A 230220-nucleotide genomic window follows, 5' to 3' on the forward strand; every position below is an offset into this window, starting at 1 on the left:
TCGGTAATCGTGCCGGGGTCAATAATCCTGCAACTGATGGTCTTACTTTTCTTGATAAGGCTGCTAGCCTAGGAAATCCGCCGGCGCTAACCGAACTGGGTAAGCTTTATATTTATGTGGCCAAAAACAGAGAGTTGGGTTTGGCATATACCCAATGTGCTGCGAGTCAGGGTTATGCTCCGGCAAACTATGAGTTGGGGAGTTACTACGAACTCGTTGAACACAACTTTCCAAAAGCAGCAAGATATTATCTTCTTGCTGCCAGTCAAGGAAATGATGATGCTGCCCTCTTCATGTCCGGAGTTTTTGATAAGACCAGTCCCGATGTTGACAGAATGTGGTACTCCCCCGATGAAAAACTACACAAGGAATATTATTCAATCTATAAAAAGCTTGAAGCTGATCCTGATTTACGTTTTCCCAACCTGATGAAGGAGCATCCGTTACCACCTCATCCCACTCAGGGCTACGACGCAGATCGGCCTGACTGGAAACCGGAGCAGTGATGCGGCTGATGGCTATTGGACTTTGGGCCGTGCTGTGTCTTGCAGCCGTCCCCGTGATGGCCAACAGCAAATCGTTTGTCTGCGTTAATGAAAAAGGCCATCTGCCGCCGTTGGATTCGCAAGCCGATGTCTGGTACCGCGAAGCAGCCGCCTTGGCCAAGCCCGATACTCTGCGGCCCTGGGGCCGTATCGTCGAGCTTTACAGCAAGGCAGTGGAGCGTGGCCACTGGAAGGCCATGCATAACTTGGCGAACCTCTATCGTACCGGTTGGCCGGGAGGTGTGGAGAAGGACACTCAGAAAGCTCTAGACCTTTACCAGAAAATGATCGATCTGAAGATTCCTCAAGGTTTCTATAATATGGGGGCAATGATCGGTAATCGTGCCGGGGTCAAGAATCCTGCAACTGACGGACTTACTTTTCTTGATAAGGCTGCTAGCCTAGGAAATCCGCCGGCGCTAACCGAACTAGGTAAGCTTTATATATATGTGGCCAAAAAAAAGGATTTGGGGTTGGCGTATACTCACTGTGCTGCTAGCCAGGGCTATGCGCCGGCTAATTATGAGTTGGGAGCGTATTACAAGATAGTGGAGCACAATTTCCCAAAGGCACTGGTTTATTATCAGGCGTCAGTCTCTCAGGGGGGCAAGAGCGCGGCTTTTTTCCTATCACGAGTCTTCGGAAGTGAGACTCCTCCTGCAAGTGCAATGTGGTACGCCCCCGACGAAAAGTTGCAAGAAGCGTATTATTCAATCTACAAAAAGCTTGAGGCCGACCCTGACTTACGTTTCCCCCATCTGATAGAAGACCATCCTCTGCCTCCTCACCCGACCCAAGGCTACGACGTGGACCGCCCAGACTGGAAGCCGGAGCGGTAAGTACGCGAGGCGTGGGCCAGAACGACGTCCAAGGTTTCCAGCGGCAGGCCAGGCGGCAAATGCTACATCTGCACGGCCCGCAAACGCTCCTCGGCCTGGCGGGCGAGCATCCGCAGCAGCGGAGCGAGGGTGTGCGGCGGGGTTTCGTCGGCGCGGGTGATGGCGTAGAGGGTGACCGGGAAGGCCGGGCTCAATGGGCGGATCGCGGTGCTGTGCGGGTCGGCGCCGAGGGCGGTGAAGGGATCGACCAGCGCCAGGCCCGCCCCAGCCTCCACCAGGGCGCGGGCGAGGGCGTAGGTCTGCACGGCGGTCTTCACCTGCGGCGGTGGCTCCACGGCGCTGAGGTAATCCTCCAGGCGGGCGAACAGCGGGTCGGCGGTGGACAGCCCGATCAGCGCTTCGCCGGCCAGCCCGGCCAGGCTCAGCGGCTGCCGGCGTTCCGCTTCGGGCCAGTGTTCGCGCGGCGCCAGGGCCACCAATACGCCGCTGGCGATGGCTTCGCCGCGCAGGCCGGGGTGTTCCGGCTGCTTCAGGCTCAGGGCCAGGTCCAGTTCGCGCATCAGCAGGCCCTGCACCAGCTCGCGCGAATGCAAGGTGGCCAGTTCGCAGCCGCTCTGCGGATAGCGCGCGCTCCATTCGCCGATCGCCCGCGGCAGCAGCGACAGCGCCAGGGCCGGGGTGGCGCCGATGCGCAGGCTGTGGCCCGGCTGGCGCCGCAGGTTCTGCGCCAGGCGCCGCACCGCCTGCAGGCTATCGCTGAGCTTGGCCACTTCGCGCTCCAGTTCCAGCGCTTCCGGAGTCGCCAGCAGCTTGCCGCGCACTCGCAAGAACAGCGGGAAGCCCAGTTGCTGCTCGGCGTGCTGCAGGACCTTGCTCACCGCCGGTTGGGACACATGCAGCAACTGTGCGGCGCCGCTGACCGAGCCAGCCTGGCGGATCGCCTGGAACACTTCGATATGGCGGAGCTTCATCGGCGCGATCCCATAACCTGGATTTATACCCTGGCCATCTTTATTCATTGTCCTACCGCTGTCATCCGCGCCTATCGTCGAAGCCCTGGAAAACACCTGGATAACGATTGTCATGGCTCAGCGGGTTTGCATCATCGGCGCCGGCGTGGTCGGCCTGGCCACGGCCTACGCCCTGGTTCGCGAAGGATTCGACGTGACCCTGGTGGAAGCGCGCGAGCGGGGCGGGCTGGAAACCAGCTACGCCAATGGCGGGCAGTTGTCCTATCGCTACGTGGCGCCATTGGCCGACAGCGGCGTGCCGGCCCAGGCGCTCGGCTGGCTGCTGCGCAACGATGCGCCGTTGCGCCTGCGGCCGCGTCTTGATCCGGCGCAGTGGCGCTGGCTGCTGGGCTTCCTCGCGGCCTGCCGCGGCTCGCTGAACCGCCGCAATGCCGCGCACCTGCTGCGCCTGGCATTGCTCAGCCAGCGCACCCTGCAGGACTGGCGCGAGGAGGATGGCCTCGATGGCTTCGACTGGCGGCGCAACGGCAAGCTGGTGGCGTTTCGCCAACCGGCCAGCTTTGCGCGGGCCCGCCAGGGCCTGGCCGATCCCTCGGCGCAATTCGTCCTGTCCGCCGCCGAGTGCCGCGAGTTGGAGCCGGCCCTGTCCGACGCGCCCTTCGTCGGCGGCATCCACACGCCGGACGAGGAGGTCGCCGACTGCCATGCCTTCTGCGTGCAACTTGCCGAGCGCTTGCAGGCTTCCGGACATTGCCGGCAACTGCATGGCCGCAGGGTGACGAAGATCGTCGAGGGCGGCGCGGCGGTGCGTGGCGTCGAGGTCGGCGGCGATCTCATCGAGGCCGATCATGTGGTGCTGGCCGCCGGCTACCGCAGCGCTGAATTGATGCTGCCGGGCCTGCGCCTGCCGCTATACCCGCTCAAGGGCTATAGCCTGACCCTGCCGGTCGGCGCGCAGCACCGCGCGCCGGATACCAGCATCACCGATTACGACCGCAAGATCGTCTACGCGCGAATCGGCGAGCGGCTGCGGATCGCCGCGATGGTCGACATCGTCGGCTTCGACCCCGGCCTCGAGCCCGCGCGCCTGGCACTGCTGCGCCAGCAGGCGCGAGACACGTTCCCGCAGGGCGGCGATTTCGACGCCGCCGTCGAATGGGCCGGCATGCGCCCGGCCACGCCCACCGGGGTACCGCTGGTGGGCAACGGCGGCTACCGCAACCTCTGGCTCAACCTCGGCCACGGCGCGCTCGGCTTCACCCTGGCCTGCGGCAGCGGGCGCCTGCTGGCCGAGCAGATCGGCCGCCGCCCGCCGAGCATCGATACCTCTGGCCTGCTGCCGCGCGGCGCGCTGGCTGGCTGAATTCCCCTCGACCTGGAGCACTCCCATGGAACCGATCCGTATCGCCACCAACGACCGCCTGTCCGCCGCGGTCTGCTTCGACGCCCTGGTATTTCTTTCCGGCCAGGTGCCGGGCCAGGCCGAGGATATCCATGGCCAGACCCGCGAGGTGCTGGCGAAGATCGACGCGCTGCTGGCCGAGGCCGGGTCGCGCAAGGAGCGTATCCTCAGCGCGACCATCTACCTGAAGGACATCGCCCGCGATTTCGCCGCCCTGAACGAGGTCTGGACCCAGTGGTTGCCGACCGGCCAGGCGCCCAGCCGGACCACCGTCCAGGCGGAGCTGGCGCGTCCGTCGGTGCTGGTGGAGATCACCGTGGTGGCGGCCAGGGGCTGACTTACTTTCCATAGCCATAAGAAAAAAGAGGCAGAACCTCCGATGAAAATCCTTGTATCCAGCACTCTCGCACTCTCCCTGTCGCTCGCCATCGGCGCCGCGCAGGCCGAGGAACTCAGCGGCACCCTGAAGAAGGTTGCCGACAACGGCACGATAACCCTGGGTTATCGCGATGCCTCGGTGCCTTTCTCCTACCTTGGCGATAACAGCGGCCAGCCCATGGGCTATTCGGTGGAACTGGCCGACAAGGTGGTGGAGCGGCTCAAAAGCACCCTCGGCAAGCCGGAACTCAAGGTGAAGTACAACCTGGTCACTTCGCAGACCCGTATCCCTCTGGTGCAGAATGGCACCGTCGACCTGGAGTGCGGCTCCACCGGGGTCACCGCCGAGCGGCAGAAACAGGTGGCGTTCTCCTACGGCTTCATCTACGTCAAGGGCCAGTTGCTGACCCGCAAGGACAGCGGCATCGCCCACTTCGACGACCTCAAGGGCAAGAACGTGGTGACCACCGCCGGCACCACCAACGAGCGCTACCTGAAGAACTACAACGCCGAACACAAGCTGGGGATGAACGTGGTCAGCGCCAAGGACCACGGCGAAGCCTTCCAGATGCTGCAATCGGGTCGCGCGGTGGCCTTCTACATGGACGATGCGCTGCTCTACGGCGAACGCGCCAAGGCGCGCCAGCCGCACGACTGGGTGGTGGTCGGCGAGCCGCAATCGCGGGAGATCTACAGCTGCATGGTGCGCAAGGACGACCCGCAGTTCCTTGCCCTGGTCAACGAGACCCTGGCCGGGCTGTATCGCTCGGGCGAGATACAGGGCATCTACCAGCGCTGGTTCCAGCAGCCGATCCCGCCCAAGGGGTTGAACCTGGAGTTTCCCATGACCGCGGAGCTGAAGGCGATCCTCGAGAACCCCACCAGCGATCCGGTGCAGTGAGCGTCTAGCGCTGCAGGCCGAGGTGGCGGATCGACGGCGTCGGCGCGTCCAGGCGCGACCAGACGTCGTCGGCCAGTTCGGCCGGATAGAACGACGGCAGGCCAGGCAGTTCGTCGCGGGCGATCCAGCCGACCTCGCGGATATCGAACTCGTCGCCGCCCAGGCCCTTCAGGTTGGCCAGGGTCGGCTCGCCACGCCAGGCGTCGATGCGGTAGAACAGCTCCATGTGGAAGCGCCCGGCGGCGGGTTCGGCGAATTCGCGCACGTAGACCAGCGGGCCGACGTCCACCCGCAGGCCGGTCTCCTCGAAAAACTCGCGCCGGACGGTATCCTTCGTCGATTCGTCGCATTCCGACTCGAAGCCGCCGCCGGGCGGAATCCAGTAGATGTCGCCGCCGACCTCGTGGCGGACCAGCAGGATGCGTTGCTCCACCACCAGCAGGCCGGCGGCGCGGATACGGTGTCGCAAGGCCTCGGCCATGCTCGTTCTCCCGGCGCCAGGCGCCGTTGCTTGGATTGATGGTTTCCCCTCTACCGGGGCGGACATGAAAGCCGCTCGGTTTTTTTCCCGGCGCCGAAGTATCATGCGCGGCAGAGCAAAGGACGGGCCCCGCTGTCGACGTTTGCGCCGGGGGCCGAACACATCGCCTCGGGAGCGCATCATGCTAGTTCTGTATCCGGAAATTAAACCCTACGCTCGCCACGAGCTGGCCGTCGACGAACCGCATGTGCTGTATGCCGACGAAAGCGGTTCGCCGGACGGACTGCCGGTCGTCTTCGTCCACGGCGGCCCCGGCTCCGGTTGCGATGCCCTGTCGCGTCGCTTCTTCGATCCCAACCTCTACCGTATCGTCACCTTCGACCAGCGCGGTTGCGGCCGTTCCACGCCCCACGCCAGCCTGGAGAAGAACAGCACCTGGGAGCTGGTGGCGGACATGGAGCGCCTGCGCGAGCACCTGGGTATCGAGAAGTGGGTGCTGTTCGGCGGTTCCTGGGGCTCGACCCTGTCGCTGGCCTACGCGCAGACCCATCCCGAGCGGGTCCATGCGCTGATCCTGCGCGGCATCTTCCTCTGCCGTCCGCAGGACATCCACTGGTTCTACCAGGAAGGCGCCAGCCGCCTGTTCCCCGACTATTGGGAAGACTATGTCGCGCCGATCCCGCCGGAAGAGCGCGGCGACCTGCTGGCGGCCTTCCACAAGCGCCTGACCGGTAGCGACCAGATCGCCCAGATGCACGCTGCCAAGGCCTGGTCGACCTGGGAGGGCCGCACCGCCACGCTGCGCCCCAACCCCATGGTGGTGGACCGCTTCACCGAGCCGGGCAGGGCGCTGTCGATCTCGCGCATCGAGAACCACTTCTTCGTCAACCAGGGCTTCCTCAGGCCCAACCAGTTGCTCGAGGACATGCACCGCATCGCCCATCTGCCTGGCGTGATCGTGCATGGCCGCTACGACGCCATCTGTCCCCTGGACAATGCCTGGGCCTTGCACCAGGCCTGGCCGAACAGCGAACTGCAGATCATCCGCGACGCCGGGCATACCGCCAGCGAGCCGGGGATAGTCGATGCGCTGGTGCGCGCCACCAACGAGATCGGCCGGCGACTGCTCGACCTGCCGCCGGAGGCCGAATGAAGGCATTGCTGCAGCGCGTCGGCGCGGCGCGGGTGGAGGTTGGCGGCGAAATCGTCGGCTCCATCGATCGCGGCCTGCTGGTGCTGGTCGGGGTCGAGCCCGAGGATGGCGAGCGTTGCGCGGCGAAGATGCTGCACAAGCTGCTCAACTACAGGGTGTTCGGCGACGACGAGGGCAAGATGAACCGGTCCTTGCTGGACGTGCAGGGCGGCTTGCTGCTGGTCTCGCAATTCACCCTGGCGGCGAACACCCGCAGCGGACTGCGTCCGAGCTTCTCCAGCGCGGCGCCGCCGGCGCAAGGAGAGGCGGTGTTCGAGCACCTGGTGAAACTGGCGCGGGAGGCCTATCCGCAGGTGGCGACCGGGCGTTTCGGCGCCGACATGCAGGTGCACCTGGTCAACGACGGGCCGGTGACCTTCCTGCTGGAGAGTTGATCGGCGTCGAGGGGATTTTCCCCAAGGTGCTTCAGGGAGGGATGGCGGGGCCGGAACGGTGAATTTTTGTGACAGATACATGGCCTTTTGTCACAACCTCGGTGCATCATCCGCACGCCGATTTCATGCTGTACAGGACAGGCCGGCCGGCATCCCGATGCCGGGCGGGGCGTCCTGCAACCCAATGGACGGGAATCATTCCGCCCGGGCAGGGTCGGAACCTCTGGGGTCGCTAGCCGACGAGCGGCATGCCCCCTGGTCTTCCAGGCCCGGTGCACGTAACGCGAATGACTGGAAACAGGCATTCTTTTTGTCAGATCGCGCCAAATCTGGCTATCTATCGGGTTTGGCAGCGAATGTGGCGAAACCATGTTCGACCGGCACTCCGGTGCCGTCGGAGACCCCTGAACGGTCAGGGCGTCTTCAGTAATTCATGTTCACGGACGAGGGGGCCTCGTGATTTTCCGTTCCGTTTCAAACACCGATTTCCGCGCCCGCGTGCGCACCCTGCTGCTTGCCGGCTCGACCGCGCTGGCATTCGTCGCCGCCCCGGTATGGGCGTTCAGCATCGACGACGTGGCGAGCAAGGCCAAGGACCTGGCCGGCGACAAGTATTCCGCGCCGACCAGCAACCTGCCATCGGAATTCAGCGAAATGAAATTCGCCGATTACCAGCAGATCCGTTTCATCAACGAGCGCGCCTACTGGGGCAAGCTGAAGACGCCGTTCAAGCTGAGCTTCTATCACCAGGGCATGCACTTCGACACGCCGGTGAAGATCAACGAGGTGACCGCTACCACGGTCAAGCCGATCAAGTACGATCGCACCAAGTTCGATTTCGGATCCCTGAAGTTCGACGAGAATGCCACCAAGGATCTCGGCTATGCCGGTTTCCGCGTGCTCTATCCGATCAACAAGGCCGACAAGCAGGACGAGATCGCCACCTTCCTTGGCGCGAGCTACTTCCGCGTGGTCGGCAAGGGCCAGGTCTACGGTCTGTCGGCGCGCGGCCTGGCGATCGATACCGCGCTGCCTTCGGGCGAAGAGTTCCCGCGCTTCCGCGAATTCTGGATCGAGCGGCCGAAGGCGCAGGACAAGCAACTGGTGATCTACGCCCTGCTCGACTCGCCGCGGGCCACCGGCGCCTACCGCTTCGTGCTGCGTCCGGGCAAGGATGCGGTGATGGATGTCCAGGCCCGCGTGTTCCTCCGCGACAAGGTCAGCAAGCTGGGCCTGGCGCCGCTGACCAGCATGTACCTGTTCGGCTCCAACCAGCCGTCCGAGCAGCACAACTTCCGGCCCGAGCTGCATGACTCCAGCGGCCTGCAGATCCATGCCGGCAACGGCGAGTGGCTGTGGCGTCCGCTGAACAATCCGAAGCACCTGTCGGTGAGCACCTTCAGCGTGGAGAACCCGAAAGGCTTCGGCCTGCTCCAGCGCGGCCGCGAGTTCTCCCGCTACGAAGACCTGGATGACCGCTACGACCTGCGTCCGAGTGCCTGGATCGAGCCGAAGGGCGACTGGGGCAAGGGCACCGTGGAACTGGTGGAAATCCCGACCCCGGACGAAACCAACGACAATATCGTCGCGTTCTGGAACCCCGAGACCCAGCCTGAGGTCGGAAAGCCGCTGGACTTCGCCTACCGCCTGCACTGGACCATGGATGAAGACGAGCTGCACGACCCGAAATCCTCCTGGGTCAAGCAGACCATGCGCTCGGTCGGCGACGTGAAGCAGAAGAACCTGATCCGCCAGCAGGACGGCAGCACCGCCCTGGTCGTCGACTTCGAAGGGCCGGCCCTGAAGGACCTGGCGCCGGACGCGCCGGTGACCACCCAGGTCAGCACCGACAGCAACGCCGAGGTGGTGGAGAACAGCCTGCGTTACAACCCGGTCCTGAAAGGCTGGCGCCTGACGCTGCGGATCAAGGTCAAGGATCCGAAGAAGCCGGTGGAAATGCGCGCGGCGCTGGTCGACGAGGCGCAGAAGCCACTGAGCGAAACCTGGAGCTATCAGCTGCCTGCCGATGAATAACCCATCCACTACGAAAGCACCGCTGGCCGACTACCTCGCTCATCTTCCCCTGGCGGAAGAGGAGCGGGAGCGGCTTGGCGAGTCCGCTTCCTTCTCCGAGCTGCACGCTCGCCTGGCGGGAGCGGAAGGCGCCGCTGCCGATGCCGGGGGCGATCCCGCCCTGGCCTCGGTACGCGCCCGCCTGCAGCTGGGCACCCCTGAGCTGGACGACGCCGAGATGTTCGGCGTCGACGCCCAGGGTCGCACCTTCCTCAAGATTTCCCCGCCGATCCGCCGTACCAAGGTGATTCCCGAGCCCTGGCGCACCAACATCCTGGTGCGCGGCTGGCGTCGGCTGACCGGACGCAGCAACCCGCCCAAGCCCAAGCGTGCCCTGCCGCGGGCCCGCTGGCAGCGGGTCGGCTCGCTGCGCCGGTTCATCCTGCTGTTGTTGATGCTGGCGCAGACCTCGGTCGCCACCTACTACATGAAAGGCATCCTGCCCTACCAGGGCTGGGCCTTCGTCGACCTGGAGGAGCTGGCCCAGCAGAGCCTGCTGGATACCGTCCAGCAGGTGCTGCCCTATGTCATCCAGTTCGGCATCCTGGCGCTCTTCGCGATCCTCTTCTGCTGGGTCTCGGCCGGCTTCTGGACCGCGCTGATGGGCTTCTGGGAGCTGCTCACCGGGCGTGACCGCTACCGGATCTCCGGCAGCAGCGCCGGCAGCGAGCCGATCGCCGCCGACGCCCGCACGGCGATCGTCATGCCGATCTGCAACGAAGACGTGCCGCGGGTATTCGCCGGCCTGCGGGCGACCGTCGAGTCGATGGCCGCCACCGGCGAGATGGAGCGCTTCGACTTCTTCGTCCTCAGCGACACCAACGACCCGGATATCGCCGTCGCCGAGCAGCAGGCCTGGCTCGAGCTGTGCCACGAGACCAAGGGCTTCGGCAAGATCTTCTACCGTCGCCGCCGGCGTCGGGTGAAGCGCAAGAGCGGCAACATCGACGACTTCTGCCGGCGCTGGGGCGGCGACTACCGCTACATGGTGGTGATGGACGCCGACAGCGTGATGAGCGGCGACTGCCTGGCCAAGCTGGTACGCCTGATGGAGGCCAATCCTGAGGCGGGGATCATCCAGACCGCGCCGAAGGCGTCCGGCATGGACACCCTGTATGCGCGCATGCAGCAGTTCGCCACCCGCGTCTACGGCCCGCTGTTCACCGCCGGCCTGCACTTCTGGCAACTCGGCGAGTCGCACTACTGGGGCCACAACGCGATCATCCGCATGCAGCCCTTCATCGACCACTGCGCCCTGGCGCCGTTGCCGGGCAAGGGCTCGTTCGCCGGCGCGATCCTGTCCCACGACTTCGTCGAGGCTGCGTTGATGCGCCGTGCCGGCTGGGGCGTGTGGATCGCCTACGACCTCGACGGCAGCTACGAAGAACTGCCGCCGAACCTGCTCGACGAACTCAAGCGCGACCGCCGCTGGTGCCACGGCAACCTGATGAACTTCCGCCTGTTCCTGGTCAAGGGCATGCACCCGGTGCACCGCGCGGTGTTCCTCACCGGGGTCATGTCCTACCTGTCGGCGCCGTTGTGGTTCTTCTTCCTGGTGCTTTCCACCGCGCTGCTGGCGGTGCACCAACTGATGGAGCCGCAGTACTTCCTGGAACCGCGGCAGCTGTTCCCGATCTGGCCGCAGTGGCATCCGGAGAAGGCCATCGCGTTGTTCTCCACCACCCTGACCCTGTTGTTCCTGCCCAAGCTGCTCAGCGTAATGCTGATCTGGGCCAAGGGCGCCAAGGGTTTCGGCGGGGTGATCCGGGTGACCCTGAGCATGCTCCTGGAGATGTTCTTCTCGGTGCTGCTGGCGCCGGTGCGCATGCTCTTCCACACCCGCTTCGTGCTGGCCGCCTTCCTCGGCTGGTCGGTGCAGTGGAACTCGCCGCAGCGCGACGACGACGCCACGCCCTGGAGCGAGGCGATCCGCCGGCACGGCATGCAGACCCTGCTGGGTATCGCCTGGACCCTGCTGGTGGCCTGGCTCAACCCGCGCTTCCTGTGGTGGCTGTCGCCGATCGTCGGTTCGCTGATCCTGTCGATCCCGGTATCGGTGATCTCCAGCCGGGTGAAGCTGGGCCTGCGCGCCCGCGACGAAAAGCTGTTCCTGATCCCGGAGGAGTACGACACGCCGCGCGAGCTGCGCGCCACCGACGAGTACACCTACGAGAACCGCTGGCATGCGCTCAAGGATGGCTTCCTCAAGGCCGCCGTCGATCCGTTGCTCAACGCCCTGGCCTGCGCCATGGGCACGGCTCGCCACAACCGTGCGCAAGCCATCGAGACGGTGCGCGGCGAGCGTATCGGCAAGGCCATCGATAAGGGCCCGGAACAGCTCGACGGCGCCACGCGCCTGGCTCTGTTGAGTGACCCGGTAGCACTTTCGCGCCTGCATACGCGGGTCTGGGAAGAGGACCGCGACGACTGGCTCGGCCGCTGGCGCAAGGCCGAGGCGGACGACCCCCACGCCGCCAGCGTACCGCTGGCCCAGGTAGTGCCCGGCGACGCCGGCCTGCTGCCCGCCGCCCAGTCCTGATCCCATGCCCCCGGCGGAGCGCCGCCGGGGGCATGGTCTGTTTCTTGCCTGTTTTCCCCGTGCGGCGCTGCTGTTACCCTGCGCCGGCAATCCAGAAAGTCTCGTATCGTTCGCCAGCTGAGGTACTATCGGCCGCCTTTTGCGCAGCCGGTCATGGCCTGCTGCCCGCCCGGGACGGCGACACGACGAGAGCATCCGTTCGACGACTGTGTTTCTAAGACTGCTGGGGATTGGGGAATGAAAAAGTATCTTGCTTCATTGGTTCTGGGCGTCTGCGCCCTGGTGGGCGTGGCTTCGGTCCAGGCGGCCGGCGCGGTGGAGGACGCGGTCAAGCGCGGCACCCTGCGGGTCGGCATGGACCCGACCTACATGCCGTTCGAGATGACCAACAAGCGTGGCCAGATCATCGGCTTCGAAGTCGACCTGCTCAAGGCCATGGCCAAGTCCATGGGCGTCAAGCTGGAGCTGGTCTCCACCAGCTACGACGGCATCATCCCGGCGCTGCTGACCGACAAGTTCGACATGATCGGCTCGGGCATGACCCTGACCCAGGAGCGCAACCTGCGCCTGAACTTCTCCGAGCCCTTCATCGTGGTCGGCCAGACCCTGCTGGTGCGCAAGGAACTGGAAGGCAAGATCAAGTCCTACAAGGACCTGAACGAACCGCAGTACAGCATCACCTCGAAGATCGGCACCACCGGTGAGATCGTTGCCCGCAAGCTGATCAGCAAGGCCAAGTACCATGGCTTCGACAACGAGCCGGAAGCGGTGATGGACGTGGTCAACGGCAAGGCTGACGCCTTCATCTACGACTCGCCCTACAACGTGGTGGCGGTGAGCAAGTTCGGCGCCGGCAAGCTGGTCTACCTCGACCAGCCGTTCACCTACGAGCCGCTGGCGTTCGGCCTGAAGAAAGGCGACTACGACAGCATCAACTTCATCAACAACTTCCTCCATCAGATCCGCGAAGACGGCACCTATCAGCGCATCCACGACAAGTGGTTCAAGAACACCGAGTGGCTGAAGGAAATGGAATGAACCGCTGACGGCCCCCGCGAAGGGGGCCGTCGTACCTGCGCATTCCATCGTTCGAGAGAGTTTCCGTGACCAAGAAGAAACGTTCCGTCTGGCCCTGGCACCTGCTGACCGGGCTGATCCTGCTGGTCCTGGCCTGGGCGCTGTGGTTCTCCACCTCGCTGATTTCCTATGAATGGCGCTGGAACCGCGTTCCGCAGTACTTCGCCTACCAGGCCGAGGAGCCGTTGCGGGCCAACGAGATCGGCCGGGTCGAGGCTATCGAGGAACAGGGCAGGGACGCGCGCGTCACGCTGCTTGGCGAGAGCGGCGAGAAGCAGGTCGTGACCGTCGCCCAGGACAGCCTGCAATTCTCCGAAGGCGACGACGTGGCCGAGGGCGACGCGGTCGGGGTGACCCGCCACTGGGCCGCCGGCCCACTGCTCTGGGGCCTGTGGACCACCCTCTGGCTATCGCTGGTGTCCGGTGCCATCGGTCTGGCTATCGGCCTGGTCGCCGGCCTCTGCCGGCTGTCGAAGAACCCGACCCTGCACGACCTGTCGACGATCTACGTCGAGCTGGTGCGCGGCACGCCGTTGCTGGTGCAGATCTTCATCTTCTACTTCTTCATCGGCACCGTGCTCAACCTGTCCCGCGAGTTCGCCGGGGTCGCGGCGCTGGCGCTGTTCACCGGCGCCTACGTGGCCGAGATCATCCGGGCCGGCGTGCAGTCCATCGCCCGCGGACAGAACGAGGCCGCCCGCTCCCTGGGCCTGAACGCCGGCCAGTCGATGCGCTACGTGATCCTGCCGCAGGCCTTCAAGCGCGTGCTGCCGCCGCTGGCCGGGCAGTTCATCAGCCTGGTCAAGGACACCTCGCTGGTCTCGGTGATCGCCATCACCGAACTGACCAAGAGCGGCCGCGAGGCGATCACCACCTCGTTCTCCACCTTCGAGATCTGGTTCTGCGTCGCCGCGTTGTACCTGCTGTTGAACCTGCCCCTTTCGCACATGGCATCCCGACTGGAGCGGAGGCTCGGACAAAGTGATTGAAGTACGCAACCTGCTGAAGGTCTTCGATACCCGCGGCCAGGTAGTGCGCGCGGTGGACGACGTGAGTACCCGCGTGGCCAGGGGCGAGGTACTGGTGGTGATCGGTCCGTCCGGTTCCGGCAAGTCGACCTTCCTGCGCTGCCTGAACGGCCTGGAGGAGTTCGACGAAGGCTCGGTGAGCATCGACGGCGTCGACCTGGCCGACCCGAGGACCGACATCAATGCCTACCGCCGCGAAGTCGGCATGGTGTTCCAGCATTTCAACCTGTTCCCGCACATGACCGTGCTCGAGAACCTCTGCCTGGCCCAGCGCGTGGTGCGCAAGCGCGGCAAGGCCGAGCGCGAGGCCAAGGCGCGGGCGCTGCTGGCCAAGGTCGGTATCGGGCAGAAGGCCGACGAATATCCCTCGCGCCTGTCCGGCGGCCAGCAGCAGCGCGTGGCGATCGCTCGCGCGTTGTGCATGGACCCCAAGGTGATGCTGTTCGACGAACCGACCTCGGCGCTCGATCCGGAGATGGTCGGCGAAGTCCTCGACGTCATGAAGACCCTGGCCGTGGAAGGCATGACCATGGTCTGCGTGACCCACGAGATGGGCTTTGCCCGCGAAGTGGCCGACCGCGTGCTGTTCTTCGACCACGGCAAGCTGCTGGAGGACGCGCCGCCGGCGCAGTTCTTCGACAATCCGCAGGACCCGCGGGCCCAGGCCTTCCTCCGCCAGGTCCTCTAGTACCGCGCTAGGCGAACGGCTTGCCCGGCGGCGGCAGGAGCGACGTCGGACTCTGCCGCGCGGCCGGCTGGATATCGTTGTCCTCCAGCCAGTCCAGCGCCCATTCGCGCAGGCGCTCGTTCTGGTAGCGGTACCAGTCCTGCAACAGTTCCGGGTACTCCATCAGAGAGTGCTTGAAGGCCTTGAACGGCTTGCGGCTCTGCAGCGCGTTGGCGAGCGTCGCATAGGCGTGCGGCTCTTCCACCTCGCGGAGGAAATCCTGCATCAGTCCCAGCGACTGGGTGGTGCTCAGCGGGTCGATCAGCAGCAGGCGTTCCGGCTCGTTTTCCAGCAATGCGTCCAGTTCGGGATCGGGCGCCTCGGCGGAGATCAGCAGCACCTTGCCGCTGTACAGGTCGAGGTAGTGGTCGATTCCCGGGGTATCCAGGGCGAAGGCCAGTTCGTCGATATCGATGGTCATCGGGCGCATGGCGTCATCTCCCAAAAGGCGAAAGCCTGATCCTACGCAAAGGTGCCCCTCCTGTCCGCTTTCGATGGACGGGAGGGGCTGCCGATGCAAGGAGGATCCTCTCGGGATGTTACAGGCGGAAGCGTCCCACCTGTGCCTGCAACTGCGTGCCCAGGCGCGCCAGCTCGCCGCTGGAGGCGGCGGTCTGCTCGCTGGCGGCGGCCGACTGCTCGGCGACGTCGCGTACGCTGAGGACGCTGCGGTTGATCTCCTCGGCCACCGTGCTCTGTTGCTCCGCGGCAGTGGCGATCTGCAGGTTCATGTTCTGGATGTCGGAGACGGTGCGGGTGATGCTGTCCAGCGCGGCGCCCGCGCGGCGCGCCAGTTCCACCGTGCTGGCGGTCAGCGAGCGGCTGTTCTCCAGGCGTTCGGCGGCTTCGCCGGCGCCCTGCTGGAGACGCTGGATCAGGCCCTCGATCTCGGCGGTGGACTGCTGGGTGCGCTGGGCCAGGCCGCGGACCTCGTCGGCGACCACCGCGAAGCCGCGTCCGGCGTCGCCGGCGCGTGCCGCTTCGATGGCTGCGTTGAGCGCCAGCAGGTTGGTTTGCTCGGCCACCGACTTGATCACGTCGAGGACGCTGCCGATCTGCTCGCTCTCGTTCTTCAGGCGCGCCATGGCTTCGCTGGAAACGTCCATTTCGCTAGCCAGGCGCTCGATGCGGGTCACCGCCTGGTCGACCACCGCGTCGCCCTGGCGCGCCTCTTCGTCGGCCTGGCGAGCGGCCTGGGAAGCCAGTTCGGCGTTGCGCGCGACGTCCTGCACGGTGGCGGCCATCTCGTGCATGGCGGTGGCGACCTGGTCGGTCTCCACTTTCTGGCTGTTGACCCCGGCGCGGGTCTGCTCGGTGACCGCCGAGAGTTCCTCGGCGGAGCTGGCCAACTGGCTGACGCCGTCGCCGATCCGCCCGACCAGCTCGCGCAGGCTGTCGCCCATGCGCTGCATGACTCGCTGCAACTGGCCCAGTTCGTCGCGGCGCTGGAGGGTCAGGGGATTCTGCGGACGCTTGCCGAGGTCGCCGGCGGCGATGGCCTCGGCCTGCGCGAGGGCTTCGTCCAGCGGCCGGACGATCTGCCGGTTGATCGCCCAGCCGGCGACGCAGCCGAAGGCCAGGGCCAGCGCGGCGATCAGCCAGAGGCTGGCGCGGTCGCGGCTGGCGGTGCTCTCGCGCAATTGGCGACCGGCTTCGGTGAGGGTCCGGCCGGCCCGGGCCATATCCTGGGTGCTGCTTTGCATCGCTTGCTGCGCCTGGCGCGTGCGGATGACGCCGGCACGGAACTGCTCGATCCCGCCACGATAGCCCTGGAGGCTACCCATGGCCTGTTCCAGCGCCGCATCGGCCTCGCCGGGCAACTGGCCACGCAGCGTCGTGGCGGCCTGGCGGAGGGCGTCGAACGCGGCGAACGCGGCCTGCTCGGCCTTGTCGCTGCGTTCGAAGACGTAGCCGCGCACCTGGTAACGCACCATGAGCAACTGTTGGTGCAGGTCGGCCACCGCACGGCTACGTTGCAACGCCTGCGGGTCGCCGGCCTGCTGCGCGAGGCTGGCGTCCATCAGTTCCTCGAGGCGGGCGAAGCTGTCCAGCGCCTGCTGTGCAGTGCCCACCAGCACACCACGGGCGGCGCTGCGTTGCTGATCGGCTGCGGCGAGGTCGTCGAAAGCCTTGCGGTAGGCTTCGATGGCTTCGGTCTGGTGGGCCAGGGCGGCCGGGTCGAGCTCGCTGTCGCGCAGCGCCTGCAGGCGCTGGAGCATCCCGGCCAGGGTCTGGCGGACCTGCTCGGCCTGGCGCGGGTCGCTGCCGGCTTCGAATGCCAGGCGGCCTTGTTCGGCTTGCTGGGTCTGTTCCATCAGGCTGGCGACTTCGGCGAGCTGCTCGCTGAGGGCGGTCTGGTGCGTGAGGGTGCGGTTGCTGCTGATCACCACCAGCAGAAGCAGCGCGAGGAGGACACCGAAACCGACCATCAGCTTGCGGCTGACGCTCAGCTTGGCCAGTTGGAGAACCCACCAATCGTACATCGTCATTACTCCAGGCAGTGCGACACCCTGGGTTGGCAGCCCCATGGCGTGGCGGAACAGGTAATGGCTCAGCGTCGTCGCGTCCGGCGTGCGGGCGCGGAGGGCCGGTACGTGGCCGGCGGGCGAGGTCTTATGGTTGTCGTGCGGAGCCCTGCGCGACAGAGGATGTCGGCCGGGCGGGGAAAACCTTCAGTCTTTTACCGGAGTTTTTTCAGAACAACCGCGCAAGCAGGGCGCTGACCGCGGTTTCCACGCGCAGGATGCGTTCGCCGAGCTGCACCGGATGCAGTCCGGCTTCGCGCAGCTTGTCGACCTCGTAGGGAATCCAGCCGCCTTCCGGGCCGATCGCCAGGGTCACCGGCTTCTCCACCGCGCGCGGACAGGCCGGCCAGGGACCGGGATGGCCGACCAGGCCGAGGCTGCCGGCGGCCAGGGCCGGCAGGCGGTCTTCGACGAAGGGTTTGAAGCGCTTCTCGACGATGATTTCCGGCAGCACCGTATCGCGGGCCTGCTCCAGGCCGAGGACCAGGTTCTCGCGGATCGCCGCCGGGTCGAGGAACGGGGTCTGCCAGAAGCTCTTTTCCACGCGGTAGCTGTTCAGCAGCACCAGCTTCGGTACGCCCATTGCGGCGATGGTCTGCAACACCCGGCGGAGCATCTTCGGTCGCGGCAAGGCCAGCAGCAGGGTGATCGGCAACTTGGCCGGCGGCGGCTGGTCGAAGCGCACCTCCAGGGTCGCCTCGCTGGCGTCGAGCTTCAGCAGGCGGCCTTCGCCCATCCAGCCGCCGAGGCGGCCGACCCGCAGGGTGTCGCCGTTCTCGGCGCGGTGCACTTCGTGCAGGTGCTTGAGGCGGCGATCGTGCAGGACCGCACGATCCGCCGACACGAAGTCGGCGTCGTCGAGGAGCAGCAGGTTCACTGGCGGGTGGCCGGAGGCTGGTCGCCGTCGCTGGCCGGTTGGTCGTCCGGATGCTCGCCGCGCTTGCGTACCAGGCGGCCGAACAGCAGGCCGATCTCGAACAGCAGCCACATCGGCACCGCGAGCATGGTCTGGGAGAAGATGTCCGGCGGGGTCAGGACCATGCCGACCACGAAACAGCCGATGATCACGTACGGGCGGATCTTCTTCAGGTACTCGACGTCGACCACTCCGATCCAGATCAGCAGCACCGTGGCCACCGGGATCTCGAAGGCGACGCCGAAGGCGAAGAACAGAGTCAGGACGAAGTCCAGGTAGCTGTTGATGTCCGTCATCATCGCCACGCCCTCGGGCGTCACGCTGGCGAAGAAGTGGAAGATCATCGGGAACACCAGGAAGTAGGCGAAGGCCATCCCGGCGTAGAACAGGATGATGCTGGACACCAGCAGCGGCAGCGCCACGCGCTTCTCGTGCTTGTACAGGCCGGGCGCGATGAAGCCCCAGACCTGCGCGAGGATCACCGGCATGGCGAGGAACAGCGCCACCACCATGGTCAGCTTGAACGGCGCGAGGAACGGCGAGGCGACGTCGGTGGCGATCATGCTGGTGCCTTCCGGAAGGAAGCGGCGCAACGGCTCGGAGACCAGGGTGTAGATCTTCTGCGAGAAGTAGAACAGGCCGGCGAAGATCAGGAAGATCGCCGCCACGCTGCGCAGCAGGCGCGTACGCAGTTCGGTCAGGTGCGAGACCAGGGGCATTTCCTGGTCGTGCTCGGGCTGCTCGGGTTTATCGGCGCTCATGGATTACGCGGCGTCTCGGACGGTGGCGAAGGGGGAGTGGAGGCAGCGACTGCCGGCGGTGCCGCGGCGTCCGCGGGCGGAACCGCAGGCGTGCTGGTCGGCGGCGGCGTGGGTACGCTCGGCGCCGGGCTCTCGACCGTCGGCGGCTGGGGTTCCTGCGAGGGATTCTGGCCGGTCAGCGGGGCCAGCAGCTTCTGCGCTTCGCGCTCCATCGAGAGGATGTGCTCGTTGTGCAGTTGCCGGCGGATCTCGTCCGCGCCGATTTCCCGTTCCACTTCCTGCTTGATGGTATTGAAACTGCGCTTCAGGCGGCCGATCCACAGGCCGGCGGTACGTGCGGCGCCCGGCAGGCGCTCGGGGCCGAGCACCAGCAGGGCGACCAACCCGACCAGCAACAGTTCGCTGAAGCTGATTCCGAACATCGATGGCTACCCGTCAGTCCTTGCGCGCCGGCTCTTCGACCTTCTGCGCCTGGGCGTCGATGGTGTGCGGCTGGTTCAGCGGTTGGGCCGGCTGGGCGGCGGGCTGGTCCTTCTTGTCGTCTTCCTCGGTGTTCACCGCCTTGCGGAAGCCCTTGATCGCTTCGCCGACGTCGGAACCGAGGTTCTTCAGGCGCTTGGTGCCGAACACCAGTACCACGACGATCAGGATGACGATCCAGTGTTTCCAGTCAAAAATGCCCATGTCGTATTCCTCGCAATGTGTAGGTTCAGGCCGATGGTTGGCGGGCGGCTTTCTCGGCGTGGCCGGAAAGGCCGAAGCGGCGCTCCAGTTCGTCCAGCACGGCTTGCGGATGCTGGCCGAGGGCCGAGAGCATCACCAGCGAGTGGAACCAGAGGTCGGCGGTTTCGTAGATCAGGTCCTGGCAGTCGCCGCTGGCCGCGGCATCCTTGGCGGCGATGATGGTTTCCACCGACTCCTCGCCGACCTTCTCCAGGATCTTGTTCAGGCCCTTGTGGTACAGGCTGGCCACGTAGGAGCTGTCGGGCGCGGCGTTCTTGCGCTCCTCGAGCACCGCCGCCAGGCGGGTCAGGGTGTCACTCATGGTGGTGTCCTGCGTGTTCGTAGATAGCGTCCGGGTCCTTCAGCACCGGATCGACGGTCTTCCAGGCGCCGTTCTCGAAGACGCGGTAGAAACAGCTTTCCCGGCCGGTATGGCAGGCGATCCCGCCGACCTGCTCGACCATCAGGATGACCACGTCGGCGTCGCAGTCCAGGCGCAGTTCGTGCAGCTTCTGCACATGCCCGGACTCCTCGCCCTTGCGCCACAGCTTGCCACGCGAACGCGACCAATAGATTGCACGGTTCTCGCTGGCGGTCAGGGCCAGCGCCTCGCGGTTCATCCAGGCCATCATCAGCACGCGCCCGGTCTCGTGATCCTGGGCGATCGCCGGGACCAGGCCGTCGGCGTTCCAGTGAATCTCATCCAGCCAGTCTTTCATGGTCTTTCCACGTTCGTTGCCGGTACGTTGCGCGCGTTTCCGGCGGAAATGGGAGTAGTGTGCCAGCCGGGAGCGCGACTGGCTATCGGCGCGGGCCTAGTGGCCGTGCGCGGCGCTAGCGGCGCAGGATCAGGAACACCCCGCCGGCCAGCATCACCCACGCCGGCCAGGCTTCCAACTGCTGACCCAGGCCGACCTCGGCGGCGCCGACCAGCAGCACCGCGCCCACCAGGCGCCCGAGCCAGTCGTGGCGGGAACCTTTCCACTCCGGCGGCGGCGCATTGTGGGCGTGCGGTTGTGACAGGCGTTCGAGGGTATCGCGGGCCATTTGCGACAGGTGCGGCACCTGCTCGACCTGTTGCTGGAAATTGCGCAGTAACTGCTTCGGGCTGACCCGTTCGCGCATCCAGCGCTCCAGGAACGGCTGGGCGGTGGCCCACAGGTCGAGTTCCGGGTAGAGCTGGCGGCCGAGGCCTTCGATGTTCAGCAGGGTCTTCTGCAGCAGCACCAGTTGCGGCTGGATCTCCATGTTGAAACGACGCGCGGTCTGGAACAGGCGCAGCAGGACCTGGCCGAAGGAGATGTCCTTCAGCGGCTTCTCGAAGATCGGTTCGCAGACGGTGCGGATCGCCGCCTCGAAGTCGTTGACCTTGGTTTCCGCCGGGACCCAGCCGGAGTCGATATGCAGTTGGGCGACCTTGCGGTAGTCGCGCTTGAAGAAGGCGATCAGGTTGCGCGCCAGGTAGTCCTGGTCCTCGTCGGTCAGGCTGCCGACGATGCCGCAGTCCACCGCGATGTATTGCGGGCTCCAGGGCGCGCGGGTGCTGACGAAGATGTTGCCGGGGTGCATGTCGGCATGGAAGAAGCTGTCGCGGAACACCTGGGTGAAGAAGATCTCCACGCCGCGCTCGGCCAGTGCCTTGAAGTCGGTGCGCTGGTCGCGCAGGGTTTCCAGGTCGGTCACCGGGATGCCGTAGATGCGCTCCATCACCAGCACCTTGGGCCGGCACCAGTCCCAGTAGACCTGTGGCACGTAGAGCAGCGGCGAGCCTTCGAAGTTGCGTCGCAGCTGCGAGGCGTTGGCCGCCTCGCGGAGCAGGTCGAGTTCGTCGACGATGGTCTTCTCGTAGTCGCTGACCACTTCCACCGGGTGCAGGCGCCGCGCCTCGCTGGAGACCCGCTCGGCGAGGCGGGCGAGGATGAACAGCCAGGCGATGTCGGAGCGGATCACCGGTTCCAGGTTCGGCCGGATCACCTTCACCACCACTTCCTCGCCGCTCTTCAGGCGCGCGGCGTGGACCTGGGCCACCGAGGCGGAGGCCAGCGGTTCGCGTTCGAAGCGGGCGAAGACCTGTTCGATCTTCGCGCCCAGCTGTTCCTCGATGCGCTTGACCGCCAGCTCCGGTGGGAAGGGCGGCACCTTGTCCTGCAGCCAGGCCAGTTCGTTGGCGATGTCGTCGGGCAGCAGGTCGCGGCGGGTGGAGAGAATCTGGCCGAACTTGATGAAGATCGGTCCGAGGTCCTGCAGTGCCAGGCGCAGGCGCGCGCCGCGGGTCAGTTCCAGCTTGCGCCGCGGCAGCCAGCGCCAGGGCAGGGTGGCACCGAGCAGGCGCAGCCACCAGGGCAGCATCGGCAGTTCGAGGATCAGGTCGTCCAGGCGGTAGCGGATGACGACGCGCTGGATGCGCAGGAGGCGGCGGACAGCGAGGAGCTTCATGCGTCGGGCTTGGTCTTTTGGCTGAGGCGTCCGACGCGCGCGTCGAGACGATCGAGGGCCAGCTTCAGCTGGTCCAGTTCGGCGAAGCGGGCTTCGGCTTCGTGCTGGCCGACCAGCGTACGGCTTTCCTCGGCAAGGTAGTCGGCCAGGTTCAGGCGCAGGCTGTGCAGGCTCTGCGCGCTCCAGCGCGAAGCGTCGCGCAGGCTGCTGCCGAGCACCTGGGTGGCGAGCGGGCCGAGCCAGCGCGACAGTTCGTACTCCCAGTCCAGCTCCAGGCTCTGCAGGATGCCGGCCAGTTCCAGCAGGGCCGCGCTGTCGCCGTCCATGCTGACTTCCGGGCTGTGCAGGACGCGGGTCTTGTCGCGCGCCAGGGCCAGGTGCAGGAGGTTGCCGGCCGGCGCACGCAGGGTGCAGTCGACCTCCGCCTCATGCTGCGCGGCGAAGTGCAGGCCGTCGCCGGCGGGCAGGATGAAGACCCGCAGCGGCGGGCTCAGGCAGTCGACCTCGATGACCTTGGCGGAAAGCCTGCGCAGGCGCGGCAGCGCTGTCCCGTCGAGGCGCAGGACGCGATTGATGCCGGTTTCGGCGGCGGCCAGCACGGCCTGGATCAGCAGCGAGCTCATCGGCGCGCCCTCGGTTAAGGCTTGATACCGCGGTGCAGGGCGACGATGCCGCCGGTCATGTTGTGGTAGGTCACGCGGTCGAAGCCGGCTTCCACCATCATCGCCTTCAGGGTTTCCTGGTCGGGGTGCATGCGGATCGACTCGGCCAGGTAGCGATAGCTCTCGGAGTCGTTGGTGACCAGCTTGCCCATCAGCGGCAGCAGGCTGAACGAATAGGCGTCGTAGGCCTTGGACAGCAGGTTGCTGCTCGGCTTGGAGAACTCCAGCACCAGCAGGCGGCCACCGGGCTTGAGCACGCGCAGCATGGAGCGGATCGCTTCGTCCTTGTGGGTGACGTTGCGCAGGCCGAAGGCGATGGTCACGCAGTCGAAGTGGTTGTCCGGGAAGGGCAGCTTCTCGGCGTCCGCCTGGACGAAGCTGACGTTGCCGGAGACGCCCTTGTCGAGCAGCTTGTCGCGGCCGACCTTGAGCATCGAGGCGTTGATGTCGGCCAGCACCACCTCGCCGGTCGGGCCGACCAGGCGCGAGAACTGCCGGGTCAGGTCGCCGGTGCCGCCGGCGATGTCGAGCACGCGGTTCCCGCTGCGCACGCCGGACAGCTCGATGGTGAATCGCTTCCACAGGCGATGGATGCCGCCGGACATCAGGTCGTTCATCAGGTCGTACTTGGCCGCCACCGAGTGGAATACCTCGGCGACCTTCTTCGCCTTCTGGCTTTCTGGAACGTTCTGGTAGCCGAAGTGGGTGGTGGGTTCGGCGTCGGCGCCTTTGCGGGGATCGTTCATGACGTTCTCACCTGGAAAGAATGCCGGGCATTCTAACAGGATGTGGGGAAAGTGCTGTGCCGCCGTCCGACGGCGCGGGTGCGGTGTTTTGTCTGGCCGCGTATAGTTTTCCGATCTGCAATCAGGAGTCGATCCATGTCGCGTATCCACATCGAACGTCCGCACAGCCTGGGGCTGGACGCCGCACGGGCCAAGGCGGAGAAACTGGCCGAACGTCTGGCGAAGGAGCACGGCGTGCAGTGCGAATGGCAGGGCGACGAGCTGACCTTCAAACGCAGTGGCGTCGACGGCAGGATCGCGGTGGGGGCGGACAAGGTCGCGGTGGACGTCAAGCTCGGCCTGATGCTGTCGGCCATGAGCGGCCTGCTCAAGGGCGAGATCGAGAAGGCGCTGGACAAGGCGCTGGCCTGATCCCGCCGGGCGTTCGCCGTCCTGGCGGCGCCCATCTTCCGCTTAGTATGCGGTTTCTAATTTTCCCCGATACCTTGCTCTCACGCTGCCAGCGTTCCGGCGGCGCCTGCGGTTTCTTCAACCCAACGAGCGTGAGGTGCCCCATGGCCAAGATTGCCCTGAAGAAAAAGACCGTTTCCGAATCCACTTCCCTGGTCTCCGAGATCCGCCACTATGCCCGCCAGATCTGGCTTGCCGGCCTGGGTGCGTATTCCCGCCTGGGCACCGAAGGCAGCGACTACTTCAAGGAATTGGTGAAAGCTGGCGAAGCCCTGGAGAAAAAAGGCAAATCGCTGGTCACAAGTCAGGTCGATTCGGCCAATGACAGTGTCAAGACCGGCCTCTCTTCGGTGAAGGGAAAAGTCGAAGACCAGCTCGACAGGATCGAGCAGGCATTCGACAGCCGTGTCGCTAGCACGTTGAACCGGATAGGCATACCTTCCCGGAACGATGTCGAAGCACTCTCTGCTAAGCTGGATGAGCTGAGCGCAGTGCTCGAGCGTGTCGCGAGAACCCAATAAGGAGAGCAGGATGGCTGGCAAGAAGAAGAGCGAAAAAGAGTCCAGTTGGATCGGCGAGATCGAGAAATACTCGCGGCAGATCTGGCTGGCTGGTCTGGGGGCCTACTCGAAGGTCAGCAAGGACGGCAGCAAGCTGTTCGAGACCTTGGTGAAAGACGGCGAGAAGGCTGAAAAAGAAGCGAAGTCCGATGTGGACGCGCAGGTCGGTGCGGCGAAGGCTTCCGCCCGCTCTGCGAAGAGCAAGGTCGACGAGGTTCGGGACCGTGCGCTCGGCAAGTGGAGCGAGCTCGAGGAAGCTTTCGACAAGCGCCTGAACAGCGCCATCTCGCGTCTCGGCGTGCCGAGCCGCAACGAGGTGAAGGAGCTGCACAGCAAGGTCGATACGCTGACCAAGCAGATCGAGAAACTCACCGGCGTCAGCGTCAAGCCGGCGGCGAAGGCAGCGGCCAAGCCTGCGGCGAAACCGGCTGCCAAGCCCGCGGCGAAAACCGCAGCGGCCAAGCCGGCAGCTAAACCGGCAGCCAAGGCCGCCGCCAAGCCTGCGGCGAAACCCGCGGCGAAAAAAACCGCGGCGAAAACCGCGGCCGCCAAGCCGGCAGCCAAGCCCGCCGCCAAACCGACTGCGAAGGCCGCAGCGAAACCGGCGACCAAGCCGGCAGCCAAGGCCGCGGCGAAGCCTGCTGCGAAACCTGCCGCAGCCAAGCCTGCCGCAGCCAAGCCTGCCGCGAAGCCGGCAGCCAAGCCGGCCGCTGCGACCGCCGCCAAGCCCGCGGCGAAACCTGCCGCCAAGCCGGCTGCGAAAAAGCCTGCGGCGAAGAAGCCGGCAGCCAAGCCCGCCGCGGCGAAACCGGCCGCTCCCGCCGCGTCTTCGAGCGCGCCCGCTGCCCCCGCCGCCACACCGGCTGCCAGCGCTCCGGCAGCGAACGCTCCGGCGACGCCGAGCAGCCAGGGCTGAGTCCTGGCGGCAAGGCACACGCCCGGCACTCGCCGGGCGTTTTTCATTCCGGTCCCAGGTAGCGCTGCGCCAGGCTTTCCGCCGAGCGTTGGGCCTCGCTGCGCAGATGCGGGGCGACCAGCATCATGATCTGGTAGACCACCGTGCGCACCTCGCCCTTGCTGCCCAGTACCCGCTGGTAATCCAGGGAGAACAGCAGGGTCAGGGTGATCTGTTCGACCAGTTGCCCGAGTGCCGGCGCGTCGCTGCGCAACTGCCGGTCGGCCTTGAGGCGGGCCAGCAGGGTGGCCAGGGTCCGCTTCAGCGCGCCGAGCCAGGTACGGATGCCGCGAGCCAGCCGTGGCAGGCGCCCGGTCAGGTTGGACAGGTCCTGGAACAGGAAGCGGTAGTGGGCGAGGCGCTCGACGATCAGGTGCAGGAACAGCCAGTAGTCCTCCGCGCCCAGGCGCACCTCCTCGGGCGGATCGAGCAGCGGCGCCAACTCGGCCTGGAACCGCTCGAACAGCGCCATCACCAGCGGTTCCTTGCCATGGAAGTGGTAGTAGAGATTGCCCGGGCTGATGCCCAGTTCGTTGGCGATCTCCAGTGTCGAGACGTTGGGCTCGCCCTGTTCGTTGAACAGCAACAGCGAGCATTCGAGGATTCGGTCGCGTGTCTTCATCCGGACTTCTTCTGGGGATGGAGGTGCCCGGCTCCAGGCGCCCGGGCCGGATCTTTCAGCGTATATGCACGTAGGTGCCCGGGGCCGCTTCGAGGGGCGGATGCGCGGCGCTGCCAAGGTTGAAGTCAGGGTTGCCCAGCTCGCCCGAGCGCTCCTGCAGCCAGCCCAGCCAGACCGGCCACCAGCTGCCCTCTTCGCGCTTGGCGTCGTAGTACCAGGCGCGTGGATCGCTGCTCAGCTTGTCGTTCTCGAAGTAGCAGGCCTTGGGGTTTCCGGGAGGGTTGAGGATGCTCTGGATGTGCCCGCTGTTGGACAGGATGAAGCGGCGCTGGCCGCCCAGCAGGAGGGCCGAGCGATAGACCGCGTCCCAGGGCGTGATGTGGTCGGTGATGCCGGCGACGTGGAAGCTGTCGATCGCCACCTTGCCCAGGTCCACCGCGGTCCCGCTGACCTCCAGCGCGCCCGGGCGGGTCAGCGGGTTGTGCTTGAACAGGTCGAGCAGTTCGCCGTGGAACGCCGCGGGCAGCCGCGTGTTGTCGTTGTTCCAGTAGAGGATGTCGAACGCCGGCGGCTGCCTGCCGAGCAGGTAGTTGTTGACCCAGTAGTTCCAGATCAGGTCGTTGGGGCGCATCCAGGCGAACACCTTGGCCATGTCGCGCCCGTCCAGCACGCCATGCTGGTAGGAGCGGCGCTTGCTGCTCTCCAGGGTCTGCTCGTCGGCGAAGAGCATCGCCGGGCTTTCCATCTGGCTGTCGAGCAGGCTGACCAGGTAGGTGACGCTACTGACCTTGCGCAGTTGCCGGCGCACCTGCAGGTGGCCGAGCAAGGCGGCCACGGTGAGCCCGCCGGCGCAGGCGCCGGCCAGGTTCACGCTGCGGCTGCCGGTGATCTCGCGGCTGACCTCGATGGCCTGGTCGAGGGCCTCGACATAGGTGCTCAGGCCCCATTCGCGGTGCTGGGCGTCGGGGTTGCGCCAACTGATGACGAAGACCTGCAGGTTGTTCTTCAGGGCGTACTGGACGAAGCTCTTTTCCGACGACAGGTCGAAGATGTAGTACTTGTTGATCTGCGGCGGCACGATCAGCAGGGGCTTGGCGTACTGGCGCTCGCCCAGCGGCTTGTACTGGATCAGCTCCAGCACCTCGTTGCGGAACACCACCGCGCCTTGCGTGGTGGCGAGGTTGCGACCGATCTCGAAGGCGGTCTTGTTCACCTGGCTGGGCATGCCGCCGTTGTGCACCAGGTCTTCGAGCAGGTGGCGGACGCCATTGAGCAGGCTGATCCCGCCGGTATTGAACAGTTCCTTTACCGCCAGTGGATTGATCAGGCTGTTGCTGGGTGCCACGGCGTCGGAGAGCAAGGCGACGAGGAAGCGGGCGCGGGCGCGATCGTCGCAGTCCAGGTTGCTTTCGTCGATCCAGGCGAGCAGTTGCTTCTGCCACGCCAGGTAGGCCTGCAGGGTGCGCCGGTAGAAGGGATTGAGGCGCCAGGATGGATCCTGGAAGCGGGCGTCCTGTGGGTTCGGCTGGTGCAGGGTGTCGCCCAGCAGCACCTTGCCCAACTGGCCTCCGAAGGCGACCAGGTGCCGCGCACTGTGCAGCGGCTGGCGCAGGCCGTGGACAGCCAGGCTGCGGACCGTCGTCAGCAGGTCCTTGCCGCGCAGGCCGACGATGGCGCTCTGTGCACTCATGAACTCGGCGGGCACCGGCACGCTACCCGATTCCTGCTTTTCTCGCATGGACCACACTCCGTCGTAGGACCACAGTCTGGATGCCACGGGCGATCGTCCCCTGGCTCGGAATACTCAGTTATAGCCTGTGAATTCCGTTTCACCCGGGGCAGAACCGCACACCTGCCTGAACAGGGAGGATGCCGCCCGACAGTGGGGCAGCAAGCGCTGTACCACAACGCCGGGAGGGGCGTCGCAGAGCTTGCGCTGTCGCGGCGAAGCCAGGCGCCATGCGCCGTTGCGGAACATTGACTATGCACCTGCACCATGACGAAGCAGTGTCTGCTGCCCTGGTGTTGCCCGTGCAGCAGTTCAGCCGGTCTTGGGCAGGAACGGACGAGGGTGCATGACGGCGCGGCGGCGCTCCTCGGCGAGGAACTTCATGATGATCGGCGCCACCGATTCGGCGCGGGTCACCAGGAACAGGTGGCCGTCGTCGATCACGTGCAGTTCGGCGTTGGGAATGCGCCAGGCCAGCACACGCATGTTGATCAGCGGGATGATCGGGTCGTCGTCGCCGGCCAGCACCAGGGTCGGCTGGCGGATCCGATGCAGCCAGTGGATGCTGGTCCAGCCGAGCCCGGCGAACAGTTGCCAGTAGTAGCCCAGCTTGCCCGACGAACGCACCTTGCTGGCATGCGCCATGGCCAGCTTGGGGTCGCGGCGGAAGGCCCCGCCGTAGATGTCCGGGGCGATGTGTACGCCATAGGAGGGCTGGATGTAGCGCCGCGGGCTGGCCATGCGCATCAGTACCTTCGGCTTGCCCGGCACCATCACCGCGCCAGCCGAAGTGGCGGCGAGGATCAGCTTCTTGCAGCGTTCCGGATAGTCGTGGGCGAACTGCTGGGCCAGCGCGCCGCCCCAGGACACGCCGATCGCGTTGACCTGGCCGTAGTCCAGGTAGTCGAGCATCCGCGCCGCCAGCTTGGCCAGGCCGGGAAAGCGGTAGGGCACGCTGGGCGTCGAGGAACCGCCGACGCCGGGAACGTCGAAGGCGATCACCTCCAGTTCCGGGTCGAGCGCCTGGACGAAGGGAAATACCAGTTCCAGGTTGGCGCCTATGCCGTTGAAGATCAGCAGCGGAGTGCTTCCTTCCTTGCCCGGCCGCACTGCGGTGCGGATGGTCTGGCCGTCGAGGTCGATGGTCCGGAAGACGAAGGGCTGGGGCATGCTCGGGGTCCTCGGCGGCGCAGCCGCGGGCTCGGCGATACGGGGCCTGGCCGGCTTCCGCGCGGCGCGGGGCCGCGCCGGAGGCGCTGGCGGGGTTTCGTCGGCGGAGGCCGCGGATCGCTCCTGCGGCAGTTCTTCAGGCTGGTCGCTTTTCATCGTTCATGCACGTAGGTTCCGGGCGCGGCTTCGCCGGCCGGATAGGTCTTGTTGCCCAGGCTGGCGGGCGCCTTGCGGGTCTTGCCGGAGCGTTCGGCCAGCCATTGCTGCCAGTGCAGCCACCACGAATCGGCGTGCTTGCCGGCCTGTTCCAGCCAGGCCTTGGGCTCGGCGGGCAGTTCCGGATTGGTCATGAAGCGTGCCTTGGGGTTGCCCGGTGGGTTGAGGATGCTCTGGATGTGGCCGCTGTTGGAGAGGATGAACTCGCACTTGCCGCCCAGCAGCCTGGCCGACTTGTAGCACGACTCCCAGGGGGTGATGTGGTCGTTCAGACCGGCGACACAGTAGAAGTCGCAAGTCACCTGCTTCAGGTCGATGGGCGTGCCGGAGACCTCCAGGGCGCCGGGGCGGTTCAGCGGGTTGCTCTTGAACAGTTCGACGAACTCGCCGTGCAGCGCGGCGGGCAGGCGCGTGGTGTCGTTGTTCCAGTAGAGGATGTCGAACGCCGGCGGCTGGTTGCCGAGCAGGTAGTTGTTGACCCAGTAGTTCCAGATCAGGTCGTTGGGGCGCATCCAGGCGAACACCTTGGCCATGTCCTTGCCCTCCAGCACGCCGGACTGGTAGGAGCGACGCTTGGCGGCCTCCAGGGTCTTCTCGTCGGCGAACAGCGCGACCTGGGTATTCAGTTCGAAGTCGAGCACGCTGACCAGTTGGGTGAAGGCGTTGACCTTCTTCTCGCCGCTGGCGACGTAGTGGCCGACCAGGGTCGCGGTGGTGATCCCGCCGGAGCAGGCGCCGAGGAGGTTGAGGTCCTTGCTGCCGGTGATCGACAGGACTACCTCGATGGCCTCCTTGAGCGCCTCGATATAGGTGGTCAGGCCCCATTCGCGCTGCGACTTGGTCGGGTTGCGCCAGCTGACGATGAAGGTCTGCACGCCGTTGCGCAGGCAGAAGCGCGCCAGGCTCTTGTCCGGGGACAGGTCGAAGACGTAGAACTTGTTGATCTGCGGCGGCACCACCAGCAGCGGGCGTTCGTGCACCGACTCGGTGATCGGCCGGTACTGGATCAGTTCCAGCACGTCGTTGCGGAACACCACGGCGCCCTCGGTGGTGGCCAGGTTCTTGCCCACCTCGAAGGCGTCCATGTCCACCTGGCTCGGCATCCCGCCGTTGTTCACCAGGTCCTTGGCCAGGTGGCCGAGGCCGTCCAGCAGGCTCTTGCCGCCGGTCTCGAAGAAGCGCTTGACCGCCGCCGGGTTGCTCAGGCTGTTGGTCGGCGACATCGCCTCGGTTAGCAGATTGATGACGAACTGGCCACGACTGATGTCTTGCGGCGACAGGTCGCTGTGGCTGATCCAACTGTGCAGTTCCTTGCGCCAGGCCAGGTAGGTCTGCATGTAGCGCTTGTACAGCGGATTCTGGCTCCAGGCCGGATCGGAAAAGCGTCGGTCGTCATCGCCTGGGCGTAGCTCCGACTGGCCGAGCAGGACGTTCTTCAGCTCCAGGCTGAAATGCGCCACGTGCCTGGCGCTGTGCAGCGGCTGGCGCACCGCCTGGAGCAGGACCATGCGCGCGGAGGTGAGCAGGTCCTTGCCCCGGATGCCGATCACCGGATTCAGGTTCAGCGTGTTTTCCGCGGCTTGCTTGGGAAGCTCGTTATTGTTCTTCTGACTCATCGGCAACGCTCCATTGTTCGAGGCGAAACAGGGGACCGCAACGAAACCGGGGACCAGGTGTCCGGCCGGCTACTGCTCGACTACCAGCCCACCCGCACGTTTCAGGGCGGGGCGGACGCACGTCAGGGAAGGGAACCCGGACAAGGGGCTGCACCGTCTTGGTTACGCGAGTTTCCGCTGGCGTGCAAGCTGGCAGAAGCATCGGTGGCCGGCGTGGCTGGCCCGGCGAGCGGCCGACCTGCGGACTAGAGCGTTGCTGCCGTGCAGGGTAGGACATTCGCCGTGGCGACCGCGCCGACCGGATGTCTGGTCTGGCAGTCTGCGGGGCGAATGTTGCAAATGACGTGCCCTCGTTCGGGGCAGCGGAGAAAAATCGCCTGGATGCCGTGTGCCGCGAAGGGGCACTCGGCCCGGCGCTTCAGAGCATCAGCTTGACGACCGACTCGTCGGGGTCGCGCGACTTGCCGGCGCTGGCCAGCTCCGCCAGGTAGTCGGCCCATAGCTGGTCCTTGCGGGTCGCCAGCTCGTACAGGTAGTCCCAGGTGAACAGGCCGCTGTCGTGGCCGTCGTCGAAGCTCAGCTTCAGTGCGTACTGGCCGGCGGGTTCGACGCCGACCAGGCCGACGTTCAGCTTGCCGTACTGCAATACCGGGTTGCCGTGGCCCTGGACCTCGGCCGAGGGCGAATGCACGCGGAGGAACTCGGCAGGCAGGTCGTAGCTATCCTCGCCGTAGCGCAGGGTCAGGGTCTTCGAGGCTTTGTGCAGCTGGATGGCGGAAGGGATACGCATCGCATCGGACTCGCGGAAGGGCGGAGTACAAGGATACCCCGGTTCGGGACCGCGCGGCCCGCCGCCACGGTGTTGGCCGTGGCGGCGGCGGTGGTCAAAGGATATAGCGGGACAGGTCCTCGTCCTCGGCCAGCTCGCCGAGGTGGCTGTTGACGTAGCCGGCATCGATCAGGATCGGCTTGTCGCTATGCTCGCTGGCCAGGTCGGCGGCGCTGAACGAGACCTCTTCCAGCAGCCGCTCGAGCAGCGTATGCAGGCGGCGGGCACCGATGTTCTCGGTCTTCTCGTTGACCTGCCAGGCGATCTCGGCAAGGCGCTTGATGCCGTCCTCGGCGAACTCGATGGCCAGCCCCTCGGTCTTCAGCAACTCGCGGTACTGCTCGGTGAGCGAGGCATGCGGCTCGGTGAGGATGCGCTCGAAATCGTTCGGACTGAGGGCCTTGAGCTCCACGCGGATCGGCAGGCGGCCCTGCAGCTCGGGAACCAGGTCGCTCGGCTTGCTCAGGTGGAAGGCGCCGGAGGCGATGAACAGGATGTGGTCGGTCTTGACCATGCCCAGCTTGGTGTTCACCGTGCAGCCCTCGATCAGCGGCAGCAGGTCGCGCTGTACGCCCTCGCGGGAGACGTCGGCGCCGCCGGCGTTGGCGCGCTTGGCGATCTTGTCGATCTCGTCGATGAAGACGATGCCGTGCTGCTCGACCGCCTCCAGGGCGCGTGCCTTGAGCTCTTCCTCGTTGACCAGGCGCACCGCCTCTTCGTCGCGGATCAGCTTCAGGGCCTCGGCGACCTTCAGCTTGCGGGTCTTCTTCTTGCCCTTGCTCATGCCGGAGAACAGGTTCTGCAACTGGTTGGTCATCTCCTCCATGCCGGGCGGGGCCATGATCTCCACGCCGGCCGGGTTGTCGGCCACCTCGATGTCGATTTCCTTGTCGTCCAGCTGGCCTTCGCGCAGGCGCTTGCGGAACAGCTGGCGGGTGTTGCTGTCCTCGCGTGCCGGCTCGTCGCCGAAGCCCATGGCGGGACGCGCGGCCGGCAGCAGGGCATCGAGGATGCGCTCTTCGGCGGCGTCCTCGGCGCGATACTTGACCTTCTGGATCTCCTGTTCGCGGAGCATCTTCACCGCGGCGTCGGCGAGATCGCGGATGATCGATTCGACGTCGCGTCCGACATAGCCGACCTCGGTGAACTTGGTCGCCTCGACCTTGATGAACGGCGCGTTCGCCAGGCGCGCCAGGCGGCGGGCGATCTCGGTCTTGCCGACGCCGGTGGGGCCGATCATGAGGATGTTCTTCGGTGTTACCTCGGCGCGCAGCTCGGCCGGCAGTTGCATGCGTCGCCAGCGGTTGCGCAGGGCGATGGCGACGGCGCGCTTGGCGTCGTCCTGGCCGATGATGTGGCGGTTGAGTTCGTGGACGATCTCGCGGGGCGTCATGGACATTCGTTTACTCCAGCGGGGGACGAGCGCTTCAGACGGCGCTGTCCAGCTCCTCGATGGTCAGGTTCTGGTTGGTGAAGACGCAGATCGAGCCGGCGATGTTCAGCGCGGTCTCGGCGACTTCCCGAGCGCTCAGCTCGGCGTTGTGCTGCAGCAGGGCCAGGGCCGCGGCCTGGGCGAAGCCGCCGCCGGAGCCCATGGCGATCAGGCCGTGTTCGGGTTCGACCACGTCGCCGTTGCCGGTGATGATCAGCGAGGCATCCTTGTTGGCGACCGCGAGCATGGCTTCGAGGCGGCTCAGGGAGCGGTCGGTGCGCCAGTCCTTGGCCAGTTCGACGGCGGCGCGGACCAGGTGCCCCTGGTGTTTCTCCAGTTGCTGCTCGAAGCGCTCGAACAGGGTGAAGGCATCGGCGGTGGCGCCGGCGAAACCGGCCAGTACCTGACCGTGATACAGGCGCCGGACCTTCTTGGCGTTGCCTTTCATCACGGTGTTGCCCAGGGAAACCTGGCCGTCGCCGCCCATGACGACTTTGCCGTTGCGGCGGACAGATACGATGGTGGTCAAGGGGGAAATCTCCACACTGCGGGGCCGAATGCCCGGAATGCTGGGAGATATAGGGGCGATCCGCGGCTTTTCAACCGCACGCACCGCCGTGCGTCGGAACGCACGGCGTGGCCCGCGTTCAGCGGGCCTTGCGTTGCTGTAACAGCAGGTTGCTGAAGCCGTTGGAGGACAGTGTCTTCTGCGCCTGGGACAACTGGTCGCGGCTGTTGAACGGGCCGACCATCACCCGGTACCAGGTCTCGTCGCGGACGTTGCCGGCCTCGACGTTCACCGACTGCCCGAGCAGGATGATCTGCGCGCGCACGCGGTCGGCGTCGGACTGCTTGCGGAACGAGCCGGCCTGCAGGAAGAACTGCGTGCTGGCGGCGACCACCGCTTTCGGCAGCGGCGGTGGCACCTGCCCGGCGAGTGCGGCCTTGGCCCGCGCTTCGTCGGCCTTGGCCAGTTCGGCGGGGGTGGGCGGCGGCGGGGCCTTCTCCGGTACCGCTTCCGGCGGCACCACGACCTCGGACTCCGGCAGCAGGGTGTAGAACTCGTACTTCGGCTTGGCCTGGGCCGGCGTCTGCGTTTGCGCGGGCTGCTGGGCCTGGCCGTTCTGCTGCGGCTGCTTGCCCTGCACGGCGGCCGGGCGCTGGGCGTCCGGGCGTTCGCGCTGGACGTCCTTGCGCCCGGGTTCGAGCTTCATCAGGAACATGATGAAGCCGCCGATGGCCAGGCCGGCGACCAGCCAGACCCAGCCGGGAACGCCGTTCTTCGCGGCGGGCGCCTGGTAGCGGCTGGCGCCGCGCTTGGGGGCGGGTTTCTTCTTTGCCATGGGGGTTCCCGGACTCCTGTTCGGGCGGGTTCGATTACATGCGTTCCAGAGTCTTCAGACCGAGCAGCTCCAGGCCCTGTTCCAGGGTACGGCCGGTCAGCGCGGCGAGACGCAGGCGGCTGTCCTTCTGCGCCGGGTCCTCGGCGGTGAGGATCGGGCAATGCTCGTAGAAGCTGGAGAACAGCCCGGCCAACTCGTACAGGTAGGCGCAGAGCAGGTGCGGCACGCCCTTGAGCGCGACGTTGTTGATCAGGTCGCCGAACTGCGCCAGCTGTGCGGCCAGGGCCAGCTCCTGGGGCTGCTCGAGGACGATCTTCCCGCCCAGTTGCTCGCGGCCCTGGCCGAGCTTGCGGAAGACGCTGGCCACGCGGGTGCAGGCGTAGAGCAGGTAGGGTGCGGTGTTGCCTTCGAAGCTCAGCATCAGTTCGAAGTTGAAGCTGTAGTCGCTGGTGCGGTGCTTGGACAGGTCGGCGTACTTCACCGAGTCGATCCCCACCACCCGGCCGATCTCGCGCAGCTGGACCTCGTCGAACGGCTCCTCGCCACGCTCGGCGCGCTGCTCGTTGCGTTCCTTGACCAGCGCATAGGCGCGGCTCTCGGCCTCTTCCAGCAGGTCGATCAGCTTCACCGTACCGCCGTCGCGGGTCTTGAACGGACGGCCGTCGGCGCCGTTCATGGTGCCGAAGCCCATATGCTCCAGCTCCATGCCGGCCGGAACGAAACCGGCGCGCCGCGCCACTTCGAAGACCTGCTGGAAGTGCAGGGCCTGGCGCTGGTCGACGAAGTACAGCACGCGGTCGGCGTGCAGCACGTTGTGCCGATAACGCATGGCGGCGAGGTCGGTGGTGGCGTAGAGGTAGCCGCCGCCGGCCTTCTGCACGATCACCGGGAGCGGATTGCCCTCGGCGTTCTTGAACTCTTCGAGGAAGACGCACAACGCGCCGTTGTCTTCGGTGAGCAGGCCCTTGGCGGTCAGGTCGGCGACCACCTGGGCGAGGTCGTCGTTGTAGGCGCTCTCGCCCATGACGTCGGCCATGCTCAGCTTCACGCCGAGACGGTCGTAGACCTTCTGGCAGTGCGACAGGGAAATCTCGTTGAAGCGGGTCCACAGGCGCAGGCAGTCGGGGTCGCCGGCCTGCAGCTTGACTACCAGTTCGCGGGCGCGGTCGGCGAATTCGGGAGACTCGTCGAAGCGTTTCTTCGCCGCGCGGTAGAAGACCTCCAGGTCGTGCAGCTCGGCCTCGGCGTCGACCGGTTGCTCTTCCAGGTAGGCGAGCAGCATGCCGAACTGGGTGCCCCAGTCGCCGACATGGTTCTGCCGGATCACCGTGTCGCCGAGGAACTCGAGGACGCGCGCGACGGCGTCGCCGATGATGGTCGAACGCAGGTGGCCGACGTGCATCTCCTTGGCCAGGTTCGGCGAGGACAGGTCGATCACCACGCGCTGCGCCGGGCCTGCCTTGCGCACGCCGAGACGTTCGTCGGCGAGTGCGCGGTCGAGGCTGGCGGCGAGCCAGACGTGATCCTGGAAGAAGTTGAGGAAGCCGGGGCCGGCGATCTCCACCTTGGCCAGTTGCTCGTGGGTGGGGATTGCCTCGACCAGCCTGGCGGCCAGGTCGCGCGGCTTCATCCCGGCCGGCTTGGCCAGCATCATGGCGATGTTGCTGGCGAAATCGCCGTGGCTACGGTCCTTGGTGTTCTCCACCTGGATGTCCGGGGTCAGGCCGGCGGGCAGGGTGCCGTCCGCGGTCAGTTGGTCGAGGGCTTGCTGGATCAGCTGGCGAATCGTGTCTTTCATCGTTTTTCTCCGTGCTCGCGGGCAGAGGGGCGGCGCGCGACGGTCGGGCAGGGGAAGGGCCGGCGGATGCGGCGCTCCGAAGTTCACTCCCCGCGATGTGCGCGGGGTGGCCGGTCGAGGCTCAGAACCGCGCATTATCCGTGGGCGGACAGGCGTTGCCAACCGTTGCGGCGATTAGCCGACAGTTTGCGCCGGACATCGCGGATTCCGGCTGACCCCAGTCAAGCGGGGCGTCTTCCTGGAAGGCGCTCAGAACAGGTCGATCGGATCGATATCGAGCGACCAGCGCACCTGGCGCCCGCCGGGCAACTGTTCGAGGCTCTGCAGCCAGGGCGTCAGCAGGCGATGCAGCGGCGCCCGGCTCATGCACTGCAGCAGCAGTTGCGCGCGGTGCTTGCCGGCACGCCGCTCCATGGGCGCGGGCACCGGCCCGAGCAGTTCCACCTCCGGTCCGCCCATCTGCTCGAGCAATTGCTCGGCGGCACTGCAGGCGCTGTCGAGGAAGGCTTCCGCCTGGCCCGGCTTGTGCGCTTCGGCGCGCAGCAGGGCGAGGTGGGCGAAGGGCGGCAGGCCGGCGGCGCGGCGTTCGCTGAGGGCCTGTTCGGCAAAGGCGAAGTAGCCGTCCTCGGTGAGCTGGACCAGCAGCGGGTGATCGGCCAGGTGGGTCTGGATCAGTACCCGTCCGGGCTCCTCGGCGCGTCCTGCGCGGCCGGCGACCTGGACGATCTGCTGGGCCATGCGTTCGCTGGCGCGGAAGTCGGCGGAAAACAGGCCGCCATCGGCATCGAGGATCGCCACCAGGGTGACCCGTGGGAAGTGGTGCCCCTTGGCGAGCATCTGGGTGCCGACCAGGATGCATGGCTCACCGCTGTTGATGGTGGCGAAGAGGTCGCGCATGGCGTGCTTGCGCGAGGTGCTGTCGCGGTCGATGCGCAGCACCGGATGGTTCGGGAAGAGAATCCGCAGGCGTTCCTCGGCGCGCTCGGTGCCGGCGCCTACCGGACGCAGGTCGAGCTTGCCGCACTGCGGGCAGTTCATCGGCGGCCGCTGGCGGTGGTCGCAGTGGTGGCAGCGCAACTCGCCGCTGCCCTGGTGCACGGTCATCCGCGCGTCGCAGCGCGGGCATTGGCTGATCCAGCCGCAGTCGTGGCAAAGCAGGGTCGGAGCGAAGCCGCGGCGGTTGAGGAACACCAGGACCTGCTGGCCGGCCGCCAGGGTATCGCCGATGGCCTGTTGCAGCGGGCGGGAAAGGCCGGCGTCGAGCGGCATGCTCTTCACGTCGAGGCGGATGAATTTCGGCGGGTGCGCGCCACCGGCGCGCTGGGTCAGGCGCAGCAGGCCGTAGCGGCCGGCCTGGGCGTTGTGCAGGCTTTCCAGGGCGGGCGTGGCCGAACCGAGCAGGATCGGCACGTTCTCCAGGCGTGCGCGTACCAGTGCCAGGTCGCGGGCGTGGTAGCGCAGGCCGTCCTGCTGTTTATAGGAGGCGTCGTGTTCCTCGTCGACGATGATCAGTCCCGGCCGCTTCAATGGAGTGAACAGTGCCGAACGGGTGCCGATGACGATGTCGGCCTCGCCATCCCGGGCGGCGAGCCAGGCGTCGAGGCGCTCGCGGTCGGTCAGGGCCGAATGCAGCAGGGCGATGCGCGCGTTGAAGCGGCGTTCGAAACGCGCCAGGGTCTGCGGCCCCAGGTTGATCTCGGGAATCAGCACCAGGGCCTGGCGGCCTGCGGCCAGGGTTTCGCGGATCAGTTGCAGGTAGACCTCGGTCTTGCCGCTGCCGGTGACCCCGGCCAGCAGGAAGCAATGGAAACCGCCGTGGCTGGCGCGAACCGCCTCGAAGGCGGCGCGCTGCTCGGGGTTCAGCGGCAACTCCGCCTGGGCCAGCCAGCCGCCTTCGCGCGGCGGGGTGCTGTGGCGCCGCACCTCCAGTTCGACCAAGCCTTTTTCCTTGAGCAGGTCGAGGCTGTCCTTGTTTATCTGCAACTGGTTCAGCAACTCATGGGACACCCCGTGCGGATGCTGCTTGAGAATCGCCAGGGCCTGGCGCTGGCGCGGCGCCCGGGCCAGGCGCGGATCGTCGAGGCTGGATTGCGCGGTGGCATGCCAGAAGCGCTGCTGGCGCGCCTCGGCCGGCTCGCCCTGGCGCAACAGGTTGGGCAGCGCCCAGGACAGGGTGTCGCCGAGGCTGTGCTGGTAGTACTGGGCGGTCCAGCGACAGAGTTCGAGCAGGTGCGCCGGCATCGGCGGCTTGGCGTCGAGTACCCTGAGGGCAGGCTTGAGCTTGTCTTCGGGTACTTCGGAACGGTCCGTCACCTCTATCAGAACGCCAACCAGCTCCCGGCGCCCGAACGGCAGCAGCAGGCGAATCCCCGGCTGTAGGGCGCTGCGCGGAATGCCGCGGGGCGCGCGGTAGTCGAACAGGCGGCGGAGTGGCGAAGGCAGGGCTAGGCGTAGGATCAGGTCTGACACTCAGCGGCTTCCGGGGATGAAGGAAACGAGGACTGGGCCGGCGATGTTAGCAGACGACCGGCGGGCGGGGTCGCTTGCATAGATGAATCGGTCTGGTATGATCCACGCCCTTAATTACGTGCGGTGCCTGGTAAACGCGCTGGGTGGCGGCACACAACGCCTCGAGGATTGAATCATGAAAGCGGACATCCATCCGACTTACGAAGCTATCGAAGCTACCTGCAGCTGCGGTAACGTCATCAAGACCCGTTCCACCCTGTGCAAGCCGATCCATCTGGACGTGTGCTCCGAATGCCACCCGTTCTACACCGGCAAGCAGAAGGTGCTGGACACCGGCGGCCGTATCGACCGCTTCAAGCAGCGTTTCGGCGTATTCGGCGCCACCAAGTAAGCCGCTTGCCGCGAACGCGCGCAATGCTACTTGTCGCTGTACCGAGAAAGGCGTCCCTGGTGGGCGCCTTTTTCATGTCCGTGGTTTCCGCCTTCGCCGGTGCGGCGGAGGCCTGCCGGCCTACCGGCGCCTTGCAGAACGTCGAGGTGGCGCGGGTGGTGGACGGCGATACCGTGCGCCTGCGCGATGGCCGCAGCGTGCGGCTGATCGGTATCAACGCGCCTGAGCTGGCGCACAACGGTCGCACCACCGAGCCCTTCGCCGAAGCCGCGAAGCAGCGACTGCAGGCGCTGGTATCGGCCAGCGACGGGCGTCTCGCCCTGCAGCCGGGCCGCCAGGCCCGCGATCACTACGGGCGGACCCTGGCGCACCTGTTCGATGCCAGCGGCGCCAACCTCGAGGCGCGCCTGCTCGGCGAGGGCCTGGGCTACCTGGTGGCGGTCGCGCCGAACACCGAGCTGACGGCCTGTCAGCAAGCGGCGGAACGTGCAGCGCGTTCGGCTAATCTGGGTGTATGGAAGCGTTCGCCGGTGCTTTCGCTCGATCGACTGGCGCAGAGCGGCTTCGCCGTGGTCCGCGGGCGGGTGCTCGAGGTCGAACGCAACCGGGGCGGTATCTGGCTGGAGATGGACGGTCCGCTGGTCCTGCGGATCGAGCCGAAGGTGCTCAAGGCGTTCGATGCGAAACGGGTGATGCAGATGGCGGGACGTTCGCTGGAAGTGCGTGGCTGGGTGGTCGATCGTTCCCGCCGTGGCGCTGTGCCGGCCGGCAAGGCGCGCTGGCAGATGTCGGTGACCGATCCGGCGATGCTGGAATGGTTGCCATGAAGACCGCCTGGCTCCTGCTGCTGTTGCTGGGAGTCGGCGCGCTGGGCGGCTGCGCGGTGAACCCGGCCACCGGCAAGAGCGATTTCGTGATGATGAGCGAGCAGCAGGAACTCGGCATGGGCGCTCGCTACAACCAGGAAATCCTCAAGCAGTTCCCCCGCTACAACGATGAAAAGCTCCAGGCCTACGTGCAACGGGTAGGCGAGCGGGTCGCCCGCAGCAGCCACCGCAGCAATCTGCAATATCATTTCACCGTCATCGATTCGCCGGACATCAACGCCTTCGCCCTGCCGGGCGGCTACATCTATATCCATCGCGGACTGATCGCCTACCTTGGCTCCGAGGCCGAACTGGCCGCGGTGCTCGGTCATGAGGTCGGCCACGTCACGGCGCGCCACAGCGTGCGCCAGCAGAGCCAGGCCAGCGCCTGGAACATCCTTGGCCAGGCGGTGGCGATCGGCACCGGGGTCGGTGCCGCCGGCGACCTGGCCAACGTGCTCGGCACGGCCTTCGTCCGCGGCTACGGGCGTGACATGGAACTGGAAGCCGATGGTCTCGGCGCTCAGTACCTGGCCCGCGCCGGCTACGATCCGACGGCGATGATCCAGGTGGTGCGGGTGCTGAAGAACCAGGAGGACTTCGCTCGCGAAGAGGCTGCGCGCAATGGCCAGGCGGTACAGGCCGGCGGCTACCACGGGTTGTTCGATACCCATCCGGACAACGACCGGCGTCTGCAGGAAGTGGTCGGCCCGGCCCGGCAACTGGCCAACGGACAGCAGGAAGTGGGGCGCGAGGTCTTTCTTCGCCATCTGGAAGGCATGCCGTTCGGCGACTCGGCATCGGCCGGGGTGCGTCGCGGGCAGAACTTCTACCATGCCGAGCTGGACTTCACCCTGAGCTATCCGGCGGGCTGGAAGATCCTCAACCAGCCCAGTGCCCTGCTTGGCTATCCGGCGGACGAGCAGTCGTTCATCGGCATGAAGCTGGTGCCCCATGATTCCCGCCTGACGCCCGCGGAGTTCCTGCGCAAGAACGCCGGGCAACGGCTGGCCCAGGAAGAGTCGCTGAAGCAGGCAGGACTGAACGGCTACACGGCGGTGGTGCCAGGCAACCCGGCGCGACGGGTTGCTGTGATCTACCAGGGCGACCGCGCCTACCTGTTCGTCGGCGTGGTCAAGGTCGGTTCCCTGGAGACCCAGGACGACCGCTTCCTCAGCGTGATCCGCAGCTTCCGTCCGCTGCGCGACAAGGAGCGGGCCCTGGCGCAGCCGCGACGCCTGCACCTGGTGCAGGTCAAGGCGGGGCAGACGCTGGAGCAATTGGCGGCTGGCGGCGAGGGGTCATTGAGTGACTCCGTGGCTCGTCTGCGTCTGCTGAATGACCTTTATCCGAGCGGTGAACCCCGTCCGGGCGATTGGCTTAAAGTCGTACGCTAGAGGTCTTGACAGCCGGGTCCTGACGATCTTGTGGGGCGTCGTCTTCTTGCGTATGCTCGGTCGCCCCGTCTGTCCAACAAGCAATAAAGCGGAAGTGCCCAAATGTCCGATCTTAAAACCGCTGCCCTCGAATATCACGCACAACCCCGTCCGGGAAAACTGAGTGTCGAGCTGACCAAACCCACCGCTACCGCCCGGGACCTGTCCCTGGCCTACAGCCCGGGTGTCGCCGAGCCGGTGCGTGAAATCGCCCGCGATGCCGAGCTGGCCTACCAGTACACCGGCAAGGGCAACCTGGTGGCAGTGATTTCCGACGGCACCGCGATTCTCGGCCTGGGTAACCTCGGCCCGCTGGCCTCCAAGCCGGTGATGGAAGGCAAGGGTGTGCTGTTCAAGCGCTTCGCCGGCATCGACGTGTTCGACATCGAGGTCGACGCCGAGAGCCCGCAGGCTTTCATCGATACCGTCAAGCGTATTTCCATCACCTTCGGCGGTATCAACCTCGAGGACATCAAGGCTCCCGAGTGTTTCGAGATCGAGCGCGCGCTGATCGAACAGTGCGACATCCCGGTGTTCCACGATGACCAGCACGGCACCGCCATCGTTACCGCGGCGGGCATGCTCAACGCGCTGGAACTGGCCGGCAAGAAGCTGGAAGAAGCGAAGATCGTCTGCCTCGGCGCCGGCGCTGCCGCCATCTCCTGCATGAAGCTGCTGGTGAGCATGGGCGCCAAGGTCGAGAACATCTACATGATCGACCGCAAGGGCGTGATCCACGCCGGTCGCGACGACCTGAACCAGTACAAGTCGGTGTTCGCCACCGAGACCGACAAGCGCACCCTGGCCGACGCCCTGGAGGGCGCCGACGTGTTCGTCGGCCTGTCCGGCGCCAACCTGCTGGAGCCGGAAGACCTCAAGCGCATGGCGCCGAACCCGATCGTGTTCGCCTGCTCGAACCCGGACCCGGAGATCAAGCCGGAACTGGCCCATGCCACCCGTAACGACGTGATCATGGCTACCGGTCGTTCCGACTATCCGAACCAGGTCAACAACGTGCTCGGTTTCCCCTTCATCTTCCGTGGTGCCCTGGACGTACGTGCCACGCGCATCAACGAAGAGATGAAGATCGCCGCCGCCCTGGCCCTGCGCGACCTGGCCAAGCAGCCGGTCCCGGAAGACGTCTGCGCCGCCTATGGCGTGGACAAGCTGGAATTCGGCCGCGAGTACATCATTCCGAAGCCGATGGACAAGCGCCTGATCACCGTGGTTTCCGATGCCGTGGCCAAGGCTGCCATCGAGACCGGCGTGGCTACCCTGCCGTATCCGAAGAACTATCCGCTGAAATCGGTGGACGACGTCTTCAACGGCTGATCGATCGATCCGCCGGATAAAAAGAAACCCCGCCTTGGCGGGGTTTCTTTTTGCCTGCGCCTCGCGCTCCCGTCGTCGCCAACGAAGCGCAGGCGCCGGCCGGTTCAGAACAGGTCGATCGGCGCGCCTTCGTCATCCGGCAGCGGGCTGCCAGGGAAGCTGCCTGGCGGCAGTTCATTGACCGAGGGCGGGGTATCCTCGTTCTTGAACATCTCGAAATAGGCGCCGGGAGTGCCCGGCGCGGCCGAACGGCCGGTCACCGGGTCGATGCGCAGGCTGACGATGCCTGGCGGCTCGGCCATGGTGTGCATCGGCTTGTCCTTGAGGGCGAAGCCCATGTACCTGATCCAGATCGGCAGCGCGACGGTACCGCCGTACTCGCGGCGACCCAGGGTCTCCGGCTGGTCGAAGCCGACCCAGACGCTGGTCACGTAGTCGGAGTTGTAGCCGGAGAACCAGCCATCCTTGGAATCGTTGGTGGTGCCGGTCTTGCCGGCTAGGTCGGTGCGCTTCAGCGCCAGGGCGCGACGCCCGGTACCGCGCTTGATCACGTCCTGCAGCATGCTGGTCATGATATAGGCGGTACGGGCATCGATGATCCGCTCGGCCGGGGTCGGCTCGAAGGTGGTCTGGGCCTTGGCGGCGACTTGCTGGGCTTCGATCGAACCTTCGCCTTCGGCGCTCTCCGGATGCTCGGGGTCACCAGGATTCCCGGCGTCTTCCGCATCCGGCGCAGCGACCTGTTCTTCCACCGGCACGCGGGGCGGATTGGCCTGGTACAGCACCTGTCCGTCGCGGCTCTCGATGCGTTCGATGACGTACGGATTGACCTTGTAGCCGCCGTTGGCGAATACGCTCCAGGCGCCGGCGATTTCCATCGGTGTGACTGTCGCGGTACCCAGGGCCAGGGAGAAGTTGCGCGGCAGTTCGTCGCGCTGGAAGCCGAACTTGGTGATGTAGCTGATCGCCCGCTCGATGCCCAGGCCCTGCAGGACGCGGATCGAGACCATGTTGCGGGACTTGTACAGGGCTTCGCGCAGCGGGATCGGGCCGAGGAAGGTATTGGTGTCGTTCTTCGGTCGCCAGACCTTGTCCAGGTACTCGTCGACGAACACGATCGGCGCATCGTTGACCAGGCTGGCGGCGGTGAAGCCGTTGTCCAGGGCCGCGCTGTAGATGAACGGCTTGAAACTGGAGCCCGGCTGGCGCTTGGCCTGGATCGCGCGGTTGTAGTTGCTCTGCTCGAAGGAGAAGCCGCCGACCAGCGAGCGGATCGCCCCGTCCTTCGGGTCGAGGGAGATCAGCGCGCTCTGTGCGGCGGGAATCTGTACGAAGCGCAGGGTGCCGTCTTCCTGGCGCTGCACGCGGATCTGGTCGCCGGCCTGGGCCACGTCGGCGGGCTGGCGCGGCATCGGGCCCATGCTGTTGTTGCTGAGGAAGGGGTGTGCCCATTTCATGCTGTCCCAGGTCACGGCTTCTTCCTTGCCGTCGCGGGTCATCACCATGATCCCGCTCTTTTCCACCTGGGTGACGATCGCCGGCTCCAGGCCGCCGATGCTGCGCTGCTGGCCCAGGTGCTTGAGCCAGGCGTCGCGGGTCTGGCCCGGCAGGCGGGTCTCCGGGCCGCGGTAGCCGTGGCGCTGGTCATAGTCGATGAGGCCGTCGCGGACCGATTGGCTGGCGGCGTTCTGCAGGTCGCTGCGGACCGTGGTGATGACCTTGTAGCCCTCGGTATAGGCCTCGCTGCCGTAGCGGCCGACCATCTCGGCACGGGCCATCTCGGCGATGTAGGGCGCATTCAGTTCGGGGGTCTGCACGTGGTAGGAGGCGTTGATCGGCTCCTCGACGGCGGCCTGGTAGCGTTGCTGGTCGATGAAGCCGAGCTTGAGCATGCGCTCGAGGATCCAGTTGCGCCGCTCCGTACTGCGGGTCGGGTTGACCAGCGGGTTGTAGCGCGAGGGCGCTTTCGGCAGGCCGGCGATCATCGCCATCTCGGCCAGGCTCAAGTCTTTGATCGGCTTGCCGTAATAGACCTGTGCGGCAGCCTCGATGCCATAGGCACGGTTGCCCAGGTAGATCTTGTTGACGTAGAGCTCGAGGATCTCGTCCTTGGTCAGCTGTCGCTCGATCTGCAGGGCCAGGAGGATTTCATTGATCTTTCGCGAGAAGCTTCTTTCATTGGTAAGGAAGTAGTTCTTCGCTACCTGCATGGTGATGGTGCTGCCGCCAGTCTGGATGTGACCGCTTTTCAATAATTGCGCGGCGGCGCGCATTAGGCTTTTCACATCGACGCCATAATGGTTGGCGAAATTGTCGTCCTCGGCGGACAGCAGGGCATGGATGAAGTCCTGCGGGATGTCGGCGAAGCGGATCGGCGTCCGGCGCATCTCGCCGAACTCGGAGATGAGCTTGCCGTCCTCGCTGTAGACCTTGAGGGGGATCTGCAGCTGGACGTTACGCAGAGCTTCCACCGAGGGCAGGCTGGGACTCAGATAGAGATAGGCGCCGCTGAAACTGAGCAGCACTCCACAAATCAGGGTGACGCAAGTCCACCACAGGAACTTCAGCAGGCGCATGGGTAGATTCGGATTTCCAGGAAAAAGAAAGAGTTAAGCGAATAGGACAGGAAAAAGGCAAAAGCTGTTCACATTATAAGCAATTTTTCTGTGACCTAGCCATTTGCCTGGCCTTCGGCTCTGGTATCTAATGTGAAAAAAGAAGAATCGTTCGTAAGTATTGAACGCTAATAGGGAATTGGTCGTGCTAGGGCTCATAAAGAAGAAAGCGAACACCTTGCTGGGGATCGACATCAGCTCGACCTCGGTAAAGCTCCTTGAGTTGAGCCGCTCCGGAGGCCGCTACAAAGTGGAGGCCTATGCCGTCGAGCCGCTTCCGCCGAATGCAGTCGTGGAAAAGAACATCGTCGAGCTGGAAGGGGTCGGCCAGGCGTTGTCACGGGTGCTGGTCAAGGCGAAAACCAACCTGAAGTCGGCCGTGGTCGCCGTCGCCGGTTCGGCGGTGATCACCAAGACCATCGAGATGGAGGCCGGGCTTTCCGAGGATGAACTGGAAAACCAGCTGAAGATCGAGGCCGACCAGTACATCCCCTATCCGCTGGAGGAAGTCGCCATCGACTTCGAGGTCCAGGGGCTCTCCGCGCGCAATCCCGAGCGCGTGGACGTACTCCTGGCCGCCTGTCGGAAAGAAAACGTCGAGGTTCGCGAAGCGGCCCTGGCGCTGGCCGGCCTGACCGCCAAGGTGGTCGACGTCGAGGCCTACGCGCTGGAGCGCTCCTATGCGCTGCTGAGCAGCCAGCTGGGTGCCGACACCGACCAGTTGACCGTGGCGGTAGTGGACATCGGCGCGACCATGACCACCCTGAGCGTCCTGCACAACGGACGCACCATCTATACCCGCGAACAGCTGTTCGGCGGTCGCCAGCTCACCGAGGAGATCCAGCGGCGTTACGGACTCTCGGTGGAGGAAGCCGGTCTCGCCAAGAAGCAGGGCGGTCTTCCGGATGACTACGACAGCGAAGTTCTGCGTCCGTTCAAGGACGCCGTGGTGCAGCAGGTTTCCCGCTCGCTGCAGTTCTTCTTCGCCGCCGGACAGTTCAACGACGTCGACTACATCGTCCTGGCGGGCGGTACGGCGTCTATCCAGGATCTCGATCGGTTGATCCAGCAGAAGATCGGCACCCCGACCCTGGTCGCCAACCCGTTCGCCGACATGGCGCTGAACGGCAAGGTGAATGCCGGCGCCCTGGCCAGCGACGCTCCGGCGTTGATGATCGCCTGCGGCCTGGCGTTGAGGAGTTTCGACTGATGGCACGGATCAACCTTCTACCCTGGCGCGAAGAGCTGCGCGAGCAGCGCAAGCAGCAGTTCCTGGTGATTCTTGGCGGCGTCCTGGTGGCATCGGCTGCACTGGTATTCCTTGGCGACCAGTACTTCACCGCGGCCATCGAGAACCAGAACGCCCGCAACGACTTCCTGCGCAAGGAAATCGTCGTACTCGACGCCCGGATCAAGGAAATCAGCGAACTGAAGTCGCGGCGCCAGCAATTGCTCGAGCGGATGAAGATCATCCAGGACCTGCAGGGCAACCGTCCCATCATCGGACGGGTGTTCGACCAGCTCGTGCGGACCTTGCCCGACGGCGTGTATTTCACCGACCTGAAGATGACCGGCAAGAACATCGCCATCGCCGGCGCGGCCGAGTCCAACAACCGCGTTTCCAATCTCATGCGCAACATGGACGCGTCCGAGTGGCTGACCGCCCCGACCCTGAACGAGGTCAAGGCGGTGACCCAGGGCGCGGTGGACCAGGCCAACGTGTTCCAACTGACCGTGCAGCAGACGCAGCCCGGCGAGGAAGACGCCAAGGCGAAGCATGGGGTTGCGCAAGGAGCCAAGAAATGAGTCTGGCCAGTTCCCTGGAAAGTCTGCGCAAGATCGATATCAACGATCTCGACCTGAACAACATCGGTTCCTGGCCGGCGGCGGTCAAGGTCATCGTCTGCGTGCTGCTGACCGCGGCGGTCCTGGCGCTGGGCTACAACTTCCATCTGAGTGACATGCAGGCTCAGCTCGAACAGCAGGCCGCGGAAGAGGAGACGCTCAAGCAGCAGTTCTCCACCAGGCCGCGAACCTGGAAGCCTACAAGGCACAGATGAAGGAGATGGAAGAGTCCTTTGGCGCCTTGCTGCGGCAGTTGCCCAGCGACACCGAGGTACCCGGGCTGCTCGAGGACATCACTCGTACCGGCCTGGGCAGCGGCCTGGAGTTCGAGGAAATCAAGCTGCTTCCCGAGGTTGCCCAGCAGTTCTACATCGAGCTGCCGATCCAGATCAGCGTGGTCGGCGGCTACCACGACCTGGCGACCTTCGTCAGCGGCGTGTCCAGCCTGCCGCGGATCGTCACCCTGCATGACTTCGAGATCAAGCCGGTCGCGCCCGGCAGCACGTCCAAGCTGCGCATGAGCATCCTGGCCAAGACCTATCGCTACAACGACAAGGGGCTGAAGAAATGAGAGCCCGCCTGATTCTGAGCAGCCTGCTGCTCGCCAGCCTGGCCGGATGCGGCGGCGGTTCCGATTTCGCCGATCTGCAGTCCTACATGGACGAGGTTCGCGCCCGGCCCAAGGGCACTATCGAGCCGTTGCCGAAGTTCCAGCCGTACGAGGCCTTCACCTATAGCGCCGCGTCGCTACGCAGCCCGTTCCAGCCGCCGGTGAAGATCGACCTGACCGTGCGGCAGAAGGGCAACAAGGTGATCAAGCCCGACGAGACGCGGGTCAAGCAGTTCCTGGAAGGCTTCAACATCGAGACCTTCGAGATGGTCGGCACCCTGTCCAACGCCCAGGGCACCTTCGCCCTGGTGAAGGGCGCGGGTGGCGTGCACCGGGTGAGGGTCGGGGACTACCTGGGGCGCAACGACGGCAAGGTCGTCGGCATCAGCGAAGGAAAAATAGACGTGATCGAAATCGTTCCTGACGGAGAGGGGAACTGGCTGGAGCGTCCGCGCAGCCTGACTCTCAAGGAACGCTCCTGAGGGCGGGGAAAAACATGCATAACCAACAGCAGTCTGTACAACGGAGTCGGACGATGAACAGTGGCCTCTCGCGCCTCGGGATCGCTTTGCTGGCCGCCATGTTCGCGCCGGCATTGCTCGCCGCGGACCTGGAGAAACTCGACGTGGCGGCATTGCCTGGCGACCGGGTCGAGCTAAAGCTGCAGTTCGACGAGCCCGTCGCCGCGCCGCGTGGCTATACCATCGAGCAGCCGGCGCGAATCGCCCTCGATCTGCCGGGGGTACAGAACAAGCTCGGCACCAAGAACCGGGAGCTGAGCGTGGGCAATACGCGCAGCGTCACGGTGGTCGAGGCGAAGGATCGCACACGGTTGATCATCAACCTGACCACGTTGTCGTCCTACACCACCCGGGTGGAAGGCAACAACCTCTTCGTGGTGGTCGGCAATTCGCCGGCCGGCGCCAGCGTCGCTTCCGCCGCTCCGGTCAAGGCTAGCCCGGCTCCGGCCAGCTATGCCCAGCCGATCAAGCCCAAGCCGTACGTGCCGGCGGGTCGTGCCATTCGCAACATCGATTTCCAGCGTGGCGAAAAGGGCGAGGGCAACGTGGTCATCGACCTGTCCGACCCGACCTTGAGCCCGGATATCCAGGAGCAGGGCGGCAAGATCCGCCTGGACTTCGCCAAGACCCAGCTGCCGGATGCGCTGCGGGTTCGCCTGGACGTCAAGGACTTCGCCACGCCGGTGCAGTTCGTCAACGCCAGCGCGCAATCCGACCGTACCAGCATCACCATCGAGCCGAGCGGGCTCTACGACTATCTGGTCTACCAGACCGACAATCGCCTGACCGTCAGCATCAAGCCGATGACCACGGAAGATGCCGAGCGGCGCAAGAAGGACAATTTCGCCTATACCGGCGAGAAACTGTCGCTGAACTTCCAGGACATCGACGTGCGTTCGGTACTGCAACTGATCGCCGACTTCACCGACCTGAATCTGGTGGCCTCGGATACCGTGCAGGGCAATATCACCCTGCGCCTGCAGAACGTGCCGTGGGACCAGGCGCTGGACCTGGTACTGAAGACCAAGGGCCTGGACAAGCGCAAGCTCGGCAACGTACTGCTGGTGGCCCCGGCCGACGAGATCGCCGCCCGTGAGCGCCAGGAGCTGGAAGCGCAGAAGCAGATCGCCGAGTTGGCGCCACTGCGCCGGGAACTGATCCAGGTGAACTACGCCAAGGCCGCGGACATCGCCAAGCTGTTCCAGTCGGTGACCAGCGATGGTGGCCAGGAAGGCAAGGAAGGCGGGCGCGGCTCGATCACCGTCGACGACCGCACCAACAGCATCATCGCCTATCAGCCCCAGGAGCGACTGGACGAACTGCGGCGGATCGTTTCGCAGCTGGATATTCCGGTGCGCCAGGTGATGATCGAGGCACGCATCGTCGAGGCCAACGTCGGTTACGACAAGAGTCTCGGTGTGCGCTGGGGCGGCGCTTATCACAAGGGCAACTGGAGAGGCTACGGCAAGGACGGCAATATCGGGATCAAGGACGAGGACGGCATGAACTGCGGCCCGATCGCCGGCAACTGTACTTTCCCCACCACGGGAACCAGCAAGTCGCCGTCGCCGTTCGTCGACATCGGCGCCAAGGATGCCACCTCCGGAATCGGCATCGGCTTCATCACCGACAATATCATCCTCGACCTGCAACTGTCGGCGATGGAAAAGACCGGCAACGGCGAGATCGTCTCCCAGCCCAAGGTCGTGACCTCGGACAAGGAAACCGCGAAGATCCTCAAGGGCCAGGAAGTACCCTACCAGGAGGCCAGCTCCAGTGGCGCTACCAGCACCTCGTTCAAGGAGGCCGCGCTGTCCCTCGAGGTGACCCCGCAGATCACCCCGGACAACCGGATCATCGTCGAAGTGAAGGTGACCAAGGATGCGCCGGACTTCGATCGCGCACTGAACGGCGTACCGCCGATCAACAAGAACGAGGTGAACGCCAAGATCCTGGTCAACGACGGCGAGACCATCGTCATCGGCGGCGTGTTCAGCAACACCCAGAGCAAGTCGGTGGACAAGGTGCCGTTCCTCGGCGACCTGCCTTACCTGGGGCGGCTGTTCCGGCGCGATACGGTCTCGGACGTGAAAAACGAACTTCTGGTTTTCCTGACACCGCGGATCATGAATAATCAGGCCATCGCAATCGGTCGCTGATATCGAACAACGTGGTCAACCTGATCCTCGTCGGCCCGATGGGTGCTGGAAAGAGCACCATCGGGCGCCTGCTCGCCAAGGAGCTGCATCTCGCGTTCAAGGACTCCGACAAGGAGATCGAACAGCGGTGCGGCGCGAATATCCCATGGATCTTCGATGTCGAGGGCGAGGTCGGTTTCCGCGAGCGCGAGCAGGCCATGCTCACCGAACTCTGCGCCGCCGACGGCATGGTGATCGCCACCGGCGGCGGGGCGGTGATGCGCGACGGTAACCGCCAGGTGCTGCGCGCCGGTGGCCGGGTTGTGTACCTGCATGCCTCGGTCGAGCACCAGATCGCGCGCACGGCGCGGGACCGCAACCGCCCCTTGTTGCAGAAGCCCAACCCGGGACAGATCCTCCGCGACCTGATGGCGCTGCGCGATCCGCTCTACCGCGAAATCGCCGATGTGGTGGTGGAGACCGACGAAAGGCCGCCGCGCCTGGTCGTCCAGGAAATTCTCGAACGCCTGCGCAAGTTGCCGCCCCGCTGAGGCGCGGCGAATTGCGTTATCCTATTGCCCTTTCCTGTCTGGGGGCCTCATGCGCACACTTCACGTCGATCTAGGCGAGCGTAGCTATCCCATTTACATCGGTGAAAACCTGCTGGGCGACGCCCGCTGGTTCGCGCCGCATATCGTCGGTCGCCGGGTCGCGGTGATCAGCAACGAAACGGTCGCTCCTCTCTATCTGGAAACCCTGCTCAAGGCACTGCAAGGCCATGAGGTCACCCCTGTGGTGCTGCCCGACGGCGAGGCCTACAAGCAGTGGGAAACCCTGCAACTGATCTTCGATGCCCTGCTGAAGGAGCGGCATGACCGCAAGACTACCCTGATCGCCCTGGGCGGCGGCGTCATCGGTGACATGGCCGGTTTCGCCGCGGCCTGCTACCAGCGTGGGGTCAACTTCATCCAGGTGCCGACCACCCTGTTGTCCCAGGTCGACTCCTCGGTGGGCGGCAAGACCGGGATCAACCATCCGTTGGGCAAGAATATGATCGGTGCGTTCTACCAGCCCCAGGCGGTGGTCATCGACACCGCGTCGCTGAAGACGCTGCCGTCCCGCGAGCTGTCCGCCGGGCTGGCGGAGGTGATCAAGTACGGTTTCATTTGCGACGAACCGTTCATCACCTGGCTGGAAGAGCACATGGATGCCTTGCTGGCACTGGAGCCGACCGTTGTCACCGAGGCCATCGAGCGCTCTTGCGCGGCGAAGGCCCGCGTGGTGGGCGCCGACGAGCGCGAGTCGGGCGTGCGTGCCACGCTGAATCTCGGCCATACCTTCGGTCATGCGATCGAGACCCAGCAGGGTTACGGCGTCTGGCTGCACGGCGAAGCGGTAGGGGCGGGAACCGTGATGGCACTCGAGATGTCGCATCGGTTGGGTTGGCTGAGCGCCGCCGAGCGCGATCGCGGTATCCGCCTGCTGCGCCGGGCTGGCCTGCCCGTGGTACCGCCGGCCGAGATGACGGCGGAAGATTTTATGGAACACATGGCCGTCGACAAGAAAGTGCTCGATGGCCGCCTGCGTCTGGTTTTGCTGCAAGGACTGGGGAATGCCGTGGTCACCGGCGATTTTCCCCGTGAGATCTTGGACGCGACCCTGCGCACCGACTATCGGGCCTTGGCCGACCAGCTTGGAGATGAATGAGGTCCCATGACCAGCTTGCATGCCGATGAGGCCTTCCTGGGCCACTACCAATTCAGTCACGACCCGTTCGCGCCGCGCGTTCCGGGTTTCAAGTTCTTCCCGGCGCAGCGCAAGCCGGTGCTCGGCCAGTTGCACCATCTGGCCCGCTACAGCCAGCTCCTGCTGCTGGTCACCGGGCCCCTGGGCAGCGGCAAGACCCTGCTGCGCCAGGCGCTGGTGGCCAGCACCAACAAGGATGCGGTCCTCAGCGTGGTGATCTCGGCGCGCACCGCCGCCGACGAGACTTCGTTGCTGCGCCAGGTGGCGCAGGGCCTGAGCATCAACCAGGCGAGCCTGGAGGCGATCCTGACCAAGGTGGCGCAGCTGGCGATCACCGGGCAGGACGTCTACCTGATGGTGGACGATGCCGAACAGCTCCAGGACAGCGCGCTGGAAGTGCTGTTGCTGCTGGCTTCTGGCACCAACGAGGGACGCCTGCATGTATTCCTGTTCGGTGAGCCGTCGTTGCTGCCGCGCCTGGAGGTGTTTTCCGAGGGTGAGGAGCGCTTCCATGCCATCGAATTGCAGCCATACAGCGAAGAGGAAACCCGCGACTACCTGGCCCAGCGTCTCGAGGGCGCCGGGCAGGGCATCGAGCTGATTTCCAACGACCTGCTGGTGGACATCCACGAGCAGTCGGAAGGCTGGCCGGGAGCGATCAACCAGGTCGCCCGCGATGCCCTGATCGAAGCGATGCTGGCCAATCGTGGCGCAGCGCGCAAGGCAACCGGAGGGTCTTTCAACTTGCCCAAGAAGCATCTGGTGATTCTTGCGGTCGTGGCCATCGGCGTGATCGCCGCCTGGTTCATGCAAGGCAAGAGCAAGCCGGAGGCGCCGCAGACCGCCTCTACCGAATTGTCCATGAATGGTGGTACGCCGGCCCAGGCCCAGCAGCCGGGCAGCGGCCCGGCCGTGGAGTTCAACGGCTCCAGCCAGCCGTTGCCGCTACCGTTGGTCGGCGAGTCGCAGCCGGTCATTCGCGAGCCGCTGGCCCAGGCCGCCGGGCAAGGTGGCGACGACGAAGGCGGCCTGCCGTCCGCCGCGGTGCCGCCTACCGTTTCCAGCTCGGCTCCTCCGGTGACGCCGCTGGCCAACAACGGCGTCACGCCGATGCATCCGGTGCCGCCGGCGCCGACCGAACCGACCGCGCCTGCGGCGACCCCGACTCCGGCGCAGGCCCCGGCACCGGCCGCGCCGGTCGCCAGCGCCCCGGCCAGCAAGCCGGCCCCGGCCCCCGCTCCGGCCAAGCCGGCGGTGAGCAAGCCGGCCACCACCACCGCGGCGAAGCCGGCCCCGGCTCCGGCCGCCAAGCCGGCCAGCGGTGGCGGTGCGGGAAGTCAGTGGTATCGCAACCAGTCTGGTGGTAACTTCGCCCTGCAGATCCTCGGTACCGGCTCCGAAGCCAATGCCCAGGCGTTCATTCGCCAGCAGGGCGGCGGCGATTTCCGCTACTTCAAGAAAACCCTGCAAGGCAAGCCGTTCTACGTCGTCACCTATGGCAGCTTCCCGAACCGTGCCGCCGCCCTGGCCGCAGTGAAAAAACTGCCGTCCAAGGTGCAGGCCGGCAAGCCGTGGCCGCGTACCTTCGCCAGCATCCAGCAGGAGATCGGCCAGGCGCATTGATCCGACCTGCCGTCGCCTCTTGACGAAACTCGCTAGTCGTTAGCATGACCGGCGGGTTTCGTCTTTCATTTTGGCGACATTGAATTTCATTTTCTCGCCGCAAAATTTGTGAGGCCTTGTGCACCTATGTACAATGGCCTCCCTTTGCCTGTCGAAAACTCGCCGCATGAGCGGGTGACAGGCGAAGTAGATGACTAAAAAAGTTTTGCCGGTGAGAGTTCCTTATGAAAGCAGGTCTGTACCATCCTGAAACGTTCAAGGATAACTGCGGATTTGGCCTGATCGCCCATATGCAGGGCGAGCCGAGCCATCAACTTCTGCAAACCGCAATCGAAGCACTGACCTGCATGACCCACCGCGGTGGGATCAATGCCGATGGCAAGACCGGGGACGGCTGCGGGCTGCTGATCCAGAAGCCCGACCTGTTCCTGCGTGCCGTCGCCAGGGAAGCCTTTTCTGTCGACCTGCCCGAGCAATACGCGGTGGGCATGGTGTTCTTCAACCAGGACCCGGTGAAAGCCGAGGCGGCACGCGAGAACATGAATCGCGAGATCGTCGCCGCCGGACTGGAGCTGGTCGGCTGGCGCAAGGTGCCGATCGATACCAGCGTTCTCGGCCGCCTGGCGCTGGAGCGCCTGCCGCAGATCGAACAGGTGTTCATCGGCGGCGCCGGCCTGAGCGACCAGGACTTCGCCATCAAGCTGTTCAGCGCACGGCGCCGCTCGTCGGTGGCCAACGCCGCCGACAGCGACCACTACATCTGCAGCTTTTCGCACAAGACCATCATCTACAAGGGCCTGATGATGCCGGCCGACCTGGCCGCCTTCTATCCGGACCTTGGCGACGAGCGCCTGCAGACCGCGATCTGCGTATTCCACCAGCGCTTCTCCACCAACACCCTGCCGAAATGGCCGCTGGCGCAGCCTTTCCGCTTCCTCGCCCACAACGGCGAGATCAACACCATCACCGGCAACCGCAACTGGGCCCAGGCGCGGCGGACCAAGTTCACCAACGAACTGATCCCCGACCTGGAAGAGCTAGGCCCGCTGGTGAACCGCGTCGGCTCCGACTCGTCGAGCATGGACAACATGCTCGAACTGATGGTCACCGGCGGCATGGACCTGTTCCGCGGCCTGCGCATGATCATCCCGCCGGCCTGGCAGAATGTCGAGACCATGGACGCCGACCTGCGCGCGTTCTACGAGTACAACTCGCTGCACATGGAGCCCTGGGATGGCCCCGCCGGCGTCGTGCTGACCGACGGTCGCTATGCCGTCTGCCTGCTCGACCGCAATGGCCTGCGCCCGTCGCGCTGGGTCACCACGAAGAACGGCTACATCACCCTGGCCTCGGAGATCGGCGTCTGGGACTACAAGCCCGAGGACGTCATCGCCAAGGGTCGCGTCGGTCCGGGGCAGATCCTCGCGGTGGACACCGAGACCGGCCAGGTCCTGCACAGCGACGACATCGACAACCGCCTGAAGTCGCGCCATCCCTACAAGCAATGGCTGCGGCAGAATGCCCTGCGCATCCAGGCGACCCTGGACGACGACCATGGCGTGGCCAGCTACGACGCCGACCAGCTCAAGCAATTCATGAAGATGTTCCAGGTCACCTTCGAGGAGCGTGACCAGGTGCTGCGTCCGCTCGGCGAGCAGGGCCAGGAAGCGGTGGGCTCCATGGGCGACGATACGCCGATGGCGATCCTCTCCCGGCGCATCCGCTCTCCGTACGATTACTTCCGCCAGCAATTCGCCCAGGTCACCAACCCGCCGATCGACCCGCTGCGCGAAGCCATCGTGATGTCCCTGGAAACCTGCCTGGGCGTCGAGCAGAACATCTTCGAGGAAGCCCCGCACCATGCCAACCAGGCGATCCTCACCACTCCGGTGATCTCGCCGGCGAAGTGGCGGACCATCATGACCCTGGACCGCCCGGGCTTCGACCGCCACTTCATCGACCTCAACTACGACGAGTCGATGGGCCTGGAGGCCGCGGTGCGCAACATCGCCGACCAGGCCGAGGAAGCCGTGCGCGGCGGCAAGGTGCTGCTGATCCTCAGCGACCGCCATATCGCTCCCGGCAAACTGCCGGTGCATGCTGCCCTGGCCGTCGGTGCGGTGCACCACCGCCTGGTGCAGACCGGGCTGCGCTGCGACTCCAACATCCTGGTGGAGACCGCCACCGCCCGCGATCCGCACCATTTCGCGGTGCTGATCGGCTTCGGCGCCTCGGCGGTCTATCCGTTCCTCGCCTACGAGGTGCTGGCCGACCTGATCCGCACCGGTGAAGTGCTGGGCGACCTCTACGAGGTGTTCAAGTACTACCGCAAGGGGATCTCCAAGGGCCTGATGAAGATTCTCTCGAAGATGGGCATCTCCACCGTCGCGTCCTACCGTGGCGCGCAGCTGTTCGAGGCGGTGGGCCTGTCCGACGAGGTCACCGACCTGTGCTTCACCGGAGTCGCCAGCCGCATCCAGGGCGCGCGCTTCGTCGATATCGAGAACGAGCAGAAGCTCCTGGCCGCCGAGGCCTGGAGCAACCGCAAGCCGATCCAGCAGGGCGGCTTGCTGAAATTCGTCTATGGCGGCGAATACCACGCCTACAACCCGGATGTGGTGAATACCCTGCAGGCTGCCGTGCAGCAGGGCGACTACGAGAAGTTCAAGGAATACACCGCGCTGGTGGACCAGCGCCCAGTGTCGATGATCCGCGACCTGTTGCAGGTGAAGACCGCCGCGCAGCCGCTGGCGCTCGACGAGGTGGAGCCGCTGGAAGCCATCTTCAAGCGCTTCGATGCCGCCGGGATTTCCCTTGGCGCGCTGTCGCCGGAGGCCCACGAGGCGCTGGCCGAGGCGATGAACACCCTGGGCGGTCGCTCCAACTCCGGCGAGGGCGGCGAGGACCCGGCGCGCTACGGCACGCTGAAGAGTTCGAAGATCAAGCAGGTGGCTACCGGCCGCTTCGGCGTGACCCCGGAATACCTGGTCAACGCCGAGGTCCTGCAGATCAAGGTGGCCCAGGGCGCCAAGCCCGGCGAGGGCGGCCAGTTGCCGGGCGGCAAGGTCAACGGCCTGATCGCCCGCCTGCGCTATGCGGTGCCCGGCGTGACCCTGATCTCGCCGCCGCCGCACCACGACATCTACTCCATCGAAGACCTGGCGCAGCTGATCTTCGACCTCAAGCAGGTCAACCCGCAGGCGCTGGTATCGGTGAAGCTGGTATCCGAGCCGGGCGTCGGCACCATCGCCGCCGGCGTGGCCAAGGCCTATGCGGACCTGATCACCATCTCCGGCTACGACGGCGGTACCGGCGCCTCGCCGATCACCTCGATCAAGTACGCCGGCTCGCCCTGGGAACTGGGCCTGGCGGAAACCCACCAGACCCTGCGCGGCAACGACCTGCGCGGCAAGGTCCGGGTGCAGACCGATGGCGGCCTGAAGACCGGCCTGGACGTGATCAAGGCGGCCATTCTCGGCGCCGAGAGCTTCGGCTTCGGTACCGCGCCGATGATCGCCCTGGGCTGCAAGTACCTGCGCATCTGCCACCTGAACAACTGCGCCACCGGCGTGGCGACGCAGAACGACAAGTTGCGCAAGGACCACTTCATCGGCACCACCGCGATGGTGATCAACTTCTTCACCTTCATCGCCACGGAAACCCGCGAGTGGCTGGCGCGCCTCGGCGTGCGCAGCCTGGGCGAGCTGATCGGCCGCACCGACCTGCTGGAGATCCTCCCCGGCGAGACCGCCAAGCAGCAGAATCTGGATCTCGCTCCGTTGCTGGGCAGTGAGCTGATCCCGGCCGACAAGCCGCAGTTCTGCGAGGTGGAGAAAAACCCGCCGTTCGACCAGGGCCTGCTGGCCGAGAAGATGGTCGAGCTGTCGAAGGCCGCCATCGAAGGCCTGAGCGGCGGCGAGTACGAGCTGGACATCTGCAACTGCGACCGATCCATCGGCGCGCGGGTATCCGGCGAGATCGCCCGCCTGCACGGCAACCAGGGCATGGCCAAGGCACCGGTGGTGTTCCGTTTCAAGGGCACCGCGGGACAGAGCTTCGGCGTGTGGAACGCCGGTGGCCTGCACCTGTACCTGGAAGGCGACGCCAACGACTACGTAGGCAAGGGCATGACCGGCGGCAAGCTGGTGATCACCCCGCCCAAGGGCAGTCCGTTCAAGACCCAGGAATCTGCCATCGTCGGCAACACCTGCCTGTACGGCGCCACCGGCGGCAAGCTGTTCGCCGCCGGAACCGCCGGCGAGCGCTTCGCCGTGCGCAACTCCGGTTCCCATGCGGTGGTGGAAGGTACCGGCGACCACTGCTGCGAATACATGACCGGCGGTTTCGTCTGCGTGCTGGGCAAGACCGGCTACAACTTCGGCTCCGGCATGACCGGGGGCTTCGCCTACGTCCTCGACATGGACAACACTTTCGTCGACCGCGTGAACCACGAGCTGGTGGAAATCCAGCGGATCAGCGGCGAGGCGATGGAGGCCTATCGCAGCCACCTGCGCAAGGTCCTGGTCGAGTACGTGAACGAAACGGCAAGCGAGTGGGGCGCGAACATCCTGGAAAACCTGGATGACTACCTGCGTCGGTTCTGGCTGGTGAAACCGAAGGCGGCCAGCCTCGGTTCGCTGCTGACCAGCACCCGTGCCAACCCGCAATAAGCGCCCGAAGTTGTGATGAGGTTTCGATATGTCTGAACGTCTGAATTCCGACCGCCTGAACAACGACTTCCAGTTCATCGAAGTCGGGCGCAAGGACCCGAAGAAGAAGCTGCTGCGCCAGCGCAAGCGCGAGTTCGTGGAGATCCACGACCTGTTCAAGCCGCAGCAGGCCGCCGACCAGGCCCACCGCTGCCTGGGCTGCGGCAACCCGTACTGCGAGTGGAAATGCCCGGTGCACAACTTCATCCCTAACTGGCTGAAGCTGGTTTCCGAAGGCAACATCCTGGCCGCCGCCGAACTGTCGCACCAGACCAACACCCTGCCGGAAGTCTGCGGCCGGGTCTGCCCGCAGGATCGCCTCTGCGAGGGCGCCTGCACCCTCAACGACGGTTTTGGCGCGGTGACCATCGGCTCGGTGGAGAAGTACATCACCGATACGGCCTTCGCCATGGGCTGGCGTCCGGACCTGTCCAAGGTTAAGCCGACCGGCAGGCGCGTCGCGGTGATCGGCGCCGGCCCGGCCGGCCTCGGCTGCGCCGACGTGCTGGTGCGCAACGGCGTGACCCCGGTGGTGTTCGACCGCAACCCGGAGATCGGCGGCCTGCTGACCTTCGGCATTCCCGAGTTCAAGCTGGAGAAGCACGTCCTCAGCCGTCGCCGCGAGGTGTTCACCGGCATGGGCATCGAGTTTCGCCTGAACACCGAGATCGGCAAGGACGTGACCATGGAGCAGTTGCTCGATGAGTACGATGCCGTGTTCATGGGGATGGGCACCTACACCTACATGAAGGGCGGTTTCCCCGGCGAGGACCTGCCGGGCGTACACGACGCCCTGGACTTCCTGATCGCCAACGTGAACCGCAACCTCGGCTTCGAGAAGTCGGCCGAGGACTTCGTCGACATGAAGGGCAAGCGCGTGGTGGTCCTGGGCGGCGGCGACACCGCGATGGACTGCAACCGCACTTCGATCCGCCAGGGCGCCAAGTCGGTGACCTGTGCCTATCGCCGTGACGAAGAAAACATGCCGGGCTCGCGCAAGGAAGTGAAGAACGCCAAGGAAGAGGGCGTGAAGTTCCTCTTCAACCGCCAGCCCATCGCCATCGTCGGCGAGGACCGGGTGGAAGGCGTGAAGGTGGTCGAGACCCGTCTCGGCGAGCCGGACGCCCGCGGCCGCCGCAGCCCCGAACCGATCCCCGGATCCGAGGAGATCATCCCGGCGGAAGCCGTGCTGATCGCCTTCGGCTTCCGGCCGAGTCCGGCGCCGTGGTTCGAGCGCTTCGAGATCGCCACCGACAGCCAGGGCCGCGTGGTGGCTCCGGCGCAGGCGCAGTTCAAGCACCAGACCAGCAACCCGAAGATCTTCGCCGGTGGCGACATGGTCCGTGGTTCCGACCTGGTGGTGACGGCGATCTTCGAAGGACGTACCGCGGCCGAAGGCATCCTCGACTACCTTGGCGTCTGACCCGCGGCGCCACCGGCGCTGCGACAAATCACCGCGATAGACAAAAGGCACGGCCCCCGCCGTGCCTTTTGTTTTGTGCTTTGCGACAATAGCGGCCCTTTTCGCCCGCCGGCCTGTGGATAACCCCCTTCCGCACGCGCCCGCGTGAAGCCAGCAGCCTTTGATCGGATGCCGTTATGACTGCCCTGAAGAACGACCGCTTCCTCCGCGCCCTGCTCAAGCAGCCCGTCGATGTCACCCCCGTCTGGATGATGCGCCAGGCCGGTCGTTACCTGCCGGAATACCGTGCCACCCGTGCCAAGGCCGGCGATTTCATGAGCCTGTGCATGAACCCGGAGCTGGCCTGCGAAGTGACCCTGCAGCCGCTGGACCGTTACCCGCAGCTGGACGCCGCGATCCTCTTCTCCGATATCCTGACCATTCCCGATGCCATGGGCCAGGGCCTGTACTTCGAGACCGGCGAAGGCCCGCGCTTCCGCAAGGTGGTCTCGTCGCTGGCCGACATCGAGGCGCTGCCGGTTCCCGATCCGGAACAGGACCTGGGCTATGTGATGGATGCCGTGCGCACCATCCGCCGCGAGCTGAACGGCCGCGTACCGCTGATCGGCTTCTCCGGCAGCCCCTGGACCCTCGCCACCTACATGGTCGAGGGCGGCTCGAGCAAGGACTTCCGCAAGTCCAAGGCGATGCTCTACGACAACCCTCAGGCCATGCACGCTCTGCTGGACAAGCTGGCGCAATCGGTGACCAGCTACCTCAACGGGCAGATCCACGCCGGCGCCCAGGCGGTGCAGATCTTCGACTCATGGGGCGGCAGCCTGTCGGCGGCGGCCTACCAGGAGTTCTCCCTGACCTACATGCGCAAGATCGTCGATGGATTGATCCGCGAGCACGACGGACGCCGGGTGCCGGTGATCCTCTTCACCAAGGGAGGCGGCCTGTGGCTGGAGTCGATGGCCGAGGTCGGCGCCGAGGCGCTGGGCCTGGACTGGACCTGCGACATCGGCAGCGCCCGGGCCCGTGTCGGTGAGCGCGTAGCCCTGCAAGGCAACATGGATCCCTCGGTGCTCTACGCCAATCCGGCGGCGATCCGCGCCGAAGTCGCGCGGATCCTGGCGGCCTACGGCAAGGGTACGGGGCATGTGTTCAATCTTGGCCACGGCATCACCCCGGAAGTCGACCCGGCCCATGCCGGCGCCTTCTTCGAGGCGGTGCACGAGTTGTCGGCGCAGTACCACGGCTGAGCCGGAACGAAAGAAGGGGAGCCGAGGCTCCCCTTTTTTCATGCGCGGGCCGACGGCCCTCCGGCGCGTTGGCTGGCGGGGTCGCGCCGGTGGCGTACCCGCCCTACGCAACCCGCCCGGCTCAACTGCTTACCTTGCCGGTGCGGTCGTTGATCACGAACAGCTTGCCGTTGGCGTCGCGCACGAGGATTTCCGCGCCCGGCTGGCCATCCATGTCGGCCACCGAATCGATGCTGTAGTTGACGTCGCCGATGCGGTAGTCGCTGCTGGCGCCGCTGGCGTGGTGGATGACCCGCACCTTGCCCTGCATCACCACGATCAGCTCGTTGCCCGGCTTGCCGTCGGTGTCCGCGGTGCCGCCATAGAGTGCCCAGGCGCTGGCGCCGATGTTGTATTCCTTGCGGGAACTGGCGTTGCTGATCACGTAGATGCCGGTGCTGGTGCGGCCGATGATCTCCGCGCCGGGCTGGCCGTCGAGGTCGGCGATCTGTGCGAGCGCGTGGTAGCCGCTGAAGGTGAAGTCCTTGGCGCCACTGGTGCGCGGGTCGATGACCTTGACGCCGTTGCCCATGTTCAGCACCAGTTCCTTGCCCGGCGCGCCGTCCACGTCGGCGACGTCGAACAGGCCCCAGGTGCCGTTGTAGCTGAAGGTGGCGTCGCGTTGCGTACGGGTGCGATCGAATACGGTGCGCACGCCGTTGCCGATGCTGAGGATGACTTCGTCGCCGGCGACGTTGTCGACGTCGGTGGCGCGCATGATCGCCCAGGAGACGTTGCCTACCGGGTACTTGCGCTGGGTGGTGCTGGCGTGGGAAACGATCACCAGGTCGGGACCGGCCTTGACCAGGATTTCCGCGCCGGGCTGGCCGTCGGTATCGGTGGCGCCGAAGACCGACCAGACCACGTTGCCGAAGCTGTAGTTGCGGGTGCTGCCGCCTTCCACCACCTGCAGGTTGGCGCCGTCGCGGTAGACCGCGGCGAGCTGGCCGTTGCCCCGCAGGTCCCAGGTTCCTACCAGAACGCCGGCCGCCTGGGCTGCGCTGGCGCAGAGGGAGAACAGTGCCGTGCCGAGCAGGCAGGCGCGCTTGATCGCTGGTTTCATAAAGTCCCTTTCATATCGCTGTCGAGGCCGGCCGGATGCCGGCCGCAGCAGCATAGAACAGCGCTTGCCGCGCTCAAGGGAAACGCGAGGGATTTGTCGAGCGCTTGGCATTTGTTCGTGAAACTGGTTGCCCGCCCAGCAGGCGGGCGCGGGTGTCGCTCGGCGGCTCGCCGGTCCAGCGCTTGAAGGCGCGGGTGAAGTTGGTTGGATCGCTGTAACCCAGGTACAGGGCGATACGCTGCAACGACACCTCGGGACGCCGCAGCAATCGCAAGGCCTGGCGCTGGCGAGCCTGACCGAGCAACTGGCGAAAGCTGGTGCCGGCGTCATGCAGATGCCGCTTGAGGCTGCGGCTGGACAGGTGCAGGCGCGCGGCTACTTCCTCCAGGTTGGGGAAGCGCTGTTCCTGGCGTTCCAGCTCCAGCCGCACGCGGGCGCAGATGTCCCGGCGGCCGGCATCGAGCAGCGCCAGTTCGCGCTCGCAGTGTTCGCGGGCGCGGCGCAACGCAGCCGGATCGGCCATCGGTAGCGAGCGGGCGAGCAGGATGGCGGGGAACACCAGCTGGACGTGGGCCTGGTCGTAGCGGCACTGCGGCAGCGGCACAGGCACGGCAGGTTCGGGGTAGTCGAAGTCGAGCCTGCCGACCAGGGCCGGTTCGCCGAGCAGCCAGGCGCCGGAGCGATACAGGCCGATCAGCAGGGCTTCGCTGAAGTACCGGTGCAGCGCCGGCGGGAGCGCAGGGCCTGGCAGCAGGCGCAGGATCACCTGCTCGTCCTCGCGCAGCAGGCTGATTTCGACGTTGCCCTGCAGCAGCGGCATGTAGCGCAGCGCCAGGCACAAGGCATCGCCGAGCGTCGCCGAGGCCATCATCGCGTAGCCCAGGCTGCCATGGGCGGTGGGAGGCGTGCGCAAGGCGAGCTGTGCGCCGAGGCCGGGGTCGCCGCTCAGCGCGAGCGCCGTGGCGGCGATCGCCTGGTACTGCTGCGATGTGACGCGTGCTTCCGGCTCTTCCAGTCGCAGCGTCGACAGACCGATTTCCCGCAGCAGCGCACGTCCGTCCAGGCCGCGTTCCTCCAGCAGGCCGAGCAGCAGGCGCGGATAGGCAGCGGTGATGGTCGGTGCGTCGGAGTCCGTGCGGCGGCTCATGCTGGCGTGTCCTGGCCCGAAATGATCGGCAGTCTGGCGCGAGCGCGTCTGCCGCTGCATTGGCTGGTGCCGCAATACTGCCCGGCAACGCAGTCAAGCGGAGAACGAGCGATGCATCCCTGGACACGACGCAACATTCCACAACTGGCCGGGCGCCTGGCGCTGGTCACCGGCGCCAACAGCGGCCTGGGTTGGCAGGCGGCGCGCACGCTGGCCGGCAAAGGGGCGACCGTGGTGATGGCCTGCCGCAATCGCGAACAGGCGGAGCGGGCGCGGCGGGCGATCCTCGACGAGTATCCCCAGGCACGCCTGGAGCTGGCCGATCTCGACCTGGCCGACCTCGCCTCGATCCGCGCCTGCGCCGCCGGTTTCCGTCAGCGCCACGCACGCCTCGATCTCTTGTTCAACAACGCCGGAGTGATGTTCCTGCCCCTGCGGCGTACCCGCGACGGTTTCGAGATGCAGATGGGCACCAATCACCTCGGCCACTTCGCCCTTACGGGACTGCTGCTGGAGTCGTTGCTGGCCGCTCCACGGCCCAGGGTGGTGGGCATGACCAGCGGTTTCAACCAGTTCGGCCGGCTGCCGCTCGACGACCTCAACGCCGAGCGCGGCTACAACCGCTATCTCGCCTATTGCCACAGCAAGCAGGCCAATCTGCTGTTCAGCCTGGAGTTGCAGCGCCGCGCCGGCCAGCGGGGCGTGCTTCTGCAGAGCCTGGCGGCGCATCCGGGCTACGCGGCGACCAACCTGCAGTACGCGGCGCCGGCGATGTCCGGTTCGCGCCTGGGACGCTGGGCGATGAAGGTGGCCAACGGAGCGTTCGCGCAATCGGCGGAGATGGGGGCGTTGCCGGCACTTTCCGCGCTGACCGAACAGCGCTGGTATGGCGGCGCCTATGTCGGCCCGGATCGCTGGCTGGAAACCCGCGGTTATCCGGCGGCGGCGCGGATTCCGCGGAATGCGCGCGACCTGGGGCTGGCCGCGCGGCTGTGGGCGCGATCGGAGGAACTGACCGGAGTACGCTTCTGGTCGGAGTGAAGGCGCCGGGAGACCGGCACCTCGAACTCAGTGGGCGGCCTGCGCCAGGGTGTTGCCAGGCAGGGCCGGCAGGCGCGCCAGGTGCAGCGAGACCAATACCGCGACCACCAGCAGCGAGCCGATGAACAGCCCGATGCCGTTCCAGCCGTAGTAATGCCAGAACACCCCGCCGAGGGTGCCGGCCAGGCTCGAGCCGACGTAGTAGCTGAACAGGTAGAGCGACGAGGCCTGGCCCTTGGCGCGCAGGGCGCGGCGCCCGATCCAGCTGCTCGCTACCGAGTGCGCGCCGAAGAAGCCGAAGGTGAATAGCAGCAGGCCGGCGAGCATCAGCGGGATCGGCTCGAACAGGGTCAGCAGCAGGCCGCCGAGCATCAGCAGGATGACCGCCCAGAGCACCTTGCGTCGCCCCAGCTTGTCGGCCAGCGAACCGACCCAGGCCGAGCTGTAGATGCCCGAGAGGTAAACCACCGAGAGCACGCCGACCACCGCCTGGCTCATGTGGTAGGGCTCGGCCAGCAGGCGGTAGCCGATGTAGTTGAACAGGGTGACGAAGCTGCCCATCAGCAGGAAACCGATCAGGAACAGCCAGGGCAGTCCGGCGTCGCGGAAGTGCAGGCGGTAGCCGTTGAGCAGGGTCGCCGGCTTCAGCGGTGCCGGCCGGAAGTGTTTCGATTCGGGCAGCACGCGCCAGAACACCAGCGCGGCGACCAGGGCCAGGCCGCCGAGGACCGCCAGTGCGGCATGCCAGGAGATGAAATCGACCAGGACGCCGCTGATCAGGCGTCCGCTCATCCCGCCGATGGCGTTGCCGCCAATGTACAGGCCCATCGACAGGCCGATGTGCTGCGGATGGATCTCTTCGCTGAGATAGGTCATCGCCACCGCGGCCAGGCCGCTCAAGGACAGCCCGACCAGCGCGCGCATCAGCAGCACGCCATGCCAGGTGGGCATCACCGCGCTGCCGAGGGTGAACAGCGCGGCGGCCAGCAGCGAGACGACCATCACCGGCTTGCGACCGATCGCGTCGGAGATCGGGCCGGTGACCAGCAGGCCAAGGGCGAGCATGGCGGTGGCGACGGACAATGCCAGGCTGCTTTCCGCGGCGCTGATGGAAAACGCCTTGGACAGCACCGGCATCATCGGCTGGATGCAGTAGAGCAGGGCAAAGGTGGCGAAACCGCCGGAGAACAGCGCCAGCGAGGTGCGCATGAACTGCGGGGTGCCTTTTTCGATATAGCGTTCGACTTCGGTGGCGGCTTCCAGCACCTCGTTGGCTGCTTCGCGGGCCGCCTCGATTAACGCGGGTTCTTCTTCGGCCTGTGGCCGGACTTGCGGATTGCTCACGGGGCACCTCTGGGGACGGTGGCGAGCAGGCACAACGAGGCCGCGCCACCTGGATTTCAGGGACAAGGGGTCGTTGTTGGAGGTTATGTGGCAAAGGATATAGATAGGTTTATATGATTTCCAATATATTGATCGACACGATTGATATGTAAAAAGACCTAATTGGAGGGGCCGCGTGGAACTCAGGCACCTGCGCTATTTCATCGCCGTCGCCGAGGAGCTGCACTTCGGCCGCGCCGCCGAGCGCCTGGGGATCTCCCAGCCGCCGTTGAGCCAGCAGATCCAGGCGCTGGAGGAGGAAATCGGTGCGCGCCTGTTCGAGCGCACCAACCGCCGCGTCGAACTCACCGACGCCGGCCGGCTGTTCCTCGACGAGTCCCGCCAGGTGCTGGCCCAGGTAGACAAGGCGGTGCTGCTGGCGCGTCGGGCCCACCTGGGGGAACTGGGCGAGCTGAAGATCGGTTTCACTTCCTCGGCACCCTTCACCTCGACCATACCCAGCAGCATCCATGCCTTCCGCAAGGCCTATCCGGACGTACACCTCGACCTGCAGGAAATGAGCAGCCGCCAGGTACTCAAGGCGCTGCTCGAGGAAAGCCTGCAGGTGGGCGTGATCCGCCCGCTGGCGCTGCCGGATGCGGTGCATTGGGTGGAGTTGTTCCGCGAACCGCTGGTGGCGGTGCTGCGGGCCGACCATCCGCTGGCGGCCGGCAGCGAGGATGGCCTGGCCATCGCCGCCCTGGCCGAGGAGCCCTTCGTGTTCTTCCCGCGCAGCTACGGCACCGGGCTCTACGACCAGGTCATCGCCCTGACCCGACAGGCCGGCTTCAGCCCGCGCATCGCCCAGGAGGCCAGCGAGGCGATGACCATCATCGGCCTGGTCTCGGCCGGACTGGGGGTGTCGATCCTGCCGGCGTCGTTCCGCCGCACCCGGGTCGACGGCGTGGTCTACCGCACCCTGAGCGATCCCGAGGCGACGACTGCGGTATGGCTGGTCCGCCGGCAGAACGAGGGCTCGCCGCTGGCGCTGTCCTTCATCGACCTGGTGACCCGCGAGGCGGCCAGCCTGCGCCGGCGCTGAACCGCTCTACGTCAGGACCGAGACGGCGCTCGCGCTTGCCCGCGGCTTTGCCTATCATCCGGGATCAGGCTCGGCTCACGGAGATTTCCCATGCGGCGCGTGGTGTTCAATCAGAAAGGCGGGGTAGGCAAGTCCAGCATCGCCTGCAACCTGGCGGCGGTCAGCGCGGCGGAGGGCTATCGCACCCTGCTGGTGGACCTGGACGCCCAGGCCAACTCCACGCACTACCTGACCGGACTGACCGGCGAGGACCTGCCGGTGGGGATCGCCGACTTCTTCAAGCAGACCTTGTCTTCCGGGCCCTTCAGCAAGAAGGGCAGGGTCGAGATCTACGAGACGCCGTTCGACAACCTGCACATCGTCACCTCCAGCCCCGAACTGGCCGACCTGCAGCCGAAGCTGGAGTCGAAGCACAAGATCAACAAGCTGCGCAAACTGCTGGACGAACTGGACGAAGACTACGACCGGATCTACCTGGATACCCCGCCGGCACTGAATTTCTACACGGTATCTGCGCTGATCGCTGCCGATCGCTGCCTGATTCCCTTCGATTGCGACAGCTTCTCCCGCCAGGCGCTGTATGGCCTTCTCCAGGAGATCGAGGAACTGCGTGACGACCACAACGAAGACCTGCAGGTCGAGGGCATCGTGGTCAACCAGTTCCAGCCGCGCGCCAGCCTGCCGCAGCAACTGCTCGACGAGCTGGTGGCGGAGGAACTGCCGGTGCTGCCGGTGTACCTGATGAGCTCGGTGAAGATGCGCGAGTCGCACCAGGCTTGCACCCCGCTGATCTTCCTCGAACCGCGGCACAAGTTGACCCAGCAGTTCGTCGAGTTGCACGGGCTTCTCGAAAGCTGAGCAGCCTCTGCGGCAGCGCTTCTACGAGGTAACCAGGACGTCACAGCTCGGCTGGCGCAGGTAACGTTGCGCCAGGTTGCCGAGCAGCGCCTGCATCAGCGCGTTGCGGCTGTGCCGGCCGAGGGCGAGCAGCTCCGGCTGGCGCTGCTTCAACGCGGCGTCCAGGCTGTACGGCAGCACGCCGGGAACCACTTCGTGGCTCAGCTGCGGCCCGACGCCCGGCAGGCGCTCCTGCTCGTCGCTCAGCAATTGTTCGATCAGCCCGGCCTGGGTGGCCAGGTGCGCGGCATTCTGCCTGGGCAGGCCGAGCACGCCGTCGTCGGGGGACTCGAACACGTGCAGGGCGTGCAGGTCGGCTTCCACCGGCAGCAGGCGGTAGGCCTGGCGCAGCGCGGTACAGGCGCACTGGGAAAAGTCCAGGGCGCTGAGCGCCTGGCGGTAGGGTTCGTCCGCCTCGCGCACGGCGAGCAGCACCGGCACCCGGCTGCGCCGCACCACCTGGTCGAGGGTGGTGTTGCCGAAGCGTTCGAAGGTCTTCTGGTGGTGTGCGCCCATCAGCAGCAGGTCCGGTTCGAGCGCCCGGGTCTGCTGCAGGATGCCGTCGATCGGCTGGCCCCTGAACAGGTGGATGGTGCTGTCCTCGTCGAGGCCGGCCTCCTTGCGCTTGAGCTGCAGCATGGCGCTGACGGTCTTCACCGCTGACGCCGATAGCCCCGGGTCGTACACGTGCAGCAGGCTGACCCGCGCATCGTGCTGGCGGGCCAGTTGGGCGGCGCGGGCGAGGGCGACGTCGGCTTCCGGGGTGAGGTCGTGGGCGACCAGGAGGTGGCGGATCATGGCGGACTCCGTGGGATGGCTACGCTGGCTTCTCCACTGTCGCGCCGCAGCTCGCTACGGACCTTGATCCATGGCAGAAAAAACCTTCGCCGGGCCCTGCGAAATCTGCCAGTCAGGGCCGCGCGTGGCTGCGTAGCTGGTACAGCGCGGTGCTTTCCGCCACCACCTCCCCCTGCTCGTCGGTGAGTTGCAGTTCGAGGCTGTATTCGGCCTTGCCGCGCTCCCCGGCCTCGGTTTCCAGTTGGCGGATGCGCTCGGCATCCAGGCGTGCCTCGACGCGTATGTCGCCCTTGGCCGGACGGCGGAAGCGCAAGGTCATCTCCTTGACGATGGGATAGAAGCGGGCGCTGTCGAAGCTGGTCAGGAACAGCGCGCCACCGGGAAGTTCGGCGAGGGTGAAGAGCGCCCCGGCGTACATGCTGCCGATGTGGTTCTCGTTGCCGGCGCCCGGCATGCGCAGGCGCACGTAGCCGGGTTCGAGGACTTCCGCCCTGAGTCCGCTGCGCTGGACGAAGGCGATCTTTTCTTCGGTCAGGTGCCTGGCGAGTTCGGTGGGCAGTGGCATGGCGCTCTCCATGTCGGGGATCCCAGCCAGACTAGCCGGCCGGCCAGGCCGGGCAAGGACCGAAACGCTCGCCCGGACTGACCGATCCGCTCAGCGTGCGGCGGCGGCCAGGGCCTGGTCGAGGTCGGCGAGGATGTCGTCGATGTGCTCGATGCCGATCGACAGCCGCACCATGTCGTCGGAGACTCCGGCGCGGGCCAGTTCCTCCGCGTTCAACTGGCGGTGGGTGGTGCTCGCCGGGTGGCAGGCCAGGGACTTGGCGTCGCCGATGTTGACCAGCCGCACCACCAGCTTCAAGGCGTCGATGAAGCGCGCGCCGGCGGCGCTGCCGCCCTGGATGCCGAAAGACAGGATCGCCGCCGGGCGGCCCCCCAGGTAGCGCCGGCCCAGGGCGTGCTCGGGGTTGTCGGCGAGGCCGGCGTATTTCACCCAGGCCACCTGCGGATGCTGCTGCAGGTAGCGGGCCACGGCGAGGGCGTTGTCGCAGTGGCGCTCCATGCGCAGCGCCAGGGTCTCCAGGCCTTGGAGGATGAGGAAGGCGTTGAACGGCGAGAGCGCCGCGCCCATGTTGCGCAGCGGTACTACCCGGCAGCGGCCGATGAAGGCGGCGGGTCCGAAGGCCTCGGTGTAGGTGACGCCGTGGTAGGACGGATCGGGCGTGTTCAGCAGCGGGAAGCGCGACTTGTTCGCCGCCCAGTCGAATCTGCCGGAGTCGACCACGATCCCGCCGATGCTGGTGCCGTGGCCGCCCATGTACTTGGTCAGCGAGTGCACGACGATGTCGGCGCCGTGCTCGAACGGCCGGCAGAGCACCGGGGTGGCTACCGTGTTGTCGACGATCAGCGGCACACCGTGGCGGTGAGCGGCGTCGGCCAGTGCCTGCAGGTCGATGATGTTGCCCGCCGGGTTGCCGATGGTTTCGCAGAACACGGCCTTGGTCCGCTCGTCGATCAGCGCTTCCAGGGCGGCGATGTCGTCGTGGGCGGCGAAGCGCGCCTGGATGCCGATGCGTGGCAGGGTGTGGGCCAGCAGGTTGTAGGTGCCGCCGTAGAGCTTGGCCACCGAGACGATGTTGTCGCCGGCCTCGGCGACGGTCTGGATCGCGTAGGTGATGGCCGCCATCCCCGAAGCCACCGCCAGCGCCCCGACCCCGCCTTCCAGCGCCGCGACGCGCTGTTCCAGTACGTCGTTGGTGGGGTTCATGATCCGTGTGTAGATGTTGCCCGGTACCTTCAGGTCGAACAGGTCGGCGCCATGCTGGGTGTCGTCGAAAGCGTAGGAGGTGGTCTGGTAGATCGGCACCGCCACCGCGCGGGTGGTCGGGTCAGGGCTGTAGCCGGCGTGGACGGCCAGGGTTTCCAGTTTCATGCAGCGTTCCTTCGGGCAGATTGGAAGGACGCAGCATGGGAAAGCGCGCCGGGCGGGTCAATGCGCCCGGGCAAGGAAAAGCGTGCCTGGTTAGACTGTTGTGTTCGCCGCTTATGCCTGTCAGCGCAGGCCGATGTAGATGTTGTAGGCGCTGATCAGGGTGATCAGGGTGCCGACGATGACCAGCAGGGTGCGCGGCGAAAGCTTCTTGCACAGCAGGGCGGCGAACGGTGCGGCGAACAAGCCGCCGAAGACCAGCCCGGCGACCATCTTCCAGGTGTCCGGCTGGCCGGCGAGGAGGATGAAGGAGGTGGCGCTGGCGATGGTCAGGAAGAACTCGGCGAAGTTCACCGAGCCGATGGTGGTGCGCGGGTCGCTACCCGAGCCGATCAGGCTGCTGGTGACCACCGGGCCCCAGCCGCCGCCGCCGGCAGCATCGACGAAGCCGCCGAAGAGTGCCAGCTTGGCCACATGGCGCGGTGCCCGGCGCTTGATCACGTGGCGGTAGGCCTTGCTCAGGATGTACAGGCCCATCAGCAGCAGGTAGGCGGAGATGAAGGGCTTGAGCTGGTGGCCGTCGAAGCGGGTGATCAGCACGGCGCCGAGCACCGCGCCGATCATTCCCGGCAGCAGCAGGCGGAGGAAGAGTGACTTGTTGACGTTGCCGAGCTTGACGTGGGAAATCCCGGAAAAGCCGGTGGTGAACACTTCGGCGATGTGCACGCTGGCGCTGGCAGCGGCCGGCGTGGCACCAGCGCTGAGCAGGAAGGTAGTCGCGGTGATGCCATAGGCCATGCCCAGCGCACCGTCGATCACCTGGGCGAAGAAGCCCACCGCCACCGCGCTCCAGAAACCCCGGCTGGTCAGGGCCTGCTCGATGATCTCGAAGCCGTTGCTGCCGCCGTTGTCGAAGAACAGGCGCCAGGCCAGGAAGGCGAGCAGGCCGACCAGGATCAGCACCGCCGCCCACATGGCGGCGCGCAGTACCGGGTGGTCGTCCGGATGGGTGACGAAATCTTCGACAGGAGGCAGACCTAGCGCCTGGTGTTCGGTGTTGATCGAACTCTGGCTGAGATCGAGGTCGCGTATCTTCATGCGGCAAGGCGCCTGACAGGAGGTGGTAGAACAGGCTGGAATAAGTGTGGCGGCGAAGATAATCGGCTTTTCTTAGTGCGTCTAAGAAGTTTTCCGAAGGTATTTATTCCATTGCGGCATTACCGGCCGCCGTTCTGTCAGGGCATCCCGTCAGGAGGAGCAACTGATTTCCAGGTGCCGCCCCCAGTCCGGCGGGCGCCGAGTGAAGCGCTCCATGCCCGGCTGTTCCTCGAACGGGCGACTCAGCACCCGGTGCAGCAATCGGACTTCCGTGTAGTCGCCTTGCTCGGCCGCTTCGATAGCCTGCTGTGCCAGATAGTTGCGTAGCACATAGAGCGGGTTGACCGCGTGCATGCGCCGGCGCCGCGACTCCTGGTCTCCGCCTTCTTCCTCGACGCGCCGGCGGTAGGCCTCGGCCCAGCGGTCGAAGGCCTCGCGGTCGACGAAGTCGTCGCGCAGGCTGGCCAGCGCCCGCTCCGGAGTCTCTTCGCCGAGTCGGCGGAAGAACAGCGAGTAATCCACCGCGCTGCCCTGCATGCGCTGCAACAGTTCCTGGACCAGGGCCTGGTCGTTCTCCGCGGCGACGCCCAGGCCCAGGCGCCGGCGCATCAGGTCGAGGTAGTGGGCCTGGTAGAGGGGCAGGAACAGGTCGAGGCTGGCGCGCAGTTCGTCCACTTCCACCAGTGGCGTCAGCGCCTGGGCCAGGGCGGCCAGGTTCCAATGGGCGATCGGTACCTGGTTGCTGAAGGAGTAGCGGCCGGCGTCGTCGGAGTGATTGCAGATGTGATTGGCGTCGAAATCGTCGAGGAAGGCGTAGGGCCCGTAGTCGAAGGTAATGCCGAGGATCGACATGTTGTCGGTGTTCATCACCCCGTGGCAGAAGCCATAGGCCTGCCAGCGGGCGATGAGTTCGGCGTTGCGCTCGACGACCTGGCGGAACATCGCCGCGTATGGCCGCTCGGCTGCGTTGCAGTCGGCGAAGTGGTGTTCCAGAACGAACGCCGCCAACTGTTTCAACTGGTCGTGCTGGCGGGTGTAGTAGAAGTATTCGAAGTGACCGAAGCGCACGTGGCTGGGCGCCAGGCGCAGCAGCGTCGCCGCGCTTTCCTTCTTCTCGCGCCAGACCGGCGTGCTCGAACCGATCACGCAGAGCGCCCGGCTGCTGGGAATGCCCAGTGCCGGAAGGGCTTCGGAGGCGAGGAACTCGCGGATCGACGAGCGCAGCACGGCGCGCCCGTCGCCCATCCGCGAGTAGGGGGTCTGGCCGGCGCCCTTGAGGTGCAGGTCCCAGTGCTCGCCGGCCTGGTTGATCACCTCGCCGAGCAGCAGGCCGCGGCCGTCGCCCAGGCGCGGGTTATAGGAGCCGAACTGGTGGCCGGAATACACCATCGCCCGCGGCTCGGCCTCCGACCACAGCTTGTGCCCGCCGAACAGTTCGGCGAACAGCGCTTCGTCGCTGGTTTCCGCTGGCAGGTCGAGCAGCGCCAGGGCGGCGGGGCTGGCTACCACCAGGCGCGGCTCGGCGATGGGGTCGGGCAGGACTTCGGTGGAGAAGGCGCCGCCCAGGCGGGCGAAGCGGTTGTCGAAGTCGAGGTCGTCGAGTGATTTCAAGAGAGGCCTCCGGCAATTCCCGAGCATTGTGCTGGGAATTGCCGGAGGGCGTCCAGGCCCGGAGGTTCAGCGGGTCGGTTCGGCGGGACCGTCCTGGCCCTTGAGCGCGGGCGGATTGCCGACGCCGCTGTGCTGCGGCTCGCCGACGAACAGCTGGACCTGCTGGCCCTGGAGGTTCTTGACGAACACATCGACCTGGTTGAAAGCCATGTCGATCTTGTGTTCGCGGAAGCTGGTGGCGATCTTCGTCAGGATCTCGTCGGTAGAGGGGTTGCGGTCGCCCAGTTCGCGGACGTGGAAGCGCAGCTCGTAGTCGAAGGTACTGGCGCTGATGGTCAGGAAGTACAGCAGCGGCTCCGGGTCGCGCAGTACCCGCGGGTTTTCCTTGACCGCCTGCATCATCAGCTTGCGCGCCAGCGGCAGGTCGGTCTCGTAGGCCAGGCCGATCTTGATGGTGACCCGGGTCACGGTATCGCTCAGCGACCAGTTCACCAGTTGCCCGGTGATGAAGGTCTGGTTCGGGACGATGATCTCCTTGCGGTCGAAATCGGTGATGGTGGTGGCGCGGATGCGGATCCGGCTGACCGTGCCGGACAGGTTGCCGATGGTCACCACGTCGCCGATTCGTACCGGACGCTCGAAGAGGATGATCAGGCCGGAGACGAAGTTGGAGAAGATCGCCTGCAGGCCGAAACCGAGGCCTACCGAGAGCGCCGCCACCAGCCATTGCAGCTTGTCCCAGCTGACCCCGAGGGTGGACAGGGCGCTGACGATGCCGATGCCGCTGATGGCGTAGGAAAGCAGGGTGGTGGTGGCGTAGGCGCTGCCCTGGGCCAGGGTCAGGCGCTGCAGTACCAGGACTTCCAGCAGGCCGGGCAGGTTGCGCGCCAGGGCCACGGTGACCACCGCGATGGCCAGCGCCGCGAGGAAGTCGCGCAGGCTGATCGGCACGCTGGTGGCCGCTTCGCCGGTGCCGGCGGTGTACTGGTACAGGGTGACGTTGTCGAGGTAGGAGATCACGCTGATCAGGTCGGCCCAGACCCAGTACAGGCAGACGATGAAGCCGATCAGCAGAGCCAGGCGGATCAGCCGCAGCGATTGCTGGTTGATCTGCTCGATGCCGAGGGTCGGCTCCTCGACGTTGGTCTCGCCATCGACGCCTTCCTTCGCCGCGTTCTGCCGTTTCGCCAGGGCCCGGGCGTAGGCCAGGCGCCGGGCCGCCACGCCCAGGCCGCGGACGAAGGCGGCTTCGATGACGAACCAGAGCAGCAGCAGGTAAAGGGTATCGATGAGACGGTCGGTGAGCTTCAGCGAGGTGTAGTAGTAGCCGAAGCAGACCGCGACGAAGAGCACCAGCGGCAGCGCGGTGAAGAGGATGCCGACGATCATCTTGATCAGCGACGGACGTTCGTCGCCGGGGCTGCTGAACAGCAGGCGGCTGAGCAGCCAGGCCATGGCCGCGTAGCCGAGCAGGACCACGGCGATGCCGATCACGTCGTCGGCCAGACTCGCCGGCTGGTGCTCGGCCACCGTCACCACGCCGACCAGCGCCAGGACCACAACGCCGAGGCGGACCAGGTGCCGGTCGAGGAAGCCGACCTGTTCGCGGCTCCAGTGGAAATGCCGCTCGGCAATGCCGCCCGGGGTGAGGATGCGATGGGCGGTGTAGAACAGCAGCCAGACCTGGGCCATTTCCAGCAGGGCGCTGCCGAGGGTGGCGTTCTGGCCGCGGGCGTCCAGCAGCAGGGCCAGCCCGGCGACGGCGAAGGTCAGGGTGCCGGGCAGGGCGAGGAGGATGGTGATCAGGATCGCCAGCGGGGTATGCAGTTGGCTGTCGCGCTTGAAGTGGCCGATGTCGTCGTTCAGCTCCGCCAGCTTGTCGTACAGGTAGCGGCGTTTCCACAGCAGCGCGGCGATCAGCAGGAACAGCGGCAGGAACAGCAGCGGCCGATCGACCAGGCCTTCGCCCAGTTCACGCACCCCGGAGCCCCAGGGGATCTCGGTGAGCTGGTTCTTCAGCAGGGTCGGGGTCATCTTGAACCAGGACAGGTCGAGCGGCTGGTTGCTGGGAATCCAGAACATCTGCTCGTCGAGGGTGGTGCGCAGGCTCTCGCTGGTGGAAAGCAACTGTTTCTGGTTCAACTGCAAGGTGATCGCTTCGTTGAGCAGCGCGTTGAGTTCGTGGTTGAGCCGTTCGAGCAACTCGGAACGGGTTGCCAACAGGGTGTCGAGATCCTTGCGCAGTTCCGGCGTGACCTGCTCGCTGGGCTGCTGGGCGAGCAGGTCGTCCAGGTATTGCTGCGGGGTCGCCAGCTTGTCGCGTTCCTGGTTCAGTTCGAACTGGCCGAGGCGCAGGTCGGCGATCTCGTCGGCTAGGCTCTGGTCGGCCTTGATCTTGGGCAGCGCCTGTTTCTGCTTGTAGAGGATGCGCGACAGCAGCAGGCTGCCGCGCAGGACGTTGATCTGTTCCTCGAGGGCCTGGTTGGACTGGGTCAGGTTGTCCAGTTGCTGCTTGGTCTCGAGGTTGCGCCGGGTGAGCACGTTGAGGCGGTCGGTGGCACGCAGGAGGTAGTCGGAGAGACGCAGGTTCTTGGCGTTCTCCTGGCTCAGCAGGCTGTCGGTGCCGGCCCCCTGGGCGCCTTCCTTGGACAGCTCGGCGACGGTCTTTTCCGACTGCTCGCGGCGCTTCTCGCTGATCAGCGCCTGCAGGTCGAGGGTTTCCTTTTCCAGGCGCGAGATCTTCTCGGTGAGCAGATCGTGCTGGCTCTTGCCGAGGTCCTGCAGCAGGTTGTTGCCGGCCAGCTCCTGGCGCAACAGCTGGCTCTGCACGGTCAATGCGGCCTGCTCGGCGAGCAGCTCGCCGCGACGGTCGGCGTTGATCGTCTTGCCGCTTTCCTTGCCGGCCTTGAGCAGCGAGCCGATTTCCAGGATCCGTGCCTGCATGCTGCTGATGCCGGCCTGGGCTCGTTCCGGACGGGTCTCGGCGGTGATCGACAGGCTGTTGGCCTCGCCCAGGGCTTTCTGCCACTCGGCCTGCTGGGTGGTGCGGTCGTTGAGCAGCATTTCCAGGCGGGCCGCGCTCTCGCCGCTGTAGCGTTCGCTGACCGGACGTTCTTTGGTCTTCTTCAGGCGCTCCAGTTCGCGCTGGTTTTCCTCGATCTGCCGGGGCGCGTCGCTCAGGCGCTTTTTCAGGTCCTCCAGGCTCTGCAGCGCTTCGTCGCGCGCGGCGAGGAACTTGAGGGTCTGTTCGAGGCTGGCCTTGGCGACCTTCTGGTCGGCTTCGGCGAGCTTGCGCTCGGCCAGCTTGTCGAGGCTTTGCTGGACGGCCTCGGCCGAGGGCGGCTCGGACTGGGCGAGGAGCGGCGGACTGGCAAGGCAGAGGCCGAGGAAAAGAATAGCGATCAGGGAGCGAAGGGCAGGCATGGTCGAGAAGAGACTCGAAGAAGGGTGAATGCAGGTTAGTGGTGGCTCCGAGGCGCCGCAAGGCGCCTCGGAACGGGAATTCGACAGGAAATCAGAGGAAAAGTCCGGGCCCTGGGCGGCCTTCCGGAAACTTCACGCCGACCTTGCGGATACGGTTGCCTTCCAGGGCGGCCACGGTCCAGGTCAGGCCGTTCCACTCCACCTGGTCGCCGATCACCGCTTCGCCGCCGATCTCGTGGGCGATGAAGCGGCCCAGCGCTTGCTCGCCGTCAATGCCGTCGAGCTTCAGGCCGTAGAGCGAGGCCACCGCCGACAGCTGGGCATCGCCTTCCAGCACGAAGTCGCCGAAGAAGCGCGCGCCGAGGCCCCGGTCGGGCGCCTGGCTGAACAGCTTGCCGAGGGCCGGCAGGTCGTGTTCGTGGCCGATCACGCAGAGAATGTCGTCGGCCTCGAGGATGGTGCTGCCCGACGGGTGGAGCAGTTCGGTGCCGCGGAACAGCGCGGCGATCCGGGTCCCGCCGGGCATCTTCAGCTCGCGCAGGGCGGCGCCAATGCACCACTTTTCCTTGTTCAGGTGGTAGACGAACAGCTCCCACTCGCTGGTCGGGTGGATCTCCAGGCCGGCGCGGGATATCGGTGCCGGATCCGGCGGCACCACCACCCGCAGCAGCCTGGCCGCCCAGGGCAGGCTGGTGCCCTGCACCAGCAGCGAGACCAGGACGATGAAGAAGGCCACGTTGAAGAACAGCTGGGCGTTCTGCAGGCCGGCCATCAGCGGGAACACCGCGAGGATGATCGGCACCGCGCCGCGCAGGCCGACCCAGGCGATGAAGGCTTTCTCGCGGTCGTGGAAGGCGCGGAACGGGATCAGTCCGATCAGTACCGACAGCGGTCGTGCCACCAGGATCATCCACAGCGCCAGGGCCAGTGCCGGCAGGGCGATCGGCCACAGGTCGTGGGGGGTGACCAGCAGGCCGAGGACCAGGAACATGCCGATCTGCGCCAGCCAGGCCATGCCGTCGAGCATGTGCAGGATGCCGTGGCGGCTGCGGATCGGGCGGTTGCCGAGGAGCAGGCCGCACAGGTAGATGGCGAGGATGCCGCTGCCGCCGACGGCGTTGGCCAGGGCGAACACCAGCAGGCCGCCGCTGATCACCAGCAACGGGTAGAGGCCGCCGGCCAGGTGCATGCGGTTGATCAGTTGCAGCAGCAACCAGCCGCCGCCAAGACCGAGCAGGGCGCCGAGACCGAACTGCTGCACCAGGTGCAGGGCGAAGCCCCAGCTGAGGCCGGTCTGGCCGCTGGCGAGCATCTCGATCAGGGTCACGGTGAGGAACACCGCCATCGGGTCGTTGCTGCCCGATTCGATTTCCAGGGTCGCGGTGACCCGCTCGTTGAGACCTTTGCCGCCGAGCAGGGAGAACACCGCGGCGGCGTCGGTGGAGCCGACGATGGCGCCGATCAGCAGGCCTTCCATCCAGTGCAGGTCGAACAGCCAGGCTGCCGCGATGCCGGTCAGGCCGGTGGTCACCAGCACGCCCAGGGTGGCCAGCGACAATGCCGGCCAGAGCGCCACGCGGAAGCTGGAGACGCGGGTGCGCAGGCCGCCGTCGAGGAGGATCACGGCGAGCGCCAGGTTGCCCACCAGGTAGGCCATCGGATAGTTGTCGAAGACGATGCCGCCGACCCCGTCGTTGCCGGCGATCATGCCGACGGCGAGGAAGATCACCAGGATCGGGATGCCCAGGCGGGAGGACAGCGAGCTGACGAGGATGCTCATGCCGACCAGCACCGCCCCGATCAGGAAGAAATTATTGACGGTGACGGCGTCCAAGGTCGGCCTCCTCGCGGCGGGACAGGGGGAAGGCGACGCTACGGGTCGGTTTTACGTAGGGGAATTACGTAGACAGGATGCAGGCCGCATGCCAAGTGATTCTAACCTGCGGATTTGGCGGACTGTAAAGGGGCGGCTGCGGTTTTTTTCGAAGGAATTCCAAGGCTTTCGCGTTGTCCGGGCGAGTGCGCGCGGACTCGCCGGCGTGGCCGCCAGGCAACGGCAACCCGGCGTCCATGCCCGGACATAAAAAAGCCCCGGACGTGACCGGGGCGGGAAAGGGCAGGCAGGATCAGAACCATTCTTCCTGCATGCTCGAACACACGTCGTCGCGGGCCTCCAGCAGCGCCAGTTCGTGGTGGCAGCCAGGCACTTCCCAGGTCAGGAAGTAGCGTGCGGCCTGCAACTTGCCGCGATAGAAGTCGGCGTCGGTGCAGTCGCCGCGAGCCAGCCCTTCCTCGGCGCGGATCGCCTGCTCCAGCCAGCGCCAGCCGATCACCGCATGGCCGAACACTTTCAGGTACAGCGCCGAGTTGGCCAGGCCCTGGTTGACCTGGCCCTGCATCAGGTCGCCGAGCAGTGCCAGGGTCACCTCGGACAGCCGCGCCACCAGCCGTTCCAGCGGCTGGCGCAGGGCGACCAGGGATGGGTGGGCTTCGGCGCGCCGGCAGGCATCCTGGATCAGGCGGGTCAGCTGGCGCAGGCCGGCGCCATTGTTCTGCCCGACCTTGCGTCCCAGCAGGTCGAGGGACTGGATGCCGTGGGTGCCTTCGTGGATCGGGTTCAGGCGATTGTCGCGGTAGTACTGTTCCACCGGGTATTCGCGGGTGTAGCCGTGGCCGCCGAGGATCTGGATCGCCAGCTCGTTGGCCTTCAGGCAGAACTCCGAGGGCCAGGACTTGACGATCGGGGTCAGCAGGTCGAGCAGGTCGTGGGCCTGGCGGCGCTGTTCGTCGTCTTCCAGGGTCTGGCTGTCGTCGAACAGGCGCGCGGCGTACAGGCCCAGGTCGAAGGCGCCTTCGACATAGGCCTTCTGGGCCAGCAGCATGCGCCGCACGTCGGCGTGGCGGATGATCGCCACCTGTGGCGCGCTCGGGTCCTTGCCGTCCGGCAGGCGGCCCTGCGGGCGTTCGCGGGCGTACTCCAGCGAATAGAGGTAACCGGCATAGCCAAGCATCACCGCGCCCATGCCGACGCCGATGCGCGCCTCGTTCATCATCTGGAACATGTAGGCCAGGCCGTGGTGCGGCTTGCCCACCAGGTAGCCGACGCAGGCGCCGTTGTCGCCGAAGTTCAGCGCGGTGGAGGTGGTGCCGCGATAACCCATCTTGTGGAACAGGCCGGCGAGGATCACGTCGTTGCGCGGCCCGAGGCTGCCGTCGGCGTTGACCAGGAACTTCGGCACGATGAACAGCGAGATGCCTTTCACCCCCGGCGGTGCATCCGGCAGCTTGGCCAGGACCATATGCACGATGTTCTCGGAGAGCGGGTGGTCGCCGCCGGAGATGAAGATCTTGTTGCCCTTGATCCGATAGCTGCCGTCGGCGGCCGGTTCGGCGCGGGTGCGGATGTCGGAGAGGGAGGAGCCGGCGTGCGGTTCGGTGAGGGCCATGGTGCCGAAGAAGCGGCCCTCGATCATCGGTTGCAGGAAGCGCTGCTTCTGCTCCTCGCTGCCGAAGCTCTCGATCAGGTTGGCGGCACCCATGGTCAGGAACGGATAGGCCGAGCTACCGACGTTGGCCGCCTGGAAGTGGGCGAAGCAGGCCTGCGACAGCAGGGTCGGCAACTGCATGCCGCCTTGCTCGAAGCTGCGGGTGGCGTTGAGGAAGCCGGCGTCGAGGAAGGCATCCACTGCCGGCTTCACTTCCGGAATCAGCGTGGCTGAGCCATTCTCATAGAGCGGCTCGTGTTCGTCGCCCTTGCGGTTGTGCGGGGCGAACAGCTTTTCCGCCAGGCTCCGCGCGGTGCCGAGGGCGGCATCGAAGGTTTCGCGGCTATGTTCGGCGAAGCGCGGGCGCTGGGTCAGGGCTTCGGCATCGAGGACTTCGTACAGCTCGAACGCCAGGTTGCGGGAACTGAGCAGGGTTTCGGACATGACGACCTCGGCGAAAGGGGATCGTGGGGCGGCGCGGCGAAGGCATCGACCGTCGCAGGCGGTGCCAGGGTGCCAGCGAGTCTAGGCTGGTGAATGAAGGTCGCCAACCAACATCGATATGCGTGATACAAGGGCCAAACCTGCGACGGCGAGACCGCTGCCGAAGCCTCGGGAGGCTGGTAGAATCCGCGCCCCTCGCCCATGGGCGAGGGCCTGTGCCGACGCGGGGTCGGCGCGAATCCGCCGGGGCCGGGCGGTCCGGCTAGCAGCGCTGCCTGGCGCTGTCCAAGGAGCAGTCATCATGAACTATCGTCACGCTTACCACGCCGGCAACCATGCCGATGTCTTCAAGCACCTGGTGCTGGCGCGGATCTTCGCCCTGCTGGGGCGCAAGGACACGCCGTACGCCTACCTGGACAGCCATTCCGGGGTCGGCCTCTACGACCTGCAGGGTGACGAGGCCAGCCGCACCGGCGAGTGGGAGCAGGGCATCGCCCGCCTGTGGGAGCGCGAAGGCCTGCCCGAGCAACTGGACGATTACCTGGACGTGATCCGTCACCTGAATCCGGACGGCTCCCTGCGCTACTACCCGGGCTCGCCGGAACTGGCACGGCGCCTGACCCGCGCCCAGGACCGCGTGCTGCTCAACGAACTGCATCCCGAGGACGGCCGCCTGCTCAAGGCCAACATGGCTGGCGAACGGCGGGTCGCCGTGCACCAGGGCGACGGTTGGCTGCTGCCGCGGGCGTTCCTGCCGGCGCCGGAAAAGCGCGCGGTGCTGCTGATCGATCCGCCGTTCGAGCAGGCCGACGAATTGCAGCGTTGTGTCGCTGCGCTCGACGAGGCGATCGGGCGGATGCGCCAGACGGTGGTGGTGATCTGGTATCCGATCAAGGACGAGCGCCAGCTCAAGCGTTTCTACCAGGCCCTGGAACGTAGCGTCGCGCCGAAGCTGCTGCGTGCCGAGCTGCACGTGCATCCGATCGACGACGCCGAGCGTTTCAACGGCTCCGGGCTGGCCATCGTCAATCCGCCGTGGCCGCTGGAGGACGAACTGCGCGACCTGCTGCCCTGGCTGGCCGAGGTCATGGCCCAGAGCCAGGGCGGCTGGCGTCTCGACTGGCTGGTGGCGGAATAGTCGTCAGGCCGGCAGGCACACCCCGGTGCCGCCCAGGCCGCAGTAGCCGTTGGGGTTCTTCGCCAGGTACTGCTGGTGGTAGGCCTCGGCGTAGTAGAAGGGCGGGACGTCGGCGATCTCGGTGGTGATGCGGTCGTAGCCGGCTTTCGCCAGTTCGGCCTGGAAGCTCTCCCGGCTGGCCATGGCCGCGGCCTTCTGGGCCGCGTCGAAGGTGTAGATCACCGAGCGGTACTGGGTGCCGATGTCGCCGCCCTGGCGCATGCCCTGGGTCGGGTCGTGGGCTTCCCAGAATACCTTGAGCAGCTGTTCGAAGCTGGTCTCCTGCGGGTTGTAGACCACCAGCACGACCTCGCTGTGGCCGGTCAGGCCGGAGCAGACTTCGTCGTAGGTCGGGTTCGGCGTGTAGCCGCCGGCATAACCCACCGCGGTCACCCAGACACCCGGTTGCTGCCAGAGGCGACGCTCGGCGCCCCAGAAGCAGCCCATGCCGAACAGCACCTGTTGCAGGCCGGCGGGGAACGGCGCGGTCAGCGGGCGGCCGTTGACGAAGTGCGCTTCGGGCACCGGCATGGCGCTTTCGCGACCCGGCAGGGCCTGGTCCGGCGTGGGCAGCTCGCTTTTCTTGGTGAGGATTTCAGAACGCAGAACCATGGCTCTCGTCTCCTGCTCAGGGGGTAGGCGAATGACTCGCGGATGAGCACAGAGAGTACAGCCTTTCCGCGCCGGCGGGGGAGGCCTGGGCGATCAGTGCAGGGTGCGGCAAGGATAGCGCAGCAGACTGGTATTGAGCAGGTCGCTGGGGATCGGCCGGTCGAACAGGTAGCCCTGGCCGATGTCGCAGCGGTTGCGCCGGAGGAAGGCCAGTTGCTCGGCGCTCTCCACGCCTTCGGCGACTACCTTGAGCTTGAGGTTGTGGGCCATGGCGATCACCGCCGAGGTGATTTCCATGTCGTCCTGGCTGTCCGGGATGTCCTTGATGAAGCTGCGGTCGATCTTGATCACGTCGATGGGGAATTTCTTCAGGTAGCTCAGTGACGAGTAGCCGGTGCCGAAGTCGTCCATCGCCAGGGTCAGGCCGAGGCTCTTCAGGCGTTCGAGTTGCTGGCGGGTATCGTCGGTGGCGTCCAGCAGCAGGCTTTCGGTGAGCTCCAGTTCCAGCTGGCTGGCCGGGATGTTCTCTTCGTGGAGGATCGCCGCGATCGAGCCGACCAGGTCCGGGTCGGTGAACTGCTTGGGCGACAGGTTGATGGCGATCTGCAGCTCGCCCAGCCCGGCCTCGGCCAGCTCGCGGGCCTGGCGACAGGCTTCGCGGATCACCCACTTGCCGATCGGCACGATCAGCCCGGTTTCCTCGGCCACGCTGATGAAGCGGTCCGGGCGGATCATGCCTTTTTCCGGATGCTGCCAGCGCAGCAGGGCTTCCAGGCCGAGCAACTGGCCGCTGCGCAGGCACAGCTTGGGCTGGTAGTGCACCGCCAGTTCGTTCTGCGCCAGGGCGCGGCGCAAGTTGCTCTCGACGAACAGCTTGTAGCTGGCCTCGGCGGTCAGCGCCTCGGTGAACACCTGGACCTGGTGCTTGCCGTTGGCCTTGGCCTTGTGCAGCGCCAGGCCGGCGTACTTCATCAGGGTCTGCGGGTCGCAGCCGTGCTGCGGGGCGCTGGCCAGGCCGATGGAGCCGGTGATGTTGATCAACTGGTTGTCGACGAACAGCGGCTTGTCGAGCATGTGCAGGACCTGCGCGGCAATGCTTTCGCCCTTTTCCACCGCGGTGTCGTCGAGCAGCACGGCGAACTCGTTGCTGGCGAAGCGCGCCAGGGTGGCGCCGTCGCCGAGGCAACTGCGCAAGCGCCGGGCCAGGCTGACCAGCAGCTTGTCGCCGGTCTGGTGGCCGAGGCTGTCATTGATCCGCTTGAAGTTGTCGATGTCCACCAGCAGCAGGCTGAGCGGGCGGTCGCCGCTGCTTTCCAGGCGTTCCTCGAGGGCGCCGATGAAATAGTGCCGGTTGGCCAGGCCGGTGAGGTTGTCGCGGTAGGCGAGTTTCTCGATGTGCTGCTGGGCCAGCTTGTTCTGCGTGATGTCTTCGTAGATGCCGATGTAGTGGGTCAGCTCGCCGAGATCGTCGTAGACCTTCGACAGCGACAACTGGCCCCAGTAAGGCTCGTGGTTCTTGCGGCGGCTGCGGAACTCGCCCTGCCAGCTGTTCTGCTGGGTCAGCGCGGAACGCGCGTCGAACAGCAGCTCGCTGAGGTTCTCCAGCGCCGGAAGCTCGGACAGGCGTCGGTTACGCACTTCGTCGGCGCTGTACTGGGTGATCGAGGTGAAGCTCGGATTGACGTATTCCACCACGCCGTCGCGGTCGATCAGCAGGAAGGCGCTGGCGCTCTGTTCCACCGCGCGCTGGAACAGGTGCAGGGCGCTGGAGACATTGCGTCGCTCGTGGTTCATCAGGACCTGCGCGTACTGGTCGGCGAGTTCCCCGGCGAAGGCGATCTCGTCGCTCTGCCACATGCGGTTCTCGCCGGCGTGTTCCAGGCACAGCACGCCGACCACCTCGCCGCCGATGCGGATGGTGGCGTCGAGCAGGGCGTTGACGCCCAGCGGCTTCAGGTAGTCCTTGTAGAGTTCCTGGGTGCGTGGGTCGCGCTGGGCGTTGTGGGCGTCGATGGCGCGCCCGCTGTGTACCGCCTCGAGGTAGGCGGGGTAGCGGCTGGCGTCGATGCTCTGGGGCTTCTCGTACTGGTCGAGGTCGCGGCGGTAGACGGTCACCGCTTCCAGGCGCTGGTCGTCGAGCAGCCGCCAGATGCCGGCTCGCGCGGTGCCGTAGGCTTCGCAGGCGGCCTGGGTGATCAGTTGCGCAGCCTCCAGCAGCGGGTCGCTGGACAGGTAGCGATGGCGGGCCAGGCGGACGATCAGGTTCTGCTGGGTGCGCGAGCGCAGCAGGTGTTGCAGGTGGTCGTCCTGGGAGCGCTGGTAGAGGTCCAGGGACGCCTTCAGGCGCAGGTTCTGCGATTCCAGGTCGAGCAACTGTTCGCTGCGCTCGGCGCTCTCCGCTCGCTCCTCGACCATCAGGTAGCCGTGCAGCAACTGGCGGCCATGCTGCTGGAAGGCTTCGCCGAACTCCAGCATGGTCAGCACGCCGTTGGGTGTGTGCAGCTTGTAGCTCACCTGGTAGTGCGGGCGCTTCACCAGTTGCTGCTGGATCTGCTCGTGCAGGCGGTGGCGGGCCTCGGGTTCCATCAGGCTGGCGTAAGGCGCATCGAGCAGTGCGCAGAGGGTAGTCGCCGGCAGCCCGAGCTGGCGCTCGCAGGCAGGATCGAGGAACAGCAGTGCCCAGCTCGGCTCGTTCAGCCGCTCGAAACGCAGCAGCCCGAGCCGCGACGGCACGGGTAGCTGCGTGACAACCTCGGCCGCCGAACGGCTGGCGGCATCGGGATGACTTTTCATGCGAGGCTGATTCCAGGTACTGAGCGAGGGGGAGGCCTCGACCCGTTTCGATGGGGTGCAGGCAAAGGGTGCATTATGCCGATTGGTCTGACAAGTAACTCTGTATCGGCCCGGCAGGGCCCAAGTTAAGCGTATCCGGGAAAAAACCGCTGGACGGTCGGAGGTCTGCGGTGCCGCTGGAAAAGCCCTGTTTTTCGTAGGGTTGGCTTCGCCGGGAGGGTTGGCGTCGAGCGCCTGTCATCGTGCGCGCCGAACTCGCGCCTGCGGGTCCTGTGGCATTCGCTGGCGGTACGACGGGACGCAGTTTCGCCGAGCCGTCAGGCGGGCAAAAAAAGCCCCACCATCCGGTGGGGCCGAGAGACGAGCGTGGCATGCTCGCGAGAGGGGCTGGCCGCTCCGTGGGGAGCGGCGCAGGTATTACAGGAGCAGGGTGCGGATGTCCGCCAGCAGCTCGCCCAGGCGCTTGGTGAAGCGCGCCGCGGCGGCACCGTTGATCACGCGATGGTCGTAGGACAGCGACAGCGGCAGCATCAGGCGCGGCTGGAAGGCCTTGCCGTCCCATACCGGCTGCATGGTCGCCTTGGACACACCGAGGATCGCCACTTCCGGCGCGTTGACGATCGGCGTGAAGCCGGTGCCGCCGATGTGGCCGAGACTGGAGATGGTGAAGCAGGCGCCCTGCATGGCATCGGCCGAGAGCTTCTTGTTGCGGGCCTTGTCGGCCAGCTCGGCGGCCTCGGCGGCCAGTTGCAGGAGGCTCTTCCGGTCGACATCGCGGATCACCGGGACCAGCAGGCCGTCCGGAGTGTCCACGGCGAAGCCGATGTGTACGTACTTCTTGCGGATCAGCGCCTTGCCGCTGGGGGCCAGCGAACTGTTGAAGTCCGGCAGTTCCTTGAGCAGGTGGGCGCAGGCCTTGAGCAGGATCGGCAGTACGGTCAGCTTGACCCCGGCCTTCTCCGCCGCGGCCTTCTGGGCAACGCGGAAGGCTTCCATGTCGGTGATGTCCGACTGGTCGAACTGGGTCACGTGCGGCACGTTCAGCCAGCTGCGATGCAGGTTGGCGGCGCCGACCTGCATCAGGCGGGTCATCGCCACTTCTTCCACTTCGCCGAACTTGCTGAAGTCGACTTCCGGGATCGGCGGGATGCCGGCTCCGCCGGTGGCGCCGGCACCGCCGGACTTGGCGCGCTGCAGTTGCTCCTTGACGAAGACCTGGACGTCTTCCTTGAGGATGCGACCCTTGGGACCGCTGGCTTTCACTTCGCTCAGCTCGACGCCGAACTCGCGCGCCAGCATGCGCACCGCCGGGCCGGCGTGGACCTTGGCGCCGTCGCGGCTGGGTGCGCCGACCGGAGCCGGGGTATCGGCCTTGGCTGGCGCAGGGGCCGCCGCGGCGGGCTTCTGCTCGGCGGCGGGCGCCGCGGCCTGGGCCGGAGCGGCTGCCGGTTGCTCTTCGGCTGCCGGAGCGGCGCCTTCCACCTTCAGCTTGAGGATCAGGTCGCCGGTGCCGACTTCGTCACCGACCTTGATCGAGACGCTTTCCACCACCCCGGAGGCCGGCGAGGGAATCTCCATGCTGGCCTTGTCGGATTCCAGGGTGATCAGCGACTGGTCGGCCTCGACCGTGTCGCCGGCCTTGACCATCACTTCGATGACGTTGGCCTTGCCGGCCGAGCCGATGTCCGGGACCTTGATGTCCTGGACGCTGGCCGCGGCGGGGGCGGCCGGCTTGCTCTCGCTCGGGGCGGGAGCAGGCGCTTCGGCTTTCGGCGCTTCCGGTTGGGCGGGCGCTGCCTCGGCCTTGGCTTCGGCAGGCTGTTCGCCGCCTTCCACTTCCAGCTCGAGGATTTCGTCACCTTCTTTCAAGGTGTCGCCGACCTTCGCCTTGATGCTTTTCACTACCCCGGCCTTGGGACTGGGGATTTCCATGCTGGCCTTGTCGGATTCCAGGGTCAGCAGGCTCTGATCGGCCTCGACCTTGTCGCCGGGCTTGACCAGCAGCTCGATGACTTCACCCTCACCGTTGCCGATGTCGGGTACGCGAATGAGTTCGCTCACATTCCTCTCCTTTTACGTGCCACCACCGCTGTGCGGCGCGCAAAACAAAGACTTTTGGTCCTTGGTTCGTTGTGAGCCGGCGCCGCCCGTTGGCGGCGCCGGCGTGCTCGAAACCCCTCGCTGCCGAGGGGAGTATGGAGCGAATTAGCAATCCAGCGGGTTGCGCTTCTCCGGATCGATCCCGTACTTGGCGATGGCCTCGGCCACCACTTTCGGCTCGATATCGCCGCGATCGGCCAGCGCTTCGAGCGCGGCCAGCACCACCCAGTGACGATCCACTTCGAAGAAGTTGCGCAGCTTCTTGCGGCTGTCGCTGCGGCCGAAGCCGTCGGTGCCGAGCACCTTGTACTCCTTGGAGGGAACCCACTGGCGGATCTGCTCGGCGTAGAGCTTCATGTAGTCGGTGGAGGCGATCACCGGGCCGCGACGGCCGCCCAGGCACTCCTCGACGTAGCTCTGCTTCGGCTTCTGGCCCGGATGCAGGCGGTTCCAGCGCTCGACGGCAAGGCCGTCGCGACGCAGCTCGTTGAAGCTCGGCACGCTCCAGACGTCGGCGCCGATGCCGAAGTCGTTGCGCAGCAGCTTGGCCGCTTCCTCGACTTCGCGCAGGATGGTGCCGGAGCCCAGCAGTTGCACGTGGTGAGCGGCTTCCTTCTTGTCCTCCTCGAGGAGGTACATGCCCTTGATGATGCCTTCCTCTGCGCCCTTCGGCATGGCCGGCTGGACGTAGTTCTCGTTCATCACGGTGATGTAGTAGAAGATGTCCTGCTGCTCTTCGATCATCTGCCGCGAGCCTTCGCGGATGATCACCGCCAGTTCGTAGGCGTAGGTCGGATCGTAGGTGCGGCAGTTCGGGATGGTCGAGGCCAGCAGGTGGCTGTGGCCGTCCTCGTGCTGCAGGCCTTCGCCGTTCAGCGTGGTGCGACCGGCGGTGCCGCCGATCAGGAAGCCGTGCGCGCGGCTGTCGCCGGCGGCCCAGGCCAGGTCGCCGATGCGCTGGAAGCCGAACATCGAATAGAAGATGTAGAACGGCAGCATCGGCTGGTTGTGGGTGCTGTAGGAGGTACCGGCGGCAATCCAGCTGGACATGGCGCCGGCCTCGTTGATGCCTTCCTCGAGGATCTGGCCCTTCTTGTCCTCGCGGTAGAACATCACCTGGTCCTTGTCCACCGGCTCGTAGAGCTGGCCGACCGAGGAGTAGATGCCGAGCTGGCGGAACATGCCTTCCATGCCGAAGGTACGGGCCTCGTCCGGGACGATCGGGACGATGCGCGGGCCGAGTTCCTTGTCCTTGACCAGCTGCGAGATGATCCGCACGAAGGCCATGGTGGTGGAGATCTCGCGATCGCCGGAGCCGTCGAGCATGGCCTTCAGGGTTTCCAGCGGCGGAACCGGCACGCTCATGCTCTTCTGCCGGCGCACCGGCATGAAGCCGCCCAGCGCGGCGCGGCGCTCGGCCAGGTACTTGGCCTCGGCGCTGCCTTCTTCAGGCTTGTAGAACGGCAGCTTCTCCAGGTCGGCGTCCTTGACCGGGATGTCGAACTTGTCGCGGAACGCGCGCAGGCTGTCGACGTCGACCTTCTTCACGTTGTGCGCGATGTTCTTCGCTTCGCCGCTGCCGGTGCCGTAGCCCTTGATGGTCTTGGCCAGGATGACGGTCGGCTGGCCCTTGTGGTTGACCGCCTGGTGGTAGGCCGCATAGACCTTGTAGGGGTCGTGGCCGCCGCGGTTGAGCTTCCAGATTTCCTCGTCGGAAAGGTCCTTGACCATTTCCAGCAGTTCCGGACGCGCGCCGAAGAAGTGCTCGCGCACGTAGGCGCCGTCTTTCGCCTTGTAGTTCTGGTATTCGCCGTCGATGACCTCGTCCATGCGCTGCTGCAGCAGGCCGGCGGTGTCCTTGGCGAACAGCGGGTCCCAGAAGCGACCCCAGATGACCTTGTTGACGTTCCACTCGGCGCCGCGGAACACGCCTTCCAGTTCCTGGATGATCTTGGCGTTGCCGCGGACCGGGCCGTCGAGGCGCTGCAGGTTGCAGTTGATGACGAAGATCAGGTTGTCGAGTTTCTCGCGGCCGGCCAGGGAGATCGCGCCGAGGGATTCCGGCTCGTCGCACTCGCCGTCGCCCATGAAGCACCAGACCTTCTGCTTGCCGGCGGGGATGAAGCCGCGGCTTTCCAGGTACTTCATGAAGCGTGCCTGGTAGATCGCCTGGATCGGGCCAAGGCCCATGGATACGGTGGGGAACTGCCAGAAGTCTGGCATCAGCCAGGGGTGCGGATAGGAGGACAGGCCGTTGCCGTCCACTTCCTGGCGGAAGTTCTCCAGTTGTTCCTCGCTGATGCGGCCTTCGAGGAAGGCCCGGGCGTAGACGCCGGGGGACGCGTGGCCCTGGAAGAACACCAGGTCGCCGCCGTGTTCGTCGGTGGGAGCCTGGAAGAAATAGTTGAAGCCGATGTCGTAGAGGGTCGCCGAGGAGGCGAAGGTGGAGATGTGGCCGCCCAGGTCCGGGTCGTGCTTGTTCGCCCGCATCACCATCGCCAGGGCGTTCCAGCGCACCAGGGAGCGGATCCGGCGTTCCATGAACAGGTCGCCGGGCATGCGTGCTTCGTGGGTTACCGGAATGGTGTTGCGATAGGGCGTGGTGATCGCGTAGGGCAGTTGGGTGCCGCTACGGCTGGCCAGCTCGCCCATGCGGGTCATCAGGTAATGAGCGCGGTCTTCACCTTCGCGGTCGAGTACGGACTCCAGGGCGTCCAGCCATTCCTGGGTTTCGACGGGATCGAGGTCTTGCATGGCTTGCTCCAGGGCGGAAAGGCTTCCAGAATCGGATGCCATAGGTGAGCGGCCGGCCTCGTGGGCGACCGCAGCTAATTCTTGGATGTTCTCCGGGGGTGTACCCGGCGACTTGTAGTTTTACTACAGATCAGTCTGAGAAACAGCCCTCTGGATACAATTTTTAGTAGTAAAACTACATTTCGATTGTCGCTGTCAGGCTATAAGGCCCGATGTAGAGCCTTTTCGACGTTGTGCGTCGAGCCTGTGGTCTTCGGTCGGAAGCCCAAACAGGATAGACCATGAGCCTGCCTTCGCTGGCGAATCTGCCGGCCACCCTGCTGCCCGCCGCCGAACGCGCCGGGACTGCCCTCCGCTCCGCTGTCGCCGCCCTCGATGCCGCCGCCCTGGCCCGCCTGGAGGCCTGGCCCGAGGAGCGCCTGGAGGATTTCCGACGGGTCGCCGCGGCCAGCGATTTCGTCGCCGAGCAGGCAGTGCGCGACCCGGCGATGCTGCTGGAACTGGCCGAACGCGGCGAGCTGGAGAACCCCCACGCGCCCGGCGAACTGCGCAGTCAGTTGCAGGCGCGGCTGGAGGATTGCGCCGACGAGGACGAACTCGGTCGGCGCCTGCGACGTTTCCGCACACGCCAGCAACTGCGCATCATCTGGCGCGACCTGACCCGCCGCGCCGCGCTGGCGGAAACCTGTCGCGACCTGTCGGCCCTGGCCGACGCCTGCATCGACCTGGCTTGCGAGTGGCTCCATCGGCGCCAGTGCGAGCAGTTCGGCACGCCGATCGGCCGGCGCTCCGGCGAACCGCAGCGGATGGTGGTCCTCGGCATGGGCAAGCTGGGCGCGGTGGAACTCAACCTGTCGTCGGACATCGACCTGATCTTCGGTTACCCGGAGGGCGGCGAGACCGAGGGGGCGAAGCGTTCGCTGGACAACCAGGAGTTCTTCACCCGCCTGGGGCAGAAGCTGATCAAGGCGCTGGATGCGATCACCGTCGACGGCTTCGTCTTCCGCGTCGACATGCGCCTGCGTCCCTACGGCTCCAGCGGACCGCTGGTCTACAGCTTCGCCGCGCTGGAGCAGTACTACCAGGACCAGGGGCGCGACTGGGAGCGCTACGCGATGATCAAGGCGCGGGTGGTCGGCGGCGACCAGCAGGCAGGCGAGCAACTGCTCGGCATGCTGCGGCCGTTCGTCTATCGGCGCTACCTGGACTTTTCCGCCATCGAGGCGCTGCGCACCATGAAGCAGCTGATCCAGCAGGAGGTCCGGCGCAAGGGGATGTCGGAAAACATCAAGCTGGGCGAAGGCGGTATCCGCGAGGTGGAGTTCATCGCCCAGGCCTTCCAGTTGATCCATGGCGGGCGCGACCTGAGCTTGCAGCAACGGCCGCTGCTGAAGGTGCTGGCGACCCTGGAGGGGCAGGGCTACCTGCCGCCGGCGGTGGTCGAGGAGCTGCGCGGCGGCTACGAGTTCCTGCGCTACGCCGAGCATGCCATCCAGGCGCTGGCCGACCGGCAGACGCAAATGCTGCCCAGCGACGAATACGACCGCATCCGCGTGGCCTTCATCATGGGCTTCGCCAGTTGGGCCGCATTCCACGAGCGCCTGAGCCACTGGCGGGCGCGCATCGACTGGCACTTCCGCCAGGTGATCGCCGACCCGGACGAGGACGAAAGCGGCGAGGCGGCCTGCGGCAGCGTCGGCGCCGAGTGGATCCCGCTGTGGGAGGAGGCGCTGGACGAGGAGTCGGCCAGCCGGCAACTGGCCGACGCCGGCTTCGTCGATGCCGAGGCGGCCTGGAAGCGTCTCAGCGATCTGCGCCACGGCCCCCAGGTACGAGCGATGCAGCGTCTCGGCCGGGAGCGCCTGGATGCCTTCGTTCCGCGCCTGCTGGCGATGACCGTGGAAAACCCCCAGCCGGACCTGGTGCTGGAGCGGGTCCTGCCGCTGGTGGAAGCGGTGGCGCGGCGTTCCGCCTACCTGGTGTTGCTGACCGAGAACCCCGGCGCGCTGGAGCGCCTGCTGACCCTCTGCGCGGCCAGCCCGATGGTTGCCGAGCAGATCGCGCGGTTCCCGATTCTACTCGACGAGCTGCTCAACGAGGGGCGCCTGTTCCGTCCTCCACAGGCCGCCGAGCTGGCCGCCGAGCTGCGCGAACGGCTGATGCGGATTCCCGAGGACGACCTCGAGCAGCAGATGGAGACCCTTCGTCACTTCAAGCTGGCCCACGGGCTGCGGGTGGCGGCCTCGGAGATCGCCGGCACGCTGCCGTTGATGAAGGTCAGCGACTACCTGACCTGGCTGGCCGAGGCGATCCTCGTCGAGGTCCTCGAACTGGCCTGGCGGCAGTTGGTGCAGCGTCACGGCCGGCCGTTGCGCGCCGACGGCATGCCGTGCGATCCGGACTTCGTCATCGTCGGCTACGGCAAGGTCGGCGGGCTGGAGTTCGGCCATGGCTCGGACCTCGACCTGGTGTTCATCCATGACGGCGACCCCCAGTGCGAGACCGATGGCGGCAAATCCATCGATGGCGCGCAGTTCTTTACCCGCCTGGGGCAGAAGATCATCCATTTCCTCACCGCGCAGACGCCATCCGGCACCCTCTACGAGGTCGACATGCGCCTGCGTCCGAGCGGCGCGGCCGGCCTGCTGGTGAGTTCGCTGGGCGCCTTCCAGCGCTACCAGGAGCAGGAGGCCTGGACCTGGGAGCACCAGGCGTTGGTCCGCGCCCGGGTGCTGGCCGGTTGCCGGCGGGTGCAGGCGAGCTTCGAGGCGGTACGTGCCGAGGTGCTGGCGAGGCCGCGCGATCTCGACGCGTTGCGCACCGAAGTCAGCGAAATGCGCGCCAAGATGCGCGACAACCTGGGAACCCGCGCGACCGCCGCCGGTACCGCCTCGAATGCCTTCGAGGCCACGGCAGCCTTCGATCTCAAGCACGATGCCGGTGGTATCGTCGATATCGAATTTATGGTGCAATATGCGGTTCTAGCTTGGTCCGGAGAACACCCGGCGCTGCTCGAATTCACCGATAACATCCGCATTCTGGAAGGACTGGAACGGGCTGGCCTGATCGCCAGCGAGGACGTCCGTCTCCTGCAGGAGGCCTACAAGGCCTATCGCGCAGCCGCACACCGCCTGGCACTACAGAAGGAGGCCGGGGTCGTGAGCGGCGAGCACTTCCAGACGGAGCGGCGAGAAGTGATCAGGATCTGGCGCGAGCTGCGGCTCGGCTGATCCACTCAGGCACGTAACGCAAGTACGTAACGAATATCTGAAGGAGCTGGCAACTATGTCGATGGCCGATCGTGATGGCGTGATCTGGTATGACGGTGAACTGGTGCAGTGGCGCGACGCGACCACGCACGTGCTGACCCATACCCTGCACTATGGAATGGGCGTGTTCGAGGGCGTGCGCGCCTACGACACCCCGCAGGGCACGGCGATCTTCCGCCTGCAGGCGCATACCGACCGGCTGTTCGACTCCGCGCACATCATGAACATGCAGATCCCGTACAGCCGCGACGAGATCAACGAGGCGACCCGCGCCGCCGTGCGCGAGAACAACCTGGAAAGCGCCTATATCCGCCCGATGGTGTTCTACGGAAGCGAAGGCATGGGCCTGCGCGCCAGCGGCCTGAAGGTCCATGTGATCATCGCCGCCTGGAGCTGGGGCGCCTACATGGGCGAGGAAGCCCTGCAGCAAGGCATCAAGGTGCGCACCAGTTCCTTCACCCGCCACCACGTCAACATCTCGATGACCCGCGCCAAGTCCAACGGCGCCTACATCAACTCGATGCTGGCCCTCCAGGAAGCGATCTCCGGCGGCGCCGACGAGGCCATGATGCTCGATCCGGAAGGCTACGTGGCCGAAGGCTCCGGCGAGAACATCTTCATCATCAAGGATGGCGTGATCTACACCCCGGAAGTCACCGCCTGCCTGAACGGCATCACTCGTAACACTATCCTGACCCTGGCCGCCGAACACGGTTTTAAACTGGTCGAGAAGCGCATCACCCGCGACGAGGTGTACATCGCCGACGAGGCCTTCTTCACTGGCACCGCCGCGGAAGTCACGCCGATCCGCGAAGTGGACGGTCGCAAGATCGGCGCCGGCCGCCGTGGCCCGGTCACCGAAAAGCTGCAGAAAGCCTATTTCGACCTGGTCAGCGGCAAGACCGAGGCCCACGCCGAGTGGCGTACCCTGGTCAAGTAAGCACCGAAGAAGGGTGTGACAGGGAGGCGAAAGCCTCCCTGATCATTTCCGGAGCCTGAATGAGAATTCTGATCGTAGGTCCCTCCTGGGTGGGGGACATGGTGATGGCGCAGACCCTGTTCCAGTGTCTGCGCCAGCGGCATCCCGAGTGCGTGATCGACGTGCTGGCGCCCGAGTGGAGCCGACCGATCCTCGAGCGCATGCCCGAGGTGCGCCAGGCCCTGAGCTTCCCGCTCGGCCACGGGGTGATGGACGTCGCCACACGGCGCCGGATCGGACGCGGCCTGCGCGGTCAGTACGAGCAGGCGATCCTGCTGCCCAACTCGCTGAAGTCGGCGCTGGTGCCCTGGTTCGCCGGAATACCGAAGCGCACCGGCTGGCGCGGCGAGATGCGCTACGGGCTGCTCAATGACATCCGCAAGCTCGACAAGCAGCGCTATCCGCTGATGATCGAACGCTTCATGGCCCTGGCCTTCGAGCCGGGCGTGGAGTTGCCGAAGCCCTATCCGCAGCCGCGCCTGCGGATCGACGACGGCAGCCGCCAGGCGGCGCTCGACAAGTTCGCCCTGAGCCTGGACCGCCCGGTGCTGGCGCTCTGTCCCGGCGCCGAGTTCGGCGAGGCCAAGCGCTGGCCGGCGGAACACTACGCCGCGGTCGCCGAGGCGAAGATCCGTGCCGGCTGGCAGGTCTGGCTGTTCGGCTCGAAGAACGACCATCCCGGTGGAGAGGAGATTCGCCAGCGCCTGATTCCGGGGTTGCGCGAGGAGTCCTTCAATCTTGCCGGGGAGACTTCGCTGGCCGAGGCCATCGACCTGATGTCCTGCGCTGGCGCGGTGGTGTCCAACGATTCCGGCCTGATGCACGTGGCGGCCGCGCTGGATCGCCCGCTGGTGGGCGTCTATGGCTCCACCTCGCCGCAGTTCACCCCGCCGCTGGCGGACCGGGTGGAGATCGTCCGCCTCGGTCTCGAGTGCAGCCCGTGCTTCGAGCGCACCTGTCGCTTCGGCCACTACAATTGCCTCCGCGAGCTGCCGCCTGGCCTGGTATTGCAAGCCCTGGAGCGGCTGGTCGGCGACCCTGCCGAGGTCGCCGGATGAGGGTACTGCTGGTCAAGACCTCGTCCCTCGGCGACGTGATCCACACCCTGCCGGCGCTTACCGACGCCGCCCGGGCGATTCCCGGCATCCAGTTCGACTGGGTGGTGGAGGAAGGTTTCGCCGAGATTCCCGCCTGGCATCCGGCGGTGGCGCGGGTGATCCCGGTGGCGATCCGGCGCTGGCGCAAGAACCTCTGGCAGACCCTGCGCAACGGCGAATGGCGGCGCTTCAAGCAGCGCCTGAAGGAAGTCGACTATGACCTGGTGATCGACGCCCAGGGGCTGCTGAAGAGTGCCTGGCTGACCCGCTACGTGGGCAAGACGCCGGTCGCCGGTCTCGATCGCGACTCGGCGCGCGAGCCGCTCGCCAGCCGCTTCTATCGCCGTGCCTATCCGGTCGCCTGGGGACAGCATGCGGTGGAGCGCACGCGCCAGTTGTTCGCCCAGGCGCTGGACTACCCGTTGCCTGAGTCGGTCGGTGACTATGGCCTGGACCGCGAGCAGTTGGCCGACGCCGACCCTGGCGCGCCGTACCTGGTGTTCCTGCACGGTACTACCTGGGACACCAAGCATTGGCCGGAAGCCTACTGGCGCGAACTGGCCGAGCGCATGTGCGAGCGCGGCTGGTCGGTGCGCCTGCCCTGGGGCAGCGCCGCCGAGCGGGAGCGGGCCGGGCGCCTGGCGGCGGGGTTGGAAAATGCCGCGGTACTCCCCAGATTATCCCTGGCCGGCATGGCCAAGGTGCTTGCCGGCGCGCGCGCCTGCGTGGCGGTGGATACCGGCCTCGGTCACCTGGCGGCGGCGCTGGACGTGCCGACGCTGTCGCTGTTCGGCCCGACCAATCCTGGCTTCACCGGCGCCTACGGGCGTTCCCAGGTCCACCTGGGCAGCGACTTCCCCTGTGCGCCGTGCCTGAAGAAGACTTGTACCTACCAGCCGACCGAAGAGGATCGCAAACTGTTCGATCTCAAGCGTGAGCAGCCGCTGTGCTTCACCCGGCTGAATCCCCAGCGCGTGGCCACCCAGCTGGAGGCCATGCTGCTGGCCCCGGAGACCCTCCGATGACCCTGGCGTTCATCCTCTACAAATACTTCCCCTTCGGCGGCCTGCAGCGCGACTTCATGCGCATCGCCCTGGAATGTCAGCGGCGCGGGCACGACATCCGCGTCTATACGCTGATCTGGGAGGGCGACGTGCCGGACGGCTTCGAAGTGCTGGTGGCCCCGGTGCGCTCGATCTTCAACCACCGGCGCAACGAGAAGTTCACCGCGTGGGTCCGCGCCGACCTGGACAGGCGCCCGGTGCAGCGGGTGATCGGCTTCAACAAGATGCCCGGACTGGATGTCTACTACGCCGCCGACGCCTGTTTCGAGGAAAAGGCCCAGACCTTGCGCAACCCGCTGTATCGCCAGTGGGGCCGCTACCGCCACTTCGCCGGCTACGAACGGGCAGTGTTCGACCCGGCCTCGAAGACCGAGATCCTGATGATCTCCGAGGTGCAGCAGCCGCTCTTCGTCAAGCACTACGGCACCCAGGCCGAGCGTTTCCATCTGCTGCCGCCGGGGATCAGCCAGGATCGCCGGGCGCCGGCCAACGCCGCGGACGTGCGTGCGGAATTCCGCCGCGAGTTCGGCCTGGAGGAGGACGACCTGCTGCTGGTGCAGATCGGTTCCGGCTTCAAGACCAAGGGCCTGGATCGCAGCCTGAAGGCGCTGGCCGCGCTGCCCAAGGCGTTGCGCAGGCGTACCCGGCTGATCGCCATCGGCCAGGACGATCCCAAGCCGTTCCTGCTACAGATCGCCGCCCTCGGTCTCAACGACCAGGTACAGATCCTCAAGGGTCGCAGCGATATCCCGCGCTTCCTGCTCGGCGCCGACCTGCTGATCCACCCGGCCTACAACGAGAACACCGGTACGGTGCTGCTGGAGGCGCTGGTCTCCGGCCTGCCGGTGTTGGTGACCGATGTCTGCGGCTACGCCCACTACATCGCCGAGGCCGACGCCGGGCGGGTGCTGCCGAGTCCCTTCGAGCAGGACAGTCTCAACCGCCTGCTCGCGGAAATGCTGGAGGACGCTCCGGCGCGCGCCGCCTGGTCGCGCAATGGCCTGGCCTACGCTGATCACGCCGACCTCTACAGCATGCCGCAGCGCGCCGCCGACCTGATCCTCGGGGAGGCCTCATGAGGCTGGTGCTGGAAGAGCCGTTCAAGCGCCTGTGGAACGGGCGCGACCCGTTCGAGGCGGTGGAGGCGCTGCAAGGCAAGGTCTACCGCGAACTGGAAGGGCGCCGCACCCTGCGCACCGAGGTCGACGGGCGTGGCTACTTCGTCAAGATCCACCGTGGCATCGGCTGGGGCGAGATCGCCAAGAACCTGCTCACCGCCAAGCTCCCGGTGCTCGGCGCGCGCCAGGAGTGGCAGGCCATCCGGCGCCTGCACGAGGCCGGCGTAGCGACCATGACCGCGGTCGCCTACGGCGAGCGCGGCAGCGATCCGGCGCGGCAGCATTCCTTCATCGTCACCGAGGAACTGGCGCCGACCGTGGACCTCGAGGTGTTCTCCCAGGACTGGCGCGAACGTCCTCCACCGCCGCGGCTCAAGCGCGCGCTGGTCGAGGCGGTGGCGCGGATGGTCGGCGACATGCACCGTGCCGGAGTCAACCATCGCGACTGCTACATCTGTCATTTCCTGTTGCACACCGACAAGCCGGTGAGCGCGGACGATTTCCGCCTCTCGGTGATCGATCTGCACCGTGCCCAGACCCGCGACGCCACGCCGAAACGCTGGCGTAACAAGGATCTGGCGGCATTGTATTTCTCTGCGCTGGACATCGGACTGACGCGTCGCGACAAGCTACGCTTCCTGCGCACCTATTTCCGCCGGCCGTTGCGCGAGATACTGCGCGACGAGGCCGGCCTGCTGGCCTGGATGGAACGCAAGGCGGAAAAACTCTACGAACGCAAGCAGCGTTACGGAGACCTGCTCTGATGGCGGGGTGGACCCTCGAACCCGATTACCGTCACCTGGCCGCCGACTTCGGTAGCCTCGATAGCGTGTTCGCCCTGGAGGGCGAGCGCCTGACCCGCGACCCGTTGTCCGAAGTCATCCGCATCGAGCGCGACGGCGTGCGTTACTACGTCAAGCGCTACCGCAGCGCCGGCAAGGGCCTGCGCCGCTACCTGGCGCGACCGCGGATCAAGGCCGAGTGGCAGAACCTCAAGCGCTTCGAGAAGTGGGGCATTCCCACCGCCGAAGTGGTCGCCTGGGGGCTGGAACGCAAGGCCGGCGCCTTCCAGCGCGGCGCCATGATCACCCGCGAGCTGCCGGGCACCGAGGACTTGTCGGTGCTCGCCTGCAACCGGGATCCGCGCCTGAAGGACCCGCGCTGGGTGGACGGCGTCAGCCGGCAGATCGCCAAGGCTACGCGCCTGATGCATGACCAGCATTTCACCCATAACGACCTGAAGTGGCGCAACCTGCTGGTGGACGACCAGCCGCTGGTGTATTTCATCGACTGCCCGAACGGCGCGTTCTGGTGGAGCTTCATGCTGCGCTATCGGATCACCAAGGACCTGGCCTGCCTGGACAAGGTGGCCAAGTACCACCTGTCGCGCACCCAGCGCCTGCGCTTCTACCTGCAATATCGCCGTCGCCGGCACCTGAACGAATCCGACAAGAAGCGTATTCGCCAGGTGGTGGCTTTCTTCGAGGGGCGCGAATGAGCGTTTTCATCGCCGCGCAGGACCACGACCTGCTCCAGCGCAACCGTCTGGACAGCTTCGACGCCCTGTGGGCCTTGCAGCTGGACGCCGTGGACGAACCGAATACCGAGCGGGGTGGCTGGAGCAGCGTCTACCGCCTCGACCTGGGCGACTCCGCCTACTACCTGAAGCGCCAGAGCAACCACCTGACCCGCAGCCTGCGCCATCCGCTGGGCGAGCCGACCTTCGCCCGCGAGTTCCGCAACATCGAGCGCTACCGGGCGCTGGGCATTCCCGCCCTGCAGGCGGCGTTCTTCGCCCAGCAGGCGGTCGGCGGAGAGCGCCAGGCGATCCTCCTGACCCGTGCCCTGGACGGTTGGCAGGACCTGGACACCTGGCTGGCGTCCTGGCACGACCTGGCCGAAGAGCGGCGCCGGGCGATTCTCCGGGCGGTTGGCAGGCTGGCGCGCCAGCTGCACGCCGCCGGACAGATGCATGGTTGCTTCTATCCCAAGCATGTATTCCTCCGCGAGGGGGCCGATGGTGTCTTCGAGGCCTGCCTGATCGACCTGGAGAAGACCCGCCCGATCTGGTTCGGCCGCCGCGACCAGGTCAAGGACCTGGAGCCGATGCTGCGCCGTGCCCCGGACTGGAGCGAAGCGGACGTGCACGAATTCATCTCCGCCTATGTCGACGAACCCCTCGACTCGGCCGAGGTCGAGCAGTGGTATCGCCTTCTCGACCAGCGCCGTCGGCGCAAGGAGTCGCGCCGATGAGACTGGCCGAACTGCAAGCCGCCGGGCGCCACCCGCAACTGCCATTGCGGGTGACCCTGGCGGATGGCGCTGGCGCTGCCGAACTGCGCCTGGACAGTCTGCTGCGGGTGCTGCCCGGGCAGCGCTACGTCGGTGCCGGCGAATGGCGTGGGCGCAAGGTGCTGGCCAAGCTGCTGGTGGGCGGCAAGGCCGCACGGCATTTCCAGCGCGAACTGGAAGGGGCGCGTCTGCTCGCGGCCCAGGGGCTGACCACCCCGGCGCTGCTGGCCGACGGGCTGCAGCAGGGCGAGGGCGGCTGGCTGCTGTTCGACTACCTCGACGCGGCGCAGAGCCTCGGTGACGCCTGGCGTGCGGTGGAGGCCCAGGCGCCGCTGGGCGATGCCCAGCAAGCGGTGCTCGGCGAAGCCCTGGCAGCCATTGGCGAGCTGCATGCAAAGGGCCTCTGGCAGGACGACCTGCACCTGGACAACCTGTTGCGCCACGCCGGCCGCCTGTATCTCATCGACGGTGGCGGCGTGCGTGCGGAAACTCCCGGCCAGCCGCTGTCGCGACAGAAAGTGCTGGAAAACCTCGGGGTGTTCTTCGCCCAGTTGCCGGCGCTCCTCGATCCTTTCCTGGAGGAGTTGCTGGTGCATTACCTGCTGGCCAACGGCGAGCATGCGCTGCCGCTGGAAGCCTTGCAGAAGGAAATCGCCAAGGTTCGCCGCTGGCGGGTGCGCGACCTGCTGAGGAAGGTCGGTCGCGACTGTAGCCTGTTCAGCGTCGTGCGCGGTCCGTTCCGCCTGTTCGCCGCTCGCCGCAGCGAGGCCGAGACGATGGCGCCCCTGCTGGCGGACGCGGACCGCCTGATCGCCGCCGGCCACGTCTACAAGGACGGCGGCGCGGCCACCGTCGCCCGGGTCGAAGCGAACGGCCGCACGCTGATCATCAAGCGCTACAACATCAAGGGCTGGGTCCATTGGCTGAAGCGCTTCTGGCGGCCGAGCCGGGCCTGGGCCTCCTGGCGCGAAGGCAACCGCCTGGAATTCCTCGGCATCGCCACCGCCCGTCCGCTGGCGATGCTGGAGCGGCGCTGGTGCTGGCTGCGCGGGCGCGCCTACCTGATTACCGATTATCTCGGCGGTCAGGATATAATCGCTCGTTTTAAGCCTTGCCTGGACATGCCCGATGGCGCCGTTTCGCCACCGGAAGCCGAGTTGGCGGCACTGGATCGGCTGTTTTCGACGTTGATCCGCGAACGCATCAGCCACGGCGACCTGAAGGGACACAACCTGTTCTGGCAGGCCCATGAACAAGGCGGCGAATGGGCGCTGATCGACCTGGACGCGATGCGCAAGCATCACAGCCAGGCGTCCTTTGCCCGCGCCTACGCCCGCGACCGCGCGCGCTTCCTGCGCAACTGGCCGCAGGACAGCGGCCTCTACCGGCTGCTGGAGCAACGGATTCCCCGCCTCGGCGACGCCGCCGGGGCTTGAACGACAAGCGACGACCACCGCCTGCGGCGGTCGACGAGTTAAACGAAAGCCGCGGTTGTCGGTCCCACTCCGCAACCGCGAGCTGCTTTGAAGAGGTTCTACCGTGGCATTGACCGTCCTAGGCCTGTCTGGCGCCGTAAGCCATGACCCGTCCGCCGCCCTGTACATCGACGGCAAGCTGGTCGCGGCCGTCGAGGAAGAGCGCTTCGTGCGCGACAAGCACGCGAAGAACCGCATGCCCTACGAATCGGCGAAGTTCTGCCTGGAGCAGGCAGGGATCGAGCCGGCCGATGTCGACGTGGTAGCGATTCCCTTCGCTCCCATCAGCATCATGGAAAAGGCCCGCTGGCACTACGCCAAGCGCTACGCCTACGCGCCGGATCGCGCGCTGGATGCGATCCTGCTCGGCAACCGCCGCTACAAGCGTTACTACAAGCGCATCGAGTGGTGCCTGCAACAACTCGGCTTCGACCTGAAGAAAATCAAGATCCAGCCGGTCGAGCACCACCTTGCCCACGCCTCCAGTGCCTACCATTGCTCGGGGTTCAAGGAAAAGACCGCGATCCTCGGCATCGACGGCAAGGGCGAATACGCCACCACTTTCTTCGGCTGGGGCGAGAACGGTCGGATCCACAAGATCAAGGAGTTCTACGATCCGGATTCGCTGGGCGGCCTGTACGGCGCGATCACCGAGTACCTCGGCTTCGACATGCTCGACGGCGAGTTCAAGGTCATGGGCATGGCGCCCTACGGTGACGCCAGCAAGTACGATTTCTCCCGTCTCGCCAAGTTCGAGAACGGCGAACTGGTGATCAACACCGATTATGCCAACGTCATCGGCTTCCGCCGCTACAAGGAGAAAGGCAAGGGCTACTACTTCTCGCCCAAGCTGATCGAGTGGCTGGGGCCCAAGCGCGAAGGCGACATCGCTGACGATCCCTACATCCATTACGCCGCGAGCATCCAGGCGCTGTTCGAGAAGCTCGCGCTGGAGATGATGGACTACTACCTCGGCGATATCATCCGCGAGACCGGCAAGGTCGCTTTCGCCGGCGGCTGCGCGCTGAACGTCAAGCTCAACCAGAAGATCATCTCGCGCCCCGAAGTGAAGGAGCTGTTCGTCCAGCCGGCGGCCAGCGACGCCGGCACCGCGGTCGGCGCGGCGGCCTACGTGTCGCACCAGCGCGGCGTGCCGGTGGAGAAGATGGAGCACGTCTACCTCGGCCCGGAGTATTCCAACGAGGACGTCATCGCCGCCTGCGCCCGTCACGAGGCCAGGCCGCAGTGGCAGAAGATCGACAACCGCAGCCGGCGTATCGGCAGGATCCTTGCCGACGGCAACCCGGTGGCCTGGTTCCAGGGACGCATGGAGTTCGGTCCGCGTGCCCTCGGTGGCCGCTCCATTCTCGGCTGCCCGAGCGTGCCGGGCGTGGCCGACCGGATCAATGCGCAGATCAAGTTCCGCGAGCGCTGGCGGCCCTTCTGCCCGTCGATGCTGGATACCGTCGGCCCGCAGATGTTCAAGATCGACCACCCGGCCCCGTTCATGACCTTCACCTTCGAAGTCAACGAAGAGTGGAAGGAGCGTGTGCCGGAAGTGGTGCACGAAGACGGTACCTCCCGCGCCCAGGTGCTGAAGCGCGAGTACAACCCGCGCTACTACGACCTGATGAAGGAACTGGAGAACCTCACCGGCAACGGCGTGGCCCTGAACACTTCGCTCAATCGCCGTGGCGAACCGATGATCTGCTCGCCGACCGACGCCCTGAACATGTTCTTCGGCTCCGATCTGCAGTACCTGATCATGGAGGACATCCTGGTCGTGAAGGAGGGCGTGGACTGGTATGACTCGGTCGGCTGAACCTCGCGTCCTGCAGTTCTGTCACGGCTACGACGGGCCTTTCCTCGACTGTGCCCGTCAGTACGCCAGCCTGTTCGCCGGAACCCCGTACAAGGTCACCACGGTGTTCCTCACCGGGCGTTCCGATCCTGAGGTGGCGGCGCGTTGCGCCTCCGACGAGGTACTGTTCCTCGAGTACGGCTCCAGGGACATCCGTGGCCTCAAGCTGAAGGCGATCCGCGACTTGCGCGAGATCGCCCGTTCGCGCGACTTCCGCTTCTGCATCGCGCACCGCTTCAAGCCGATCTGGATCGCCAGCCTGGCCACTCGTCTGCCGATCGTTGGCGTGCACCACGCCTTCGGCGATTACCAGCGGTTGTCGCGCAAGGTCTTCGCCGGCCTGATGAGCAAGCGCCTGAGCCTGCTGGCGGTGTCCGACGCGGTGCGCGACGATATCCGCCGTTGCCTGCCGAAGTGGCCGGCGGAGCGGATCGAGACGCTCTACAACCGCATCGACGTCGCTGCGCTGCAGGCCGAGCAGGTCGAGCGCCTGAGTGCGCGCCGGCAACTGCGCCTGCCCGACGAGGCCTGGGTGGTCGGCAACGTCGGCCGCCTGCATCCGGACAAGGACCAGGCTACCCTGCTGCGCGGCTTCGCCGCCGCGCTGCCGCGCCTGCCGCAGAACAGCCTGCTGGCGATCCTCGGCAGCGGCCGCCTGGAAGAGCAGCTCAAGGACCTGGCCTGCGAACTGGGTATCGGCGAGCGCGTGCTGTTCCTCGGCCAGGTCGAAGAGGCACGGCGCTACTTCAAGGCGTTCGACGCCTTCGCCCTGAGTTCCGACCACGAGCCGTTCGGCATGGTCCTGCTGGAGGCCATGGTCGCCGGTGTACCGCTGATCGCCACCGCCTGTGGCGGCGCCCGCGAAGTGGTGGAAGGGGTCGGCATCCTCTTCCCGCTGGGCGACGAGACGGCCCTGGCCGAGGGCCTGACCCACCTGGCGGCGCTTGACCGCCGCCAGCGCGAGGCCTGTGCGCGGCTCATGCTCGAGCGCCTGGAGACACGCTTCTCCGACGCCGCGGTGCGCCGCGAATTCTGGCGCCTGCCGACGATTGCCGGCTTCGCTTCGGAGTCTGCATGCTGAACAGGTTGCGCGCCTTCCGCGAACGCGGTTGGCGCGAAGTGGATGCGCTGACCTACGCCCAGGCCTGGCAGCGTTTCGGCGGCAGCGTCGCGACCCACCCGCTGGTGGTCGAGCAACTCGCCGAAATGGCCGGAATCCCGGTGCGTTACCTGGGTTGGGAGAGCGCTGGCGAACTGGTTGCGGCGATCCCGACCTGGGGCCGCCACCTGGCGTTGTCCAAGGACGTGCTCAAGCGGCGCGGCAAGAAGGGCCTGTACGACCTGGGCAACGCCGAACTGATCCTGCCGGTGGCCGACGATGCCCGCATCGCCCTCCGCCATGCGGGACGCTACCTGTCGGCGCTGCATGAGCGGAACATCGTCACGCTGCGCCCTCAGACCGAGCAACTGGCTTTCGCTCGCGCCCCCGAGGATTTCTCCAAGAAGTTCCGCTATAACCAGCGGCGCGAAGTGCGCCTGGTGGAGGAGGCTGGTGGCCAGGTGCGCCAGGCAGACAGCTTCGCCCCGGCCGAGTTCGCCGCCATCTATCTTGAACTGTTCCAGCGTCGCTGGGGTTTCCCGGCCACCGGCGCGGAGCGCATGGCCGAGGTCTTCGAGCGGCTGCGCGAATTGCTGCGCGGCTCGGTCCTGCTGCTCAACGACCAGCCCATCGCGGTCCAGGTACTGTATCGCGCCGAAGCGCCGGGCTGGCTCAGCGTCGAGTACATCAACGGCGGCGTCGATCCGCAGACCCGCGAGTTCAGCCCTGGCAGCGTGCTCAGTTACCTGAACACCCAGGCCGCCTGGGAGGATGCGCGGGCGCTGGGCAAACCCCTGCGCTATTCGTTCGGTCGCGCCGACCGCGAATACAAGGATCGCTGGTGCCATCCTTCTCCGGTCTTCCAGGTCTGAAGCATGAGTGCACGCAAGCAGCAGTTGCTCAAGCGTCATCGACGCAACAAGCGGATCGGCCTACTGGTTGCGCTGCTGGCATTGCTGGCCGTCGGTCTGCTGGTCAGCCCCTGGTTGTTGCCGATCCTCCTCATGGCCCTGTGGGTCGCCCACGAAGCCTGGTTCGCCGATCACCTGTTCTATTCGCCGGGCGAGGACTACCGCTACCGTTTCGCGGAAGGGGTCGAGTCGCTGCCGGTACGCCTGGCGGATGGCCGTCTGCGAGTCGACGGCGAGCTGCGCGAAGGCGATACGCTGGTGCTTGGCATCGGCGTGCGCGCTGGCTGGCTGGGGCGCTTCCTCGAACCCTCGGTGCTGCTGGAAGGTGGCGCGGAGGCCGATGCCCAGGCTTTCGAACGTGGGGTGAACGGCTTGCGCTACCTGAACCTGACGGGACTGGCCGGGCCGCTGGGCGAGGGCCGGGTTCGCCTGCGCGGCCGGCATTGCCGGCTGGTCGGCGAACCGACCCTGTGGCGTGCGCGCCATCCCGACTACCGTGATCGGCGGGTGATGGTCATCGCTCCGCATGCCGACGACGCCGAGCTGGCCGCCTTCGGCCTCTACAGCCAGGCTCGCGAGGCCTGGATCGTGACCCTGACCGCCGGCGAGATCGAAACCGAGCATTACCGCCGCATGGGCCTCGACGGAATAGCTGCGGCGCGCCTGAAGGGCCGCCTGCGCGCCTGGGATAGCCAGGCCGTGCCGACGTGGGGTGGGGTGCCGGCCGAGCGCTGCGTGCAACTGGGTTATTTCTGCCTGCAATTGCCTGCCATGCAGGCGAACCCGGGCGAGGTGGTGCCGTCCCGTGAGGCCGATCTCGCCGATATCCGTCCGTTCCGCCAGTTCAACCGCCTGCGCCTGGCCAGCGATGCCGACGGCCTGTCGACCTGGAACAATCTGCTGTCCGATCTCCGCGAGCTGATCCTGCTGGCACGTCCCGAGGTCATCGTCCTGCCTCATCCGCATTTCGATCCGCACCCGGACCATGTCCGCGCCCAGGAGGCTGTGCGCGAGGCGCTCCAGGGCCTGGACTGGCAGCCGCAGGCATTGTTGCACTATGCCAATCACCTGCACGACAACGATCGCTGGCCGATGGGCGATGCGCACATGGGGGTCAGCCTGCCACCGCTGACCGAAGAATGCTCGCCGTTGCTGCCATGGACGCTGGCGCTGGAGCGCACGCGCCAGGTGGACAAGGCCATGGCCTTGGGCATGATGCACGACCTGCAACCCAGGCCGCCGTTCAAGCGCCGTCTGCGCCGCCGTCTGCAGGGCTGGCTCGCCGGGCGTCGCTGGCCGGCTTACGGCGAGGACGAGTTCATGCGCAAGGCGGTGCGTCGGCACGAGTTGTTCTGGGTGGAGTCGCTGGATGGGGAGGCGTGATGCTTGGGTCGAGCGTTCGGCAAGGTTCGAGCCGCCATGCTGCTTCGGAGCAGCCGCGAGGATGAAGGTCTGATGAAAGTTCTGTTTCTGGTCCAGAAAGAGCAGCGCGCGATCCTGGATCGCCTGTACGACGGCATCGCCGCCCATTGCGAGTGCGATACCCGCTGGCTGAGCAGCGAGGAGCAGGCCGACCTGCGCGGCTACTTCCGCAAGCACGTGGATGTCTCGCGCTACGACCGCATCCTGTTCTTCCTCCGTTTCAAGAAGGAAATGCGCCAGGTCCGCTTCATCCGCAGCGTGCCCAACCTGGTGATCCTCGAGCACGATGCCTACCAGAACTACATTCCCTGCAAGTACACCGGCAAGTTCAGCGCCCATTACCGGCGCCTGCCCTGGGCACGGGTGATCAGTTCGGGCCATACGGTCAGCGAACGCCTGCGCCAGGAGGGATTCGACGCGGTATTCGTGCCCAAGGGCTACGACCAGACCCTGTTGCATGACCTGGGCCTGGCGCGCGATATCGAGCTGGGCTTCGTCGGCAGTACCGGCAGCGTGGCCTACAGTGGACGCAAGGCGTTGCTCGACGAGTTGGGCGGAGTGGAGAACCTGCTGGTGACCAAGACCAAGTCCGGCGAGGAGTACCTGCGCACGCTCAACCGCATCCGTTTCTTCGTCAGCGCGGATGTCGGCATGGGCGAATACATGATCAAGAATTTCGAGGCGATGGCCTGCGGTTGCGTGCTGCTGGCCTACGACCAGGGCGAGCGGGAAAACGAGGCCTTGGGTTTCCGGGACATGGAGAATATCGTGCTGTATCGCTCGGTGGCGGACATCCAGGAAAAGCTCGCGATCCTGCGCCTCGATACGGCTCTCGCCGAGCGGATCGCGCGAAGCGGCCAGGCGCTGGCCATCGAACGATTCAGCTTCGCCGCTGTCGGTCAGAGTATCGTCGAGGCCATGCGGCCCGCGTTGCGCGAGCCGGAGCGTCCCGGATGGCTGGAGAAGACCTGGCGACGTATTTTTACCTGAGAGTAGCAGCCGAAAAGAGCTGGGGCTTCAGGCGTGTTTGCTATTGTTCAGCTTGTTTTTCCGGGCTGGGGGGAGGTGTAGGACCGATGAAGATCGCAGGATCGCTCATGCATGTCTGGCGCTTTGAATGGGGACGTGAAGGACAGGTAAGGTTGTAGTTATGGCGCTCGTCGATGATGGTTCGCAGCCATTGGTTTCCGTGATCATCGCTTCCTATAACCACGAAAAGTACATAGAAGCGAGCATTGCCAGCGTGGCTGCGCAGACATACCGCAACGTGGAACTGCTGGTGGTGGACGATGGTTCCAGCGATGGCAGCGTCGAGCTTTTGCGCGGGCTCCAGGCGAAGTACGGCTTCGACCTCAGGGTCCAGCAGAACCAGGGACTGTCGAGAACGCTCAACGAGGCGATCGCCAGGGCCCGGGGAAATCTCATCGTGCCTTTCGGTTCGGACGACATCATGTTGCCGCAACGCCTGGAGAAACAGGTGGCACACATGTGGGACAAGCCCGAGGTAGGTATCTGCGCGGGCAATATCGAGATCATCGACTCCAATGGCCGGGTCATGCCGGGAAAGGAGCAGCGCAAACGCGACCTGCCTTTCCGCCGTCTCGACTTCGATGACCTGTTCCTGGACCGCAAGCCGGGCCCGATGGCGCCCACCCTGATGTTCCGGCGGGAAGCCCTGGAGAAGGTCGGCGGTTTCGATCCGGACATACGCCTGGAAGATGTCTATATCGAACTGGCGGTGACCAAGGCTGGCTACGTCATCGACATTCTTGGCGAGGTCCTCGCCCAGTACCGCAAGCATCCCACCAATACGTACAAGAACGCCCGTTTCATGGTGGACAACGTATTCAAGACGTACAGCCAGTTCAGCGATCACCCCGATTACGAGCAGGTGATCATGCGCTTCCGCAATTCGATGTTCCTCAAGTGCTCGAACCGGGACAAGGTACTGGCCCGGGAGCTGCTCTCCGGCTTGCCGCTGAAGTACTGGAACGAGAAGACCTTCCGCGGCATTGCGCGGCTGTTTTTCTCCTGATCGCTGATATCGCCGCACTCAAGGCGCGGCGATATCCTCACCGCGCCTGCTGGCGGCGAACCTTTGCTGGATCCACAGCGCATACAGCAGCGCCATGGGAATCCAGATCAGGAACCAGTGTTCCTTGGGACGGGGCAGGAAGGCGTTGCCCTCCGTGAGTCCGGCTGCCAGGCCGAACACCAGCCAGGTCGAGGCTAGCAGAACGGCTGGAGACTTCCGGTTTTTCCAGGAGAAGCCGAAGGCCAGTGCGTAGATCGCCACCCACAGCAGGAGCCCGATGATCCCTCCAGCGAAAAGCACACCCAGTTCGATGTTGTGCGGGTCGGCGAGCAGCATGCCGTTGCTCAGGACGATTCGCATCGGATGATCGTAGCCGTGTCCGAGCCATGGATGCTCGCTGATCTGGCGTAGGGCGTCGGCCCAGATTTCCGGGCGGAACGATGCCCCTCTCTGGGTGATCACTTCCGGGTACAGGATGTAGCCCAGTAGCGCTCCAGCCAGGGCGAGTGCCAGGGCGATGAGGGCTTTTTTCCTGTCTCCGGCCAGGACCAGCCACATAAGGGCCGCTGTGAGCCCTACCAGGGGAGTACGTGAACCGGTCGCGATGAGAAGGCCACCGAGCAGCGCCAGAGATATCAGTGGCAAGGGGGCCAGGATGGGGCGGGATTGCATCCAATAGGCCAGCCAGAGTGCCGTGAAGGCGCCATAGACATGGGCGCTCAGTAATGGGTTATAGAGAGCGCCATAACCGGTAAGGCGCAGCGGGTTGGCGTCCCAGTAGTATTGCAGCAAGGTGGCTGCCGCGGAGATCACCGCGCCAAGGGCTGCCAGCCAGGTCGCGGTCTTGAGGCGGAGGGGAGCTTCGAGCGCCAGGATGGCGGCGCAGAAGAACAGGAGGGCGATGTACAGGGGGCGCTTGAGCAGCGAGCCGGTGGAGTTCTCGGGGGTCGACCAGGACAGGCTCAGCATCATGTAGCTGCTGAAGGCGAGGAAGGCGATGAACAGCGGCGAGCCCGTTAGCGGGCGAAGCAGACGCGGTTGCAGTATCACGTACAGCAGCGTCGGGGCTGCAAGCAGGATGTAGAAGAGGCGATGGTAGTCGGAGCGGTCGCCGACCCAGAACATTCCGGTGAGCAGGGCCAGCCAGCCCAGCGGCAGGATCCAGTGGCTGAGGATGCGGCTGGTATCGTGGCGAAGACGGGTCAGTCGGGTAGCTGCGAACATTCCTTGCTCAATCCAGTTGCAGTTGCTTGAGGAGCTGCTCGAGTGTCCAGTGGACCTGGCTGCTGCGGAGATAGGCCTTGAGCACCAGGTGCTCGCTGTCGTCGAGGAACCAGGTTCGATCCTGTTCGTAGCGCAGCAGGTGCTTGAAATTGCGAATGCGCTGGGCGGCGCTGAGCGCCGAGCGCTGGACCCGCAGGTCGGCGATGTCGATCAGGCCCATCCGGCCTTCCGGCGTGCGCACCACGTTGCCCAGGTGCAGCGAGCGGAAGTACACCCCCTTGGCGTGCAGCGCGGCGATCAGCTCGCCCAGTTGCGTCCGGACTGCGTCGCCGCACTCCGGGTCGTTGCGGTCGAGTTGGCGGAGGGTCTGCCCCGGTAGCGGCTCGTAGTGCACCGCGTCGCGCTGGATATGTGGGATCCGCAATACGTCCAGCACCTTCGGGCAGACGATGCCGCGCCGCGCCAGTTCGCTGGCGTTGCGGGCGAAGCGCTCCGCATAGGGGAACAGGGCTGCGGAGGAAATCAGGCGCTTGCGGCGAAACAGTTTGAGGAAGGACCCGTCGCGCAGACGCAGAACCTTGTCCCCATGACCATCGGCTTCCAGCACTTCTGCGTTGTCACGCAACTGCAAGTAGGAGGGGTAGTCTATGACTCGCATGCGAGCTCCTGAACGAACGGCCCGCCATCTTACCCCAACACGCCTTCCAGGCGGAGTGATGGAGGTCCTGTGCTACACTCCGGGACCTTTTCAGCATGTAAGAAACCATGAGCGATAGTCCTCAGAATCCCGGACCTTCCAGTCTCAAGATCTATTTCCGCCTGTTGGGCTACGTGAAGCCCTACATCGGAATGTTCCTACTCAGCATCGTCGGTTTCCTGATCTTCGCCTCGACCCAGCCGATGCTGGCGGGCATCCTCAAGTATTTCGTCGACGGCCTCTCCAATCCTGACGCGGCATTGTTTCCGAATGTGCAGTGGCCCTGGTTGCGCGACTTGCACCTGGTCTACGCGGTGCCGTTGCTGATCATCCTGATCGCTGCCTGGCAGGGGCTGGGCTCGTTCCTCGGCAACTTCTTCCTCGCCAAGGTTTCCCTGGGGCTGGTGCATGACCTGCGGGTCGCCCTGTTCAACAAGCTGCTGGTGCTGCCGAACCGCTATTTCGACACGCACAGCTCCGGCCACCTGATCTCGCGCATCACCTTCAACGTGACCATGGTCACCGGAGCGGCCACGGATGCCATCAAGGTGGTGATCCGTGAGGGCCTGACCGTGGTCTTCCTGTTCCTCTACCTGCTGTGGATGAACTGGAAGCTGACCCTGGTGATGCTGGCGATCCTGCCGGTCATCGCGGTGATGGTGACTACCGCCAGCCGCAAGTTCCGCAAGCAGAGCAAGAAGATCCAGGTGGCCATGGGCGACGTCACCCACGTCGCCTCGGAAACCATCCAGGGCTACCGGGTAGTGCGCAGCTTCGGCGGCGAAGCCTATGAAGAGAAGCGCTTCCTCGACGCCAGCCAGAGCAATACCGACAAGCAGTTGCGGATGACCAAGACCGGCGCGGTCTACACGCCGATGCTGCAATTGGTGATCTACGTCGCCATGGCGATACTGATGTTCCTCGTGCTGTGGCTGCGCGGGGACGCCTCGGCCGGCGACCTGGTGGCCTATATCACCGCGGCGGGCCTGTTGCCCAAGCCGATCCGCCAGCTTTCCGAGGTCAGTTCCACGGTCCAGCGCGGCGTCGCCGGCGCCGAGAGCATCTTCGAGCAGCTCGACGAAGCGGCGGAGGAAGACCAGGGTACCGTCGAGAAGGAGCGGGTCAGCGGGCGCCTGGAAGTGCGCAACCTGAGCTTCCGTTATCCCGGAACCGACAAGCAGGTGCTGGATGACATCAGTTTCATCGCCGAGCCCGGGCAGATGATCGCCCTGGTCGGCCGTTCCGGTAGCGGCAAATCGACCCTGGCCAACCTGGTTCCGCGCTTTTACCAGCACAATGACGGCAAGATCCTCCTTGATGGCGTTGAAGTCGAGGATTATCGCCTGCGCAACCTGCGCCGCCACATCGCCCTGGTGACCCAGCAGGTCACGCTGTTCAACGACAGCGTGGCCAACAACATCGCCTACGGCGACCTGGCTGGCGCGCCGCGCGAGGAAATCGAGCGGGCGGCGAAGGCTGCCAACGCCAAGGAGTTCATTGACAACCTGCCGCAAGGCTTCGACACCGAGGTCGGCGAGAATGGCGTGCTGCTTTCCGGCGGCCAGCGCCAGCGTCTGGCGATCGCCCGGGCGCTGCTCAAGGACGCGCCCCTGCTGATCCTCGACGAGGCGACCTCGGCGCTGGACACCGAGTCGGAGCGGCATATCCAGGCGGCGCTGGACGAAGTGATGAAGGGGCGCACCACCCTGGTGATCGCCCACCGCCTGTCGACCATCGAGAAGGCCGACCTGATCCTGGTGATGGACCAGGGGCAGATCGTCGAGCGCGGCAGCCACGCCGAGCTGCTGGCGCAGAACGGCCATTATGCGCGGCTGCATGCGATGGGACTGGATGAGCAGGCGCCGGCGCCTGTCGGCTGATAAACTGGGCGTCTGCCCCGAGAGGTTGTTTGGAGTTCCCATGAAGTTGTCCATGCCCCGTTTCGACCAGGCCCCGGTGTTGGTGGTCGGTGATGTGATGCTCGACCGCTACTGGCATGGCGCGACTTCGCGCATTTCGCCGGAGGCCCCGGTGCCGGTGGTCCGCGTCGAACAGCACGAGGACCGCCCCGGCGGCGCCGCCAACGTCGCGCTGAACATCGCCGCGCTGGGCGCGCAGGCCTTGCTGGTCGGCGTCACCGGCCGCGACGAGGCCGCCGACAGCCTGGCCAACAGCCTCAAGGCCGCTGGAGTGGACGCGCGCTTCCAGCGCATCGATAGCCAGCCGACCATCGTCAAGCTGCGGGTCATGAGTCGCCACCAGCAACTGCTGCGGGTCGACTTCGAGGAACCGTTCCGCACCGACGCGGCGGCCCTGGCCGTGGACGTCGAGTCGCTGCTGGCCAAGGTCAAGGTGCTGGTGCTGTCCGACTACGGCAAGGGCGCGCTACAGAACCACCAGGTGCTGATCCAGGCGGCGCGGGCGCGCAACATTCCGGTACTGGCCGATCCCAAGGGCAAGGACTTCGCCATCTATCGCGGCGCCAGCCTGATCACCCCGAACCTGTCCGAATTCGAGACCATCGTCGGCCGTTGCGCCGACGAAGCCGAACTGGTCGCCAAGGGCCAGGCGCTGATGAGCGAACTCGACCTCGGTGCCTTGCTGGTGACCCGCGGCGAGCATGGCATGACCCTGCTCCGCCATGGCCAGCCGGCCCTGCACCTGCCGGCGCGGGCGCGGGAAGTGTTCGACGTCACCGGTGCCGGCGATACGGTCATCTCCACCCTGGCCGCGGCGCTTGCCGCCGGCGAGGAGCTGCCTTCCGCGGTGGGTCTGGCCAACCTGGCCGCCGGCATCGTGGTCGGCAAGCTGGGTACCGCGGCGATCAGCGCGCCCGAACTGCGTCGCGCGGTGCAGCGCGAGCAGGGTTCCGAGCGTGGCGTGCTGGGCCTGGAGCAATTGCTGCTGGCAATCGAAGACGCCCGCGCCCACGGCGAGAAGATCATCTTCACCAATGGCTGCTTCGACATCCTTCACGCCGGCCACGTGACCTACCTCGAACAGGCGCGCGCCCAGGGCGACCGCCTGATCGTCGGGGTCAACGACGACGCCTCGGTCACTCGCCTGAAGGGCGTTGGCCGGCCGATCAACTCGGTGGACCGGCGCATGGCGGTACTCGCCGGGCTCGGCGCGGTGGACTGGGTGGTGAGCTTCGCCGAAGACACTCCCGAGCGCCTGCTCGAGCAGGTGCGTCCGGACGTGCTGGTCAAGGGCGGCGATTACGGCGTCGAGCAGGTGGTCGGCGCGCAGATCGTCAAGGCCTACGGCGGCGAGGTACGGGTGCTCGGCCTGGTGGAGAACAGCTCCACCACCGCCATCGTCGAGAAGATCCGCCAGAAAGGCTGAGCCTTTCCCCGGTCGGTCGCCCCTGGCGGATGACTGGCTGGCCTGACAACTCCCTTCGGCGAGACGGTCATAGGCGCTGCCCATGCGGCGGCGCATGATCCGGGCATCCCATCCTGCGTGGAGCAAGATGCCCATGAGCACCGATGTACAGGGCCGTGCCCTGGCTGTACTGAACCGTGTCGCCCAGGCCGACTGGCCGGATCGCTTCAATCTTCGCAAACCCTTCGAGAAACTGCTCTACAGCGGCAGCCGTACCGGCTTCCGCCTGGCCAGCGAGCGTTCGGCGAAGCAGGCGAAGGGACCGCGCAAGGCCGATCCGGACGGGTTGTTCGACCTGTCGTTCTCCGACGACCAGCAGATGCTGGTGGACATGCTCGAAGGCTTCGCCCTGGAGGTGTTGCGTCCGCTGGCTCATGACGCGGATGCCGAGGCCAGCCTGCCGGCGGAACTGCTCAACCAGGCGCTGGAGCTGGGCCTGACCCACTATGGGGTCGGCGAGGTGCACGGCGGCATGGCCGGTGAGCGCACCACGGTGACCACTGCCCTTATCGCCGAGGCCCTGGCCAAGGGCGACCTGACGCTGGCGGCGGCCCTGCTGGTGCCGCTGTCGGCGGCCAACTGCATCCGCCGCTGGGGCAGCCCCTCGCAGCAGGCGCAGTGGCTGCCGGCGTTCGTCAGCGAAGAGGGGGCGCCGCTCACCGCCATCGCGGTCAACGAGCCGAGTCTGCTGTTCGACCCGCAGAAACTGGCGACCCGCGCCCGGCGCAAGGGCAGTCACTACCTGCTTTCCGGAGAGAAATGCCTGGTCTTGCGCGGCCTGGAGGCCAGCCGCCTGATCGTCGCGGCGAAGACCGACGAGGGGCCTGCGCTGTTCCTGGTGGAAGCCTCCGCCAAGGGCGTCGAGCGACGTGCCGAGCCGGCGATGGGACTGAAGGCCGGCGGCACCGCCCGGTTGCGCCTGAAGAGCGTCAAGGTGCCGGCGGACAACCGCCTGGCCGCCGAGCATTTCGACTACCGGGCCTTCCTCGATCACGCGTCCCTGGCCTGGTGTGCCCTGGCGCTGGGCACCGGACAGGCGGCGCTGGACTACGTGATCGCCTACTGCAACGAGCGTGAGGCCTTCGGCGAGCCGATCAGCCATCGCCAGGGGGTCGCCTTCATGGTCGCCGACATCGCCATCGAACTGGACGCCATGCGCCTGATGGTCTGGCGCGCCTGCGCCCTGGCCGAGCGCGGCCAGCCGTTCCAGCGCGAGGCTTACCTGGCGCGCCTGCTGTGCGCCGAGAAGGCGATGAAGATCGGCACTGACGCGGTGCAGCTGCTCGGTGGCCACGGCTTCACCAAGGAGCATCCGGCCGAGCGCTGGTACCGCGACCTGCGCGCGGTAGCGCTGATGGCCGGCGGCCTGCACCTGTGAACCCGAGCGAGGGCGCGGCCCGCCGCGACGAGTGAACGAGGAACCGACATGTACCTGGAAACCCCGAAGAAATTCCGCAGCCTGGCCAACCAGGCGCATCAGGTCGCGGAAAACTATTTCCGGCCGATCTCGCGCAAGTACGACAAGGCCGAACACGCCTATCCGAAGGAGCTGGACCTGCTCGCGGCCTTGCTGGACGGCATGAACAGCGGCTCGCCCGAGGCTGTCGGTGCGACCTCGGCGAGCAAGCGCGCCGGCAAGCAGGTAGAGGAGGGCATCAAGAACGGCGGCAACCTGTCGGCGTTGCTCGGCGTGATGGAACTGTGCTGGGGCGACGTCGGCCTGCTCCTGGCCATGCCGCGCCAGGGGCTGGGCAACGCGGCGATCGCCGCGGTGGCCAACGAGGAGCAGTTGCAGCGCTTCGGCGGCACCTGGGCGGCAATGGCGATCACCGAGCCGGGCTGCGGCTCGGACTCGGCGGCGATCCGCACCACCGCGACCCAGGATGGCGACCACTATGTACTGAACGGCGAGAAGATTTTCGTCACTTCCGGCGAGCGGGCCGATGCCGTGGTGGTCTGGGCCACCCTGAACCGCAACCTGGGGCGGGCGGCGATCAAGTCCTTCGTGGTCGAGAAGGGCACGCCGGGGATGACCGTGACGCGCCTGGAGAAGAAGCTCGGGATCAAGGCTTCGGATACCGCTTCGATCAGTTTCAATGATTGCCGGGTGCCGGCCGCGAACCTGCTGGGCAACGCCGAGGTCGACGTGCAGAAGGGTTTCGCCGGGGTCATGGAGACCTTCGACAATACCCGCCCGCTGGTGGCCGGCATGGCTGTCGGGGTGGCCAAGGCGGCGCTGGACCGGACCCGCGAATTGCTGAAGAAGGCTGGCTGCAAGTTCGACTACAGGAAGCCGCTGCTCACCGTCAGCCACGCCGAGGCCACTCTCTATCGCCTGGAGGCGGAGTGGGAGGCAGCGCGCCTGTTGACCCTGAAGGCGGCATGGATGGCCGACAACAAGCTGCCCAACTCGAAGGAAGCGTCCATCGCCAAGGCCAAGGCTGGACGGGTGGCCAACGAAATCACCCTGAAGTGCGTGGAGCTGGCTGGCGCCCTCGGCTACGCCGAGGATGAGCTGTTGGAGAAGTGGGCGCGGGACTCGAAGATCCTCGACATCTTCGAGGGCACCCAGCAGATCCAGCTGCTCATCGTCGCTCGCCGCCTGCTCGGCAAGTCTTCCAGCCAGTTGAAGTAGAAAGGGCGGCAAAGCCCGCCCGGTTCAGGCGCTGGCGCGGTCGCGTCCACCGCCGGCCTGGTCGCCGTTGCTGGATGGCCACAGTGCCAGCCAGTCGCGGAAACGGATGCGTTCCTCATGCACCAGCCAGCCGTCCTGTACGGCAAAGCTCTCGGCCAACCACAGGCCGCGGGTGGCCGCAGGGCGCAACTGGCCCTTGCGCAGGGTGAACAGGTCGCCGGTGGGGCGCCCCTGGTCCAGCGGCAGCAGGTAGAGATCGGGGCGCCGACGGTCCAGACGCGCCACCAGCGGACCGCTCTCGAGCCGCTCGTCGACATGGTAGAGGCTCGGCTCGCGCGCATCGCGCGGCAGCTCCAGGCGCATGTCGTAGACCAGTTGCAGCGAGGCCGTGGGCAGGTGTACGTAGGCGCGTGGGCGCTCCAGCAAGCGCAGGCTGCCGGCTTGCACCGGACGGGCGGCGCCGGACAGCGGGGTGAGGACGAAGTGGCTGTTCTCCCGGTAGCGCAGCGAACCCTGGTAGGGCGTCGGCAGCCAGGTGTCGCCGAAGCGCCCGCCGAGCCAGCCGCCGGCGGTCTCCACCAGGCATTCCTCGGCGACTTCCTGGATCGCCGTGAGCAGCGGCAGGTTCAGTTCGTGGGCCGGTACGTAGCCGGAGATCAGCTTGAGCACGGTATCGCCGCGGTCCAGCCGGCGCTGACGGACCAGCACCCAGTAGTCGCGGCCCTGCCAGTTCAGGGTCAAGCGCACCGAGACCCCCAGGTTGGCCAGCTCGGCGACGAAGCGCTGCGGGTCGGCTACCTCCATGCGGCGGCGGCGTACGAGCATCTGCTGGAAGTTCAGCGGCAGGCCGAGGGCCTGGTAGACCAGCCCGTCCGGGGAGGCCTCCACCAGCAGCGGCAGGGTCTTGAAGGCGGACGGATCCTTGCGGGCGAGCATACGGGGCATACGGGGCTCCTTGTCGGGTCATCGCGCCGGGGCGGGACGGAGGCTCACGTTCGATGCACCGGCCACCGGAGGCGAGGGCGGCAGGCAGGATACGGCTCGTTCGGGAGGAACATGGCAGCGGAATGCACCGCGGGTGTCAACCCGCGGATGTTGCAGCCGATGTATGGTTCAGGCCTTTTTTAGGGCTTGCGCGGCCATCGCGACATTATGGGCCAGGTGCAGCGGATTGATGGTGCCGACGATGGCGGCGGCGACGCCCGGCTGATCGAAGACCAGTTCGAAGCTGGCACGCACCGGGTCCTGTCCGGCGCCCAGGCAGGCATGCCCGCTGGCCAGCGCCTTCTTCACCAGGATGCCCTTGGCATGGGCCGCGGCGTACTCGATGACCGGGCGCTCGGCGCGCTCGTTCAGGTTGTAGGTGACCATCGCGCAATCGCCCTCGCGCAGGGCGCGCAGGCCACCTTCGACGGTCTTGCCGGAGAGTCCGTAGGCGCCGATCAGGCCCTCGCGCTTGAGCGCGGCGAGAGTCGGGTAGACCTCGCTGTTCTCGAGGATATCCAGGTCGTTGCCATCGGAATGCACCAGCACCAGCTCGATCCGGTCGGTCTCCAGGCGCTTCAGGCTGCGCTCGACGGAGCGCCGGGTATGCGCGGCGGAGAAGTCGAAGACTGACTGGCCGTCGACGAACTCTTCGCCGACCTTGCTGACGATCACCCAATGTTCACGCTGGCCGCGCAGCAGCGGGCCGAGGCGTTCCTCGCTGCGGCCGTAGGCCGGGGCGGTGTCGATCAGGTTGATGCCGAGGTCGCGGGCCAGGGCCAGCAGGTCGGCGGCTTCGCGGTCGTCGGGGATGGTGAAGCCGGAAGGGTACTTCACTCCCTGGTCGCGGCCGAACTTGACGGTGCCCAGGCCCAGCGGCGAAACGGCCAGGCCGGTGTCGCCCAGCGGGCGGTGCAGGTCGTGGAGGGTATCCCTGATCATGCGAAGGCTACCTCCCAGGCCGGTTCGGCGAGCGGCGGACGCGGCAGTTGCGGCAGCGCGGCATGTTCGCTGGGGCGGATGCCGTCTTCTTCCAGGCGGGCGCAGACCCGGTCGGCGAAGTCAGGGGCCAGCGCCAGCTTGGTCGGCCAGCCGACCAGCAGGCGTCCCTGTTCGGCGAGGAAGGCGTTGTCCGGGCGCAACAGGTTGGACTGTGCCGGCTCGGCGCGATCCACCCGCAAGGTGGCCCACTGCGCCTGGCCGAGGTCGATCCAGGGCAGCAGCTTTGCCAGTTCGCGGCGTGCTTCGGCGATCTGCGCGGCTTCGTCGCGGGCCACGCCATCGGCTTCGGCGATGTCGCCGCCGAGGTACCAGACCGACTGGCCGTCGCGGGTCGGATGGGTGGTCACGGTGATTCGTGGCTTCGGCCCGGCCCCCAGGCAGTGGGCGTACAGCGGTTTCAGGGTCGCCGCCTTGACCATCACCATGTGCAGCGGCCGCCGCTGCATGGCCGGTTGTTCCAGGCCCAGTTCGCGGAGCAGCGCCTCGTTGCCGGCACCGGCGCTGAGCACCACGCGCTGGGCACGGATCTCCCGGCCGTCGACGCACAGGCCGGCCAGTTCCCGGCCTTCGCGCAGCGGTTCGATGCGCTCGCCGGCGAGCAGGCTGTCGCCGGCCAGTTCCGCCAGGCGGCGAATCAGGTCGGGGACGTCGAAGACGATTTCCGTGAGGCGGTAGGCCTTGCCCTTGAACCCCTTGTCGCGCAGCGCCGGAGGCAAATCCTCGCCCTTGGCCTGCTCGACCCGGCTGCGCACCGCCTTGCTGGCGAAGAAGCTGGTAAGGCTGCCGGCCAGGCCGCCCGGCGACCACAGGTAGTGCGCCTCGGAAAGCAGGCGTACGCCCCGCAGGTCGAGTTCGCCGTTGCTGCCGAGACAGGCGCGCCAGCGCCGCGGCATGTCGGCGATGGCTTCGGAGGCGCCGGTCAGGGCGCCATGCAGGGCGTACTTGGCGCCGCCGTGGATGATCCCCTGCGACTTCACGCTCTGTCCGCCGCCGAGGCTGGCGCTTTCCACCAGCACGGTGGCGTAGCCGGCCCGGCGCAAGCGGGCGTTCAGCCAGAGGCCGGCGATACCGCCGCCAACGATGAGGATGTCGGTGGAAAGGGCTTGGGGCATGGGGCTGCCTTATCGGGAACGGAAAGGGCGCAGTATACAACCTGCGCCCGCGACGGTCGTTCAGTGCCCCGAAGCGCGGGAGAACAACTGGATCACCAGCACGCCGGCGATGATCAGGCCGATGCCGAGGAGGGCGGCGGGGTCCAGGCGCTGGCCGTAGACGAACATCGCCACCAGGCTGACCAGGACGATGCCCAGTCCGGACCAGATGGCGTAGACCACGCCGACCGGCAGGGTGCGCATGACCAGCACGAGCATGCTGAAGGCGAGCACGTAGCCGCCCACCACCAGCAGCAGCGGCAGTGGCTTGCTGAATCCGGCGACGGCTTTCAGCGAGGTGGTGGCGACCACTTCGGCGGCGATGGCGATGGCGAGGTAGAGATAGTTGGTCATGGCGGGGTCCTCCGGAAACTGCGGCCATTCTAGGGAGCCGGCGGATGGGATAAAGTCGTTACCTATCTTTATTGGAGATAGGTTATGCAGTGGAACCTGGAGCAGATCCGCCTGTTCGTCAGCGTCGCCGAGCGCCAGTCGTTCTCTGCCGCCGCCCGCGAACTGAAGCGGGTGCAATCGGCGGTGAGCAACGGCATCGCGCTGCTGGAGGCGGACCTCGGCGTCACCCTGTTCGAACGCAGCAGCGGACGCCAGCCGCGCCTGACCGACGAGGGCCGGGTGCTGCTGGCGGAGGCGCGCGAGGTGCTGCGCCAGTGCGAGCGCCTGCAGGGGCGCGCGCTGGGGCTGGCGCGCGGCGAGGAGCCGCGGCTGCGCCTGGCCCAGGACGAGGCGATGCCCTACCAGCCGGTGCTGGACAGCCTGGAAGCGCTGGCGCAGCGCTTTCCCAGTCTGGAGGTGCAGGTGTCCAGCGGCGGCCAGGGTGACGTCACCCGTCGTTTGCTCGAGGAGCAGGCTGACCTCGGCCTGCTGTTCCACCATGAGCGCATGCCTGAGTCGCTGGAGCGGCGGCGCCTCGGCAGCGTCGAGATGGTCACGGTGTGCGGTGCCGGCCACCCGCTGGCCGGGCTGCAACGGGTCAGTCGCCGCGAGCTGGCACAGCACCGGCAACTTTTGATCGTGCCCCAGCAGAGCGGCTATCCGGGCGGCGAGCAGATCAGCCCGCAGGTCTGGCGGCTGGACAGCTTCTATTCCATGGCCGAGCTGCTGATGCGCAACCTCGGCTGGGCCTGGCTACCGCGGCACGTGGTGCAGTATCCCACCTACGACCGGCTGATGGTGGAGCTGACCAGCGACTGGACGCCGCCGTCGCTGGTGGTCGAACTGGTCTGGCGGCGCAACGAGGTGCTCGGCCCGGCGGCGGCCTGGCTCGGCGAAACCTTCACCCGCCACCTGCGCGCCATCGGCTGAGCCGGTCGGCGGGAGTTTTGCTAAGCTGCGCGCCCATGAACCGTACCCTCTATACCCTGCTGTTCCACCTCGGCTTGCCGCTGGTGGCGTTGCGCCTGTGGTGGCGCGCGCGCCAGGCACCGGCCTATGCCAAGCGCATCGGCGAGCGTTTTTCCCTGTCCTTGCCCGAGGTGCCGCCCGGCGGCATCTGGGTGCACGCCGTCTCGGTGGGCGAGAGCATCGCCGCCGCGCCGATGGTGCGGGCGCTGCTGGAGCGCCATCCGCAGCTGCCGGTCACCGTCACCTGCATGACCCCGACCGGCTCGGAGCGCATCCGCGCATTGTTCGGCGAGCAGGTCCGGCACTGCTACCTGCCCTACGACCTGCCCTGGGCGGCGGCGCGCTTCCTCGACCGGGTGCGGCCGCGCCTGGCGGTGATCATGGAAACCGAGCTGTGGCCCAACCATATCCATGCCTGCGCCGTGCGCGGGATCCCGGTGGCGCTGGCCAATGCGCGCCTGTCCGAGCGCTCGGCGCGTGGCTACGCGCGCTTCGCCGGGCTGACCCGGCCGATGCTCGCCGAGCTGTCCTGGATCGCCGTGCAGACCGAGGCCGAGGCCGAGCGCTTCCGTCGTCTCGGCGCGCGTCCTGAGTGCGTCAGCGTGACCGGCTCGATCAAGTTCGACCTGCGCATCGACCCGCAGCTGCCGCTGGCCGCTGCCGCCCTGCGCGAGGAATGGGACGCGACGGCGCGACCGCTGTGGATCGCCGCCAGCACCCATGCCGGCGAGGACGAGATCGTCCTGGCAGCCCACCGGCGCCTGCTGGAAACGCGTCCCGACGCGTTGCTGATCCTGGTGCCGCGCCATCCGGAACGCTTCGCCGGCGTCCACGAGCTATGCCGCCGCGAAGGCTTCGCCACGGTCCGGCGCTCCGGCGGCGAGCCGGTGGCACGCGCGACCCAGGTGCTGCTCGGCGATACCATGGGCGAGCTGCTGTTCCTCTATGCCCTGGCCGACATCGCTTTCGTCGGCGGCAGCCTGGTGCCCAACGGCGGGCACAACCTGCTGGAGCCGGCGGCCCTGGGCAAGCCGGTGTTCGCCGGTCCGCACCTGTTCAACTTCCTCGACATCGCCGCGCAATTGCGCGACGCCGGGGCGCTGCTCGAGGTGACGGATGCCGGCGAGCTGTGCGACGGCCTCGTGCGCCTGTGGGCGCAGCCGGAGGTCGCGACGGCCATGGCCACTGCCGGAGAGAAGGTGCTGCGCAACAACCAGGGCGCCCTGGAGCGGCTGCTGGCGGGGTTGGCGCGGTTGCTCGGGCGCGGCGGGTAGCGCTCGCCCCGTCGGCCCTCCCCTGGCCCTGCATCGCGACAGGCCGTTTCAGAACGTCGGCGGGGTGATCACCCAGAGCACCAGGGTATCGCTGTCGCCCGGGTTGCCGTAGCGATGCGGTTCCTGGCTGGAGTAGCTGAAGCTGTCGCCCTCGCGGAGCTGGAAATGGCGGTCGCCGACCCAGAGTTCGAAGATTCCGCTGAGGATGTAGCCGGCTTCCTCGCCCTCATGGCTGTAGCTCTGCTGGCTGTAGGTGCCCGGCGGGAAACGCGAGTGGAGGATCTCCAACTGGCGGCTGGGCTGCGGGGTGAGCAGTTCGTCGATGATGCCGTCTTCGTAATGCACGCTCATGCGCGTGTTGCGCCGCACCACGTAGCCGGCGTCCGCCGGGTCCACCGCGGCCTCGCTGGCGAAGAACCACTGGATGGTCACGCCGAGGCTGCGGGCGATGTTGAACAGCGCCGGAATCGACGGATACGCCAGGTTGCGTTCCAACTGGCTGATGTAGCCGGCGGTGAGTTTGCTCTGTGCGGCCAGCTCGGCCAGGGTCAGGCCGCGGCGCTTGCGCAGGCCGCGGATGCGGGTGCCGAGGAAGTGCGTTTCGCTGCGCGGCGTGTCGGTGGCGTCCGGCGGTGACGGGCGGGGCATGCGGCGGGGTCCTGGCTGCGTTTGCGGCATTCTAGGGGCTGGGCCGGGACCCGTCGAGGGAGCCGCGGCCGCGCCGCTCAGATGCTCCAGGCGGCCTTGAGCCCTTCGTAGATCGCCTCCTCGGCGGTGCGGGGGGCCAGGCAGTCGCCGATCCGCAACACCTCCGCCAGGCCGTGCAGGCTGTCGGCCAGGCGGTCCACCGGCTGGTGGCCCTGGCATAGCACCAGGGTATCGACCTCCTCGAACAGCATCGCCTCGCCGCTGGCGCTGTGCTGCATGTACACCGTGGTATCGTCGCAGCCGTACAGGCGGGCGTAGGGCGTGACCGGGATACCCAGGCGGTGCAGTTCGCCGGCCAACTGGTCGCGCACGTACAGCGGCAGGCTCTCGCCGCAGTGGGTGCCGTTCACCGCCAGGCGTACCTGGTGGCCCTCGCGTACAAGCTTTTCCGCGATACCGGGGCCGATCCAGTCGCCCCGCCAGTCGGTGACCAGCACCGAGCGACCGACCCGCACCTCGCCGCGCAGCACCTGCCAGGCATCCACCACCTGCAGCTCGCCGCCGCGCTCGAAAGGCGGCCAATAGGGTTCGGCGCCGGTGGCGACGATCACCAGGTCCGGCCGTTCGCGCTCCACCAGCGCGCGGTCGACCGGCGTGTTGCGGCGTACCTCGACGCCGGCCAGTTGCATCTCCCGTTGCAGGTTGGTGGAGGCGCCGCCGAATTCCGCGCGGCGCGGCAGCAGTTGCGCCAGGTTGACCTGGCCGCCGAGCTGGGCGCCGGCCTCGCAGAGCACTACCTCGTGGCCGCGCTGTGCCGCCACCGCCGCCGCCTTCATCCCCGCCGGGCCGCCGCCGGCGACCAGCACGCGCTTGCGCCGCGAGGGCGGATTGGGCGTTGCGTAGGTCAGCTCGCGGCCGGTTTCCGGGTGCTGGATGCAGGAGATCGGATAGCCTCGGTGGAAATGTCCGATGCAGGCCTGGTTGCAGGCGATGCAGGCGCGCACGTCGTCGCTGCGCCCGGCCTCGGCCTTGTTCGGCATCTGCGGGTCGCAGATCAGCGCGCGGGTCATGCCGCAGACGTCGGCCTGGCCTCGGGCGAGGATGGCCTCGGCCTCCTGGGGCTGGTTGATGCGCCCGGTGACGAACAGCGGGATCGCCAGGCGCGCCTTGAAGGTACTGGCTTCGCGGGCCAGGTAGGCCGGCTCGATGGCCATCGGCGGGACGATATGAATGGCGCCGCCGAGGGAGGCCGAAGTGCCGGCGACGATGTGCAGGTAGTCCAGCTCGCCCTGGACCGCCTCGGCCGCCTGCAGCGACTCGCTTTCGCTGAGACCCTCGGGGTCGCGCTCGTCGGCGGACAGGCGCAGGCCGACGATGAAGTCCTCGGAGGTGGCCGCGCGCACCGCCGCCAGCACTTCGCGGAGGAAACGCAGGCGGGCATCGAGGTCGCCGTTGTAGCCATCCTTGCGGCGGTTCACCCGCGGGTTGAGGAATTGCGCCGGCAGGTAGCCGTGGCTGGCGACCACCTCCACCCCGTCCAGTCCTGCCTCGTGCAGGCGGCGCGCGGCGGCGGCGTAGCCGGCGACGATCTCGTCGATCAGCGGCTGGTCGAGTTCGCGCGGCATCACCCGGAACCGTTCGTTGGGCGAGGCCGAGGCGGAATAGGCCACCGCCAGCAGGCCGTCGGCGGACTCCATGATCTCGCGCCCGGGATGGAAGATCTGCGACAGCACCACGCAGCCTTCGGCGTGGCAGGCCTCGGCGACCCGCCGGTAGCCGGGGATGCAGGCATCGTCGGTGGCCATCAGCACGTGCGAGGTGTAGCGCGCGCTGTCGTGGACCCCCGCCACCTGCATGACGATCAGTCCGGCGCCGCCGCGGGCCCGGGCGCGGTGATAGGCGACGAGTGGCTCGTTGACCAGGTTGTCGGTAGGCATCGACGTGTCGTGGCCGCTCGACATGATGCGGTTTTTCAGGCGTTTGCCCCGGATTTCCAGGGGGCTGAACAGGTGCGGGAAATTCACGGTTGGCGTCCTTCTTGTTGTTCTCGCGGCGCGCTTCAGAAACAGGATATGAATTTACCATCAGTAAAAAATCAACTTGTTTTTTTAAAATCGACTGGATAGTTTCCGTCCCGTGGCCGCTTCCCGGCGGCTCGCTGCGATCCACTCCACAACAAGAACAAGAGGAGACGCACATGAACCGTTCCTTTCCGTTGCGCCGCGCGGCCAGCGCCCGTCCGCACCCGGTTTTTCCTTGCCGCGTCCTGCTCGGCGCCGTCCTGCTGGCGTTCGGCGGCCTCGCGCCGGTCCAGGCCGATGATGGCCTGGTGGTGGTCGGCTACGGCGGCGCCGGACAGAAGGCCCAGGAGGTGGCGTTCTTCCAGCCGTTCACGCAGCAGACCGGGATTCCCGTGGTGCAGAGCGAGTACAACGGCGAGATGGCCCGGATCAAGGTGATGGCCGACACCGGTCACGCCGACTGGGACCTGGTCCAGGTCGAGGGGCCGGACCTGGCGCGCGGTTGCGACGACGGCCTGTTCGAGCGTCTGGACTGGCAGGCCATCGGCGGCAAGCAGCAGTTGATCGCCAATGCCGCCCAGGAATGCGGTTCCGCCGCGCTGGTCTGGGGCGTGGCGATCGGCTACGACGCCGACCGGCTGCAACAGCCGCCTGCGTCCTGGGCCGACTTCTGGGACGTCCAGCGCTTCCCCGGCAAGCGCGGCCTGCGCAAGCGGGCGATCTACAACCTGGAGTTCGCCCTGCTCGCCGACGGCGTGCCACGCGAGCAGGTCTATCCGCTGCTGGCGACCCGCGCCGGTGCCGACCGTGCCTTCGCCAAGCTGGGCCAGCTCAAGCCCTACATCCAGTGGTGGGAGGCGGGAGCGCAGCCGGCGCAGTGGCTGGCCGCCGGCGACGTGGTGATGACGTCCACCTACACCGGGCGCATCGCCGACGCCCACCGCGCGGGGCGCAACCTGGCCCTGGTATGGCAGGGCAGCCTGTACGGCATGGACTACTGGGCGGTGGTCAAGGGTTCGAAGCGCGGCGCCGAGGCGCGTCGCTTCATCGCCTTCGCCAATGCCCCGGATGCCCAGGTGCGCTACGTCGAGAACATTCCCTACGGGCCGACCAACCGCCAGGCCGCCCAGCGCCTGCCCGCGCAACTGGCGAGCTGGGTGCCGACCGCGCCGGCGAACCTGGAGCAGGGCCTGGCGATGGACGACGAATTCTGGGTCGAGCACGGCGAGGAGCTGGAGGAGCGCTTCAACGCCTGGGCCAGCCAGTGAGACGGGCGCCACGTAACCTGCGATCATCGGGGCTGCCCGCCGGTGGTCGCGGGCGACGAGCAGGAGCCGCGAAAGGATGAACCAGGAAGTGCGCTTTTCCCGTCTGGAGCCAGAGCAGCGCAAGGCGCTGCTGATCGAGGCGACCCTGGCCTGCCTGAAGCGGCATGGCTTCCAGGGCGCCTCGGTGCGCAAGATCTGCGCCGAGGCCGGGGTATCGGTGGGCCTGATCAATCACCACTACGATGGCAAGGACGCGCTGGTGGCCGAGGCCTACCTGGCGGTCACCGGACGCGTCATGCGCCTGCTCCGCGGTGCCATCGACACCGCGCCGGGCGGCGCCCGCCCGCGGCTCTCGGCGTTCTTCGAGGCATCCTTCTCCGCCGAGCTGCTCGATCCGCAATTGCTCGACGCCTGGCTGGCGTTCTGGGGTGCGGTGGGCAGCATCGAAGCGATCGGGCGGGTCCACGACCATTCCTATGGCGAGTACCGGGCGCTGCTGGTCGGCGTGCTGCGGCAACTGGCGGAGGAGGGCGGCTGGGCGGACTTCGACGCGGAACTGGCGGCCATCAGCCTCAGCGCCCTGCTCGACGGGCTGTGGCTGGAGTCTGGGCTGAATCCCGCGACCTTCACGCCGCGGCAGGGCGTGCAGATTTGCGAGGCCTGGGTGGATGGCCTGGAGGCGGGCGCCCATCGCCGCTTCCGGCGTGCGATGGAAGCTTGTTGATCGTCCGTTCAGTAGTGGATAGGCTGCTGCTGGCAGCGGAAGGCGCCCCGGCCCCTTCCGCCCACCGTCCGACAACCCAGAACAAGAAACGCCCCGGCCCGCCGGAGGCGCAAGGTGATGGCGATGGTTCCGCGCGTATTGGTGGTCGACGACGACCCGGTGATTCGTGAGCTTCTCCAGGCCTATCTCGGAGAGGAGGGCTATGACGTCCTCTGCGCCGGCAACGCCGAGCAGGCGGAAGCCTGCCTTGCCGAGTGCGCCCATCTCGGCCAGCCGGTCGAGCTGGTGCTGCTGGACATCCGCCTGCCCGGCAAGGACGGCCTGACCCTGACCCGCGAGCTGCGGGTGCGCTCCGAGGTGGGGATCATCCTGATCACCGGGCGCAACGACGAGATCGATCGCATCGTCGGCCTGGAGTGCGGCGCCGACGATTACGTGATCAAGCCGCTGAACCCGCGCGAACTGGTGTCGCGGGCGAAGAACCTGATCCGCCGGGTGCGCCATGCCCAGGCCAGCGCCGGCCCCGCCCGGCAGGCCCTCAGGCAGTTCGGCGACTGGCTGTTGGACGCCGACCGGCGCCGCCTGATCGACCACGCGGGCAACGAAACCCTGCTCACCCATGGCGAATTCCAATTGCTCGGCGCTTTCCTGCGCAACAGCGGGCATACCCTGAGCCGCGACCAGTTGATGGACCAGATCCGCAACCGCGAGTGGCTGCCCAGCGATCGCTCCATCGACGTGCTGGTCGGCCGCCTGCGTCGCAAGCTGCGCGACGACCCGGCCGAACCGCAACTGATCATCACCATCCACGGCGCCGGCTACCTGTTCACCGCCGCGGCCAGCGACGCCTGAGCCATGCAGGCCTGCTGGCTGGCGCTCTGCGGATGGCTGCTGGGCGGCCTGGCACAGGCTGCGGAGACCATCCGCTATTGCGACTATCCGGTATACCCGCCGATCTCCTGGAGCGACGGCCAGCAGGTCCGGGGGCTGGCGCCGGAGCTGGTGAAGCGGCTGTTCGGCGCGCTGGGCTACCGGGTCGAGGTGGTGGTGCTGGGTAACTGGCGGCGCTGCCTGCTCGACGCCGCCGCCGGACGGGTCGACCTGATACTGGCCTACCGCACGCCCGCGCGCGATCGCGACCTGGCGTTTTCCGCCGAGCCGGTGCTGCGCGAGGAGGTGGCGATCTTCTACAACCGCCAGCGGCCGGTGCGCATCCAATCCCTCGGCGACCTCGCCGGCTATCGCGGCGGGCTGTTGTTCGGCGAAAGCTACGGGGCGGACTTCGACCGCTTCGTCGGCCGCCACGGCAACGTCGAATGGGTTTCCGACAGCCGACAGAACTTCGGCAAGCTGGTGCGCCAGCGCATCGACTACATCGCCCACGAACGGCGCACCGGCACGCTGTTCGCCGAGCGCCTGGCCGGCGGCGAGAACATCCGTGCGCTGCCCGAACCGCTGACGGTGGACTACCTGCGGGTGGCGGTCTCGCGGCACTCGCCGCTGGCGGCGAAGATGGACGAGATCGACCGGGCCCTGCGTGGCTATCGCGACGACGGCAGCATCCAGCGTTGGCTGGACGACAGCGTGCGCGACTATCGGCGCCTCGCCGGCAACCGCGCGGACGCCTGGTGAGCGGCCACGGCGGAGTGTTGGCGCGGCGCCTGCTGTGGCGGGTGCTGCTGTTCAGCCTGTGTTTCACCGTCCTCGCCGGCGCCGTGCAGCTGTTCTTCGAATACCGCCGCGAAATGCGCGAGATCGAGGCGCGCCTGGAACTGATCCGCAGCGGCTACCTGGCCAGCTTCGAGCGCAGCCTGTGGGATCTCAACCAGGAGCAGTTGAACGTGCAGTTGCGCGGCCTCGGGGATTTCCCCGACATCGCCCGTGTCAGCCTGCAAAGCGCCGACTTCAACCTGTTGCAGGGCGACCAGCGTCCACGCGGCATGCTGCGGGTCGAGCGCTTTCCCTTGAGCTACCAGCCGCCGGGGGGCGAGCGTCGGCAACTGGGCGAGCTGGAGATCGCCATCGACCTGGCGGCGGTCTATCGCCGGCTGGTTTCCGGCGGCCTGGCCAGCCTCTTGTGGATGGGCAGTTTCCTTTGCGGCCTGGCGGTGGCCCTCAGTTGGCTGTTCCACAGCCTGGTCACTCGCCATCTGTGGCGCATGTCCGAGTTCGCCGGGCATATCGCCGAAGGCGACCTGCAACAGCCGCTGCGACTGGACAAGGTGGACCGCGAGCGCGATGAGATCGACGCCGTCGCCGCCGCCCTGGAAGACATGCGCCAGGCCCTGCGCACCGACCGCCGCCGGCGCGATGCCGATCGCGACGAGTTGCGCCGACAGGTCGAGCGACGCACCGCCAGCCTGCGTCGGGCGAAGGACCAGGCGGAAGCCGCCGACCGGGCGAAGAGCCGTTTCCTCGCGACCATGAGCCATGAGATCCGTACCCCGCTGAACGGCATCCTGGGCATGGCCGAGCTGCTGCGCGAGGCATCGCTCGGCGAGCGTGACCGCCAGCGCCTGCGGGCACTGGCGACAGCGGGGGAGGGACTGCTGGCGATCCTCAACGAGGTCCTCCACTTCGCCCGGCTGGAGGAAGCGCCGGATGTGCCGGAAGCGGTGGACTTTTCCTTGCGAAGCCTGCTCGAGGACGTCCTCACCCTGCTCGAACCGCGGGCGCGGGAGAACGCCACGCGGCTGGACCTGTGGCTGGACCCGCAGGTTCATGACGGCCATCGCGGCGCCGAGCAGTTCCTGCGCCAGGTGTTGACCAACCTGCTGGGCAACGCGGTGAAGTTCACCGAGGCCGGCGAGGTGCGCGTTCGCGTCGAGCGGCTGGTGCGCAGCGCAGGAAGCGAGCGACTGCGGCTGAGCGTCGCGGACGATGGAATCGGCATTCCCGAGGAAATGCGCGAACGCATCTTCGAACGCTTCACCCAGGGCGGCGACGCCGTGACCCGCCGTTACGGCGGAACCGGCCTGGGCCTGGCGATCAGCAAGCGGCTGGTGGAAGCGCTGGGCGGGCGGATCGGCGTGGAAAGCCGGGTCGGCCAGGGCAGCACGTTCTGGTTCGAGATCGAGCTGGCGCTGGCGAGCTTGTCCGGCGCGACGCCGCCGGCGGCATCGGTGTCTGCGCTGGAGGTGCTGCTGGTGGAGGACGTGGCGCTCAACCGCGAGGTGGCCCAGGGCCTGCTCGAGCGGGACGGCCACCGGGTGATGCTGGCCGAGGACGCGGGGCCGGCCCTGGCGTTGTGCCGGCAGCGGCGCTTCGACCTGATCCTGCTGGACATGCACCTGCCGGGGATGGCTGGCCTCGAGCTTTGCGCCGGGATTCGCCGGCAGCTCGACGGCCTGAACCGCGCCACGCCGATCTTCGCCTTCACCGCCAGCATCCAGCCGGACATGGTGCGTCGGTACTTCGCCGCGGGCATGCAGGGCGTGCTCGGCAAGCCCCTGCGGATGGACGAGCTGCGCCGCGCGCTGGGCGAGGTCGGCACCAGCGTGCCTGCGCTTGCGGTGGACGCCGCGCTGGACCGGCAAATGCTCGAGACCCACCGCCGCCTGCTGGGGCGGCACAAGCTCGCCGGACTGCTGGGCAACCTGCTGGGAAGCCTGGACGAGCAGTTGCCGCTGCTGGCCGAAGCCCTGGACCAGGCGGACCTGGCCGAGGCGGCGAACATCGCCCATCGCCTGTCCGGAAGCTGCCACTCCATGGGCCTGGTGGCGCTCGGCGCCGGCCTGGGCGAGCTGGAGCGCGAGGCCCTGGGCGCGGCCGGGGTCGACCCGCGGGCCTGGGGCGCACGCCTGGGTAGCCTGCGCCGCGACGGCGCCGAAGCCCTGCGCCGCGCCGGCTTCCTCGGCGAAGCCGACTCAGCGGCCGGTTGAGCGGCGCGGCGAACAACTTCCTTACAGCTTTTTACATCTTCGATCCGCGCGTTCAACGGCGTCTTACATCCGCCGCCAATAATCCGCTCATCCGTGCGCAAGACACGGCCTCTGACAGAGTGGAGACAAGAATAATGAGCCATCTCGAAGACCCCTGTGCGTACCCTCATCCGGAGGTGCGCCATGGCTGACGGCAAGGAAAGGCTGCAACTCACCCGGGCCCTGGCGAGCCGCCACATCTTCATGCTGTCCCTCGGCGGGGTGATCGGCACCGGGCTGTTCATGGGCTCCGGCGTGACCATCAACCAGGGCGGCCCGGCCGGCGCGGTGCTGGCCTACCTGGTGGCCGGGGTGCTGATGTACCTGGTGATGGTCTGCCTCGGCGAGCTGTCGGTGCAGATGCCGGTCTCCGGTTCGTTCCAGGCCCACGCGACGCGTTTCATCGGCCCGGCGACTGGCTTCATGATCGGCTGGGTCTACTGGATGAGCTGGGCCTCCACGGTAGGCCTGGAATTCACCGCGGCCGGGATGCTCATGACCCGCTGGTTCCCGGAGGTGCCCGTGTGGCTATGGTCGGGTTTCTTCGTGGTCGTGCTGTTCTCCCTCAATGCCCTGGCGACCCGCGCCTTCGGCGAGGCCGAGTACTGGTTCGCCGGGATCAAGGTGGCGGCGATCCTGGTGTTCATCGTGGTCGGGGGGCTGGTGATCTTCGGCGGTATCGAACTGAAGAGCGGTGCGCCGGCGCCGATGTTCTCCAACCTGGTCGGCGAGCGGCTGTTCCCCAACGGCCTGTCGGCGGTGTTCGCGGTGATGATGACGGTGGTCTATGCCTTCCAGGGTTGCGAGATCATGGGCGTCGCCGCCGGCGAGACCGAGCGACCGGAGAAGAGCATCCCGCGGGCGGTGCGCAACGTGGTGTTCCGCGTACTGATCTTCTACGTGCTGGCCATCGTCGTGCTTTCCGCCATCATTCCCTGGCAACAGGCCGGGCTGATGGAAAGCCCGTTCGTGCAGGTGTTCGACATGGTCGGGATTCCCTACGCGGCGGACCTGATGAACTTCGTCATCCTCACCGCCATCCTCTCGGTAGGCAACTCGGGCCTGTACGCCTCGACGCGGATCCTCTGGGCGATGTCCAGGACCGGCATGGCCCCGCGCGGCCTGTCGAAGCTCAGCGCGCGCGGCGTGCCGCTCTACGCGTTGCTGATCACCCTGTGCTTCGCCCTGCTCTCGTTGCTGACCAGCGTGGTCGCCGCCGACACCCTGTTCATGGTGCTGATGGCGGTGAGCGGGATGTCCGGCACCGTCACCTGGATCGTCATCGCCTACGCCCAATACCGCTTCCGCCGCGAGTACATGGCCAGCGGCGGCACGGTCGCCGAGCTGAAATATGCCGCGCCGCTGTTCCCGCTGGTGCCGCTGGCCTGCATCGCCGTGTGCTGCTCGCTGTTCGTCTTCCTCGCCCTCGATCCCACCCAGCGGCCGTCCTTGTACTGGGGCTTCGGCTTCATCGTCGCCTGCTACCTGGCCTATTACGTGGTTCGTCGCCGGCAGCCGCAGGGACTGGGCGACCCCGCCCTGGGACGGGCCGGCTGAACGGCCATTCGCAGGACCCGACGCCCGCCGCATCCGGCGGGCGTTTTCGTTTTCGCCTGGTTGGTTTGTTCGAAGTTGTAACAGCCGGCTCGCGCGGGCCTTCGCCGCTTTTCGGCGGATCGCATGGCGTGTGGCTTTGCGCCTGCCGCAGGGCCGTTACATACACCCGAATGGGTGGATTGTGGTCTTGTTGAACGAGTGTTTAGTATTGCCTGAAAGCCGCGATCGCCATCAACCAACAATAAGAACGAGGGCCGCATGACTGACCTTGCCCCATTGCAGACGCGGGTCGAAGCCGGGATCGCCTGGCTCGTCCTGAATCGTCCGCAACAGCGCAATGCACTGGATATCCCCACCCTGGAGGCCCTGCACGTCCGACTCGATGCCTGCGAGCGCGACCCGGCAGTGCGCGCCGTGGTCCTCGGCGGCAGCGGACGCAGCTTCTGCGCCGGGGCCGATCTCGCCGAATGGGCGGCGGCTGAAGCCCGTGGCGAGCTGGAAAGCTATGGCTGGACCGAGGCCGCCCACGCCCTGATGGGGCGCCTGCACGCCCTCGACAAACCCACAGTCGCCGCCGTCAACGGCAGCGCCGTGGGCGCTGGCATGGACCTGGCGCTGTGCTGCGATTTCCGCATCGCCGCCGCCTCGGCGCGCTTCAAGGCCGGCTACACCGGCATGGCCTACTGCCCGGACGCCGGCGCCAGTTGGCATCTGCCACGACTGCTCGGCAGCGAGGCGGCCAAGCGCCTGCTGTTCCTCGACGAAGCCTGGAGCGCGGAGCGCGCTCTGGGCGCCGGACTGGTCGGCGAGGTGGTCGCCGACGAGCGCCTGGTTGAGACGGTCGGCGCCTTCGCTGCGCGTCTCGCCAGCGGCCCGACCTTCGCCTTCGCCCAGACCAAGCGCCTGCTGCGCGACGGCGCCGGGCGCTCGCTGGCCGAGCAGTTGCGTGCCGAGCAGGCCGCCGGGCTGCTCTGCGGGCGCAGCGAGGATGCCGCCGAGGCGCTGCGCGCCGTGGCCGAGAAACGTTCCCCTCAATTCAGCGGGCGCTAGGCGCCGAGCAGGTGATTCCCATGGATTTCAGGCTGACCCAGGAACAGGACATGCTGGTCGAGGCGGTGCGCAGCTTCGTCGAGAAGGAACTGCTGCCCCACGAGGACGATGTCGACCGCGCCGACGCGGTGTCGCCGGAGCTGGCCGCACAGATTCGCGGCAAGGCCCTCGCCGCCGGTTTCTATGCCTTCAACATGCCCGAGGAAGTGGGCGGCGGCGGCCTCGACTACCTGTCCCAGGCGCTGGTCGAACGCGAGCTGTCGAAGGTCTCCTGGGCCCTCCACGTATTCGTCGCGCGGCCCTCGAAGATCCTCATGGCCTGCACCGGAGAACAGCTCGGCGACTACCTGTTGCCCTGCGTGCAGGGCGAAAAGACCGATTGCTTCGCCCTCACCGAGCCGGGCGCCGGCTCCGACGCCAATTCGATCAAGACCCGCGCGGTGCGCGACGGCGACGCCTTCGTGATCAACGGTAGCAAGCACTTCATCAGCCACGCCGGGCACGCCGACTTCGCCATCGTCTTCGCCGTCACCGACAGCTACGAGCACAACGGCCGCAAGCGCAACGCGGTGACCGCCTTCCTGGTGGACAAGGGCACGCCCGGGATGACCGTGCGCCGCGGGCCGAAATGCGTGAGCAACCGTGGCTACCACACCTACGAGATCTTCTTCGACGATTGCCGGGTGCCGGCCTCCAAGGTGCTCGGCGAGGTCGGCAAGGGCTGGGAAGTGGCAAACGCCTGGCTCACCGCCGGACGGGTGATGGTCGCCGCCAACTGCGTCGGCCAGGCCCAGCGCGCCCTCGACCTGTCGCTGCGCTGGGCGGCCGATCGCAAGCAGTTCGGCCAGCCGATCGGCAGCTACCAGGGCGTTTCCTTCAAGCTCGCCGACATGGCCACGCAGATCCGTGCCGCCGAGCTGATGACCCTGCACACCGCCTGGAAGATGGACCAGGGCACCATGACCGACGGCGAGGCCGGCATGGCCAAGCTGTTCGCCAGCGAGACCCTCGGCAAGGTCGCCGACGAAGCGGTGCAGATCTTCGGCGGCATGGGCCTGATGGATGAAGGACCGGTCGAGCGCATCTGGCGCAACGCGCGGATCGAACGGATCTGGGAGGGCACTTCGGAAATCCAGCGGCACATCGTTTCCCGCGAACTGCTGCGGCCGTTGCTGCGTTGAAGTCCTGGCTCCCCTCTTCCTCCAGGGGAGAGGGGAAGGCTGCCATGTTCCGAATCGAGAACCGACATGAATCGTGAAAACCTCAAGCGCCTGCTGGCACCCAGGCATCTCGCCTTCATTGGCGGCCGTGGCATGGCGCGTGCCCTGAAACGCTGTGCCGAAGGCGGTTTCGCCGGCCAGTTGTGGCTGGTCAATCCGCAGCACGCCGAACTCGAAGGCGTACCCTGCGTGGCCAGCGTCGCCGACCTGCCGTGCGGCCCGGACGCGGCGTTCGTCGCCACCAACCGCGAACTGACCCTCGACGCGGTCGCCGCGCTCGCCGCCAAAGGCGCCGGCGGGGCGATCTGCTATGCCTCCGGCTTCGCCGAAACCGGCGAACAGGGCCTGGCCGTGCAACGCCGGCTGCTGGCCGCCGCCGGCGAAATGGCGCTGCTCGGCCCGAACTGCTACGGCTTGCTCGACTACCTGCACGGCGCCGCGCTATGGCCGGTGGCACATGGCGGTCGGCAGGTGGAGCGGGGCGTCGCGGTGCTGACGCAGAGTGGCAACTTCGCCTACAACCTGTCGATGAGCGACCGTTCGCTGCCGGTGGCCTATATGGCATCGGTGGGCAACCAGGCGCAGCTGGGCATCGCCGAGCTGATGGACGTGCTGCTCGACGAGCCGCGGGTGACTGCCATCGGCCTGCATCTGGAAGGGCTGAAGAACGTCCCGGGGTTCGCCCGCGCGGCCTACAAGGCGTTGCAGAAAGGCGTGCCGGTGATCGCCCTGAAGACCGGGGTGTCGAAGATCGGCGCGGCCCTCGCGCTCAGCCACACCAGTTCCCTGGCCGGTTCCGACGCGCTCTACGACAGCCTGTTCGAGCGCCTCGGGGTGATCCGCGTGAGCGGCCCGGTGAGCTTCGTCGAAACCCTCAAGGCCGCCGCCTGCGGCCACCTGCCTGGCGGGCCGAGCCTGGTCGCGCTGGCCTGTTCCGGCGGCGACGCCGGGTTGATCGCCGATTACGCCGAGCGCAACGGCCTGGGGTTGCCGTCTTTCGACGCCGGACAGCGCGACGAACTGGCCGGGGTGCTGCCCGACTACGCCAACATCGCCAACCCGCTGGACTTCACCACCGCCATCTGGGGCGATGCCGCGGCCCTGGAGGAAATGCTCGACAGCGCTCTGCGCAGCCCTGCCGACGCCGCCCTGCTGGTGCTCGACTATCCGGGCGAGGAAACCGGCGAGCGGCCGCAGTGCGACCTGCTTCTGCAACGCTACTGCGCCGCGCTGAAGCGCCACGGCAAAGTCGGCTTCATCGCCTCGGCGTTCCCGGAACTGCTGCCGGCCCGGGCCCGCGAGCTGTTGCACGGCGAGGGCGTCGCCGCGCTGCAGGGCGTCGAGGATGGTCTCGCCGCCTGGGGACGGATCGCCCGCTACCGCCAGCGCCGCGCGGCGCTGCTGGAGCGCGGTGAGGCGGCGTTGGTGCCGATCTGCCCAGGGCCGCTGGCGGGCGACGGCTACCTGCTCGACGAGTGGCAATCCAAGCAGGCGCTGAAACCCTTCGGCCTGCCACTGCCCCAGGGGGTGCTGAGCACCCCCGGCCAGGCCCGCGAAGCGGCCCTCGACCTCGGCTTCCCGCTGGTGCTCAAGGCGGTCAGCGCCGCACTGCCGCACAAGACCGAGGCCGGTGGCGTGGCGCTCGGCCTACGCAACGAGGCGGCGTTGGAGGCGGCATTGTTCGACATGCGCGAAAGCCTGGCCCGGCACGCGCCGCAACTGGTCTTCGAGCGTGTTTTATTGGAGCGCATGGCTGGCGCGCCGCTGGCCGAGCTGATCGTCGGGGTCAAGCGCGAGGAGGGCTTCGGCCTGGCATTGGTGATCGGTGCCGGCGGGATACTCGTGGAGCTGCTGCGCGACAGTCGCAGCCTGCTCCTGCCAACCACCGACGCGGCGATCCGCGATGCCCTGCTGAGCCTGCGCAGCGCGCCGTTGCTCAGCGGCTTCCGCGGTCGCCCGGCAGTGTGCATGGAGGCCCTGGTGGCGGCGATCCGCGCGGTCGCCGAATTCGCCTGCGAACATGCCGAGCGCTTGCTGGAGCTGGACGTCAATCCGTTGCTGGCGGATGCCGAGGGAGCGCTGGCGGTGGATGCGTTGATCCGGCTGGCCAATGGCTGAAGGCCGGGGGGACACGACGGCTCCCCCTCCCGCTTGTGGGAATGGGAGCAAGAGCGCTGCGGCGCGAACGGCGACTCCGATGGTCGCCGAACTGGACGAGGATATTGCCCATGCAACCACAGAAGACCCTCACCGCCGGCCAGGCCCTGGTCCGCTTGCTGGCCAACTACGGCGTGGATACCGTTTTCGGCATCCCCGGCGTGCATACCCTGGAGCTGTACCGCGGACTTCCGGGTAGCGGCATCCGCCACGTGCTGACCCGCCACGAGCAGGGCGCCGGCTTCATGGCCGACGGTTATGCGCGGGTCAGCGGCAAGCCGGGAGTGTGCTTCGTCATCACCGGGCCGGGCGTGACCAACGTCGCCACCGCCATCGGCCAGGCCTACGCCGACTCGGTGCCGCTGCTGGTGATTTCCAGCGTCAACCACAGCGCCAGCCTGGGCAAGGGCTGGGGCTGCCTGCACGAGACCCAGGACCAGCGTGCCATGACCGCGCCGATCACTGCCTTCTCCGCCCTGGCCTTGAGCCCGGAACAGCTGCCCGAACTGATCGCCCGGGCCTACGCGGTGTTCGACAGCGAGCGTCCGCGCCCGGTGCATATCTCGATCCCGCTCGACGTGCTTGCCGCGCCGGTGGCCCATGACTGGAGCGCTGCCGTGGCGCGCCGCCCTGGTCGTGGTGTGCCGTGCACCGAGGCATTGCGGGCGGCGGCGGAGCGCCTGGCTGCGGCCCGGCGACCAATGCTCATCGCCGGCGGCGGCGCGCTGGCGGCCGGCGATGCGCTTGCCGCGCTGAGCGAGCGCCTGGCCGCGCCGCTGTTCACCAGCGTCGCCGGCAAGGGCCTGCTGCCGCCGGACGCGCCGCTCAACGCCGGGGCCAGCCTGTGCGTAGCGCCGGGCTGGGAGATGATCGCCGAGGCCGACCTGGTGCTGGCGGTGGGCACCGAGATGGCCGACACCGACTTCTGGCGCGAACGCCTGCCGCTGTCCGGCGAACTGATCCGCGTCGATATCGACCCGCGCAAGTTCAACGACTTCTATCCCTCTGCCGTAGCGCTCAGGGGCGATGCCCGGCAGACCCTTGAGGCGCTGCTGGCACGCCTGCCGCAGGAGGCCCGCGACGCCGCGCCGGCCGCCGCGAGGGTGGCGCGCCTGCGCGCGGAGATCCGCGCGGCACACGCGCCGCTGCAGGCGCTGCACCAGGCGATCCTCGACCGGATCGCCGCCGCGCTGCCGGCCGATGCTTTCGTCAGCACCGACATGACCCAACTGGCCTATACCGGCAACTACGCGTTCGCCAGCCGAGCGCCGCGCAGCTGGCTGCATCCCACCGGCTACGGCACCCTCGGCTACGGCCTGCCGGCCGGCATCGGCGCCAAGCTCGGCGCCCCGCAGCGCCCGGGCCTGGTGCTGGTCGGCGATGGCGGCTTCCTCTACACCGCGCAGGAACTGGCCACCGCCAGCGAGGAACTGGACAGTCCGCTGGTGGTGCTACTGTGGAACAACGACGCGCTCGGCCAGATCCGCGACGACATACTCGGCCTGGACATCGAGCCGGTCGGCGTGCTGCCGCGCAACCCCGACTTCGCCCTGCTGGGCCGCGCCTACGGTTGCGCGGTGCGCCAGCCGCAGGACCTGGACGAACTGGAGCGCGACCTGCGCGCCGGCTTCGGGCAGCCCGGCGTGACCCTGATCGAACTGCGGCACGCCTGCGCGCGCTGACCGCCGGACAAGGAGAGCATCCATGCGCTATTCCGACTTCACTCAACGTATCGCCGGCGACGGCGCCGCTGCCTGGGACATCCACTATCGCGCGCTGGCGCGGGTCGAGCAGGGCGAGGAAATCCTCCTGCTGTCGGTCGGCGACCCCGACTTCGATACCCCGGCGCCCATCGTCCAGTCGGCCATCGACAGCCTGCTGGCCGGCAACACCCACTACGCCGACGTGCGCGGCAAGCGCGCCCTGCGCCAGCGCATCGCCGAACGCCACCGGCAGCGCAGCGGCCAGGCGGTGGACGCGGAGCAGGTGGTGGTGCTGGCCGGCGCCCAGTGCGCGCTGTACGCGGTGGTGCAGTGCCTGCTGAATCCGGGCGACGAGGTGATAGTCGCCGAGCCGATGTACGTCACCTACGAAGCGGTGTTCGGCGCCTGTGGCGCGCGGGTGGTGCCGGTGCCGGTGCGCTCCGAGAATGGCTTCCGCGTGCAGGCCGAGGAGGTCGCCGCACTGATCACCCCGCGCACTCGCGCGATGGCGCTGAACAGCCCGCACAACCCGTCCGGCGCCAGCCTGCCGCGGGCCACCTGGGAAGCCCTGGCCGAGCTGTGCACGGCCCATGACCTGTGGATGATCTCCGACGAGGTCTACAGCGAACTGCTGTTCGACGGCGAGCATGTCAGCCCGGCCAGCCTGCCGGGGATGGCCGAACGTACCGCGACCCTCAACAGCCTGTCGAAATCCCACGCCATGACCGGCTGGCGGGTCGGCTGGGTGGTCGGTCCCGCGGCGCTCTGCGCGCACCTGGAGAACCTCGCCCTGTGCATGCTCTATGGCTCGCCGGAATTCATCCAGGATGCCGCCTGCACCGCGCTGGAGGCGCCGCTGCCGGAGTTGGAGGCGATGCGCGAGGCCTACCGCCGCCGCCGCGACCTGGTAATCGAGTGCCTGGCCGACAGCCCCGGCCTGCGTCCACTGCGCCCGGACGGCGGCATGTTCGTGATGGTCGACATCCGTCCCACCGGACTTTCCGCCCAGGCCTTCGCCGACCGCCTGCTGGACCGCCATGGCGTATCGGTGCTCGCCGGCGAAGCCTTCGGCCCGAGCGCCGCCGGTCACATCCGCCTCGGCCTGGTGTTGGGCGCCGAACCGCTGCGCGAAGCCTGTCGGCGCATCGCGCTGTGCGCCGCCGAGTTGCTCGGCCAGGCCTGAACCCCTCGGCCGCGAGCGATGCGGCTGGTCACCACGATTCGGAAACCACGATGAACGTACTGATCGTCCACGCCCACAACGAACCGCAATCCTTCACCCGCGCGCTCTGTGACCAGGCATGCGAGACCCTGGCAGGCCAGGGCCACGCGGTGCAGGTCTCGGATCTCTACGCGATGAACTGGAATCCGGTGGCCAGTGCCGCCGACTTCGCCGAGCGCGCCGATCCCGACTACCTGGTGTACGCCCTGGAGCAGCGCGAGAGCGTCAAGCGCCAGAGCCTGGCCGCCGACATCCAGGCCGAGCTGGACAAGCTGCTGTGGGCCGACCTGCTGATCCTCAACTTTCCGATCTACTGGTTCTCGGTGCCGGCGATCCTCAAGGGGTGGTTCGACCGGGTACTGGTGTCCGGGGTCTGCTATGGCGGCAAGCGCTTCTACGACCAGGGTGGCCTGGCCGGCAAGAAGGCGCTGGTCAGCCTGACCCTGGGCGGGCGCCAGCACATGTTCGGCGAGGGTGCCATCCACGGACCGCTGGAGGACATGCTGCGGCCGATCCTGCGCGGCACCCTGGCCTATGTCGGCATGCAGGTGCTGGAGCCCTTTGTCGCCTGGCACGTGCCATACATCAGCGAGGAAGCGCGCGGCAACTTCCTGCGCGCCTACCGGGCGCGGCTGGAAAATCTCGAGCAGGATGTACCCCTGCGATTCCCGCGGCTGGAGCAGTTCGACGCGCTGCTCCAGCCGCTGGCGCGCTGACCCGGGCGACGCGCGCCAGGCCAGTCAAGCGAAGACGCCCCCGACCGGGGGCGTCTTCGCTCGTGCTAGTACTGCTGGCGCGGCTTGCTCTGTAACTGCTCGGCGGCGGCCTTGGCCAGGTCCGGCGGGAGGAAGTCCTTGTCCGGATCGTAGTCCTGCTTCAGGTAGGCGCTGAGCGCCTCCAGGTCGGCCGGGCTGAGGGTGCCGGCCGCCTGCTTCAGGCGCAGGGTATCGAGGATGTAGTCGTAGCGGCTGTTGTTGTAGTCGCGCACGGCGGCGTACAACTGGCGCTGGGCGTTGAGCACGTCGACGATGTTGCGGGTGCCGACCTGGTAGCCGATCTCGGTGGCTTCCAGCGAACTCTGGTTGGAGATGATCGCCTGGCGCCGCGCCTGGACCTGCTCGACGTCGGTATTCACCGCGCGGTGCAGGTTGCGGGTGTCCTGCACCACCTGGCGGCGCTGGCCTTCGCGGGACTGCTCGCTCTGGTTGAGGCGCTGGTAGGACTCGCGGACCTGGGAGGAGGTCAGGCCGCCGCTGTAGATCGGGATGTTCAGTTCCAGGCCAATCGTGCGTTCCTCGACATCCTTGCCGTAGTGCACCAGCGGATTGGCGGCGCTGTTGGCGAAGCCGAGGGCGTCGTTGTCGCCCTTCTGGTACTGGGCCACGGCATCGAGGGTCGGCAGGTGCCCGGCCTTGCGCTGGCGGAGGGTTTCCTCGGCGGCGTTGACCGCGTAGTTGCTGGCCAGCAGGCGCAGGTTCTGCTGCACCGCGGTGTCGACCCAGGCCTTGGCGTCGTTCGGCGCCGGCGGCACCACCGGCAGGGTGTGGCGCATGCCCTCGATGGCGCTGTAGTCGCGGTTGGTCAGGGTCACCAGGGCCTGGAAGGCATCGTCCACGCGCTGTTCGGCGATCAGCCGGTTGGCGCGGGCGGTGTCGTAGCTGGCCTGGGCCTCGAGTACGTCGGTCTTGTCGGAAAGGCCCACGTCGAAGCGCTCGTTGGCCTGGTCCAATTGACGCTTGAAGGCGGCTTCCTCGGCCTTGCTGGTGGCCAGGTTGTCCTGGGCGCGGAGCACCGTGAAGTAGGTCTCGGCGCTGCGCAGGATCAGGTCCTGCTGGGTCGCGGAGAATTCCAGCTTGGCCTGGTCGCTGGTTTCCTTGGCGGCCTGCCACTGGAACCAGCGGTCGGCGCGGAACAGCGGCTGGCTGAGGCTGGCCTGGACCACATGACTGCTGCGTTTGACCGTGGCGGCCGGTTCGTCGAGAGCGATCCGTGAGTCGCCGATACGGCCGCCGGCGCCGAGTTGCGGCAGCAGGCCGGCGCGGGCCTGGGGCACCACTTCCTTGCGCGCCAGGTAGTCGGCCTGGGCGGCGGCGAGGTCGGCGTTGTTGTCGACGGCTTCCTTGTAGACGCTGATCAGGTCGGTCTTGGTCGGCAGCGGGGTCGGCTGGGCGGCCCAGGCGACACCGGTAGCAGCGGCCACGGCGGCCGCCAGGGAGAGTCTGCGCAGCATTCGTTCGTCCTGGAAAAGATGCGAGGTGGGGCAAGGCTAAGGTCGCTACCGGTAGCGGTCAAGGCACCTGCGCGGCAACTGATCGAAGAGCCAGTCCGGATCGATGTGCCGGCGAACGTGCGGGGATCTGCGTCTTCCCTGGCGAGAGGGCGCCGGACTGGACCATGACTGCCGGTCGGGCGGGGCGTTTTCCCGTTGGCGTATCCCGCCGGTGTTGATTAGACTGCCGGGGTTCTTGTCGGGGTGCCCTATACGAGGGGCTGAGATCGGATAGTTCCGGATCCCGTTGAACCTGATCGGGCTAGCGTCCGGTTCCGCCTCGCGCGGACCGCAGCAACCCGCGTAGGGAACAAGATGTCCGCGCCATGCCTGCCTTGCCGGCGCGTCCTTCTCGCCACCAGTCCCGGTGGCCCCGCGTGCCAGGTTCTCCCGACAATCACCCAGGAGAGCCATCGATGAGCGCAACGCAGAAGAACAACATCACCCGCCTTGAGCAGCTCGACCGCCAGTCGACGCAGCCTTTCCCGAACTCGCGCAAGGTCTACCTGACCGGCTCGCGCCCGGACATCCGCGTCCCGGTGCGGGAAATCTCCCTCGCCGACACCCCCACCGCCTTCGGCGGCGAAAAGAACCCGCCGGTGTTCGTCTACGACACCTCCGGCCCGTATACCGACCCCGAGGTCCGCATCGATCTGCGCAAGGGCCTGCCTGACGTGCGTTCGCGCTGGATCGACGAGCGCGGCGACACCGAGATCCTCCCCGGCCTGACCTCCGAGTTCGGCCAGGCCCGCCTGGCCGACGCCAGCCTCGACGCCCTGCGCTTCGCCCACGTGCGCACGCCGCGCCGGGCCAAGCCGGGCGCCAACGTCTCGCAGATGCACTACGCGAAGAAAGGCATCATCACCCCGGAGATGGAATACATCGCCATCCGCGAGAACATGAAGCTGCAGGAAGCCCGGGCCGCCGGCCTGCTCGACCAGCAGCACCCGGGGCACAGCTTCGGCGCCAACATCCCGAAGGAAATCACCCCCGAGTTCGTCCGCGAGGAAGTCGCCCGCGGCCGCGCGATCATTCCGGCGAACATCAACCACACCGAGCTTGAGCCGATGATCATCGGCCGCAACTTCCTGGTGAAGATCAACGGCAACATCGGCAACAGCGCGCTGGGCTCGTCGATCGAGGAAGAGGTGGAGAAGCTCACCTGGGGCATCCGCTGGGGCGCCGACACGGTGATGGACCTGTCCACCGGCAAGCACATCCATGAAACCCGCGAGTGGATCCTGCGCAACAGCCCGGTACCGATCGGCACCGTACCGATCTACCAGGCGCTGGAGAAGGTCAACGGCGTCGCCGAGGACCTGACCTGGGAAATCTTCCGCGACACCCTGATCGAACAGGCCGAGCAGGGCGTCGACTACTTCACCATCCACGCCGGCGTGCTGCTGCGCTATGTGCCGCTGACCGCCAAGCGGGTCACCGGTATCGTTTCCCGCGGCGGCTCGATCATGGCCAAGTGGTGCCTGGCGCACCACCAGGAGAACTTCCTCTACACGCATTTCGAAGAGATCTGCGAAATCATGAAGGCCTACGACGTCAGCTTCTCGCTGGGCGATGGCCTGCGTCCGGGCTCGGTGGCCGACGCCAACGACGCCGCCCAGTTCGGCGAGCTGGAGACCCTCGGCGAGCTGACCAAGATCGCCTGGAAGCACGACGTGCAGGTGATGATCGAAGGTCCCGGCCACGTGCCGATGCAATTGATCAAGGAAAACATGGACAAGCAGCTGGAGTGCTGTGACGAGGCGCCGTTCTACACCCTCGGCCCGCTGACCACCGACATCGCCCCCGGCTACGACCACATCACCTCCGGCATCGGCGCGGCGATGATCGGCTGGTTCGGCTGCGCCATGCTCTGCTACGTCACGCCCAAGGAGCACCTGGGTCTGCCGAACAAGGATGATGTGAAGACCGGGATCATCACCTACAAGATCGCCGCCCATGCCGCCGACCTCGCCAAGGGCCACCCGGGCGCGCAGATCCGCGACAACGCGCTGTCCAAGGCGCGCTTCGAGTTCCGTTGGGAGGACCAGTTCAACCTTGGCCTGGACCCGGACACCGCGCGGGCGTTCCATGACGAGACCCTGCCGAAGGACTCGGCCAAGGTCGCGCACTTCTGCTCCATGTGCGGACCGAAGTTCTGCTCGATGAAGATCACCCAGGAAGTCCGCGACTACGCCAAGGAGAACGGCCTGTCCGACGAGAGCAAGGCCATCGAGGCTGGCTTCCAGGAGCAGGCGGCGCGCTTCAAGGACGAAGGATCGGTGATCTACAGGCAGGTCTAGGCCGCGCCACGGGGCCCCTCGCCGTGGCGAGGGGCTGCGGAGCGTCGGAAGCGTCAGCCGCGGCCGGGGAACAGGTTCGGCTTGACGATGCCGTTCAGGCGCGGATACGGGATCTTCAGTTCGGGGTGGGCATAGGAATACGGCGCGATGGAGTAGGCGTCGTACTTCAGCGTCACCGCGCCGAAGGTCAATGCCACGTGCGGGGTGCGCTGGAACGGCCAGGTCTTCTGGAAATCGGCGTCCTGGTCGAGCTTGTTGGCCAGCAGCCAGGCCTTGTGCGCCAGCTCGGCCTGTTTCCAGAAGGCTTCTTCCTGGCCGGGAACCAGCATGCCCTGCAGGCTCAGCACCTTGTGCTGCCTGCGGTCGTAGTTGATGAAGCCGCGACCGGGCATGCCGTGGGCGCCGCCGGTGAACAGGTAGCTGGAAAGCTCGATGATCACCAGACCGTCATGTTGTTCGCGCACCTTGGCTTGCAGGTAGCTGCTCCAGCCCGGCTCGGCGCTGTCCAGGAACTGCCGCTCGTAGGCCGCCAGCGATGCCGGCAGGGGCGTTTCGTTGTTTTCCCGGGTCATTTCCAGCAGGGCGCGCTCGACGATCGGGTCCAACTGCGGTTCGTCGGGGAACTTCAAGGTGTCGATGTTTACCAAGGGACACTGTTCGCCCTGACAGCCGGGCTTCAGGTGCTCGCTGGCGAGGCGCTCGGTGGGCAGCGGGTCGTCGAGGCCGGGCTTGAAGAGGCTCTGGCAGGCGCTCAGCAGAACGACCAGGCTGCCGAGGGCGGCGAATTTCAGAAGGCGCATGGGATTCCTTTTGCGACGGTGGATGGGCGGGCTCGAAGCGTCGACCAGTCCGTTTCGACCCTGGCGTCGCGCTTGAGTTCGGCCCGCGCAAACCCCAAGTATGGCCTAGCCGTGGCCGGGAAACACGCCCGTGCGGCGAGCGCCACGAAGTTTTCCCGAGCTGTCCTGAAAGTGGCTGCGCCCTGCGCCGGGCCGCGATAGGATGGCGCGAAACCCACATACCCGAGTGAAGTGAGTCGAGGATGTCCGAAACCTTCAAACCCGCCCCCGGTGACGTCGAGCTCGTGCAGCGCGAGGAATGCTTCCGCGGCTTCTATCGTCTCGATCGCCTGCGCCTGCGGCATCGCCAGTTCGACGGCAGCATGGGCCGGGAAATCAGTCGGGAACTGTTCGTCCGCCATGACGCGGTCTGCGTGCTGCCCTACGACCCGCAGCGCGATTGCGTGGTGCTCATCGAGCAATTCCGCGTCGGGGCGATGCAGAAGCTCGCCAACCCCTGGCTGCTGGAGCTGGTCGCCGGCCTGATCGACAAGGACGAGCAACCGGAGGAAGTGGCCCATCGCGAGGCGATGGAGGAGGCCGGGCTGACTCTCGGTGCGCTCTGGCCGATAACCCAGTACCTGCCGTCGCCGGGCGGCACCGACGAAGTGGTGCACCTGTTCGTCGGCCGTTGCGACAGCGAAGGCGTCGGCGGCGTGCATGGCTTGCCGGAGGAGGGCGAGGACATCCGCGTCCACGTCTGGCCGTTGGAAGATGCGCTGCAGGCCGTGCGCGACGGGCGGATCAACAACGCGGCGAGCATCATCGCCCTGCAGTGGCTGGCCCTGAACCGGGCCGAGGTGCGTGGGCTATGGGCCTGAACCTGCTGCGCGAGCGCTACCGGGTCGACCTGGCCAGCCTGCAGGCGACCTGCGAAGCGAACTACGCGCGGCTCATGCGCCTGCTCCCGGACATGCGCGAGGCGCAGGCCTCGCGCCGGGTCGCGCTGAGCGAAGGGGAGCGGCTGCTCGGCGTACTTGCGCTGGAAGTGACCGAGGCCTGCCCCTACACCACCACCCTTCAGGTGCGCCAGGAACTGGGCCTGCCCTGGTTGCCGGCGCCGCGGCTGGAAGTGCGGGTCTACCACGATGCGCGGATGGCCGAGGTGATCGGCGCCGAACAGGCGCGGCGGCTGATGGCGATCTATCCCTACCCGAACCAGGCGATGCACCAGCCCGACGAGAAGAACCAGCTCAACCTGTTCCTCGGCGAGTGGCTCGCCCATTGCCTGGCCTGCGGCCACGAAATGGAGCCGGTGGCCCAGCGCTGAGCGGTTGCAGGCAAAAGGCCAGTTGAATGACATCAAGCCAAAAGTAGTCCTCGCAACTGTGATCTGTTCCGCTTTCCGGGTTTGCCGCCACTTTCGTCGGTCACCATAATCATCCCTTTCACCGCGGACGCCTCGCCTTCAGGAGACGGCCCCTTGTCACGCCATTCGAACACTCCCGCCACCGACGCCTCCGTACTGCTGGTGCAGCTTTCGGACAGCCACCTGTTCGCCGAGGATGGCGCGCGCCTGCTTGGCATGGATACCGCCCATAGCCTGGAGAAGGTGGTCGAGCGGGTCGCCCGGGAGCAGCCGCGGATCGACCTGATTCTCGCCACCGGCGACGTCTCCCAGGACGGCAGCCTCGATTCCTACACACGCTTCCGCAGGTTGAGCGCCCCCCTGGACGCGCCGTTGCGCTGGTTCGCCGGTAACCACGACGAACGCGAGCCGATGCAGCGGGCGACCGAGGGCAGCGACCTGCTGGAGCAGGTCGTCGACGTCGGCAACTGGCGCGTGGTGTTGCTCGACTCGAGCATTCCCGGCGCGGTGCCGGGCTATCTCGAGGAGGATCAGCTGGAGCTGCTGCGGCGCGCCATCGACAGCGCCGGCGAACGCTTCCTGCTGGTTTCCTTCCATCACCACCCGGTGCCGATCGGCAGCGACTGGATGGACCCCATCGGCCTGCGCAACCCGCAGGCGCTGTTCGACCTGCTGGCACCCTATCCGCAGGTGCGCTGCCTGCTGTGGGGGCACATTCACCAGGAGTTCGACCGCCAGCGCGGCCCGCTGCGCCTGCTGGCTTCGCCGTCCACCTGCGTGCAGTTCGCCCCCGGCAGCAGCGACTTCACCCTCGACCGCCTGGCGCCGGGCTACCGCTGGTTGCGCCTGCACGACGACGGGCGCCTGGAAACGGGGATCTCGCGGGTCGATGACGTCGTCTTCGAAGTGGACTACGACACCGCCGGATACTGACATGCCCCCGGTCGCGGGATACCGCGGCCACGTGCGTCGTTGCCGATCGGCGCGCAGGCTGGAAGATGAAGCCTGGAAGCTGTTACCGTTCGGCTTTCCCTACCGAGTTGAAGCCCATTAGCCCGTTCCCGATGACCGCGACCAGCCCATCCCTGCTGTATATCCACGGCTTCAACAGTTCGCCCGAATCGCACAAGGCGCGTCAGCTGCAGGCGGCCTTCGGCCACTTGGGCCTGGCCGAAGGCCTGCGCGTCCCGGCCCTGCACCATCACCCACGGCAGGCTATCGCCCAGTTGGAGCGGGCCATCGCCGAGCTCGGGCGACCGGTGCTGGTCGGCAGCTCCCTGGGTGGCTACTATGCGACCCATTTGGCGGAGCGCCATGGCCTGGCGGCGATCCTGGTCAATCCGGCGGTCGCCCCGCATCGCTCCTTCGACGGCTACCTGGGTGCGCAGACCAACCACTACAGCGGCGAGACCTGGGAACTCACCGAGGACCACGTGGCGGCGTTGGCCGAACTGGAAGTCACGCACCTGCAACGTCCCGAACGCTACCAGGTATGGCTGCAGACCGCCGACGAAACCCTCGATTATCGCGTCGCGCAGGCCTTCTACCGAGCCTGCGCGCTACGTATCCAGGCCGGCGGCGACCACGGTTTCCAGGGCTTCGCCCGGCACCTGCCGGCGCTGCTGGCGTTCGCCGGCTACCCGTCGGCGCTATGGCGCGACACCGATTTTTCGACTTTTGACTGAATAGAGACCCCATGGCTACTTACAACGCAGACGCCATCGAAGTCCTTTCCGGCCTCGACCCGGTGCGCAAGCGCCCGGGGATGTACACCGACACCACCCGCCCCAACCACCTGGCCCAGGAAGTCATCGACAACAGCGTCGACGAAGCCCTGGCCGGCCACGCGAAGAGCGTGCAGGTGATCCTGCACCAGGACAACTCGCTGGAAGTCATCGACGATGGCCGCGGCATGCCGGTGGACATCCACCCGGAAGAGGGCGTGCCGGGCGTCGAGCTGATCCTTACCAAGCTGCATGCCGGCGGCAAGTTCTCGAACAAGAACTACCAGTTCTCCGGCGGCTTGCACGGGGTCGGCATCTCGGTGGTGAACGCGCTCTCGACCCGGGTCGAGGTACGCGTCAAGCGCGACGCCAACGAGTACCGGATGACCTTCGCCGACGGCTTCAAGGACAGCGATCTGGAAGTCATCGGCACGGTCGGCAAGCGCAATACCGGTACCAGCGTGCATTTCTGGCCGGATCCGAAGTATTTCGATTCGGCGAAGTTCTCGGTCAGCCGCCTCAAGCATGTGCTCAAGGCCAAGGCGGTGCTGTGCCCGGGCCTGAGCGTGGTGTTCGAGGACAAGAACACCGGCGAGCGCGTCGAGTGGCACTTCGAGGACGGCCTGCGCTCCTACCTGACCGACGCGGTCGCCGAGCTGCCGCGCCTGCCCGATGAACCCTTCTGCGGCAACCTCGAAGGTTCCAAGGAAGCGGTGAGCTGGGCCCTGCTGTGGCTGCCCGAGGGCGGTGAGTCGGTGCAGGAAAGCTACGTCAACCTGATTCCCACGGCCCAGGGCGGCACCCATGTGAACGGCCTGCGCCAGGGCCTGCTCGACGCCATGCGCGAGTTCTGCGAGTTCCGCAACCTGTTGCCGCGCGGCGTCAAGCTGGCGCCCGAGGACGTCTGGGAGCGGATCGCCTTCGTCCTCTCGATGAAGATGCAGGAGCCGCAGTTCTCCGGGCAGACCAAGGAGCGCCTGTCGTCCCGCGAGGCGGCGGCGTTCGTCTCGGGCGTGGTGAAGGACGCCTTCAGCCTGTGGCTCAACGAGCACGCCGAAATCGGCCTGCAACTGGCGGAACTGGCGATCAGCAACGCCGGGCGTCGCCTCAAGGCGGGCAAGAAGGTCGAGCGCAAGAAGATCACCCAGGGGCCGGCGCTGCCCGGCAAACTGGCCGACTGCGCCGGACAGGAACCGATGCGCGCGGAACTGTTCCTGGTCGAGGGCGACTCCGCCGGCGGCTCGGCGAAGCAGGCGCGGGACAAGGAATTCCAGGCGATCATGCCGCTGCGCGGAAAGATCCTGAACACCTGGGAAGTGGACGGCGGCGAGGTGCTCGCCAGCCAGGAGGTCCACGACATCGCGGTGGCCATCGGCGTCGATCCGGGTGCCAGTGACCTGGCCCAGCTGCGCTACGGCAAGATCTGTATCCTCGCGGATGCCGACTCCGACGGGCTGCACATCGCCACGCTGCTCTGCGCGCTGTTCGTCCGCCATTTCCGCCCGCTGGTGGAAGCCGGCCACGTCTACGTGGCGATGCCGCCGCTGTACCGCATCGACCTCGGCAAGGACATCTACTACGCCCTCGACGAAGCCGAGCGCGACGGCATCCTCGAGCGCCTGGCCGCTGAGAAGAAGCGCGGCAAGCCGCAGGTCACCCGCTTCAAGGGCCTTGGCGAAATGAATCCGTTGCAACTGCGCGAGACCACCATGGATCCGAATACCCGGCGGCTGGTCCAGCTCACCCTGGAGGACGCCACCGGAACCCTGGAGATCATGGACATGCTGCTGGCCAAGAAGCGCGCCGGTGACCGCAAGTCCTGGCTGGAAAGCAAGGGCAACCTGGCCGAGGTGCTGGTCTGATGCGCCGCCTGCTGGCCATCCTCGGCCTGTTCGGGGGCCTGGTCCAGGCGGCCGAGGCGCCGCCAGAGCCACCGGTTCCGGCAGCCTTGAGCTTCATCTCCGAACATGCGGTGGAGGGCATGCGCGGCGGCAACCTCTCCGGGCTGGCCTGGTGTGGCGGCGCGCTGTGGACGGTTTCCGACCGCGACGATGACCGCCTGTATCGCCTGCAACCCTCGGCCGAAGGCTCCGACCAGCCCTGGCAGGCCGAGGCCGAGAGTTTCATCGCTCCGACCCCGCCGGACAGCGGGTTGCCCTGGGGCATGAGCACGCGGGTCTGGCTCAGTGGCCTGGTGCGCGGCGGCAACCTCGACTTCGAAGGCATCGCCTGCGATGCCGCCGGCAATCGCTACCTGGTCAGCGAGGCGCACGCGGCGGTCCTGCAACTGCCGGTGAGCGGCACGCCGAACTGGCTGCGCCTGCCGCCCGGCCTGCTGCCGCAAGCGCGGGCCAGCGGCATGCTGATGAATTTCAACGCGCTGTTCGAAGGGATCGCCGTCGACCCCGAGGGCAAGCGCCTCTGGCTGGCTGCCGAGCGCGAGCGCCGCGGCCTGCTGGTGGCCCACCGCGACAACAGTGCCTGGCGCTGCGAGGGCAGCTGCGTACTGCTCGCCGAGGGCGGCAAGATCGAGCCGCCGCCGGAACTGGGCAGCGCGCGCAAGCTGCCGAAGGATTTCTCCGACCTCGCCTTCTACCGCGGCAAGCTGTTCACCCTGGAGCGCCTGGCGCATCAGATCTGCCGCCGCGACCTGGCCCAGGCCAAGGTCGAGCGCTGCTGGTCGTTCGCCTCGGCGGTCCTGGCGCCGGAGCGTCGCTACGAGCTGCCTTATGGCGTCGCGGAAGCCCTGTCGCTGGACGACAAGGGCGCCTGGCTGGGCATCGACAATGGCGACCATGCGCGCGCCGATGGCGATGTGCGGCCCTTCGTCCTGCGCTTCGCCGCGCCCGCCGGCGGCTGGTTGGGGGACAAGTGACGCAACAGGTGCCCGGTCAGCGGCTGGGACGGATCATGCTGGTGCTGGCCTGGGTCGCCGGGCTGGCGCTGGCGACGCGCTATTTCGGCGTCTGGGAAGATCGACAGCGCAACCCGAACCAGGCGCCGCAATCGATCCATGGCGACGGCTACGTCGAGTTGCGCCTGGTCAGCAGCCGCCAGGGCCATTACCTGCTGAACGGGCAGATCAACGGCCAGGGCGTGACCTTCCTGCTCGATACCGGGGCGACCCAGGTGGCGGTGCCGGAAGCCCTGGCGGCAAGACTCGCGCTGGAGCGCGGCGCGCCGATCACCCTGAGCACGGCCAACGGCCGCGCCACGGGCTGGCGCACGCGGCTGGACCAGCTGCAACTCGGCGATATCCGCCTGTCCGGGGTCGCGGCGCTGATTGCGCCGGGCATGGACGGCGATGAGGTGCTACTCGGCATGAGCGCCCTGAAACAACTCGAATTCACCCAGCGCGACGGCACCCTGGTGCTGCGCCAAAACACTTCTCCGTGAGGTACGCATGAGCGAATCCCTCGATCTGAGCCTGGAAGGGGTCGAACGCCGGTCGTTGGCCGAGTTCACCGAGCAGGCCTATCTGAACTATTCCATGTACGTGATCATGGACCGCGCCCTGCCGCATATCGGCGACGGCCTGAAACCGGTGCAGCGACGCATCGTCTACGCCATGAGCGAACTGGGGCTGGATGCCGATTCCAAGCACAAGAAGTCGGCGCGCACCGTCGGCGACGTGCTCGGCAAGTTCCACCCGCACGGCGACTTGGCCTGCTACGAGGCCATGGTGCTGATGGCGCAGCCGTTCTCCTATCGCTATCCGCTGGTGGACGGCCAGGGCAACTGGGGGGCTCCTGACGATCCCAAGTCCTTCGCCGCCATGCGTTATACCGAGGCGCGCCTGTCGCGCTATTCCGAGGTGCTGCTCAGCGAACTGGGCCAGGGTACCGTGGACTGGGTACCGAACTTCGACGGCACCCTCGACGAGCCGGCCGTGCTGCCGGCCCGCCTGCCCAACCTGCTGCTCAACGGCACCACCGGCATCGCGGTGGGCATGGCCACCGACGTGCCGCCGCACAACCTGCGGGAAGTCGCGTCGGCCTGCGTGCGCCTGCTCGACCAGCCGGGCGCGACGGTCGCCGAATTGTGCGAACACGTGCCGGGCCCGGACTTCCCCACCGAAGCCGAGATCATCACCCCGCGCGCCGACCTGCAGAAGGTCTACGAGACCGGCCGCGGTTCGGTGCGCATGCGCGCGGTGTACCGCGTCGAGGACGGCGACATCGTCATCCACGCCCTGCCGCACCAGGTGTCCGGTTCCAAGGTGCTGGAACAGATCGCCGGGCAGATGCAGGCCAAGAAGCTGCCGATGGTGGCCGACCTGCGCGACGAGTCGGACCACGAGAACCCGACCCGCATCGTCATCATCCCGCGTTCGAACCGGGTCGATGTCGAAGAGCTGATGACCCATCTGTTCGCCACCACCGACCTGGAAACCAGCTACCGGGTCAACCTGAACATCATCGGCCTCGACGGCAAGCCGCAGGTCAAGGACCTGCGCCAGTTGCTCTCGGAGTGGTTGCAGTTCCGCATCGGCACCGTGCGTCGACGCCTGCAGTTCCGCCTGGACAAGGTCGAGCGCCGCCTGCATCTGCTGGATGGCTTGCTGATCGCCTTCCTCAACCTCGACGAGGTGATCCACATCATCCGCACCGAGGACCAGCCCAAGGCGGTGCTGATGGAGCGCTTCGAACTCAGCGAGGTGCAGGCCGACTACATCCTCGACACCCGCCTGCGCCAGTTGGCGCGCCTGGAAGAGATGAAGATCCGCGGCGAGCAGGAAGAGTTGCTGAAGGAGCAGAAGCGCCTGCAGACCCTGCTCGGCAGCGAGGCCAAGCTGAAGAAGCTGGTGCGCGAGGAGCTGATCAAGGATGCCGAGACCTACGGCGACGACCGCCGTTCGCCGATCGTCGCCCGCGCCGAGGCCCGCGCGCTGTCGGAAACCGAGCTGATGCCCACCGAACCGGTGACCGTGGTGCTCTCGGAAAAAGGCTGGGTGCGTTGCGCCAAGGGCCACGACATCGACGCCGCCGGCCTTTCCTACAAGGCCGGCGACGGCTTCAAGGCCGCCGCGCCGGGACGCTCGAACCAGTATGCGGTGTTCATCGACTCCACCGGGCGCAGCTACTCGCTGCCGGCCCACAGCCTGCCGTCCGCGCGGGGCCAGGGCGAGCCGCTCAGCGGCCGGCTGACGCCGCCGCCGGGGGCCAGCTTCGAATGCGTGCTGCTGCCGGACGACGATGCGCTGTTCGTGATCGCTTCCGACGCCGGCTATGGTTTCGTGGTCAAGGGCGAGGACCTGCAGGCCAAGAACAAGGCCGGCAAGGCCCTGCTCAGCCTGCCCAACGGCTCCGCCGTGGTGGCGCCGCGCCCGGTGCGCGATGTGGAGCAGGATTGGCTGGCGGCCGTGACGACCGAGGGCCGTCTGCTATTGTTCAAGGTCTCCGACCTGCCGCAGCTCGGCAAGGGCAAGGGCAACAAGATCATCGGCATCCCCGGCGAACGCGTGGCCAGCCGCGAGGAATACCTCACCGACCTGGCTGTTCTGCCAGCCGGGGCGACGTTGGTCCTGCAGGCCGGAAAGCGTACCCTGTCGCTCAAGGGCGACGACCTGGAACACTACAAGGGGGAGCGAGGCCGGCGAGGCAACAAGCTGCCGCGCGGTTTCCAGCGCGTCGACAGCCTGCTGGTGGATATTCCGCCACAGGATTGAAATGAGCCGTTACCGGTCTCCGATCTCTCGCATATCCGCAAGGGAATGGCGAAAGCGGCCTCTTCCGAGGCCGGCTTTCCGGGGGAATGTCGTCTCCCTGGCGGGTTCCGCCGGGTTTTCCCCTGACGCAGGTGGTCCGAAACCGGTTTCGGAATACGCTCTGCCTCTGGAGCTATGGCGCTGGTTAGGGGATGATACGCCCCTTCGGCCGCCGTTTCCGATGGCGGGTGGCCAGTAGAATTCAAGTCTTGCATCAGTAGTGCCGATCTTCGGCGAAATACGGTGGTTCTCGATGAGCGCGTGGCGCGTCTTCGCATGTCTTTCCCTCGTCAGCCTGCTCGGGCTGACGGGTTGTGCGGTCCATCCGCCGGCCCAGCTCTACCAGTTGGACGTCGGTGCCGCTGCGGTACCGAAAAAGGACGGCGGTGCGGCCGTCCTGCTCGGGCCGGTACAACTGGCCGACTATCTCAAGCGCGATGTGATGGTGCAGCGGCAGGCCGATGGTATTCTCAGTCTGTCCACCGAAGCGCGCTGGGCCGGCAACCTGGAGACCAATGTCAGCCAGCAACTGCTGCGGCAGATGTCCAGCGAGCTGGGCAGCAGCCGCCTGGCGCTGTTCCCGGAAAAACCCGGTTTCACCCCCCAGGTCCAGGTGATGCTGACCATCAGTCGCCTCGACTCCGGCCCCAAGCAGCCGGCAGTGATCGAGGCGCGCTGGCGCCTGTTGGACCAGAAGGGCGACCTGAAGGACAGCCGGGTGTTCCACGAGGAAGAACAGCATCAGGGCAGCATCGGCGACCAGATCCGTGCCCAGAGCGACCTGCTTAAGCGCCTGGCGGCGCAGTTGGCCAAGGACGTCAAGCCGATCGCCGTGGCGGCCGAGGCGCCGCCGCCGGCGACCGCGCGCAAGCCGGTGGCCAAGCCGAAGGTCAAGGAAGAGGAAGGTCCGAAAATGCCACTGGTGGTGCCGATTCGCACCGACGCCGAGGTCTATCGGTTCTGATTGTCGATAGCCGACTAGGAGAAAGCCCCGCCGAAGCGGGGCTTTTTCGTTTCGGCGTCAGCGTGAGCGGCGCAACAGGAAGCGCAGGGCCATGCCGGCGAGCGCCAGCAGCAGGCAGGGCAGCCAGACCCAGCGCGCCTCCGATTGCAGCACCAGCAATCCGCGTTCGCTGAGGAAGCGCGACAGACCGATCGGCGACACGGCGATCGGATGGAACGGCATGAAGTAGCGGGCGTCGCTCCAGGGCCAGAACCAGGCGACGCCCAGCCCGCCATTGGTCATCGCGTCCAGCAGGCTGTGCGAGGCGGTGGCCAGCGCTACCCACAGCCCGGCTTTCAGCGGTCCGCTATGCAGCGGCCGGCAGGCGAGGGCGGCGAGCGCGCCGAGGATCGCGGCGAACAATAGCGAATGGCTGAAGCCGCGATGGCCGAAGGCATCGTGATAGGCGATGCCGAGCTTGAAGGCGACTACGTCGAAGTCCGGCAGGCAGGCGGCGAGCATGCCTGCCAGCAGCAGGTGTGGCGGGATCACCCGGCTGCCAAGGGCCAGTCCCACCGCCAGGACCGGCAGCGGGTGGGTGATCAGGGTGGTCACGGGCGGGCGCGGTCGTGCATGCGCGCCAGTTGGCGCTCGAGCATCGACGGATACGGCTCCAGCAGACGCTCGACGCAGCAGGCTCCTTCCGGACTGGCGATGGCGCGGATACGGGCGCGCTCGCGGACCACCGCGTCGTCGGCGATGCTGCGTTCGACCAGCAGCAGGTTGCGGCTGTGCTGGTTGAGGGCGAGGGCGTTCTGCACGGTTTCGTTGAGCAGCAGGTCGGCCTGGGTCTGTTCGCTGAGGTCTTCGCCGAGGCTCAGGCCCAGTTGCAGTTGCAAGGTGATGCCGCTGTCGGCGACCTCGATCTGCAGGGCATGGCCGAGCGCACGCATCAGTTCACCGCAGCAGAGCGCGTTGGTCAGGTAGTCGGCGCGGTTGTCGCGGCTGTGGAAGAGAATCAGGCTGCCGCCGTCGCTGAGCGTGTGCAGGCTGCCCTTGTACTGGCGGGCGGCCTGTTCCAGGCAGTCGCGATAGCGTTGCAGGAGATCCACCAGGCGGCTGCGCGGCAACCGGCGCAACTGTTCCTGAGCGCCGAGCTGGATCGCCAGCACCGCACTGTGTTGCGGTTCGCGCGCAGCGGCGGGCGCTGCGGGCTGTTCCCCGGCTTCGGCTCCGTTCTCGTCGAAGGCGTCCTGGTCCAGCGGGTCTTCGTCGATGGAGGTGAATTCCACCGGCTTGGTCTCGTCCAGCAGGGCGTCGCCCAGCGGAATGTCGTCTTCCTCGAAGGCCGAGGCCTCGACCTTGCGGCTGCGCAGGTCGGCTTCGTCGTCTTCCAGCAGGATGTCGTCGAAGTTCTGCGGCAGCGGTGCTTCTTCCGGCTCCGGCGCCGGCGGCTTCTCCGGCACCAGGCGCTCTTCCAGGTCGCGCGCCAGGTCGCCCAGCTCGTTCTGCAGTTCGGCGCCGGGGGCCGGATTGTCCGGATCGCGCAACCAGACACGCAATTGCAACAAGGGTGTGGAAATCTGCCGCCCCAGGCGCAGGCTGAAATACAGGGCGAGGATCAGCAGGATCAGGCTGATCAGGCCCATGCTCTGCAGGCTGATCATCATCGGCTGCTGGAACTGCTGCATGTCCAGGCTGATGCGCAGGTGCCCGGCGATCACTTCCTGGAAGGTGATCGGCGTCGAGTACAGGCCTTCGGTGGCACCGAGCAGGCTCTGCTTCGGACGGCTGCCGGCCTCGGCGAGGATGCGCTGGTCGACGCTGTAGATCGCCGCATGGGCCACCAGCGGGTTCTTCACCAGGTTGTTCAGCAGCACGTTGAGGCTGAGGATGTCGTTGGACACCAGCAACTCGGTGGCGGACGCGGCGGTCTGGGTGATCAGGCTCTGGCCCAGGGCATCGGCCTGCTGTTGCATGGCCTGGCGAAACTGCATGCCCATGACCCAGGCGTAGATCAGCAGGGCCAGGGCCACCAGGATCAGGCTATGGCTGGCGAGCCGCAGGGCGATCGGGACGCGGCGCTGGCGCAAGGCACGAAACAGCAGGAGGAAGAAATTGTCGGGCTTGACGGACGTGGGCCGGGTCACAGGGGGCTCGGTCTTCTGAAATAGAGGTATCGCGCAGTATAACCAGCGCCCCCCGAGGGGCAAAGGGCCGTTGACGCGCTTTCCAGGCCGCCGCGCGGCGGTTTCGCGGGTTTTCCCGGTCGGTTCCGACCGGTGGTGATGGCAAATGCCCGGCTCTGCGTCTCTCGGGTGTGCGGGAAAGCGGGTAGAATGGCGTCTTTTACCTGGCGGAGCTTACGCCTTGCGCGAAATTGTCCTGATCAACATCACCGGGGAAGACCGCCCCGGTCTCACCGCTGCCATCACCGGCGTACTGGCCCAGGGCGGGGTGAACATCCTCGACATCGGCCAGGCGGTGATCCACGACACCCTGTCGTTCGGCATCCTGGTGGAAATCCCGGATACCGAGGCCGGTTCCTCGGTCCTCAAGGACGTGCTGTTCACCGCCTACAAGCTGGACCAGCAGGTGCGCTTCACCCCGGTCTCGGAAGAGGACTACCGGCAATGGGTCGACGGCCAGGGCAAGGCGCGGCACATCGTGACCCTGCTCACCCGCCGGGTGACTGCCGAGCAACTGCAGAGGGTCAGCTCGATCACCGCCAAGTACGCGCTGAACATCGACCACATCGACCGTCTCTCCGGGCGTATGCCGCTGGACATGCCCGCCGACCAGGGCAAGGGCTGCATCGAGTTCTCGGTACGCGGCGAACCGGCCGATCCGGCGGCGCTGCGTGCGGAATTCCTCAGCGTCGCCCAGGAATTGAACGTCGACATCGCTTTCCAGCAGGACAGCGTGTTCCGCCGCAACCGCCGGCTGGCGGTGTTCGACATGGATTCGACGCTGATCGAGGCGGAAGTCATCGACGAACTGGCCAAAGCCGCCGGCGTCGGCGAGAAGGTCGCCGCGATCACCGAGCGGGCGATGCGCGGTGAACTGGACTTCCGCGCCAGCTTCAAGGAGCGCCTGGCGCTGCTGCAGGGGCTGTCGGAAGACGTGCTGGAGGAGATCGGCGCCTCGCTGCGTCTGACCGAGGGTGCGGAAACCCTGTTCGCCGAACTCAAGCGCCTGGGTTACAAGACCGCCATCCTGTCCGGCGGCTTCACCTATTTCGCCCGTCAATTGCAGGCGAAGCTGGGGATCGACTACGTGTTCGCCAACGAGTTGCAGATCGTCGACGGCAAGGTCACCGGGGTGGCGGTCGAGCCGATCGTCGATGCCCAGCGCAAGGCCGACCTGCTGCGCGAACTGGCGGCGAAGGAAGGCCTGAGCCTGGAGCAGACCATCGCCGTCGGCGACGGCGCCAACGACCTGCCGATGCTCGGCCTGGCCGGCCTGGGCGTGGCGTTCCGCGCCAAGCCGCTGGTCAAGCAGTCGGCCAAGCAGGCGATCTCGACCCTGGGCCTGGACGGCATCCTCTACCTGCTCGGCTACCGCGACCGCGAAGGACGAGCCTGAGGCCGGCGGGCGTCTCTTGCCGGCCCGGCAGCCACGAACCAGGTCGGTAGAGCGGAAAAGCAACGGGCGCCCAGGGCGCCCGTTCTTCATTCGTCTCCCGAGGAGAAGTCGTAGTCCATCGCCTGGCTCGGCCCCTGCAGGTAGTAGCCCTGGATGTAGGTGGCGCCGGCTTGCCACAGGGTGGCGAGGACGCTGGCGCTCTCGACGAAGGGGACGATGCTGAGCTTCTGCTGTTCGTGCAGTTCGGCGATCAGGCCCTTGAGGATCTCCTGGTTTTCCACCTGGTTGAGGTCCTGGACGAAGGAACCATCGATCTTGATGAATTGCACGGTCAGGTGCTTCAGCGCGTTGAACGGGTTCAGCGAGCAGCCGAACTGGCTGATCGCCGCCTGGCAATGCAGGGTGGCCAGGCCCTGGGTCAGTTGCTTGGCCTGCTTCAGATAGCTGGTGGCGTCGGCTTCGCTGATCTGGAACACCAGCGACTCCGGCGGCAGGCGCGCGGCCTTCAGCGCCACCCCGAGCCAGGGCAGCAGGCCGGGGTCTTGCAGGCTCGCGCTGGACAGGTGGACGAACAGCTTGGTCTGGTGCCCCTTGGCGCGATGCTCGGCGAGCAGCTTGATCGAATTGAGGATCACCCAGCGGTCGATCTTCTCCGCCAGCCCGGCTTCCTTGGCGGCATGCAGGAACTCCGCCGGCGGCACTTCCTGGCCCTGCGGATTGAGCAGGCGCAGGAGCACCTCGTAGTTCTCGTGGCTGTCGCCGCGCAGGCTGATGACTGGCTGGAACAGCAGGCGGAAGCTGTTGGTCTCCAGCGCCTGCTGGAGGATCGCGATGACGTCGCCGCGCTGGGCGGCGGCGGCAAGCTCTTCCGCCGGGTTGTACTGCTTGATCTGCGACCCGCCCTTGCGTGCCGCGTCATCGGCGCAGCGATGCGCACGGTTCATCACGTCCTGGGCCTTGGCGGTCTTCTCGTCGAGACCGGCGACGCCGATGCTGAGGGTGGCCTGGGCGCTGCGGCCGTTCAGCTCGAAAAGGTGGTTCTCGACTTTCTTCAGCAGTCGTTGCAGCGCCGCTTGCGCCTGCTCGGGAGTCTTACCCTTGAACAGGGCGGCGAAGATCGAATCGCCGAAACGCGCCAGGTCGGCTTCCTCGCCGAACTGTTCACGCATCAGTCCGGCCAACTGGCCGAGCAGCAGGTCGATCCCGGAAAGCCCGTGGTCGGCCTGGAGCGAGGGGTAGCCGTTGAGATGGATATAGGCCAGGGTCGACGGCTTGCGGGCGGTCACCGCCTGCTGCACGGCGGCATCCATCAGGTCGAGGAAGTGGCTGCGGTTGTAGAGACCGGTGACCGGGTCCTGGCTGCTGACTTCGCGGAGCTTTTCTTCCAGCTCGGCGTTGTCGACCTCGCCGCGGATCACCACCTGGATGCAGGGTTCGCCGTCGTACGTGGCGGCGGAGAGGCTGATGCGCGCCTTGAATTCCTGGCCGTCGAGCTTGACCCCGGTGCAAACCAGTTCGGTCTGGCGCTGGTCGTTCTGGTAGCCCTTGAGGAAATCCTTGAAGGCGCCCTGGTCGCAGGAGGCGATCAGGTCGATGACCGGCAGGCCTTCCAGTTCCTCGGCGTCCTCGTAGCCGAACAGCGCCATGTAGGAGCGGTTGGCGTAGATGTGCATGCCGTCGTGGACGTAGGTGATGGCGTCGACCGAGCTGTCGAGCAGCAACTGGCAGCGTTTTTCCGCCTCGCGCAGGGCGAGTTCGGCGGCGCGGCGCGCGCGGCGTTCGGCGAGGCCGGCCAGCTCGCGGTTGGCGACCAGCACCAGGCGCTCGTCCTCGCCTTGCGGCAGGGCGTCCTGGGCGCCGAGCATCAAGGCGTCGGTGATGGCGTCGGAGCTGTTGTCGGCCACCAGCTGGATGAACGGGATGTCGCGCGACTGGCGGCGCAAGGTGGCGAGCGCCTCGCCGGGCTCGAGACACTCGCTGGTCGGCGCGGCGATCAGCAGGTCCCAGCTTTGCTGGAGGGTTTCGGCGAGGTCCTCGGGAGAGGTCAGTCGATGTACGCGGGTCGCGTGGCCGGCATTGCGGAACAGACTGACCAGGCGTTCGGCTTCGTTCTGCGAGTCTTCCAGAATCAGCAGGCGGATGGTTTTCTTTTCGATGGCCATGGAAAGGGCTCAGTCCGCGTCCGGGCAGGCGCGAAAAGACGGCGAATGGAGGTGTCGGGGCAATCTACAGAGACTTCCAGAGCGAGTCAAAATCTTCCTCCCCCGCAGGCGGCCGGGCCACTGGCGCTGTGACCGGCTTATCGCTCGGGGTGTTCACCGGTTCCGCCGAGCGGTATTCGAACTGGCTGAAGCTGCCGGTCGAGGCCTGCCGGCGATTCAGCACCGCGCGCCGCTCCTCGCCGTGCAGGTTGATCTGCACCCGGCTGCCCTCCTGGAACGGCAGGCGCGGGGTGATCACCGTCGCCGGCCGCGAGATCGCGGCGATCGCCGGCAGCAGCAGGGCGCGCAGGTAGTGGCTGCTCTGCTCGGTCTTGCGCAGCAGTTGCAGGCCGCAGGGCTGTGCCGCCGGGGCGATCATCTCGATGCCCATCTGCGTGCCGCCATTGCGTACCTGGCGGATCCAGCGCACCACCGCGATGCTCCACGCCTGGCCTGGAAGGTCCTGCAGGCCGACCAGTTCGCCCGCCTGCAGTTGGGCGGGCACCTCCTTCGGCCAGCTCAGGCAATAGCCGCCGGGGCTGTGGTTGACGATGGGCAGGGCGTAGGTCGGGTAGTCCTCGGTGGCGTCAGCCTGTGCGTGGGCCTGCGGGTGCCCGGGTTGCACACTGCGGGGCGACTGATGCGGGCGGTACTCGATTTCCTCCAGCGGCATGCCGGGCTGCCAGTCGGTGACCTTCTGTGCATCGAAGGCGCCGGCCCAGGCGTCCTGGACGTCGGCCTTGAAGCGAGGCGCCTCGGGCGCTTCCTGGATCTGCAGGACCTCGTTGAACGGGCGGCGCCCGGCGAGGAAGTAGTGCAGGGCGCTCATGCCGATGCACAGGGTCAACTGGCCCTGGCCCTGGGTGCGCTGGAAGGTACGTTCGGCGATGTCACCCCAGGCCGAGGAGAGATGTTGCAGCAGGTCCAGGGTCACCCCTTCGATCAGCGGCAGGCGCGCCTTCGCGCGCTCGGCCTCGGGCTGCAGCAGGTATTCGCGGATCAGTTCGACCAGCGGCTGGGTGTCGATGCCCAGGGCATTGGCCAGTTGGGTCTCCGGGTACAGCGAGCGGTAGCGCGGCGGGCCGTCGATCTGCGGCACGGCGATGAACAGCGAGCCGGGCAGCGCCGCGCTCTGTATCGACAGCAATTGGCTCCAGGGTTCGAGCACCTCGGCGAGCCGTGCAATGTTGTTCTGGCGCATCTGGTTGCAGCGCGCGCAGCCGAGCAGCAGCGGTATCAGGTAGGCCTGCTCGACGCTCAGGCCGGGGGTGTGCTTGGCCAGTTCGTCGCGCACCGCGAGACGATGCACACCGCGCTGGCTGGCCAACTGGTACAGCTGGTGGAGTTCCAGCCAAAGCCCCTCGGGGACCGGGCAGTACAACTGGCTGGCACGGATCAGCGGGCCGCACAGGCTGCGGATCGCCCGCTGGATACCGACCGCGAGCAACTGCGCGCGGTCGCGGCTGTTGCGCGGCGCTTCCTGGACCACGATCAGCTTGTAGCCGATGGCCAGGTGGTTCTGCAGGGCCTGGCAGAGGTTGGCGATCTTGCGCGGCCGTTCGTCGAGGACGATGGCCTGGTTGAGGAAGTGCCGTTCCAGGTGGGCGCAGACGAAATGCACCTCTGGACGGAACAGTTCGAGCAGTTGCAGGCGGGCCTCGACGGGCAGCACCAACTGGTTGAGTTCGATCAGGCCCTGGTAGAGCTGGCGCGCGGTTTCCCCGAGGTTGGCCTTGGGCAGGTGCGCCAGCCAGTACTTGATGTCCTTCGGGGTGGCGTCGCAGAAGCTCAGGTTCTGCTGCGTCGGAGTGGGGACGCGCAACGAGAGGTGGGGGCTCTGGTTTTCCATGGGGGGTTAGACGGCTCCGCTACTGAAAAGGCTCTACGGGGGGTTGAAGCCCCGGAGAGGTGCCGGACTTCCGATCGCCGCGGCTGCGCCTCCTCTTTCTTAACACGGGAGGCGGGTTCATCGTCGTGGCCAGGACAGGAACTGTGCGGCAGTCCGCTTTCCTGACCGAGGGGGTCGGCACAGGCTCGATAGGACCTTTCCGAACTCTAGCAGCATCGAAATGGACCCGCAGCCTTCGGACGCCACGATCCCGCCGGGAGGTCCCGGCGGCGGGGAGAGATGGGACGGAGACGCTCGGGGCGCTCCGTCCCGGCGAGGTCAGGACTGTTTCGGCAGGGCCAGGCATTCGCCCATGCGCACCGGGCTCGCTGCCCCGAGGCCGTCGTTGAACGCGACCTGCTGCGGGCCGAACAGGACGATGGCGGTGGAGCCCAGCTTGAAGCGACCGAGCTCGGCGCCTTTTTCCAGGCGGATCGGCGCACGGGCGGCTTCGTCGTAGCGGAAGGTCTTCAGTTCGCGCTTCGGCGGCGTAACCAGGCCGGCCCAGACGGTTTCGATGGAGGCCACGATCATCGCGCCCACCAGCACCACGGCCATCGGACCGCGCTCGGTGTCGAACAGGCAGACCACCCGCTCGTTGCGGGCGAACAGCTCGGGAACGTTTTCCGCGGTGGTCTGGTTCACCGAGAACAGCCGGCCGGGAACGTAGACCATCTCGCGCAGGGTGCCGGCCAGCGGCATGTGCACGCGGTGGTAGTCCCGGGGGGACAGGTAGACGGTGGCGAAGTCGCCACCCATGAAGGGCGCGGCCAGTTCGGCGTCGCCGCCGAGCAGTTCGGCCAGGCTGTAGCTGTGGCCTTTGGCCTGGAAGATCCGCCCGTGCTCGATCGGGCCGAGCTGGCTGATCGCGCCATCGGCCGGGCAGAGCACCGCGCCGGGCTCCTGGGCCAGCGGGCGGGCGCCATCCTTCAGGGCGCGGGTGAAGAAGGCATTGAAATGTTCATAGGCCTGCAGGTCCTCGACCTGCGCTTCGCGCATGTCGACCTGGTAGCGCCGGGCGAACCAGGCGATCAGGCGGTCCTTGAACCAGGTCGCCCGGCAGTCGGCGGCGAAGCCGATCAGCCGGGACAGCAGGTGGTGCGGCAGCAGGTACTGGCTGCAGATGAACAGACGATCTTTGAACGACATTCCTCAAACCTCTACAGGGGTATCGGGGTGGTTGCCCCATTCCGACCAGGAGCCGGCGTAGCCTTTGACCCGCGGGTAGCCCAGCGCCTTGGCCACCAGGTAGGTGAAGCCGGAGCGATGGTGGGTCTGGCAGTGGGTGATCACTTCCTTGTCCGGCGTGATGCCGAGGGCCTCCAGGACTTCGGCGATATCCGCGCGGATGCGCAGGGCGCGAGCCGGGTCCATGCCGGCGGTCCATTCGAAATTGATCGCGCCGGGCACATGCCCGGCCTTCGCGGCGAGCACCTTGGTACCGGCGTATTCGCTGGGGTTGCGCGCATCCCATACCGCCAGGTCGGCGGCGCCGAGGCGGCTTTGCAGGTATTCGCGGGTCGCGCTGGGCTCGTCGTGCAACGTCAGCGGCAGCGGGCCGCCGACAGGCGCCGGGACCTCGCGGTCGAGCGCCTGGGCGTCGGCGATCCAGGCCGGCAGGCCGCCGTTGAGATAGTGGTAGCGGTGGTGGCCGATCACGTCCAGCAGCCAGATGAAGCGGCCCGCCCAGCCGCCGCCTTCGTCGTCGTAGACCACGTAGGTCGCCTCCGGGCGGTGGCCCAGCTCGCCGAACAGGGCTTCCAGGTCGGCCTTGGCCGGTAGCAGGCCGGGTGCCGGGGGTTGTCCCCACTGGGTGCGTTTGGGGTCGACGAAACGCGCGCCGGGGATATGCCCTTCGGCGTAGCGGGCGGCACTGGTCAGGTCGACCAGGATCAGCTCGGGCGCGCCCAGGCGCGGCGCGAGGTCGCTGGGCTCGATCACCAATGGCAGGTCGGAGAAAACGGACATGCGAGTACCCCCGGGTTGAAGAAGGGCAGCAGTTTAACGGAAAGCGCGCCCGACCAGTGTGCCGGGCATGTCCCTCATTCCGTGCGGCGCTGGCGGCCGAACTGCTGGATCGCGCGCTCGGTGCACTGGGCGGTCTTGGCGAAGGCCTGGGCATGCAGGTCGCTGAACGGCTGGCCGCCGAGGTCGGCCAGGACCAGCATCACCACCCGCGAGCCGTTGCCCAGCGAGCGCAGCAGCAGGTGAGGCCCGGGGAACAGTTGGCGCAAGGGTTCGCCGAGGGCCGGCAGCAACTGGTCCTGGTTGTTCGGGCCGATGCGCAGCAGGGCGGGTTGCTGGAACAGTTTCTTCAGCAGCGGGCTGCCGGCAATCTCCAGTTGCAATTTCTCCTGGCCCGGCTCGAGTCCGGCAGCTCTGCTGCGCCAGCACGTGTACCTGGGTGCGATCGGCCACCAGCAGCAGCATCCTTTGCAGGCCGCAGGCGCGCAGCGCATCGCGGGCACAGGCGGTGAGCTGCACCACGTTGCTGAACGGGCTGGGCTCGCGGAGCAACTCGGCGCAATGCTGCCGCCACTCGGCCAGGGCTTCCGCCGAGGGCGGCGGCGGGGGTGCCGCTTCGGCACGCCAGCGGCTGGCCTGCCAGGGCCAGATCAAGGCCACCGCCGGATGCCACAGCGGCGGCCGGGCGTGCAGGCGCGCGCTTTGCGCGGCGAGCATGTGCACCTGCTGCTGGACTTCGGTCAGCGGCTGGCCCAGGTACAGGCCGGTCAGGCGCTGCCAGCGCAGCATGTGCGGCCCGTCCCAGCTCTGGTGCGCGGCGATGGCCAGGCCATTGGCGAGGAGAGTGCAGTTGGCCGGCTGGGTCAGCCAGCGGGCGAGATCGGGCTGGGCATCGAGTTGCTGTTGCTGGAGCAGGGGCGACTGATGGTCGCGGGCGATACGCAGGGCTCGAACCAGCAGGCGACGGTCGCAGGCGAGCAGGCGATAGCCCTGGATGACCCACTGCGGTAGCCGCCAGCGTTCGGCCAGCGCCAGGCAGATCGGCAGCAGGCGCATGCCGAGCAGTTCGCGCTCCACTCGCAGGGTCGGTTCGCCCTGTACCAGCACGCGTTGCTGCCATTGCTCCAGCAGCTGCGGGCGGGCGTTGGCCAGCGCCCAGACCGGAGCCATGGTCAGCAGGCTGCCCCAGTGGATTTCCTGCCAGAGCCTGGCCAGGCGCGCGCCGAACAGGCCGCTGGCCTGCTGCATGGCGTGCTGGCTGATCAGCAGCATCTGCCCGAGGACCCTGGGCATCTCCGCATCCTGGATGCTCGGCAGGGTCTTCAGAAGTTGGCTCGCGCGCGCCAGGCCGAGGCGGCTGAGGGCCACCTCCAGGCTTTCCGCGGGGTTGTCGCGGGCGCTCTCGGCGCGATTGGCCTCGCGCAGGATGGACAAAGCCAGTGTCGGGCTGCCCTGCAACTGGTCGGCGATCTCGCGCAGCGAGCGACGGCTGTCGCTCAGCGCGGCGTGCAGGCCGGCATAGTGGCTGGCGGGGATCGGCAGGGGTTGCCGGTCGAGCTCTTCGAGCCAGGCGGCGAGGCGGTCTGTCATGGGTGTCGGGCTCGGTGTCGGCGAGGCGGCGAACTGGCTTTTCGAGTATTCGGACTATAGTCTTGCGGCTAGCAACCGATAACAAGAGGGAGCCTAGCAGTCCCCCTCCTTATCCTGTTCATTTCGCACGTCCGGTCCTCATGTCAAAAATCATCGGCATCATCGTCGTTTTCGCCAGTGTCCTCGGGGGCTTCCTGCTCTCCGGCGGCAAGATCGGCGCCATCATCCAGCCCTTCGAGGTCCTGATCATCGGTGGCGCGGCACTGGGGGCGTTCCTCCAGTCCAACCCGGGCAGCACGTTCATGGTGGTGCTGAAGAAAGCGCCGAAGATGTTCAGCAACCGCTTTACCCAGACCTACTACCTCGAGGTGCTGGGCATGCTCTACGAGATCCTCAACAAGAGCCGGCGCGAAGGGATGATGGCGATCGAGGCGGACATCGAGGACCCCGCGGCCAGTCCCATCTTCAGCAAGTACCCCGGCGTGCTGAAGGACGAGCGGATGACCGCCTATGTCTGTGACTACCTGCGCATCATGTCCTCCGGCAACATGGCGCCGCACGAGCTGGAAGGCCTGTTCGACATGGAGCTGTCCAGTCTCAAGGAGGACCTGGAGCATCCGTCCCACGCGGTGACCAAGGTCGCCGACGCCCTGCCGGGCTTCGGTATCGTCGCCGCGGTACTCGGCATTGTCATCACCATGGCGTTGCTTGGCGAAGGCAGCCAGGCGGAGATCGGCCACCACGTCGCCGCCGCCCTGGTGGGTACCTTCCTCGGGATTCTCGCCGCCTACGGCTTCGTCGGCCCGCTGGCCGTCGCGCTGGAGCACGATGCCAAGGAAGAGTTGAACCTGTTCGAGGCGATCAAGGCCTGCCTGGTCGCTTCCGCTTCCGGCATGCCGCCTTCGCTGGCCGTCGAGTTCGGCCGCAAGGTGCTGCTGCCCGCCCATCGGCCGACCTTCGCCGAGCTCGAGCAGGCCGTGCGTGGCCGCTGAGTGGAGGCACTGTCGATAGATGGACAATAACCAGCCGATCATCGTCAAGCGCGTCAAGCGCTATGCCGCCGGCCACCACGGCGGCTCGTGGAAGATCGCCTTCGCCGACTTCGCCACGGCGATGATGGCGTTCTTCCTGGTGCTCTGGCTGCTGTCTTCGGCCACCCCGGAGCAGAAGAAGGCGATTTCCGGATACTTCCAGGACCCCATCGGTTTCAGCGAAAGCGCCAGCCCCTACGTCATCGACCTCGGCGGCACGCCGACGCCGGCGCCGGACAAGACCCTCAATCCGCAGGTCCAGGCCCAGCCGGACTCCAACGAAAGCCGGATCAGCCCCGAGCAGGACCACCAGGTCAACGCCGACCAGGCCGAGAACCTCGCCGAGCAGGTTGAGCGAGAGCGCCTGGCGCTGCTGCTGCAGGAGTTGCAGAACAAGGTCGACGAAAATCCGATGCTCAAGGACTTCAAGGACCAGATCCACTTCGAGATCACCCGCGACGGCCTGCGCATCCAGATCGTCGACGCCGCCAACCGGCCGATGTTCGACCTCGGCAGCGCGCGCCTGCAGCCGTATTTCGAGGACATCCTGCTGGCCATGGCCGAGACCATCCGCCAGGTGCCGAACAAGATCAGCATCAGCGGCCACACCGACGCCAAGCCCTATGCCGGCAACGGCGACTTCGGCAACTGGGAGCTATCGGCCAATCGCGCCAACGCCGCGCGCCGTGCGCTGGTCGCCGGCGGCTATCCGGAAGGGCAGATCGCCCAGGTTGTCGGCTATGCCTCGGCACGCCTGTTCGACGACAAGGACCCGCTGAACCCGGTGAACCGGCGGATCGACATCGTGGTCCTGACCCGCAAGGCGCAGAAGGCCATCGAAGGCGAGACCGGCGCTCCCGAAGCCAGCGCCCCTGCGGCTGCCCCGGGCGAGCAGCCGAAGCCGGCTGCCGAGGCACCGGCGGCGGGCGCGCAACCTTCGCTACCGGCGGACGAGGTGCAGAAGAAGCTCAACCTGTTCGACGACGGCGGCAGCCTGAAGCTGGAGCAGATCAAGGGCGACTGAGGTTCAGTAGTCCGTTTCCGGCATGCTTGCCAGAATGTGCCGGTAGCTGGCCATGCGTTGCGGCATAATGCGCCCGTCCTCCAAGGCCTGGAGCAGGGCGCAACCTGGTTCACGGTCGTGCTTGCAGTCGCGGAAGCGGCAATGCCCGAGCAGGTCGCGGAATTCGATGAAACCGGCCTCGACATCGTCTCGCGACACGTGCCCCAGGCCGAACTCACGGATGCCGGGCGAGTCGATCAGGTCGCCGCCGCCGGGAAAATGGAACAGTCGCGCGGTGGTGGTGGTATGGGTGCCCTTGCCGGTCACCGTGGAGAGGTCGCCGACACGTGTGTCGACACCTGGCAACAAGGCATTCACCAGCGACGACTTGCCCACCCCGGACTGCCCGACGAAGACGCTCACGTGACCGTCCAGCGCGCCGCGCAGTTCGTCCATCGCCAGGCCATTGAAGGCCGACACCTCGATCAGCGGGTAACCCAGGGTGCGGTAGACATTCAGCAGCGCATCGATGCCTTCGGCATTGCTCTCGTCGACCAGATCGGCCTTGTTCAGCAGCAGCAGCGGCTGGATGCCGGCATGTTCGGCGGCGATCAGGTAACGGTCGATCAGGTTGGCGTGCGGTTCGGGACGCGGGGCGAAGACGATGACGATGCGGTCGACGTTGGCCGCCACCGGCTTGAGCAGCCCGCGCATGTCCGGGCGGCACAGCTCGGAGCGGCGCGGCAATTGCGCGACGATCACGCCGATGCCCTGGTTGCCGGCGCGCCAGACCACCTGGTCGCCAGTCACCAGTGCCGGCAGGTTGGCGCGCAGGTGACAGCGGGAAACCTGGCCGTCGGCGGACTCGACCTCTACCTGAACCCCGAAATGAGCGATCACCTGGCCGGTCTGCTCCGGTCCCAGGTCGCCGCCCTCCAGCTCTTCCACTGCACGCGACTCGCGACGGGCCGCCCGGGCCGCGCGTTCTTCCTGGATCTTTTCGATGCGCCAGCTCTGCCGGCGGGTCAAGTGGCGTTTGGCCATGATGCGTCCGCATGAAAAATCGGCGGCGAGTTTAACATGGGCGCGCCGCCATCATTCGCGCGGCGGCGTTCCACGCTAGAATGCACGGCATAGCGACTGGAGCGACTCCCCATGCAGAACCCGCAGAACCTTATCTGGATCGACCTGGAGATGACCGGCCTCGATCCGGACCGGGACGTCATCATCGAGATGGCCACCATCGTCACCGACAGTGACCTCAACACCCTGGCCGAAGGACCGGTGATCGCCATCCACCAGCCAGAGGAAATCCTCGCCGGCATGGACGAGTGGAATACCCGCCAGCACGGCCAGTCCGGCCTGACCCAGAGGGTTCGGGAAAGTACCGTGAGCATGGCCGAGGCCGAGGCGCAGACCCTGGCCTTCCTCGAGCAGTGGGTGCCCAAGCGCAGCTCGCCGATCTGCGGCAACAGCATCTGCCAGGACCGCCGCTTCCTCTATAGGCACATGCCCAGGCTGGAAGGCTACTTCCACTACCGCAACCTCGACGTCTCCACCCTCAAGGAGCTGGCCGCGCGCTGGGCGCCGCAGGTCCGCGAGAGCTTCAAGAAGGGCAACACCCACCTGGCGCTGGACGATATCCGCGAGTCGATCGCCGAGCTGCGCCACTACCGCGACCACTTCATCAAGCTCTGATCCGTCCGGACCGGGCGGCAGGCGCCGGCCGGGCTAGGTTTCCCCGTGGCGCCGCAGGGCCCATTCCACGTGCTCGCGGACCAGCTCCGAAGGGAACCCGCGGCGCGCCTTCAGCGCCTCCAGCACCGGGATGGTCGAGGGCGCGTTGCCCAGCCCCACCGCCAGGTTGCGCAACCAGCGCTCGTAGCCGGCGCGGCGCAGCGGCGAACCCTCGGTGCGGCCGAGGAACTCCTCCTCGCTCCAGAGGAACAGTTCGGCGAGTTCGGCGTTGTCCAGGCTGTGGCGCGGCTGGAAGTCGCCCTGCCCGGTGGGGCGGGCGAAGCGATTCCATGGGCAGACGATCTGGCAGTCGTCGCAGCCGAATACCCGGTTGCCGATCAGTGGTCGCAGCTCCAGCGGAATCGCGCCCTTGTACTCGATGGTCAGGTAGGAGATGCAGCGTCGCGCGTCCAGCCGGTAGGGGCCGACGAAGGCCGCGGTCGGGCAGATGTCCAGGCAGGCCGAGCAGCGTCCGCAATGCTCGCTGTCCATCGCCGGGTCGACGGGTAGCGGCATGTCGACGAACAGCTCGCCGAGGAAGAAGTAGCTGCCGGCCTTGCGGTTGAGCACCAGCGTGTTCTTGCCGATCCAGCCGAGGCCGGCCTGTTCGGCGATGGCCTTTTCCAGCACCGGCGCGCTGTCAACGAAGGCGCGGAAACCGAACGGGCCGACTTCGGCCTGGATGCGCTCGGCCAGTTGTTGCAGACGCTTGCGGATCAGCTTGTGGTAGTCGCGGCCGAGGGCGTAGCGCGAGACGTAGGCTTTTTCCGGCGTCGCGAGGACCTGCGCCATGCGCGTGTCGCCGGGCAGGTAATCCATGCGCAGAGAGATCACCCGCAGCGTGCCGGGAACCAGCTCGGCAGGTCGCGAGCGCTTGCTGCCGTGCGCCGCCATGTAGTCCATCTCGCCGTGGTAGCCGGCCTCCAGCCAGCGCTGCAGGTGCGCTTCGTGCTCGCCCAGCTCGACGTCGCTGATACCGACCTGCTGGAACCCCAGCTCGCGGCCCCAGTCCTTGATGGACTGGGCGAGGCGGGCGGGGTCCGGCGGGGAAAGGTTGTCGGCCAGAGGCTGGGGAGTCATGGGAGGCAACGAAGACGAGGGAAAGCGAAATGGGATAGGTATAATTCTGCCAGACTGCGCGCCTGACGCCGAATCGATCCGATGACCATGACCTTCCAGCACGACGACCTGCCACTCGCCCTCTATTCCGCCGCCCAGGTGCGCGACCTCGATGCGCGCCTGATCGCCGCCGGCACGCCGGGCTTCGAACTCATGCAGCGCGCCGCCCACGCCGCCTGGCGTGCCTTGCGCCGCCGTTGGCCGGAGGCCGCGGCGCTGACGGTGCTCGCCGGGCACGGCAACAATGCCGGCGACGGCTACCTGATCGCGGCGCTGGCGCAACGTGCGGGTTGGCGAGTCCGGGTGCTGGCGGTCGCGGCGCCGCAGCGGCTTGCCGGCGACGCGGCGCAGGCGCATGCCGCCGCGCTGGCGACCGGGGTCGTGGTGGAGCCCTGGAGCGAGTGCGCCGTGCTCGAGGGCGTAGTAGTGGATGCATTGCTCGGCACCGGCCTGGCAGGTGCCGTGCGCGAGCCCTTTGCGCAGGCCATCCGCCTGGCCAACGCCGCCGACCTGCCGGTGCTGGCGGTGGATATTCCTTCCGGCTTGAGCGCCGACACCGGTGCGGTATTGGGGGAAGCGATCAGGGCGGATCTGACAGTGACTTTCATCGGCCTGAAGATCGGGCTGTTCACTGGCGAGGCGCCGGCACGGGTCGGCGAGCTGGTGTTCGACGAACTCGGCAGCGACGCCGTCGTGTTGCAAGGGCTCCAGCCCCGGGCCCACCGTTTGGCACGAAATGCCCTGCCGAGTCTGGCAGCGCGGCCGCGGACCGCGCACAAGGGGCTGTTCGGCCACCTGTTGGTGGTCGGCGGCGACACCGGCATGGGCGGGGCCGTGCTACTGGCCGCGGAAAGCGCCCTGCGCTGCGGCGCCGGGCTGGTCTCGGCGGCGACCCGCGTCGAACATGTGCCGGCGTTGCTGAGCCGTTGTCCCGAGGTCATGGCCCATGGCGTGGCGTCGGCGAACCAACTGCTGGCCCTTGCCGAACGCGCCAGCGTGCTGATGCTCGGTCCCGGTCTTGGCCAGCGCGCCTGGGGGCGTAGCCTGCTGAGCGCTGTCCGGTCGCGACCGTTGCCGCAGGTCTGGGATGCCGACGCGTTGAACCTGCTGGCCCTGGAACCGGTCGGAGCAGGGCCGCGGACATGGATTCTGACGCCGCATCCCGGCGAGGCCGCGCGCCTGTTGGGTCGCTCGACCGCCGAGGTGCAGGCGGACCGCCCGGCGGCGGCGCTGGAACTGGCGCGTCGCTACCAGGCGGTGGTGGTGCTGAAGGGCGCCGGCAGCCTGGTCGCCGCGCCCGACGGACGACTTGCCGTCTGTTCCCAGGGGCATCCGGCGATGGCTGGTGCCGGCCTGGGTGACGTGCTGTCGGGCATCACCGGTGCCTTGCTGGCCCAGCGCGTGGAGGCGTTCGAGGCGGCCTGCCTGGCGGTCTGGCTGCATGCCGCCGCCGGTGAGCGGCTCGGCGCCCAGGGTCGTGGGCTGGCGGCGACCGATCTCATACCTACCGTTCGTCAGTTGCTCGAGGAGTGCAGTCCGTGTCTGAAGTGATCCTGTCCGCCGAAGGGGAAGACGCGATGCTCGAACTGGGCGGGCGCATCGCCCGGGCCAGCGGGGGGCAGGGGGTGATCTACCTGCATGGCGACCTCGGCGCCGGCAAGACCACCCTCTCGCGCGGCATCCTGCGCGGCCTCGGCCATGCCGGCTCGGTGAAAAGCCCGACCTTTACCCTGGTCGAGCCTTACGAAATCGGCGAGCTGCGCGCCTACCATTTCGACCTGTACCGGCTCGCCGATGCGGAGGAATTGGAGTTCTTCGGCATCCGCGACTATTTCGACGGCAGCGCACTCTGTCTGATCGAGTGGCCCGAGCGCGGTGCGGGCGTTTTGCCAACCGCCGATCTGGACATTACCATTACTGCCCAAGCGGGTGGACGGACACTGCGCCTGGTACCGCACGGTGCGCGGGGCGAAGCCTGGTGTGCCACCCTGACCATGGGAGCATGAGAAAAACGATGGGTTGGGGCTTGCGTCTGCGGACGTTGTTGACTGGGGTGATGATTCTGCTGGCCTGCCAGGTCGGCGAGGTTCTGGCCGCCGCGCAAATCAAGAGCGTGCGGATCTGGCGCGCTCCGGACAACACCCGTCTGGTCTTCGATCTCTCCGGTCCGGTGCAGCACAGCCTGTTCACCCTGGCCGCGCCCAACCGTATCGTCATCGACGTCAGCGGCGCCCAGCTGGCGACCCAGCTCAACGGTCTCAAGCTCGGCAACACCCCGATCACCGCGGTGCGCTCCGCCCAGCGCACGCCCAACGACCTGCGCATGGTCCTCGACCTGTCGGCGCAGGTCACCCCGAAAAGTTTCGTCCTGCCGCCCAACCAGCAATACGGCAACCGCCTGGTGGTCGATCTCTACGACCAGGGCGCCGACCTGACCCCGGACGTACCCGCGACGCCGACCCCGAGCGTGCCGGTCACTCCGGTGACGCCGACCCAGCCGGTGGCCAAGCTGCCGCTGCCAACCAAGGGTGGCACCCGCGATATCGTCATCGCCATCGACGCCGGCCACGGCGGTGAAGACCCTGGCGCCCTTGGCCCGGGCGGGTTGCACGAGAAGAACATCACCCTGTCGATCGCTCGCGAGCTGCAACGCCAGATCAACCAGGTGCGCGGTTACCGGGCCGAGCTGACCCGTACCGGCGACTATTTCATCCCGCTGCGCAAGCGCACCGAGATCGCCCGCAAGAAGGGCGCCGACCTGTTCGTCTCGATCCATGCCGACGCCGCGCCGAGCCGCAGCGCCTTCGGTGCCTCGGTGTTCGCCCTGTCCGACCGCGGCGCCACTTCGGAAACCGCGCGCTGGCTGGCCGACAGCGAGAACCGTTCCGACCTGATCGGCGGCGATGGCAGCGTCAGCCTCGGCGACAAGGACCAGATGCTCGCCGGCGTGCTGCTCGACCTGTCGATGACCGCCACCCTCTCGTCGAGCCTGGATGTCGGCCACAAGGTACTGACCAATGTCGGCCGCATCACTTCGCTGCACAAGCGTCGTGTCGAGCAGGCCGGGTTCATGGTGCTGAAGTCGCCCGACATCCCGTCGATCCTGGTGGAAACCGGCTTCATCTCGAACGTCAACGAGTCGCGCAAGCTGGCCAGCGCCAGCCATCAGCAGGCCTTGGCGCGTTCGATCACCAGCGGCATCCGCCAGTATTTCCAGCAGAGCCCGCCGCCCGGTACCTACATCGCCTCTTTGCGCGCCCAGGGCAAGCTCTCCATGGGGCCGCGCGAGCACGTGGTGCGGCCCGGAGAGACCCTGGCGATGATCGCCCAGCGCTATGAAGTGAGCATGGCCGCGCTGCGTAGCAGCAACAGCCTGTCCAGCGACAACCTGAAAGTCGGCCAGGCCCTGTCCATCCCGAGCACCGCCCTGGCGGCCCAGTGATGAGTGAAGCACCGCGTATCCAGCTGCTGAGTCCGCGGCTGGCGAACCAGATCGCCGCCGGTGAGGTGGTCGAGCGTCCCGCCTCGGTGGCCAAGGAACTCCTGGAAAACAGCCTTGACGCCGGTTCCCGGCGCATTGATGTGGAGGTCGAGCAGGGCGGCATCAAGTTGCTGCGAGTGCGCGACGACGGTCGCGGCATCCCCGCCGACGACCTGCCGCTGGCCCTGGCTCGCCACGCCACCAGCAAGATCCGCGAGCTGGAAGACCTGGAGCGGGTGATGAGCCTCGGCTTCCGTGGCGAGGCGCTGGCCTCGATCAGCTCGGTAGCGCGCCTGACCATGACCTCGCGTCCCGCCGACGCCGGCGAAGCCTGGCAGGTGGAAACCGAGGGCCGCGACATGCAGCCGCGGGTACAGCCGGCGGCGCACCCGGTGGGGACCAGCGTCGAGGTTCGCGACCTGTTCTTCAACACCCCGGCGCGGCGCAAGTTCCTGCGTGCCGAGAAGACCGAGTTCGACCATCTGCAGGAGGTCATCAAGCGCCTGGCGCTGGCCCGCTTCGACGTGGCTTTCCACCTGCGCCACAACGGCAAGACCATCTTCGCCCTGCACGAGGCGCGAGACGAGCTGGCCCGCGCGCGCCGGGTCGGCGCGGTGTGCGGCCAGGCATTCCTCGAGCAGGCGCTGCCGATCGAGGTCGAGCGCAACGGCCTGCACCTGTGGGGCTGGGTCGGCTTGCCGACCTTCTCCCGCAGCCAGCCGGACCTGCAGTACTTCTATGTGAACGGGCGCATGGTGCGCGACAAGCTGGTCGCCCACGCGGTGCGCCAGGCTTATCGCGACGTGCTGTACAACGGCCGGCATCCGACCTTCGTGCTGTTCTTCGAAGTCGATCCGGCGGTGGTGGACGTCAACGTGCACCCGACCAAGCACGAAGTTCGCTTCCGTGACAGCCGGATGGTCCATGACTTCCTCTATGGCACCCTGCATCGTGCGCTGGGCGAGGTCCGTCCCGACGACCAGCTCGCGCCGCCCGGGGCGACCAGCCTGACCGAGCCGCGTCCGACCGGCGCTGCCGCCGGCGAGTTCGGCCCGCAGGGCGAGATGCGCCTGGCCGAGAGCGTGCTGGAGAGTCCGGCGGCACGGGTGGGCTGGAGTGGCGGCTCATCGGCCTCCGGCGGCTCCTCCGGCTATTCCGCCTATACCCGGCCGGAGGCGCCGCCCTCTCTGGCCGAGGCCGGTGGCGCCTACAAGGCCTACTTCGCGCCGTTACCCGCGGGCGAGGCGCCAGCCGCGTTGCCCGAGAGCGCCCAGGACATCCCGCCGCTGGGTTACGCCCTGGCGCAGCTCAAGGGCATCTACATTCTCGCCGAGAACGCCCACGGCCTGGTGCTGGTGGACATGCACGCGGCCCACGAGCGGATCACCTACGAGCGCCTCAAGGTGGCGATGGCCAGCGAAGGCTTGCGTGGGCAGCCGTTGCTGGTGCCGGAGTCGATCGCGGTCAGCGAGCGCGAGGCGGATTGCGCGGAAGAGCATTCCAGCTGGTTCCAGCGCCTGGGCTTCGAGCTGCAGCGCCTGGGGCCGGAAAGCCTGGCGATCCGGCAGATCCCTGCGCTGCTCAAGCAGGCGGAGGCGACCCAGTTGGTACGCGATGTCATCGCCGACCTGCTGGAATACGGCACCAGTGACCGTATCCAGGCGCACCTGAACGAGTTGCTCGGCACCATGGCCTGCCATGGTGCGGTGCGCGCCAACCGGCGCCTGACCCTGCCGGAAATGAACGCCCTGTTGCGCGACATGGAAATCACCGAGCGCAGCGGCCAGTGCAACCATGGGCGTCCGACCTGGACCCAACTGGGCCTGGACGAGCTGGACAAGCTCTTCCTGCGCGGACGCTGAGCCTTGCAGCTTCGGGCGCAAAGCCCGAAGCTATGCGCTTTGTCCAAGAGCGTTCCGATGTCTTCCCTGCCTCCCGCCATCTTTCTCATGGGGCCGACCGCCGCCGGCAAGACCGACCTGGCGATGGCGCTGGCCGATGCGCTGCCCTGCGAGCTGATCAGCGTCGACTCGGCGCTGATCTACCGCGGCATGGATATCGGTACGGCCAAGCCTTCCCGGGAGCTGCTGGCGCGCTATCCGCACCGCCTGATCGATATCCGCGACCCGGCGGAGAGCTATTCGGCCGCGGAGTTTCGCGCCGACGCCCTGGCGGCGATGGCCGAGGCCACCGCGCGCGGCAGGATTCCCCTGCTGGTGGGGGGCACCATGCTCTATTACAAGGCGTTGCTCGAGGGCCTGGCCGACATGCCCGGCGCCGATCCCGAGGTGCGCGCGGCGATCGAGGCCGAGGCCCAGGCCGAAGGTTGGGAGGCGCTGCACCGGCAACTCGCCGAGGTCGACCCGGAATCGGCTGCGCGCATCCACCCCAACGACCCGCAGCGACTGATGCGGGCGCTCGAGGTGTATCGCCTCGGCGGGGTGTCGATGAGCGACCTGCGTCGCCGGCAAAGCGCTGAAAAGGCGGATTTTGACGCGTCAGGCAGGAATCAATTGCCGTATACTGTCGCTCAGCTGGCGATTGCTCCCGAGCAGCGCCAGGTGTTGCACGCGCGGATTGCGCAGCGTTTTCGCCAGATGCTGGAACAGGGTTTCATCGCCGAGGTCGAAGCACTGCATGCCAGAAGTGACTTGCATGCAGGATTACCGTCTATTAGAGCCGTGGGTTACCGTCAGGTGTGGGATTACCTGGATGGCAAGCTGTCCTACGCTGAAATGACCGAGCGCGGCATCATCGCTACCCGCCAGTTGGCCAAGCGCCAGTTCACCTGGCTGCGAAGCTGGAGCCATCTACACTGGATGGACAGCCTAGCAGGTGACAATCTGCCGCGTGCCTTGAAATACCTGAAAACGGTCTCCATATTGGCCTGAGACCTTAATTTGTCCGTCTGTTTCCGGAACGACTCCGGAGTTTGGACGGCGCCAAGTCACCCTATTCGACTACTTCAAACTACGATCCTTAAAGGAGTGCGGCACATGTCAAAAGGGCATTCGCTACAAGACCCTTACCTCAATACCCTGCGGAAAGAACGCGTCCCGGTTTCCATCTATCTGGTCAACGGCATCAAGCTGCAAGGCCAGATCGAGTCTTTCGACCAGTTTGTCATCCTGCTGAAGAACACCGTCAGCCAGATGGTTTACAAGCACGCGATCTCCACCGTGGTACCGAGCCGTCCGGTGCGTCTGCCGAGCGGTGACCAGCCGGCCGAGCCGGGCAACGCTTGACGGGAGTCCGCTTTGTTCTTTGAGCGCCCAGGTGGTGGGGAACAGGCTGTTCTGGTGCATCTGGAAGGGCAGAACCCCGAGGCGCGTGAAGACCCGCAGGAGTTCCAGGAGCTGGTGCGTTCGGCCGGCGCGGAAACGGTGGCATTCGTCAGCGTCTCCCGCCACCAGCCGAGCGCCAAATATCTTATCGGCAGTGGCAAGGTCGAGGAGTTGCACGACCTGGTCAAGGCCGAAAACGTCGAGCTGGTGATTTTCAACCACACCTTGACGCCCAGCCAGGAGCGCAACCTCGAGCGTGCGTTCGAGTGCCGCGTACTCGACCGGACCGGGCTGATCCTCGACATCTTCGCCCAGCGCGCACGTACCCACGAAGGCAAGTTGCAGGTGGAACTGGCGCAACTGGAGCACATGAGTACGCGGCTGGTACGCGGCTGGACCCACCTCGAACGGCAGAAAGGCGGTATCGGTCTGCGCGGTCCGGGCGAGACCCAGCTGGAAACCGACCGACGCCTGCTGCGCGTGCGCATCCGCCAGATCAAGCAGCGCCTGGAGAAGGTCCGCAGCCAGCGCGAGCAGGCTCGACGCGGGCGCAAGCGCGCGGATATCCCGGCGGTCTCCCTGGTCGGCTATACCAACGCCGGCAAATCGACCCTGTTCAATGCGCTCACCGCCTCCGAGGTGTATGCCGCCAACCAGTTGTTCGCCACCCTCGACCCCACCCTGCGTCGCCTGCAACTGGACGATCTCGGGCCGGTGGTGCTGGCCGACACGGTGGGCTTCATCCGCCACCTGCCGCACAAGTTGGTGGAGGCCTTCCGCGCTACGCTGGAAGAGTCGAGCAACGCCGACCTCCTGCTGCACGTGATCGACGCCTACGAGCCCGAACGGGATGCGCAGGTCGAGCAGGTGCTGGCGGTGCTCGGCGAGATCGGCGCCAACGAATTGCCGATGCTCGAGGTCTATAACAAGGTTGACCTGCTACCCTCGGTCGAGCCGCACATCCAGCGCGACGACTCCGGCAAGCCGGTGCGCGTCTGGCTGTCGGCGCAGACCGGCGAAGGCCTCGACCTGTTGCGCCAGGCCATCGCCGAGCTGCTCGGCGAGGACCTGTTCGTCGGAACCTTGCGTCTGCCCCAGCGGCTCGGGCGCCTGCGCGCCCAGTTGTTCGAACTGGGCGCGGTGCAGTCCGAGGCGCACGATGAGGAGGGTTGTACCCTGCTGCAGGTGCGCCTGCCGCGGGCCGAGTTGAACCGCCTGGCGAGCCGCGCTGGCTGGCAGCCGGCGGAGTTCGTTGCGCAACACACTTTGCAATAAAGCCCGTATCGCTGCTTTTGGCAGCGGGCAGGGCATTCGGTAGCATGGGTGGCCGCGCCGCAGGCGCGTTTCGCGTTACTAGATGGAGAGCGCTATGGCTTGGAACGAGCCGGGTGACAACTCGAACAACAACGATCGAGACCCGTGGGGAGGCCGCCGCGGTGGTGGTGGCGGCGGTGGTGACCGCAAGGGGCCGCCCGACCTGGATGAGGCTTTCCGCAAGCTTCAGGACAGCCTGAACGGGCTGTTCGGTGGAAAAAAACGCAGTGGCAACGGTTCCGGCTCCGGTTCCGGCGGCAAGGGCGGTGGCCTGGGCCTGTTCGGCATCGGCCTGGCGATCCTCGCCGTGCTCTGGCTGTACAACGCCATCTATGTGGTGGACGAGCAGGAGCAGGCGGTCATCCTGCGCTTCGGCAAGTATTACGAGACGGTCGGTCCCGGCCTGAACTTCTACTTCCCGCCGATCGACAAGCGCTTCCAGGAGAACGTCACCCGCGAGCGTGCGTACAGCAAGCAGGGGCAGATGCTCACCGAGGACGAGAACATCGTCGAAGTGCCGCTGACCGTGCAGTACAAGATCAGCAACCTGCAGGACTTCGTGCTCAACGTCGACCAGCCCGAGGTCAGCCTGCAGCAGGCGACCGAGAGCGCGCTGCGGCATGTCGCCGGCTCCACCACCATGGACCGGATCCTCACCGAAGGCCGCGAGCAGATGGCGACCGAGGTGCGCGAGCGCCTGCAACGCTTCCTGGATACCTACAGGACCGGTATCACCGTGACCCAGGTGAACATCCAGAGCGCCCAGGCCCCGCGTGAGGTGCAGGAAGCGTTCGACGACGTGATCCGGGCCCGCGAGGACGAGCAGCGCGAGAAGAACCAGGCCGAAGCCTATGCCAACGGCGTGGTGCCGGAGGCGCGTGGCCAGGCCCAGCGCATCATCGAAGAAGCCAACGGTTACCGCGACGAGGTGATTTCGCGCGCCCAGGGTGAGGCGGATCGCTTCTCCAAGCTGCTGGTGGAATATCGCAAGGCTCCGGAAGTGACGCGCGAGCGTCTGTACCTGGACACCATGCAGGAAGTCTTCAGCCAGACCAGCAAGGTGCTGGTGACCGGTCAGCAAGGGCAGAACAACCTGCTCTACCTGCCGCTGGACAAGATGATCGATGGTCGTAACGCCGCGCCCGCTACGGGTGCCGGTGCTTCCGCCGGTGGTGGCAGCGCCAGCGCTTCCGACCTGGGGTCGCGGATCGTCAACGACCTGCGCCAGCAAGACGCGCGTACGAGGGAGAGCCGCTGATGGGCAACAAGTCTTTGATCGCTCTGATCGTCGGTGTCGTCGCCGCCATCGTCCTGTGGAACAGCGTCTACGTAGTCCAGCAGACCGAGCGCGCGGTCATGTTGCGCTTCGGCCGGGTGGTCGAGTCCGACGTCAAGCCGGGCCTGCACTTCAAGATCCCGTACGTCAACCAGGTGCGCAAGTTCGACGCTCGCCTGCTGACCCTGGATGCCCCGACCCAGCGCTTCCTGACCCTGGAAAAGAAAGCGGTGATGGTGGATGCCTATGCCAAGTGGCGGGTGGCGGATGCCGAGCGCTTCTACACCGCTACCTCGGGCCTCAAGCAGATCGCCGACGAACGCCTGTCGCGGCGTCTCGAAGCGGGTCTGCGCGACCAGTTCGGCAAGCGTACCCTGCATGAAGTGGTATCGGGCGAGCGCGACGCGCTGATGGGCGACATCACCGCTTCGCTGAACCGCATGGCGCAGAAGGAGCTGGGTATCGAGGTGATCGACGTGCGGGTCAAGGCCATCGACCTGCCGAAGGAAGTCAACCGCAGCGTCTTCGAGCGGATGAGCACCGAGCGTGAACGCGAGGCCCGCGAGCACCGCGCCAAGGGTCGCGAACTGGCCGAAGGCATTCGTGCCGACGCCGATCGCCAGCGCCGGGTAATCGTTGCCGAAGCCTACCGCGAGTCGGAAGAGACCCGCGGTGACGGCGACTCCAAGGCTGCCGCGATCTATGCCAAGGCCTACAACCAGGATCCGGAGTTCTATTCCTTCTACCGTAGCCTGAAGGCGTATCGCGAAAGCTTCGCCGAGAAGCGCGACGTACTGGTGCTCGATCCGAGCAGCGAGTTCTTCCGCTATCTGAACAAGGCCAACAAGTAATACTCGGTTCTCCGGCGGGCGGCAGCGCCCGCCGGAGAAATCGTGTTATGATGAGCCAGCCGGGAAATCCCGGCTTTTTTGCGTCCGCGAGAATCATGTGGCAGGAATTCGGCATCGCTTTTTGTCTCGTGCTGGTGCTGGAAGGCATCCTGCCGTTCCTGTGTCCGCGACAATGGCGCGAGGCGGTCACCGGCATCGGCCGGCTGAGCGACCGTCACCTGCGTCTCGTGGGGCTGGGCAGCATGCTGCTCGGCACCCTGCTTCTTTACTGGATTCACTGATGATGTGCCGCCCGGCTGAAAGGGGAGAGGCGAAATGGCAACGGTAGACCGCTGGCTGCTGCCAGATGGGATCGAAGAGGTGCTGCCCCCGGAGGCGGCGCGCATCGAAGCAGCCCGCCGTCAGGTGCTGGATCTGTTCCACCGCTGGGGTTACGAGTTCGTCGTGACCCCGCATATCGAATACCTGGAGTCGCTGCTCACCGGCGCGGGACAGGATCTTGACCTGCGCACCTTCAAGGTGACCGACCCGGCGTCCGGCCGGCTCATGGGTTTCCGTGCCGACATTACGCCGCAAGTGGCGCGGATGGATGCGCACAGCCTGCGCCGCGAGGGACCGAGCCGCCTATGCTATGCCGGCAGCGTGCTGCATGCGCAGCCGCGCGCGCTGTCCACTTCGCGTAGTCCGATCCAGCTGGGCGCCGAGCTGTACGGCGATCCGAGCCCTGCCAGCGATGTCGAGGTGATCAGCCTGATGCTGGAAATGCTCGAGATGGCGGAAGTGCCGGACGTGCACATGGATCTCGGCCATGTCGGTATCTACCGCGGCCTGGCGCGCGCGGCAGGGCTGTCCGGCGAAGTCGAGCAGCAGTTGTTCGATGCCTTGCAGCGCAAGGCAGTGGACGAGGTCGAGGCGCTGACTGCAGACCTGCCTGCCGAGCTGCGCGGCATGTTGCGTGCGCTGGCCGAGCTATGCGGCGGCCGCGATGCGCTGGAGCAGGGCCGTGCCCGTCTGGCGGCGGCGCCGGCCGATGTCCAGGTGGCGCTGAACGAGCTGATCGAGATCGCCGATTCGCTGGCTGGACGTTTCCCCGGCTTGCCGCTGTATTTCGACCTCGGCGAGCTGCGTGGCTATCACTATCACACCGGCGTGGTGTTTGCGGCCTTCGTGCCCGGCGTTGGCCAGTCCATCGCCCAGGGCGGTCGCTATGATGATATCGGTGCCGATTTCGGGCGCGCCCGCCCGGCCACCGGTTTCTCCACCGATCTGAAAAGCCTGGTCACTCTCGGCCAGGCCCGGTTGGACCAGGCTGTATCGGGTATCTGGGCGCCGGCCGAAGGGGCCGGGCTCTGGCAGGCGGTGCAACGACTGCGCCGCGACGGGCAGCGTGTCGTCCAGGCTCTGCCCGGGCAGGATGCGGCTTCTGCGCGCGAGGCGGGCTGCGACCGGCAGCTGGCGCTGCGCGATGGCAATTGGCAGGTGGCGCCGCTGGCGTCCTGAGATTCCGCCGGCCGCGGCCGGCATCGAACTTCCACGATGGGGACAAGTGTTATGGGTAAGAATGTCGTAGTCCTGGGCACCCAATGGGGTGATGAGGGCAAGGGCAAGATCGTCGACCTGCTCACCGAGCAGGCGGCTGCCGTAGTTCGCTACCAGGGTGGTCACAACGCTGGCCACACCCTGGTGATCGATGGCGAGAAAACCGTCCTGCACCTGATTCCATCGGGCATCCTGCGCGAAGGCGTGCAGTGCCTGATCGGCAATGGCGTGGTGCTGGCGCCGGATGCGCTGCTGCGCGAAATCACCAAGCTGGAAGAGAAGGGCGTGCCGGTGCGCGAGCGCCTGCGCATCAGTCCTTCCTGTCCGCTGATCCTGTCCTATCACGTCGCCCTCGACCAGGCGCGCGAGAAGGCCCGCGGCGAAGCCAAGATCGGCACCACCGGTCGCGGTATCGGCCCGGCATACGAGGACAAGGTGGCACGTCGCGGCCTGCGCGTTGGCGACCTGTTCCACCGCGAGCGCTTCGCCGCCAAGCTGGGCGAGCTGCTGGACTACCATAACTTCGTCCTGCAGCACTACTACAAGGAGCCGGCCATCGACTTCCAGAAGACTCTGGACGAGGCGATGGAGTATGCCGAGCTGCTCAAGCCGATGATGGCCGATGTCGCTGCGACCCTGCACGACCTGCGCAAGCACGGCAAGGACATCATGTTCGAAGGCGCCCAGGGATCGCTGCTGGACATCGACCATGGCACCTACCCCTACGTGACCAGTTCCAACACCACCGCTGGCGGTACCGCCACCGGTTCCGGCTTCGGCCCGCTGTACCTGGACTACGTACTGGGTATCACCAAGGCCTATACCACTCGCGTCGGCTCCGGTCCGTTCCCGACCGAGCTGTTCGACGACGTCGGCGCCTACCTGGCCAAGCGCGGCCACGAGTTCGGCGCCACCACCGGTCGCGCTCGTCGCTGCGGCTGGTTCGATGCCGTGATCCTGCGCCGCGCCATCGAGATCAACAGCATCTCCGGCCTGTGCCTGACCAAGCTCGACGTGCTCGATGGCCTGGATGTGGTGCGCCTGTGCGTCGGCTACAAGAATGCCGATGGCGATGTGCTGGAAGCGCCGACCGATGCCGACAGCTACATCGGCCTGCAGCCGGTCTACGAGGAAATGCCCGGCTGGAGCGAGTCGACCGTGGGTGCGAAGACCCTGGAAGAGTTGCCGGCCAACGCCCGCGCCTACATCAAGCGCGTGGAAGAGCTGGTGGATGCGCCGATCGATATCATCTCCACCGGTCCGGACCGCAACGAGACCATCATCCTGCGCCATCCATTCGCCTGAGGCGGATAGCGGGGCGATGACGGAACGGGCTGCGCATGCGGCCCGTTTTCATTTCCGGGGTCGGCGCCGCGGTGAGCGGGGGAGGGTGGCGTGGCTCGAAGGGAAAATCGCGGACAACAAAAAGCCGAGCGATGCTCGGCTGTTTGTCTTGAAGATGGTGCCCAGGAGAAGACTCGAACTTCCACGGTGTTGCCACCGCTAGGACCTGAACCTAGTGCGTCTACCAATTCCGCCACCTGGGCATGCTTTTCAGCATTGTGCGATGATCGCTCATCGACTTGGGTGTTGCAAACCTTGTCGCAGTTTCAATGCCTGGTAGTGGCTGAACTGCTGAAACAAAAACGGTCTAATGACCGGCTTTGTCTGAAATATGGTGCCCAGGAGAAGACTCGAACTTCCACGGTGTTGCCACCGCTAGGACCTGAACCTAGTGCGTCTACCAATTCCGCCACCTGGGCACTGGAGTCGATGATCGCTCATCGTTTCCGTGTTACAACGTCTCAGCAACGTTGTGGGCGCGAACTATACGAGTACGTATTCTGCTTGTAAACCCCTGATGCGATAAAAATTATTCTGTTGCCGAAGCTGACCGACGAAGCGTTTTCGCGCTTCAATAGAGCAATGGCAGCAAACGCTAAAGAAGAAAAGGTGACCTACCTCTAATGGCCGATTGGCAAAACCTCGATCCCGAGGCCGCTCGCGAAGCGGAAAAGTACGAAAACCCCATCCCCAGCCGGGAACTGATCCTGGCTCACCTATCCGAGCGGGGCGCTCCGGCGACTCGCTCCCAGTTGCTCGACGAGTTCGGGCTCGCCGGCGAGGAGCCGGAAGAGGCCTTGCGTCGTCGCCTGCGCGCCATGGAGCGCGACGGGCAGCTTATCTATACGCGTCGTGGCGCCTATGCGCCGGTGGACAAGCTGGACCTGATCCGCGGCCGCATCAGCGGGCACCGCGACGGCTTCGGCTTCCTGATCCCCGACGATGGCAGCGACGACCTGTTCCTCAGTCCCACCCAGATGCGCCTGGTGTTCGACGGCGACCGCGCCCTGGCCCGGGTATCCGGCCATGACCGGCGCGGACGCCGCGAAGGCCAGCTGGTCGAGGTGATCGAGCGGGCCCACGAGATCGTGGTCGGCCGCTACTTCGAGGAAAGCGGCATCGGCGTGGTGGTCGCGGACAACCCGAAGATCCAGCAGGAAGTCCTGATCCCGCCGGGCAAGGCCGGCAAGGCCAGGCACAACCAGTTCGTCCAGGTGCGCATCGAGCAATGGCCGAGCATCCACCGCCAGGCCCAGGGCGAGATCGTCGAGGTGCTCGGCGACTACATGGCGCCGGGGATGGAGATCGAAGTCGCCCTGCGCAGCTACGATATCCCCCACGTCTGGCCGGCCGCGGTGGAGAAGGAAGCGGCCAAGCTCAAGCCGGAAGTGGCGGAGAAGGACAAGGAAAAGCGTATCGACCTGCGCCAGGTGCCCTTCGTCACCATCGACGGCGAGGATGCCCGCGACTTCGACGACGCGGTGTACGCCGAGGCCAAGCGCGGCGGCGGCTGGCGCCTGTTCGTGGCGATCGCCGATGTCTCGCACTACGTGAAGGTCGGTTCGGCGCTGGACGAAGAGGCGGCCAGGCGCGGCAACTCGGTGTATTTCCCCGAGCGGGTGATCCCGATGCTGCCGGAGGTGCTGTCCAATGGTCTCTGCTCGCTGAATCCGCTGGTCGACCGGCTGGCCATGGTCTGCGAGATGACCCTGTCCAAGGCTGGCAAGCTGACCGGCTACCAGTTCTACGAAGCGGTGATCCACTCCCATGCCCGCCTGACCTACACCAAGGTCAGCCAGTTGCTCGAGCACCCCGACAGCGTCGAGGCCGAGAACCTGCGCCAGCAGTTGCCCGGCGTGGTGCCGCACCTGCAGCAGCTGTATGCGTTGTATAAAGCGCTGCTGGCCGGCCGCCATGTCCGCGGCGCGATCGATTTCGAGACCCAGGAAACCCGCATCGTCTTCGGCGCCGACCGGAAGATCTCGGAAATCCGCCCGACCCAGCGCAACGATGCGCACCGCCTGATCGAAGAATGCATGCTCTGCGCCAACGTGGCGACCGCACGCTTCCTGCAGAAGCACGCCATCCCGGCGTTGTACCGGGTGCATGACGGCCCGCCGCAGGAGAAACTCAACAACCTGCGCCAGTTCCTCGGCGAGCTGGGGTTGAGCCTCGGCCGCGGCAAGGCCGCGCCGACCCCGGGCGACTACCAGGAGTTGCTGGAGAAGATCCACGACCGCGCCGACTTCCGCCTGATCCAGACGGTCATGCTGCGTTCGCTCAGCCAGGCGGTGTACAGCCCGGACAACAATGGCCACTTCGGCCTCAACTACGACGCCTACACCCACTTCACCTCGCCGATCCGGCGCTACCCGGACCTGCTGGTGCATCGTGCGATCCGCAGTGTGATCCGCTCCAAGGCGGAGACTCCGCACGTGCAGCGGGCCGGCGCGGCGAGCATGCCCAAGGCGCGTATCTATCCGTACGACGAATTGCGCCTGGACCAGTTGGGTGAGCAGTGCTCGATGACCGAGCGGCGTGCCGACGAGGCCACCCGCGACGTGACCAACTGGCTGAAGTGCGAATACATGCGCGAGCGGGTCGGCGAGACCTTCCCTGGCGTAATCACTGCGGTCACCGGTTTCGGTCTGTTCGTCGAGCTGACCGACATCTTCGTCGAAGGCCTGGTCCATGTGACCGCGCTGCCCGGCGACTACTATCATTTCGACGCCGTGCACCATCGCCTCAGCGGCGAACGCACCGGGCGCAGCTTCCGTCTCGGCGACACCACGGAAGTGGTAGTGGCGCGGGTCGACCTGGACGAGCGGAAGATCGATTTCGAGCTGGCCGGAAACGTGCTGAGCGCGCCGATCGGACGCAAGAAGCGCAACGGCGACAAGTCGGCGAACGCCGGCAAGGCGCCGAAGGGGCGCAAGGGCGCATCCGTGCCCGAGGTCGACCTGGAGCCGGCGCTGGCCAGTCCCGACGCCGCGGTGGTGCCGCGGCGCAAGGCCGGCAAGGTGCAGGCGCTGCCGCCGGTCGCGCCGGAGCTGCTGGCGCAGGCCGCGGAGATGCTCGGCAACACCGACGTGCGCAAGAGTCGCGAGGTGAAGCAGGCGCTGCTCGCCGAGGCGCGTGTCGGCGGCAAGGACAAGGGCGGGAAGAAGGGCAAGGTCGTTCCTGCGGGCAAGAGCGCGAAGGGCAAGGCCAAGGACGGCAAGCCCGCCGCTGCCGCCAAGCCGGGCAAGCCGACCAAGCATCGCAAGGGGCCTTCCAAGCCGAAGGCCGACAACGCTCCGGCCGCCACCGGGGCGCGCAAACGTAAGGCCAAGTCATGAGTCAGTGGGAAAAGGTCTACGGCGTGCATGCCGTGGAAGCGTTGTTGCGTCATCACCCGAAGCGGGTCAAGCAGTTGTGGCTGGCCGAGGGGCGGCATGATCCGCGGGTCCAGGTGCTCACCGAGCTGGCCGCCGGGTTCCGTATTCCGGTAGGGCAGCGCGATCGGCGCGAACTCGACGAGTGGGCGGAAGGCGTCCACCAGGGCGTGGTCGCGGAAGTCAGCCCCAGCCAGGTCTGGGGCGAAAACATGCTCGAGGAACTGCTCGAGCGGAGCGAGGGCGTGCCGCTGCTGCTGGCCCTGGATGGCGTCACCGATCCGCACAACCTCGGCGCCTGCCTGCGTACCGCCGATGCGGCGGGGGTGCAGGCGGTGATCGTGCCCAAGGACAAGTCCGCGACCCTCAACGCCACCGTGCGCAAGGTCGCTTGCGGCGCCGCCGAGGTGATCCCGCTGGTGGCGGTGACCAACCTCGCGCGCACCCTGGAAAAGCTCCAGCAGCGCGGTCTGTGGGTGGTCGGCACCGCTGGCGAGGCGGACAAGACCCTCTACCAGCTCGACCTCAAGGGGCCGACCGTGCTGGTGATGGGCGCGGAAGGCAAGGGCATGCGCCGGCTGACCCGCGAGCACTGCGACTTCCTCGCCAGGTTGCCGATGGCCGGCAGCGTCAGCAGCCTGAACGTCTCGGTCGCCACCGGCGTCTGCCTGTTCGAGATCCTCCGCCAGCGCACCCCGCTGGAGTGAGCGCGTGCGGGGCCGCCGCGGCGCGGCCCCGCGCCATTCCATCCGCTGTACAAATATTCGCCAATCTTCCTTGCTTCGCCGGTTGCCCTTCTCTAGAATGTCGCCCCTTGCCGCGTGGGCAGGCGTTCGTTCGCCTCTCCACCAGGCAAGCCAAGAAAACATTCACTCCTTGCCTGACCGTTCTGCGGCAGGCTGCAACCCGTAAGGAGCATTTATGCGTCATTACGAAATCGTGTTCCTGGTTCACCCGGACCAGAGCGAACAAGTCGGTGGCATGGTCGAGCGTTACACCAAGGCCATCGAAGAAGACGGCGGCAAGATCCACCGTCTGGAAGACTGGGGCCGTCGTCAGCTGGCCTACGCCATCAACAACGTGCACAAGGCCCACTACGTTCTGATGAACGTCGAGTGCAGCGCCAAGGCCCTGGCTGAGCTGGAAGACAACTTCCGTTACAACGATGCCGTGATCCGTAACCTGGTCATGCGTCGCGACGAAGCTGTCACCGAGCAGTCCGAGATGCTCAAGGCTGAAGAAAGCCGCAACGAGCGTCGCGAGCGTCGTGAGCGTCCGAACGATAACGCTGAAGGCGCCGATGGCGACGACAACAGCGATAGCGATAACGCTGACGAGTAATTCCGGACCAGTATTGAGGAGCCAATCACATGGCACGTTTCTTCCGTCGTCGTAAGTTCTGCCGCTTCACCGCCGAAGGCGTGAAAGAGATCGATTACAAGGATCTCAACACCCTGAAGGCCTACGTTTCCGAAACCGGCAAGATCGTTCCGAGCCGTATCACCGGCACCAAGGCCAAGTACCAGCGTCAGCTGGCGACCGCTATCAAGCGCGCCCGCTACCTGGCCCTGCTTCCTTACACCGACAGCCACGGCCGTTGAGATCGGGCAGTCGAACGCTGGTAAGGGATAGATCGCATGCGCGCACTGGCTGAGTTCACCATGCGCGGCCGCATGCAGGCCACGCTCGCCGTGGCAGGCTCCGCGGTTGTTCCACTGTTGTTCTGGCTGAGTGCCGCCGCCGGTAGCCTGGTGCTGCTGCGGCGCGGATTCGGCGACGCCTTCGGCGTCCTGGCCTGGGCGGTGCTACCGGCGATGTTCTGGTGGTACCTGGGCGATCCGAGCATCCTTCTGGTCCTGCTCGGTACCCTGACGCTGGCGCAGATCCTGCGCGCCAGCACGTCCTGGAGCCATGTGCTGCTGGGCAGTGTTGCAGTTGGCGTGGTATTCGCGCTGGTGCTGGGGCATACCTCCAGCGAGCTGATCGGCGCCCTGGCGACGGAAGTCACCAAGGTCCTGACCCAGCTTCGCGGGGAGTCCCAGCTGTCGGGCGAAGAGCTGGACAAGTTGCAGGTGGCGCTGGTGCCGACCCTGACCGGGGTCATGGCTTCCTCGCTGCAGGTGACCTGCCTGCTCTGCCTGATGCTCGCGCGGTACTGGCAGGCTTCGCTGTACAACCCGGGCGGCTTCGGCCGCGAATTCCGGAGTTTGCGGCTGGCGCCGGCGGTTGCCGTGATCCTGCTGCTGGGGGCCGTCGTGGTCCCGGCGCTGGAAGTGCAGGCCGCGGTGCTCGGTCCGTTGTGCAGCGTGCCGCTGATCATCGCCGGCGTGGCGCTCGGGCATGGCCTGATCGCCCTGAAGCGCCTCGCGGGTGGTTGGCTGGTGGGCCTGTACCTGGCTGTATTGCTGCTGGGGAACCTGATCTGTCTTTTGGCGGTTGTCGACAGTCTGTTTGATTTTCGTGGACGCCTGGCCCGGCGCCAGGGTTCCACGAACGGTGAAGGTTAAAAGTTAAGAGGTAAGACTCAAATGGAAGTCATCCTGCTGGAAAAAGTCGCCAACCTGGGCAACCTGGGCGACAAGGTGAACATCAAGGGCGGTTACGCCCGTAACTTCCTGCTGCCGCAGGGCAAGGCCACCGTCGCCACCGCCGAGAACGTCGCTGCGTTCGAAGCACGCCGCGCCGAGCTGGAAAAGGCTGCCGCCGAGAAGAAGGCCGCTGCCGAAGCCCGTGCTGCCCAGCTCTCCGAGCTGGTGGTAACCCTCGGCGCCCACGCTGGCGACGAAGGCAAGCTGTTCGGCTCGATCGGCACCCGCGACATCGCCGAAGCCGTTTCCGCTGCCGGTTACCCGCTGGAAAAAGCCGAAGTTCGCCTGCCCAACGGCGCGCTGCGCAACACCGGTGAGTTCGACGTCGCCGTGCACCTGCACACCGACGTGGAAACCACTCTGAAGCTGATCATCGTCGCTGAGTAAGCGATCCGATCGGTAGGGCTGGGCGGGCATATGCGTGTCCGCGGCAGTCCGCTAACATCGGGCACGGTACCGGCAACGGCACCGTGCCCGTTGTTTTTTCCGCTGTTCCTTTTTCTTGCGTCGAGTCTATGAACGAGATCACCAGCCCCGAGCAATACGACCTGGAAACCACAGCCCTGAAGGTGCCGCCGCACTCGATCGAGGCCGAGCAGGCAGTGCTGGGTGGCCTGATGCTGGACAACAACGCCTGGGAGCGTGTGTCGGATTCGGTGTCCGACGGCGATTTCTACCGCCATGACCATCGCCTGATCTTCCGCGCCATCTACAAGCTGGCCGAGGCCAACCAGCCGATCGACGTGGTGACCCTCTCCGAGCAGTTGGAGAAGGAAGGACAACTGGCCCAGGTCGGCGGCCTGGCCTATCTCGGCGAACTGGCGAAGAACATTCCCTCGGTCGCCAACATCAAGGCCTACGCGCAGATCATCCGCGAGCGCGCCACCCTGCGCCAACTGATCGGCATCAGCAACGAGATCGCCGACAGCGCCTTCCACCCGGAAGGGCGCGGCGCCAACGAGATCCTCGACGAGGCCGAGCGGAAGATCTTCGAGATCGCCGAAGCGCGACCGAAGACCGGCGGGCCGGTAGGGATCAGCGATATCCTGGTCAAGACCATCGACCGCATCGACTACCTGTTCAACACCACCGAGGCGCTGACCGGGGTGTCCACCGGTTTCACCGACCTCGACGAGAAGACCAGCGGCCTGCAGCCGGCCGACCTGATCATAGTCGCCGGGCGTCCGTCGATGGGTAAGACCACCTTCGCCATGAACCTGGTCGAGAACGCGGTGATGCGCACCGACAAGGCCGTGTTGGTGTACTCCCTGGAGATGCCCTCCGACTCGATCGTGATGCGTATGCTCTCGTCGCTCGGGCGTATCGACCAGACCAAGGTGCGTTCCGGCAAGCTCGACGACGAGGACTGGCCGCGCCTGACTTCGGCGATCAACCTGCTCAACGACAAGAAGCTGTTCATCGACGATACCGCTGGCATCAGTCCCTCGGAAATGCGCGCGCGGACCCGTCGCCTGGTGCGCGAGCACGGCGACCTGGCGCTGATCATGATCGACTACCTGCAACTGATGCAGATACCCGGCTCCAGCGGCGACAACCGGACCAACGAGATTTCCGAGATTTCCCGCTCGCTGAAGGCCCTGGCGAAGGAATTCAACTGCCCGGTGATTGCCCTGTCGCAGCTCAACCGCTCCCTGGAGCAGCGACCCAACAAGCGCCCGGTGAACTCCGACTTGCGCGAATCCGGGGCGATCGAGCAGGACGCCGACGTGATCATGTTCGTCTACCGCGACGAGGTGTACCACCCGGAGACCGAGTTCAAGGGCGTCGCCGAAATCATCATCGGCAAGCAGCGTAACGGTCCGATCGGTACGGTGCGCCTGGCCTTCATCGGCAAATACACGCGCTTCGAGAACCTTGCCGCCGGCATGTACAACTTCGAGGACGAATGACCCGGCTTGGGTCTTGCCCGGCGGGCGCCTTACCATAGGCACCCGTTTCAGTTGCAGGACCCGATGCCATGCGTCCCCTCGTTGCCACCGTCGACCTTTCCGCCATTCGCCACAACTATGCCCTGGCCAAGCGCTGCGCGCCGCAGCGCCAGGCGTTCGCGGTGGTCAAGGCGAACGCCTATGGCCACGGTGCGCGCGAAGTGGTTACCGCGTTGCACGACGATGCCGATGGCTTCGCCGTGGCCTGCCTGGAGGAGGCCGCGGAAGTCCGCGCCTTGCACGCCAGCGCGCGCATCCTGTTGCTGGAAGGCTGCTTCGAGGCGAGCGAATACGCCCTCGCCGGGCAATTGCGCCTGGACCTGGTGATCCAGGGCGCGGAACAGGGCGAGGCGTTCCTCGCCGCCGGCCTGGATATTCCACTCAACGTCTGGCTCAAGCTCGACTCCGGCATGCACCGCCTGGGCTTCGATCCTGCCGCGCTGCGCGCCTGGCATGCGCGCCTGCGCAACCATCCTGGTGTGCGCGAGCTGAACCTGATCAGCCATTTCGCCTGCGCCGACGAACGCAACCATCCGCTCACCGAGCAGCAGCTGGAGAGTTTCCTCGGCCTGCTCGACCTGGATTTCGACCAGCGCAGCCTGGCCAATTCGGCGGCGGTGCTGACTATCCCGGCCGCCCACATGGACTGGCTGCGGCCGGGAATCATGCTCTACGGGTCGACCCCGCTGGCCGACCTGAGCGCCGCCGAACTGGGCCTGAGGCCGGCCATGAGCCTGGGCGCGCAGTTGATTTCACTGCGCGAGGTGGCCGTGGGCGAGAGCGTCGGCTACGGCGCCACCTGGATCGCCGAGCGGCCGGCGCGGATCGGCACGGTCAGTTGCGGCTACGCCGACGGCTATCCGCGTACCGCGCCAGCCGGGACTCCGGTACTGGTCGGGGGACGCCGCGCGACCCTGGCCGGGCGGGTCTCGATGGACATGCTGGCGGTCGACCTCTCCGACCTGCCGGAGGCTCGCGTTGGCGACCCGGTGGAGTTGTGGGGCGCCGGGTTGTCGGTGGACGAGGTCGCCCGTGCCTGCGGCACCCTTGGCTACGAGCTTCTGAGCAAGGTCACGGCTCGGGTTCCGCGACGCTACAGCCACTGATTCAGGAGATACGCTCCGGTGCCAGGGCGGTCGGCCAGGGGAGCGCCGGCGCGGTCTCGCGTTCATCGTCGGCAGCCATCGCATAGTCGGCGCGCCCGGCGCCCTTGACCCGGTACAGCGCCTGGTCGGCGGCCTTGTAGAGTTTGCCGAACTGCAGGGCGTCGCCGGGAAACAGGGCGACGCCGATGCTCGGTGTGATCACCAGCCACTGCTTGGCGAACTCCACCGGTTTCGCCAGTTCTCGCAGCAGGCGTTCGGCGATGTCGCGGGCATGCTGCTCGGCATTCGACCCGCCGACCAGCACGGCGAATTCGTCGCCGCCGAGGCGCGCCACGCAATCCTCGGTGCGCACGCAATGGCGCAGCCGCTGGGCCACGTTCTGCAGGACGAAGTCGCCGGCATCGTGGCCATGGGTATCGTTGATCGGCTTGAAGTGATCCAGGTCGATCAGCAGCAGCGCCATGCTGTTGCCGTGGCGGCGCGCGTCGTCCAGGGCGCTTTCGGCGAACTCCATCAGGTGCCTGCGGTTGCCAAGCCCGGTCAGCGGGTCGTGATGGGCGGCGTACTGCAGTTGCGCTTCGCGCATCTGCAACTGGCGATTGGCCTCGCTCAACTCGTTGGTACGGACTTCCACGGCGCGTGCCAGGTCGCGCTGGGCGCTGTGCAGCAGGGCCAGGCGCGCGTTCTTTTCCTGGTCGGCCTGGTCCAGGGCCAGGGCCCTTTCCTGCTTCAGATCCTGGATGCGCGAGGCGAGCGCCAGGGAGAACAGCAGGGCCTCCAGGGTCAGCGCCAGCGGGAAGACCATGGCGTTGGCCGAGGTCGGCTGGACCAGCGCGGTGGCGCGCATCACGCCAAGGCTGACGCTGCCGAGCACCAGGCCGAAGCCGACCAGGTACAGGCGCGCCGTGGCCGAACCCTGGCGCCAGCGCTGCACTGCCAGGCCGATGGCGATCGGCAGGTTGGCCAGCAGGGTCAGCGCCAGCACGCCGGCCGCCTGCCAGCGCCAGCCGGCGGCGTTGAACGCCAGGCAGGCAAGGAACAGCAGGCAACAGGCGTTCAGCAGGTGATGGGCCCAGCGTGCGTGCTGCCGGCTTTGCAGCAGGTTCTGGCTGAAGCGGATCACGCAGATGCCCCAGATCGCCAGCAGCGCCAGGCGGTCAAGCCACCAGGGCACCGCCCGCTCGGGCCAGAAATACTCGAAACCATGGCCGCTGATGCTCAGGGTCAGCACCAGCGCGCTGGCAGCGGTCAGCACGTACCAGAAATAGGCGCGATCGCGCAGGCTGGTGAAGAGGAACAGGTTGTACAGCAGCAGGGCGAGGATCAGCCCGTAGGCCATGCCGAACAGCAGGTTGCCCTGGCTGCGGTATTCCAGCAGTTCGTCGTGGCTCCAGAGCCTCAGCGGAAAGGCGTTGCCGCCGGGATCGTAGCTGCGCAGGTAGACGCGCAACGGCCCATCGCCGGGAGGGATCCGGAACAGCGGATGACGGTAGGCGTGGTCGCGGCCCTCGGCGAAGGGCACCGCTTCGCCGCTGCGATGTTCACGGAACCCGCCGCGCTCGTCGGGGAGATACAGGCGCAGGTCGTGCAGGCTGGCGCTGGCGACTTCCAGCCACCAGCCGCCGGATACCGCCTCGCGTCTCGGCAGGTCGAGGCGCAGCCACCAGGCGCTGCGGCTGAGGCCGACGCTGGTGCGGCCGGCGGCGGCGACGAAGCGGCCGGCCTGCTCCGCTTGTTCGAGGTCCTCCACCGCCAGGTTGCCATCGGGGTCTTCGAGCAGGTCCAGCGAGCCGTTCAACCAGGCGCCGCTGGCCGGAGGCGCCGGAAACTCCGGCGCGGCGCGCGAAACGGCGCTGGCCAGTAGCAGGAAGATGACCGCGAGCAGGGCAAGAGGATGGCGCACGATGAATCTCCCGGGGGCCTCTGGTGGAGGCCGGGTGAGATGACGATGGATGGAGTATAGAAAGAAGGTGGCGAAATGATGGCAATTTGCGAGGCCAGCCGACGATAGGCAATACCCAGTGAAAACGTCGGAATTGCTCATTTTTTGTGCTATATTCCGCGCCCGCGTTTTCGCGCCCTCCCATTCCTAGAGATACCCCCTGGTGCCCGTGATGCAAGCCGCCAAGCCGCTGTTCGACTATCCCAAGTACTGGGCCGAGTGTTTCGGTCCGGCGCCCTTCCTGCCTATGAGTAGAGAAGAGATGGATCAGCTCGGCTGGGACTCCTGCGACATCATCATCGTCACCGGCGATGCCTACGTCGACCACCCGTCCTTCGGCATGGCCATCATCGGCCGCCTGCTGGAGGCCCAGGGGTTCCGCGTCGGCATCATCGCCCAGCCGGACTGGCAGTCGAAGGACGACTTCATGAAGCTCGGCGAGCCGAACCTGTTCTTCGGCGTGGCGGCCGGCAACATGGACTCGATGATCAACCGCTACACCGCGGACAAGAAGGTCCGTTCCGACGACGCCTACACCCCCGGCGGCCTGGCCGGCAAGCGCCCGGACCGCGCCAGCCTGGTCTACAGCCAGCGCTGCAAGGAGGCCTACAGCCATGTGCCGGTGATCCTCGGCGGGATCGAGGCCTCGTTGCGGCGCATCGCCCATTACGACTACTGGCAGGACAAGGTCCGCCGCTCGATCCTGATGGACGCCACGGCCGACATCCTGCTCTACGGCAACGCCGAGCGTGCGGTGGTGGAAATCGCCCAGCGCCTGGCCCAGGGCGAACTGGTGAGCGCGATCACCGACGTGCGCGGCACCGCCTTCGTCCGTCGCGACACCCCGGAGGGCTGGTTCGAGATCGATTCCACGCGGATCGACCGGCCGGGCAAGATCGACAAGATCATCAATCCCTACGTGAACACCCAGGACACCGCCGCCTGCGCCATCGAGCAGGAAAAGGGCGCGCAGGAGGACCCGCAGGAAGCCAAGGTCGTGCAGTTGCTGGCGAACCCCAGGCTGACCCGGGAGAAGACCGTGATCCGCCTGCCGTCTTTCGAGAAGGTGCGCAACGACCCGGTGCTCTATGCCCACGCCAACCGCGTTCTGCACCTGGAGACCAACCCGGGCAACGCCCGTGCCCTGGTGCAGAAGCACGGCGAAGTGGATGTCTGGTTCAACCCGCCGCCCATTCCGATGAGCACCGAGGAAATGGACTACGTGTTCGGCATGCCCTATGCCCGCGTGCCGCACCCGGCCTACGGCAAGGCGAAGATTCCCGCCTACGAGATGATCCGCTTCTCGGTGAACATCATGCGTGGCTGCTTCGGCGGCTGCACCTTCTGCTCGATCACCGAGCATGAGGGACGGATCATCCAGAACCGCTCGCACGACTCGATCATCCGCGAGATCGAGGAGATGCGCGACAAGGTGCCCGGCTTCACCGGCGTGGTCTCCGACCTTGGCGGACCGACGGCGAACATGTACCGCATCGCCTGCAAGAGCCCGGACATCGAGCGGCACTGCCGCAAGCCATCCTGCGTGTTCCCCGGCATCTGCGAGAACCTCGATACCGACCACAGCTCGCTGATCGAGCTGTACCGCAAGGCCCGGGCGCTGCCGGGGGTGAAGAAGATCCTGATCGCCTCCGGCCTGCGCTACGACCTCGCCGTCGAGTCGCCCGAGTACGTCAAGGAACTGGTGACCCACCACGTCGGCGGCTACCTGAAGATCGCCCCGGAGCACACCGAGCGCGGTCCGCTGGACAAGATGATGAAGCCGGGGATCGGCACCTACGACCGCTTCAAGCAGATGTTCGAGAAGTTCTCGAAGGAAGCCGGCAAGGAGCAGTACCTGATCCCGTACTTCATCGCCGCCCATCCCGGGACCACCGACGAAGACATGATGAACCTGGCCCTGTGGCTCAAGCGCAACGGCTTCCGCGCCGACCAGGTCCAGGCGTTCTATCCTTCGCCGATGGCCACTGCCACCGCTATGTATCACTCGGGCAAGAACCCGCTGCGCAAGGTCACCTACAAGAGCGATGGCGTGACCATCGTCAAGAGCGACCAGCAGCGGCGCCTGCACAAGGCCTTCCTGCGCTACCACGACCCGAAAGGCTGGCCGCTGCTGCGCGAGGCGCTGGAGCGGATGGGGCGCGCCGACCTGATCGGCAATGGCAAGCACCACCTGGTCCCGACCTACCAGCCGGATACCGGCGAATACCAGAGCGCCCGGCGGAAGAACTCGACGCCGGCCGGCAGCAAGAAGGCCGGCAAGCTGCTGACCCAGCATACCGGCCTGCCGCCACGCGCCAGCGACGGTGGTAAGCCGTGGAGCAAGGGTCAGCAGAACAAGGCGACGGCCTTCGCCAAGGGCAAGAAGAAGTCGCGCCAGCCGAACATCCCGCGCTGATCGCCGGGGCGGCCCTGCCGCCCGCAAAGCGTGCGCGGCTGCAACCTTGCCTGCGGTCGCGCACCGTCGCAGTGCATTGCCGCGGCACGACCTCCTGGCCGCCCGGGCCTGACGGCGCTGGCACAAGTCTTGCGCTTCCGGGGCATCCCGGTCTTCACGAAGAACCGTCGTGGCGGACCCGGCAACGCCTCGTCGCTTCGCTCCGGCGTCGCGCCGCCGACTCCGCTACAGTGACCGCAACCCCAGCCCCGCGAGCCTTCGATGCCCGAGCTGCTTGCCCACTATCCGTTCACCGATACGGCCTACCACGAGTTGCTCGATCGCCAGGGCGGCGTGCGTCCCCATTGGCAGCGGCTGTTCCGCCAACTGGAGCGCAGCAGCCCTGAGCAATTGCGCCAGCGCCAGGCCCTGGTGGAACGGCAGATCCAGGAGAACGGCGTCACCTACAACGTTTACGCCGATCCCAAGGGCACCGACCGCCCCTGGGCGCTGGACCTTCTGCCGAACCTGCTGTCCGCCGCCGAGTGGCAGCCGATCGCCGCTGGTGTGGCGCAGCGTGCTCGGCTGCTCAATGCGCTGCTGGCCGACCTGTACGGCGACCAGCGTCTGCTCGCCGAAGGGCTGCTGCCCAGCGAACTGGTCTTCGGCCATCCGAACTTCCTCTGGCCGGCGCTCGGCATCCGGCCGCCCGGCGGGATTTTCCTGCACAGCTATGCCGTGGACCTGGCGCGCGATGCCGACGGACGCTGGCAGGTCCTTGCCGACCGCACCCAGGCTCCGTCCGGCGCGGGCTATGCGCTGGAGAACCGGCAGATCGTCTCGCGGGCCTTGCCGGAACTCTATCGCGACCTGCGCGTGCAGCATCTCGCCGGGTATTTCCGCACCCTGCAGGAGACCCTCGCCAGCCAGGCCGCCGGCGACGGCGAGACGCCGCTGGTGGTGCTGCTGACTCCCGGACGTTTCAACGAAACCTACTTCGAGCATCTCTACCTGGCGCGCCAGCTCGGTTTTCCGCTGGTCGAGGGGCACGACCTGACGGTGCGCGACGCCACCCTCTATCTCAAGACCCTCGGCGGCCTGAAACGGGTGCACGCGGTATTGCGGCGCCTCGATGACGATTTCTGCGACCCACTGGAATTACGTACCGACTCGGCGCTGGGCATTCCCGGCCTGCTCGAGGCGGTACGCCAGGGACGCGTGCTGGTGGCCAACGCACTGGGCAGCGGAGTGCTGGAGTCGCCCGGCCTGCTCGGCTTCCTGCCGCAGGCTTGTCGCCGCCTGCTTGGCGAGGAACTGGCGCTGCCCTCGCTCGACACCCGCTGGTGCGGCGAGCCGCAAGCCCTCGAGGCGATACTCGCGGCACTGCCCGACCTGGTGATCAAGCCGGCCTTTCCCGGCCAGCGCTGCGAACCTCTGTTCGGCCACGCCCTCGACAGTGCCGGCCTGGCATCCCTCGGCGAGTGCTTGCGCGAGCGCCCGCAGGCCTACGTGGCGCAACGCCTGGCGCAGTTGTCCCAGGCACCGGTCTGGCGCGACGGCAAGGCCGGCGTCGGCCTGCAGTCGCGGGCCATCGGCATGCGCGTATTCGCCGTCGCCGCCAGCGACGGCCGCTACTGGGTGATGCCCGGCGGCCTGACCCGCGTAGCCTCGGCGGCGGACGCCGAAGTGGTGTCGATGCAGCGCGGCGGGGCGAGCAAGGACACCTGGGTGCTGGCCGAGCGAGCAGTCGGCGGCGAGCCGTTGCGACCGCGCCGGCTCGGCGTGCGCGACCTGGTCCGCGAAGACCCCTACCTGCCGTCGCGGGTGGTGGAGAACCTGTTCTGGTACGGCCGCTATGCCGAGCGTTGCGATGACCATGCGCGCCTGTTGCGGGTGGTGCTGTCGCGCTACGTGGATGCCGATGGCGACGAAGAGGCGTTGCGCAGCGCCCTGGCCCTGGCCGGCGGCATCGGCCTGCTGCCCGGGGATGGCGAGCCGTTGGAAAGGTGCCTGTTGCGGGCGTTGCTCGACGAGCACTGGCCGGCGAGCCTGTGCGCCAACCTGCGGCGCCTGCACTGGGCGGCGGCGCAGGTGCGCGGGCGCTTGTCCGGGGAGAACTGGCTGGCCTTGCTGGAGCTGCAACGCGACATGCAGGCGCTCGATCCGGCACGCACCGACCTCGGCGAAGCGCTGGACTTCCTCAACCGGCTAGTGATGTCCCTGGCCGCGTTGTCCGGTTTCGCCCTCGACGACATGACCCGCGACGACGGCTGGCGTTTCCTGATGATCGGCCGGCGCATCGAGCGCGTGCGCTTCTTCGCCGAGAGCATCGCCGCCTTCCTCGACGGTGGTAGCGCCTGGGACGCCGGCGCGCTGGAGTGGCTGCTGGAGCTGGGTAACAGCGGCATCACCTACCGCTCGCGCTACCTGGCGTCGCCGCAGCTGGTCCCGGTGCTCGACCTGCTCCTGTTGCACGAGCAGAACCCGCACTCGCTGCGCTTCCAGTTGCAGGCCCTGGAGCGTTCGCTGGAGCGCCTGCACGAGGAGTTCGGCGCGCCACGCGAGCGGGAACTCAGGACCCTGGGCGAACGCCTGCGCAGCTTCGATCTGGCGGCCCTGGAAAGCCCGCTTTTCGGCGCGGCAGGACTCGACGAGGTGCTCGTCGGGCTGGCGCGACTGCTGCGCGACATCGCCGCCTGCGCCGGACAGGTCTCCGATCGGCTAGGCTTGCGCTATTTCGCCCATGTCGACGATGTCAGCCAGAGAACGGTATCCACCTGATGTCCGCACCCGCGCTTCGCTCCGTTCCGCTCCAGGGCGCCCGCTACCAGGTGCTGCACGACACCCATTACCGCTATGCGACGCCGGTCTCGCTGTCGCGGCAACTGGCGCATCTCTGGCCGCGCGAATGCGCCTGGCAGGCCTGTCATGAGCGGGCACTGCTGATCGAGCCGGGGCCGAGCCGGCGCGAGGATGGCCACGACGCATTCGGCAATCCGCTGAGCCGGCTGGCCTTCGAGCGTCCTCACGAGGCGCTGCGGGTCATTGCGCGACTGCAGGTCGAAGTGTTCGCCCATGCGCCGGCGCAACTGACCGCGTCGCCGGCATGGGAAACCGTCGCCGCCGGGCTGGCATTTTCCGGGCGGGCGCTGTCCGCCGCCGAGCTGGAAGCCTGCCGCTATCGCGTCGAGTCGCCCTATGTGCGCATCCAGCGGCGATTCGCCGAGTTCGCCGCCGACTGCTTCCCGCCCGGACGGCCGTTGCTGGTGGCGGCGGCGGCACTGATGGAGAAGATCTTCCGCGAGTTCGCCTTCGATGCGCAGGCCACCCAGGTGGCGACGCCGCTGGACGAAGTGCTGGAGCGCCGTCGCGGGGTCTGCCAGGACTTCGCCCACCTGATGCTCGCCTGCCTGCGCGCGCGCGGACTGGCGGCGCGCTACGTCAGCGGCTACCTGCTGACCCGCCCGCCGCCCGGACAGGCGCGACTGATCGGTGCCGACGCCTCGCATGCCTGGGTCTCGCTGTATTGCCCGGAGAACGGCTGGGTGGATTTCGACCCGACCAACGACCTGTTGCCCGACCTGGAGCACATCACCCTGGCCTGGGGGCGGGATTTTTCCGATGTGTCGCCGTTGCGCGGGGTGATCCTCGGTGGCGGTAGCCATGACCCGGAGGTGCGGGTGACGGTGCTGCCGCTACAGGAAACAGCCGGCTGATCAAAAAGTGATCGGTCCCGCGGAGGCCCTGCCGCCCGGGACTCCCGGACCTTTTCACCCAGGTTGTCCACAGCCTCGCCCACGCCGTTTGGGGACAACGAAGCGGTGCTCCGGCAAATTCGCGGCGCCGTGCTAGCTTTTCCAGAATCCGCTACGGACGTTGTCGGGCCAAGGGCCGGAGCCTGCCTTTCCGGTGCCAGGGGCGGTTCTCGTACGGAGCCAGACTCCTTCCTTGCGCACGGTGAGCGATATGGATGACACGACGATCGTCAACGTAGGTACCGAGAAGATCAACGCGCTCTGGGCGACGGTGTCCCAGTACGCCTTCGCCTTCGGCATCAAGATTCTCGCGGCCATCGCCTTCTGGGTGATCGGCCGCTGGCTGATCGGCTTCGCCGTCGGCATGGTGCAGAAATCCCTCGAGCGGCAAAAGGTCGATCCCACCGTGCTGCGCTACGTGGGTTCGTTCATCACGGTGACCCTGAACGTGCTGCTGGTGGTGGGCATCCTCGGTTTCTTCGGCATCCAGACCACCAGCCTGGCGGCGCTGATCGCGGCGGTCGGCCTGGCCATTGGCATGGCCTGGTCGGGATTGCTGGCGAACCTGGCGGCCGGCGGCTTCATCATCGTCCTGCGGCCGTTCAAGGTCGGCGACTTCATCTGCGCCGGCGGAGTGACCGGCACGGTCAAGGAGATCGGCCTGTTCACCACGGCGATCAACACTCCGGACAACGTGCTGACCATGGTCGGCAACAACAAGATATTCGGCGACAACATCCAGAACTTCACCCACAACCCGTTCCGCCGGGTCGAGTTGAAGGCGCAGCTTTCCGGTGCCGCCGACTACCAGGCGGCCATCGCCCTGCTCAGGCAGCGCGTCGCGGCGATTCCCAACGTGCTCGGCGAGCCGCCGGTGGACGTGGAGATCCTCGAGTTCAACCTGGTCGGGCCGGTGCTGGCGGTGCGCCCGTATTGCCACAACGACCATTACTGGCAGGTCTATTTCGATACCAACAAGGTGATCAAGGACGCCCTCGGCGCCGACTTCCCGGCACCGATGCCGGCGCAGACGGTGATCGTGCAGCAGTCCGCCGGCGCCTGACATTTCCCGCTCGGCACCGACGCCCCGTCCTGCGGGGCGTTGGCGTTTGTGCGCGGACCGGGTGGCGGGCCGCGCGGAGAAAACGGGCCATCGGCGAGTCCAACGGGCACCCCGGCGAACAAGGTATAGTGCGGGCCTGCAACCGTCGCCGCAGCCGGCCGGGTTTCATCGGGAAAAGGATTCCGTGTGTTCTTCAGATTGCTCTTGATCGCCGTCCTGCTGGCGGTATCCGCGTGCAGCTCCAAGGCTCCCGGCCCGGGGGCGTCGGTGCCGAAGGTCGTGCGCGGCGAGTATCGCGTCAAGCGCGGCGACACCCTCTATTCGATCGCCACCCGGCACGGCTGGAACTACAAGGACCTGGCGCGCGCCAACGGCATCCGCCCGCCCTACGCGGTCAAGGTCGGCCAGGTGGTGCGCTTCGACGGGCGCAAGTCGACCTACGTCGCCAGTAGCCGCTCTTCGTCTAACACCCGTGCGCGCAAGCCGCCGCCTCCGCCGCCGTCGGTGACCCTGCGCGGCTGGCAGTGGCCGATGAAGGGGCCGGTGATCCGCCGCTTCTCCAGTTCCGACAAGCTCAACAAGGGCATCCGCATCGCCGGCACCCTGGGCCAGCCGGTGCAGGCCTCGCTGGCCGGCAAGGTGGTGTTCGCGGTGAACAACATGCGTGGCTACGGCAACCTGGTGATCATCCAGCACGGTACCTCGTACACCAGCACCTACGCGCACAACAGCCGCTTGCTGGTGAAGGAGGGGCAGATGGTCGGCAAGGGCCAGAAGATCGCCGAGGCCGGTTCCTCGGATGCCGACCGGGTGCAGCTGTACTTCGAGATCCGCCAGAACGGCCGGCCGCTCGACCCGCTGAGCCTGCTGCCGCCGTCCTGAGAGAGGAGCGGATCACTGCGGGGTGCGGTCGACCCACTTCGGCGCCACGCTCGGCGTCCAGGCGGCGAGGGCATCGAGCAGCGCCGCCGGGCTGGCGCCGCGCTGCAGCATGCCGCGGTGTTCGGCGCGGACGAAACGTTCGTCGACCAGGTGGTCGAGGAAAGTCAGCAGCGGGTCGTAGAAACCGTTCACTTCGAGCAGGCCCAGCGGCTTGGCGTGGTAGCCCAGTTGGCCCCAGGTCCAGACCTCGAACAGCTCTTCCAGGGTGCCGAGCCCGCCGGGCAGGGCGATGAAGGCGTCGGCCAGTTCGGCCATGCGTGCCTTGCGCGCGTGCATGCCGTCTACCACTTCCAGGCGGGTCAGGCCCTTGTGGCCGATCTCGGCCTCCTGCAGGCTCTGCGGGATGATCCCGATCACTTCGCCGCCGGCGGCCAATGCGGCGTCCGCCACGGTGCCCATCAGACCGACCGCGCCGCCACCGTAGACCAGGGTCAGGCCGCGCTCGGCCAGGTGCCGGCCGAGGGCCACGGCGGCTTCCTGGTAGACCGGGGAAGCGCCGGGGCTGGCGCCACAGAATACGCAGACGGAACGCAAGGTCATGATCGACTCCTGTCGGGGGTGGAAAAAGGCGCACAGGGTAGCGGCTGGGAGCGCTTCGACCAAGCCGTGCGAAGCGTTGCCGGACGTTGCGTCGCAGGCGCGAAGCGGCACATCTGTGCTAAAACAGGAGTTCCCCGTAGTAAACGCCGGGCAGATCCCGCTCGATGCCCCGCCACGTCCGGTTCGGGTTTGACCTGAATCAGTGGAACTCGGTGCCCGATCGGGCAGTCTGCTCTTTCAGGATTCATCGCCCAACCTGCCTAGGAGGCTGCTCCATGCTACGTAAACTCGCTGCGGTATCCCTGCTGTCCCTGCTCAGTGCGCCGCTGCTGGCTGCCGAGTGCTCGGTGGACATCCAGGGTAACGACCAGATGCAGTTCAACACCAATGCCATCACCGTCGACAAGAGCTGCAAGCAGTTCACCGTCAACCTGTCCCACCCCGGCAACCTGCCGAAGAACGTCATGGGCCACAACTGGGTACTGAGCACCGCCGCCGACATGCAGGGCGTGGTCACCGACGGCATGGCTTCCGGCCTGGACAAGGATTACCTGAAGCCCGACGACAGCCGTGTCATCGCCCACACCAAGCTGATCGGCTCGGGCGAGAAGGACTCGGTGACCTTCGACGTCTCCAAGCTGAAGGAAGGCGAGCAGTACATGTTCTTCTGCACCTTCCCGGGCCACTCCGCGCTGATGAAGGGCACCCTGACCCTGAAGTGATGCGCGAGCGATCCGCTGCATGAAAAAGCCCGGCCGCTGCCGGGCTTTTTCATGGGCGCGCGCCGGGCTCAGCGCGCGTAGCGTGCCGCCATCGCCTCGCCGGCCAGTTGGTGCACGCGCCGGGTCGGATGCCACTCGTCCCAGAAGTAGTACTGGTCCGGGTTGGCGCAGGCCGGGCGGACGCTGGGCTGGGTCGGCTGGCAGGGCGCGTCCAGCTCCACCAGGCCATAGCGCGCCGGGTTGCGCCGCAAGTGGCGGCTGAAGGTGAGATGGTCGAACCAGCTCAGCTCCAGGCCGCGGGTCTTGCGCAGGGCGGCGAGCTGGATCGGCAGGCTGGCGTTGACTGCCTGCAGGTAGCGCTGCGCCCGCTCGACCCGGTTACCGGCGACCACCGCCGGGACCACGCTCAGGTCGGTCGAACTGACCACCAGGAAGCGTCGTGCGCCGGCCTCTCCGAGACGCTGCACCGCGGCGCGGATGTTCGCCACGCTGCTGCCGGCCAGTTGTTCCAGGGGCTGCTCGCCGGCGAAATCCTCGTGCTCGAAGAAATCGTTGGCGGAGACGAAGATGAAGTGCAGCGCCTGGCCATCGACCGGCTTGCCGTCCAGCGTGGCGAGGTAGGCGTCGACCTGGCCGGCGAGGCCGGTATGGCGGTAGGCGCTCATCCAGCCGTAGTAGTTGTCCGCTCCGCTCTTGGCGCCGCCCACCGCATGGTCGGCCAGTTGCGCACCAAGCTGGCGGGCGAGCACCTCGACGGCGGTCGGGCCGTTGCTCCAGCGGCCCTGCCAGTAGACTTCGCCGGGCAATGCCTGGGCGCCGGCGATGCCCTTGGCGAGCATCTCGCGGGTCAGTCGCTGGCTTTCGCCGTTGTCCGAATAGCTGTCGCCGAAGGCGTGGATCTGCCGTACCGGCGCGAGCAGCGGGGATGTGTGTCCGCAGGCCTGGCCGGCCAGCAGGACACCGAGGAGCAGGGCGGGGAGACGGGTGCGCATGGCTGGCCTTCGCAGGGATACAGCTTCCTTCTAGCGCGCCGCCGCGCGGACTTGAAGACCTGGTTGCGACAGGCACATTCCCGCCCGCGACAAAGGCCCGTCGACGACGGGCCTGCCGCACGGACCGGGAGGCTCAGGGCGCCTTCGGCAGTTCGCGCTTGTGCTGGGTCTTGTGGTAGGTGTCGACGATCACCCGCGCAGCTTCCTCGCGCAGCGGCTGGCCGTGCAGGAAGGCGTCGATCTCGGCATAGGTGACGCCGTGGGAAGCCTCGTCCGGATGGCCGGGGCGCAGGTCCTCGAGGTCGGCGGTGGGGATCTTCTCCACCAGGTTCTCCGGAGCGCCGAGGGCGCGGGCGAGGGCGCGCACCTGATGCTTGGCCAGGCCGCTGAGCGGAGCCAGGTCGCAGGCGCCGTCGCCGAACTTGGTGAAGAACCCCATGACCGCCTCGGCGGCATGGTCGGTGCCGATCACCAGGCCGCCGCGGGCGCCGGCGATGGCGTACTGGGCGACCATGCGGATGCGCGCCTTGATATTGCCGATGACGAAGTCGCTCTTCGCCGGCTCGAGTCCTTCCAGGGCTTCCAGCTGTTCCGCCAGGGCTTTCACCGACGGACCGATGTTGACGGTCTGCTCTTCGTCGGCGCGGATGGTCGCCAGCGAGGCCTGGGCATCGGCCTCGTCCTGCTGCACCTGGTAGGGCAGGCGCACGGCGATGAAGCGGTAGGCCTGGTCGCCGGTCTGCTCGCGCAGTTGCTCGACGGCGCGCTGGGCCAGCAGGCCGGCGGTGAGCGAGTCGACGCCGCCGCTGATCCCCAGCACCAGGGTCTTCAGCCCGGAATCCTTCAGGCACTGCTGGATGAAGGCGATGCGCCGGGCGATCTGCGCCTGCACGTCGGCCTCCGACTGGAACGGCGGCTGGACCTGCAGGGCTTGGGCGATGTCGCGTTGGATCTGTTGCATGTTCGGGCTCCCGTTAGGTGCGAAAGGATTAGGCCGGCACGTTGAAGACGTGGCGGAGGTAGGCGACGAAGTTCTCGTCGCGGCATTGGGTCTTGCCCGGGGCGTCGGATATCTTCGCCACCGGATGGCCGTTGCAGGCCGTCATCTTCAGGACGATGTTCATCGGCTCGACCCCCGGGATGTCGCAGGTCAGGTTGGTGCCGATGCCGAAGCTGACGTTGATCTTGCCACGTAGCGCGCGGAACAGCTGCAACGCCTTGGGCATGTCCAGCCCGTCGGAGAACACCAGGGTCTTGCTCAGCGGGTCGATACCCAGGCGGCGGTAGTGGGCGATGGCTTTCTCCGCCCAGGCCAGCGGGTCGCCCGAATCGTGGCGCAGGCCGTCGAAGAGCTTGGCGAAGTACAGGTCGAAGTCGTCGAGGAAGGCATCCATGGTAATGCAGTCGGTCAGGGCTATGCCGAGCTGTCCGCGGTACTCGCGGACCCAGCAGTCCAGCGCCGCTTGCTGGCTGTCGACCAGCCGCGGGCCGAGTTGCTGATGGGCCATCAGCCATTCGTGGGCCATGGTGCCGATCGGCTTGAGGTCGTACTCGCGGGCCAGGTGCACGTTGCTGGTGCCGACGAAGCGGCCGGGGAAGTCGCGCTTGAGGATATGCACCACTTCCTCCTGGGTGCGGTAGGAGAAGCGCCGGCGGGTGCCGAAGTCGGCGACCTGGAATTCCGCGAGTTCCTCGCTGCTGGCCTGGGCGGAGAGCCAGTCGAGCTTGCGATAGAGCTGCTCGCCGACCTGTTCCAGGACCACCTCGCGGTAGCGATAACGGTTGCGCACCTCGCTGACGATGGCCAGCAGCGGCACCTCGAAGAGGATCACGTGCAGCCATGGGCCGCGCAGGCGGATTGCCAGTTGGCCATCCTCGATGCCGGTGTGCACGTAGCGCAGGTTGAAGCGGAACAGGCTGAGGAAGCGGATGAAGTCCGGCTTCATGAACGGGATGCGTTCGAGGAAGGCGAGCTGGTCGGCGGTTACCTCGACTTCGGCGAGGCGCTCGATCTGGTAGCGGATCTCCGCCAGGTACGGACGCAGGTCCTCGGCGTTGCGGCAGCGGAATTCCCACTCCACTTCGGCGTTGGGGTAGTTGTGCAGCACCGCCTGCATCATGGTCAGCTTGTAGAAATCGGTATCGAGCAGGTTCTGCACGATGCGCTCGGCAAAGACGCTTTCGGCCATGTTCACTTCTCCTTGTCGGCGCCGGCGAGGGCGCTATCCAGTCGTTCCAGGTCGGCGCAGAGGATCACCCCGGCGTCGCGCATCTCGTCGCAGGCCCGCTGCGCGGTGTCCTCGGCGATGGCCCGGCAGGCGGGCAGGTAGAGCAGCACCTCGAAACCGGCGCGGCGCAGTTGCAGGGCGGTGTTCTTCACGCAGTAGTCCAGCGCCAGGCCACCCACCAGCACATGGCTCACGCCATTCTGCCTCAGGTATTCGATGACCCCGGTGCTGCGGCGTTCCGCCAGATCGTGGTAGCAGGCGCCGTAGGGATGCAGGTCCGGCTCCACGCCCTTCCAGACGAAGAAGTCGTAGTCGATCGGCCGCGGCAGTTCGTCGAGCAGCTCGAAACCCGGCGTACCCGGTACGCAGTGGCTCACCCAGGTCAGGTCGGCATCCGGATAGGCCAGCGGCCGCAGCATCTGCTCGGCGCTTTCCACTACCCAGGCAGCCTTCGGGCTGTGCGCGTCCTTGCTGCCCAGGCGCAGCGCGGCGCGGCTGGCCAGTTGGTTGAGGGCGGCGCCGATGGCGTCGCCGCCGGGCACCGGCAGTTCGTCCGGGCACAGCGGGGTGAAGCCTTTCTGGGCGTCGACATCGAAGCTGGCGATCTTGCTGGGACGATTCATGGAAGCCTCCGCTTGACGGGTTGGGGCTGAATGTGGGTACATAATTCATCACGTGAAATAAGTCGTCAAGCACTTGTACTACAAAATTTCGCAGTAGAAGGTATTTACTATGCGTGATGAAATAAGTTCCCGGATTCGCCGACTGCCTGCCGGGATGAGCGGCGGACGCGCCCCCGACTTCGCCCTCGCGGTCTACGGTGGGGCGTTCGACCCGCCGCACCCCGGCCATGAGTCGGTGATCCGCCGGGCGCTGCTTTGCGCCGAACGGGTCGCCCTGGTGCCGAGCCACCGCCACGCCTTCGGCAAGCGCATGGGCGATTTCGAGCTGCGCTGCCGCTGGCTGGCGCGGCTGGCCCGGCGGATCGATCCGCGGCGGGTGTATTGCGAACCGATCGAAGCAGGATTGATGCCTGATCGTCCGGCGGTCTACAGCATCGACCTGCTGGAAGCGCTGGCCGCGCGTAGCGGCCTGGCGTCACCGCGGATCGCCCTGCTGATCGGCGCCGACAACGAGGCGGAGCTGCCGCGCTTCGAACGCGCCGCCGAATTGTGCTGGCGCTTCGGCCGGCTGGTGGCGGAGGAGCGGCTGCCGCTGCACAGCTCGATGATCCGCCAGCGCCTGCGTGAAGGACTGGCGGTATCGGAGGCCTGGTGCCTGCCGGAAGTGAAGGACGAACTGCACTGCTATGGCGGCGAACGCCAGGCGGGCTGAAGAGAGGAGTGACGATGAGTTCAGCGGAAGTATTGGCCAGCGTGGATATCGTGGCGTTGCGCCTGACCCCCGGGCACGGACTGGAGCTGTTGCTGATCCGCCGCGCCCAGGCGCCTTTCGCCGGCCAGTGGGCCTTGCCCGGCGTGCTGGTCAACGGCCGCAGCGCCGACCACAGCCTCGACGACGCGGCGGTGCGCGCCCTGCGCGACAAGGCGCGGCTGGAGCCGGCCTACATCGAGCAGGTGGCCACGGTCGGCAACGCGGTACGCGACCCGCGCGGCTGGTCGCTGAGCGTGTTCTACCTGGTGCTGGTCGGTCCGGACACCCGGGTGGAGGACGACGACCTCGACTTCGTGCCGCTGCGCGACGTTCGCAGCGAGCGCTTCGCCCTGCCGTTCGACCACGCCCAACTGGTACAGCAGGCCTGCGAGCGCCTGGCGAGCAAGTCGGTGTACAGCGCCCTGCCGCTGTTCCTGCTGGCGCCGCGCTTCACCGTGGCCGAGGCGCTGAAGGCCTTCGAGTGCGCCATCGGCCAGGAAGTCCAGCATTCCAGCCTGCGCGGGCGCCTGGAGCGGATGAAGGAGGCTGGCTGGGTCGAGGACACCGGCGAACGCCAGCGTCCGCCCATGGGGCGCCCGCAACACGTCCTGCATTTCACCCCGAAGCCGGGCGGCGCCTTCGTTTTCGACCGCAGCCTGCTGGCGTCCTGACAAACGGGTGCGGCAGGGCCGGTGAGGCCGCTCCCTGCCGCGCTTGCTAGACGGTGAAGCGCTGGATCTGCTGCTCCAGTCCGTTTGCCAGCTTCGCCAGCTCGACACTGGAGGTGGAGGTCTTCACCGCGCCCTCGGCGTCTTCGCCGATGCTGGCATTGAGCGAGTCGATGTTCTGGCTGACCTCGCTCGCGGTGGCGGTCTGTTCTTCCGTCGCCGTGGATATCTGCGCGTTGCTCTGGGCGATACCTTCGACCGCCTGGGCGATGAGACCGAGCGCCTTTCCCGCCTCGTGGGCGCGCTGGACGCTGACCTGGGCCTGCTCGCGTGACTGCTGCATCACGCTGACCGCGCTGCTGGCGCCTGCCTGCAGGGCTTCGATCATCTCGCGGATGGTTTCGGTGGCCTTGTGCGTATTGGTGGCCAGGCTGCGCACTTCATCGGCGACCACCGCGAACCCGCGTCCGGCCTCGCCCGCCCGTGCGGCTTCTATCGCGGCATTGAGGGCGAGCAGGTTGGTTTGCTGGGCGATGTTCTGGATGACTTCCAGAACGGTGCTGATTTCCTCGGTCTTGTTGCGTAGCGTGTCGATGACGGCTCCCGCCTCTCCGACCATGACCGACAGGCCCTGGATGGCGTCGAGGTTCGCATGCACGAGTCCGGTTCCGGTGTGCGCCTCGCTGTTCGCCGATTCCGCGCTGGCTGCGGCGGCCTGGGCGTTCCGCGCCACGTCCTGGACCGCCATGCTCATCTGGTGTACCGCCGTGGCGACCATGTCGGTCTGGTCGCCCTGGGACGTGGCGACATGGCTGACCTGGTTGCTGATGGCACTCATCTCGTCCGAGGTGATGGTGAGCTTCCTGGCTGTCTCGGCGAGATGCCGAAGCAGCGCCTGCTGGCTTTCCAGCATCATATTGAAGGCGCGCGCCGTATCGGACACTTCGTCGCGCCCGCGCGCATCGGCGCGGAGCGTGAGATTCGAGGAGTCCTGCACGCGGCGGATCACCCCGCGCAGATCGGAAAGCGGGCGCATGATCGACAGGCTGATGAACCAGGCCGCGGCGACGATGAGGACCAGGGCTGCGGCGCCGATGAGCAGGAAGGTGGTGCGCATGGAGTCGTAGCGTTTCTCCATCTGCTCGTTGAGCTTGGCGCCTTCACTGAGCTGCAGGTCGATCAGCGTCGACAGCGCGGTTCCCAGCGGATCGAACGCACCATACATCTCGCGATTGAACGTGCCGGCCTCGACGTTTCGCAGGCTTCCGGCCCTGGCCTGCTCGCCGTATGCCAGGGTCATCCGCTTGACCCGTTCCAGGGTGGGGACCAGCGACTCGATGATTTCCTTCTCGGCGGCAGTCCGGTGGTCTGCGGAATAGTCGGCCCACGACTTCTCGATGCGCGACAGCGCCCCACTCAACTCCTGCTGCAGGCGCTCTTCATCGAAGACCCCCGCACGGTACTTGTGCAGGGCGTCGACCACGCTGACCGCAACGGCGTCGGCGACGATCTTGAGCTGGCTGATGGGCTTCATCCGGTTGTTGAAAAGGTCCTGGAAGCTGGCATCGAGTCGACTGGCGTTGGCCAGCGCCATCGCGATGACCGTGACGAGCATCGTCAGCGGTAGCAGCGCCAGGACCAGCAGGCGGATTCGAACCGTGACGCCAGTGAGCATGGGACGTTCCGAGGTGAACCGAGTGAGAGTAAACGTCAAACCGGGCCGTGGCGCGTCTGGCGGGGGCCCGCTGAGGGTTGCTCCTGCTCCAGGCGCTCTACCATCCACTCGATGAAATGGCGCACCTTGGGGACTTCCGCGGCATGCTCGGGATAGGCCAGGTAGTAGGCCTCCTGGCTGGGCAGGGCGTGCGGCCAGGCGATCGCCAGCTTGCCTTCGGCGAGTTCCTCCTCGACCAGGAAGCGCGGTAGCAGGGCTACCCCGCAACCGGCCTGGGCGGCGCGGATGCACATGTAGAAGGTGTCGAAGCGTGGACCGTGGTAGCAACCCTGGCAATTTCGCTCCAGGCTGGCGAACCAGTCGTGCCAGGCCTCCGCGCGGCTGGCGTTCTGCAGCAGCACCAGCTCCGCCAGTTGGGTCGGTTCGTCCAGTCCGCCGGCCGGCAACAGGGATGGCGCGCAGACCGCCACCAGTTGTTCGCCGAACAGGCGGATGCACTCGGCGCCCGGCAGGGTGCCGGGGCCGAAGAAGAACGCCAGGTCGCAATGGCCCTGGCGCAGGTCGTCCGGTTCCAGTTCCTGGCGCAGGTCGAGGTGGATGTTCGGGTGGCGGTGGCGCCAGCCGTTCAGTTGCGGGATCAGCCAGCGCGCGCCGAAGGTCGGCGGGGTCGCCACTCGCAGCACTTCGGTCTCGCCGCCGTAGGAAAGCAGGAAGCGGGTGGACAGCTCTACCTGTTGCAGGATGCGTCGTACCTCGGCCAGGTACAGCTCGCCGGCCGGGGTCAGTTGCAAGCGCTTGCGCACCCGGCGGAACAGGGCGTGCTGCAGTTGCTCCTCGAGTTGCGCGACCTGCTTGCTCATGGCGCTCTGGGTCAGGCTCAACTCTTCGGCGGCGCGGGTGAAGCTCAGGTGCCGGGCTACCGCTTCGAAGCATTGCAGGGCGGTCATCGACGGCAGGCGGCGTTTGTTCAGCATGGCGGGTTTCCTGGCGCGGGTGGAGCGGGCGGAACGCGTTATATGAATAAACGGAATGACGTGGGGAGGAAAGCTCGCTTGCCGGAGTGCCGCGCGACGCTTATTACTGCCGGCAAGTCTCGCGATAGAGCATTCGCTGGCTTATGACGAATCCGTCACAGGGTTTTGCGCCGAACGTGGCGTCGCTAACGGATATGTTCATGTCGTATTCGAATCGACTTTTTCCGCCAAGTACCGAATTACGGGAAGTTCATGTTCATATTAATTTTAAAAACCGCTCTGTCCTGCACTTTCATTGAAAAAGAGGACCTCAATTAGTGCGTGGAACGCACCAGTGACGTGCAGTTTCTAACCGCTTCAATATCGTTGTAGAGTTATTCCTAGGAACGGTTCAGGCCTTGTGAAGCCTGGGCTGTAGCTCTCCGAAGGGGATTCGGAGAAATGCCTAAATGACTGATTTCCAATAACAAAGATAAAAACGGAAAGGAGGGCTAAAGTTCTTGTGGCCGGCCACTCAGGAAAAAAACGAATGGCACGCCGCTTGCTCTGCCTGTTGAGCGAAACACAACAACAACATCGTAGTTACGAGCGCCAACATCATCCTCAGGAGCAACACCCCATGTCCAAGAAGCTGTTCAGAAAAGGCATCCTGGCTCTCGCGGTTTCATCCGTGATGGGTCTTTCCACGCATGCGCTGGCCGACGTCGTGATCGGCGTGGCCGGACCGCATACCGGCGCCAACGCCTCCTTCGGCGAGCAATACTGGCGCGGCGCGTCCCAGGCGGCGGAAGACATCAACGCGGCGGGTGGGATCAACGGCGAGAAGATCAAGCTGGTCAAGGCCGACGACGCCTGCGAACCGAAGCAGGCCGTGGCCGTGGCCAACCGCCTGGTGGACCAGGACAAGGCCATCGCCGTGGTCGGCCATTTCTGCTCTTCTTCGACCATCCCCGCATCCGAGGTCTACGACGAGGCCGGGATCATCGCCATCACCCCCGGTTCCACCAACCCGCAGGTCACCGAGCGCGGACTCTCCGGGATGTTCCGCATGTGCGGCCGCGACGACCAGCAGGGCGTGGTCGCCGGCGACTATATCGTCAACGTGCTCAAGGCCAAGAAGGTCGCGGTGATCCATGACAAGGACACCTACGGCCAGGGCCTGGCGGACGCCACCAGGGCGCAACTGAACAAGCTCGGCGTGAAAGAGGTTCTCTACGAGGGCCTGACTCGCGGCGAGAAGGACTTCAACGCGCTGGTCACCAAGATCCGCGCCTCCGGTGCCGAGGTCGTCTACTTCGGCGGCCTGCATCCGGAAGCCGGTCCGCTGGTACGGCAGATGCGCGAACAGGGACTGACCGCCAAGTTCATGTCCGACGACGGCGTGGTCACCGACGAACTGGCGACCACCGCCGGCGGTCCGCAGTACGTCAAGGGCGTGCTGATGACCTTCGGCGCCGACCCGCGGCTGATCCCCGACGGCAAGGCGGTGGTGGAGAAATTCCGTGCCGGCGGTTTCGAGCCGGAAGGCTACACCCTCTACTCCTACGCCTCGATCCAGTCCCTGGCGGCGGCCTTCAACGGCGCCGGCGCCAACGATCCGGCCAAGGCCGCCGAGTGGCTGAAGTCGCATCCGGTGCAGACCGTGATGGGCAAGAAGGAATGGGACAAGAAGGGCGACCTGAAAGTCTCCGACTACGTGGTCTACGAGTGGGACGACAAGGGCAAGTACCACCAGTTGCCCTGATCGCGCTCGACCGCCATGCGCCGGGCACAGGCCCGGCGCATGGGTAAGTCCGGGAGCTGCTGAAGTGCTCGCCCGTGCTTGCCGCCGTAGTGCGGATTCACCGAAGACGTCTGCGTGTGGTCGGTCTGGAGTCCCGCGATCCGGGGCCGTTTCAGTAGCACCCGTCCGCTTTCACCGGCGAGCGCCGGCGCGCCTTACAAAGGCCGTCGCGATTCGCCCTGAAGAGACTGAAAAATGGACGGCATCTTCCTCCAGCAAATGATCAACGGGCTGACCCTCGGCTCGGTCTACGGCCTCATCGCCATCGGCTACACCATGGTCTACGGCATCATCGGCATGATCAACTTCGCCCACGGCGAGGTGTACATGATCTCCGCCTACCTGTCGGCCATCGCCCTTGCCCTGCTGGCCTTCTTCGGCCTGCAGAACTTCCCGCTGCTGATCCTCGGCACCTTGCTGTTCACCGTGCTGGTGACCTGCACCTACGGCTGGGTGATCGAGCGCATCGCCTACAAGCCGCTGCGCAACTCCACGCGCCTGGCGCCGCTGATCTCGGCGATCGGCATGTCGCTGATCCTGCAGAACTACGTGCAGGTGGCGCAGGGACCGCGCCAGCAGGGGATCCCGACCCTGCTCGACGGCGCCCTGAAATTCCACGTCGGCGACGGTTTCGTCCAGCTCACCTACACCAAGCTGTTCATCCTGATCGCTTCGCTGATCGGCATGGCGGTGCTGACCTACGTGATCCGCTACACCAAGCTCGGGCGCATGTGCCGGGCGACCCAGCAGGACCGCAAGATGGCTTCGATCCTGGGGATCAACACCGACCGGGTGATCTCCTACGTGTTCGTCATCGGCGCGGCGATGGCCGCCCTGGCCGGGGTGCTGATCACCATGAACTACGGCACCTTCGACTTCTACGCCGGCTTCATCATCGGCATCAAGGCGTTCACCGCGGCGGTGCTCGGCGGCATCGGCTCGCTGCCCGGGGCGATGCTCGGCGGCCTGGTGCTGGGAGTGGCCGAGGCGCAGTTCTCGGGGATGGTCAACACCGACTACAAGGACGTGTTCGCCTTCTCGTTGCTGGTACTGATCCTGATCTTCCGTCCCCAGGGCCTGCTCGGCCGCCCGCAGATCGCCAAGGTGTAAGGGGACGACGATGAGCAACGAGACTTCCATCGATCTCAAGCAGTGCGTCGTCGATGCCGTGCTCTCCGGGTTGATCGCCCTGGTGGTGTTCGGCCCCATCGTCGGCGTGGTCCTCGACGGCTACGGCTTCAACCTGCATTACGAGCGGGTCGGCTGGATCATCGCGATCGTGATGGCCGGGCGCTTCCTGCTCAGCCTCTACCTGCAGACCCGCGGCGGGCGCGCCGTGCTGGAGCGCTTCGAGGGGGCTGGCAGCGGCGTCCACGTCCTGCCGCCGGGCTACAAGACCCGCTTGCGCTGGATCGTGCCGCTGATCCTGGTGGCCGCGGTGATCTTCCCGTTCTTCGCCAGCAAGTACCTGCTGGCGGTGGTCATCCTCGGCCTGATCTACGTGCTGCTGGGCCTGGGCCTGAACATCGTGGTCGGCCTCGCCGGGCTGCTCGACCTCGGCTACGTGGCCTTCTACGCCATTGGCGCCTATGGCCTGGCGCTGGGCTACCAGTACCTCGGCCTGGGCTTCTGGACCGTCCTGCCGCTGGCCGCGCTGACCGCCGCGGTGGCCGGGGCGATCCTCGGCTTCCCGGTGTTGCGCATGCATGGCGACTACCTGGCGATCGTCACCCTGGGCTTCGGCGAGATCATCCGCCTGGTACTGAACAACTGGCTGTCCTTCACCGGCGGGCCGAACGGCATGCCGGCGCCGGCGCCGACCTTCCTCGGCCTGGAGTTCGGCCGCCGGGCCAAGGATGGCGGGGTGCCGATCCACGAGTTCCTCGGCATCGCCTACAACCCCAACATGAAGTTCCTGTTCATCTACGTGGTGCTGTTCCTGGTCGTGCTGCTGGTGCTCTACATCAAGCACCGGCTGACCCGGATGCCGGTCGGGCGCGCCTGGGAGGCGCTGCGCGAGGACGAGATCGCCTGTCGCGCGATGGGCCTCAACCATGTGCTGGTGAAACTCTCGGCGTTCATGCTCGGCGCCTCCACCGCGGGACTGGCCGGGGTGTTCTTCGCCAGCTACCAGGGCTTCGTCAACCCGTCCTCGTTCAACTTCTTCGAGTCGGCGCTGATCCTCGCCATCGTCGTGCTCGGCGGCATGGGCTCGACGGTCGGGGTGGTGATCGCCGCCTTCGTCCTCACCGTGGCGCCGGAGCTGCTGCGCAGCTTCGCCGACATCCGCGTGCTGCTGCTCGGGATACTCATGGTGGTGATGATGATCTGGCGGCCGCGCGGGCTGATCCGCATCAGCCGGGTGGGCTTCGCCCCGCGCAAGGGGGTGGCGCCATGAGCGACAAGATCCTCAGCGTCGAGCACCTGATGATGCACTTCGGCGGCATCAAGGCGCTCAACGACGTCAACCTCGACGTCGAGCGCGGTTCGATCACCGCGCTGATCGGCCCCAACGGCGCCGGCAAGACCACCGTGTTCAACTGTCTCACCGGCTTCTACAAGGCCACCGGCGGCAACATCCTGCTCAACACCCAGGGGCGCACCACGGACGTCATCCAGGTGCTCGGCGAGCCGTTCCAGCTGGACGACTTCGTCAAGCCGCCGCAACTGGGCAGTCGCCTCTACTACAAGATGTTCGGCGGCACCCACCTGGTGAACCGCGCCGGGCTGGCGCGGACCTTCCAGAACATCCGCCTGTTCAAGGACATGTCGGTGGTGGAGAACCTGCTGGTGGCGCAGCACATGTTCGTCAACCGCAACCTGCTCGCCGGCATCCTCAACACTCCCGGCTATCGCCGCGCCGAGAGCGAGGCGCTGGACCACGCGTTCTACTGGCTGGAGGTGGTCGACCTGGTGGACTGCGCCAACCGCCTGGCCGGCGAGATGTCCTACGGCCAGCAGCGGCGCCTGGAGATCGCCCGGGCCATGTGCACGCGGCCGGAACTCATCTGCCTGGACGAACCGGCCGCCGGCCTCAACCCGGCCGAGACCCACGCCCTGAGCAACATCGTCCGCTACCTGCGCGACCACCACGGGATCACCGTACTGCTGATCGAGCATGACATGGGCATGGTGATGAACATCTCCGACCACATCATCGTACTCGACCACGGCGACGTGATCGCCCGTGGCAACCCCGAACAGATCCGCCATGACGAGAAGGTGATCGCCGCCTATCTCGGTGCCGACGAAGAGGAGCTGTCATGAGCGCGGCGTTGCTGGAATTCCGTGAGGTGGACGTGTTCTACGGGCCGATCCAGGCGCTGAAGAAGGTCTCGCTGCAGGTCAACGAGGGCGAGACGGTGAGCCTGATCGGCGCCAACGGCGCGGGCAAGTCGACGCTGTTGATGTCGATCTTCGGCCAGCCGCGCGCGGCGGCCGGGCAGATCCTCTATCGCGGCCAGGACATCCGCCAGAAGTCGGCGCACTACGTGGCGTCCAACGGCATCGCGCAGTCGCCGGAAGGACGCCGGGTGTTCCCCGACATGAGCGTCGAGGAAAACCTGCTGATGGGTACCATTCCCATCGGCATGGACCACGCCGAGGAGGACATGCAGCGCATGTTCGAGCTGTTCCCGCGCCTGAAGGAGCGGCGCAACCAGCGCGCCATGACCATGTCCGGCGGCGAGCAGCAGATGCTCGCCATCGCCCGCGCGCTGATGAGCCGGCCGAAGTTGCTGTTGCTCGACGAGCCCTCCCTGGGCCTGGCGCCGATCGTGGTCAAGCAGATCTTCCAGACCCTGCGCGAGCTGGCCAGGAGCGGCATGACCATCTTCCTCGTCGAGCAGAACGCCAACCATGCGCTGAAGCTCTCCGACCGCGCCTACGTGATGGTCACCGGGGAAATCCGCATGAGCGGCAGCGGCGAAGAACTGCTCGGCAACCAGGAGGTGCGCAACGCCTATCTCGGCGGACATTGAGCACGCCCCGCCCCGGCTGCCTGGCCGCCGGGGCGGGCGCTGCCCTGGAGTCACGGAGGAAACTCGACTTATGCACAGCCTGCGCTTTTTCAGCAACGCCGAGGTCGCCGAGCGCCTGGCTTATCCACAACTGATCGAGGCGTTGCGCATCGGCCTGGCCAAGCCTTGCAGCGCGCCGCTGCGCAACTGCCATGCCTTGCCGGCGCAGGCCTCGCTGCTACAGATGCCGGTGTGGCAAGCCGGCGCGGGGATCGGCGTGAAACTGGTGACGGTGTTCCCTGGCAATGGGGCGCGTGGCCTGCCGGCGGTGGCCGCGGTGTTCGCTCTGTTCGACGGCGAAGACGGTCGCCCACTGGCGTTGCTGGAGGCTTCGGAGCTGACCGCCCGGCGTACCGCCTGCAGCTCGGCGCTGGCCGCCGACTACCTGGCGCGGGACGATGCGCGGCGCCTGCTGGTGGTCGGCTGCGGAACCCTGGCTGCGCACATGGTGCGGGCCCACGCCTGCGTGCGCGACTATCGCCACATCGACATCTGGGGCCGCGATCCGGCCAAGGCCGCCGCGCTGGCCGCCCGGCTGCGCGAGGAGGGCTACCCGGCGCGAGCGGCCGACGGGTTGCGCGCGGCGGTGGAGGCGGCCGACTGCGTCAGTTGCGTTACCACCTCCCGCGAAGCGCTGGTGCGCGGCGCATGGCTGAAGCCGGGCGTCCATCTCGACCTGGTCGGCGCCTTCCTGCCGTCCATGCGCGAGACCGACGCCCTGGCGGTGGCGCGCGCGCGGGTCGTGGTGGATACCCGCGCAGGCGCGCTGGAAGAGGCCGGCGACCTGTTGCAGGCGATCGCCGAAGGCGCCATCGGGCGCGAGGCGATATCCACCGAACTGCGCGACTTGCTGAGCGGGGCAGGGCGGCGCGGCGATCCCGGGGAAATCACCCTGTTCAAGTCGGTGGGTTATGCGCTGGAGGACCTGGTCGCCGCGCGCCGGGTTGTGGATAACGCCGCCTGAGGTTGTTCAGGATTTCTGTGCGGGGGCTTGTGGATAAGGTGGGTAAGAACCGCCAAACCCCCGAATCGGCGAGGGTTATGCGTGGCTGGTCAGAAAATGAACAGCGCTCGCGCCAGGTACTTATCCCCAACGCGTGGTCATCCCGCTGCCACAGTTGTTCAGGAAAACTGTGCGACGCCCTGTGGACAAGTTGGTGGCTGTTCGCTGCGGCCCAGGCACGGTGCGGGTTCCGCGAGGTTGGTCGTTTTTTGAGCAGACGCCTCGGCAAACTCGTGCGCAACTGTATGGCCAACCGGGCACGGCGAGGCTCTAGAATCCCCGGACATCGTTTTTCCGCCCCGTACGAGGAGATGCCCATGTCGTCCACCCTGTTCATCACCGGCGCCACCTCAGGCTTCGGCGAAGCCTGCGCCCGTCGTTTCGCCGAGGCCGGCTGGTCGCTGGTGCTCACCGGCCGTCGCGAGGAGCGTCTGCAAGCCCTGGCCGGTGAGCTTTCGGCGAAGACCCGGGTGTTGCCGCTGACCCTGGACGTGCGCGACCGCGCGGCGATGAGCGCGGCCGTGGACAACCTGCCGGAAGAGTTCGCCACCCTGCGCGGCCTGATCAACAACGCCGGCCTGGCGCTGGGCACCGACCCGGCGCAGTCCTGCGACCTGGACGACTGGGACACCATGGTCGACACCAACATCAAGGGCCTGCTCTACAGCACGCGCCTGCTGCTGCCGCGGCTGATCGCCCACGGCGCCGGGGCGAGCATCGTCAACCTGGGTTCGGTGGCCGGCAAGTGGCCCTATCCGGGTAGCCATGTCTACGGCGGCACCAAGGCTTTCGTCGAGCAATTCTCCCTGAACCTGCGTTGCGACCTGCAGGGCACCGGGGTGCGCGTGACCAACCTCGAGCCGGGGTTGTGCGAGAGCGAGTTCTCCCTGGTCCGCTTCGGCGGCGACCAGGCGCGCTACGACAAGACCTACGCCGGAGCCCATCCGATCCAGCCGGAAGACATCGCCGAGACCATCTTCTGGATCATGAACCAGCCCGCCCACCTGAACATCAACAGCCTCGAGATCATGCCGGTGAGCCAGTCCTGGGCCGGCTTCGCCATCCACCGCGAAAGCTGACCGGCGGAGGCGGCCGGGGCACGCTATGATGCCCCGGACGTCCCGATCGAATAAGCGAATTCCATGAGCAAACCGGGCCAACGCGTGCTGGCCGAGCTACGCAAGCTGATCGCTTCCGGCGAACTCGCCGCCGGCGAGCGCATCGTCGAGATTCCCACCGCCGAACGCCTGCAGGTCTCGCGCATGCCGGTGCGCATCGCCCTGCGTACCCTCGAGCAGGAAGGCCTGCTGTGCAAGACCGGGCGCGGCTACAGGGTGCGCGCGGTGACCCGCGAGGATATCGCCGGCGCGGTCGAGGTGCGCGGCGTTCTGGAAGGCCTGGCGGCACGCCAGGCGGCCGAGCGCGGGCTGTCCGCCGAGGCACGGGCGACCCTGGAGGAATGCCTGGCCGAGGGCGACCGATTGTTCGCCAACGGCCAGGTCCTGCTGGAGGAGCTGGAGCGCTACCAGCGCATGAACATGCGTTTCCACCGCACCATCATCGAGGCCAGCGGCAACCCGGCGATCGCCGTGGCGCTGGCGCGCAACGACCACCTGCCGTTCGCCTCGGTGAGCGCCCTGGCGGTGGATCGCGACAATCTCGAGCAGGAATTCCGCCGTTTCAACTTCGCCCACATGCAGCACCACGCGGTGGTCGACGCGCTGGTCAACGGCCAGGGGGCGCGCGCCGAGGCGATCATGCGCGAGCACGCCAACGCGACCCTGCGCTACGCCGACTACTTCGATCCGGCGCGGCAGGGTGTCACCGTGCTTCACGGCGACGTCGCCGCCGACTAGAGATCCAGCACCAGCCGTGGGCTGCGCGAACGCGAACAGCAGGGCGTGAAGCAATCGTTGGCGGCCTGCTCCTCTTCGCTGAGGTAGAGGTCGCGATGCTCCGGCTCGCCGTCCAGCACGCGGGTCAGGCAGGTGCCGCAGATGCCCTGCTCGCAGGAGGCCGGCAGGTCCACCCCGGCTTCGCGCAGGGCCGCCAGCACGGTCTGCCCGGCGGCGACCCGGATCAGCGCTCCGTTGCTCGCCAACTGCACTTCGAAGGTGCCGTCCGCATTGGCGTCCCGTGGCGCGGCGGCGAAGTGCTCGCGATGCAAGCGGCTTGCTTCCCAGCCCAGTTCGCGGGCGCTTTCTTCGATCCACTGCATGAAGCCCGCCGGCCCGCAAAGGTATAGCTGGGCGTCGCGCGGACTGGTCGCCAGCAGGGCGCGAAGGTCCGCGCGCCGGCTGCTTTCGCCGTGGTCGAAGTGGCAGTGCACGCGGTCGGCGAAGGCGCACCGGCCAAGGTAGTCGACGAAGGCCGCGCGCTCGGCGGAATGCGCGCAGTAGTGCAACTGGAAGTCGGCGCCATCGCGGGTCAGGCGTTCGGCCATCGCCAGCAGCGGCGTGATGCCGATGCCGCCGGCGAACAGCAGACGCGGACCGGGCTCCGGCGACAGCGGGAAGAGATTGCGCGGCTCGCCGATGCGCAGCCGCTGGCCGACCCGCAGTTCGGCGTGCAGCGTGGCCGAGCCGCCGCGCGAGTCGCGGCAGCGGAGTACGGCGATACGGTAGTGGCGCGGCCGTTCGGCGGGGCCGCAGAGGGAGTACTGGCGGACCAGGCCGTTGGGCAGGTGCAGGTCGATGTGTGCGCCCGGCTCGAAGGACGGCAGGGCCGCCCCGTCGGCCCGGAACAGTTCGAAGCTGTGGATATCCTGCGCCTCCAGGCGGATGGCGCCGACGATGACCTCGATCATGGCGAAGGCTCCCGTCAGGCCTGGGCGCGGTTGGGGGCGGCGGCCTGGCGCTCGTCCGCCAGCAGGCGCTCGATGATGCGCCGGGCCTGCACGCCGCCGGCGTCGATGTTCAGTTTCAGCAGGTCGCGCCGTGGATGGCGCAGCAGGTTGCGCTGCTGGCTTTCGAGCATTTCCAGGTCTTCGCCGAAGATCTTTCCCTGGCCTTCGCGAATGCTCTCGGTGAGCGCCTGGTCGTGGGCCTGGAAGTTGCGCGCCATGCCCCAGAAGTACCAGATGGAAGTGGCGCTCTCCGGGGTGATGAAGTCGACCACGATGCTCGCCGCCTTGCGCTCCGCCGGCGCCTGGTAGCCGCCGTGGCCGGCGTGGGCCACGCCGACCTCGATCAGCACGTGGCTGGGCGGCGTGAAGCGGCAGATCTGCCAGCGGTCCACCGCCACGTCGTCGGCCAGGCCGTTGCCGCGCAGAGCCATGCGCCAGAACGGCGGGGCCATGACATTCTGCATGTGGCGGCTGGTGATCACCTCGTCGCCTTCCACCCGCGTGGTCGGCGCGGCCTCGTCGATTTCCTTCTGGCCGATGCTGGACGCATGGACATAGGTCTCGTGGGTCAGGTCCATCAGGTTATCGATCATCAGGCGATAGTCGCAGTGGATGTGGTACAGCCCGCCGCCATAGGCCCAATCGGGGCTTTCCGCCCATTCCAGGCGGGGTATCAGCGCGGCGTCGGCCTGTTCTTCCGCGCCCGGCCAGACCCAGACGAAGCCGTGCCGTTCCTGCACCGGGAAGCGACGGATGCAGGGGAAGCCGCGGACCCGCTGGCCGGGCATCGCGCGGGTGCGACCGTCCTCGCCCATTGCCAGGCCGTGGTAGCCGCAGACCAGCACGCCGTCCTCGACGAAGCCCAGCGACAGCGGCGCGCCACGGTGCGGGCAGAAATCCTCGAGGGCCGCCACGCGGCCGTCCTCGCCTCGGTAGAAAACCATCGGCTCGTCGCAGATGCGTCGGCCGAGCGGCTTGCCGGCCAGTTCGTCGGGAGTGCAGGCCACGTACCAGGCGTTCTTCGGAAACATCGTCGGATCCTCTCGTTGTTTTTGTAATTGGATCCAATGATTCGCGAGGCAACTTTTCCAAGTCAACCGCTTCTGTACAAAAAATAATCTGTTCGATAGTCGCACATAAAAAACTTCAGGAATAAATTGCCAAATTATCTCGTTCCAGAGCCTTTCTCGGATTTCGCTGACAGTGGGATATCCGCTGGCCATCCGTTTTCTTGTCGTAAAAATGGATCCAATAGGATTGCGGCATCGACGCAACGGTGCCAGGGTGCCTGCGCTTGCCGTGCCTACAACAACAAGAAAAAGGGTCTTCCCGATGATGGATTCCTGCATTCCCGCGCCTCGCTCCCGCCTGCCGTCGCTTCTTTCCTGTCCGCTCGGGGAGGGCCGCCCATGAACCGGGACTTGCGCCGCGCTCTCGACGACGAACCGATGCGTCCGTTCCAGTGGCTGGCGGTGGCTGTGTGCATCGTGCTCAACCTGATCGATGGCTTCGACGTGCTGGTGATGGCCTTCACCGCATCCTCGGTGGCCGCCGAATGGAACCTTGGCGGCGCCGAGATCGGCCTGCTGCTCAGCGCCGGCCTCTTCGGCATGGCCGCCGGCTCGCTGTTCATCGCGCCCTGGGCCGACCGCTGGGGGCGCCGCCCGCTGATCCTCGCCTGCCTGGCGCTGTCGGGCCTGGGCATGCTCGCCTCGGCGCTGAGCCAGGCGGCCTGGCAACTGGCGTTGCTGCGCGGGCTGACCGGACTGGGTATCGGCGGCATCCTCGCCAGCAGCAACGTGATCGCCAGCGAGTACGCCTCGCGCCGCTGGCGCGGCCTGGCGGTAAGCCTGCAGTCCACCGGCTACGCGCTCGGCGCGACCCTTGGCGGACTGCTCGCGGTATGGCTGATCGGCGCCTGGGGCTGGCGCTCGGTGTTCGTCTTCGGCGCTGGCCTGACCCTGGCGGTGATCCCGCTGGTCTGCCTGTGCCTGCCGGAGTCGCTGGACTTCCTCCTGGCGCGCCGGCCGCCGCGGGCGTTGCAACGGGTCAACGCGCTGGCCCGGCGCCTGGGCCGTGCGGCGCTCGCGGAACTGCCGAGCCCGCCCGGTGGCGGAGCGGAGCACGGTAGCCGCCTCGCCCGGTTGCTTTGCGTTGCCCAGCGACGTACCACGCTGCTGCTCTGGGCGCTGTTTTTCCTGGTGATGTTCGGCTTCTACTTCATCATGAGCTGGACGCCGAAGCTGCTGGTCGCCGCCGGCCTGTCCACCGCCCAGGGCATCACCGGCGGCACCCTGCTGAGCATCGGCGGGATCTTCGGTGCCGCCTTGCTCGGCGGGCTTGCCGCGCGCTTTCGCCTGGAACGGGTGCTGGCGCTGTTCATGCTGCTTACCGCCGCTCTGCTCGCGCTGTTCTCGCTGAGCGCCGGGCTGCCCGGCGCGGCCTTGCCGCTGGGACTGCTGATCGGGCTTTGCGCCAACGCCTGCGTGGCCGGCCTGTATGCCCTGGCGCCGAGCCTCTACGACGCTTCGGTGCGCGCCACCGGGGTCGGCTGGGGGATCGGCGTCGGTCGCGGCGGGGCGATCCTCTCGCCGCTGGTGGCCGGGCTCCTGCTCGACGACGGCTGGCAGCCGCTGTCCCTCTATGGGGCGTTCGCGGCGGTGTTCGTCGTCGCGGCCGCCGTGTTGCCGCTGCTCGGTGCGCGGCGTCGCGAGCGCTCGCCGACGCTGGGAGACGCTGCGTGAGGGCCGCCGGCGTTTCAGCGTTGGGCGGCGATGATTGCCTCGGCGATGGTGGTGCGGAACCAGTTCAGCGCCGCCGAGCGTTCGCTGCTCTCGTGCCAGTGCAGGGAGACGTCGAACGGCGGCAGGGTGAAGGGCAGTTCGAGCATGCGCATGCCGCCTTCGGCGACGAAGCGATAGGCGATCTGCGCCGGCAGGATGGTCAGCAGCTCGGTACCGGGAATGATCTTCGGCAGCACCGAGAAGTGCGGCACCCGCAGGCTGATGCGGCGCTGCACCTGCATGGCCTCGAGCACGTCCTCGGCGATGCCGTGGCCGGAGGTACGGGTCACCACGATGTGCCGCTCGGCCAGGTACTGCTCCAGGCTCAGGCTGTCGCCGATCCGCGGGTGGCGGTCGCTGAGCAGGCACACGTAGCGCTCGTGCAGGACCCGCTGGCTGCGCGCGCCGGGCACCGCCTGGCGGCAAATCGCCGCGTCGACCTTGGCGCTGCTCAGCCAGGCGCCGACCTCGTCCACCTGCAGCGGCAGCACTTCCACTTCGGCGAACGGCGCGTCGCGGGTCAGGCGTTCGAGGATCAGCGAGAGGAAACCCACTTCGCCGAGATCGGTGAGGGCGATGCGGAAACGTCGCTCGGTGGTCGCCGGATCGAAGTGGCGAACGCTCTGTACCGCGCCCTCGATGCGCGTCAGCGACTCGCGGAAGGTGCCGTAGAGCTGCTCGGCGACGAAGGTCGGCTGGATGCCGTCGCGGGTGCGGGTGAACAACGCGTCGTCGAACAGTTCGCGCAGGCGCGCCAGGGCGTAGCTCACCGATGGCTGGGTGACGAACAGGCGCTCCGCGGCGAGGGTCACGCTGCCGGCTTCGTAGAGGGTGACGAAGGTGCGGATCAGGTTGAGATCGATCGGACTCATATAGATCAGCTCTATTTTTTATAGAAAGAGTATCGATTTGATTGATTATCGAGCGGCTGCAACAGTAGCGCAAATCCAGGAAACGAGCTTGAAGGCCTGCATGAAAACCGTCCATTCCGCGTCTTACGAGATCCTCCGTCGCCACGGCCTGACCACCGTCTTCGGCAACCCCGGCTCCAACGAGCTGCCGTTCCTCAAGGACTTCCCCGAGGATTTCCGCTACATCCTCGGCCTGCACGAGGGCGCGGTGGTCGGCATGGCCGATGGCTTCGCCCTGGCCAGCGGCCGCCCGGCCTTCGTCAACCTGCATGCGGCGGCGGGCACCGGCAACGGTATGGGTGCCCTGACCAACGCCTGGTACTCCCATAGCCCCCTGGTCATCACCGCCGGGCAGCAGGTGCGCTCGATGATCGGGGTCGAGGCGATGCTCGCCAACGTCGATGCCGGACAACTGCCCAAGCCGCTGGTGAAATGGAGCCACGAGCCGGCCTGCGCCCAGGATGTACCGCGCGCGCTGAGCCAGGCGATCCAGACCGCCAGCCTACCGCCGCGGGCGCCGGTGTACCTGTCGATTCCCTACGACGACTGGGCGCAACCGGCGCCGGCCGGCGTCGAACACCTGGCCGCGCGCCAGGTCAGCGGCGCCGCGCTGCCCGCGCCGGCATTGCTGGCCGAACTCGGCGAGCGCCTGTCGCGCTCGCGCAACCCGGTGCTGGTGCTCGGTCCGGACGTCGACGGGGCGAATGCCAACGGCCTGGCCGTGGAACTGGCGGAGAAGCTGCGGATGCCGGCCTGGGTCGCGCCGTCGGCCTCGCGTTGTCCGTTCCCCACCCGCCATGCCTGCTTCCGCGGCGTGCTGCCGGCGGCCATCGCCGGGATCAGCCGGCTGCTGGACGGCCACGACCTGATCCTGGTGGTCGGCGCGCCGGTGTTCCGCTATCACCAGTTCGCCCCCGGCGATTACCTGCCGGCCGGCGCCGAGCTGGTGCAGGTCACCTGCGATCCCGGCGAAGCGGCACGGGCGCCGATGGGCGACGCGTTGGTCGGCGACATCGCGCTGACCCTCGAGGCACTGCTCGAACAGGTCCGCCCCAGTGCGCGGCCGTTGCCCGAGGCGCTGCCGCGACCGCCGGCGCTGGCCGAGGAGGGCGGACCGCTGCGGCCGGAAACCGTGTTCGACGTGATCGATGCGCTGGCGCCGCGCGACGCCATCTTCGTCAAGGAGTCGACTTCCACCGTGACCGCCTTCTGGCAGCGCGTGGAGATGCGCGAGCCGGGCAGCTACTTCTTCCCGGCCGCCGGCGGCCTCGGCTTCGGCCTGCCGGCGGCGGTCGGCGCGCAACTGGCGCAGCCGCGGCGGCAGGTGATCGGGATCATCGGCGACGGCTCGGCCAACTATGGCATCACCGCACTCTGGAGCGCCGCGCAATACCGTGTGCCGGCGGTGTTCATCATCCTCAAGAACGGTACCTACGGCGCCCTGCGCTGGTTCGCCGGGGTGCTCGAGGTGCCCGATGCGCCGGGGCTCGACGTGCCCGGCCTGGACTTCTGCGCGATCGCCCGCGGCTATGGCGTCGAGGCGCTCCACGCAGCCACCCGCGACGAGCTGGAAAGGGCCTTGAAGCATGCCCTGGCCGCTGATCGCCCGGTTTTGATCGAGGTGCCGACGCAAACCATCGAACCCTGATGTTCCACGGCGCCGCCCCATGCCAGAGTGGGCGGTGCCGACCGACGCCCGCGTGCGCCCATAACAAGAACAAGAGAGAGGTTGGTATGAACAGGCAATCCGCTGCGGCGGTGATCGACGCTGCCCGCTTTAACCGTACTCACTGGCTGATCCTCGGCTGGGGGTGTTTCATCATGCTGTTCGACGGCTACGACATGGTCATCTACGGCTCGGTGGTGCCACGCCTGATGCAGGAGTGGCAGCTGAGCCCGGTGCAGGCCGGCACCCTCGGCAGTTGCGCGCTGTTCGGCATGCTCTTCGGCGGAACCCTGCTGGCGCCGCTGGCGGACCGCTTCGGCCGGCGCCGCCTGGTGATCGCCACCACCCTGCTGGCGAGCCTCGCCGCCTTCCTCACCGGGCACGCCCGCGACCCGCTGGAACTGGGCGCCGGACGCTTCTTCACCGGCCTGGCACTGGGCGCGCTGGTGCCCAGCGCGATCAACCTGATCAGCGAATTCGCCCCGGCCGGGCGGCGCAGCACCCTGGTCACGGTGATGTCGGCCTTCTACTCGGTGGGCGCGGTGCTCTCGGCGCTACTGGCGATCGCCATGATCCCCGCCTGGGGCTGGCAATCGGTGTTCTACGTGGCGGTGCTGCCGGTGCTGGCGGTGCCGCTGATGTTGCGCTGGTTGCCGGAGTCGGCGGCGTTCCTCGAACTCAAGGGCCGCCGCGCCGAACTGGACGCGCTGCTGCGCAAGGTCGATCCCGACTACCGGCCCGGCGCCGAGCGGGCGAACGCTGTCGCGGCCGAAGCGCCGAGCGGACGGGTCGCCCAGTTGTTCGAGGGGCGCCAGGCAGTGGGCACCCTGCTGCTGTGGGTGGCCTTCGCCATGTGCATGCTGATGAGCTACGGGCTCAACACCTGGTTGCCGAAACTGATGGCCGGCGGCGGCTACGCCCTCGGTTCGAGCCTGGCGTTCCTCGTCACCCTGAATGTCGGGGCGACCCTCGGTGCGTTGTTCGGCGGCTGGCTGGCCGACCGCCTCGGCGCCGGCCGCACCCTGGTGCTGTTCTTCGCCCTGGCCGCGGCCTCCCTGGCGGCCCTCGGCCTGGGGCCAGGCCCCTGGCTGCTCAACGGCCTGCTGGTGGTGGCCGGCGCCACCACCATCGGCACCCTGGCGGTGATCCATGCCTACGCCGCGCAGTTCTATCCGGCCTGGGTGCGCTCCACCGGGGTCGGCTGGGCCGCCGGCGTCGGCCGCCTCGGCGCCATCGCCGGGCCGATGCTCGGCGGCAGCCTGCTGGCCCTGGAGCTGCCGTTCCAGCAGAACTTCCTGGCCTTCGCCGCGCCCGGCGTGATCGGCGCGCTGGCGATCGCCTGCATCCACCTGCGGCCGCGCGTGCCGGCGGAAGCGTCCGTCGACGCGACGGCGAAGAAACCCCTGTGATTTTCGAAAGAGGAGAAGAGCGATGAGCGATTCCCGTTATACCGACCTCGGTCTCCAGCCCCTGGCCGGCGAGTGGCGCCACGGCCGGGCCGGCCGCCGGCTGAAGGTGAGCAACCCGTTCGACGGCAGCCTGCTGCTGGAGATCGAGCAGGCCGACCGCGACGACCTCGATGCCGCCTACGCCAAGGCCGCCGAGGTCCAGCCGGCATGGGCCGCGCTCGGGCCCTCGGCACGCGCGGCGGTACTGTACAAGGCGGTGGAGGTGTTCGACCGCCGCCGCGAGGAGATCGTCGACTGGCTCATCCGCGAGTCCGGCAGCACCCGCCTGAAGGCCGAGATCGAATGGGGCGCGGCGCGCGCGATCACCCTGGAGTCGGCGTCGTTCCCGGCACGGGTGCACGGGCGCATCGTCGAGTCCGACGTGCCGGGCAAGGAAAGCCGGGTCTACCGCAGCGCCATCGGCGTGGTCGGGGTGATCAGCCCGTGGAACTTCCCGCTGCACCTGACCCAGCGTTCCATCGCCCCGGCCCTGGCGCTGGGCAACGCGGTGGTGGTCAAGCCGGCCAGCGACACGCCGGTCTGCGGCGGACTGCTGCTGGCGCGGATCTTCGAAGAGGCCGGGCTGCCGGCCGGGCTGTTCAGCGTGGTGGTCGGCCCCGGCAGCGAGATCGGCGACGCCTTCGTCGAGCACCCGGTGCCGGGCCTGGTGACCTTCACCGGATCGACCCCGGTGGGCCGCAACATCGGCCGCATCGCCAGCGGCGGCGCGCACCTCAAGCACGTGGCGCTGGAGCTGGGCGGCAACAGTCCGTTCGTGGTGCTCGGCGACGCCGACCTGGAGCAGGCGGTGAATGCCGCGGTGTTCGGCAAGTTCCTCCACCAGGGGCAGATCTGCATGGCGATCAACCGCATCATCGTCGAGGACAGCCTCTACGACGCTTTCGCCGCGCGCTTCGTCGAGCGGGTCAAGGGTCTCCGGGTCGGCGATCCGCAGCGCGCCGATACCGCGGTCGGGCCGATCGTCAACGCGCGCCAGCTCGAAGGCCTGCTGGAAAAGATCCGCCTGGCCCGCCAGGAAGGCGCCAAGCCGCTGTACGAGGGCGGCGTCGATGGGCAGTTGCTGGCTCCGCACGTATTCGGCGAGGTCACCGCGACGATGGAGATCGCCCGCGATGAAATCTTCGGCCCGCTGGTCGGCCTGCTCCGCGCGCGCGACGAGGCGCATGCGCTGGAGTTGGCCAACGCCAGCGAATACGGGCTGTCCAGCGCGGTGTTCAGCCGCGACCTGGAACGCGCGGTGCGCTTTGCCCGCCAGCTTCGCGCGGGGATGACCCACGTCAACGACATTCCGGTGAACGACGAGGCCAACGCGCCCTTCGGCGGCGAGAAGAACTCCGGACTTGGCCGCTTCAACGGCGACTGGGCCATCGAGGAATTCACCACCGACCACTGGATCAGCGTGCAGCACGCGCCGCGCCAGTACCCGTTCTGACCCTGGCGGCGGGGCCCGCGCCCCGCTGCTGACCCGACCGTCGTCGCCAGGTGGCC

At 66.7% G+C, this 230220-nt stretch carries 188 protein-coding genes, 2 tRNA genes, 2 pseudogenes and 1 riboswitch; of the genes and pseudogenes, 121 read left to right on the forward strand and 71 right to left on the reverse strand.

All coding sequences use genetic code 11. The annotated features are described in order from the left end of the window. Positions 1–506: tetratricopeptide repeat protein (locus JHD77_RS08470; RefSeq protein ID WP_034000045.1), on the forward strand; the 506-nt coding region annotated here is incomplete at its 5' end. A gap of 8 nt (positions 507–514) precedes the next feature. Continuing rightward, positions 515–1384: a tetratricopeptide repeat protein gene (locus JHD77_RS08475; RefSeq protein ID WP_074231399.1), complete on the forward strand. Its 870-nt coding sequence runs from the start codon at positions 515–517 to the stop codon at positions 1382–1384. Positions 1385–1446: 62 nt separating this feature from the next. Here JHD77_RS08475 and JHD77_RS08480 read toward each other — a convergent pair whose 3' ends face one another. Next, the gene (locus tag JHD77_RS08480; RefSeq protein ID WP_191519371.1) at positions 1447–2403 is read right to left on the reverse strand and encodes a LysR family transcriptional regulator; all 957 of its coding nucleotides are present in this window, start codon (positions 2401–2403) and stop codon (positions 1447–1449) included. A 64-nt stretch (positions 2404–2467) separates the two neighbouring features. On the opposite strand from JHD77_RS08480, the gene JHD77_RS08485 reads away from it, so the two are divergent. From JHD77_RS08485 to JHD77_RS08495, 3 genes are read left to right on the forward strand one after another with little or no spacing between them, the layout of a single operon-like run. Next, complete coding sequence (locus JHD77_RS08485) at positions 2468–3718, forward strand: D-amino acid dehydrogenase (protein WP_003103445.1); 1251 nt, start codon at positions 2468–2470, stop codon at positions 3716–3718. Positions 3719–3743: 25 nt separating this feature from the next. After that, positions 3744–4094, forward strand: a complete 351-nt coding sequence (locus tag JHD77_RS08490; protein WP_031756309.1) for a RidA family protein — start codon at positions 3744–3746, stop codon at positions 4092–4094. Between the two features lie 42 nt (positions 4095–4136). Next, positions 4137–5036, forward strand: a complete 900-nt coding sequence (locus tag JHD77_RS08495) for a transporter substrate-binding domain-containing protein (RefSeq protein WP_003103446.1) — start codon at positions 4137–4139, stop codon at positions 5034–5036. A gap of 4 nt (positions 5037–5040) precedes the next feature. On the opposite strand, the gene JHD77_RS08500 is transcribed toward JHD77_RS08495, so the two are convergent. Beyond that, the gene (locus JHD77_RS08500) at positions 5041–5517 is read right to left on the reverse strand and encodes an NUDIX domain-containing protein (RefSeq protein WP_003095920.1); all 477 of its coding nucleotides are present in this window, start codon (positions 5515–5517) and stop codon (positions 5041–5043) included. Between the two features lie 181 nt (positions 5518–5698). Between JHD77_RS08500 and pip the strand changes: the two genes are divergently transcribed. The 7 genes from pip (at position 5699) to JHD77_RS08535 (ending at position 14509) form a co-directional block, all read left to right on the forward strand. Beyond that, positions 5699–6670, forward strand: a complete 972-nt coding sequence (gene pip / locus JHD77_RS08505; protein WP_003095918.1) for a prolyl aminopeptidase — start codon at positions 5699–5701, stop codon at positions 6668–6670. Then, complete coding sequence (gene dtd / locus JHD77_RS08510; protein WP_003103447.1) at positions 6667–7104, forward strand: D-aminoacyl-tRNA deacylase; 438 nt, start codon at positions 6667–6669, stop codon at positions 7102–7104. Before pip ends, dtd begins: the two co-directional genes overlap by 4 nt. Positions 7105–7560: 456 nt before the next feature. Beyond that, on the forward strand, positions 7561–9138 hold the full coding sequence (locus tag JHD77_RS08515; protein ID WP_003095915.1) for a glucan biosynthesis protein G: 1578 nt from the start codon (positions 7561–7563) through the stop codon (positions 9136–9138). Then, the gene (gene mdoH / locus JHD77_RS08520) at positions 9131–11716 is read left to right on the forward strand and encodes a glucans biosynthesis glucosyltransferase MdoH (protein WP_191519370.1); all 2586 of its coding nucleotides are present in this window, start codon (positions 9131–9133) and stop codon (positions 11714–11716) included. The genes JHD77_RS08515 and mdoH overlap by 8 nt, the downstream gene beginning before the upstream one ends. Before the next feature lie 237 nt (positions 11717–11953). Next, a complete protein-coding gene (locus JHD77_RS08525) occupies positions 11954–12754 on the forward strand; it encodes a transporter substrate-binding domain-containing protein (RefSeq protein ID WP_031756307.1) in 801 nt (266 codons plus the stop codon). Positions 12755–12819: 65 nt separating this feature from the next. Continuing rightward, positions 12820–13782, forward strand: coding sequence for an amino acid ABC transporter permease (locus JHD77_RS08530; RefSeq protein WP_003103450.1), 963 nt, complete (start codon positions 12820–12822; stop codon positions 13780–13782). After that, the gene (locus JHD77_RS08535) at positions 13775–14509 is read left to right on the forward strand and encodes an amino acid ABC transporter ATP-binding protein (RefSeq protein WP_003095906.1); all 735 of its coding nucleotides are present in this window, start codon (positions 13775–13777) and stop codon (positions 14507–14509) included. The genes JHD77_RS08530 and JHD77_RS08535 overlap by 8 nt, the downstream gene beginning before the upstream one ends. Before the next feature lie 7 nt (positions 14510–14516). Here JHD77_RS08535 and JHD77_RS08540 read toward each other — a convergent pair whose 3' ends face one another. The 11 genes from JHD77_RS08540 to ubiE all read right to left on the reverse strand — a co-directional run bounded on the left by JHD77_RS08540 (position 14517) and on the right by ubiE (position 23317). Further along, complete coding sequence (locus JHD77_RS08540) at positions 14517–14978, reverse strand: UPF0158 family protein (protein WP_003095904.1); 462 nt, start codon at positions 14976–14978, stop codon at positions 14517–14519. 109 nt (positions 14979–15087) lie between these two features. Then, the gene (locus tag JHD77_RS08545) at positions 15088–17031 is read right to left on the reverse strand and encodes a methyl-accepting chemotaxis protein (RefSeq protein ID WP_003121214.1); all 1944 of its coding nucleotides are present in this window, start codon (positions 17029–17031) and stop codon (positions 15088–15090) included. A 211-nt stretch (positions 17032–17242) separates the two neighbouring features. Beyond that, positions 17243–17950 carry a 16S rRNA (uracil(1498)-N(3))-methyltransferase gene (locus JHD77_RS08550; protein ID WP_003095898.1) on the reverse strand — a complete coding sequence of 236 codons (708 nt, stop codon included), beginning with the start codon at positions 17948–17950 and terminating at the stop codon, positions 17243–17245. After that, a complete protein-coding gene (gene tatC, locus JHD77_RS08555; RefSeq protein WP_003095896.1) occupies positions 17947–18750 on the reverse strand; it encodes a twin-arginine translocase subunit TatC in 804 nt (267 codons plus the stop codon). Before tatC ends, JHD77_RS08550 begins: the two co-directional genes overlap by 4 nt. Then, positions 18747–19172: a Sec-independent protein translocase protein TatB gene (tatB, locus tag JHD77_RS08560; RefSeq protein ID WP_003116127.1), complete on the reverse strand. Its 426-nt coding sequence runs from the start codon at positions 19170–19172 to the stop codon at positions 18747–18749. Before tatB ends, tatC begins: the two co-directional genes overlap by 4 nt. A 13-nt stretch (positions 19173–19185) precedes the next feature. Then, a complete protein-coding gene (locus JHD77_RS08565) occupies positions 19186–19434 on the reverse strand; it encodes a twin-arginine translocase TatA/TatE family subunit (RefSeq protein WP_003095893.1) in 249 nt (82 codons plus the stop codon). Positions 19435–19459: 25 nt separating this feature from the next. After that, a complete protein-coding gene (locus JHD77_RS08570; RefSeq protein ID WP_003103458.1) occupies positions 19460–19795 on the reverse strand; it encodes a phosphoribosyl-ATP diphosphatase in 336 nt (111 codons plus the stop codon). Then, positions 19788–20192: a phosphoribosyl-AMP cyclohydrolase gene (gene hisI / locus JHD77_RS08575; RefSeq protein ID WP_003095888.1), complete on the reverse strand. Its 405-nt coding sequence runs from the start codon at positions 20190–20192 to the stop codon at positions 19788–19790. Before hisI ends, JHD77_RS08570 begins: the two co-directional genes overlap by 8 nt. A 115-nt stretch (positions 20193–20307) precedes the next feature. After that, complete coding sequence (gene ubiB / locus JHD77_RS08580; RefSeq protein ID WP_003095885.1) at positions 20308–21909, reverse strand: ubiquinone biosynthesis regulatory protein kinase UbiB; 1602 nt, start codon at positions 21907–21909, stop codon at positions 20308–20310. Continuing rightward, on the reverse strand, positions 21906–22532 hold the full coding sequence (locus JHD77_RS08585) for a ubiquinone biosynthesis accessory factor UbiJ (protein WP_023110488.1): 627 nt from the start codon (positions 22530–22532) through the stop codon (positions 21906–21908). Before JHD77_RS08585 ends, ubiB begins: the two co-directional genes overlap by 4 nt. Before the next feature lie 14 nt (positions 22533–22546). Further along, positions 22547–23317: a bifunctional demethylmenaquinone methyltransferase/2-methoxy-6-polyprenyl-1,4-benzoquinol methylase UbiE gene (gene ubiE, locus JHD77_RS08590; protein ID WP_003103462.1), complete on the reverse strand. Its 771-nt coding sequence runs from the start codon at positions 23315–23317 to the stop codon at positions 22547–22549. 135 nt (positions 23318–23452) lie between these two features. Between ubiE and JHD77_RS08595 the strand changes: the two genes are divergently transcribed. The 3 genes from JHD77_RS08595 to JHD77_RS08605 all read left to right on the forward strand — a co-directional run bounded on the left by JHD77_RS08595 (position 23453) and on the right by JHD77_RS08605 (position 25243). Then, positions 23453–23728: a polyhydroxyalkanoic acid system family protein gene (locus JHD77_RS08595; RefSeq protein ID WP_003095874.1), complete on the forward strand. Its 276-nt coding sequence runs from the start codon at positions 23453–23455 to the stop codon at positions 23726–23728. Positions 23729–23871: 143 nt separating this feature from the next. Continuing rightward, positions 23872–24288: a phasin family protein gene (locus JHD77_RS08600; protein WP_003103463.1), complete on the forward strand. Its 417-nt coding sequence runs from the start codon at positions 23872–23874 to the stop codon at positions 24286–24288. Positions 24289–24298: 10 nt separating this feature from the next. Continuing rightward, entirely contained in the window at positions 24299–25243 is a 945-nt protein-coding gene (locus JHD77_RS08605; protein WP_031756305.1) for a phasin family protein, read from the forward strand. Between the two features lie 43 nt (positions 25244–25286). Here the strand turns inward: JHD77_RS08605 and JHD77_RS08610 are convergent, their stop codons facing one another. From JHD77_RS08610 to JHD77_RS08655, 10 genes are all read right to left on the reverse strand, one after another. Then, positions 25287–25904, reverse strand: a complete 618-nt coding sequence (locus JHD77_RS08610) for a TetR/AcrR family transcriptional regulator (protein WP_003103292.1) — start codon at positions 25902–25904, stop codon at positions 25287–25289. Between the two features lie 55 nt (positions 25905–25959). Further along, on the reverse strand, positions 25960–27642 hold the full coding sequence (phaC, locus tag JHD77_RS08615) for a class II poly(R)-hydroxyalkanoic acid synthase (protein WP_031756304.1): 1683 nt from the start codon (positions 27640–27642) through the stop codon (positions 25960–25962). Between the two features lie 303 nt (positions 27643–27945). Continuing rightward, entirely contained in the window at positions 27946–28803 is an 858-nt protein-coding gene (gene phaZ / locus JHD77_RS08620) for a poly(3-hydroxyalkanoate) depolymerase (protein WP_003095866.1), read from the reverse strand. A gap of 152 nt (positions 28804–28955) precedes the next feature. Further along, positions 28956–30635: a class II poly(R)-hydroxyalkanoic acid synthase gene (gene phaC, locus JHD77_RS08625; protein WP_003095864.1), complete on the reverse strand. Its 1680-nt coding sequence runs from the start codon at positions 30633–30635 to the stop codon at positions 28956–28958. A 418-nt stretch (positions 30636–31053) separates the two neighbouring features. Further along, a complete protein-coding gene (locus tag JHD77_RS08630; RefSeq protein ID WP_003095857.1) occupies positions 31054–31425 on the reverse strand; it encodes a gamma-butyrobetaine hydroxylase-like domain-containing protein in 372 nt (123 codons plus the stop codon). Positions 31426–31519: 94 nt separating this feature from the next. Then, positions 31520–32863, reverse strand: coding sequence for an ATP-dependent protease ATPase subunit HslU (gene hslU, locus JHD77_RS08635; protein ID WP_003095854.1), 1344 nt, complete (start codon positions 32861–32863; stop codon positions 31520–31522). 28 nt (positions 32864–32891) lie between these two features. Beyond that, complete coding sequence (hslV, locus tag JHD77_RS08640; RefSeq protein WP_003095852.1) at positions 32892–33425, reverse strand: ATP-dependent protease subunit HslV; 534 nt, start codon at positions 33423–33425, stop codon at positions 32892–32894. Between the two features lie 118 nt (positions 33426–33543). Continuing rightward, positions 33544–34239, reverse strand: coding sequence for an SPOR domain-containing protein (locus JHD77_RS08645; RefSeq protein WP_003095850.1), 696 nt, complete (start codon positions 34237–34239; stop codon positions 33544–33546). 34 nt (positions 34240–34273) lie between these two features. Further along, complete coding sequence (gene argS / locus JHD77_RS08650) at positions 34274–36037, reverse strand: arginine--tRNA ligase (protein WP_003103285.1); 1764 nt, start codon at positions 36035–36037, stop codon at positions 34274–34276. Positions 36038–36286: 249 nt separating this feature from the next. Next, positions 36287–38506, reverse strand: a complete 2220-nt coding sequence (locus JHD77_RS08655; RefSeq protein ID WP_003103282.1) for a primosomal protein N' — start codon at positions 38504–38506, stop codon at positions 36287–36289. A 175-nt stretch (positions 38507–38681) separates the two neighbouring features. Between JHD77_RS08655 and rpmE the strand changes: the two genes are divergently transcribed. From rpmE to JHD77_RS08675, 4 genes are all read left to right on the forward strand, one after another. Next, on the forward strand, positions 38682–38897 hold the full coding sequence (gene rpmE, locus JHD77_RS08660; RefSeq protein WP_003095846.1) for a 50S ribosomal protein L31: 216 nt from the start codon (positions 38682–38684) through the stop codon (positions 38895–38897). Positions 38898–38971: 74 nt separating this feature from the next. Continuing rightward, a complete protein-coding gene (locus tag JHD77_RS08665) occupies positions 38972–39724 on the forward strand; it encodes a thermonuclease family protein (protein WP_009877201.1) in 753 nt (250 codons plus the stop codon). Next, positions 39721–41160: a M48 family metalloprotease gene (locus JHD77_RS08670; RefSeq protein WP_003095844.1), complete on the forward strand. Its 1440-nt coding sequence runs from the start codon at positions 39721–39723 to the stop codon at positions 41158–41160. Before JHD77_RS08665 ends, JHD77_RS08670 begins: the two co-directional genes overlap by 4 nt. A gap of 102 nt (positions 41161–41262) precedes the next feature. After that, positions 41263–42531 carry a malic enzyme gene (locus JHD77_RS08675; protein WP_003103278.1) on the forward strand — a complete coding sequence of 423 codons (1269 nt, stop codon included), beginning with the start codon at positions 41263–41265 and terminating at the stop codon, positions 42529–42531. 104 nt (positions 42532–42635) lie between these two features. Here the strand turns inward: JHD77_RS08675 and JHD77_RS08680 are convergent, their stop codons facing one another. Beyond that, positions 42636–45107, reverse strand: coding sequence for a penicillin-binding protein 1A (locus JHD77_RS08680; RefSeq protein WP_031756300.1), 2472 nt, complete (start codon positions 45105–45107; stop codon positions 42636–42638). 184 nt (positions 45108–45291) lie between these two features. Here JHD77_RS08680 and pilM point away from each other — a divergent pair, with 184 nt between their 5' ends. From pilM to hemE, 11 genes and pseudogenes are all read left to right on the forward strand, one after another. Beyond that, complete coding sequence (pilM, locus tag JHD77_RS08685) at positions 45292–46356, forward strand: type IV pilus assembly protein PilM (protein ID WP_003110888.1); 1065 nt, start codon at positions 45292–45294, stop codon at positions 46354–46356. Further along, positions 46356–46952 carry a type 4a pilus biogenesis protein PilN gene (pilN, locus tag JHD77_RS08690; protein ID WP_003095839.1) on the forward strand — a complete coding sequence of 199 codons (597 nt, stop codon included), beginning with the start codon at positions 46356–46358 and terminating at the stop codon, positions 46950–46952. The genes pilM and pilN overlap by 1 nt, the downstream gene beginning before the upstream one ends. Continuing rightward, a pseudogene (gene pilO / locus JHD77_RS08695) lies at positions 46949–47562 on the forward strand (type 4a pilus biogenesis protein PilO). Before pilN ends, pilO begins: the two are co-directional and overlap by 4 nt. After that, the gene (gene pilP, locus JHD77_RS08700) at positions 47559–48083 is read left to right on the forward strand and encodes a type 4a pilus biogenesis lipoprotein PilP (RefSeq protein WP_003095836.1); all 525 of its coding nucleotides are present in this window, start codon (positions 47559–47561) and stop codon (positions 48081–48083) included. Before pilO ends, pilP begins: the two are co-directional and overlap by 4 nt. Positions 48084–48136: 53 nt before the next feature. Further along, positions 48137–50281 carry a type 4a pilus secretin PilQ gene (gene pilQ, locus JHD77_RS08705; protein WP_003123619.1) on the forward strand — a complete coding sequence of 715 codons (2145 nt, stop codon included), beginning with the start codon at positions 48137–48139 and terminating at the stop codon, positions 50279–50281. A gap of 11 nt (positions 50282–50292) precedes the next feature. Continuing rightward, positions 50293–50811, forward strand: coding sequence for a shikimate kinase AroK (aroK, locus tag JHD77_RS08710; RefSeq protein ID WP_003095833.1), 519 nt, complete (start codon positions 50293–50295; stop codon positions 50809–50811). Between the two features lie 49 nt (positions 50812–50860). Continuing rightward, positions 50861–51967, forward strand: coding sequence for a 3-dehydroquinate synthase (gene aroB, locus JHD77_RS08715; RefSeq protein ID WP_003107839.1), 1107 nt, complete (start codon positions 50861–50863; stop codon positions 51965–51967). A 6-nt stretch (positions 51968–51973) separates the two neighbouring features. Next, positions 51974–53629: an AAA family ATPase gene (locus JHD77_RS08720; protein WP_023084645.1), complete on the forward strand. Its 1656-nt coding sequence runs from the start codon at positions 51974–51976 to the stop codon at positions 53627–53629. A 224-nt stretch (positions 53630–53853) separates the two neighbouring features. Further along, positions 53854–58299 (forward strand): glutamate synthase large subunit, encoded by a 4446-nt coding sequence (gltB, locus tag JHD77_RS08725; RefSeq protein WP_003103700.1) that lies wholly within the window; start codon positions 53854–53856, stop codon positions 58297–58299. Between the two features lie 28 nt (positions 58300–58327). Beyond that, positions 58328–59761 carry an FAD-dependent oxidoreductase gene (locus tag JHD77_RS08730; RefSeq protein ID WP_003095829.1) on the forward strand — a complete coding sequence of 478 codons (1434 nt, stop codon included), beginning with the start codon at positions 58328–58330 and terminating at the stop codon, positions 59759–59761. Positions 59762–59937: 176 nt separating this feature from the next. Further along, the gene (hemE, locus tag JHD77_RS08735; protein ID WP_003103698.1) at positions 59938–61005 is read left to right on the forward strand and encodes a uroporphyrinogen decarboxylase; all 1068 of its coding nucleotides are present in this window, start codon (positions 59938–59940) and stop codon (positions 61003–61005) included. 121 nt (positions 61006–61126) lie between these two features. On the opposite strand, the gene JHD77_RS08740 is transcribed toward hemE, so the two are convergent. Continuing rightward, a complete protein-coding gene (locus JHD77_RS08740) occupies positions 61127–62107 on the reverse strand; it encodes a hypothetical protein (RefSeq protein ID WP_003103696.1) in 981 nt (326 codons plus the stop codon). A 73-nt stretch (positions 62108–62180) separates the two neighbouring features. Continuing rightward, positions 62181–63254 (reverse strand): AraC family transcriptional regulator, encoded by a 1074-nt coding sequence (locus tag JHD77_RS08745; protein WP_003103694.1) that lies wholly within the window; start codon positions 63252–63254, stop codon positions 62181–62183. Positions 63255–63365: 111 nt separating this feature from the next. Here JHD77_RS08745 and JHD77_RS08750 point away from each other — a divergent pair, with 111 nt between their 5' ends. Beyond that, positions 63366–64295 (forward strand): oxidoreductase, encoded by a 930-nt coding sequence (locus JHD77_RS08750; protein WP_003103692.1) that lies wholly within the window; start codon positions 63366–63368, stop codon positions 64293–64295. A 27-nt stretch (positions 64296–64322) separates the two neighbouring features. Here JHD77_RS08750 and JHD77_RS08755 read toward each other — a convergent pair whose 3' ends face one another. Next, positions 64323–65639, reverse strand: a complete 1317-nt coding sequence (locus JHD77_RS08755; protein WP_003103690.1) for an MFS transporter — start codon at positions 65637–65639, stop codon at positions 64323–64325. Positions 65640–65814: 175 nt separating this feature from the next. Here JHD77_RS08755 and JHD77_RS08760 point away from each other — a divergent pair, with 175 nt between their 5' ends. Continuing rightward, positions 65815–66720: a LysR family transcriptional regulator gene (locus JHD77_RS08760; protein ID WP_003095817.1), complete on the forward strand. Its 906-nt coding sequence runs from the start codon at positions 65815–65817 to the stop codon at positions 66718–66720. 90 nt (positions 66721–66810) lie between these two features. Then, complete coding sequence (locus JHD77_RS08765) at positions 66811–67578, forward strand: ParA family protein (protein ID WP_003103688.1); 768 nt, start codon at positions 66811–66813, stop codon at positions 67576–67578. Positions 67579–67599: 21 nt separating this feature from the next. Here JHD77_RS08765 and JHD77_RS08770 read toward each other — a convergent pair whose 3' ends face one another. From JHD77_RS08770 to JHD77_RS08805, 8 genes are all read right to left on the reverse strand, one after another. Further along, the gene (locus tag JHD77_RS08770) at positions 67600–68415 is read right to left on the reverse strand and encodes a universal stress protein (protein ID WP_031756315.1); all 816 of its coding nucleotides are present in this window, start codon (positions 68413–68415) and stop codon (positions 67600–67602) included. A 112-nt stretch (positions 68416–68527) separates the two neighbouring features. Beyond that, positions 68528–68980, reverse strand: coding sequence for a YiiD C-terminal domain-containing protein (locus tag JHD77_RS08775; protein ID WP_003103685.1), 453 nt, complete (start codon positions 68978–68980; stop codon positions 68528–68530). Between the two features lie 90 nt (positions 68981–69070). After that, on the reverse strand, positions 69071–70348 hold the full coding sequence (locus tag JHD77_RS08780) for a bifunctional O-acetylhomoserine aminocarboxypropyltransferase/cysteine synthase (protein ID WP_031756317.1): 1278 nt from the start codon (positions 70346–70348) through the stop codon (positions 69071–69073). A 120-nt stretch (positions 70349–70468) separates the two neighbouring features. Then, positions 70469–71443: a sulfite exporter TauE/SafE family protein gene (locus JHD77_RS08785; RefSeq protein WP_003095804.1), complete on the reverse strand. Its 975-nt coding sequence runs from the start codon at positions 71441–71443 to the stop codon at positions 70469–70471. 150 nt (positions 71444–71593) lie between these two features. Then, entirely contained in the window at positions 71594–73054 is a 1461-nt protein-coding gene (gene selO, locus JHD77_RS08790; protein ID WP_031756319.1) for a protein adenylyltransferase SelO, read from the reverse strand. Positions 73055–73120: 66 nt separating this feature from the next. After that, entirely contained in the window at positions 73121–76477 is a 3357-nt protein-coding gene (gene mscK / locus JHD77_RS08795; RefSeq protein ID WP_003103675.1) for a mechanosensitive channel MscK, read from the reverse strand. Positions 76478–76568: 91 nt separating this feature from the next. After that, a complete protein-coding gene (locus JHD77_RS08800) occupies positions 76569–78311 on the reverse strand; it encodes a potassium/proton antiporter (protein ID WP_003106481.1) in 1743 nt (580 codons plus the stop codon). Between the two features lie 292 nt (positions 78312–78603). Then, positions 78604–80406 (reverse strand): acyl-CoA dehydrogenase, encoded by a 1803-nt coding sequence (locus JHD77_RS08805; protein WP_031756321.1) that lies wholly within the window; start codon positions 80404–80406, stop codon positions 78604–78606. 301 nt (positions 80407–80707) lie between these two features. Between JHD77_RS08805 and JHD77_RS08810 the strand changes: the two genes are divergently transcribed. After that, positions 80708–81544 carry a 23S rRNA (adenine(2030)-N(6))-methyltransferase RlmJ gene (locus JHD77_RS08810; protein ID WP_003095790.1) on the forward strand — a complete coding sequence of 279 codons (837 nt, stop codon included), beginning with the start codon at positions 80708–80710 and terminating at the stop codon, positions 81542–81544. Positions 81545–81547: 3 nt separating this feature from the next. Here the strand turns inward: JHD77_RS08810 and msrA are convergent, their stop codons facing one another. The 4 genes from msrA to aceE form a co-directional block, all read right to left on the reverse strand. After that, complete coding sequence (msrA, locus tag JHD77_RS08815; protein ID WP_003095789.1) at positions 81548–82195, reverse strand: peptide-methionine (S)-S-oxide reductase MsrA; 648 nt, start codon at positions 82193–82195, stop codon at positions 81548–81550. A 93-nt stretch (positions 82196–82288) separates the two neighbouring features. Next, entirely contained in the window at positions 82289–84988 is a 2700-nt protein-coding gene (gene dipA, locus JHD77_RS08820; RefSeq protein WP_003106476.1) for a phosphodiesterase DipA, read from the reverse strand. Positions 84989–85405: 417 nt separating this feature from the next. After that, positions 85406–87049 (reverse strand): dihydrolipoyllysine-residue acetyltransferase, encoded by a 1644-nt coding sequence (aceF, locus tag JHD77_RS08825; protein WP_003125595.1) that lies wholly within the window; start codon positions 87047–87049, stop codon positions 85406–85408. 144 nt (positions 87050–87193) lie between these two features. Next, a complete protein-coding gene (gene aceE / locus JHD77_RS08830) occupies positions 87194–89842 on the reverse strand; it encodes a pyruvate dehydrogenase (acetyl-transferring), homodimeric type (RefSeq protein WP_003114556.1) in 2649 nt (882 codons plus the stop codon). Between the two features lie 281 nt (positions 89843–90123). On the opposite strand from aceE, the gene glnE reads away from it, so the two are divergent. From glnE to wapR, 15 genes are all read left to right on the forward strand, one after another. Next, entirely contained in the window at positions 90124–93072 is a 2949-nt protein-coding gene (gene glnE / locus JHD77_RS08835) for a bifunctional [glutamate--ammonia ligase]-adenylyl-L-tyrosine phosphorylase/[glutamate--ammonia-ligase] adenylyltransferase (RefSeq protein WP_031756322.1), read from the forward strand. 55 nt (positions 93073–93127) lie between these two features. Beyond that, positions 93128–94051 carry a branched-chain-amino-acid transaminase gene (ilvE, locus tag JHD77_RS08840; protein WP_003095783.1) on the forward strand — a complete coding sequence of 308 codons (924 nt, stop codon included), beginning with the start codon at positions 93128–93130 and terminating at the stop codon, positions 94049–94051. A gap of 59 nt (positions 94052–94110) precedes the next feature. Beyond that, positions 94111–95148, forward strand: coding sequence for a lipopolysaccharide heptosyltransferase II (waaF, locus tag JHD77_RS08845; protein ID WP_003109905.1), 1038 nt, complete (start codon positions 94111–94113; stop codon positions 95146–95148). Next, complete coding sequence (gene waaC / locus JHD77_RS08850; protein ID WP_003116147.1) at positions 95145–96212, forward strand: lipopolysaccharide heptosyltransferase I; 1068 nt, start codon at positions 95145–95147, stop codon at positions 96210–96212. The genes waaF and waaC overlap by 4 nt, the downstream gene beginning before the upstream one ends. Next, positions 96209–97330 carry a glycosyltransferase family 4 protein gene (locus JHD77_RS08855; RefSeq protein WP_003116148.1) on the forward strand — a complete coding sequence of 374 codons (1122 nt, stop codon included), beginning with the start codon at positions 96209–96211 and terminating at the stop codon, positions 97328–97330. Before waaC ends, JHD77_RS08855 begins: the two co-directional genes overlap by 4 nt. Then, on the forward strand, positions 97327–98133 hold the full coding sequence (gene rfaP, locus JHD77_RS08860) for a lipopolysaccharide core heptose(I) kinase RfaP (protein ID WP_003114553.1): 807 nt from the start codon (positions 97327–97329) through the stop codon (positions 98131–98133). The genes JHD77_RS08855 and rfaP overlap by 4 nt, the downstream gene beginning before the upstream one ends. After that, positions 98133–98867 carry a lipopolysaccharide kinase InaA family protein gene (locus JHD77_RS08865; RefSeq protein WP_003095773.1) on the forward strand — a complete coding sequence of 245 codons (735 nt, stop codon included), beginning with the start codon at positions 98133–98135 and terminating at the stop codon, positions 98865–98867. The genes rfaP and JHD77_RS08865 overlap by 1 nt, the downstream gene beginning before the upstream one ends. Beyond that, positions 98864–99622 carry a lipopolysaccharide kinase InaA family protein gene (locus JHD77_RS08870; protein ID WP_003095770.1) on the forward strand — a complete coding sequence of 253 codons (759 nt, stop codon included), beginning with the start codon at positions 98864–98866 and terminating at the stop codon, positions 99620–99622. The genes JHD77_RS08865 and JHD77_RS08870 overlap by 4 nt, the downstream gene beginning before the upstream one ends. Then, positions 99619–101097 carry a lipopolysaccharide kinase InaA family protein gene (locus tag JHD77_RS08875; RefSeq protein WP_003123597.1) on the forward strand — a complete coding sequence of 493 codons (1479 nt, stop codon included), beginning with the start codon at positions 99619–99621 and terminating at the stop codon, positions 101095–101097. Before JHD77_RS08870 ends, JHD77_RS08875 begins: the two co-directional genes overlap by 4 nt. Positions 101098–101200: 103 nt before the next feature. Continuing rightward, complete coding sequence (locus JHD77_RS08880; protein ID WP_003095766.1) at positions 101201–102958, forward strand: carbamoyltransferase family protein; 1758 nt, start codon at positions 101201–101203, stop codon at positions 102956–102958. Beyond that, positions 102942–104078, forward strand: coding sequence for a glycosyltransferase (locus tag JHD77_RS08885; protein WP_003109898.1), 1137 nt, complete (start codon positions 102942–102944; stop codon positions 104076–104078). Before JHD77_RS08880 ends, JHD77_RS08885 begins: the two co-directional genes overlap by 17 nt. After that, positions 104072–104968 (forward strand): antimicrobial resistance protein Mig-14, encoded by an 897-nt coding sequence (locus tag JHD77_RS08890; protein ID WP_003158384.1) that lies wholly within the window; start codon positions 104072–104074, stop codon positions 104966–104968. Before JHD77_RS08885 ends, JHD77_RS08890 begins: the two co-directional genes overlap by 7 nt. Positions 104969–104971: 3 nt before the next feature. After that, a complete protein-coding gene (locus JHD77_RS08895) occupies positions 104972–106390 on the forward strand; it encodes a PIG-L deacetylase family protein (RefSeq protein WP_003123594.1) in 1419 nt (472 codons plus the stop codon). Between the two features lie 72 nt (positions 106391–106462). After that, positions 106463–107419: a glycosyltransferase family protein gene (locus JHD77_RS08900; protein ID WP_003114548.1), complete on the forward strand. Its 957-nt coding sequence runs from the start codon at positions 106463–106465 to the stop codon at positions 107417–107419. A 160-nt stretch (positions 107420–107579) separates the two neighbouring features. Then, positions 107580–108464: an alpha-1,3-rhamnosyltransferase gene (gene wapR / locus JHD77_RS08905; RefSeq protein ID WP_003116152.1), complete on the forward strand. Its 885-nt coding sequence runs from the start codon at positions 107580–107582 to the stop codon at positions 108462–108464. 18 nt (positions 108465–108482) lie between these two features. Here wapR and waaL read toward each other — a convergent pair whose 3' ends face one another. Both waaL and JHD77_RS08915 read right to left on the reverse strand, forming a co-directional pair. Next, on the reverse strand, positions 108483–109688 hold the full coding sequence (gene waaL / locus JHD77_RS08910) for an O-antigen ligase WaaL (protein WP_003123592.1): 1206 nt from the start codon (positions 109686–109688) through the stop codon (positions 108483–108485). A 7-nt stretch (positions 109689–109695) separates the two neighbouring features. Then, on the reverse strand, positions 109696–110346 hold the full coding sequence (locus JHD77_RS08915) for a hypothetical protein (RefSeq protein ID WP_003114545.1): 651 nt from the start codon (positions 110344–110346) through the stop codon (positions 109696–109698). 107 nt (positions 110347–110453) lie between these two features. Here JHD77_RS08915 and msbA point away from each other — a divergent pair, with 107 nt between their 5' ends. The 4 genes from msbA (at position 110454) to JHD77_RS08935 (ending at position 116404) form a co-directional block, all read left to right on the forward strand. Then, a complete protein-coding gene (gene msbA / locus JHD77_RS08920; protein ID WP_003114544.1) occupies positions 110454–112265 on the forward strand; it encodes a lipid A export permease/ATP-binding protein MsbA in 1812 nt (603 codons plus the stop codon). A 40-nt stretch (positions 112266–112305) separates the two neighbouring features. Then, positions 112306–113730: a bifunctional D-glycero-beta-D-manno-heptose-7-phosphate kinase/D-glycero-beta-D-manno-heptose 1-phosphate adenylyltransferase HldE gene (gene hldE / locus JHD77_RS08925; RefSeq protein ID WP_126475047.1), complete on the forward strand. Its 1425-nt coding sequence runs from the start codon at positions 112306–112308 to the stop codon at positions 113728–113730. Positions 113731–113857: 127 nt separating this feature from the next. Next, on the forward strand, positions 113858–115147 hold the full coding sequence (locus JHD77_RS08930) for an acyl-CoA dehydrogenase family protein (RefSeq protein WP_003123588.1): 1290 nt from the start codon (positions 113858–113860) through the stop codon (positions 115145–115147). A 48-nt stretch (positions 115148–115195) separates the two neighbouring features. Next, a complete protein-coding gene (locus JHD77_RS08935; RefSeq protein WP_003095742.1) occupies positions 115196–116404 on the forward strand; it encodes an acyl-CoA dehydrogenase family protein in 1209 nt (402 codons plus the stop codon). A 24-nt stretch (positions 116405–116428) separates the two neighbouring features. Here the strand turns inward: JHD77_RS08935 and JHD77_RS08940 are convergent, their stop codons facing one another. The 4 genes from JHD77_RS08940 to JHD77_RS08955 form a co-directional block, all read right to left on the reverse strand. Beyond that, positions 116429–117349 carry a hypothetical protein gene (locus tag JHD77_RS08940; protein ID WP_003114542.1) on the reverse strand — a complete coding sequence of 307 codons (921 nt, stop codon included), beginning with the start codon at positions 117347–117349 and terminating at the stop codon, positions 116429–116431. Positions 117350–117517: 168 nt separating this feature from the next. Continuing rightward, positions 117518–118330 (reverse strand): aldo/keto reductase, encoded by an 813-nt coding sequence (locus JHD77_RS08945; protein ID WP_003114541.1) that lies wholly within the window; start codon positions 118328–118330, stop codon positions 117518–117520. After that, positions 118327–119502: an NAD(P)/FAD-dependent oxidoreductase gene (locus JHD77_RS08950; protein WP_016562430.1), complete on the reverse strand. Its 1176-nt coding sequence runs from the start codon at positions 119500–119502 to the stop codon at positions 118327–118329. Before JHD77_RS08950 ends, JHD77_RS08945 begins: the two co-directional genes overlap by 4 nt. A 60-nt stretch (positions 119503–119562) precedes the next feature. Further along, entirely contained in the window at positions 119563–119895 is a 333-nt protein-coding gene (locus tag JHD77_RS08955) for a DMT family transporter (RefSeq protein ID WP_003095735.1), read from the reverse strand. Positions 119896–119979: 84 nt separating this feature from the next. Between JHD77_RS08955 and JHD77_RS08960 the strand changes: the two genes are divergently transcribed. Next, a complete protein-coding gene (locus tag JHD77_RS08960) occupies positions 119980–120864 on the forward strand; it encodes a LysR family transcriptional regulator (protein WP_003109888.1) in 885 nt (294 codons plus the stop codon). 35 nt (positions 120865–120899) lie between these two features. Continuing rightward, complete coding sequence (gene waaA / locus JHD77_RS08965; protein WP_003125573.1) at positions 120900–122177, forward strand: lipid IV(A) 3-deoxy-D-manno-octulosonic acid transferase; 1278 nt, start codon at positions 120900–120902, stop codon at positions 122175–122177. A 48-nt stretch (positions 122178–122225) separates the two neighbouring features. Here the strand turns inward: waaA and JHD77_RS08970 are convergent, their stop codons facing one another. Continuing rightward, positions 122226–122825 carry a helix-turn-helix domain-containing protein gene (locus JHD77_RS08970; RefSeq protein WP_191519355.1) on the reverse strand — a complete coding sequence of 200 codons (600 nt, stop codon included), beginning with the start codon at positions 122823–122825 and terminating at the stop codon, positions 122226–122228. A gap of 77 nt (positions 122826–122902) precedes the next feature. Then, the gene (locus JHD77_RS08975) at positions 122903–124849 is read right to left on the reverse strand and encodes an oxidoreductase (RefSeq protein WP_003121171.1); all 1947 of its coding nucleotides are present in this window, start codon (positions 124847–124849) and stop codon (positions 122903–122905) included. A 173-nt stretch (positions 124850–125022) separates the two neighbouring features. Between JHD77_RS08975 and JHD77_RS08980 the strand changes: the two genes are divergently transcribed. The 12 genes from JHD77_RS08980 to JHD77_RS09035 all read left to right on the forward strand — a co-directional run bounded on the left by JHD77_RS08980 (position 125023) and on the right by JHD77_RS09035 (position 140383). After that, entirely contained in the window at positions 125023–126114 is a 1092-nt protein-coding gene (locus JHD77_RS08980) for an ABC transporter substrate-binding protein (protein WP_003114536.1), read from the forward strand. Positions 126115–126190: 76 nt separating this feature from the next. Next, positions 126191–126838 (forward strand): TetR family transcriptional regulator C-terminal domain-containing protein, encoded by a 648-nt coding sequence (locus JHD77_RS08985; protein WP_003114535.1) that lies wholly within the window; start codon positions 126191–126193, stop codon positions 126836–126838. Between the two features lie 117 nt (positions 126839–126955). Next, on the forward strand, positions 126956–127690 hold the full coding sequence (gene aruR, locus JHD77_RS08990) for a two-component system response regulator AruR (protein WP_003095718.1): 735 nt from the start codon (positions 126956–126958) through the stop codon (positions 127688–127690). Between the two features lie 3 nt (positions 127691–127693). Next, positions 127694–128470, forward strand: a complete 777-nt coding sequence (locus JHD77_RS08995; RefSeq protein ID WP_003114534.1) for a substrate-binding periplasmic protein — start codon at positions 127694–127696, stop codon at positions 128468–128470. Further along, a complete protein-coding gene (locus JHD77_RS09000; RefSeq protein WP_016253973.1) occupies positions 128467–130719 on the forward strand; it encodes an ATP-binding protein in 2253 nt (750 codons plus the stop codon). The genes JHD77_RS08995 and JHD77_RS09000 overlap by 4 nt, the downstream gene beginning before the upstream one ends. Before the next feature lie 183 nt (positions 130720–130902). Next, positions 130903–132315 (forward strand): amino acid permease, encoded by a 1413-nt coding sequence (locus JHD77_RS09005; RefSeq protein WP_019372236.1) that lies wholly within the window; start codon positions 130903–130905, stop codon positions 132313–132315. A 258-nt stretch (positions 132316–132573) separates the two neighbouring features. Then, positions 132574–133365 (forward strand): enoyl-CoA hydratase/isomerase family protein, encoded by a 792-nt coding sequence (locus JHD77_RS09010; RefSeq protein ID WP_031756325.1) that lies wholly within the window; start codon positions 132574–132576, stop codon positions 133363–133365. Between the two features lie 20 nt (positions 133366–133385). After that, a complete protein-coding gene (locus tag JHD77_RS09015) occupies positions 133386–134546 on the forward strand; it encodes an acyl-CoA dehydrogenase family protein (RefSeq protein WP_003095708.1) in 1161 nt (386 codons plus the stop codon). 66 nt (positions 134547–134612) lie between these two features. Continuing rightward, positions 134613–136703: an acetate--CoA ligase family protein gene (locus JHD77_RS09020; RefSeq protein WP_003114528.1), complete on the forward strand. Its 2091-nt coding sequence runs from the start codon at positions 134613–134615 to the stop codon at positions 136701–136703. A gap of 41 nt (positions 136704–136744) precedes the next feature. Then, positions 136745–138424, forward strand: coding sequence for a 5-guanidino-2-oxopentanoate decarboxylase (locus JHD77_RS09025; protein ID WP_196994099.1), 1680 nt, complete (start codon positions 136745–136747; stop codon positions 138422–138424). A 22-nt stretch (positions 138425–138446) separates the two neighbouring features. After that, positions 138447–139628, forward strand: coding sequence for an arginine--pyruvate transaminase AruH (gene aruH, locus JHD77_RS09030; RefSeq protein WP_003135629.1), 1182 nt, complete (start codon positions 138447–138449; stop codon positions 139626–139628). A 50-nt stretch (positions 139629–139678) separates the two neighbouring features. Next, positions 139679–140383, forward strand: a complete 705-nt coding sequence (locus JHD77_RS09035; protein ID WP_003102071.1) for an NAD(P)H-dependent oxidoreductase — start codon at positions 139679–139681, stop codon at positions 140381–140383. 65 nt (positions 140384–140448) lie between these two features. Here the strand turns inward: JHD77_RS09035 and opmH are convergent, their stop codons facing one another. Next, positions 140449–141897: an efflux transporter outer membrane subunit OpmH gene (gene opmH / locus JHD77_RS09040; RefSeq protein ID WP_003123581.1), complete on the reverse strand. Its 1449-nt coding sequence runs from the start codon at positions 141895–141897 to the stop codon at positions 140449–140451. A 229-nt stretch (positions 141898–142126) separates the two neighbouring features. Further along, positions 142127–142263: riboswitch (TPP riboswitch) on the forward strand. An 89-nt stretch (positions 142264–142352) separates the two neighbouring features. On the opposite strand from opmH, the gene thiC reads away from it, so the two are divergent. Continuing rightward, a complete protein-coding gene (gene thiC / locus JHD77_RS09045) occupies positions 142353–144236 on the forward strand; it encodes a phosphomethylpyrimidine synthase ThiC (protein ID WP_003095696.1) in 1884 nt (627 codons plus the stop codon). A 53-nt stretch (positions 144237–144289) separates the two neighbouring features. Here thiC and JHD77_RS09050 read toward each other — a convergent pair whose 3' ends face one another. Beyond that, positions 144290–145036 (reverse strand): RsiV family protein, encoded by a 747-nt coding sequence (locus tag JHD77_RS09050; protein ID WP_031756327.1) that lies wholly within the window; start codon positions 145034–145036, stop codon positions 144290–144292. A gap of 242 nt (positions 145037–145278) precedes the next feature. On the opposite strand from JHD77_RS09050, the gene JHD77_RS09055 reads away from it, so the two are divergent. The 9 genes from JHD77_RS09055 to JHD77_RS09095 all read left to right on the forward strand — a co-directional run bounded on the left by JHD77_RS09055 (position 145279) and on the right by JHD77_RS09095 (position 154779). Beyond that, positions 145279–145896, forward strand: a complete 618-nt coding sequence (locus JHD77_RS09055; RefSeq protein WP_003095694.1) for an NUDIX domain-containing protein — start codon at positions 145279–145281, stop codon at positions 145894–145896. Further along, complete coding sequence (locus tag JHD77_RS09060; protein WP_003102067.1) at positions 145887–146345, forward strand: DUF1249 domain-containing protein; 459 nt, start codon at positions 145887–145889, stop codon at positions 146343–146345. The genes JHD77_RS09055 and JHD77_RS09060 overlap by 10 nt, the downstream gene beginning before the upstream one ends. 153 nt (positions 146346–146498) lie before the next feature. Then, a complete protein-coding gene (cpdA, locus tag JHD77_RS09065; RefSeq protein ID WP_003102066.1) occupies positions 146499–147317 on the forward strand; it encodes a 3',5'-cyclic-AMP phosphodiesterase in 819 nt (272 codons plus the stop codon). Positions 147318–147448: 131 nt separating this feature from the next. After that, on the forward strand, positions 147449–148069 hold the full coding sequence (locus JHD77_RS09070) for a YqiA/YcfP family alpha/beta fold hydrolase (protein WP_003102064.1): 621 nt from the start codon (positions 147449–147451) through the stop codon (positions 148067–148069). An 11-nt stretch (positions 148070–148080) separates the two neighbouring features. Next, positions 148081–149970 carry a DNA topoisomerase IV subunit B gene (gene parE, locus JHD77_RS09075; RefSeq protein WP_003102062.1) on the forward strand — a complete coding sequence of 630 codons (1890 nt, stop codon included), beginning with the start codon at positions 148081–148083 and terminating at the stop codon, positions 149968–149970. Further along, positions 149970–150983 (forward strand): esterase-like activity of phytase family protein, encoded by a 1014-nt coding sequence (locus JHD77_RS09080; RefSeq protein ID WP_003102060.1) that lies wholly within the window; start codon positions 149970–149972, stop codon positions 150981–150983. Before parE ends, JHD77_RS09080 begins: the two co-directional genes overlap by 1 nt. Beyond that, positions 150980–151504 (forward strand): retropepsin-like aspartic protease family protein, encoded by a 525-nt coding sequence (locus JHD77_RS09085; protein WP_031756329.1) that lies wholly within the window; start codon positions 150980–150982, stop codon positions 151502–151504. Before JHD77_RS09080 ends, JHD77_RS09085 begins: the two co-directional genes overlap by 4 nt. Positions 151505–151511: 7 nt before the next feature. Beyond that, positions 151512–153776: a DNA topoisomerase IV subunit A gene (parC, locus tag JHD77_RS09090; RefSeq protein WP_014603516.1), complete on the forward strand. Its 2265-nt coding sequence runs from the start codon at positions 151512–151514 to the stop codon at positions 153774–153776. A gap of 292 nt (positions 153777–154068) precedes the next feature. Continuing rightward, positions 154069–154779 carry a PqiC family protein gene (locus tag JHD77_RS09095; protein ID WP_003102054.1) on the forward strand — a complete coding sequence of 237 codons (711 nt, stop codon included), beginning with the start codon at positions 154069–154071 and terminating at the stop codon, positions 154777–154779. 57 nt (positions 154780–154836) lie between these two features. Here JHD77_RS09095 and JHD77_RS09100 read toward each other — a convergent pair whose 3' ends face one another. Both JHD77_RS09100 and JHD77_RS09105 read right to left on the reverse strand, forming a co-directional pair. Beyond that, positions 154837–155373 (reverse strand): metal-dependent hydrolase, encoded by a 537-nt coding sequence (locus JHD77_RS09100; RefSeq protein ID WP_003161586.1) that lies wholly within the window; start codon positions 155371–155373, stop codon positions 154837–154839. Then, complete coding sequence (locus JHD77_RS09105; RefSeq protein WP_003102052.1) at positions 155370–156908, reverse strand: AhpA/YtjB family protein; 1539 nt, start codon at positions 156906–156908, stop codon at positions 155370–155372. Before JHD77_RS09105 ends, JHD77_RS09100 begins: the two co-directional genes overlap by 4 nt. A gap of 220 nt (positions 156909–157128) precedes the next feature. On the opposite strand from JHD77_RS09105, the gene serB reads away from it, so the two are divergent. Next, positions 157129–158343 (forward strand): phosphoserine phosphatase SerB, encoded by a 1215-nt coding sequence (gene serB / locus JHD77_RS09110; protein WP_003095681.1) that lies wholly within the window; start codon positions 157129–157131, stop codon positions 158341–158343. An 86-nt stretch (positions 158344–158429) separates the two neighbouring features. Here serB and fimX read toward each other — a convergent pair whose 3' ends face one another. The 5 genes and pseudogenes from fimX to JHD77_RS09135 form a co-directional block, all read right to left on the reverse strand. Next, the gene (fimX, locus tag JHD77_RS09115; RefSeq protein ID WP_003095680.1) at positions 158430–160505 is read right to left on the reverse strand and encodes a cyclic di-GMP-binding protein FimX; all 2076 of its coding nucleotides are present in this window, start codon (positions 160503–160505) and stop codon (positions 158430–158432) included. A 64-nt stretch (positions 160506–160569) separates the two neighbouring features. Beyond that, on the reverse strand, positions 160570–162393 hold the full coding sequence (gene fimW, locus JHD77_RS09120; RefSeq protein WP_031756330.1) for a cyclic-di-GMP receptor FimW: 1824 nt from the start codon (positions 162391–162393) through the stop codon (positions 160570–160572). A 318-nt stretch (positions 162394–162711) separates the two neighbouring features. Next, positions 162712–163581, reverse strand: a complete 870-nt coding sequence (gene asd / locus JHD77_RS09125; RefSeq protein ID WP_003095677.1) for an archaetidylserine decarboxylase — start codon at positions 163579–163581, stop codon at positions 162712–162714. 3 nt (positions 163582–163584) lie between these two features. Then, on the reverse strand, positions 163585–164400 hold the full coding sequence (gene rhdA / locus JHD77_RS09130; protein ID WP_004352542.1) for a thiosulfate sulfurtransferase: 816 nt from the start codon (positions 164398–164400) through the stop codon (positions 163585–163587). A gap of 74 nt (positions 164401–164474) precedes the next feature. Next, positions 164475–165987 (reverse strand): annotated as a pseudogene (locus JHD77_RS09135) (HDOD domain-containing protein). A gap of 140 nt (positions 165988–166127) precedes the next feature. Here JHD77_RS09135 and motA point away from each other — a divergent pair. Together motA and motB are read left to right on the forward strand one after the other, a co-directional pair. Beyond that, the gene (motA, locus tag JHD77_RS09140; RefSeq protein WP_031756333.1) at positions 166128–166979 is read left to right on the forward strand and encodes a flagellar motor stator protein MotA; all 852 of its coding nucleotides are present in this window, start codon (positions 166128–166130) and stop codon (positions 166977–166979) included. Between the two features lie 19 nt (positions 166980–166998). Next, positions 166999–168042 carry a flagellar motor protein MotB gene (motB, locus tag JHD77_RS09145; protein ID WP_003095673.1) on the forward strand — a complete coding sequence of 348 codons (1044 nt, stop codon included), beginning with the start codon at positions 166999–167001 and terminating at the stop codon, positions 168040–168042. 3 nt (positions 168043–168045) lie between these two features. On the opposite strand, the gene rsgA is transcribed toward motB, so the two are convergent. After that, positions 168046–169065, reverse strand: coding sequence for a small ribosomal subunit biogenesis GTPase RsgA (gene rsgA, locus JHD77_RS09150; protein WP_003113927.1), 1020 nt, complete (start codon positions 169063–169065; stop codon positions 168046–168048). 111 nt (positions 169066–169176) lie between these two features. Between rsgA and orn the strand changes: the two genes are divergently transcribed. Next, positions 169177–169719 carry an oligoribonuclease gene (gene orn / locus JHD77_RS09155; RefSeq protein ID WP_003095671.1) on the forward strand — a complete coding sequence of 181 codons (543 nt, stop codon included), beginning with the start codon at positions 169177–169179 and terminating at the stop codon, positions 169717–169719. Positions 169720–169752: 33 nt separating this feature from the next. On the opposite strand, the gene queG is transcribed toward orn, so the two are convergent. Further along, positions 169753–170838, reverse strand: a complete 1086-nt coding sequence (gene queG / locus JHD77_RS09160; RefSeq protein ID WP_003110324.1) for a tRNA epoxyqueuosine(34) reductase QueG — start codon at positions 170836–170838, stop codon at positions 169753–169755. A gap of 81 nt (positions 170839–170919) precedes the next feature. On the opposite strand from queG, the gene JHD77_RS09165 reads away from it, so the two are divergent. From JHD77_RS09165 to JHD77_RS09220, 12 genes are all read left to right on the forward strand, one after another. Further along, positions 170920–172428, forward strand: a complete 1509-nt coding sequence (locus JHD77_RS09165; protein ID WP_074231357.1) for a bifunctional ADP-dependent NAD(P)H-hydrate dehydratase/NAD(P)H-hydrate epimerase — start codon at positions 170920–170922, stop codon at positions 172426–172428. Continuing rightward, positions 172416–172883, forward strand: a complete 468-nt coding sequence (gene tsaE, locus JHD77_RS09170) for a tRNA (adenosine(37)-N6)-threonylcarbamoyltransferase complex ATPase subunit type 1 TsaE (protein WP_003106408.1) — start codon at positions 172416–172418, stop codon at positions 172881–172883. The genes JHD77_RS09165 and tsaE overlap by 13 nt, the downstream gene beginning before the upstream one ends. 8 nt (positions 172884–172891) lie before the next feature. Beyond that, positions 172892–174319, forward strand: coding sequence for an N-acetylmuramoyl-L-alanine amidase AmiB (gene amiB, locus JHD77_RS09175; protein ID WP_003123571.1), 1428 nt, complete (start codon positions 172892–172894; stop codon positions 174317–174319). Continuing rightward, positions 174319–176220, forward strand: a complete 1902-nt coding sequence (gene mutL, locus JHD77_RS09180; RefSeq protein ID WP_191519353.1) for a DNA mismatch repair endonuclease MutL — start codon at positions 174319–174321, stop codon at positions 176218–176220. The genes amiB and mutL overlap by 1 nt, the downstream gene beginning before the upstream one ends. 57 nt (positions 176221–176277) lie before the next feature. Next, a complete protein-coding gene (miaA, locus tag JHD77_RS09185; RefSeq protein ID WP_003106415.1) occupies positions 176278–177249 on the forward strand; it encodes a tRNA (adenosine(37)-N6)-dimethylallyltransferase MiaA in 972 nt (323 codons plus the stop codon). A 105-nt stretch (positions 177250–177354) separates the two neighbouring features. Beyond that, positions 177355–177603, forward strand: a complete 249-nt coding sequence (hfq, locus tag JHD77_RS09190) for an RNA chaperone Hfq (protein ID WP_003095657.1) — start codon at positions 177355–177357, stop codon at positions 177601–177603. A gap of 12 nt (positions 177604–177615) precedes the next feature. Further along, positions 177616–178917, forward strand: coding sequence for a ribosome rescue GTPase HflX (hflX, locus tag JHD77_RS09195; protein ID WP_003095652.1), 1302 nt, complete (start codon positions 177616–177618; stop codon positions 178915–178917). A 94-nt stretch (positions 178918–179011) separates the two neighbouring features. After that, positions 179012–180214, forward strand: a complete 1203-nt coding sequence (hflK, locus tag JHD77_RS09200) for an FtsH protease activity modulator HflK (protein WP_003106427.1) — start codon at positions 179012–179014, stop codon at positions 180212–180214. Then, the gene (gene hflC, locus JHD77_RS09205; RefSeq protein ID WP_003106429.1) at positions 180214–181083 is read left to right on the forward strand and encodes a protease modulator HflC; all 870 of its coding nucleotides are present in this window, start codon (positions 180214–180216) and stop codon (positions 181081–181083) included. Before hflK ends, hflC begins: the two co-directional genes overlap by 1 nt. Before the next feature lie 95 nt (positions 181084–181178). Next, a complete protein-coding gene (locus JHD77_RS09210) occupies positions 181179–181364 on the forward strand; it encodes a DUF2065 domain-containing protein (RefSeq protein WP_003095647.1) in 186 nt (61 codons plus the stop codon). Between the two features lie 34 nt (positions 181365–181398). Further along, positions 181399–182583, forward strand: coding sequence for an ATP phosphoribosyltransferase regulatory subunit (locus JHD77_RS09215; RefSeq protein ID WP_003095644.1), 1185 nt, complete (start codon positions 181399–181401; stop codon positions 182581–182583). Between the two features lie 51 nt (positions 182584–182634). Beyond that, a complete protein-coding gene (locus tag JHD77_RS09220; protein ID WP_031756337.1) occupies positions 182635–183927 on the forward strand; it encodes an adenylosuccinate synthase in 1293 nt (430 codons plus the stop codon). A gap of 155 nt (positions 183928–184082) precedes the next feature. Here the strand turns inward: JHD77_RS09220 and JHD77_RS09225 are convergent. Both JHD77_RS09225 and JHD77_RS09230 read right to left on the reverse strand, forming a co-directional pair. Then, positions 184083–184169: transfer RNA gene (locus JHD77_RS09225), tRNA-Leu, on the reverse strand. A 129-nt stretch (positions 184170–184298) separates the two neighbouring features. Next, positions 184299–184385: transfer RNA gene (locus JHD77_RS09230), tRNA-Leu, on the reverse strand. 204 nt (positions 184386–184589) lie between these two features. Here JHD77_RS09230 and rnr point away from each other — a divergent pair. The 8 genes from rnr to alr all read left to right on the forward strand — a co-directional run bounded on the left by rnr (position 184590) and on the right by alr (position 192983). Further along, the gene (rnr, locus tag JHD77_RS09235; RefSeq protein WP_003100016.1) at positions 184590–187304 is read left to right on the forward strand and encodes a ribonuclease R; all 2715 of its coding nucleotides are present in this window, start codon (positions 184590–184592) and stop codon (positions 187302–187304) included. After that, a complete protein-coding gene (rlmB, locus tag JHD77_RS09240; protein WP_003095638.1) occupies positions 187301–188047 on the forward strand; it encodes a 23S rRNA (guanosine(2251)-2'-O)-methyltransferase RlmB in 747 nt (248 codons plus the stop codon). Before rnr ends, rlmB begins: the two co-directional genes overlap by 4 nt. Before the next feature lie 214 nt (positions 188048–188261). Beyond that, the gene (rpsF, locus tag JHD77_RS09245; RefSeq protein ID WP_003095636.1) at positions 188262–188681 is read left to right on the forward strand and encodes a 30S ribosomal protein S6; all 420 of its coding nucleotides are present in this window, start codon (positions 188262–188264) and stop codon (positions 188679–188681) included. A gap of 29 nt (positions 188682–188710) precedes the next feature. Beyond that, the gene (gene rpsR, locus JHD77_RS09250) at positions 188711–188941 is read left to right on the forward strand and encodes a 30S ribosomal protein S18 (RefSeq protein WP_003095634.1); all 231 of its coding nucleotides are present in this window, start codon (positions 188711–188713) and stop codon (positions 188939–188941) included. 36 nt (positions 188942–188977) lie between these two features. Beyond that, complete coding sequence (locus tag JHD77_RS09255; protein WP_003095630.1) at positions 188978–189847, forward strand: hypothetical protein; 870 nt, start codon at positions 188978–188980, stop codon at positions 189845–189847. A gap of 21 nt (positions 189848–189868) precedes the next feature. Further along, positions 189869–190315, forward strand: a complete 447-nt coding sequence (gene rplI, locus JHD77_RS09260) for a 50S ribosomal protein L9 (protein ID WP_003095627.1) — start codon at positions 189869–189871, stop codon at positions 190313–190315. 128 nt (positions 190316–190443) lie between these two features. Then, positions 190444–191838 carry a replicative DNA helicase gene (gene dnaB, locus JHD77_RS09265; protein ID WP_003100012.1) on the forward strand — a complete coding sequence of 465 codons (1395 nt, stop codon included), beginning with the start codon at positions 190444–190446 and terminating at the stop codon, positions 191836–191838. A gap of 68 nt (positions 191839–191906) precedes the next feature. After that, positions 191907–192983, forward strand: coding sequence for an alanine racemase (alr, locus tag JHD77_RS09270; protein WP_003100010.1), 1077 nt, complete (start codon positions 191907–191909; stop codon positions 192981–192983). 1 nt (position 192984) lies between these two features. Here alr and JHD77_RS09275 read toward each other — a convergent pair whose 3' ends face one another. Beyond that, the gene (locus JHD77_RS09275; protein WP_274447207.1) at positions 192985–194886 is read right to left on the reverse strand and encodes a diguanylate cyclase; all 1902 of its coding nucleotides are present in this window, start codon (positions 194884–194886) and stop codon (positions 192985–192987) included. A 211-nt stretch (positions 194887–195097) separates the two neighbouring features. Here JHD77_RS09275 and JHD77_RS09280 point away from each other — a divergent pair, with 211 nt between their 5' ends. From JHD77_RS09280 to JHD77_RS09300, 5 genes are all read left to right on the forward strand, one after another. Continuing rightward, positions 195098–197341 (forward strand): YgiQ family radical SAM protein, encoded by a 2244-nt coding sequence (locus JHD77_RS09280; RefSeq protein WP_003100007.1) that lies wholly within the window; start codon positions 195098–195100, stop codon positions 197339–197341. A gap of 261 nt (positions 197342–197602) precedes the next feature. Continuing rightward, the gene (locus JHD77_RS09285) at positions 197603–200101 is read left to right on the forward strand and encodes a circularly permuted type 2 ATP-grasp protein (RefSeq protein ID WP_003100005.1); all 2499 of its coding nucleotides are present in this window, start codon (positions 197603–197605) and stop codon (positions 200099–200101) included. Then, on the forward strand, positions 200101–201036 hold the full coding sequence (locus tag JHD77_RS09290) for a transglutaminase family protein (RefSeq protein WP_031756974.1): 936 nt from the start codon (positions 200101–200103) through the stop codon (positions 201034–201036). Before JHD77_RS09285 ends, JHD77_RS09290 begins: the two co-directional genes overlap by 1 nt. A 250-nt stretch (positions 201037–201286) precedes the next feature. Continuing rightward, positions 201287–202138 carry a mechanosensitive ion channel family protein gene (locus JHD77_RS09295; RefSeq protein WP_003457447.1) on the forward strand — a complete coding sequence of 284 codons (852 nt, stop codon included), beginning with the start codon at positions 201287–201289 and terminating at the stop codon, positions 202136–202138. A 186-nt stretch (positions 202139–202324) separates the two neighbouring features. Continuing rightward, positions 202325–203020 carry a peptidoglycan DD-metalloendopeptidase family protein gene (locus JHD77_RS09300; protein WP_003112288.1) on the forward strand — a complete coding sequence of 232 codons (696 nt, stop codon included), beginning with the start codon at positions 202325–202327 and terminating at the stop codon, positions 203018–203020. A 12-nt stretch (positions 203021–203032) separates the two neighbouring features. Here JHD77_RS09300 and JHD77_RS09305 read toward each other — a convergent pair whose 3' ends face one another. Then, positions 203033–203620, reverse strand: coding sequence for a TIGR00730 family Rossman fold protein (locus JHD77_RS09305; protein WP_003123561.1), 588 nt, complete (start codon positions 203618–203620; stop codon positions 203033–203035). Between the two features lie 275 nt (positions 203621–203895). Here JHD77_RS09305 and azu point away from each other — a divergent pair, with 275 nt between their 5' ends. Then, positions 203896–204342: an azurin gene (azu, locus tag JHD77_RS09310; protein ID WP_003095591.1), complete on the forward strand. Its 447-nt coding sequence runs from the start codon at positions 203896–203898 to the stop codon at positions 204340–204342. A 68-nt stretch (positions 204343–204410) separates the two neighbouring features. Here the strand turns inward: azu and choE are convergent, their stop codons facing one another. From choE to JHD77_RS09330, 4 genes are all read right to left on the reverse strand, one after another. After that, on the reverse strand, positions 204411–205334 hold the full coding sequence (gene choE / locus JHD77_RS09315) for a cholinesterase ChoE (RefSeq protein WP_003100000.1): 924 nt from the start codon (positions 205332–205334) through the stop codon (positions 204411–204413). A gap of 133 nt (positions 205335–205467) precedes the next feature. Next, entirely contained in the window at positions 205468–206295 is an 828-nt protein-coding gene (gene nadE / locus JHD77_RS09320) for an ammonia-dependent NAD(+) synthetase (protein ID WP_003099998.1), read from the reverse strand. A gap of 28 nt (positions 206296–206323) precedes the next feature. Further along, positions 206324–207523 (reverse strand): nicotinate phosphoribosyltransferase, encoded by a 1200-nt coding sequence (gene pncB / locus JHD77_RS09325; RefSeq protein WP_003099996.1) that lies wholly within the window; start codon positions 207521–207523, stop codon positions 206324–206326. A 2-nt stretch (positions 207524–207525) separates the two neighbouring features. Continuing rightward, on the reverse strand, positions 207526–208185 hold the full coding sequence (locus tag JHD77_RS09330; protein ID WP_003095584.1) for a nicotinamidase: 660 nt from the start codon (positions 208183–208185) through the stop codon (positions 207526–207528). Between the two features lie 109 nt (positions 208186–208294). Between JHD77_RS09330 and JHD77_RS09335 the strand changes: the two genes are divergently transcribed. Continuing rightward, positions 208295–208897: an adenylyltransferase/cytidyltransferase family protein gene (locus JHD77_RS09335; RefSeq protein WP_049950169.1), complete on the forward strand. Its 603-nt coding sequence runs from the start codon at positions 208295–208297 to the stop codon at positions 208895–208897. A gap of 14 nt (positions 208898–208911) precedes the next feature. Continuing rightward, positions 208912–209607, forward strand: coding sequence for an NUDIX domain-containing protein (locus JHD77_RS09340; protein ID WP_023103564.1), 696 nt, complete (start codon positions 208912–208914; stop codon positions 209605–209607). A 46-nt stretch (positions 209608–209653) separates the two neighbouring features. Here JHD77_RS09340 and JHD77_RS09345 read toward each other — a convergent pair whose 3' ends face one another. Both JHD77_RS09345 and JHD77_RS09350 read right to left on the reverse strand, forming a co-directional pair. Further along, the gene (locus JHD77_RS09345; RefSeq protein ID WP_031756971.1) at positions 209654–211279 is read right to left on the reverse strand and encodes a methyl-accepting chemotaxis protein; all 1626 of its coding nucleotides are present in this window, start codon (positions 211277–211279) and stop codon (positions 209654–209656) included. Positions 211280–211314: 35 nt separating this feature from the next. Further along, positions 211315–212253: a LysR substrate-binding domain-containing protein gene (locus tag JHD77_RS09350; protein WP_012614609.1), complete on the reverse strand. Its 939-nt coding sequence runs from the start codon at positions 212251–212253 to the stop codon at positions 211315–211317. Between the two features lie 619 nt (positions 212254–212872). Here JHD77_RS09350 and JHD77_RS09355 point away from each other — a divergent pair. The 8 genes from JHD77_RS09355 to JHD77_RS09390 all read left to right on the forward strand — a co-directional run bounded on the left by JHD77_RS09355 (position 212873) and on the right by JHD77_RS09390 (position 220914). After that, the gene (locus JHD77_RS09355; protein WP_003116179.1) at positions 212873–213997 is read left to right on the forward strand and encodes a branched-chain amino acid ABC transporter substrate-binding protein; all 1125 of its coding nucleotides are present in this window, start codon (positions 212873–212875) and stop codon (positions 213995–213997) included. Positions 213998–214231: 234 nt separating this feature from the next. Continuing rightward, positions 214232–215146, forward strand: a complete 915-nt coding sequence (locus JHD77_RS09360; protein ID WP_003095571.1) for an ABC transporter permease subunit — start codon at positions 214232–214234, stop codon at positions 215144–215146. Between the two features lie 10 nt (positions 215147–215156). Continuing rightward, entirely contained in the window at positions 215157–216434 is a 1278-nt protein-coding gene (gene livM, locus JHD77_RS09365; protein ID WP_003161297.1) for a high-affinity branched-chain amino acid ABC transporter permease LivM, read from the forward strand. Then, positions 216431–217303, forward strand: a complete 873-nt coding sequence (locus JHD77_RS09370) for an ATP-binding cassette domain-containing protein (RefSeq protein ID WP_003095566.1) — start codon at positions 216431–216433, stop codon at positions 217301–217303. The genes livM and JHD77_RS09370 overlap by 4 nt, the downstream gene beginning before the upstream one ends. Next, positions 217300–218016 carry an ABC transporter ATP-binding protein gene (locus JHD77_RS09375; RefSeq protein ID WP_003095563.1) on the forward strand — a complete coding sequence of 239 codons (717 nt, stop codon included), beginning with the start codon at positions 217300–217302 and terminating at the stop codon, positions 218014–218016. Before JHD77_RS09370 ends, JHD77_RS09375 begins: the two co-directional genes overlap by 4 nt. Before the next feature lie 70 nt (positions 218017–218086). After that, positions 218087–219019 (forward strand): ornithine cyclodeaminase family protein, encoded by a 933-nt coding sequence (locus JHD77_RS09380; protein ID WP_003116180.1) that lies wholly within the window; start codon positions 218087–218089, stop codon positions 219017–219019. A 356-nt stretch (positions 219020–219375) separates the two neighbouring features. Beyond that, positions 219376–220137 (forward strand): SDR family oxidoreductase, encoded by a 762-nt coding sequence (locus JHD77_RS09385; protein WP_003095557.1) that lies wholly within the window; start codon positions 219376–219378, stop codon positions 220135–220137. A gap of 63 nt (positions 220138–220200) precedes the next feature. Further along, a complete protein-coding gene (locus JHD77_RS09390; RefSeq protein ID WP_003099978.1) occupies positions 220201–220914 on the forward strand; it encodes a GntR family transcriptional regulator in 714 nt (237 codons plus the stop codon). On the opposite strand, the gene JHD77_RS09395 is transcribed toward JHD77_RS09390, so the two are convergent. Together JHD77_RS09395 and JHD77_RS09400 are read right to left on the reverse strand one after the other, a co-directional pair. Beyond that, on the reverse strand, positions 220911–221864 hold the full coding sequence (locus JHD77_RS09395) for a PDR/VanB family oxidoreductase (protein WP_031756969.1): 954 nt from the start codon (positions 221862–221864) through the stop codon (positions 220911–220913). The genes JHD77_RS09390 and JHD77_RS09395 overlap by 4 nt on opposite strands. Positions 221865–221878: 14 nt before the next feature. Beyond that, complete coding sequence (locus JHD77_RS09400; RefSeq protein WP_003099966.1) at positions 221879–222934, reverse strand: aromatic ring-hydroxylating dioxygenase subunit alpha; 1056 nt, start codon at positions 222932–222934, stop codon at positions 221879–221881. A gap of 378 nt (positions 222935–223312) precedes the next feature. Here JHD77_RS09400 and JHD77_RS09405 point away from each other — a divergent pair, with 378 nt between their 5' ends. Further along, complete coding sequence (locus tag JHD77_RS09405; RefSeq protein WP_003112297.1) at positions 223313–224647, forward strand: MFS transporter; 1335 nt, start codon at positions 223313–223315, stop codon at positions 224645–224647. 14 nt (positions 224648–224661) lie between these two features. On the opposite strand, the gene JHD77_RS09410 is transcribed toward JHD77_RS09405, so the two are convergent. Next, positions 224662–225558, reverse strand: coding sequence for a LysR family transcriptional regulator (locus JHD77_RS09410; protein WP_031756967.1), 897 nt, complete (start codon positions 225556–225558; stop codon positions 224662–224664). Between the two features lie 100 nt (positions 225559–225658). On the opposite strand from JHD77_RS09410, the gene mdlC reads away from it, so the two are divergent. From mdlC to JHD77_RS09425, 3 genes are all read left to right on the forward strand, one after another. After that, entirely contained in the window at positions 225659–227245 is a 1587-nt protein-coding gene (mdlC, locus tag JHD77_RS09415) for a benzoylformate decarboxylase (RefSeq protein WP_031756965.1), read from the forward strand. A gap of 86 nt (positions 227246–227331) precedes the next feature. Beyond that, positions 227332–228672 (forward strand): MFS transporter, encoded by a 1341-nt coding sequence (locus JHD77_RS09420; RefSeq protein ID WP_003112299.1) that lies wholly within the window; start codon positions 227332–227334, stop codon positions 228670–228672. 22 nt (positions 228673–228694) lie between these two features. Continuing rightward, positions 228695–230164, forward strand: coding sequence for an aldehyde dehydrogenase family protein (locus tag JHD77_RS09425; RefSeq protein WP_031756963.1), 1470 nt, complete (start codon positions 228695–228697; stop codon positions 230162–230164). The last annotated feature ends 56 nt before the right edge of the window (positions 230165–230220 follow it).

It is taken from the genome of Pseudomonas sp. P20 (assembly GCF_016463925.1).
Classification (GTDB): Bacteria; Pseudomonadota; Gammaproteobacteria; order Pseudomonadales; family Pseudomonadaceae; genus Pseudomonas; species Pseudomonas aeruginosa.

Excerpts from the sequence above, each read along its gene's own strand:
- JHD77_RS08475 (WP_074231399.1), top strand. The coding sequence starts at position 515 with ATGGCTATTGGACTTTGGGCCGTGCTGTGTCTTGCAGCCGTCCCCGTG.
- JHD77_RS08480 (WP_191519371.1), bottom strand. The coding sequence starts at position 2,403 with ATGAATAAAGATGGCCAGGGTATAAATCCAGGTTATGGGATCGCGCCG.
- JHD77_RS08485 (WP_003103445.1), top strand. The coding sequence starts at position 2,468 with ATGGCTCAGCGGGTTTGCATCATCGGCGCCGGCGTGGTCGGCCTGGCC.
- JHD77_RS08490 (WP_031756309.1), top strand. The coding sequence starts at position 3,744 with ATGGAACCGATCCGTATCGCCACCAACGACCGCCTGTCCGCCGCGGTC.
- JHD77_RS08495 (WP_003103446.1), top strand. The coding sequence starts at position 4,137 with ATGAAAATCCTTGTATCCAGCACTCTCGCACTCTCCCTGTCGCTCGCC.
- JHD77_RS08500 (WP_003095920.1), bottom strand. The coding sequence starts at position 5,517 with ATGGCCGAGGCCTTGCGACACCGTATCCGCGCCGCCGGCCTGCTGGTG.
- pip (WP_003095918.1), top strand. The coding sequence starts at position 5,699 with ATGCTAGTTCTGTATCCGGAAATTAAACCCTACGCTCGCCACGAGCTG.
- dtd (WP_003103447.1), top strand. The coding sequence starts at position 6,667 with ATGAAGGCATTGCTGCAGCGCGTCGGCGCGGCGCGGGTGGAGGTTGGC.
- mdoH (WP_191519370.1), top strand. The coding sequence starts at position 9,131 with ATGAATAACCCATCCACTACGAAAGCACCGCTGGCCGACTACCTCGCT.
- JHD77_RS08525 (WP_031756307.1), top strand. The coding sequence starts at position 11,954 with ATGAAAAAGTATCTTGCTTCATTGGTTCTGGGCGTCTGCGCCCTGGTG.
- JHD77_RS08540 (WP_003095904.1), bottom strand. The coding sequence starts at position 14,978 with ATGCGCCCGATGACCATCGATATCGACGAACTGGCCTTCGCCCTGGAT.
- JHD77_RS08545 (WP_003121214.1), bottom strand. The coding sequence starts at position 17,031 with ATGTACGATTGGTGGGTTCTCCAACTGGCCAAGCTGAGCGTCAGCCGC.
- tatC (WP_003095896.1), bottom strand. The coding sequence starts at position 18,750 with ATGAGCGCCGATAAACCCGAGCAGCCCGAGCACGACCAGGAAATGCCC.
- tatB (WP_003116127.1), bottom strand. The coding sequence starts at position 19,172 with ATGTTCGGAATCAGCTTCAGCGAACTGTTGCTGGTCGGGTTGGTCGCC.
- JHD77_RS08565 (WP_003095893.1), bottom strand. The coding sequence starts at position 19,434 with ATGGGCATTTTTGACTGGAAACACTGGATCGTCATCCTGATCGTCGTG.
- JHD77_RS08570 (WP_003103458.1), bottom strand. The coding sequence starts at position 19,795 with ATGAGTGACACCCTGACCCGCCTGGCGGCGGTGCTCGAGGAGCGCAAG.
- hisI (WP_003095888.1), bottom strand. The coding sequence starts at position 20,192 with ATGAAAGACTGGCTGGATGAGATTCACTGGAACGCCGACGGCCTGGTC.
- ubiB (WP_003095885.1), bottom strand. The coding sequence starts at position 21,909 with ATGAAGCTCCTCGCTGTCCGCCGCCTCCTGCGCATCCAGCGCGTCGTC.
- JHD77_RS08585 (WP_023110488.1), bottom strand. The coding sequence starts at position 22,532 with ATGAGCTCGCTGCTGATCCAGGCCGTGCTGGCCGCCGCCGAAACCGGC.
- ubiE (WP_003103462.1), bottom strand. The coding sequence starts at position 23,317 with ATGAACGATCCCCGCAAAGGCGCCGACGCCGAACCCACCACCCACTTC.
- JHD77_RS08595 (WP_003095874.1), top strand. The coding sequence starts at position 23,453 with ATGTCGCGTATCCACATCGAACGTCCGCACAGCCTGGGGCTGGACGCC.
- JHD77_RS08600 (WP_003103463.1), top strand. The coding sequence starts at position 23,872 with ATGGCCAAGATTGCCCTGAAGAAAAAGACCGTTTCCGAATCCACTTCC.
- JHD77_RS08605 (WP_031756305.1), top strand. The coding sequence starts at position 24,299 with ATGGCTGGCAAGAAGAAGAGCGAAAAAGAGTCCAGTTGGATCGGCGAG.
- JHD77_RS08610 (WP_003103292.1), bottom strand. The coding sequence starts at position 25,904 with ATGAAGACACGCGACCGAATCCTCGAATGCTCGCTGTTGCTGTTCAAC.
- phaC (WP_031756304.1), bottom strand. The coding sequence starts at position 27,642 with ATGCGAGAAAAGCAGGAATCGGGTAGCGTGCCGGTGCCCGCCGAGTTC.
- phaZ (WP_003095866.1), bottom strand. The coding sequence starts at position 28,803 with ATGCCCCAGCCCTTCGTCTTCCGGACCATCGACCTCGACGGCCAGACC.
- phaC (WP_003095864.1), bottom strand. The coding sequence starts at position 30,635 with ATGAGTCAGAAGAACAATAACGAGCTTCCCAAGCAAGCCGCGGAAAAC.
- JHD77_RS08630 (WP_003095857.1), bottom strand. The coding sequence starts at position 31,425 with ATGCGTATCCCTTCCGCCATCCAGCTGCACAAAGCCTCGAAGACCCTG.
- hslU (WP_003095854.1), bottom strand. The coding sequence starts at position 32,863 with ATGTCCATGACGCCCCGCGAGATCGTCCACGAACTCAACCGCCACATC.
- JHD77_RS08645 (WP_003095850.1), bottom strand. The coding sequence starts at position 34,239 with ATGGCAAAGAAGAAACCCGCCCCCAAGCGCGGCGCCAGCCGCTACCAG.
- argS (WP_003103285.1), bottom strand. The coding sequence starts at position 36,037 with ATGAAAGACACGATTCGCCAGCTGATCCAGCAAGCCCTCGACCAACTG.
- rpmE (WP_003095846.1), top strand. The coding sequence starts at position 38,682 with ATGAAAGCGGACATCCATCCGACTTACGAAGCTATCGAAGCTACCTGC.
- JHD77_RS08665 (WP_009877201.1), top strand. The coding sequence starts at position 38,972 with ATGTCCGTGGTTTCCGCCTTCGCCGGTGCGGCGGAGGCCTGCCGGCCT.
- JHD77_RS08670 (WP_003095844.1), top strand. The coding sequence starts at position 39,721 with ATGAAGACCGCCTGGCTCCTGCTGCTGTTGCTGGGAGTCGGCGCGCTG.
- JHD77_RS08675 (WP_003103278.1), top strand. The coding sequence starts at position 41,263 with ATGTCCGATCTTAAAACCGCTGCCCTCGAATATCACGCACAACCCCGT.
- JHD77_RS08680 (WP_031756300.1), bottom strand. The coding sequence starts at position 45,107 with ATGCGCCTGCTGAAGTTCCTGTGGTGGACTTGCGTCACCCTGATTTGT.
- pilN (WP_003095839.1), top strand. The coding sequence starts at position 46,356 with ATGGCACGGATCAACCTTCTACCCTGGCGCGAAGAGCTGCGCGAGCAG.
- pilP (WP_003095836.1), top strand. The coding sequence starts at position 47,559 with ATGAGAGCCCGCCTGATTCTGAGCAGCCTGCTGCTCGCCAGCCTGGCC.
- pilQ (WP_003123619.1), top strand. The coding sequence starts at position 48,137 with ATGAACAGTGGCCTCTCGCGCCTCGGGATCGCTTTGCTGGCCGCCATG.
- aroB (WP_003107839.1), top strand. The coding sequence starts at position 50,861 with ATGCGCACACTTCACGTCGATCTAGGCGAGCGTAGCTATCCCATTTAC.
- JHD77_RS08720 (WP_023084645.1), top strand. The coding sequence starts at position 51,974 with ATGACCAGCTTGCATGCCGATGAGGCCTTCCTGGGCCACTACCAATTC.
- gltB (WP_003103700.1), top strand. The coding sequence starts at position 53,854 with ATGAAAGCAGGTCTGTACCATCCTGAAACGTTCAAGGATAACTGCGGA.
- JHD77_RS08730 (WP_003095829.1), top strand. The coding sequence starts at position 58,328 with ATGTCTGAACGTCTGAATTCCGACCGCCTGAACAACGACTTCCAGTTC.
- hemE (WP_003103698.1), top strand. The coding sequence starts at position 59,938 with ATGACTGCCCTGAAGAACGACCGCTTCCTCCGCGCCCTGCTCAAGCAG.
- JHD77_RS08740 (WP_003103696.1), bottom strand. The coding sequence starts at position 62,107 with ATGAAACCAGCGATCAAGCGCGCCTGCCTGCTCGGCACGGCACTGTTC.
- JHD77_RS08745 (WP_003103694.1), bottom strand. The coding sequence starts at position 63,254 with ATGAGCCGCCGCACGGACTCCGACGCACCGACCATCACCGCTGCCTAT.
- JHD77_RS08750 (WP_003103692.1), top strand. The coding sequence starts at position 63,366 with ATGCATCCCTGGACACGACGCAACATTCCACAACTGGCCGGGCGCCTG.
- JHD77_RS08765 (WP_003103688.1), top strand. The coding sequence starts at position 66,811 with ATGCGGCGCGTGGTGTTCAATCAGAAAGGCGGGGTAGGCAAGTCCAGC.
- JHD77_RS08770 (WP_031756315.1), bottom strand. The coding sequence starts at position 68,415 with ATGATCCGCCACCTCCTGGTCGCCCACGACCTCACCCCGGAAGCCGAC.
- JHD77_RS08775 (WP_003103685.1), bottom strand. The coding sequence starts at position 68,980 with ATGCCACTGCCCACCGAACTCGCCAGGCACCTGACCGAAGAAAAGATC.
- JHD77_RS08780 (WP_031756317.1), bottom strand. The coding sequence starts at position 70,348 with ATGAAACTGGAAACCCTGGCCGTCCACGCCGGCTACAGCCCTGACCCG.
- JHD77_RS08785 (WP_003095804.1), bottom strand. The coding sequence starts at position 71,443 with ATGAAGATACGCGACCTCGATCTCAGCCAGAGTTCGATCAACACCGAA.
- mscK (WP_003103675.1), bottom strand. The coding sequence starts at position 76,477 with ATGCCTGCCCTTCGCTCCCTGATCGCTATTCTTTTCCTCGGCCTCTGC.
- JHD77_RS08805 (WP_031756321.1), bottom strand. The coding sequence starts at position 80,406 with ATGTCCGAAACCCTGCTCAGTTCCCGCAACCTGGCGTTCGAGCTGTAC.
- JHD77_RS08810 (WP_003095790.1), top strand. The coding sequence starts at position 80,708 with ATGAACTATCGTCACGCTTACCACGCCGGCAACCATGCCGATGTCTTC.
- msrA (WP_003095789.1), bottom strand. The coding sequence starts at position 82,195 with ATGGTTCTGCGTTCTGAAATCCTCACCAAGAAAAGCGAGCTGCCCACG.
- dipA (WP_003106476.1), bottom strand. The coding sequence starts at position 84,988 with ATGAAAAGTCATCCCGATGCCGCCAGCCGTTCGGCGGCCGAGGTTGTC.
- aceE (WP_003114556.1), bottom strand. The coding sequence starts at position 89,842 with ATGCAAGACCTCGATCCCGTCGAAACCCAGGAATGGCTGGACGCCCTG.
- glnE (WP_031756322.1), top strand. The coding sequence starts at position 90,124 with ATGAGCCTGCCTTCGCTGGCGAATCTGCCGGCCACCCTGCTGCCCGCC.
- ilvE (WP_003095783.1), top strand. The coding sequence starts at position 93,128 with ATGTCGATGGCCGATCGTGATGGCGTGATCTGGTATGACGGTGAACTG.
- waaF (WP_003109905.1), top strand. The coding sequence starts at position 94,111 with ATGAGAATTCTGATCGTAGGTCCCTCCTGGGTGGGGGACATGGTGATG.
- waaC (WP_003116147.1), top strand. The coding sequence starts at position 95,145 with ATGAGGGTACTGCTGGTCAAGACCTCGTCCCTCGGCGACGTGATCCAC.
- JHD77_RS08855 (WP_003116148.1), top strand. The coding sequence starts at position 96,209 with ATGACCCTGGCGTTCATCCTCTACAAATACTTCCCCTTCGGCGGCCTG.
- rfaP (WP_003114553.1), top strand. The coding sequence starts at position 97,327 with ATGAGGCTGGTGCTGGAAGAGCCGTTCAAGCGCCTGTGGAACGGGCGC.
- JHD77_RS08865 (WP_003095773.1), top strand. The coding sequence starts at position 98,133 with ATGGCGGGGTGGACCCTCGAACCCGATTACCGTCACCTGGCCGCCGAC.
- JHD77_RS08870 (WP_003095770.1), top strand. The coding sequence starts at position 98,864 with ATGAGCGTTTTCATCGCCGCGCAGGACCACGACCTGCTCCAGCGCAAC.
- JHD77_RS08875 (WP_003123597.1), top strand. The coding sequence starts at position 99,619 with ATGAGACTGGCCGAACTGCAAGCCGCCGGGCGCCACCCGCAACTGCCA.
- JHD77_RS08885 (WP_003109898.1), top strand. The coding sequence starts at position 102,942 with ATGACTCGGTCGGCTGAACCTCGCGTCCTGCAGTTCTGTCACGGCTAC.
- JHD77_RS08890 (WP_003158384.1), top strand. The coding sequence starts at position 104,072 with ATGCTGAACAGGTTGCGCGCCTTCCGCGAACGCGGTTGGCGCGAAGTG.
- JHD77_RS08895 (WP_003123594.1), top strand. The coding sequence starts at position 104,972 with ATGAGTGCACGCAAGCAGCAGTTGCTCAAGCGTCATCGACGCAACAAG.
- JHD77_RS08900 (WP_003114548.1), top strand. The coding sequence starts at position 106,463 with ATGAAAGTTCTGTTTCTGGTCCAGAAAGAGCAGCGCGCGATCCTGGAT.
- wapR (WP_003116152.1), top strand. The coding sequence starts at position 107,580 with ATGGCGCTCGTCGATGATGGTTCGCAGCCATTGGTTTCCGTGATCATC.
- waaL (WP_003123592.1), bottom strand. The coding sequence starts at position 109,688 with ATGTTCGCAGCTACCCGACTGACCCGTCTTCGCCACGATACCAGCCGC.
- JHD77_RS08915 (WP_003114545.1), bottom strand. The coding sequence starts at position 110,346 with ATGCGAGTCATAGACTACCCCTCCTACTTGCAGTTGCGTGACAACGCA.
- msbA (WP_003114544.1), top strand. The coding sequence starts at position 110,454 with ATGAGCGATAGTCCTCAGAATCCCGGACCTTCCAGTCTCAAGATCTAT.
- hldE (WP_126475047.1), top strand. The coding sequence starts at position 112,306 with ATGAAGTTGTCCATGCCCCGTTTCGACCAGGCCCCGGTGTTGGTGGTC.
- JHD77_RS08930 (WP_003123588.1), top strand. The coding sequence starts at position 113,858 with ATGCCCATGAGCACCGATGTACAGGGCCGTGCCCTGGCTGTACTGAAC.
- JHD77_RS08935 (WP_003095742.1), top strand. The coding sequence starts at position 115,196 with ATGTACCTGGAAACCCCGAAGAAATTCCGCAGCCTGGCCAACCAGGCG.
- JHD77_RS08940 (WP_003114542.1), bottom strand. The coding sequence starts at position 117,349 with ATGCCCCGTATGCTCGCCCGCAAGGATCCGTCCGCCTTCAAGACCCTG.
- JHD77_RS08945 (WP_003114541.1), bottom strand. The coding sequence starts at position 118,330 with ATGATCAGGGATACCCTCCACGACCTGCACCGCCCGCTGGGCGACACC.
- JHD77_RS08950 (WP_016562430.1), bottom strand. The coding sequence starts at position 119,502 with ATGCCCCAAGCCCTTTCCACCGACATCCTCATCGTTGGCGGCGGTATC.
- JHD77_RS08955 (WP_003095735.1), bottom strand. The coding sequence starts at position 119,895 with ATGACCAACTATCTCTACCTCGCCATCGCCATCGCCGCCGAAGTGGTC.
- JHD77_RS08960 (WP_003109888.1), top strand. The coding sequence starts at position 119,980 with ATGCAGTGGAACCTGGAGCAGATCCGCCTGTTCGTCAGCGTCGCCGAG.
- waaA (WP_003125573.1), top strand. The coding sequence starts at position 120,900 with ATGAACCGTACCCTCTATACCCTGCTGTTCCACCTCGGCTTGCCGCTG.
- JHD77_RS08970 (WP_191519355.1), bottom strand. The coding sequence starts at position 122,825 with ATGCCCCGCCCGTCACCGCCGGACGCCACCGACACGCCGCGCAGCGAA.
- JHD77_RS08980 (WP_003114536.1), top strand. The coding sequence starts at position 125,023 with ATGAACCGTTCCTTTCCGTTGCGCCGCGCGGCCAGCGCCCGTCCGCAC.
- JHD77_RS08985 (WP_003114535.1), top strand. The coding sequence starts at position 126,191 with ATGAACCAGGAAGTGCGCTTTTCCCGTCTGGAGCCAGAGCAGCGCAAG.
- aruR (WP_003095718.1), top strand. The coding sequence starts at position 126,956 with ATGGCGATGGTTCCGCGCGTATTGGTGGTCGACGACGACCCGGTGATT.
- JHD77_RS08995 (WP_003114534.1), top strand. The coding sequence starts at position 127,694 with ATGCAGGCCTGCTGGCTGGCGCTCTGCGGATGGCTGCTGGGCGGCCTG.
- JHD77_RS09005 (WP_019372236.1), top strand. The coding sequence starts at position 130,903 with ATGGCTGACGGCAAGGAAAGGCTGCAACTCACCCGGGCCCTGGCGAGC.
- JHD77_RS09010 (WP_031756325.1), top strand. The coding sequence starts at position 132,574 with ATGACTGACCTTGCCCCATTGCAGACGCGGGTCGAAGCCGGGATCGCC.
- JHD77_RS09015 (WP_003095708.1), top strand. The coding sequence starts at position 133,386 with ATGGATTTCAGGCTGACCCAGGAACAGGACATGCTGGTCGAGGCGGTG.
- JHD77_RS09020 (WP_003114528.1), top strand. The coding sequence starts at position 134,613 with ATGAATCGTGAAAACCTCAAGCGCCTGCTGGCACCCAGGCATCTCGCC.
- JHD77_RS09025 (WP_196994099.1), top strand. The coding sequence starts at position 136,745 with ATGGGAGCAAGAGCGCTGCGGCGCGAACGGCGACTCCGATGGTCGCCG.
- aruH (WP_003135629.1), top strand. The coding sequence starts at position 138,447 with ATGCGCTATTCCGACTTCACTCAACGTATCGCCGGCGACGGCGCCGCT.
- JHD77_RS09035 (WP_003102071.1), top strand. The coding sequence starts at position 139,679 with ATGAACGTACTGATCGTCCACGCCCACAACGAACCGCAATCCTTCACC.
- opmH (WP_003123581.1), bottom strand. The coding sequence starts at position 141,897 with ATGCTGCGCAGACTCTCCCTGGCGGCCGCCGTGGCCGCTGCTACCGGT.
- thiC (WP_003095696.1), top strand. The coding sequence starts at position 142,353 with ATGAGCGCAACGCAGAAGAACAACATCACCCGCCTTGAGCAGCTCGAC.
- JHD77_RS09050 (WP_031756327.1), bottom strand. The coding sequence starts at position 145,036 with ATGCGCCTTCTGAAATTCGCCGCCCTCGGCAGCCTGGTCGTTCTGCTG.
- JHD77_RS09055 (WP_003095694.1), top strand. The coding sequence starts at position 145,279 with ATGTCCGAAACCTTCAAACCCGCCCCCGGTGACGTCGAGCTCGTGCAG.
- JHD77_RS09060 (WP_003102067.1), top strand. The coding sequence starts at position 145,887 with ATGGGCCTGAACCTGCTGCGCGAGCGCTACCGGGTCGACCTGGCCAGC.
- JHD77_RS09070 (WP_003102064.1), top strand. The coding sequence starts at position 147,449 with ATGACCGCGACCAGCCCATCCCTGCTGTATATCCACGGCTTCAACAGT.
- parE (WP_003102062.1), top strand. The coding sequence starts at position 148,081 with ATGGCTACTTACAACGCAGACGCCATCGAAGTCCTTTCCGGCCTCGAC.
- JHD77_RS09080 (WP_003102060.1), top strand. The coding sequence starts at position 149,970 with ATGCGCCGCCTGCTGGCCATCCTCGGCCTGTTCGGGGGCCTGGTCCAG.
- parC (WP_014603516.1), top strand. The coding sequence starts at position 151,512 with ATGAGCGAATCCCTCGATCTGAGCCTGGAAGGGGTCGAACGCCGGTCG.
- JHD77_RS09095 (WP_003102054.1), top strand. The coding sequence starts at position 154,069 with ATGAGCGCGTGGCGCGTCTTCGCATGTCTTTCCCTCGTCAGCCTGCTC.
- fimX (WP_003095680.1), bottom strand. The coding sequence starts at position 160,505 with ATGGCCATCGAAAAGAAAACCATCCGCCTGCTGATTCTGGAAGACTCG.
- fimW (WP_031756330.1), bottom strand. The coding sequence starts at position 162,393 with ATGGAAAACCAGAGCCCCCACCTCTCGTTGCGCGTCCCCACTCCGACG.
- asd (WP_003095677.1), bottom strand. The coding sequence starts at position 163,581 with ATGTCGTTCAAAGATCGTCTGTTCATCTGCAGCCAGTACCTGCTGCCG.
- rhdA (WP_004352542.1), bottom strand. The coding sequence starts at position 164,400 with ATGTCCGTTTTCTCCGACCTGCCATTGGTGATCGAGCCCAGCGACCTC.
- motA (WP_031756333.1), top strand. The coding sequence starts at position 166,128 with ATGTCAAAAATCATCGGCATCATCGTCGTTTTCGCCAGTGTCCTCGGG.
- motB (WP_003095673.1), top strand. The coding sequence starts at position 166,999 with ATGGACAATAACCAGCCGATCATCGTCAAGCGCGTCAAGCGCTATGCC.
- rsgA (WP_003113927.1), bottom strand. The coding sequence starts at position 169,065 with ATGGCCAAACGCCACTTGACCCGCCGGCAGAGCTGGCGCATCGAAAAG.
- orn (WP_003095671.1), top strand. The coding sequence starts at position 169,177 with ATGCAGAACCCGCAGAACCTTATCTGGATCGACCTGGAGATGACCGGC.
- queG (WP_003110324.1), bottom strand. The coding sequence starts at position 170,838 with ATGACTCCCCAGCCTCTGGCCGACAACCTTTCCCCGCCGGACCCCGCC.
- JHD77_RS09165 (WP_074231357.1), top strand. The coding sequence starts at position 170,920 with ATGACCATGACCTTCCAGCACGACGACCTGCCACTCGCCCTCTATTCC.
- amiB (WP_003123571.1), top strand. The coding sequence starts at position 172,892 with ATGGGTTGGGGCTTGCGTCTGCGGACGTTGTTGACTGGGGTGATGATT.
- mutL (WP_191519353.1), top strand. The coding sequence starts at position 174,319 with ATGAGTGAAGCACCGCGTATCCAGCTGCTGAGTCCGCGGCTGGCGAAC.
- miaA (WP_003106415.1), top strand. The coding sequence starts at position 176,278 with ATGTCTTCCCTGCCTCCCGCCATCTTTCTCATGGGGCCGACCGCCGCC.
- hfq (WP_003095657.1), top strand. The coding sequence starts at position 177,355 with ATGTCAAAAGGGCATTCGCTACAAGACCCTTACCTCAATACCCTGCGG.
- hflK (WP_003106427.1), top strand. The coding sequence starts at position 179,012 with ATGGCTTGGAACGAGCCGGGTGACAACTCGAACAACAACGATCGAGAC.
- hflC (WP_003106429.1), top strand. The coding sequence starts at position 180,214 with ATGGGCAACAAGTCTTTGATCGCTCTGATCGTCGGTGTCGTCGCCGCC.
- JHD77_RS09210 (WP_003095647.1), top strand. The coding sequence starts at position 181,179 with ATGTGGCAGGAATTCGGCATCGCTTTTTGTCTCGTGCTGGTGCTGGAA.
- JHD77_RS09215 (WP_003095644.1), top strand. The coding sequence starts at position 181,399 with ATGGCAACGGTAGACCGCTGGCTGCTGCCAGATGGGATCGAAGAGGTG.
- JHD77_RS09220 (WP_031756337.1), top strand. The coding sequence starts at position 182,635 with ATGGGTAAGAATGTCGTAGTCCTGGGCACCCAATGGGGTGATGAGGGC.
- rnr (WP_003100016.1), top strand. The coding sequence starts at position 184,590 with ATGGCCGATTGGCAAAACCTCGATCCCGAGGCCGCTCGCGAAGCGGAA.
- rlmB (WP_003095638.1), top strand. The coding sequence starts at position 187,301 with ATGAGTCAGTGGGAAAAGGTCTACGGCGTGCATGCCGTGGAAGCGTTG.
- rpsF (WP_003095636.1), top strand. The coding sequence starts at position 188,262 with ATGCGTCATTACGAAATCGTGTTCCTGGTTCACCCGGACCAGAGCGAA.
- rpsR (WP_003095634.1), top strand. The coding sequence starts at position 188,711 with ATGGCACGTTTCTTCCGTCGTCGTAAGTTCTGCCGCTTCACCGCCGAA.
- JHD77_RS09255 (WP_003095630.1), top strand. The coding sequence starts at position 188,978 with ATGCGCGCACTGGCTGAGTTCACCATGCGCGGCCGCATGCAGGCCACG.
- rplI (WP_003095627.1), top strand. The coding sequence starts at position 189,869 with ATGGAAGTCATCCTGCTGGAAAAAGTCGCCAACCTGGGCAACCTGGGC.
- dnaB (WP_003100012.1), top strand. The coding sequence starts at position 190,444 with ATGAACGAGATCACCAGCCCCGAGCAATACGACCTGGAAACCACAGCC.
- alr (WP_003100010.1), top strand. The coding sequence starts at position 191,907 with ATGCGTCCCCTCGTTGCCACCGTCGACCTTTCCGCCATTCGCCACAAC.
- JHD77_RS09280 (WP_003100007.1), top strand. The coding sequence starts at position 195,098 with ATGCAAGCCGCCAAGCCGCTGTTCGACTATCCCAAGTACTGGGCCGAG.
- JHD77_RS09285 (WP_003100005.1), top strand. The coding sequence starts at position 197,603 with ATGCCCGAGCTGCTTGCCCACTATCCGTTCACCGATACGGCCTACCAC.
- JHD77_RS09290 (WP_031756974.1), top strand. The coding sequence starts at position 200,101 with ATGTCCGCACCCGCGCTTCGCTCCGTTCCGCTCCAGGGCGCCCGCTAC.
- JHD77_RS09295 (WP_003457447.1), top strand. The coding sequence starts at position 201,287 with ATGGATGACACGACGATCGTCAACGTAGGTACCGAGAAGATCAACGCG.
- JHD77_RS09305 (WP_003123561.1), bottom strand. The coding sequence starts at position 203,620 with ATGACCTTGCGTTCCGTCTGCGTATTCTGTGGCGCCAGCCCCGGCGCT.
- azu (WP_003095591.1), top strand. The coding sequence starts at position 203,896 with ATGCTACGTAAACTCGCTGCGGTATCCCTGCTGTCCCTGCTCAGTGCG.
- choE (WP_003100000.1), bottom strand. The coding sequence starts at position 205,334 with ATGCGCACCCGTCTCCCCGCCCTGCTCCTCGGTGTCCTGCTGGCCGGC.
- nadE (WP_003099998.1), bottom strand. The coding sequence starts at position 206,295 with ATGCAACAGATCCAACGCGACATCGCCCAAGCCCTGCAGGTCCAGCCG.
- pncB (WP_003099996.1), bottom strand. The coding sequence starts at position 207,523 with ATGGCCGAAAGCGTCTTTGCCGAGCGCATCGTGCAGAACCTGCTCGAT.
- JHD77_RS09330 (WP_003095584.1), bottom strand. The coding sequence starts at position 208,185 with ATGAATCGTCCCAGCAAGATCGCCAGCTTCGATGTCGACGCCCAGAAA.
- JHD77_RS09335 (WP_049950169.1), top strand. The coding sequence starts at position 208,295 with ATGCGTGATGAAATAAGTTCCCGGATTCGCCGACTGCCTGCCGGGATG.
- JHD77_RS09340 (WP_023103564.1), top strand. The coding sequence starts at position 208,912 with ATGAGTTCAGCGGAAGTATTGGCCAGCGTGGATATCGTGGCGTTGCGC.
- JHD77_RS09345 (WP_031756971.1), bottom strand. The coding sequence starts at position 211,279 with ATGCTCACTGGCGTCACGGTTCGAATCCGCCTGCTGGTCCTGGCGCTG.
- JHD77_RS09350 (WP_012614609.1), bottom strand. The coding sequence starts at position 212,253 with ATGCTGAACAAACGCCGCCTGCCGTCGATGACCGCCCTGCAATGCTTC.
- JHD77_RS09355 (WP_003116179.1), top strand. The coding sequence starts at position 212,873 with ATGTCCAAGAAGCTGTTCAGAAAAGGCATCCTGGCTCTCGCGGTTTCA.
- JHD77_RS09360 (WP_003095571.1), top strand. The coding sequence starts at position 214,232 with ATGGACGGCATCTTCCTCCAGCAAATGATCAACGGGCTGACCCTCGGC.
- livM (WP_003161297.1), top strand. The coding sequence starts at position 215,157 with ATGAGCAACGAGACTTCCATCGATCTCAAGCAGTGCGTCGTCGATGCC.
- JHD77_RS09370 (WP_003095566.1), top strand. The coding sequence starts at position 216,431 with ATGAGCGACAAGATCCTCAGCGTCGAGCACCTGATGATGCACTTCGGC.
- JHD77_RS09375 (WP_003095563.1), top strand. The coding sequence starts at position 217,300 with ATGAGCGCGGCGTTGCTGGAATTCCGTGAGGTGGACGTGTTCTACGGG.
- JHD77_RS09380 (WP_003116180.1), top strand. The coding sequence starts at position 218,087 with ATGCACAGCCTGCGCTTTTTCAGCAACGCCGAGGTCGCCGAGCGCCTG.
- JHD77_RS09385 (WP_003095557.1), top strand. The coding sequence starts at position 219,376 with ATGTCGTCCACCCTGTTCATCACCGGCGCCACCTCAGGCTTCGGCGAA.
- JHD77_RS09390 (WP_003099978.1), top strand. The coding sequence starts at position 220,201 with ATGAGCAAACCGGGCCAACGCGTGCTGGCCGAGCTACGCAAGCTGATC.
- JHD77_RS09395 (WP_031756969.1), bottom strand. The coding sequence starts at position 221,864 with ATGATCGAGGTCATCGTCGGCGCCATCCGCCTGGAGGCGCAGGATATC.
- JHD77_RS09400 (WP_003099966.1), bottom strand. The coding sequence starts at position 222,934 with ATGTTTCCGAAGAACGCCTGGTACGTGGCCTGCACTCCCGACGAACTG.
- JHD77_RS09405 (WP_003112297.1), top strand. The coding sequence starts at position 223,313 with ATGAACCGGGACTTGCGCCGCGCTCTCGACGACGAACCGATGCGTCCG.
- JHD77_RS09410 (WP_031756967.1), bottom strand. The coding sequence starts at position 225,558 with ATGAGTCCGATCGATCTCAACCTGATCCGCACCTTCGTCACCCTCTAC.
- mdlC (WP_031756965.1), top strand. The coding sequence starts at position 225,659 with ATGAAAACCGTCCATTCCGCGTCTTACGAGATCCTCCGTCGCCACGGC.
- JHD77_RS09420 (WP_003112299.1), top strand. The coding sequence starts at position 227,332 with ATGAACAGGCAATCCGCTGCGGCGGTGATCGACGCTGCCCGCTTTAAC.
- JHD77_RS09425 (WP_031756963.1), top strand. The coding sequence starts at position 228,695 with ATGAGCGATTCCCGTTATACCGACCTCGGTCTCCAGCCCCTGGCCGGC.